The organism is Paenibacillus mesotrionivorans, from assembly GCF_046098205.1.
Classification (GTDB): domain Bacteria; phylum Bacillota; class Bacilli; order Paenibacillales; family NBRC-103111; genus Paenibacillus_AR; species Paenibacillus_AR mesotrionivorans.
The window spans coordinates 115,343-346,028 of sequence record NZ_JBJURJ010000007.1 but is presented as its reverse complement, the minus strand read 5'-3'; the positions used below and the strand labels follow the sequence as shown (position 1 = coordinate 346,028).

General features: G+C 50.6%; 202 protein-coding genes, 3 pseudogenes and 1 riboswitch (2 of these 206 cut by a window edge). Of the genes and pseudogenes, 53 read left to right on the top strand and 152 right to left on the bottom strand.

The annotated features are described in order from the left end of the window. The 9 genes from ACI1P1_RS13165 to ACI1P1_RS13125 form a co-directional block, all read right to left on the bottom strand. Nucleotides 1–820, bottom strand: partial view of an Ig-like domain-containing protein gene (locus tag ACI1P1_RS13165; RefSeq protein ID WP_416216845.1) — the beginning only. 3,803 nt of this gene lie to the left of the window's left edge; only the first 820 of its 4,623 coding nucleotides appear in the window; it begins with the start codon at nucleotides 818–820; its stop codon lies beyond the left edge, outside the window. A gap of 96 nt (nucleotides 821–916) precedes the next feature. Further along, on the bottom strand, nucleotides 917–2,431 hold the full coding sequence (locus tag ACI1P1_RS13160) for an ABC transporter substrate-binding protein (protein ID WP_416216844.1): 1,515 nt from the start codon (nucleotides 2,429–2,431) through the stop codon (nucleotides 917–919). Nucleotides 2,432–2,471: 40 nt separating this feature from the next. Then, the gene (locus ACI1P1_RS13155; RefSeq protein WP_416216843.1) at nucleotides 2,472–3,356 is read right to left on the bottom strand and encodes a carbohydrate ABC transporter permease; all 885 of its coding nucleotides are present in this window, start codon (nucleotides 3,354–3,356) and stop codon (nucleotides 2,472–2,474) included. Between the two features lie 18 nt (nucleotides 3,357–3,374). Next, on the bottom strand, nucleotides 3,375–4,361 hold the full coding sequence (locus tag ACI1P1_RS13150; RefSeq protein WP_416216842.1) for an ABC transporter permease: 987 nt from the start codon (nucleotides 4,359–4,361) through the stop codon (nucleotides 3,375–3,377). 531 nt (nucleotides 4,362–4,892) lie between these two features. Beyond that, nucleotides 4,893–7,205, bottom strand: coding sequence for a helix-turn-helix domain-containing protein (locus tag ACI1P1_RS13145; RefSeq protein ID WP_463605677.1), 2,313 nt, complete (start codon nucleotides 7,203–7,205; stop codon nucleotides 4,893–4,895). 107 nt (nucleotides 7,206–7,312) lie between these two features. Further along, entirely contained in the window at nucleotides 7,313–8,389 is a 1,077-nt protein-coding gene (locus tag ACI1P1_RS13140) for an ABC transporter substrate-binding protein (protein ID WP_416216840.1), read from the bottom strand. Next, nucleotides 8,386–9,207, bottom strand: a complete 822-nt coding sequence (locus ACI1P1_RS13135) for an ABC transporter permease (protein ID WP_416216839.1) — start codon at nucleotides 9,205–9,207, stop codon at nucleotides 8,386–8,388. Before ACI1P1_RS13135 ends, ACI1P1_RS13140 begins: the two co-directional genes overlap by 4 nt. Then, the gene (locus ACI1P1_RS13130) at nucleotides 9,204–10,040 is read right to left on the bottom strand and encodes an ABC transporter permease (RefSeq protein WP_416216838.1); all 837 of its coding nucleotides are present in this window, start codon (nucleotides 10,038–10,040) and stop codon (nucleotides 9,204–9,206) included. The genes ACI1P1_RS13135 and ACI1P1_RS13130 overlap by 4 nt, the downstream gene beginning before the upstream one ends. Then, nucleotides 10,018–11,127 (bottom strand): ABC transporter ATP-binding protein, encoded by a 1,110-nt coding sequence (locus tag ACI1P1_RS13125; RefSeq protein WP_416216837.1) that lies wholly within the window; start codon nucleotides 11,125–11,127, stop codon nucleotides 10,018–10,020. The genes ACI1P1_RS13130 and ACI1P1_RS13125 overlap by 23 nt, the downstream gene beginning before the upstream one ends. A 296-nt stretch (nucleotides 11,128–11,423) precedes the next feature. Between ACI1P1_RS13125 and ACI1P1_RS13120 the strand changes: the two genes are divergently transcribed. Then, on the top strand, nucleotides 11,424–11,756 hold the full coding sequence (locus tag ACI1P1_RS13120) for a P-II family nitrogen regulator (RefSeq protein WP_416216836.1): 333 nt from the start codon (nucleotides 11,424–11,426) through the stop codon (nucleotides 11,754–11,756). A gap of 155 nt (nucleotides 11,757–11,911) precedes the next feature. Here ACI1P1_RS13120 and ACI1P1_RS13115 read toward each other — a convergent pair whose 3' ends face one another. The 4 genes from ACI1P1_RS13115 to ACI1P1_RS13100 all read right to left on the bottom strand — a co-directional run bounded on the left by ACI1P1_RS13115 (nucleotide 11,912) and on the right by ACI1P1_RS13100 (nucleotide 17,894). Beyond that, nucleotides 11,912–13,459 (bottom strand): extracellular solute-binding protein, encoded by a 1,548-nt coding sequence (locus ACI1P1_RS13115; protein ID WP_416216835.1) that lies wholly within the window; start codon nucleotides 13,457–13,459, stop codon nucleotides 11,912–11,914. A 79-nt stretch (nucleotides 13,460–13,538) separates the two neighbouring features. Next, entirely contained in the window at nucleotides 13,539–14,420 is an 882-nt protein-coding gene (locus tag ACI1P1_RS13110; RefSeq protein WP_416216834.1) for a carbohydrate ABC transporter permease, read from the bottom strand. Between the two features lie 14 nt (nucleotides 14,421–14,434). After that, nucleotides 14,435–15,343 carry an ABC transporter permease gene (locus tag ACI1P1_RS13105; protein ID WP_416216858.1) on the bottom strand — a complete coding sequence of 303 codons (909 nt, stop codon included), beginning with the start codon at nucleotides 15,341–15,343 and terminating at the stop codon, nucleotides 14,435–14,437. A gap of 283 nt (nucleotides 15,344–15,626) precedes the next feature. Then, entirely contained in the window at nucleotides 15,627–17,894 is a 2,268-nt protein-coding gene (locus ACI1P1_RS13100) for a helix-turn-helix domain-containing protein (protein ID WP_416216833.1), read from the bottom strand. A 179-nt stretch (nucleotides 17,895–18,073) separates the two neighbouring features. Here ACI1P1_RS13100 and ACI1P1_RS13095 point away from each other — a divergent pair, with 179 nt between their 5' ends. Beyond that, nucleotides 18,074–18,502, top strand: coding sequence for an EamA family transporter (locus tag ACI1P1_RS13095; protein ID WP_416216832.1), 429 nt, complete (start codon nucleotides 18,074–18,076; stop codon nucleotides 18,500–18,502). A 451-nt stretch (nucleotides 18,503–18,953) separates the two neighbouring features. On the opposite strand, the gene ACI1P1_RS13090 is transcribed toward ACI1P1_RS13095, so the two are convergent. The 4 genes from ACI1P1_RS13090 to ACI1P1_RS13075 all read right to left on the bottom strand — a co-directional run bounded on the left by ACI1P1_RS13090 (nucleotide 18,954) and on the right by ACI1P1_RS13075 (nucleotide 22,283). Next, nucleotides 18,954–19,676: an amino acid ABC transporter ATP-binding protein gene (locus ACI1P1_RS13090; RefSeq protein WP_416216857.1), complete on the bottom strand. Its 723-nt coding sequence runs from the start codon at nucleotides 19,674–19,676 to the stop codon at nucleotides 18,954–18,956. An 18-nt stretch (nucleotides 19,677–19,694) separates the two neighbouring features. Continuing rightward, entirely contained in the window at nucleotides 19,695–20,342 is a 648-nt protein-coding gene (locus ACI1P1_RS13085) for an amino acid ABC transporter permease (protein ID WP_416216831.1), read from the bottom strand. Between the two features lie 38 nt (nucleotides 20,343–20,380). Beyond that, nucleotides 20,381–21,184, bottom strand: a complete 804-nt coding sequence (locus ACI1P1_RS13080; RefSeq protein ID WP_416216830.1) for a basic amino acid ABC transporter substrate-binding protein — start codon at nucleotides 21,182–21,184, stop codon at nucleotides 20,381–20,383. Between the two features lie 187 nt (nucleotides 21,185–21,371). After that, on the bottom strand, nucleotides 21,372–22,283 hold the full coding sequence (locus ACI1P1_RS13075; RefSeq protein WP_416216829.1) for a LysR family transcriptional regulator: 912 nt from the start codon (nucleotides 22,281–22,283) through the stop codon (nucleotides 21,372–21,374). A 121-nt stretch (nucleotides 22,284–22,404) separates the two neighbouring features. Here ACI1P1_RS13075 and ACI1P1_RS13070 point away from each other — a divergent pair, with 121 nt between their 5' ends. The 3 genes from ACI1P1_RS13070 to ACI1P1_RS13060 all read left to right on the top strand — a co-directional run bounded on the left by ACI1P1_RS13070 (nucleotide 22,405) and on the right by ACI1P1_RS13060 (nucleotide 24,569). Beyond that, entirely contained in the window at nucleotides 22,405–22,734 is a 330-nt protein-coding gene (locus ACI1P1_RS13070; RefSeq protein WP_416216828.1) for a hypothetical protein, read from the top strand. A gap of 70 nt (nucleotides 22,735–22,804) precedes the next feature. Beyond that, on the top strand, nucleotides 22,805–23,272 hold the full coding sequence (locus ACI1P1_RS13065) for a 2-thiouracil desulfurase family protein (protein ID WP_416216827.1): 468 nt from the start codon (nucleotides 22,805–22,807) through the stop codon (nucleotides 23,270–23,272). Nucleotides 23,273–23,282: 10 nt separating this feature from the next. Beyond that, nucleotides 23,283–24,569 (top strand): mechanosensitive ion channel family protein, encoded by a 1,287-nt coding sequence (locus ACI1P1_RS13060; RefSeq protein ID WP_416216826.1) that lies wholly within the window; start codon nucleotides 23,283–23,285, stop codon nucleotides 24,567–24,569. 71 nt (nucleotides 24,570–24,640) lie between these two features. Here ACI1P1_RS13060 and ACI1P1_RS13055 read toward each other — a convergent pair whose 3' ends face one another. Continuing rightward, a complete protein-coding gene (locus tag ACI1P1_RS13055; protein ID WP_416216825.1) occupies nucleotides 24,641–26,407 on the bottom strand; it encodes a copper amine oxidase N-terminal domain-containing protein in 1,767 nt (588 codons plus the stop codon). A 381-nt stretch (nucleotides 26,408–26,788) separates the two neighbouring features. Here ACI1P1_RS13055 and ACI1P1_RS13050 point away from each other — a divergent pair, with 381 nt between their 5' ends. From ACI1P1_RS13050 to ACI1P1_RS13040, 3 genes are all read left to right on the top strand, one after another. Continuing rightward, complete coding sequence (locus tag ACI1P1_RS13050; protein ID WP_416216824.1) at nucleotides 26,789–27,793, top strand: DUF3231 family protein; 1,005 nt, start codon at nucleotides 26,789–26,791, stop codon at nucleotides 27,791–27,793. A 148-nt stretch (nucleotides 27,794–27,941) separates the two neighbouring features. Continuing rightward, nucleotides 27,942–28,784 carry a creatininase family protein gene (locus ACI1P1_RS13045; RefSeq protein ID WP_416216823.1) on the top strand — a complete coding sequence of 281 codons (843 nt, stop codon included), beginning with the start codon at nucleotides 27,942–27,944 and terminating at the stop codon, nucleotides 28,782–28,784. A 41-nt stretch (nucleotides 28,785–28,825) separates the two neighbouring features. Further along, on the top strand, nucleotides 28,826–29,704 hold the full coding sequence (locus ACI1P1_RS13040; protein WP_416216822.1) for a MerR family transcriptional regulator: 879 nt from the start codon (nucleotides 28,826–28,828) through the stop codon (nucleotides 29,702–29,704). Between the two features lie 26 nt (nucleotides 29,705–29,730). Here ACI1P1_RS13040 and ACI1P1_RS13035 read toward each other — a convergent pair. Continuing rightward, nucleotides 29,731–30,464, bottom strand: a pseudogene (locus ACI1P1_RS13035) (class I SAM-dependent methyltransferase). 545 nt (nucleotides 30,465–31,009) lie between these two features. On the opposite strand from ACI1P1_RS13035, the gene ACI1P1_RS13030 reads away from it, so the two are divergent. Further along, complete coding sequence (locus ACI1P1_RS13030; RefSeq protein WP_416216821.1) at nucleotides 31,010–31,774, top strand: polysaccharide deacetylase family protein; 765 nt, start codon at nucleotides 31,010–31,012, stop codon at nucleotides 31,772–31,774. A gap of 84 nt (nucleotides 31,775–31,858) precedes the next feature. Here ACI1P1_RS13030 and kdgT read toward each other — a convergent pair whose 3' ends face one another. From kdgT to ACI1P1_RS13005, 5 genes are all read right to left on the bottom strand, one after another. Further along, nucleotides 31,859–32,848, bottom strand: coding sequence for a 2-keto-3-deoxygluconate transporter (gene kdgT, locus ACI1P1_RS13025; protein WP_416216820.1), 990 nt, complete (start codon nucleotides 32,846–32,848; stop codon nucleotides 31,859–31,861). A gap of 129 nt (nucleotides 32,849–32,977) precedes the next feature. Continuing rightward, entirely contained in the window at nucleotides 32,978–34,012 is a 1,035-nt protein-coding gene (locus ACI1P1_RS13020) for a tripartite tricarboxylate transporter substrate binding protein (RefSeq protein ID WP_416216819.1), read from the bottom strand. Nucleotides 34,013–34,165: 153 nt separating this feature from the next. After that, on the bottom strand, nucleotides 34,166–36,481 hold the full coding sequence (locus tag ACI1P1_RS13015; protein WP_416216818.1) for a helix-turn-helix domain-containing protein: 2,316 nt from the start codon (nucleotides 36,479–36,481) through the stop codon (nucleotides 34,166–34,168). A 242-nt stretch (nucleotides 36,482–36,723) separates the two neighbouring features. Continuing rightward, on the bottom strand, nucleotides 36,724–37,731 hold the full coding sequence (locus ACI1P1_RS13010; RefSeq protein WP_416216817.1) for a LacI family DNA-binding transcriptional regulator: 1,008 nt from the start codon (nucleotides 37,729–37,731) through the stop codon (nucleotides 36,724–36,726). Between the two features lie 27 nt (nucleotides 37,732–37,758). Further along, a complete protein-coding gene (locus ACI1P1_RS13005; RefSeq protein WP_416216816.1) occupies nucleotides 37,759–38,883 on the bottom strand; it encodes an amidohydrolase family protein in 1,125 nt (374 codons plus the stop codon). Between the two features lie 246 nt (nucleotides 38,884–39,129). Between ACI1P1_RS13005 and ACI1P1_RS13000 the strand changes: the two genes are divergently transcribed. The 5 genes from ACI1P1_RS13000 (at nucleotide 39,130) to ACI1P1_RS12980 (ending at nucleotide 50,937) form a co-directional block, all read left to right on the top strand. Next, nucleotides 39,130–39,963 carry an RMD1 family protein gene (locus ACI1P1_RS13000; protein ID WP_416216815.1) on the top strand — a complete coding sequence of 278 codons (834 nt, stop codon included), beginning with the start codon at nucleotides 39,130–39,132 and terminating at the stop codon, nucleotides 39,961–39,963. 9 nt (nucleotides 39,964–39,972) lie between these two features. Then, nucleotides 39,973–40,797: an RMD1 family protein gene (locus tag ACI1P1_RS12995; RefSeq protein ID WP_416216814.1), complete on the top strand. Its 825-nt coding sequence runs from the start codon at nucleotides 39,973–39,975 to the stop codon at nucleotides 40,795–40,797. Between the two features lie 124 nt (nucleotides 40,798–40,921). After that, a complete protein-coding gene (locus tag ACI1P1_RS12990) occupies nucleotides 40,922–41,167 on the top strand; it encodes a hypothetical protein (RefSeq protein WP_416216813.1) in 246 nt (81 codons plus the stop codon). Nucleotides 41,168–41,354: 187 nt separating this feature from the next. After that, on the top strand, nucleotides 41,355–42,104 hold the full coding sequence (locus ACI1P1_RS12985) for a spermidine synthase (RefSeq protein WP_416216812.1): 750 nt from the start codon (nucleotides 41,355–41,357) through the stop codon (nucleotides 42,102–42,104). 115 nt (nucleotides 42,105–42,219) lie between these two features. Further along, nucleotides 42,220–50,937 carry a GH36-type glycosyl hydrolase domain-containing protein gene (locus ACI1P1_RS12980; RefSeq protein WP_416216811.1) on the top strand — a complete coding sequence of 2,906 codons (8,718 nt, stop codon included), beginning with the start codon at nucleotides 42,220–42,222 and terminating at the stop codon, nucleotides 50,935–50,937. Between the two features lie 473 nt (nucleotides 50,938–51,410). Here ACI1P1_RS12980 and ACI1P1_RS12975 read toward each other — a convergent pair whose 3' ends face one another. The 3 genes from ACI1P1_RS12975 to ACI1P1_RS12965 form a co-directional block, all read right to left on the bottom strand. Then, nucleotides 51,411–52,337, bottom strand: a complete 927-nt coding sequence (locus tag ACI1P1_RS12975; RefSeq protein ID WP_416216810.1) for an ADP-ribosylglycohydrolase family protein — start codon at nucleotides 52,335–52,337, stop codon at nucleotides 51,411–51,413. Nucleotides 52,338–52,444: 107 nt separating this feature from the next. Next, complete coding sequence (locus ACI1P1_RS12970; RefSeq protein WP_416216856.1) at nucleotides 52,445–53,224, bottom strand: NUDIX hydrolase; 780 nt, start codon at nucleotides 53,222–53,224, stop codon at nucleotides 52,445–52,447. 166 nt (nucleotides 53,225–53,390) lie between these two features. Continuing rightward, on the bottom strand, nucleotides 53,391–54,056 hold the full coding sequence (locus ACI1P1_RS12965; RefSeq protein WP_416216809.1) for a hypothetical protein: 666 nt from the start codon (nucleotides 54,054–54,056) through the stop codon (nucleotides 53,391–53,393). 157 nt (nucleotides 54,057–54,213) lie between these two features. Here ACI1P1_RS12965 and ACI1P1_RS12960 point away from each other — a divergent pair, with 157 nt between their 5' ends. Together ACI1P1_RS12960 and ACI1P1_RS12955 are read left to right on the top strand one after the other, a co-directional pair. Beyond that, nucleotides 54,214–54,960 carry a response regulator transcription factor gene (locus tag ACI1P1_RS12960; RefSeq protein ID WP_416216808.1) on the top strand — a complete coding sequence of 249 codons (747 nt, stop codon included), beginning with the start codon at nucleotides 54,214–54,216 and terminating at the stop codon, nucleotides 54,958–54,960. Next, nucleotides 54,938–56,431, top strand: a complete 1,494-nt coding sequence (locus tag ACI1P1_RS12955) for a sensor histidine kinase (protein WP_416216807.1) — start codon at nucleotides 54,938–54,940, stop codon at nucleotides 56,429–56,431. The genes ACI1P1_RS12960 and ACI1P1_RS12955 overlap by 23 nt, the downstream gene beginning before the upstream one ends. Before the next feature lie 95 nt (nucleotides 56,432–56,526). Here ACI1P1_RS12955 and ACI1P1_RS12950 read toward each other — a convergent pair whose 3' ends face one another. Both ACI1P1_RS12950 and ACI1P1_RS12945 read right to left on the bottom strand, forming a co-directional pair. Beyond that, nucleotides 56,527–56,685 carry a hypothetical protein gene (locus ACI1P1_RS12950; RefSeq protein WP_416216806.1) on the bottom strand — a complete coding sequence of 53 codons (159 nt, stop codon included), beginning with the start codon at nucleotides 56,683–56,685 and terminating at the stop codon, nucleotides 56,527–56,529. 76 nt (nucleotides 56,686–56,761) lie between these two features. Further along, entirely contained in the window at nucleotides 56,762–57,637 is an 876-nt protein-coding gene (locus ACI1P1_RS12945; RefSeq protein ID WP_416216805.1) for a helix-turn-helix domain-containing protein, read from the bottom strand. A gap of 321 nt (nucleotides 57,638–57,958) precedes the next feature. Here ACI1P1_RS12945 and ACI1P1_RS12940 point away from each other — a divergent pair, with 321 nt between their 5' ends. After that, entirely contained in the window at nucleotides 57,959–59,035 is a 1,077-nt protein-coding gene (locus tag ACI1P1_RS12940; RefSeq protein ID WP_416216804.1) for a Gfo/Idh/MocA family protein, read from the top strand. Between the two features lie 133 nt (nucleotides 59,036–59,168). Here the strand turns inward: ACI1P1_RS12940 and ACI1P1_RS12935 are convergent, their stop codons facing one another. The 22 genes from ACI1P1_RS12935 to ACI1P1_RS12830 form a co-directional block, all read right to left on the bottom strand. Continuing rightward, nucleotides 59,169–60,674, bottom strand: a complete 1,506-nt coding sequence (locus ACI1P1_RS12935) for a copper amine oxidase N-terminal domain-containing protein (RefSeq protein ID WP_416216803.1) — start codon at nucleotides 60,672–60,674, stop codon at nucleotides 59,169–59,171. A gap of 138 nt (nucleotides 60,675–60,812) precedes the next feature. Continuing rightward, nucleotides 60,813–61,613, bottom strand: a complete 801-nt coding sequence (locus tag ACI1P1_RS12930) for a DUF1906 domain-containing protein (RefSeq protein WP_416216802.1) — start codon at nucleotides 61,611–61,613, stop codon at nucleotides 60,813–60,815. Nucleotide 61,614: 1 nt separating this feature from the next. Continuing rightward, nucleotides 61,615–61,977 carry a phage holin gene (locus ACI1P1_RS12925; protein WP_416216801.1) on the bottom strand — a complete coding sequence of 121 codons (363 nt, stop codon included), beginning with the start codon at nucleotides 61,975–61,977 and terminating at the stop codon, nucleotides 61,615–61,617. A 32-nt stretch (nucleotides 61,978–62,009) separates the two neighbouring features. After that, nucleotides 62,010–62,318, bottom strand: coding sequence for a hypothetical protein (locus ACI1P1_RS12920; protein WP_416216800.1), 309 nt, complete (start codon nucleotides 62,316–62,318; stop codon nucleotides 62,010–62,012). Between the two features lie 293 nt (nucleotides 62,319–62,611). Further along, nucleotides 62,612–62,737, bottom strand: coding sequence for an XkdX family protein (locus tag ACI1P1_RS12915; protein ID WP_416216799.1), 126 nt, complete (start codon nucleotides 62,735–62,737; stop codon nucleotides 62,612–62,614). After that, entirely contained in the window at nucleotides 62,738–63,091 is a 354-nt protein-coding gene (locus ACI1P1_RS12910; protein WP_416216798.1) for a hypothetical protein, read from the bottom strand. A 14-nt stretch (nucleotides 63,092–63,105) separates the two neighbouring features. Further along, the gene (locus ACI1P1_RS12905) at nucleotides 63,106–65,112 is read right to left on the bottom strand and encodes a pyocin knob domain-containing protein (RefSeq protein ID WP_416216797.1); all 2,007 of its coding nucleotides are present in this window, start codon (nucleotides 65,110–65,112) and stop codon (nucleotides 63,106–63,108) included. A 5-nt stretch (nucleotides 65,113–65,117) separates the two neighbouring features. Continuing rightward, nucleotides 65,118–65,744 carry a putative phage tail protein gene (locus ACI1P1_RS12900; RefSeq protein WP_416216796.1) on the bottom strand — a complete coding sequence of 209 codons (627 nt, stop codon included), beginning with the start codon at nucleotides 65,742–65,744 and terminating at the stop codon, nucleotides 65,118–65,120. Continuing rightward, the gene (locus tag ACI1P1_RS12895) at nucleotides 65,744–66,352 is read right to left on the bottom strand and encodes a hyaluronate lyase N-terminal domain-containing protein (protein ID WP_416216795.1); all 609 of its coding nucleotides are present in this window, start codon (nucleotides 66,350–66,352) and stop codon (nucleotides 65,744–65,746) included. The genes ACI1P1_RS12900 and ACI1P1_RS12895 overlap by 1 nt, the downstream gene beginning before the upstream one ends. Before the next feature lie 16 nt (nucleotides 66,353–66,368). After that, nucleotides 66,369–67,394, bottom strand: a complete 1,026-nt coding sequence (locus tag ACI1P1_RS12890) for a DUF2793 domain-containing protein (protein WP_416216794.1) — start codon at nucleotides 67,392–67,394, stop codon at nucleotides 66,369–66,371. Between the two features lie 3 nt (nucleotides 67,395–67,397). After that, on the bottom strand, nucleotides 67,398–67,811 hold the full coding sequence (locus ACI1P1_RS12885) for a phosphoglucomutase (protein ID WP_416216793.1): 414 nt from the start codon (nucleotides 67,809–67,811) through the stop codon (nucleotides 67,398–67,400). 1 nt (nucleotide 67,812) lies between these two features. Further along, nucleotides 67,813–68,856 (bottom strand): baseplate J/gp47 family protein, encoded by a 1,044-nt coding sequence (locus tag ACI1P1_RS12880; RefSeq protein WP_416216792.1) that lies wholly within the window; start codon nucleotides 68,854–68,856, stop codon nucleotides 67,813–67,815. Beyond that, nucleotides 68,843–69,247 (bottom strand): DUF2634 domain-containing protein, encoded by a 405-nt coding sequence (locus ACI1P1_RS12875; RefSeq protein ID WP_416216791.1) that lies wholly within the window; start codon nucleotides 69,245–69,247, stop codon nucleotides 68,843–68,845. The genes ACI1P1_RS12880 and ACI1P1_RS12875 overlap by 14 nt, the downstream gene beginning before the upstream one ends. After that, entirely contained in the window at nucleotides 69,244–69,567 is a 324-nt protein-coding gene (locus ACI1P1_RS12870; RefSeq protein ID WP_416216790.1) for a DUF2577 domain-containing protein, read from the bottom strand. Before ACI1P1_RS12870 ends, ACI1P1_RS12875 begins: the two co-directional genes overlap by 4 nt. Nucleotides 69,568–69,582: 15 nt before the next feature. Continuing rightward, nucleotides 69,583–70,551, bottom strand: a complete 969-nt coding sequence (locus tag ACI1P1_RS12865) for an XkdQ/YqbQ family protein (RefSeq protein WP_416216789.1) — start codon at nucleotides 70,549–70,551, stop codon at nucleotides 69,583–69,585. Then, nucleotides 70,548–71,249, bottom strand: a complete 702-nt coding sequence (locus tag ACI1P1_RS12860; protein WP_416216788.1) for a LysM peptidoglycan-binding domain-containing protein — start codon at nucleotides 71,247–71,249, stop codon at nucleotides 70,548–70,550. The genes ACI1P1_RS12865 and ACI1P1_RS12860 overlap by 4 nt, the downstream gene beginning before the upstream one ends. Continuing rightward, complete coding sequence (locus tag ACI1P1_RS12855) at nucleotides 71,246–73,642, bottom strand: phage tail family protein (protein WP_416216787.1); 2,397 nt, start codon at nucleotides 73,640–73,642, stop codon at nucleotides 71,246–71,248. Before ACI1P1_RS12855 ends, ACI1P1_RS12860 begins: the two co-directional genes overlap by 4 nt. A gap of 260 nt (nucleotides 73,643–73,902) precedes the next feature. Continuing rightward, nucleotides 73,903–74,325 carry a phage tail assembly chaperone gene (locus ACI1P1_RS12850; RefSeq protein ID WP_416216786.1) on the bottom strand — a complete coding sequence of 141 codons (423 nt, stop codon included), beginning with the start codon at nucleotides 74,323–74,325 and terminating at the stop codon, nucleotides 73,903–73,905. A 14-nt stretch (nucleotides 74,326–74,339) separates the two neighbouring features. Further along, on the bottom strand, nucleotides 74,340–74,810 hold the full coding sequence (locus tag ACI1P1_RS12845; protein WP_416216785.1) for a phage tail tube protein: 471 nt from the start codon (nucleotides 74,808–74,810) through the stop codon (nucleotides 74,340–74,342). 20 nt (nucleotides 74,811–74,830) lie between these two features. Next, nucleotides 74,831–76,147 carry a phage tail sheath family protein gene (locus tag ACI1P1_RS12840; RefSeq protein ID WP_416216784.1) on the bottom strand — a complete coding sequence of 439 codons (1,317 nt, stop codon included), beginning with the start codon at nucleotides 76,145–76,147 and terminating at the stop codon, nucleotides 74,831–74,833. Then, nucleotides 76,148–76,333: a hypothetical protein gene (locus ACI1P1_RS12835; protein ID WP_416216783.1), complete on the bottom strand. Its 186-nt coding sequence runs from the start codon at nucleotides 76,331–76,333 to the stop codon at nucleotides 76,148–76,150. Further along, nucleotides 76,330–76,758, bottom strand: coding sequence for a phage tail terminator family protein (locus ACI1P1_RS12830; protein ID WP_416216782.1), 429 nt, complete (start codon nucleotides 76,756–76,758; stop codon nucleotides 76,330–76,332). The genes ACI1P1_RS12835 and ACI1P1_RS12830 overlap by 4 nt, the downstream gene beginning before the upstream one ends. 148 nt (nucleotides 76,759–76,906) lie before the next feature. Between ACI1P1_RS12830 and ACI1P1_RS12825 the strand changes: the two genes are divergently transcribed. Further along, nucleotides 76,907–77,101: a hypothetical protein gene (locus ACI1P1_RS12825; RefSeq protein WP_416216781.1), complete on the top strand. Its 195-nt coding sequence runs from the start codon at nucleotides 76,907–76,909 to the stop codon at nucleotides 77,099–77,101. A gap of 206 nt (nucleotides 77,102–77,307) precedes the next feature. Here ACI1P1_RS12825 and ACI1P1_RS12820 read toward each other — a convergent pair whose 3' ends face one another. Continuing rightward, nucleotides 77,308–77,694 (bottom strand): hypothetical protein, encoded by a 387-nt coding sequence (locus tag ACI1P1_RS12820; protein ID WP_416216780.1) that lies wholly within the window; start codon nucleotides 77,692–77,694, stop codon nucleotides 77,308–77,310. Between the two features lie 303 nt (nucleotides 77,695–77,997). On the opposite strand from ACI1P1_RS12820, the gene ACI1P1_RS12815 reads away from it, so the two are divergent. The 3 genes from ACI1P1_RS12815 to ACI1P1_RS12805 all read left to right on the top strand — a co-directional run bounded on the left by ACI1P1_RS12815 (nucleotide 77,998) and on the right by ACI1P1_RS12805 (nucleotide 80,158). Further along, a complete protein-coding gene (locus ACI1P1_RS12815; RefSeq protein ID WP_416216779.1) occupies nucleotides 77,998–78,384 on the top strand; it encodes a helix-turn-helix domain-containing protein in 387 nt (128 codons plus the stop codon). A 7-nt stretch (nucleotides 78,385–78,391) separates the two neighbouring features. Beyond that, nucleotides 78,392–78,865 (top strand): ImmA/IrrE family metallo-endopeptidase, encoded by a 474-nt coding sequence (locus ACI1P1_RS12810; protein ID WP_416216778.1) that lies wholly within the window; start codon nucleotides 78,392–78,394, stop codon nucleotides 78,863–78,865. A gap of 165 nt (nucleotides 78,866–79,030) precedes the next feature. Further along, on the top strand, nucleotides 79,031–80,158 hold the full coding sequence (locus tag ACI1P1_RS12805; RefSeq protein WP_416216777.1) for a GGDEF domain-containing protein: 1,128 nt from the start codon (nucleotides 79,031–79,033) through the stop codon (nucleotides 80,156–80,158). Nucleotides 80,159–80,268: 110 nt separating this feature from the next. On the opposite strand, the gene ACI1P1_RS12800 is transcribed toward ACI1P1_RS12805, so the two are convergent. Continuing rightward, complete coding sequence (locus ACI1P1_RS12800) at nucleotides 80,269–81,660, bottom strand: MATE family efflux transporter (RefSeq protein ID WP_416216776.1); 1,392 nt, start codon at nucleotides 81,658–81,660, stop codon at nucleotides 80,269–80,271. Nucleotides 81,661–81,959: 299 nt separating this feature from the next. Between ACI1P1_RS12800 and ACI1P1_RS12795 the strand changes: the two genes are divergently transcribed. Then, nucleotides 81,960–82,379, top strand: a complete 420-nt coding sequence (locus ACI1P1_RS12795) for a VOC family protein (RefSeq protein ID WP_416216775.1) — start codon at nucleotides 81,960–81,962, stop codon at nucleotides 82,377–82,379. Nucleotides 82,380–82,467: 88 nt separating this feature from the next. Here ACI1P1_RS12795 and ACI1P1_RS12790 read toward each other — a convergent pair whose 3' ends face one another. From ACI1P1_RS12790 to ACI1P1_RS12780, 3 genes are all read right to left on the bottom strand, one after another. Beyond that, the gene (locus tag ACI1P1_RS12790; RefSeq protein WP_416216774.1) at nucleotides 82,468–82,767 is read right to left on the bottom strand and encodes a hypothetical protein; all 300 of its coding nucleotides are present in this window, start codon (nucleotides 82,765–82,767) and stop codon (nucleotides 82,468–82,470) included. 80 nt (nucleotides 82,768–82,847) lie between these two features. After that, nucleotides 82,848–83,666, bottom strand: coding sequence for a nitroreductase family protein (locus ACI1P1_RS12785; protein ID WP_416216773.1), 819 nt, complete (start codon nucleotides 83,664–83,666; stop codon nucleotides 82,848–82,850). Nucleotides 83,667–83,710: 44 nt separating this feature from the next. After that, nucleotides 83,711–84,910 (bottom strand): YecA family protein, encoded by a 1,200-nt coding sequence (locus ACI1P1_RS12780; RefSeq protein ID WP_416216772.1) that lies wholly within the window; start codon nucleotides 84,908–84,910, stop codon nucleotides 83,711–83,713. Between the two features lie 204 nt (nucleotides 84,911–85,114). On the opposite strand from ACI1P1_RS12780, the gene ACI1P1_RS12775 reads away from it, so the two are divergent. Next, nucleotides 85,115–85,762 (top strand): hypothetical protein, encoded by a 648-nt coding sequence (locus tag ACI1P1_RS12775; RefSeq protein ID WP_416216771.1) that lies wholly within the window; start codon nucleotides 85,115–85,117, stop codon nucleotides 85,760–85,762. Nucleotides 85,763–85,865: 103 nt separating this feature from the next. Continuing rightward, nucleotides 85,866–86,477 carry an SGNH/GDSL hydrolase family protein gene (locus ACI1P1_RS12770; protein ID WP_416216770.1) on the top strand — a complete coding sequence of 204 codons (612 nt, stop codon included), beginning with the start codon at nucleotides 85,866–85,868 and terminating at the stop codon, nucleotides 86,475–86,477. Between the two features lie 28 nt (nucleotides 86,478–86,505). On the opposite strand, the gene ACI1P1_RS12765 is transcribed toward ACI1P1_RS12770, so the two are convergent. The 5 genes from ACI1P1_RS12765 to ACI1P1_RS12745 all read right to left on the bottom strand — a co-directional run bounded on the left by ACI1P1_RS12765 (nucleotide 86,506) and on the right by ACI1P1_RS12745 (nucleotide 94,825). Further along, nucleotides 86,506–87,450 carry a 5'-nucleotidase gene (locus ACI1P1_RS12765; protein WP_416216769.1) on the bottom strand — a complete coding sequence of 315 codons (945 nt, stop codon included), beginning with the start codon at nucleotides 87,448–87,450 and terminating at the stop codon, nucleotides 86,506–86,508. Nucleotides 87,451–87,495: 45 nt separating this feature from the next. Further along, complete coding sequence (locus ACI1P1_RS12760; protein ID WP_416216768.1) at nucleotides 87,496–88,815, bottom strand: serine hydrolase domain-containing protein; 1,320 nt, start codon at nucleotides 88,813–88,815, stop codon at nucleotides 87,496–87,498. 72 nt (nucleotides 88,816–88,887) lie between these two features. After that, nucleotides 88,888–89,748: an AraC family transcriptional regulator gene (locus ACI1P1_RS12755; protein ID WP_416216767.1), complete on the bottom strand. Its 861-nt coding sequence runs from the start codon at nucleotides 89,746–89,748 to the stop codon at nucleotides 88,888–88,890. Then, the gene (locus ACI1P1_RS12750) at nucleotides 89,741–90,637 is read right to left on the bottom strand and encodes an MBL fold metallo-hydrolase (RefSeq protein ID WP_416216766.1); all 897 of its coding nucleotides are present in this window, start codon (nucleotides 90,635–90,637) and stop codon (nucleotides 89,741–89,743) included. Before ACI1P1_RS12750 ends, ACI1P1_RS12755 begins: the two co-directional genes overlap by 8 nt. 114 nt (nucleotides 90,638–90,751) lie before the next feature. Then, on the bottom strand, nucleotides 90,752–94,825 hold the full coding sequence (locus ACI1P1_RS12745) for an Ig-like domain repeat protein (protein ID WP_416216765.1): 4,074 nt from the start codon (nucleotides 94,823–94,825) through the stop codon (nucleotides 90,752–90,754). Between the two features lie 402 nt (nucleotides 94,826–95,227). On the opposite strand from ACI1P1_RS12745, the gene ACI1P1_RS12740 reads away from it, so the two are divergent. From ACI1P1_RS12740 to ACI1P1_RS12725, 4 genes are all read left to right on the top strand, one after another. Next, entirely contained in the window at nucleotides 95,228–96,127 is a 900-nt protein-coding gene (locus ACI1P1_RS12740; protein ID WP_416216764.1) for a MerR family transcriptional regulator, read from the top strand. Between the two features lie 15 nt (nucleotides 96,128–96,142). Then, on the top strand, nucleotides 96,143–96,703 hold the full coding sequence (locus tag ACI1P1_RS12735) for a GNAT family N-acetyltransferase (protein WP_416216763.1): 561 nt from the start codon (nucleotides 96,143–96,145) through the stop codon (nucleotides 96,701–96,703). A 41-nt stretch (nucleotides 96,704–96,744) separates the two neighbouring features. Then, nucleotides 96,745–97,647 carry a dihydrodipicolinate synthase family protein gene (locus ACI1P1_RS12730; RefSeq protein WP_416216762.1) on the top strand — a complete coding sequence of 301 codons (903 nt, stop codon included), beginning with the start codon at nucleotides 96,745–96,747 and terminating at the stop codon, nucleotides 97,645–97,647. Nucleotides 97,648–98,817: 1,170 nt separating this feature from the next. Then, nucleotides 98,818–99,471 (top strand): P-loop NTPase family protein, encoded by a 654-nt coding sequence (locus ACI1P1_RS12725; RefSeq protein ID WP_416216761.1) that lies wholly within the window; start codon nucleotides 98,818–98,820, stop codon nucleotides 99,469–99,471. A gap of 58 nt (nucleotides 99,472–99,529) precedes the next feature. Here ACI1P1_RS12725 and ACI1P1_RS12720 read toward each other — a convergent pair whose 3' ends face one another. The 8 genes from ACI1P1_RS12720 to ACI1P1_RS12685 form a co-directional block, all read right to left on the bottom strand. Then, a complete protein-coding gene (locus tag ACI1P1_RS12720; RefSeq protein WP_416216760.1) occupies nucleotides 99,530–100,381 on the bottom strand; it encodes a TIGR02452 family protein in 852 nt (283 codons plus the stop codon). Between the two features lie 43 nt (nucleotides 100,382–100,424). Next, nucleotides 100,425–100,886, bottom strand: coding sequence for a macro domain-containing protein (locus ACI1P1_RS12715; protein WP_416216759.1), 462 nt, complete (start codon nucleotides 100,884–100,886; stop codon nucleotides 100,425–100,427). A gap of 15 nt (nucleotides 100,887–100,901) precedes the next feature. Next, nucleotides 100,902–101,387, bottom strand: a complete 486-nt coding sequence (locus tag ACI1P1_RS12710) for an NADAR family protein (protein WP_416216758.1) — start codon at nucleotides 101,385–101,387, stop codon at nucleotides 100,902–100,904. 18 nt (nucleotides 101,388–101,405) lie between these two features. Further along, the gene (locus tag ACI1P1_RS12705; protein ID WP_416216757.1) at nucleotides 101,406–102,314 is read right to left on the bottom strand and encodes an NUDIX hydrolase; all 909 of its coding nucleotides are present in this window, start codon (nucleotides 102,312–102,314) and stop codon (nucleotides 101,406–101,408) included. A gap of 117 nt (nucleotides 102,315–102,431) precedes the next feature. Then, nucleotides 102,432–104,519 (bottom strand): TerD family protein, encoded by a 2,088-nt coding sequence (locus ACI1P1_RS12700; protein ID WP_416216756.1) that lies wholly within the window; start codon nucleotides 104,517–104,519, stop codon nucleotides 102,432–102,434. Nucleotides 104,520–104,754: 235 nt separating this feature from the next. Next, nucleotides 104,755–106,173 (bottom strand): RtcB family protein, encoded by a 1,419-nt coding sequence (locus ACI1P1_RS12695; RefSeq protein WP_416216755.1) that lies wholly within the window; start codon nucleotides 106,171–106,173, stop codon nucleotides 104,755–104,757. Nucleotides 106,174–106,463: 290 nt separating this feature from the next. Then, nucleotides 106,464–107,477, bottom strand: coding sequence for a Gfo/Idh/MocA family protein (locus ACI1P1_RS12690; RefSeq protein WP_416216754.1), 1,014 nt, complete (start codon nucleotides 107,475–107,477; stop codon nucleotides 106,464–106,466). Further along, nucleotides 107,464–108,033: a beta-class carbonic anhydrase gene (locus ACI1P1_RS12685; RefSeq protein ID WP_416216753.1), complete on the bottom strand. Its 570-nt coding sequence runs from the start codon at nucleotides 108,031–108,033 to the stop codon at nucleotides 107,464–107,466. Before ACI1P1_RS12685 ends, ACI1P1_RS12690 begins: the two co-directional genes overlap by 14 nt. A gap of 188 nt (nucleotides 108,034–108,221) precedes the next feature. Here ACI1P1_RS12685 and ACI1P1_RS12680 point away from each other — a divergent pair, with 188 nt between their 5' ends. Further along, the gene (locus tag ACI1P1_RS12680) at nucleotides 108,222–108,500 is read left to right on the top strand and encodes a hypothetical protein (protein ID WP_416216752.1); all 279 of its coding nucleotides are present in this window, start codon (nucleotides 108,222–108,224) and stop codon (nucleotides 108,498–108,500) included. Nucleotides 108,501–108,574: 74 nt separating this feature from the next. Here the strand turns inward: ACI1P1_RS12680 and ACI1P1_RS12675 are convergent, their stop codons facing one another. From ACI1P1_RS12675 to ACI1P1_RS12665, 3 genes are all read right to left on the bottom strand, one after another. Next, nucleotides 108,575–113,341 (bottom strand): fibronectin type III domain-containing protein, encoded by a 4,767-nt coding sequence (locus ACI1P1_RS12675; RefSeq protein ID WP_416216751.1) that lies wholly within the window; start codon nucleotides 113,339–113,341, stop codon nucleotides 108,575–108,577. 244 nt (nucleotides 113,342–113,585) lie between these two features. Continuing rightward, nucleotides 113,586–113,909: a hypothetical protein gene (locus ACI1P1_RS12670; protein ID WP_416216750.1), complete on the bottom strand. Its 324-nt coding sequence runs from the start codon at nucleotides 113,907–113,909 to the stop codon at nucleotides 113,586–113,588. A 71-nt stretch (nucleotides 113,910–113,980) separates the two neighbouring features. After that, nucleotides 113,981–114,898, bottom strand: coding sequence for an ArsR/SmtB family transcription factor (locus ACI1P1_RS12665; RefSeq protein ID WP_416216749.1), 918 nt, complete (start codon nucleotides 114,896–114,898; stop codon nucleotides 113,981–113,983). A 342-nt stretch (nucleotides 114,899–115,240) separates the two neighbouring features. On the opposite strand from ACI1P1_RS12665, the gene ACI1P1_RS12660 reads away from it, so the two are divergent. The 4 genes from ACI1P1_RS12660 to ACI1P1_RS12645 all read left to right on the top strand — a co-directional run bounded on the left by ACI1P1_RS12660 (nucleotide 115,241) and on the right by ACI1P1_RS12645 (nucleotide 119,474). Further along, nucleotides 115,241–116,200 (top strand): glycoside hydrolase family 43 protein, encoded by a 960-nt coding sequence (locus tag ACI1P1_RS12660; protein WP_416216748.1) that lies wholly within the window; start codon nucleotides 115,241–115,243, stop codon nucleotides 116,198–116,200. A 111-nt stretch (nucleotides 116,201–116,311) separates the two neighbouring features. After that, nucleotides 116,312–117,607: an ABC transporter substrate-binding protein gene (locus tag ACI1P1_RS12655; protein WP_416216747.1), complete on the top strand. Its 1,296-nt coding sequence runs from the start codon at nucleotides 116,312–116,314 to the stop codon at nucleotides 117,605–117,607. Between the two features lie 85 nt (nucleotides 117,608–117,692). Then, a complete protein-coding gene (locus ACI1P1_RS12650; RefSeq protein WP_416216746.1) occupies nucleotides 117,693–118,625 on the top strand; it encodes a carbohydrate ABC transporter permease in 933 nt (310 codons plus the stop codon). A gap of 42 nt (nucleotides 118,626–118,667) precedes the next feature. Next, on the top strand, nucleotides 118,668–119,474 hold the full coding sequence (locus tag ACI1P1_RS12645; protein ID WP_416216855.1) for a carbohydrate ABC transporter permease: 807 nt from the start codon (nucleotides 118,668–118,670) through the stop codon (nucleotides 119,472–119,474). A gap of 205 nt (nucleotides 119,475–119,679) precedes the next feature. On the opposite strand, the gene ACI1P1_RS12640 is transcribed toward ACI1P1_RS12645, so the two are convergent. From ACI1P1_RS12640 to ACI1P1_RS12605, 8 genes and pseudogenes are all read right to left on the bottom strand, one after another. Then, nucleotides 119,680–120,015, bottom strand: coding sequence for a type II toxin-antitoxin system PemK/MazF family toxin (locus ACI1P1_RS12640; RefSeq protein WP_416216745.1), 336 nt, complete (start codon nucleotides 120,013–120,015; stop codon nucleotides 119,680–119,682). Then, nucleotides 120,012–120,287 carry an AbrB/MazE/SpoVT family DNA-binding domain-containing protein gene (locus tag ACI1P1_RS12635; RefSeq protein ID WP_416216744.1) on the bottom strand — a complete coding sequence of 92 codons (276 nt, stop codon included), beginning with the start codon at nucleotides 120,285–120,287 and terminating at the stop codon, nucleotides 120,012–120,014. The genes ACI1P1_RS12640 and ACI1P1_RS12635 overlap by 4 nt, the downstream gene beginning before the upstream one ends. 113 nt (nucleotides 120,288–120,400) lie before the next feature. After that, nucleotides 120,401–121,036, bottom strand: a complete 636-nt coding sequence (locus ACI1P1_RS12630) for a hypothetical protein (protein WP_416216743.1) — start codon at nucleotides 121,034–121,036, stop codon at nucleotides 120,401–120,403. After that, nucleotides 121,008–121,583 carry an RNA polymerase sigma factor gene (locus ACI1P1_RS12625; RefSeq protein ID WP_416216742.1) on the bottom strand — a complete coding sequence of 192 codons (576 nt, stop codon included), beginning with the start codon at nucleotides 121,581–121,583 and terminating at the stop codon, nucleotides 121,008–121,010. Before ACI1P1_RS12625 ends, ACI1P1_RS12630 begins: the two co-directional genes overlap by 29 nt. A gap of 110 nt (nucleotides 121,584–121,693) precedes the next feature. Continuing rightward, nucleotides 121,694–122,491 carry an Imm47 family immunity protein gene (gene imm47, locus ACI1P1_RS12620; RefSeq protein ID WP_416216741.1) on the bottom strand — a complete coding sequence of 266 codons (798 nt, stop codon included), beginning with the start codon at nucleotides 122,489–122,491 and terminating at the stop codon, nucleotides 121,694–121,696. Between the two features lie 33 nt (nucleotides 122,492–122,524). Next, nucleotides 122,525–122,914, bottom strand: a complete 390-nt coding sequence (locus ACI1P1_RS12615; RefSeq protein WP_416216740.1) for a hypothetical protein — start codon at nucleotides 122,912–122,914, stop codon at nucleotides 122,525–122,527. 13 nt (nucleotides 122,915–122,927) lie between these two features. After that, nucleotides 122,928–123,011, bottom strand: coding sequence for a topoisomerase DNA-binding C4 zinc finger domain-containing protein (locus ACI1P1_RS12610; RefSeq protein ID WP_416216854.1), 84 nt, complete (start codon nucleotides 123,009–123,011; stop codon nucleotides 122,928–122,930). A gap of 165 nt (nucleotides 123,012–123,176) precedes the next feature. Further along, a pseudogene (locus ACI1P1_RS12605) lies at nucleotides 123,177–123,481 on the bottom strand (restriction endonuclease); the annotation flags it as partial. Between the two features lie 618 nt (nucleotides 123,482–124,099). Between ACI1P1_RS12605 and ACI1P1_RS12600 the strand changes: the two are divergent. Beyond that, nucleotides 124,100–124,372 (top strand): hypothetical protein, encoded by a 273-nt coding sequence (locus ACI1P1_RS12600; RefSeq protein ID WP_416216739.1) that lies wholly within the window; start codon nucleotides 124,100–124,102, stop codon nucleotides 124,370–124,372. A 111-nt stretch (nucleotides 124,373–124,483) separates the two neighbouring features. Here the strand turns inward: ACI1P1_RS12600 and ACI1P1_RS12595 are convergent, their stop codons facing one another. From ACI1P1_RS12595 to ACI1P1_RS12505, 19 genes and pseudogenes are all read right to left on the bottom strand, one after another. After that, on the bottom strand, nucleotides 124,484–124,792 hold the full coding sequence (locus tag ACI1P1_RS12595) for a pepsin/retropepsin-like aspartic protease family protein (protein ID WP_416216738.1): 309 nt from the start codon (nucleotides 124,790–124,792) through the stop codon (nucleotides 124,484–124,486). Beyond that, the gene (locus ACI1P1_RS12590; protein ID WP_416216737.1) at nucleotides 124,789–125,046 is read right to left on the bottom strand and encodes a hypothetical protein; all 258 of its coding nucleotides are present in this window, start codon (nucleotides 125,044–125,046) and stop codon (nucleotides 124,789–124,791) included. The genes ACI1P1_RS12595 and ACI1P1_RS12590 overlap by 4 nt, the downstream gene beginning before the upstream one ends. A gap of 163 nt (nucleotides 125,047–125,209) precedes the next feature. Beyond that, nucleotides 125,210–127,357: a pectate lyase family protein gene (locus tag ACI1P1_RS12585; protein ID WP_416216736.1), complete on the bottom strand. Its 2,148-nt coding sequence runs from the start codon at nucleotides 127,355–127,357 to the stop codon at nucleotides 125,210–125,212. A gap of 307 nt (nucleotides 127,358–127,664) precedes the next feature. Then, nucleotides 127,665–128,981 (bottom strand): BaiN/RdsA family NAD(P)/FAD-dependent oxidoreductase, encoded by a 1,317-nt coding sequence (locus ACI1P1_RS12580; protein WP_416216735.1) that lies wholly within the window; start codon nucleotides 128,979–128,981, stop codon nucleotides 127,665–127,667. After that, entirely contained in the window at nucleotides 128,978–130,282 is a 1,305-nt protein-coding gene (locus ACI1P1_RS12575) for a BaiN/RdsA family NAD(P)/FAD-dependent oxidoreductase (protein ID WP_416216734.1), read from the bottom strand. Before ACI1P1_RS12575 ends, ACI1P1_RS12580 begins: the two co-directional genes overlap by 4 nt. Before the next feature lie 152 nt (nucleotides 130,283–130,434). Continuing rightward, nucleotides 130,435–130,743 carry a hypothetical protein gene (locus ACI1P1_RS12570; protein WP_416216733.1) on the bottom strand — a complete coding sequence of 103 codons (309 nt, stop codon included), beginning with the start codon at nucleotides 130,741–130,743 and terminating at the stop codon, nucleotides 130,435–130,437. 159 nt (nucleotides 130,744–130,902) lie between these two features. Continuing rightward, entirely contained in the window at nucleotides 130,903–131,259 is a 357-nt protein-coding gene (locus ACI1P1_RS12565; protein ID WP_416216732.1) for a helix-turn-helix domain-containing protein, read from the bottom strand. Nucleotides 131,260–131,309: 50 nt separating this feature from the next. Continuing rightward, the gene (locus tag ACI1P1_RS12560) at nucleotides 131,310–132,884 is read right to left on the bottom strand and encodes an extracellular solute-binding protein (protein ID WP_416216731.1); all 1,575 of its coding nucleotides are present in this window, start codon (nucleotides 132,882–132,884) and stop codon (nucleotides 131,310–131,312) included. A 59-nt stretch (nucleotides 132,885–132,943) separates the two neighbouring features. Beyond that, the gene (locus tag ACI1P1_RS12555) at nucleotides 132,944–133,816 is read right to left on the bottom strand and encodes a carbohydrate ABC transporter permease (RefSeq protein WP_416216730.1); all 873 of its coding nucleotides are present in this window, start codon (nucleotides 133,814–133,816) and stop codon (nucleotides 132,944–132,946) included. Between the two features lie 26 nt (nucleotides 133,817–133,842). Further along, a complete protein-coding gene (locus tag ACI1P1_RS12550) occupies nucleotides 133,843–134,775 on the bottom strand; it encodes an ABC transporter permease (protein WP_416216853.1) in 933 nt (310 codons plus the stop codon). A gap of 312 nt (nucleotides 134,776–135,087) precedes the next feature. Continuing rightward, nucleotides 135,088–137,421 carry a helix-turn-helix domain-containing protein gene (locus tag ACI1P1_RS12545; protein ID WP_416216729.1) on the bottom strand — a complete coding sequence of 778 codons (2,334 nt, stop codon included), beginning with the start codon at nucleotides 137,419–137,421 and terminating at the stop codon, nucleotides 135,088–135,090. Nucleotides 137,422–137,709: 288 nt separating this feature from the next. Then, nucleotides 137,710–137,796, bottom strand: coding sequence for an SEC-C metal-binding domain-containing protein (locus ACI1P1_RS12540; RefSeq protein WP_416216852.1), 87 nt, complete (start codon nucleotides 137,794–137,796; stop codon nucleotides 137,710–137,712). Next, nucleotides 137,780–138,523: an RQC-minor-1 family DNA-binding protein gene (locus tag ACI1P1_RS12535; protein ID WP_416216728.1), complete on the bottom strand. Its 744-nt coding sequence runs from the start codon at nucleotides 138,521–138,523 to the stop codon at nucleotides 137,780–137,782. Before ACI1P1_RS12535 ends, ACI1P1_RS12540 begins: the two co-directional genes overlap by 17 nt. Nucleotides 138,524–138,638: 115 nt before the next feature. Beyond that, on the bottom strand, nucleotides 138,639–139,163 hold the full coding sequence (locus tag ACI1P1_RS12530) for a hypothetical protein (protein WP_416216727.1): 525 nt from the start codon (nucleotides 139,161–139,163) through the stop codon (nucleotides 138,639–138,641). 260 nt (nucleotides 139,164–139,423) lie between these two features. Further along, nucleotides 139,424–139,537 (bottom strand): annotated as a pseudogene (locus ACI1P1_RS12525) (YciI family protein); the annotation flags it as partial. Between the two features lie 63 nt (nucleotides 139,538–139,600). Beyond that, the gene (locus tag ACI1P1_RS12520; protein ID WP_416216726.1) at nucleotides 139,601–140,473 is read right to left on the bottom strand and encodes a phosphorothioated DNA-binding restriction endonuclease; all 873 of its coding nucleotides are present in this window, start codon (nucleotides 140,471–140,473) and stop codon (nucleotides 139,601–139,603) included. 112 nt (nucleotides 140,474–140,585) lie between these two features. Further along, nucleotides 140,586–141,527: a tRNA dihydrouridine synthase gene (locus ACI1P1_RS12515; RefSeq protein WP_416216725.1), complete on the bottom strand. Its 942-nt coding sequence runs from the start codon at nucleotides 141,525–141,527 to the stop codon at nucleotides 140,586–140,588. Nucleotides 141,528–141,625: 98 nt separating this feature from the next. Continuing rightward, nucleotides 141,626–141,805: a hypothetical protein gene (locus ACI1P1_RS12510; RefSeq protein WP_416216724.1), complete on the bottom strand. Its 180-nt coding sequence runs from the start codon at nucleotides 141,803–141,805 to the stop codon at nucleotides 141,626–141,628. 78 nt (nucleotides 141,806–141,883) lie between these two features. Then, the gene (locus ACI1P1_RS12505) at nucleotides 141,884–142,996 is read right to left on the bottom strand and encodes a GerAB/ArcD/ProY family transporter (protein ID WP_416216723.1); all 1,113 of its coding nucleotides are present in this window, start codon (nucleotides 142,994–142,996) and stop codon (nucleotides 141,884–141,886) included. Nucleotides 142,997–143,151: 155 nt separating this feature from the next. On the opposite strand from ACI1P1_RS12505, the gene ACI1P1_RS12500 reads away from it, so the two are divergent. The 3 genes from ACI1P1_RS12500 to ACI1P1_RS12490 are packed head-to-tail and all read left to right on the top strand — an operon-like array spanning nucleotide 143,152 to nucleotide 146,122. After that, nucleotides 143,152–144,681, top strand: coding sequence for a spore germination protein (locus ACI1P1_RS12500; RefSeq protein WP_416216722.1), 1,530 nt, complete (start codon nucleotides 143,152–143,154; stop codon nucleotides 144,679–144,681). Then, complete coding sequence (locus tag ACI1P1_RS12495; RefSeq protein ID WP_416216721.1) at nucleotides 144,662–145,885, top strand: Ger(x)C family spore germination protein; 1,224 nt, start codon at nucleotides 144,662–144,664, stop codon at nucleotides 145,883–145,885. The genes ACI1P1_RS12500 and ACI1P1_RS12495 overlap by 20 nt, the downstream gene beginning before the upstream one ends. A gap of 6 nt (nucleotides 145,886–145,891) precedes the next feature. Then, a complete protein-coding gene (locus ACI1P1_RS12490) occupies nucleotides 145,892–146,122 on the top strand; it encodes a hypothetical protein (RefSeq protein ID WP_416216720.1) in 231 nt (76 codons plus the stop codon). 67 nt (nucleotides 146,123–146,189) lie between these two features. Here the strand turns inward: ACI1P1_RS12490 and ACI1P1_RS12485 are convergent, their stop codons facing one another. From ACI1P1_RS12485 to ACI1P1_RS12450, 8 genes are all read right to left on the bottom strand, one after another. Then, the gene (locus ACI1P1_RS12485) at nucleotides 146,190–146,957 is read right to left on the bottom strand and encodes a sensor domain-containing protein (protein ID WP_416216851.1); all 768 of its coding nucleotides are present in this window, start codon (nucleotides 146,955–146,957) and stop codon (nucleotides 146,190–146,192) included. 172 nt (nucleotides 146,958–147,129) lie between these two features. Next, complete coding sequence (locus ACI1P1_RS12480; protein ID WP_416216719.1) at nucleotides 147,130–147,570, bottom strand: SMI1/KNR4 family protein; 441 nt, start codon at nucleotides 147,568–147,570, stop codon at nucleotides 147,130–147,132. A gap of 241 nt (nucleotides 147,571–147,811) precedes the next feature. Then, complete coding sequence (gene desA, locus ACI1P1_RS12475; RefSeq protein WP_416216718.1) at nucleotides 147,812–148,798, bottom strand: Delta(5) desaturase DesA; 987 nt, start codon at nucleotides 148,796–148,798, stop codon at nucleotides 147,812–147,814. A 343-nt stretch (nucleotides 148,799–149,141) separates the two neighbouring features. Continuing rightward, the gene (locus ACI1P1_RS12470; RefSeq protein WP_416216717.1) at nucleotides 149,142–157,961 is read right to left on the bottom strand and encodes an Ig-like domain-containing protein; all 8,820 of its coding nucleotides are present in this window, start codon (nucleotides 157,959–157,961) and stop codon (nucleotides 149,142–149,144) included. A gap of 521 nt (nucleotides 157,962–158,482) precedes the next feature. Next, on the bottom strand, nucleotides 158,483–159,700 hold the full coding sequence (locus ACI1P1_RS12465; protein ID WP_416216716.1) for a hypothetical protein: 1,218 nt from the start codon (nucleotides 159,698–159,700) through the stop codon (nucleotides 158,483–158,485). A 132-nt stretch (nucleotides 159,701–159,832) separates the two neighbouring features. Continuing rightward, complete coding sequence (locus ACI1P1_RS12460; RefSeq protein WP_416216715.1) at nucleotides 159,833–160,618, bottom strand: hypothetical protein; 786 nt, start codon at nucleotides 160,616–160,618, stop codon at nucleotides 159,833–159,835. After that, nucleotides 160,584–161,396, bottom strand: a complete 813-nt coding sequence (locus tag ACI1P1_RS12455) for an alkaline phosphatase family protein (RefSeq protein WP_416216714.1) — start codon at nucleotides 161,394–161,396, stop codon at nucleotides 160,584–160,586. Before ACI1P1_RS12455 ends, ACI1P1_RS12460 begins: the two co-directional genes overlap by 35 nt. A gap of 180 nt (nucleotides 161,397–161,576) precedes the next feature. Next, on the bottom strand, nucleotides 161,577–163,112 hold the full coding sequence (locus ACI1P1_RS12450) for an NAD-dependent epimerase/dehydratase family protein (RefSeq protein WP_416216713.1): 1,536 nt from the start codon (nucleotides 163,110–163,112) through the stop codon (nucleotides 161,577–161,579). Between the two features lie 175 nt (nucleotides 163,113–163,287). On the opposite strand from ACI1P1_RS12450, the gene ACI1P1_RS12445 reads away from it, so the two are divergent. Together ACI1P1_RS12445 and ACI1P1_RS12440 are read left to right on the top strand one after the other, a co-directional pair. Further along, nucleotides 163,288–163,836: a TetR/AcrR family transcriptional regulator gene (locus ACI1P1_RS12445; RefSeq protein WP_416216712.1), complete on the top strand. Its 549-nt coding sequence runs from the start codon at nucleotides 163,288–163,290 to the stop codon at nucleotides 163,834–163,836. A 442-nt stretch (nucleotides 163,837–164,278) separates the two neighbouring features. Further along, nucleotides 164,279–165,931 carry an AAA family ATPase gene (locus ACI1P1_RS12440; protein WP_416216711.1) on the top strand — a complete coding sequence of 551 codons (1,653 nt, stop codon included), beginning with the start codon at nucleotides 164,279–164,281 and terminating at the stop codon, nucleotides 165,929–165,931. 1,982 nt (nucleotides 165,932–167,913) lie between these two features. On the opposite strand, the gene ACI1P1_RS12435 is transcribed toward ACI1P1_RS12440, so the two are convergent. From ACI1P1_RS12435 to ACI1P1_RS12420, 4 genes are all read right to left on the bottom strand, one after another. Continuing rightward, a complete protein-coding gene (locus ACI1P1_RS12435) occupies nucleotides 167,914–168,744 on the bottom strand; it encodes an aminoglycoside phosphotransferase family protein (RefSeq protein WP_416216850.1) in 831 nt (276 codons plus the stop codon). 237 nt (nucleotides 168,745–168,981) lie between these two features. After that, a complete protein-coding gene (locus ACI1P1_RS12430; protein ID WP_416216710.1) occupies nucleotides 168,982–169,224 on the bottom strand; it encodes a phage integrase SAM-like domain-containing protein in 243 nt (80 codons plus the stop codon). A gap of 549 nt (nucleotides 169,225–169,773) precedes the next feature. Next, entirely contained in the window at nucleotides 169,774–170,367 is a 594-nt protein-coding gene (locus ACI1P1_RS12425) for a potassium transporter TrkG (RefSeq protein ID WP_416216709.1), read from the bottom strand. A gap of 28 nt (nucleotides 170,368–170,395) precedes the next feature. Further along, the gene (locus ACI1P1_RS12420) at nucleotides 170,396–171,325 is read right to left on the bottom strand and encodes a TrkH family potassium uptake protein (RefSeq protein WP_416216708.1); all 930 of its coding nucleotides are present in this window, start codon (nucleotides 171,323–171,325) and stop codon (nucleotides 170,396–170,398) included. Between ACI1P1_RS12420 and ACI1P1_RS12415 the strand changes: the two genes are divergently transcribed. After that, nucleotides 171,228–171,536: a hypothetical protein gene (locus tag ACI1P1_RS12415; protein ID WP_416216859.1), complete on the top strand. Its 309-nt coding sequence runs from the start codon at nucleotides 171,228–171,230 to the stop codon at nucleotides 171,534–171,536. The two genes, ACI1P1_RS12420 and ACI1P1_RS12415, sit on opposite strands and share 98 nt — an antisense overlap. 290 nt (nucleotides 171,537–171,826) lie before the next feature. Then, nucleotides 171,827–173,050: a Ger(x)C family spore germination protein gene (locus ACI1P1_RS12410; RefSeq protein ID WP_416216707.1), complete on the top strand. Its 1,224-nt coding sequence runs from the start codon at nucleotides 171,827–171,829 to the stop codon at nucleotides 173,048–173,050. 404 nt (nucleotides 173,051–173,454) lie between these two features. Here ACI1P1_RS12410 and ACI1P1_RS12405 read toward each other — a convergent pair whose 3' ends face one another. From ACI1P1_RS12405 to ACI1P1_RS12380, 6 genes are all read right to left on the bottom strand, one after another. Then, nucleotides 173,455–173,967, bottom strand: coding sequence for a hypothetical protein (locus tag ACI1P1_RS12405; protein ID WP_416216706.1), 513 nt, complete (start codon nucleotides 173,965–173,967; stop codon nucleotides 173,455–173,457). A gap of 3 nt (nucleotides 173,968–173,970) precedes the next feature. After that, nucleotides 173,971–174,822 carry a ParA family protein gene (locus ACI1P1_RS12400; RefSeq protein ID WP_416216705.1) on the bottom strand — a complete coding sequence of 284 codons (852 nt, stop codon included), beginning with the start codon at nucleotides 174,820–174,822 and terminating at the stop codon, nucleotides 173,971–173,973. Between the two features lie 146 nt (nucleotides 174,823–174,968). After that, nucleotides 174,969–176,342 carry an ATP-binding protein gene (locus ACI1P1_RS12395; RefSeq protein ID WP_416216704.1) on the bottom strand — a complete coding sequence of 458 codons (1,374 nt, stop codon included), beginning with the start codon at nucleotides 176,340–176,342 and terminating at the stop codon, nucleotides 174,969–174,971. Then, nucleotides 176,291–177,079, bottom strand: a complete 789-nt coding sequence (locus ACI1P1_RS12390) for a helicase HerA domain-containing protein (RefSeq protein WP_416216703.1) — start codon at nucleotides 177,077–177,079, stop codon at nucleotides 176,291–176,293. The genes ACI1P1_RS12395 and ACI1P1_RS12390 overlap by 52 nt, the downstream gene beginning before the upstream one ends. After that, the gene (locus ACI1P1_RS12385) at nucleotides 177,076–178,380 is read right to left on the bottom strand and encodes an SIR2 family protein (protein WP_416216702.1); all 1,305 of its coding nucleotides are present in this window, start codon (nucleotides 178,378–178,380) and stop codon (nucleotides 177,076–177,078) included. The genes ACI1P1_RS12390 and ACI1P1_RS12385 overlap by 4 nt, the downstream gene beginning before the upstream one ends. A 536-nt stretch (nucleotides 178,381–178,916) precedes the next feature. Further along, nucleotides 178,917–179,531: a DUF4145 domain-containing protein gene (locus ACI1P1_RS12380; RefSeq protein WP_416216701.1), complete on the bottom strand. Its 615-nt coding sequence runs from the start codon at nucleotides 179,529–179,531 to the stop codon at nucleotides 178,917–178,919. A gap of 140 nt (nucleotides 179,532–179,671) precedes the next feature. Between ACI1P1_RS12380 and ACI1P1_RS12375 the strand changes: the two genes are divergently transcribed. After that, entirely contained in the window at nucleotides 179,672–180,667 is a 996-nt protein-coding gene (locus tag ACI1P1_RS12375; protein ID WP_416216700.1) for an HNH endonuclease, read from the top strand. A gap of 148 nt (nucleotides 180,668–180,815) precedes the next feature. On the opposite strand, the gene ACI1P1_RS12370 is transcribed toward ACI1P1_RS12375, so the two are convergent. From ACI1P1_RS12370 to ACI1P1_RS12355, 4 genes are all read right to left on the bottom strand, one after another. Beyond that, nucleotides 180,816–181,853: a DUF4238 domain-containing protein gene (locus ACI1P1_RS12370; RefSeq protein WP_416216699.1), complete on the bottom strand. Its 1,038-nt coding sequence runs from the start codon at nucleotides 181,851–181,853 to the stop codon at nucleotides 180,816–180,818. Between the two features lie 33 nt (nucleotides 181,854–181,886). Continuing rightward, on the bottom strand, nucleotides 181,887–182,303 hold the full coding sequence (locus ACI1P1_RS12365) for a winged helix-turn-helix transcriptional regulator (protein ID WP_416216698.1): 417 nt from the start codon (nucleotides 182,301–182,303) through the stop codon (nucleotides 181,887–181,889). A gap of 113 nt (nucleotides 182,304–182,416) precedes the next feature. Further along, complete coding sequence (locus ACI1P1_RS12360) at nucleotides 182,417–183,271, bottom strand: S-layer homology domain-containing protein (protein ID WP_416216697.1); 855 nt, start codon at nucleotides 183,269–183,271, stop codon at nucleotides 182,417–182,419. A gap of 251 nt (nucleotides 183,272–183,522) precedes the next feature. Then, on the bottom strand, nucleotides 183,523–184,770 hold the full coding sequence (locus ACI1P1_RS12355; protein ID WP_416216696.1) for a hypothetical protein: 1,248 nt from the start codon (nucleotides 184,768–184,770) through the stop codon (nucleotides 183,523–183,525). Nucleotides 184,771–185,303: 533 nt separating this feature from the next. Here ACI1P1_RS12355 and ACI1P1_RS12350 point away from each other — a divergent pair. After that, nucleotides 185,304–186,152, top strand: a complete 849-nt coding sequence (locus ACI1P1_RS12350; RefSeq protein ID WP_416216695.1) for a recombinase family protein — start codon at nucleotides 185,304–185,306, stop codon at nucleotides 186,150–186,152. On the opposite strand, the gene ACI1P1_RS12345 is transcribed toward ACI1P1_RS12350, so the two are convergent. Then, entirely contained in the window at nucleotides 186,153–186,524 is a 372-nt protein-coding gene (locus ACI1P1_RS12345; protein WP_416216694.1) for a hypothetical protein, read from the bottom strand. 158 nt (nucleotides 186,525–186,682) lie between these two features. On the opposite strand from ACI1P1_RS12345, the gene ACI1P1_RS12340 reads away from it, so the two are divergent. Both ACI1P1_RS12340 and ACI1P1_RS12335 read left to right on the top strand, forming a co-directional pair. Further along, nucleotides 186,683–188,284 carry a recombinase family protein gene (locus ACI1P1_RS12340; protein ID WP_416216693.1) on the top strand — a complete coding sequence of 534 codons (1,602 nt, stop codon included), beginning with the start codon at nucleotides 186,683–186,685 and terminating at the stop codon, nucleotides 188,282–188,284. Nucleotides 188,285–188,933: 649 nt separating this feature from the next. Further along, complete coding sequence (locus ACI1P1_RS12335) at nucleotides 188,934–189,416, top strand: toll/interleukin-1 receptor domain-containing protein (RefSeq protein ID WP_463605676.1); 483 nt, start codon at nucleotides 188,934–188,936, stop codon at nucleotides 189,414–189,416. Nucleotides 189,417–189,787: 371 nt separating this feature from the next. Here the strand turns inward: ACI1P1_RS12335 and ACI1P1_RS12330 are convergent, their stop codons facing one another. Next, nucleotides 189,788–190,894 carry a Gfo/Idh/MocA family protein gene (locus ACI1P1_RS12330; RefSeq protein WP_416216691.1) on the bottom strand — a complete coding sequence of 369 codons (1,107 nt, stop codon included), beginning with the start codon at nucleotides 190,892–190,894 and terminating at the stop codon, nucleotides 189,788–189,790. A gap of 155 nt (nucleotides 190,895–191,049) precedes the next feature. On the opposite strand from ACI1P1_RS12330, the gene ACI1P1_RS12325 reads away from it, so the two are divergent. Next, nucleotides 191,050–191,418, top strand: coding sequence for a winged helix-turn-helix transcriptional regulator (locus ACI1P1_RS12325; protein WP_416216690.1), 369 nt, complete (start codon nucleotides 191,050–191,052; stop codon nucleotides 191,416–191,418). A 464-nt stretch (nucleotides 191,419–191,882) separates the two neighbouring features. On the opposite strand, the gene ACI1P1_RS12320 is transcribed toward ACI1P1_RS12325, so the two are convergent. The 3 genes from ACI1P1_RS12320 to ACI1P1_RS12310 all read right to left on the bottom strand — a co-directional run bounded on the left by ACI1P1_RS12320 (nucleotide 191,883) and on the right by ACI1P1_RS12310 (nucleotide 193,579). Then, a complete protein-coding gene (locus ACI1P1_RS12320; RefSeq protein WP_416216849.1) occupies nucleotides 191,883–191,966 on the bottom strand; it encodes an IS3 family transposase in 84 nt (27 codons plus the stop codon). Between the two features lie 334 nt (nucleotides 191,967–192,300). Then, a complete protein-coding gene (locus ACI1P1_RS12315) occupies nucleotides 192,301–192,819 on the bottom strand; it encodes a MarR family winged helix-turn-helix transcriptional regulator (RefSeq protein WP_416216689.1) in 519 nt (172 codons plus the stop codon). Next, nucleotides 192,776–193,579, bottom strand: a complete 804-nt coding sequence (locus ACI1P1_RS12310) for a class I SAM-dependent methyltransferase (RefSeq protein WP_416216688.1) — start codon at nucleotides 193,577–193,579, stop codon at nucleotides 192,776–192,778. Before ACI1P1_RS12310 ends, ACI1P1_RS12315 begins: the two co-directional genes overlap by 44 nt. A 155-nt stretch (nucleotides 193,580–193,734) precedes the next feature. Here ACI1P1_RS12310 and ACI1P1_RS12305 point away from each other — a divergent pair, with 155 nt between their 5' ends. The 4 genes from ACI1P1_RS12305 (at nucleotide 193,735) to ACI1P1_RS12290 (ending at nucleotide 197,428) form a co-directional block, all read left to right on the top strand. After that, nucleotides 193,735–194,184, top strand: a complete 450-nt coding sequence (locus ACI1P1_RS12305) for a MarR family winged helix-turn-helix transcriptional regulator (protein ID WP_416216687.1) — start codon at nucleotides 193,735–193,737, stop codon at nucleotides 194,182–194,184. Between the two features lie 61 nt (nucleotides 194,185–194,245). Continuing rightward, nucleotides 194,246–195,109 carry a permease gene (locus ACI1P1_RS12300; protein ID WP_416216686.1) on the top strand — a complete coding sequence of 288 codons (864 nt, stop codon included), beginning with the start codon at nucleotides 194,246–194,248 and terminating at the stop codon, nucleotides 195,107–195,109. Between the two features lie 223 nt (nucleotides 195,110–195,332). Further along, nucleotides 195,333–195,818 carry an arsinothricin resistance N-acetyltransferase ArsN1 family A gene (locus tag ACI1P1_RS12295; RefSeq protein WP_416216685.1) on the top strand — a complete coding sequence of 162 codons (486 nt, stop codon included), beginning with the start codon at nucleotides 195,333–195,335 and terminating at the stop codon, nucleotides 195,816–195,818. A gap of 158 nt (nucleotides 195,819–195,976) precedes the next feature. Continuing rightward, nucleotides 195,977–196,036, top strand: a riboswitch (Fluoride riboswitch). 69 nt (nucleotides 196,037–196,105) lie between these two features. Next, the gene (locus ACI1P1_RS12290; RefSeq protein ID WP_416216684.1) at nucleotides 196,106–197,428 is read left to right on the top strand and encodes a voltage-gated chloride channel family protein; all 1,323 of its coding nucleotides are present in this window, start codon (nucleotides 196,106–196,108) and stop codon (nucleotides 197,426–197,428) included. 82 nt (nucleotides 197,429–197,510) lie between these two features. Here the strand turns inward: ACI1P1_RS12290 and ACI1P1_RS12285 are convergent, their stop codons facing one another. The 12 genes from ACI1P1_RS12285 to ACI1P1_RS12230 form a co-directional block, all read right to left on the bottom strand. Further along, nucleotides 197,511–197,945: a protein-tyrosine phosphatase family protein gene (locus tag ACI1P1_RS12285; RefSeq protein ID WP_416216683.1), complete on the bottom strand. Its 435-nt coding sequence runs from the start codon at nucleotides 197,943–197,945 to the stop codon at nucleotides 197,511–197,513. 21 nt (nucleotides 197,946–197,966) lie between these two features. Continuing rightward, entirely contained in the window at nucleotides 197,967–199,739 is a 1,773-nt protein-coding gene (gene arsA / locus ACI1P1_RS12280; RefSeq protein WP_416216682.1) for an arsenical pump-driving ATPase, read from the bottom strand. Nucleotides 199,740–199,749: 10 nt separating this feature from the next. After that, nucleotides 199,750–200,151 (bottom strand): arsenite efflux transporter metallochaperone ArsD, encoded by a 402-nt coding sequence (gene arsD, locus ACI1P1_RS12275; RefSeq protein ID WP_416216681.1) that lies wholly within the window; start codon nucleotides 200,149–200,151, stop codon nucleotides 199,750–199,752. A gap of 24 nt (nucleotides 200,152–200,175) precedes the next feature. Then, the gene (gene arsC, locus ACI1P1_RS12270; RefSeq protein ID WP_416216680.1) at nucleotides 200,176–200,601 is read right to left on the bottom strand and encodes an arsenate reductase (thioredoxin); all 426 of its coding nucleotides are present in this window, start codon (nucleotides 200,599–200,601) and stop codon (nucleotides 200,176–200,178) included. 25 nt (nucleotides 200,602–200,626) lie between these two features. After that, on the bottom strand, nucleotides 200,627–201,688 hold the full coding sequence (gene arsB, locus ACI1P1_RS12265) for an ACR3 family arsenite efflux transporter (protein ID WP_416216679.1): 1,062 nt from the start codon (nucleotides 201,686–201,688) through the stop codon (nucleotides 200,627–200,629). A gap of 43 nt (nucleotides 201,689–201,731) precedes the next feature. Then, nucleotides 201,732–202,055, bottom strand: a complete 324-nt coding sequence (locus ACI1P1_RS12260) for an ArsR/SmtB family transcription factor (RefSeq protein WP_416216678.1) — start codon at nucleotides 202,053–202,055, stop codon at nucleotides 201,732–201,734. An 11-nt stretch (nucleotides 202,056–202,066) separates the two neighbouring features. Next, entirely contained in the window at nucleotides 202,067–202,495 is a 429-nt protein-coding gene (locus tag ACI1P1_RS12255; protein WP_416216677.1) for an arsenate reductase ArsC, read from the bottom strand. Nucleotides 202,496–203,039: 544 nt separating this feature from the next. Next, on the bottom strand, nucleotides 203,040–204,134 hold the full coding sequence (locus tag ACI1P1_RS12250; protein ID WP_416216676.1) for an SH3 domain-containing protein: 1,095 nt from the start codon (nucleotides 204,132–204,134) through the stop codon (nucleotides 203,040–203,042). Between the two features lie 97 nt (nucleotides 204,135–204,231). Beyond that, the gene (locus ACI1P1_RS12245) at nucleotides 204,232–204,936 is read right to left on the bottom strand and encodes a TraX family protein (RefSeq protein WP_416216675.1); all 705 of its coding nucleotides are present in this window, start codon (nucleotides 204,934–204,936) and stop codon (nucleotides 204,232–204,234) included. 239 nt (nucleotides 204,937–205,175) lie between these two features. Beyond that, nucleotides 205,176–206,462, bottom strand: a complete 1,287-nt coding sequence (locus ACI1P1_RS12240) for a M20/M25/M40 family metallo-hydrolase (RefSeq protein ID WP_416216674.1) — start codon at nucleotides 206,460–206,462, stop codon at nucleotides 205,176–205,178. A 12-nt stretch (nucleotides 206,463–206,474) separates the two neighbouring features. After that, nucleotides 206,475–208,385: a heavy metal translocating P-type ATPase gene (locus ACI1P1_RS12235; protein ID WP_416216673.1), complete on the bottom strand. Its 1,911-nt coding sequence runs from the start codon at nucleotides 208,383–208,385 to the stop codon at nucleotides 206,475–206,477. A gap of 17 nt (nucleotides 208,386–208,402) precedes the next feature. After that, the gene (locus ACI1P1_RS12230) at nucleotides 208,403–208,651 is read right to left on the bottom strand and encodes a hypothetical protein (protein WP_416216672.1); all 249 of its coding nucleotides are present in this window, start codon (nucleotides 208,649–208,651) and stop codon (nucleotides 208,403–208,405) included. Nucleotides 208,652–208,846: 195 nt separating this feature from the next. Here ACI1P1_RS12230 and ACI1P1_RS12225 point away from each other — a divergent pair, with 195 nt between their 5' ends. From ACI1P1_RS12225 to ACI1P1_RS12215, 3 genes are all read left to right on the top strand, one after another. Beyond that, complete coding sequence (locus ACI1P1_RS12225; RefSeq protein WP_416216671.1) at nucleotides 208,847–210,211, top strand: MATE family efflux transporter; 1,365 nt, start codon at nucleotides 208,847–208,849, stop codon at nucleotides 210,209–210,211. 47 nt (nucleotides 210,212–210,258) lie between these two features. Next, nucleotides 210,259–210,591 carry a metal-sensing transcriptional repressor gene (locus ACI1P1_RS12220; protein WP_416216670.1) on the top strand — a complete coding sequence of 111 codons (333 nt, stop codon included), beginning with the start codon at nucleotides 210,259–210,261 and terminating at the stop codon, nucleotides 210,589–210,591. Between the two features lie 143 nt (nucleotides 210,592–210,734). Continuing rightward, on the top strand, nucleotides 210,735–211,460 hold the full coding sequence (locus ACI1P1_RS12215) for a YHYH domain-containing protein (protein ID WP_416216669.1): 726 nt from the start codon (nucleotides 210,735–210,737) through the stop codon (nucleotides 211,458–211,460). A 431-nt stretch (nucleotides 211,461–211,891) separates the two neighbouring features. Here ACI1P1_RS12215 and ACI1P1_RS12210 read toward each other — a convergent pair whose 3' ends face one another. The 14 genes from ACI1P1_RS12210 to ACI1P1_RS12145 form a co-directional block, all read right to left on the bottom strand. After that, a complete protein-coding gene (locus tag ACI1P1_RS12210; RefSeq protein WP_416216668.1) occupies nucleotides 211,892–214,360 on the bottom strand; it encodes a hypothetical protein in 2,469 nt (822 codons plus the stop codon). 77 nt (nucleotides 214,361–214,437) lie between these two features. Continuing rightward, the gene (locus tag ACI1P1_RS12205; RefSeq protein ID WP_416216667.1) at nucleotides 214,438–214,962 is read right to left on the bottom strand and encodes a hypothetical protein; all 525 of its coding nucleotides are present in this window, start codon (nucleotides 214,960–214,962) and stop codon (nucleotides 214,438–214,440) included. 853 nt (nucleotides 214,963–215,815) lie between these two features. Beyond that, the gene (locus ACI1P1_RS12200; RefSeq protein ID WP_416216666.1) at nucleotides 215,816–216,214 is read right to left on the bottom strand and encodes a MerR family transcriptional regulator; all 399 of its coding nucleotides are present in this window, start codon (nucleotides 216,212–216,214) and stop codon (nucleotides 215,816–215,818) included. 152 nt (nucleotides 216,215–216,366) lie between these two features. Then, entirely contained in the window at nucleotides 216,367–218,631 is a 2,265-nt protein-coding gene (locus ACI1P1_RS12195; RefSeq protein WP_416216665.1) for an FtsK/SpoIIIE domain-containing protein, read from the bottom strand. A gap of 292 nt (nucleotides 218,632–218,923) precedes the next feature. Beyond that, nucleotides 218,924–220,021 (bottom strand): M23 family metallopeptidase, encoded by a 1,098-nt coding sequence (locus tag ACI1P1_RS12190; protein WP_416216664.1) that lies wholly within the window; start codon nucleotides 220,019–220,021, stop codon nucleotides 218,924–218,926. A 4-nt stretch (nucleotides 220,022–220,025) separates the two neighbouring features. Next, complete coding sequence (locus ACI1P1_RS12185; protein ID WP_416216663.1) at nucleotides 220,026–221,888, bottom strand: VirB4 family type IV secretion system protein; 1,863 nt, start codon at nucleotides 221,886–221,888, stop codon at nucleotides 220,026–220,028. Next, complete coding sequence (locus ACI1P1_RS12180) at nucleotides 221,889–223,694, bottom strand: P-loop NTPase family protein (RefSeq protein WP_416216662.1); 1,806 nt, start codon at nucleotides 223,692–223,694, stop codon at nucleotides 221,889–221,891. After that, entirely contained in the window at nucleotides 223,684–225,972 is a 2,289-nt protein-coding gene (locus ACI1P1_RS12175; protein ID WP_416216661.1) for a hypothetical protein, read from the bottom strand. The genes ACI1P1_RS12180 and ACI1P1_RS12175 overlap by 11 nt, the downstream gene beginning before the upstream one ends. Continuing rightward, nucleotides 225,969–226,418 carry a hypothetical protein gene (locus ACI1P1_RS12170; protein WP_416216660.1) on the bottom strand — a complete coding sequence of 150 codons (450 nt, stop codon included), beginning with the start codon at nucleotides 226,416–226,418 and terminating at the stop codon, nucleotides 225,969–225,971. The genes ACI1P1_RS12175 and ACI1P1_RS12170 overlap by 4 nt, the downstream gene beginning before the upstream one ends. Then, nucleotides 226,390–226,851, bottom strand: coding sequence for a hypothetical protein (locus ACI1P1_RS12165; RefSeq protein ID WP_416216659.1), 462 nt, complete (start codon nucleotides 226,849–226,851; stop codon nucleotides 226,390–226,392). The genes ACI1P1_RS12170 and ACI1P1_RS12165 overlap by 29 nt, the downstream gene beginning before the upstream one ends. Before the next feature lie 91 nt (nucleotides 226,852–226,942). Beyond that, nucleotides 226,943–227,800 (bottom strand): metal-dependent hydrolase, encoded by an 858-nt coding sequence (locus ACI1P1_RS12160; RefSeq protein ID WP_416216658.1) that lies wholly within the window; start codon nucleotides 227,798–227,800, stop codon nucleotides 226,943–226,945. 142 nt (nucleotides 227,801–227,942) lie between these two features. Next, nucleotides 227,943–229,046, bottom strand: a complete 1,104-nt coding sequence (locus ACI1P1_RS12155; protein WP_416216657.1) for a hypothetical protein — start codon at nucleotides 229,044–229,046, stop codon at nucleotides 227,943–227,945. Next, nucleotides 229,039–229,263, bottom strand: a complete 225-nt coding sequence (locus ACI1P1_RS12150) for a hypothetical protein (protein ID WP_416216656.1) — start codon at nucleotides 229,261–229,263, stop codon at nucleotides 229,039–229,041. Before ACI1P1_RS12150 ends, ACI1P1_RS12155 begins: the two co-directional genes overlap by 8 nt. Nucleotides 229,264–229,313: 50 nt before the next feature. Continuing rightward, nucleotides 229,314–230,686 carry the 3' end of a PKD domain-containing protein gene (locus ACI1P1_RS12145; protein ID WP_416216655.1) on the bottom strand. It continues 5,254 nt past the right edge of the window, so 1,373 of the gene's 6,627 nt are visible here — the last part of the coding sequence; its start codon lies off the right edge, out of view; its stop codon occupies nucleotides 229,314–229,316.

Genomic DNA, 230,686 nt, shown 5'->3' with positions numbered 1-230,686 from the left:
TTTTGTTGGCTGTATCAATGGAGGCAATCTTATTGTACGACCATTCCCAGCTATACCCGAAAATTCCATCCAGCCAAATGTCATCCGCCTGGCTCCAATATTGGGGACGGTCATAGGCGTAAGAAAACGTACCACCGCGGGTATGCACCTCGTCCCGGTTGCTGCGGGTAGGACCCTTGTCCAGCACCTGATCCATCCTTACCGTACTGGTGTTGGGCCAACGTGCCAGGGTCATGCCTTGCCCCTCCACATACAGTTCCATGGGAGGAACCTTGCTCAGGTCATTGGCCAAATAATAACCATGGCGGCTCAGCTCGCCGTAATCTGTCAGGCCATGGGCCGCCAGATTCACCTCCAGCACCTTGGTGCGCGCCTCCGGGTCAATGATCCGGTTCAGCACATTGGTATCAGTGACCGGGGTGAACCAGCTTTTCTGCAGGTTGGCTCCGCCGTCCAAGTGGACGGTTTCACCTGGATAAGCCTGGTACTTGATGATCTTGCCGGCTTCGCCGGAATCCTCCTCCCGGAGCTCGAAGCTTTGGCTTCTCTCATACACACCACCGCGCAAATATACGGTGACGCCTCCTTCGGGCAAACCGCCGGCAGCCTTAAGCTGGCGGATGGTGTCCCGGGCTTTTTCCAAAGAGAGAAAGGGAGCATTCAGGGTACCGGGGTTGGAATCGCTTCCATCTGTGGCCACATAAAAGACCTGGCCAGGTGCCTGTCCCTCCGTTGTTGTAACCGCTCCTAAAACAAAGCCCGGCGAAGATAAGAGCAGCAAACCGGCAAGGAGAACAAGCAGCAGACGTTTTGGATACATAACCTCATTCCTTTCAAATTTTGGATGCAAATCTATAGAAAAAAGGCTGCCGATCCAATGGTTCAACCGGCAGCCAAATTCCTCATGGTGATAAGCTTATTTAACGAGACCCTTTTTCTTCAGGAATTCATTGAATTGCTTGGTTACCTCTGCAACATACTTATCTTCGCCGGCTTTCTTCAGGCGGTCGTACATTGTAGGCCAGGTTTTGTCAAAATCCAGGGTGCCGGTAGTCAGGCCCTTCTTGTATTCGCCCCAAATGGCGTTCAGGTTGGCGATTTCGGTGCTGACCGGCTCGGAGTTAAATTTAAAGGCTCCGATCGGATTCACGTTGGAGGTAGCATTGATTTTCTTGGTTTCTTCCCACACGTTAGCAGGTTGGCCTTCCTTCAAATAGGAATTGAACACGCTGCCGAAAATCCAGTCCATATTGGGCTTGTAGCGGGAATCGGCCTTGGCCTTCACCACATTGTCGGACACCTTCTCATAGTGGGTGCCTTCAATACCGTTACACAGCAGGTTATACAGTTGTTTGTCGGTATTGACCAGATTCAGCAGCATCGTGGCGCGTTCCGGGTTCGGAGAGGTGCGGCTCAGAGCTTGGTTGGTGGTAGCGGAATAACCATTGGAGAACCAATCGGTAACCGGCACAACTACAACTTCATTGCCGCCGTTTTTGCCCTTCACTTCGGCTTCTACGCCGGGCTTCAGAACGTTATTCATGATAACGGCCATTTGCCCCTTGGTTTCATAATCGCTCATCTTAGCTGTAGCGGCATCCTTGAAGATATAGCCCGCTTTGTACCACTTGGAAGCCAGCTTGAAGTTCACCAGGTCCTCCTCGGGGTAACGGAGCAGCTTGTAGGTGGGATCGTCCTTCTTCACATAGAAGTGGTCATCCAGTCCGGGCAGAACCCACATTTGATCGCTGTTCACACCCTGGGCGGCGCTTACAAAAGAGCTTCCGAAAGGAATGATGTTCGGCTCGTTTTGTTTGATTTGCTCCAGGAACGGCTCAATATCCTCAAACTTCTTGATTTTGGTTACGTCCAGATTGTATTTGTCTACAAAGCGCTTTTGAATAATATAGCCCAAGCGGTTGCCGTTTATTTGCTGATTGGGGATAGCGTAGACTTTATCGTCTACAGTCAAGCCGTCCCACATGACCTGAGGAACATCCTTCTTCAATTGCGGGGCATATTTATCAAGCAGGGCATCAAGAGGCTGGATGGCGCCTTTGCGGACCAGTTCCTCAGGCTTCAGCAGGTATCCGGTCCAGAGGATATCGAACTTCTCGCCCGCTGCCAGAACCGTATTCATCTTCTGAACATAGTCGCCGATCGGCACTGGCATCAGCTTGACGGTGGCGTTCAGCTTTTCTTTGGTAATCTTGTTCACCTCGGCCGCTACCGTCTCCTGGTCGCCTTGCAGCTGGGACAACGGATAATACCAAGTCAGTTCAACCGGCGCCAGCGTTTGGGCTCCTGCCGATGCCGTTCCTGCAGCGGGAGAACCGTTTGACGCAGCCGGGGTTTCGTCACCCTTGCCGCAGCCAGCCAGGAAAGCAGCCGCCAGAGAAGCAGCCATCGTTGCCTTCATCCATGTCTTCATGTGTTTGACCTCCTGTTTTTATGTTCCTATGGTATATATGTTAACCCTTGAGGGAGCCAACCGTTAAGCCTCTTACAAAAAAACGTTGGAAAAACGGGAAGATCACGAGCATCGGGCCGCCGGCCAGGACCGCAATGGCCATCCGTGCCGAGTTGTTGGGGAAATCGGCCAGATTGATCCCCATCTGCGACGAGAAATCCGAGTTGGAGGTAAGGAACTCCATGCTGTTCAGAATCCGCACCAGGAGCAGCTGCAGGGGAACCAGCTTGGGGTTATCAATGTACAGCATCGCATTAAACCATTCATTCCAATATGCGAAGGAGATCAACAGACCCATGGTGGCTAAGGCCGGTTTGGACAGAGGCAGGATGATGGTGAAGAAAATCCGCAGCTCCTTGGCTCCGTCAATTTTGGCCGACTCGATGATTTCCAACGGAATTTTGGACATAAAGCCCTTCATGACCATGATGTTGAAGGGGGACAGCATTACCGGCAGAATCAGTGCGAACAGCGAATCCTTCAGGTGAAGGTATTGGGTCATGAGAATATAGGCCGGAACCAACCCGCCGCTGAATAGCATGGTGAAGAACACGTAGAAGGTGGTGACCCGGTTGTACCGGTAATCCCGGCGGGAGACGACGTAGGCCGTCATGGCGGTAATCAGGAGACCGCATAGGGTGCCGGCAATCGTAATCAACGCGGTAATGCCGTAAGCCCGAAGGATAATATCCGGTGTCTGCAGCACATAACGGTACGCGTCCAGACTGAAGATTTGGGGCCAAAATTGGTAGCCGTTCTTGACGATGCTCTCTTCACTGGTGAGGGATACCATGACCACAAGGGCAAAGGGCATAATCATAAGCAGTGAGATGATGATAAACACCACGTGAATAATTGCTTGGGGAATCTGTGCCTTGGTTTTCATGCGCAGTCGCCTCCTTTCTTACCACAAGGAATGGTCTGGGTTGATTTTTTTGACGATACCGTTAGCGGTCAGCACCAGGATCAGGCCCACAACCGATTGGTAGAAGCCGGTGGCGGCGGACATGCCCACATTGCCCAGTTCACGCAGAGAACGGTATACATAGGTATCAATGACGTCTGTTGTCCCGAAGATAAAACCGGAGTTGTTCGGGATGAAATAGTGCAGGCCGAAGTCTCCGCGGAACATGCTGCCGATGGACAGGATGAGCATAATAATTACCAGCGGCGCCAGCAGCGGAATAGTGATGCTGAAGGCCATTTGGGTTTTGGTGGCGCCATCAATGCGGGCCGCTTCGTAATACTCCGAATTAATCCCGATAATTCCGGCAAAATAGATAAGAGTGGAGAAGCCCACTGCCTTCCACAGGTGGAAGATGACCAATATAAACGGCCAAGGGGCTGTATTCTGGTACCAGGCTACCGGATTCATCCCGAAGGATTCCAGAAGCCGGTTTAAAAATCCGTCAGAATGGTTGAAGAAGGCGTATGCGATGTAGCCAACCAGTACCCAGGACAAAAAGTGGGGCAAAAACAGAGAGGTCTGGTAAAACTTCGTGTATTTGGCCTTCAGTTCATTTAACAGAATGGCGAACAGCAGAGCGACGCAGGTGGTCAGAATAATGTATCCCGCGTTGTAGAGCACCGTATTCCGGGTGATCCGCCAAGCGGCATCTCCGGTGAACAGATACTTAAAGTTCTTCAGGCCGGCCCAGTCGCTGCCGAAGATGCCTTTGTCATAACGGTAATTCTTAAAGGCGATGACCAGCCCGATCATGGGCAAATAAGCAAAAATCAGTTTGTACACAATTCCGGGCAGGGATAAAAGGAATAGCTCCCTGTTCTTCCAGAAGTGATGCAGCTCCCGTGTTACGATAGAACCGGACCGCCGCTCTTTTTTTCCTGCTGCTGTGTCCGGCATGGTTAGCCGGGTTTCGTTCTCCATCATAGTAGCTCCTTTCCGGTTTACGCTGGCGTTGTCGTCAGGCTTTCTGGTTTCAACATAGAGGAATTGCGGCTGTATTGTTACTGTACATACGCAAGATTCCTGTATAGAGGCCTGTAAATAATCCAGATTCCTGCCGCGCCGGGAGCCGGAATTCTGTACAGCGGCGGTATATGCCGGGTACAGCTGTACAGCCGTCGGATACAACTGCCGGAATAACCGGCCTGTATAAACAAGACGCCTCCACTTCTGCTTATCAGGCAGCCGTGAAGGCGTCTTTTATTTGCTTATAGGATATGGCGGACGGAGCTAGGAGTCTGGTTTGATGAAAACATAAGGGTGAATCCATATTCATCAACATGAACGGGAGGGATAGGTTGGCTTGAGGGCGAGTTTTTTGGCGGCTTTGAAACCATAAAATCAATTACAATCAAAGCCGACAAAACGTGTTTGAGCTTCCAAGCCAAGCCTATCCCGGTAGTGAATGTCTCTAGTAAATATGGATTCACCCAGCCGCTCCGTCAAAACAGACTCCTAGGCATTGCGGTTAATGGCGGCCTTCAGTCTGTACTCCTTGGGCGTTGTGCCGTAGCGCCGTTTGAACAGCCGGTAGAAATAGCTTTCATTGCTGAAGCCTACCTTTTCCATAATCTCCGCCACTGTCATCTGCTGCTGCTCCAGATAGAGGCGGGCCTGGGCCAACCGGGTTTCGTTAATGCAGTCCACCACGGTAATACCCTCCTGCTCCTTAAACACCTGTCCCAGATACACATGGCTCATACGCAGCATATCCGCGATCTTTTGAACGTTAAGGTCCGGATCGGCATACTGCCTGGCGACAATTTCCCGGATGGTTTCGGCCACCAGCCTGGCTTTTTCCTCCCGGCCGCTGTTGCGTTTGTCCAGAGCCTGGCGGACCAGGTCCAGGAATACCTCCTTAACCTCCTCCAGGGTTTCCTTCTCCAGAATCCGCCGGTTGATCTCCTGCAGATTCACCGAAGCCGCCTGCAGGTTGTTCTGGTTCATTTCATTGATGGTATTGCCCAAGGTTACAAACATATGCAGCATGGCGGAGAACATGTTCTCGAAGCTGAAGGTGCGTACCAGCTCCAGCCATTTGTCCATACCGCCGTTAATCCGCTCCCAGTCCCCGCTTTTGAGCCCTTCAATCAACTGCCTGTCCAGCTCCGGGGGAATATGGAATTGACTGCATTCCTCGTTGGGCTGTACCAGGCTTGGTTCAATCAGCGCTTCCTTGCCCAGTATCATTCGATAGTCGGCGTAGCGGAGTGCCTGCCCGCACATCGCTGTAATGTCCCGGTAAGAGCTGAAAACGGGGCTAACGGACATGGTAACGGTGATATGATAATAATGCCTTACGGTATCCTGAAGCTCCCGGAGAATCGTCCGCAGCTCCTCGTGGCCGATGCCGCCAGCATGGCCGATGATGAATACCACGTGGCCGTTTTTCATATCCACCGCCTCACAGGAATAGCTGCCCCGGATCAGCTCCTGGCCGATGTTGCAGATGGCAAAATACAACAGGGACATGGTAGCCTCCGGCGTTCGGGCCTGAACCTCCTGCAGGTTGTCGATTCTGGCCAGTGCCACGATCATACCGCCGGTTACGGGAATATCCAGGCCGTATTGAGCCCGGTCATGGGCCAAGTCCTGCTCCGGTACACCCGTGCTTCCCGCGATCAGATTGCGCAGCCGATACACCTTGGCGATATTCTGCTGGGCCGCCTGATCCTGCTGCAGCTCCTTAAGCTTATCGGTCATCTGCGAATAGCTGGAGGCAATGAGGGACAGCTCATCCCGGTGCAGATCCCCTCCGCGGCCATCGTTGCGCCGGACCAGTGTCATCAGGTGTCCGATGGGCCTGTAAAGCTTGATGGAGAAATAGATGGAGATCAGAACGGTTAACAGCACGACGGACGCCGTGACAATAGCTGCCGTCCAACGGATCTGCCTTACATTGGTCAGCACCGCATCATAATCCTGCAGGCTGATGATCTGCCAGTCATTTAAGCCCCGGGTCAGATAGGTGACCCTGTATTTTTTGCCGTCATGGCTGTACGTGAAATAATCCAGCTCCTTGCCCGAGGCGGCAATCTGGGGAATCAGCTCATTCTTGATATCCATCTGGTCCGGCTTCATCAGGTCATTGGATATTAATACCCGGCCTTGATTGTCGGTTACAAAGATCACATCGTTCTGCCTTTCGGCCAATGCATTAAGCGCTTTCACATTGTCCAGCATCCACGTCGGTTTGATATTGACGATCAGCAGGTTTCCGTTGACCGCATTCAGAGTAGGGCCATCGTATACAAACAGGGAAAAAACGTCTACCCCCTCTCCTCCGCCCAGCTCCATGGGTGTTAGCTGCAGCTTGGGCAGCGGATCATGGCTCTTCATGTACTCCCGGAATGACTGATTCATCACATCCGTGCTCATGGTGTGGTTCACCGTAGAAAAAAACCGTCCCTGAACCGCATTATAGAAAACGATGGAATGCAGATACGGGGATTGGGACACCAAACGGGTCAGTTTGTCCAGCTTCAGAATACTCTGTTCAAAATCGTCGCCGGACTTCAGTGCGATAAAATCCTCATCATTGAAGGTAGATACTGCCAAATCCTTCACAATCTGGTTCATATTCTCAATATTATATTTAATTTGGGTCAACAGCTTCCTGTCCGCATCATGCTCCATGCTGGAGACCTTGCTTTGGGCATTCAAATACAGGAGAGCGGAAGCCGCGATCAGAAGCATCACCACCAGCATAAAACCAAGCAGAATACGCTGCAGGTATTTCCGTGACCGGAGGGTTTGAAGCAGATTCACATACATCACTCCTGTTGCATTTATGTGCGAGGATGTGTTTCGAGACACGCCCTAACTATAACGCCCCCTCTCTTTTGTTGTCAATGAGAGGGGGCGGGCAGCTATATTTACCGTTTCCGGTGCATTTTGAATTCCAGGAACAGCTCATTCAGATGGGACAGATTTCGTTTGCCCAGGTTCCGGTATACCTCCAGCTTCTCCAGCACCTCATCGTCCGGATAGAAACGCTTGTCCTGGGAGACCTCCTTCGGGAGGTACTGCAGGGCGTCGGCATTGGGCGTGGAGTAACCCACATACTCGGCGTTGACGGCGGCATTCTGCGGATCCAGCATGAAGTTGATAAACTTGTGGGCCCCTTCCACATTGTCTGCGGTTTTGGGGATGACCATGTTATCAAACCAGATGTTGGAGCCTTCCTCCGGGATGACGTAATCCAGGTCCTCGTTCTCATCCATAATTTCGGAGGCATCCCCGGACCAGACCAGCGCCGCGGCCGCTTCCCCGTTAGCCATGAGCATCTTGATCTCATCGCCCAGGATAGCCTTCACATTGGGAGTCAGCTCATTAAGCCTGCGTTTGGCTTCCTGGAGATGCTCCTCTTCGGTATCGTTCAGGGAGTAACCCAGCGTGTTCAGCCCCATGCCGATGACCTCCCGGGCGCCGTCCAGCAGGAACACCTTGTTGGCCAAGGACGGGTCCCACAGGTCCTCCCAGCTTTCGAAGGTCAGGTCTCCGGCCAGCTCAGGGTTAAAGATGATGCCCACCGTTCCCCAGAAGTAGGGCACCGAATACACATTTCCCGGATCAAAGGACATATCCAGATACTTTGGGGCAATGTGCTTGTAATTGGGCAAAAGCGACTTGTCCAGGGGAAGCAGCAGCTTCTCCTCCATCATCTTGTTGATGGCATAGTCGGAAGGGACCGCCACGTCGAAGGTGGTGCCGCCCTGGGAAATCTTCGTCAGCATGGCCTCATTGGAATCGAAGGTCTGGTAGATGACCTTGATCCCCGTTTCGGCCTCAAACTTGTCCAGAAGCGCCGGATCGATATAATCGCCCCAGTTGTAGACGGTGATGGTGTTGCCGCCGGTGTAGCCCTCGCTGGCGTTCAGGTACGACGCCAGATACATCAGCGCGAAGGCGGCGATGAATACCGCCAGGAAAGCACGGCTCAGCTGCTTCATTTCGGCACCTCCGTCCGGAAGGAGCGATTCTGGGTATTGCTTTTGAGGCTCAGGAAATAGTAGATGGCCACCAGGATGATCGTAAACAGGAAGATCATGGTGGACAGAGCATTGATGGACAGGGATATCCCCTGCCGGGCCCGGGAATAAATCTCCACGGACAAGGTGCTGTAGCCGCTGCCGGTGACGAAGAAGGTCACGGCGAAGTCATCCAGCGAATAGGTCAGGGCCATGAAGAATCCGGCGAAGATCCCCTGCCGGGTGAAGGGCAGAATCACCTTCGTCAGCACCTGCCGGCCGCTGGCCCCCAGATCCCGTGCCGCATCCACCAGGGTGGACGGCATCTCCTGGAGCTTGGGCAGGATCATCAGCACAGTGATGGGAATGCTGAAGGCGATGTGCGACAGCAGCACCGACATAAAGCCCAGCTTGATCCCCACCATGGTAAACAGCACCAGGAAGGAGGCGCCGATAATGACGTCGGGGCTGACGATCAATACATTGTTCAGGGACAGCAGCGTATTGCGGGTCCGGCTGCGTCTCACCGAAACAATCGCCAGCGCCCCGCTGAAGCCCAGTATGGTGGCAATAGCCGACGACAGCAAAGCCAGCACCACCGTATTGATGACGATAATAATCAGCCGCGTATCCTGGAACACTTCCTTATAATATTGCAGGGTAAACCCTTCAAAGTTGCGCATATGTCCGCCGCTGTTGAAGGAATAGTACATCAGATAAAAAATCGGGGCATAAAGGATAACCATCACAATGCCCAGATAAATCCGGCTCAGTGTCCGGCTGCCTGTTGAGTTGTTCATGCGCCGGTCCTCCTGTTCCGTTCACCTGTCATAAACATAATGGCCACCATCACAATCACCAGGAACACGGCAATGGTGGAGCCCATGCCCCAGTCCTGGGTGACCAGGAAATGCTGCTCAATGGCCGTGCCCAGGGTAATCACCCGGTTGCCCGTCACCAGACGGGTAATCATAAACAGCGACAGAGCAGGGATAAACACCGCCTGGCAGCCCGATTTGACGCCGGGCATGGTCAAGGGCAGCACCACACGCCGGAAGGTGGTCCAGCGGGAGGCCCCCAGATCACGGGCCGCATCCGTCAGCGTGGGATTCAGCTCCTCCAGAGAGTTGTAGATGGGCAGAATCATAAACGGGATAAAGATGTACACCGCCACGAAGATAAAGCTGAAATCCGTAAACAGGATTTGCCGCGCCCCCAGGCCCGTCCATTCCAGGAAGGTGTTGATGGGCCCAGCCGAGCCGAAAATCCCCAGGAAAGCATACGCCTTCAGCAGCAGGTTGATCCAGGTGGGCAGAATGATCAGCAAGAGAAGCAGCTGCTTATGCTTCGATTTGGTAATGAGATACGCCGTCGGATACGCCGCCAGCAGACAGCAAAGGGTGATCAGGAAAGCGTAGAAAAAGGAATTTACCGCCATTTTGACATAGACGGAAGTGAAGGCCTTGCCGTAATTGGCCAGGGTAAAACCACCCTCCACATTGCGGAAGGAGTAGTAGCCGATCAGCACAATCGGAATGATGACAAACAGCAGCATCCACAGCAGATACGGCACCAGATACAGGTTGCGGCCGCCCGCCCGGCGGCGGACCTCAGCGGACATAGGCGCCCTCATGCTCGTATGCCTCCAGTCGCTTATCGAATTCCTCTTCCGTTTCATTGAAGCGCATGATGTGGATGGCCTCCGGCTCGAAGGTCAGTCCGATCTCCTCGCCCACCGACGCTTTCCGGGTGGAGTGGACCAGCCATTCATGCCCCGCCTCGTCATAACACACGATCTCATAGTGCACCCCCCGGAACAGCTGGGTGTCCACCCGGACCTTCATCTTGCCCTGGGCCACTGTGGTGATCTCCAGGTCCTCGGGACGCAGCACCAGCTCCACAGGCTCATGAGCCGAAAAACCCGCATCCACACAATCGAAGCGCATGCCGTTAACCTCTACCACATAGTCCTCGATCATCACCGCAGGCACAATATTGGATTCCCCGATAAAATCAGCAACAAAGCGGTTAATGGGCTCGTCGTAAATATCAATGGGGGTTCCGCTTTGCTGGATAACTCCCTTGTTCAGCACAAAAATTTCGTCGGACATAGCCAGCGCTTCCTCCTGGTCATGAGTGACGAATATAAAGGTAATGCCCAAACGGCGCTGCAGCTCCCGCAGCTCATATTGCATCTCCGTACGCAGCTTCAGGTCCAGCGCCGACAAGGGCTCGTCCAACAGCAGCACCTCCGGCTCGTTGACGATGGCTCTGGCGATGGCTACCCGCTGCCGCTGTCCGCCGGACATTTCGCGGATTTCCCGCTTTTCGTAACCGGACAGATTGACAAAGCGAAGCGCCTCCCGCACCTTTTCCTCGATCAGCTTGGGCTTCACCTTCTTTACCCGGAGGCCAAAGGCCACATTCTCGAAGACGTTCAGATGGGGGAACAGCGCATAGTCCTGAAACACCGTATTCACTTGGCGTTCATTGGCCGGCACCTGGTTGATCACCTTATTGTTCAGAGTGATGGTCCCTTTGGTGGGGGTGGCAAAACCGGCAATCAGCCGTAGAATAGTGGTTTTCCCGCAGCCCGAAGGCCCCAGGAGCGTATAGAACTTGCCCCGTTCAATGTCAAAGCTGATATCGTTCAATACGACTTCACCGTCATCGTATTCCATGAACACATGCTCGAAGCGGATAATCGTCCGATTGTCCATTTTCCATCTCCCTCTAAACAAACTCAATTCTCACTATTATACAATAAAGGCGCGGATTGAACAGGATGCGACAGGATTTTTTTACCCATAAAACAGCCTGTCCACATCATTATAAAAATTCTTTACATTAGAATAGCCTGAATGTCAGATTAACTCACATGTTTATTGACGATTTTGTCACAATTTCCCTAAAATCGCCTTCCAAATCTTGAGCATTCCCCAAGGGCCTTGTTATAATGCATCAAGCCTTGCTGCAACACGATAAAAAGAGGATCTTGGGAAAGGATGACTTGGGTATGGCAATGGTAATGATCCAGGCAGTAGTAAGACCCGAGAAGGCAGACGCCGTGCTGGCCGAGCTGATGATGGCGGGTTTCCCCTCCGTCAGCAAAATGGATATTGTGGGCCGCGGGAAGCAGAAGGGCATTCAAATTGGCGACACCCACTACGACCAGCTCTCCAAGAAAATGCTGTTTATGGTGGTAGATGAAAGCGATAAGGACGATGTGATCAAAATTGTCATGCGTGTCGCCCGGACTGGGGAAAAAGGCGCCTTCGGCGACGGTAAAATTTTCGTCCTCCCTGTATACGAGGCCTATACCATCAGCTCCGGCAAGAATGTGCTGTAGGCTCTGACAGGCTATTATCTACATAACCCGGCGGGAGGTGCAGCTCCCCCGGCAAACAAAAATCCCGGCGCCTGCCCAGGCACCGGGATTTTGCGTGGCGGAATATATCAGAGGGTCCAGGAATCATCTGGCTGTCAATCCACCGGGGAATGCTGCTATTTAGTCAGCTTGGCATACTCCGCGTTCAGCTCCACCATGCCTTTTTCACCGCCGGCCTTCATCCACTTGTCAATCTCCTTCTTCCATCCGGCATCATCGATTTCCCCTAATATATACTTCAACCGGGCATCGTTCTTGATCTTGTCCAACTCGCCGCTCTTCTCGGTCAAGGTCTGGGATTGGATGGACAGGGCCGGATTGGACACGGCGATGGAAATATTGTCGGCGAACATCTGCTTGACCTTGCCTGCCAATGGCGTTTCCTTGGCCTTCAGGGTAGGTACCTCGTCACTGACAACAGAAAGCTGCGGAATGGGCATTCTGTCGGTTGTCCGCAAAGCCAGCTCCTGCTCCGTGCCGGCTACCAGCCCGTTCTCCAAGTGATAATGTGTTCCTTCGATCCCCCATGCCAGCAAATTGGCGGCATCCTTCTCGAACATTTTATCGAAGAAGCCCAGAATGTCTCTCATTTGGCTTTCTGTCTTCACCGAGCTTTTGGGGAACATGAAAATCCCATTGTAGCCGGGGGACGCCATGATCCGTTCACCCTTGGGACCCTGAATCCGGGATACTACGTCAAACTCCCCTTTGGGGTTGATTTTTTTGATGGCGGCATCATTAAGAGGCGCATCATCCAGCGCGGTGGAAATCATAACCCCCGCTTTTCCCCCCTCCAGAAGAGCCTTGGACTGGCTTCCCTCCGTCACGGCGAAGTCCGCATTCACCAGCTTCTCGTCATACAGCTTTTTGAAGAATTTCAGAGCGTTCAAGTGCTCATCAGTAATAAAGCTGGGAATCAGCTTGCCGTCCCGCTCCTCATAATCATTACCTGCTCCGAAGAAGCCCGCCAGCATGTGGAGATCTGCAAAACCCTTGCGGGACACCAGACCGTAGGTGTCGTTTTTGCCGTTTTTATCCGGATCGTTCAACGTAAAGGCCTTGATAACCTCATACAGCTCATCCAGGGTTTTGGGCTCCTTCAGCCCCAGGTTCTCCAGCCAATCCTTCCGGTAGATAATTCCCCCGCGGGCCAATACACGGGGACGGTACAAGGCGTAGTTTTTGCCGTCATGGGAGGCATTGCGCAGAACATCCTTGTTGAGCTTGGTGCTCAAGTTGGGGAAATCCTTCAGCATCGGCCCGATTTCCCAGAAGGCTCCCGAGTGGACACCGCTTACCACAGCCGGGGCATATGTGCCTCCGTCCAAGTGGGAAATGACCGTGACCTGCGGCAGGTCGCCGGAGGCGAGACTGACGGACAGCTTATCCTTATACGCCGCATCCGGTACCCATGTGATGTTCAGCTTGGTGTTGGTCATTTCCTCCAGCTTCCGGATGATGGGATTATTCTTGGGCGCCTCCGTGGAGTAATACGGCATCATCATGGAGATGGCGACCGGACCTTTGGCCGGTGCTGAAGCTTGCACAGAAGCAGCTTCGGAGGGACTGCCGGACGAATTGCCGCCCGATTCCTCATCCTTGCCGCATCCGGCCATTATTCCCGCAGACATTGCCGCAATGCCGATTACAGGTATCATTTTCATCCATGTTCTCATCCTGATAACCTCTCCCTTTATAGTCAAAATAGGAATTGTATGTGAAAAGCCGTTTATTATACGGCGGTCAGCCCTTTACCGAACCCAGCAGCACACCCTTGGCAAAGTGCTTTTGCAGGAAGGGGTACACCACAAGAATTGGCAGATTGGCGAAGATAATCACCGCTGACTTCAGGGTCTGCTCCGGCGGCAGCACAAATTCCGGGCCCATGTCCGCCGCATCCCCTACGCCCCCTTGGGACAGAATCACAATCTGCCGCATCAGCACCTGAACCGGCCACATGTCCGGATTGTTCAGGTACAGAATCGGGTTCAAAAATGCGTTCCAGTGGCCCACTGCATAAAACAAGGAGAAGGTAGCGATGGCGGGCATGGACAGAGGAATGACGATGCGGGCCAGAATATACAGATCGTTGGCGCCGTCCATCTTGGCGGATTCCTCCAAACCGTCCGGAAGCTGCTGAAAAAAGTTCTTGATCACAATCAGATTGAATGCGTTGATCGCCCCCGGGATAATGACGGACCAGTATGTGTTCATCATGCCCAATTGTTTGACCAGAATAAAGGACGGGATCATACCGCCGTTAAACATCATGGTGAACAGCACCAAGAGCATGATGCGGTCACGGCCGATCAGCGTTTTGTGGGCCAGCGGGTAGGCCATCAGCGTGGTCATGGCAATATTCACGAAGGTTCCCGCCAGTGTGATGAGAATGGTCACTCCCATGCTGCGCAGGATGGTATTGGTGCTTAGAATGTAGGCATAGGAATCCCACGAAATGACGGTGGGAAACAGAATGAACGCTTTCTCCCGAACCTCCTCCGCTGTGGTCAGGGAGGCGGCAATCAGATGGATAAAGGGAATAATCGTCACCAGCGAAAATAAACCGATGGCCAGATAGATCAGTACGGTAAAGATTCTGCCGGCTGCATTATGCTCGCGGGTCATGGACATGCTCCTTTCTAATACACGCCTTCTTCGCCGAATTTTTTGGCCAGGGTGTTGGAAACGACGATCAGCACAAGCCCCACCAGAGAGTTGAACAGACCGACGGCTGTGGTATAGCTGAACAGACCGCGCTGAATGCCGTTGGTGTAAATATAGGTATCCAGAATTTCGCCGACGTTCCGGTTCATGCCATTCAGCATCAGATAAATCTGCTCAAACCCGATCTGGAGGAAATTACCCAGCCGCAGAATCAGCAGAATCACAATGGTGCTGCGGATCGCTGGCAGTGTAATGTGCAGGAGCTGGCGGAACCGGTTGGCGCCATCCATGCGGGCCGCTTCATATAAGGATGGATCCACTCCCGCCAGGGCCGCCAGAAAAATAATCGTGCCCCAGCCGGTTTCCTTCCAGATCACCTGGGTGGTGACGATGGTGCGGAACCATTTTTCACTGAGCAGGAAGTTGATCTTCTCCCCGCCGAAAAACTCGATCACCTGATTGACGATGCCGCCCTCCGTGGTCAGCATGATATAGGTAATACCCGAGATGACCACCCACGAGAAAAAATGCGGTACATAGATGAAGGTTTGGGCCAGGCGCTTGAACACCTCGTTCTTGATCTCGTTTAACATCAGGGCCACAATGATGGGCAGCGGGAAATAAAAGACCAGATTATAAAACGCAATGATAAAGGTATTGCGGAACAGAATCCAGAAGGACGGATCCGTAAAAAACCGTTCGAAATGCTTCAAGCCTACCCAGGGGCTGCCCCAAAAGCCGCTGAATGGCTGATAATCCTTAAAGGCCAGCAGCACACCCCACATGGGCAAATATTTGAATACGACAAAGTACAATAATCCCGGTATCAGCATCAGGTAAAGCCAATAATCCATTCTGACCTGACGGATGCGGCGCTTCCACATCTCCCGCCTGCCGGCGAGAGGCGCGGTTTGTACCACGGATGACGCCAAAGCGTCCGACTGCTTCATCTCGTATGCCTCCAATTCTGTTTCGCCGTCTCATGAGCAGCTTCAGCATACGGTTGGGCAGACGGTTCCGGCAATAATCCGCTCCGGCTCTGTGTTCCGGGCAGCCGCCGGCACCGGGAATAATCTATGATGGCTGAGATATAATCCGGAGCGGCTCCGGCGGCGGGGACGGGGTTCATGAAGCTGCCGGAGGGAAAAGCCAAAAACGCGGCTGCCGTTACCGGCGGTCCGCGTCATATTGGGCGTTTCGGTATTGTCCGGGGGTCATACCCTCCATTTTGCGGAAATAGCGGATAAAGTTCTGCGCATTCGTATATTGCAGCCGCTCCGCAATTTCCGAGATCTTCATGGAGGTTTCGGTCAGCCAGATCTTGGCCACACCCAGCCTGTGCAGGGCCAGATACTCCCCGAAGGGCATCCCGGCCTCGCGGCGGAAAACATGCCGGACATAGTCCGGATGGTAATGGATGCGGGCTGCACACTCCTCCAGGGTCAGATCGGTGTCATACTCCTCTTGAATCATGCGCAACAGCTCATTGGAGATGCTGCGGTGCTGGGACTCCTTCATATCCTCCAGCGCACCAATGACCGGGATGATCAGCCGCTCATAAAACCACTGGATCATTTCGTCAGGCGTCCGCAGCTCAAAAACCTGGTTGAACAAGGATTTTTCTTCCCCGAACAGGGCTTGCGGCAGCTCTCCATATTCCCGGAGCATCTTAAGCAAATCCGCAAGCAGCACGATCATCAGCATCCGGTATTCCCGGTGGGAGAGGGGATTGCTGAAGATTTCTCCGGAGAATTGCCGCAGCAGCCCGTACGCCCGCTCCCGTTCATACAGCTTGATGGCATCGATAAGCTCGTTTTTCAATTTTTCCGGATATTCGGGCACACCATGCCGGCTGGGCGACACGTCCTCCATGTATAGAACTGACTCATCTCCCAATTTGATCCGGTAGTCCAGAGCGTCCAGCGCTTCCTTATAGGCCCTGCCGGCCCCGGACAAACTATGGAAGATGCGGCTGATGCCGATGCTGGTTTGCAGCTTCAGATAGGTTTTGATCATCTTCTGGATATTCCCGGCCAGGTTATCCAGCATCAGCCCGTGCTCCTCTTTCGGGCAGGGGCTGCCCACCAGAAGCGCTATGGACTGGTCTGTCACGATGGGGGCAAGCAGACGGTACTCCGGAGCCGCCAGCTCGGCAACAATATTCCCCGCGGCGAACAGCAGCAAATTGCGGTCATTCTCCCCGTAGCGGGTTCCCTCCCAGGTGTCAATCTGCACCACAATGACATTCATGGCGGACCACTTGGCGGTCTGTGCCTCAAGCCGTTCCTCCACTTCCTTGGGCTGGGCTTCCCCCAAAAAAAGCTTGAGCAGCAGAAAATCATTCAGCTGCTTCCGCTGGTTCTCCAGCTCGCTGGTCAACCGTTTTTCGCTTAACAGCACATGCCGGACCTTCTCGCCGATTTCCTCAAACTCGTCCTTGCCTTTGGCGGGTTTGCTCCTGGCAGGAGGCGAAACAACCTGATCGTATAAGCGTCTGACCGGGGTATAGATACTTCTGGTGCCCAACAGGGAAATGGCTACCCCGGCTGCAGCCACCATACTGCAAACCACAACCGTAAACCATTTGATAGCCTCCGCTTCCCGGGTCATCTCCCGGAGCGAAATAAAGGAGGCATAGGTCCAGCCGTTATAATCGGATTTGGTGTAAATAATATTGTAGCTTTCGCCGCCCACCTGGACGGGAATCAGTCCTTCCGGCAAGCCGGTATCCTCGATCAGCCTGGCGAAGCGGGGCAAACCGGCAAGCTCTTCCTCCGGCAACGGGAGCCGGTCATAGACGGTGTGAAAATCCCGGTCAAAAATAAACGGCATGCCCATATCCTGCCGCGGCATCAAATACCGGCTAATGTCCGCGTACGGTATCTTCAGGATAACGACAGCAGCCGGGTCGAGAGAAACGACGGGCAGCGGCTTAATGTAGTCGATGGTCTTCTCCCCGATGGTCCAGTGGGGTCCCCGGTTCATCTCGGCCATATTCCGCCATTCCCGCTCCTCCGGGCCATATTGCGCAAACCCGGAAACCGTGGACAGGCTCCAGGAATACCGCAGCTGCAAAAATTGCACATCTCCGGGGCCGGGATCATACGTTTTGATCCGGCCTAACCCCTCCCGCAGCTCATTGATCAGCTGGATATTCTCGCTGCGGTTCAGCTCGGACACATCATGGGCTAGCACCTTGGAAAGGATGGTGGTGGAAGCGAACTGGGTCAGGGCATTATCCGCCGTGACCAGGGACTGCTCCACCTGCTGGCGGGTGAGCATCAACAGCTGCATGGAGCTGCTATTCACCTTTTCCTGGATCGTGTCGGATGACCGGTAATAAGAAAAGCCTCCCACCGCCGCCACAGGCAGAGTGATCAGGCATACGGCAAACAGGATCAGCTTGTGGTAGTATCTGGATCGCAGCAATCTCATCTCAAGTCCTCCCGGGTCTTGTGCCGAACAGGGACCCGCCACCAGCTTAGTCGAATGTGGGAGGTTCCGTCAATAATCATGGGCGGCTATTCAGATTTTGATTGAACTATGCCGGATTATAGGGTACATACTATATCATATCTATTTATGACATTCTTAAAAGCAGGAGGAAGATGTGAATGGCTTCGTGGTTGATCTATGCACTGCTGTCTGCCGCTATGGCGGCGCTGGTGGCCGTATTCGGCAAAATCGGGCTGGCGGGAGTGGATGCCAATACGGCTACCGCCATGCGCTCGGTGATTATGGCTCTGTTTCTGCTGGGGGTGCTGGCATACGAGGGTAAGCTGGGGCAAATCGCTTCCGTCGCCGCCAACAAAAAAGCCATGAGCTTCATTTTGTTAAGCGGCTTGGCCGGAGCATTATCATGGCTTTTCTACTTTGTCGCGTTAAAGTACGGGAATGTATCTCAGGTGGGACCCGTGGATAAGCTGAGTGTGGTGATGGCCGTAATCCTCTCCGTCCTGTTCCTGGGCGAGAAGCTGTCCCTGCTGAATGCTGCCGGCGTGGTGATGATTGCTGCTGGAGCGCTTCTGGTGGCGTGGAAGTAACGGGAATGGTCCAACGTCCGCCCGTCCGCAGGGTATTACTCCCGCTGGAATATCTCCGAACTGGAAAAACCGCCGGATCAATTCCCCGGCGGTTCTTCATGCTCTTGAGTCCGATCATGCATGTACGAAATGCAAAAGTGCAGCTAATTTAGGGAGATCAGTCGTGTACCGGGCTTCCAGATGCAAAAGTGCAGTTATTTTCGGACAAACCGCCCATATGGGCTCCAGTGAGGGAAAATAACTGCACTTTTGCAGGATAGCTGCACACAACCGGCATTCGCCAAATAAATAACTGCACTTTTGCAGTTTGTGCTGCAGCTGCCCATGAGGCTGATCTGCCTTATCGAGCGCAAACAGCTGCCCATGAGGCGGATTCGCCTTATCGAGCGCGAACTGCTGCCGATTAGGCTGATCGCCCTATCGGTAGGACAGCTCCCGGACGCCGGGCGCCTTACAGCACCTTGGACAGAAACTCCTGGGTGCGTTCCTGTTGCGGACTGCCGAAGATTTGCTCCGGCGATCCCTCCTCCACAATATGCCCCTGCTCCATGAAGATGACCCGGTCCCCCACCTCACGAGCAAAGCCCATCTCGTGGGTAACGACCACCATGGTCATCCCTTCCTTGGCCAGGTCCTTCATGACCGCCAGCACCTCGCCCACCATCTCCGGGTCAAGAGCGGAGGTGGGTTCGTCGAACAGCATCACTTTCGGCTCCATGGCCAAAGCACGGGCTATGGCCACCCGCTGGGATTGCCCGCCGGACAGGGAAGCCGGGTACGCGTCCGCTTTTTCCGACAGGCCTACCTTCTCCAGCAGCTCCAGAGCCTTCTTCTTGGCCCGCTCCAACGGCCACTTGCGGATTTGGACGGGAGCCAGCGTAATGTTCTCCAGCACCGTTTTGTGCGGGAACAGGTTGAACTGCTGGAACACCATTCCGACTTCCTGGCGGATTTCGGTGATCTTCGTTTCCTTGTCCATCAGGGAAATACCTTCGATGCGGATTTCGCCCCCGGTGGGCTCCTCCAGCAGATTCAGGCAGCGCAGGAAGGTGGATTTGCCGGAGCCGGATGGCCCGATGACCACCACGACCTCCTGGGTTTTAATCTCCACGTTGATATTCTCCAGCACCCGGTTGGTTCCGAAGGCTTTGGCCAGCTGGTTCACTTCAATAATGGTATCCCTCATGTGCCGTTACACCTTCCTTTCGATGTAGACGAGCAGCTTGTTCAAGCTGTAGGTAAGAATGAAATAGATGGCCGCCGCCGTCAGATACGGCTCCCACACCCGCATGTATTGGCCACGCATGGCGTTGGACCAGTACATGATCTCCGGCGCCGCCACCAGGGCCACCAGCGAGGAATCCTTCACCAGCACGATAAATTCGTTGCCGAAGGCGGGGATCATCCGTTTAATGGCTTGGGGCAGAATGATGTGGCGCATGGTTTCCCAATGGCTCATGCCCAAGGAATACGCAGCTTCCCGCTGGCCCTTATCGATGGACTGGATGCCCGCCCGGAAAATCTCCGCACAATAGGCGGCGGAGTTCAGGGACAAGGCCGTAATGGCCGAAGCCCAAGGATTGGTGCTGCCCGTTAGCAGGGGAATAAGTCCGAAATGCACAATCAGGATCTGCACATACAACGGCGTTCCCCGGAAAAAATTGATGTACGCCTGGGAAGGCCACTTGAGAAACCAGTACCGGGACATTTTGCTGAAGCTGATGGCCAGACCGCCGACAGACCCCATCAGAATGGACACCAGCGAGATAATGATGGTAAACCCTGTCCCCTTCAGAAGGAGACTCCCGTATTCAAATATGATGTCAAATCGGAAATCCATCTAACTCTTCCCTTCCGCAGATGAAAGAATAGCCTCTTTTACTTCGCGTTCAGGAGTACGCTCACGTTGGGCTCCTCGCCAAACCACTTCTTATACATCTTGGCATAGGTGCCGTTTTCGATAACGGTCTTGATGGCCGGATCAAGCTTCGCTTTCAGATCGCTTCCTTTGGGATACGCCAGACCATAGAACTCTGCACCAAAGTTGGTTTTGTCCGGAATGGTAACGAACTTCTTCTTGGGGTTGTTCTTGGCATATTCACGCACGATGGCAATGTCGGCAACAGCTGCATCCACGCCGCCCAGATCCAGCTCCATAAATGCTAGCACATTGCTTTCATATTTCTTCAGGTTGGTGTTGCCGTTGCCCATAATCTTGGTCATCAGCTCATCGGCTGTAGTGGCGCCCTGTACGGCAACCTTCTTGTCCTTCAGGTCAAGGGCGGTCTTGATAGGGCTGCCTTCCTTCACCAGAATCATATTGGTGGATTCAAAATAAGGGACGGAAAAATCATAGCTTCCCTTACGCTCATCTGTAATGGAAATGGAGGAAATACCCATTTGGTACTCGGTGCCTTGCTTCACGCTCTCCAGCATGGTATCCCAGCCGGTATTTTTCACTTCATATTCCAGCTTCGCTTCCTTCATGACCGCAGCCAGGAAATCAATGTCGAAGCCGACAATCTTATCCTTGTCCATGCTCTCCATAGGGGCGTAGGATGCATCCGTGGCCACCATAATTTTCTTGCCGCCGCTTGCGCCTGTTGCTTCCTTCTTCTCGCCGCAAGCCGCCAGGGAAAAAGCCAATACCAAAGACAAACCCGCCACCAGCATCTTCTTCATCCGTTTCGCATCCTCCCGTTTTTGAACATTTGACCATTGTTTTTATGTTTGAAATTTTAACAGTTTAACGGACAAAAGACAATGACATTTTTCGTTTTCATGTCAGTAAAGGTAACACAAATTCACAAAAAGTTACGAGTTTGCCATAAAATCTCCGCTTTTTACCAGCCGTGTTGTTAGATAACTCTCACACCTGCCCGGCATCCTCACGCCATTTCACCGCATGCTGGCGGACGAGGCACATAAACTCACGCATAACGGGCGTTATAACCCTCTTTTTGTGGGAGGCCATCTGCGTCACCAAGCGCTGGGGGCGGTCATCCCAGGCCAACGCGGACAATCTGCCCTGCCGGATCTCGCCCTCCACGGTTATAAGCGGGAGGAAGGAAAGCCCCAAGCCGGAAATGACACAGTTCTTAATGGCTTCAATGCTCCAGAATTCCAGCCCTTGGCTGGGATAAACTCCGCTGGCATTCAGCGTATGCTCGAAGAGGGCGCGGTAGGTACACCCCGGCTCGGTATACAGCATAACCTCATTCTTCAAATGGGCAGGTGTCACCGGATTAACCTTCTCCAGGAGATGGCCGGGCGGGGCGATCAGAGTCATCTTTTCTTCCACAAGAGGCTCAATCAGCAGATCCTTGTCCTCCGCCGGATGCTGGAGCATAAAAACCAGATCCATTTCTCCGCTTTTGACCCGGTCACCCATCTCCCAGCATAATCCGGGCTTCAGGGTAATCTGCACATCCCCGTACCGGCTTTTGAATTCCCGGATCACCGCCGGCAGGCGAAAAGCGGTGAGGGACTCCGGAGCGCTGATGGTCAGGGTCCCGCTGATCTCGTCGTTGAAGCGGATGGCGTCCTTGGCCAGGGCGTGCAGCTTGGAGATTTCCTGGGCGTAGGGGAGAAACTTCTGCCCCGCATCGGTGAGTGTGGTTTTTTTGCCGAAGCGGTCAAACAGGGCGGTGCCCAGCTCCGTTTCCAGTGCCTGGATCTGTGCCGTAACACTGGACTGCACATACCCCAGAGCAGCTGCAGCCTTGGTGAAGCTGCCTGCTTCCACTACGGCAATAAACGTAAGCAGATGTCTTAATTCCATGTGACCATCTCTCCCATCGATAATATCGATATATACCATCATTACATTCCGTTATCCGATGGCAATATTATCTGGTAGGATATAAGAAATTTCAAGCATTATATGAGAAGGATGTGTCGGAATGATCGGAGGGTTTATGCTGGTTATGACTGTGGGTTTGGCTGTGCTCGTGTATGGGGAAGGAAGCGCCAAACACCCGGCGGAAACGGGCGGCGCCCGGGGCAGGCTTCAGCGTGCATTCCTGATGCATGCTCTGCCACTTTTTCTCTACTCCTTCGCGATGGCTGTTCTGTGGATGGCCGGGGATGACGGCTTGGCCCGTTACCCGGTGGGCGGTGCAGCGGCTATCTTCTATGCCATTCTCATTATCGCTACCCGCCGTTTCACCTTGAGTCTGACCCTCAGCTTGGGCATCGTGATTCTCGCCTCCTTGCCTTCCCCCCTGCTGTAAGCCGGCACCTCCGCGTTGCATTTCCATCCTCCCTGGGCTAAGCTAAAACAGTACGAAGGGAGGAACTTGCATGAACAAAATCCTAATCAGCTCCTGCCTCCTGGGCGAGAAGGTCCGCTACAACGGCGAAAGCAAGGCCTTCATTGATCCGCGGCTGGCCCGCTGGCAGGAAGAGGGACGGCTCATTCCCGTTTGTCCCGAAATGGAGGGCGGACTGCCCGTTCCCCGCCCTCCCGCCCAACGGCGTGGAGATCGAGTTGTCACAGAGGACGGGAGCGATGTGTCGCAGGCCTTTCAACTAGGGGCGCAAGCCGCTCTGGCCTTGGCCCGGCAGCATGGAGCCTCCGTGGCGCTGCTGAAGCAGAACAGTCCTTCCTGCGGCAGCCGCTTCATTCATGACGGCTCCTTCCAAGGAATGCTGATCCCCGGCGAGGGTGTGACCACGGAGCTCCTCAGGCAGCACGGCATTGCCGTATTCGGGGAGGATCAATTGGACGAGGCTGAGCGGATGCTTGAAGAAGCCCGCCTTCCGGATTAAGGGGGGCGCTATGGATCAATTGCAGCATATGCTTGCCGAGCTGGGAGCCGGCGGGTTTTGGGGTGCTTTTTTGGCAAACGTCATCCTTGTTGTCTGTATCATCCTGCTCAGTATCCTGGCCAACTGGATCACCAAAAAGGTGGTGCTCCAGATCATCAGCCGTTATATCCATAAGACCCGGTACCAGTGGGACAATATCCTGCTGGAGCGGAAGGTATTCCATAAGCTCTCCCATGTGGTTCCCGCTATTATCATCTACGGCTTTTCCTTCATGTTTCCCGCTTATCAGGAGGGGATTGTGAAGGGCGTCAGCATCTACATGAATCTGGTGAGTATTCTGGTGGTGAATGCGTTCCTGAATGCCGTCAACGACATTTACTGTACCTACGAAATATCCAAAGCCCGTCCTATCCGCGGCTATATCCAGATGCTCCAGATCTTCGTATGGATCATCGGGGCCATACTGGCTATCTCTACACTTGCCGGCAAAAGCCCCTTGCTGCTCCTGAGCGGAATCGGCGCCTTATCCGCGGTGCTGCTGCTGGTATTCAAGGACTCCCTGCTGGGGCTTGTGGCGGGTGTACAGCTGGCCTCCAACGATATGGTGCAGGTAGGCGATTGGATTGATATGCCCAAGTACGGTGCGGATGGCAGCGTCATTGATATTTCCCTGAATACGGTCAAGGTCCAGAACTGGGATAAAACCATTACCACCATTCCCGCCTATGCGCTGATTTCCGACTCCTTCAAAAACTGGCGGGGCATGATTTCGTCAGGGGGACGGCGGATCAAACGGGCGGTGTATGTGGATACCGGGAGCATTGTGTTTTGTACCCCCGAGATGATCGGCTCCTTCCGCAAAATCCATTATCTGCGGGATTATATTGACCAAAAGGCGGAGGAGATCGAACAGTACAATCTGCAAAATGGCATCGACCGCTCCAGCCGGGTGAACGGCCGGGCATTGACCAATATCGGCGTGTTCCGGGCGTACATCCAGCATTACATCGAACGCCATCCCCGCATCCACCCCGGTATGACCCGGATGGTCAGACAGCTGGAGCCGGGGCCCAACGGACTGCCTATCGAAATCTATGCCTTCTCCAATACGACGGAGTGGGCTGTATACGAGGGAATTCAGTCGGATATCTTCGACCACATCCTGGCCGTAGCGCCGGAGTTCGGACTCCGGGTGTTCCAGAATCCCTCGGGGCATGATCTGCAGCGCCTGTCGGCAGCAGCTTCCCCAGGGACCCCTCCTGAGGAACCCCACCGCCTGCTTCAGGGCGCTGAATAAAGAGAAGAGCCTGTTTCCCACTTGCGGAAACAGGCTCTTCTTAATGACGTTCTTCTTCGCTTTTTCGGGGGCTACTCCAGGTCGCGCAGGGGATACAGAATGATATCCACCGGCAGGTTAGAGGCTCCGGGAGGAGAGAACTCAATATCCAGCGTCTCTTCCTTTCCGGTGGTATGGCCCAGCATAATCACACCGTCAAAGGCGCTCAGCACACCGGATTGGGGAACCAGCACAATCTCCCCGTTGATTTTGACGGGCCCCTTGAAGATGCCGCCCTTCGCCATGAGCATCACAGCCATTTTCGGCGGATTTTTGAGATGGACCTGATATTTCACACCCCAGTTGCCGTAGTTAGTGGCCGGGGTTTTCAAGACCGCATCATACCCCTTCAGGAAAGGGTCGCTCTTATCGTTGCCGAACTGCAGCTTCATGGGATTCTCCATCTGGCGGTTCAGGTCCGCGTCCCAGGTTAGATCAGCGGAGGTATAAGTCCCACGGACATGGTCCAGTTCATTGCGGTACTGCAAATCCTTCAGCGGCTTCTGGTTAGCGGTATCCTGGGCGACAAAGCTGATCTTCAGCGGGCCGTCGCTCTCCACGTCATAGATCACATTGGCCCCTTGGCCTGGCAGGAACACCGGCATTTGGGAGTAGACATAGGTTTTGCCGGCAGGAATCACCAGCTTGCTTTCGGCAGAACGGTCGTTCAGGAATTCGGTTGTGGCTTCATTGCCCATAATGTTTGCATAAATGGTCGGCCAAACCTCACCCTTATTGGTGGTGGTCAGGGTAACTGGCTTATCCGACAGGTTGGTGGCATAGACCATGAAGGTTACGCTTTTGCCGGACAAGTTGATATGGTGGGCATACAGACGGGATTTCCCGTTGATGGTATCCTCGTACAGGATGCCGGGCTGGCGGATTTCCTCCGGGGAATCGCTGACCAGAAGCGTCCGGGAGGTATCATACGAGGTGGTTTTTTCCAGCTCGGGAATCTGCTCGAAATACCGGTAGTACGAGTCCCACCCTACCTTGATAAAGCTGCCCACCGGCTTATTGTAGATGGGGTATTCAAACTCGGATAAATATTCCGGGCCTTCTACCAGGATCGAATCGGTATACACAGCGCTTCTGTTGCCGTGGGCATCCGCTACTTCCAGGGAAATATTATATTTGCCGGAGGCGTAGAAGGTTTCCTGCTTGCCCTTCCAGTTGAATTCCACCAGCCCTTCGGCATCGGGATCATAGCTCAGATCGATATATTTCACCGGCTCACCGGGGCGGTATACCTTCTTGGAGGTGGTGAATTTGGCTACGGGCTTGGAATTCTGCTGGTCAATAATGTAGATGCCCTCAGGGTTGTTCAGCACCAGCATTTCCACCCGGCGCAGTTCGTCATTGTAGGTATAGGGAACGCCTGTCAGGTCAGCCAGCCAGGTCAGCTTAACCAAAAGGGTACCGTCCACAATCCGGGCTACCGAGGAAAACGAAATGTTCACCCCATCCTGAACAATGGTCTGTCTATCCGAAGAAAGGGTGATCTCGTGGCCTCTCGGCTTCATATCGATGGTGCGGGTATCATTGTTCCAATCTACGGAGAAGCCCAGTGCCTCACCCACAAAACGCGCAGGCACATATGTACTGCCGTCGAAAATAGTCGGTGCCACATCCAGCGTAACGGTTTCGTTGCCAACAAAGGCTTCCTTATGATCCAGATACAACAATACATAGTGGGAAGTTGCGGATACAGCCTTCGCCCCCGCCGATCCCAACACCTGACTGACAACCAACACCAGCGCAAGCAGCAGCCATTTGACCGCCGCGTTTCTTCTCAGCATTCACTCTCTCTCCCTCTTAGTAGATACTCTATTTTCCAGTTGACGAAGAATTATACGCCCCGGAGAGAGGTTTTGTTGCACCTGTCGGCAAAATTTATCCGGTTTCCACAAAATCCCTTCTATTTCCCGCTTCCCTGAGAATCTATACATCAGGCCGTGCATGAACTGGTTATGACGTGGGATACTAGGGCGTGTCTGGAAACCCGCTCGAGGACATCTTACACTGCCTTTTCGCCCCATACTGCGTTACTTTTGCTTGACGTACCCCCGGTACGCCATCACAAAAGTGCCTTGTCTGGAACGAACATTCAGAATAATCTGCTCCCCTCGGAGTTTCAGACACACCCTAGAAAAAACATCCTCTTGGCGAAAGGAAACCTTATGGACCGAATCCCTCTCCCCAAATTAACCGCTGCCGAAATCTCGAATATCTGGGCTTCTTATATGACAGACTCCATGTCTATCTGCGGCATGCGTTATTTTCTGGCGCATTTGAAGGATGACCGAATCCGGGCTATTGTGGAGTTCGCTCTGGGGTTGGCCCAGAATCATGTGACCAAACTGGCGGAAATCCTGCGGCTGGAAGGGTATCCCCTGCCGGCCGGCTTTAACGATCAGGACGTGAATCTGGAGGCGCCACCGCTTTTTTCGGACAACCTCATTCTCATGTACATCGGCCATATGGCCAAGCTGGGGTTATCCTCCTATACGCTGACTCTCACCACCTCTGTCCGGAAGGATGTGGTGGATTATTATACGGAAGCCATTACGACCTCCATGGAGCTCCATAACCGTTCCCAAATGCTGGGACTGGAAATGGGCATATACGTGCGTCCTCCGGTAATCCCGATTCCGGATCAAATTGAATTTGTCCATGATAAAGCGTTCCTGGGAACGGTCCTGGGCCACAAGCGGCCGCTGCTGGGGTTGGAGATCAACCACCTGTTCCATAACCTGAAGCGTAATGCCCTGGGGAAAGCGCTGATTCTGGGGTTCTGCCAGGTGGCCAAATCCGATGACGTGAAGAAGTTCTTCGAAAAGGGCATCCGGCTGAGCCAAAAGCAAATCGATATCTTCACGAAGGCTCTCCAGGAGGACAGCCAGCCTGCCCCCATGCTGTGGGACGCGGAGATTTCCCCCTCCGTCGTTTCCCCTTTTTCCGAAAAGCTGATGATGTTCCATGTGTCGGCCCTCATCGCCTCGGCCATCGGCCAATACGGTGCGTCTATCTCCGGGAGCCCCCGCAAGGATCTGGTTCTGGATTACACCAGACTAGCAGCGGAAATTATGCAGTATGCCGAGGAAGGCACCCAAATCATGATCCGCAGAGGCTGGATGGAATACCCGCCCCAGTCCGTAGACCGCAGAAAGCTGACCCACACGTAAACGTAACCGGTATCGCTTCCCACACCGCAAATAATAAGGCCCCAGCATCCTGCCAGCCCGCGGGAATTTGCTGGGGCCTCTTGACCTTGCCCTTGGGGCAGGGGCTACAGTGGTCGGGAAGTCACATGACCACCGGGAGGTTTATACAATGGCGATACGTAAGGCGGAAGAGATGACTTGGACAGAGATGGACGGTCTGGACCGGGAGGAGACGGTTTGTTTACTGCCACTGGGTCCCTTGGAGGAGCATGGCCCCCACCTGCCGCTTGGTACGGATCTTCTGACCGCAGAAGGAATGGTCGAAATGGCGGCCGAATTGCTGGAGAAGGAGGATCCTGCTTCTATCTATTTACTGCTTCCGCGGCTATGGGTGGGGCACAGCGAAGGGGCTATGCACTTCTGCGGAACCTTGTCAGTGGGGACGGCAACCCTCAAGGCGCTGGTTACCGATCTTTGCATCGCTCTTACCCGCCACGGCTTCCGCAAGGTACTGCTTGTAAATCATCATATGGATCTGTTCCATATCCGGGCCTTGCTGCAAGCCGCGGAGGAGGTAAACCGCAGCTATGCCACCCGAGTGGTGGAAGCGTCCAGCGCCATTTTCTTCACCGGGAAGGAAACCGCCGGAGAGCGGGAGCCACAAGGTTCGCTGCACGGCCATGAGGAGACGGAAATCCACGCCGATGTGCGGGAAACCTCGTTTATGCTGCACCGCCACCCCCAACTGGTGCATCCCTGCTACCGGGAGCTGCCCCCTGTGAGGATACGCATTGCAGAGGAGCTGCAGCAGGGTCATATTTACTTTGATGAAATGGGAGCGGCCGAGGGATATATGGGCAGCCCCGCACAAGCCACTGCAGCTCTGGGGGCGGCGCATCTGGAGGCAGGCGCCCGGGCTATCGCAGATTTGGCCCGCAGGCTAGTTCGCAATGAGGACATTGTCCAGATTGGGCCGCATATGGAGAGGGTGCTGCGGCATTTGCCCGGTTAACGACGATTATCGACCACTAAATGAACCATGGGGGGGCTTATATGTATACCAGGGGACAATTTTCGCATATCGCCCGGATATCGATGAAGGCACTGCGCCTTTATGACGAGATAGGGTTGCTCAAGCCCGGAAGGGTGGACGCCGCCAACGGGTACCGCTATTACAGCCGTGTCCAATTGGAGGAAGCAGCCAGAATCCTGGAGTGGCGGAAATATGGGTTCAGTCTGCAGGATATGCTGGAACTTCAGCCGCTAGCAGACACGGAGGAGGGGCGTGCAGAGCTGATGGGCAGACTCCGGGAGAAACAGCATGAGCTCGAGGCGGAGGTGGAAGCAAAGCGGCTGATCATCGGTGAATTGGCTGCCCGGGGGGCGGACTTGGCGGGACCGGCGCAGGAGAACGTCCCGGAAGCGGCATCCTATGGGATAAGCTTGAGCCTTGCGGGAGGTTTATATATGCTGAGCTGCCGCCAAACGACCGCCATCCAAGATGCCGGTCAGTTGGTAGGCAAGCTTTACGAGACTTTATTCGCCCGTTCCCTGACCGCGTCTGGCGGACATCTCCTGATTTACCATCAGGAGGGCTATGAACCGGATTCGACGAATTGGGAGGCGGGGCTGCCTATACAGCTTCCAGCCTCCGGTTTTGTCCCTCCAGAGGGGTTGGTCCGTTTCCCTGAGCGTTTATGCGCCTCCACCCGGCATAACGGTTCCTTTTCCAAACTCGGTTTGGCCCATGCCGCTGTTTTGGACTGGATCCGGGATAACGGATATGAAGCGGACGGCCCACCCTTTGAGCAATATGCTCCGCTGCCCCTTGGGCGGTTTCATCCGTCCTCAGCGGTTACCACCGTATTTTACCCGGTCAGGATCCTCACGGGCTTCGAGCCCATGACCAGTCATGAAAATGCCAAGGACTAGGACTAGGACGTCTCATAAGCCGCAAACTACAGCTTTCTTGCTTTCATGACAAAAGTTACAGGAAGCATCTTTGCCTTTCTTGCAAATTCGCTATCCCGTGTTTGTATAATATGATCATCAGATTCCTCAATCATTTGCTCAATGAGAAACCCCGCTTTTGCCAGCGCATTTACATAAGTCGAAAGTTTACGATCCGATAATGTTAGCTCACCGTCATCAAGAGCTGCCGAATACCAAGATTCATCAAAATAACATTTCTTAAAGCAAGCCTATTATTTTCTGCAGCAACACATTTATGTATAGGATGGGACCAGCTAAAAATAAACACGCCATCTTTTTTTAAGTAAGAAGCGATTCGGCGAAAAGTACCCTCAAGATCGGTAGTCCAGCCTATGGCATAAATCGAATAAACAAAGTCAAAATAATCCTTGGGTATGCCACATTCTTCTTCCATGGGGGAACAAATCAATTTAGCTGAAAGACCACATGAGGTCAAATGTTGCATTGCTTTTTCGATTTGTTTTTCTGATATATCCATCCCCCACAATTCAGATGCTTTACGGTCCCCCTGATATTGCAAGGACTGACCGTTCCCACAGCCTATCTCCAACATCTTTTTTCCTGAAACATCACCAAAAAGCTGGTGTTTTTCTTCCGAGACAAATGCTCCATAAAAAGGAAGCACAATTGCCCCTAAGTAGTCATTTCCTTTTGTATCCCAATAGAAGCTGTTTGTTTCATGTATAACCTTCTTATCCATGTTGATCGAGTTGGCGACACCGACCTCACCAGCACCGATAACGTTTGTTCTACAAATAGAATCCTTGTTCAAGCAGACACTCCCTCTCCTAAATAGGTAAATTTTACGGCATATTTGTTTGATTACGAATAAAGTTTCAAAAGCGTCAGGAACATATGTTCCTTATCTGTGATAGTACCATGTATTACCATATATCTCAATGACTATATCCAAGTTCTAACGGCGGTGAAAGACGCTATTTGCCCTTAAACAGGGGGTTGGAAAATCTAACGGAAGCAGGAGACGTTATTAGGCCAAAAAAGGGCTTGGGACGGGTGTATCTGCCCAAATAGCGTCTGTGGCCGCCGTTAGATTTTTTGAAGCGGTGTTTTCGCTGAAATAAGGTCTTTCCCCGCCGTTAGAATCCTTAGCGGCTTGGCGGCTATCGCCGGAAACAAGAATACCGGTGGCGGATGCACCATCTTCGGAGGAAATTACACTGTATGGAATGCCGCGGATGTTGCCATATTAACAAGACCCCAATACCAGGAAAGGAAGCTGGTCTTGTGAACCTATGGAGTCATTCCGCGCTGGCCGCCGCCGTCAGTATCAGCTTGGGCATCCTGCCCGTGTTTGGTGATAAGCTGGAGGCCCCCCGCCATGACAGGCGTTATTACGAATCTACCGGAGAGATCATCTGGGAGGTGCCCACGCAGCAGAAGATTGTGGCACTGACCTTTGATGACGGGCCGGACCCGGACAACACCGCCCTCATTCTGGACCTGCTGAAGCAGTACAACGCCAAAGCCACCTTTTTTGCCATCGGCGAGAAGGTCAGCCGCAATCCGGAGCTGGCCAGACGGGAAGCCGAGGAGGGCCATGAGCTGGCGAACCATACGTACCACCATCTGTTTTTGAACAACCGCTCCTTTGGCAAGCTGGAAAAGGAGATTGTGGAAACGGAGAGGGTGATCCGGGAGGCCACAGGCCAAAAGCCCACTCTGTTCCGCCCGCCGGGAGGCATCTATAATGACAGGCTGATCGCCCTGGCGCGGCAGCACGGATATGTGGTGGTGCTGTGGTCCTGGCAGCAGGACACCAGGGACTGGAGCCGCCCGGGTGTGGGGAAAATCGTCAGCCGGGTTCTGGATCATCTGGAGAACGGCAATATCATTCTCCTGCATGAATATGTGGAGGGCGGGTCGCAAACGGTAGAAGCCCTCAAAACCATCCTGCCCGAGCTGAACAAACGGGGCTATCGGATGGTGACGGTTTCCGAGCTGGTGAAGTACAAGCTGGCCAATCCCATGCTTCGGGACAGCACCCCCTAATTCTTTTTCAGAAGCGGATATATCCCCCCAAAAAAAGCTGCACCCGCTCCCCTTACGGAGAGCGGATGCAGCTTCTTCATGTTGTTAGGCGGCCCGGACGGAGGACGCGTTGGCGCTTTTCCCCTGGCGCTTCTTCATATAACCGGAGTAGTATGCGGTGACAATCGGCACCAGGATGGAGGTGACGATAACGCAGGCGGCAACAAGTGCTGTGGCGGATTGAGCCGCCGGCAAAAACTCAGGCTTCATATTGGCAATGATCATGGGGTTGGCTACAGCTGCGCCGGCAGTGCTGGATGCGGCCAGACCTGCGGTGCCGTTGCCACCGCCGATAAATTTGTCGGCCAGAATCAGCGGGATGCCGGTGATAATGATCACGGCGATTCCCAGCAGGATGCCCAGAAGGCCGGTGTCCACAATCACCTTCAAGTCAATGGAGTTGCCCAGCGCAAAGCCGAAGAAAGGGATCATGGTTTGGGTCGCCTTGCTGAACATGTCGCGCAGATCCGTATCCAGGTTGCCCAATACAAAGCCCACCAGGAAAGGCAGGATTGCGCCTACGAAGGTATGGGGTTCAAATGCGGCCAGGCCGGTGCTGCCAAGAATCAGCATGGTGACCAGCGGGCCCGATTCCAGGGACATCAGCACGAAGGCTCCGGCTTCTTCCTTGGAGCCGTACTGCTGCATAATGGAGGCATACAGACCGCCGTTGGTCATATCCATCACGGAGATCAGGGCCAGCACCGACAATCCGGCGAAGAAGCCGGTCTGGATGCCGCCCTCCGGCAGGAACAGGGAGGCGATAGCCGCTACGCCCCAAGCCACGGCGATTTTGGTCAGAACCAACGTACCCGACTTGCGCAGCACTGTACCGGTGGCCCGGATATTGATGCCGGCACCCATACAGAAGAACCAAACTGCCAGAATGGGGACCGTCCCTGTCATCAGCCCGTTGGTGAAGGAGCCGAAGTATTTGCCGGAATCCGGCGCGAAGGTATGGACAATGGCACCCAGGAACAGCGGGATCAGCATCATGCCGCCAGGGATTTTGTCGATGGTTTTTTTGATATTCATGGTCGAATCAGCCTTTCGTTATGGTATTTTGTTTCATTAATTGAAAATAATTCCTCAAAATGGGCGCAGAAAGCCCCGGCCCGGCGGTCCGCCCCTGTTATGGGCGCTCCGGACCTGTTTCTGCTTCATTTATTTGCGGCTTAATCCCAGCTCCGGGATCAGCCGGGCAAACAAATCATGGCTTTTCTTCAGCTGCTGACCGAACTCTCCGCCGCTGCGGACTAAGAGGCCTAACCCGTTTTCTTTCATATGATCCCGGAATTCCTTTTCCTCGGTTCCCTTCATGAAGGCATCCGCCAGGACCTGGGTAATGTCATCCGGTGTATCCTTGGGGACCGCCAGCCCCCGCATGGTTCCGACAAAGCCGATGGCAAGCCCCGTCTCCTCCTGGAGCGTCGGCACCCCAGGCAGGGCATCCGTCCGCTCCGCCGCCTGGATGGCCAGCGTGCGCAGCTTGCCTTCGGTTACCAGCTTCTTCACCTCAGCGGGGCTTACGGTTACCGCGTCCACGAAGCCGCTCAGCAGAGCGGAAACGGCTGGCCCCGCCCCCTCATACGGAATATGGCTGAAGGTTACACCGGCGCCCTTCTCGAGAATCGCCGCCTCCAGATGCCAGATGCTGCCGGTCCCCGCGTTCCCGATTCTCAGCTCACCCGGATGGGCTTTGGCGTAAGCAAGAAACTCGGCTGCGGTTTTCCATGGCGCCTGGGCTCTTACAGTCAAGGCCGAGGGATCGAAGTTGGTCTGGGCAATAGGCTCAAACCGCTCGTAGGTTATCGGAAGCAGGCCCAGATGGGGAAGGGTTGTTAATTCCATAGGCAGGAAGGTAACGGTGTAGCCGTCTCCCTTGGCATTGGCCCCTTCCATCAGCCCGATGGAGCCGCCGCCTCCTGTACGGTTGAGGACGACAATAGGCTGGCCCAGATGTTTTTCCGCGGCCTTGGCCAAGGCTCTGGCGGTAATATCGGTTCCGCCTCCTGCGGCATAAGGCACGATCAGCGTAACCGCCTTATTCGGAAAGGCGGTGCTGCGCGTATCCTCCCCCTCCTCCCCTCCACGGCAGGAGGCCAATAACAGCACGAGCGCTGCCGCAAGCATCAGCTTGCCGATGCCTGTGAGACCCGCCGCGGCCGGCAAGATCCTCCATCCGTTTGTCCCCTTCATGGCGATCCCCCGTTTCTTCAATATGAAAGTCCGGTGCCGTGTCCATCCTGCCGGACACCTGCCCGCTCCCCCACCTCCCGTCCGCCTGGCAACGGTTCTTGTGAATGTTTTCTCAAGTTGAGTATATCTCTCCCGGGGGTGGCCAACAATCGTTCATTCTTCCGGCAGGTCTTCAGAAACCCCGGAATGGCGCGGTTTTGGCGGATCTGCATATCCGTTGGCATATTTGCTGGTTTCCCGGTATTTGCCCGGTGTGATGGATTTGCTCTTCCGGAAAGCCCGGATGAAGCTGTTTTCATTTTGGTAACCGACCTGTGTGGCGATGTCCGCAATCTTCAACGGAGTTTCCCGCAAAAGCCCGCAGGCCTTCTCGATCCGCAAGGCTGTCAGATAGTCGTACACGGTGCTGCCGGTTTCCTCCTTAAATATGGTACTCACTGAGGAAATGCCCATATTGATGTGATCGGCCACATCCTGCAGCCCGATGCTCTTGTGCAGATTCTCCTCCATAAAACGGATCATAGCCTGCACCAATTGATGCTCCTTGGTCTCCTTGCGGCGGTTCCGCTCCTCCGCTAATTCACCGGCCATTCCGGTGAGCATAGCTTCAATATCCTCCAGGCGGGTGGTGGACAGCCCTTGTCCGCTATAGCTAGCCGTTTGCGCCTTGCTGCCGCTTGCAGCAAGAAGCTTCATCAGCTCCTCCGCAAGCTCCTCCACCGCCTTATATACCCGTTCCGGCTGAATTCTGTGCCTCCTGGCTTCCCCCATTCCCTTGCGGACCCATTGGACAGCCGTTTCCTTATCTCCGGCGTTCACCGCATTCAGCACCTCACGCTTCCAGCTTTCCGCGGCGAAACTCTCCTCTTCATCATTTCCCGGATCGGTGGTCTGGTAATCCCGCACCTGCCCGTAGCCTTCATACAGCCGGAGCAAGAGAGCCTCCCTGGCCTCCCCATAGGTGCCGGCCACCTCCAGAATACCGGCTGCCGGAGAACCGATCGCAACGGACACAGAGATACTCAGGTACTCCCCGACAACCCGGATCAGCCTGGCCGCCTCCTCGTGCAGGCTTGCCGCTCCTTGCTCCTTCGCCTGGAGAAGCAGCGCGTAGCCGTCCTTGCCCACCGGCAAGCTCACAGCCCGCCAATGCTCCGCCAGCACCTCCAGCAAAATATTGTTGAGGGCATATTTCAGAAGCATCCGGTCCTCCTCGGCATACCCGGACACCCACTTGCCGTAATGGTCCACGGAAACCGCCAGCACCTCTAATCCACCGGGCTGCCAGTCCGGGAAATACTGACTCCACTTGATCAGAATCTCTTGGGAGCCCATGGTCTGCCCCAGGACATCCTGCAGAAATTTGGACCGGAGCTCCGGCAGGCTCTGCTCAGCCAGCACCGATTGTTTGCTTAAATCCCGCAGCAGCTTGCCGATTACCGGCTCCAACGAATGGAGATCTCCTTGGGCTACCGACTTTTGCAGCGGGCTCAGAAGCTTGTTGATCCGCTTTAAGGGGCGGAATGCCGCGTAATTGTAGTAGTACATGGCGGAGCAGCCTACCACAATGGAAATGAGGGATAACAGAAGCATCATGTTCCGGGCCATGCGGACATTTTTCAGCAGCTCCTCCATAGGCACCAGGGAAATCATCCGCCAGCCCGTCACATTGGAGAAGGCCTGGTTGGCCATATAATCCTGCCCGGCTACCTTCACATAAGCGAAGGGATTCACGTCGATGGAGGCCATCACCTTGTCCATTTCGGGGAGAGGGACCGGGATGTTCAGCTTGGGATAGATCAGTTCCCCTTCCAGATCATATACGTATTGGTGGCTGGAGAGATGGGTATATATTTTGGAGAAAAACCGGTCATAATCCATATTCACCAGCACCGCGCCGCGCACCGCACCTTCCAGTACCACCGGTCTGGCCAGGGAAAGCAGCTCCACCCGCCCGGCCGGGCCTTCGCCTCCCTGCATCCGGCGCTTGACCAAAAGCGGCTTAGTCTCCAGCTCCTGTATCCAGCCGGACCAGGTGTGGTCTGCTGCGTTCTCCCAGGTAGAGGCGTAGCCGTCCTTGCTGGATAAGGCTGCTCCGGGCTGAAAGGCGATCACCGCAATGGAACGGATGTCGGGATGGTTGGCCAAGCTGGCCAAATAATCCGTCAGCACCTGCTCGGGCTGCTGTCCCGGAGTTGGGGGACTCCGCAGAAAATCCAGCACATATGGGTGAAAGGCGGCATCCAGCGCCTTGGTGTCGGATTCCTGGAAAGCCCGGTTGGTCACATCCACATTAATCTGCAGCAGCTCCACATTGGGTGTGTTGAGCTCCGTATCCAGCACCTCCCGGTACTTGGAGTAGGAATAGGTCCCGATGAGCGTGATGCACAGGGAAACGGCCACCGTCAGGATCAGGATCAGCCTGGTTTTTTGATTGGTAAACACATACTGCACGATATATCGGAACATAGCCGCTGTTCATCCTTCCGAAAAGCAGTTGACGCTTTATCATTTTATCAGAGCAAGCCTGGCAGTTTAGAGTCAATCTTAAAGTATAGGATTATTCAGGGGGATGGTCAACCGCCCTCATTCTCCCAGGTTTGCCCCAACAAAAAAAACTGCCGGATCAGCTGATGCATGATCCGGCAGTAGCCCACGAATTGTCCGATGTCGTTCGGTGCAGCACCTGGTCAAGATGTGCGCACCAATTTTTATAAGCGTTTAACGGAATCCCGCACCACAAGGGAAGGAGCGATCCGCTCCCCTTGGGAGGGACCTCCATTCAGCAGATTGGCCAGCAGCTCCACTGCCCGGGCACCGATCCGCGCGTTGTCATGGCAGATTGTAGTCAAAGGAGGGTTCATATAGGCTGTAAAAAAAGCGCCGTCATAGCCCATCACCGACAGATCCTCCGGAACCCGGAGCCCTTCCTTAGCCAGAGCGGTAATGGCGCCCATAGCCATCAGATCATTGGCGCAGCAGACGGCGGTGATTTCCGGGCAGTCACTTAGAAGCCTCATAACAGCCTGTCCTCCACTGGCTCCGCTGAAATCCCCTTGTGCCATCAACAGCTTCATGGTGGAAGGTTCAGCCCCGTTTGCCATCGCTTCCCGGAAACCTTCCACCCTCTCTTGGCACATGGATAAACCGGGCGGACCGTCGATATAGCCAATGATCCGGTGGCCGTACTCCGTCAGCAATTGACCGGCAAGCCTTCCCCCTTCCCTGTCGCCGGAGCGCACCTGTGAGCATTGCGGGCCTAGGGCATCGCTGAGAGTGACGCTGGGAAGCTTCAGCTTCAGCGCCTCCTTCATCAGCGGGTGGCCCTTCCAGAAGGGCGGCATAAACACCCCGCCCTCCAGATTCCGCTGCTGCACCCATTCCTTCAGACTGCCCAGCCTGTATCGGTTATGGGGCACCGGAAAAATAACCGCATCCTTACCCAGCTCACGCAACGCCTTGTTTATGGGCGGAAAGAATTCATGATGCTCCGGGGTAGCCTCCACCTCAAATTCAGGCATAAAAATGCCGATTAAACCGCTTTTTTTGCCCACCAGCTGCTTGGCTCCCAGATTGGGCACATAACCCAACTCTGCGGCTTTCTTCTCCACCAGGGAAATGGTATCAGGGTGAACGCCATAGCTGTGATTCAATGCCCGGGAGACCGTGCTGAACCCAATACCCAGCTCACGGGCAATATCCTTAATGGTCGCTCGCATGAAATATCTCCCTTCCATAAACAGTATTCACTTATTATCCGCCAATAGCTTACCGGCTTCAAGTTTTGTTAACGCCTTGTCTGCGGCCGGCCGGATCCCTTTCGTCTCAAGATCCTTCAGCTGTTTCTTCGTGGCGGGTACCTGACGGATCAGTGCATCGAAATTATCATGGGCGAGCTTTTGTACCAATTGGGGCTCATCCTTCAGCAGATCAAGCACACGGTACATAGCCTCGATAGCCGTCGTCTCTCCATATGGCAGCCCGTACCCTGAATCTGTGCTCAGGAGCACCCTGTCCGGAAATTTGCGGATAAGCGGCAGGAAGTCTTCAAGCTTATTGCTGCTTTCGGGATTGAAGGCTGTAAAGCCCGCGAAAAAATCGGCATAAAGATTGGTATGCTTCTCCATCAGGCTCTCAATGGCTTCGGGGGAGTTATACGCATTGATGTGTCCAAAAATAAAAGCTGTGTCCGGGTATAGCCGCAGCGCCTCCTCCAGCTTCTCTACCGGGCGTCCGCTGGTGGGATCAATATGCAGAAGAATGGGCGCCCGGTACTCCGCGCATAAAGCATAAATTTGCGGCAGGTAACCGTCCATGGGATGGTCAGCCTTCCAGAGCACCTTGGATACCACAGGCGAATAAGTGGAAGCGGCCGCAATTTCACCCAGCCCCATGTAACCCTTTTCCAAGTTATCCCTTACCGTATTCAAGCTATCTGGGCTGTGCAGATCGAAGCCGGAGAAGAACGGAATAATCTGCTCCGGATGTGCCTGATAGGCCTCCCAAGCAACGGCATCCGTCCGTACGGCACTGGGCTCCGACACATCTCCAAACAGGACAACCCGGCTCACCTTCAGACGCGGCCAGACGCCAAGCATGGCTTCGTACGATCCGCTGGCACCATGATTATGCACATCTGTAAGTCCGAGACTTCCGTATTCCTCTACCAATTGGCTTAACGACTTCTTCCCGGTTGAAGGACTCACTGCTGCAGCTCCGTTCCCTGTTGTGGGGTGTATTGAAGCGGAAATTCCATTGTCCGCGGGCAAATTCCGTCCCCGGGTTTTCTCAGCCAGCCATAATCCAATGCCTGTCAGGATAAGCAGCAGAGCTAATACGGTCAGAACCCGGCCTTTTGCAGAATGAAGCATATTCTCATCCCATCTCTCTCTTTAGAATAGGAAACGTTTCCTACATTCTCAATATCATTATATCTTTTCCCCAAATAACGTCAAGAATAATTTAGGAAACGTTTCCTAAATAAATAATAAGACAATTGGCGCGACAGCTTTTAGCATTGAAGAGTATACTATTGGAAAAGCCCCTGTCTGAGGGGCTGCCGGCATAGCGGGCAGGGGCTTGTCATATGATTCCCTTATAAGGGAGAGTGAACGGAAATGTCCCACACTGCCATGAGCTTCAAGGCTTTTGCGGTAACCAATGAAATCGATCTGAACAAAATTGCCAATGACTGCGGCATTCCTAAAAAATACACCTGGGAGGAGCCCTTGATCTTAAAGGGGGAAATCCTGGGGCGCATTCTCGGAACGGAAAGCGGCTCCGACAGGCAGGTTATGGTTTTTTCCTTCGGCAGCATTGTATTCATTAACCATAAGAATCAAGAGGACATTTCGGTTTTCCTCCGTTACGTGCAGCGCTTCGAGGCGGATGTGAATACGGTCGCCCCCGAACGGTATTCGGATGATTACAGCCTCCATATCGGAGGCACGGATTCCTTGGTGCTCACGGATGAGTTCGTGATGGTTCCGGAATACGCCATGTTTTATCCCGAGCTCATCTCTACGGTGATTGCCAAATCCGTGGCCCTGGAAAAAACCGAGGAGGAGCTGGGCCGCATTTTGGACCGGCTGGAGGTCATGATCGACCGGCTGGAAAAGGGGAAGCTGCGGGTCAGCGACAAGGAGCTGGCCCGGACCACGGCGCGGATCGTCCGGCATGAGTACAATACCATTGCCTACATCATGATTCTGGACAAGCCGGATATCACCTGGACCAACAGCGGGGCGGCGGAGTTCTATGACCGGATGTCCGAATTCTTCGAGCTGAATGACCGTTATTCCATCCTGAAAAACAAAACGGAAATCCTCTCCAACATGATGGAGGGTTTCTCGGCCATCAGCCATTCCATCCGGGGGATGTTCGTCGAGTGGGTGATTGTGCTGTTGATTGTAGCGGAGGTCATCCTCATGTGCGTGGAAATTGTGAAGTAGGTGGGACCGATGAAACGGATCTATGTGCGGAGTCAGAAAATATGCCAGACCATTCCTCTCGACCGGCTGGCGGCCTTCTTCGGAGGCGCCTGGCCCAGCGCCTGGCGGGACTATATCACCCTGCAGCCCTTCCATCTGGAGGCTGTGCTGAAGAAGCCCTGCCCCGGCCGGATGGTGTTTGTGTTCAGCTTCGGCTGCATCGTGTTTGTCCAAATGGAGGAAGAGGATATCCAGACCTTCTTATCCTTTATGGCCGGGCTGGTGGATGAGGTGGACTATGGAATGGCCGCCCAGTTTTCCGAAAGCCTTATTATCAGCCTGGACGAAACGGGACGGATTATGCCGGTCGCGGAGGATCCCCGCAGCTTTCTGTGGGAGGAAACCACTGCCCAGGTTATTGCTTTGATTCTGGCCAAGTCCTCCGCATTGGCTAAAATTGAAGCGGATGTAGGGCAAAATGTGGACGAGTCCGGCGCGTATATCGATTATCTGTGGCGCGGCCGGTTGCGGATGAACAAAAAAGGGCTGACGGTGATGATCTCCAAGTTTCTCAAATTTGAATTGGAAAGCATCCGGGCGGTTCATATTTTTGACCGGTCTGCCGCCGAAACCAGCCTGGAGGCCCGGGGACTTTACGATCTGCTGGCGGAGCATTATGAGCTGAATGACCGTTTCCTAGCACTGCAAAGCAAAACCGGCAGCCTGCGCGCCACCATGCGGGCGTATAATTCCCTAAGCTACCGCAAAAGCGAAAATCGCCTTTACTGGTTCGAAGTATTCCTCCTGGCGCTGTTTCCGCTGGCCAGCATTTTGCGGCTGTTTTTCACCTTTTAGGCAGCGGACTGTGACGGACCTATCCGGACCAGATCCCGGCAAAATAGGTAAATGAACAAGCACCGTTTGCCCTCCCGGCATATATCGGTAGTGTAATCCAATATCCGATAAGGGAGTGAATGCTATGTCCTGCCCCAAATGTCCGGCAAGCCAAGTTGTTGATCCGCCTCAGGTGGTCTACCGGGATATTTACCTGCCTCAAGTGGTGGAGGTCATCCATCCCATCGAGATCGTCAACCGGTACCACTGCGTGCCTGTGCCGAAGCACTGCTACGCAGTAACTGTGCGGGACGAATTCTGTCCTCCCGCCATCGGCGGTGTTGCCGCGGTCAGCCAGGTCCGGAACGCCAAGCGCCGGGGAAAAAAATAAGCAAACGCTCAAAAACCCGGGCTCTGCGGAGTCCGGGCTTTTTGTTGGATAATGTCCTTATGAAATTCAGCTTCTAAAGATACGCCAAATCAGAAAAAATTTATTTTCACCCTCATCCCGACCCTGGTGTATGATGGTGCTTTAGAGAAGCGGCCCCGGCCCGCTTTAAGGAAAGGATGTCCCGAACATGCAGCTGATCCATCACACCCAAAGCCCCCAACAGGAGCTATACGTATACGATACCTTCCGTCTCTACGGACAAAACGGCCGTTTCCGGCTGCTCCAATTTTCCGAAAGCGCGGTACAGGGCGCCATGGACTTGGACCAGCCCGAGCGGGTTCTGTTTGAATATCCTCAGGCGATGATCCATCTGATGAAGCACCACCGGCCTGACTTCACCCGCGCCTTCATGATCGGGCTTGGAATTGGCACCATCCCCCGCCACTTCCCTGCCGGCACCTTCCGGGTGGCCGAGCTGGACGAGGAGGTGATCCGGATCAGCCGGGAATACTTCGGTTATACAGCAGATAATGTGGCCGCGGGGGACGGCAGACGTCTTTTGCTGGCCGAACCGGCCGCTTCCTTGGATTTTATCCTGGTGGATGCCTTCAACCCGGCGGGAACACCGCGGCATCTGACCTCGCTGGAGTTTTTCCGGCTGGCCGAACCCAAGCTTGCTGCGGGAGGGGCGGTCATCCTGAACCTGGCCGGCAAGGAATCCAACGACCGCCATATCAATGCCATCCATACCACGTTAACCCGCGTCTTCAAGCACACCGCCGCGTACGTGCTGCCGTCCTCCGGCAGACAATGCAATATCATTCTGGCCGCCAGTCAAAGGCCGGTAAGCGGCCGGATCAGCCAAATGGCAGGCTTCCGCGAAGCCGTCCTGGAGGAGGAACATTACGTCCGGGACCCGCGTTCATGGACAGATTAGAGGCTGTTCAGGATAGGCTCCAGCCTTTATTTTCTAAAAAAAGCTCATAAAAATCTCCATATCGTGGAATGGTAATGAAGTGACTTTATGCCATTCTTGTTGTTGGAGGTTTTGTATGGGTTGGAATGAGGATAAGCTAAGGGACCATGCACATAAGCTTGCACTTGAGCACGACCCGCACGAACGCCGCCTTTCGCCGAAGGCCTTGTGGAGGCAATTGGAAGGGGACATCGGGGAGCTGAGGGCCTTTGTCAGGGAGCTTCATGAGAACCAAGGCGCCTGCGGACAACCAGCCGAGGAATGGCTTTTGGACCATTCGGAATTTATTGAAGCGGAAATACTGGGCTTAAAAGAGGAGACCCTGGGCGTACCGGCCAAAACCCTGCCAGCCGTGGGCAAAGCCGGGGAACGCCGGATATCCGCCATCTGTGCGGCATATCTGGAGGAAACTGACGGCTTGTACGGGGAGGATACGCTGGTTGCTTACCTGGAGGCGTATCAGGAGGTTTCCGTGCTGTCCATTGCCGAAGCCTGGTCCCTGCCCATATTTATGAAAATAGAGCTGATCCGCCGGCTGGCCGCTCTGATGGAGCCGGTGAAGGAGCGGCGCAATATATGCGCCCGGGTGGACAGGATGCTGGCGGATATTCCGCCGTCAGAGCTGACACCGGAGCGGCTGAAGGAGTCTTTGGAGGGTGCCGGGCTGGAGCTGCCCCTGTCGGGTGCGGTGATTGTCCAGCTGGTCCGCCATCTGCGGGAGCATGCGGAGGATTCGGCGCATCTCGGCGAATGGCTGGTATGCAAGCTGGACAACGGACCGGAAAGCTTGGACTCCATTCTTTCTTATGATTATCAGCTGCAGGCGCAATATCAGGTGAGTACAGGCAATGTCATCGTGAGCCTGCGGAATCTCTCCCGGACCCAATGGAGTCCCTTGTTCGAGCAGATCAGCATGGTAGAGAACACCCTCCGCCGGGAGCTGGCCGGAGATTACCCCCGGCTGGACAGTGCCAGCCGCCACACCCTGCGCAGCCGCACGGCCACCCTGGCCAAGCGGATGCGGGTGCCGGAGAATCTGGTGGCGGCCAAGGCGGTAGAGCTGGCTGACGGGAGATTACGCGCCAAGGAGCATGAAGCAGCAGCAGCCCAAGCAGCCGGGGCCGATGCTGGAACCGGGAACAGCTTGCTCTCCCGGGACTGCTGCGCTGCCTATTATCTCTTAGAGGGGCGGGGGCTGAAAGCCCTGCAAAAGGCACTCCGCCAATGCGGCAAAACCGGGGCCCTGCCGGAAGCCGGGATCAAAACCCGGGCTGCCATGCTGTATATGCAGCTGTTGGTGCTGGCTTTTGCGGCGGCGCTGGTCTTGGCGTCCCTCTGGATCGGCGTGAGCGCCGGGAATCTGTCCCTTGGCGGCTGGACCGCCGTTGTGCTGCTGGCAGCACTGCCTGCCAGCGAATATGCCATTACCGCCCTGCATTGGCTGATCGAGCGGGTCAAAACCCCCAACCGGCTCTTGCGCTACGATTTCTCCGAAGGGGTACCCGAGGACGCTGCCACCATGGTGGTGATTCCTGTGATCTGGTCCACCCCCGAGGATGCCGCCGCCACCGCCGAACGGATGGAGCTTCATTATCTGGCTAACCGGGATCCGAATATCCACTTCGCCATATTGAGCGACTTCCGCGATGCGGACAAGGAGCGGCTGCCCCAGGACGAAAAGGTGCTGAAGCAGGCCACCGGTGAAATCGAAAAGCTGAACAGCCGTTATCCCGAAGCCACCTTCCACCTGTTCCACCGCAGCCGCCAATGGAATGATGCGGAGCAGGTCTGGATGGGCTGGGAGCGCAAACGCGGCAAGCTGGTGGAATTCGTCCGCCTGCTGAAAGGGGATGCCCACACCAGCTTTGGTACTGTGGCGGGAGACAGCTCTGTGCTCTCCCGCATCCGTTATGTCATTACACTGGATGCGGACACCCGCCTGCCTCTTGAATCCGGACGCCGGATGATCGGAGCCATGCATCTGCCCTACAACCGCCCCCGGCTGAATGCCGGCGGAACCCGGGTGGTCGAGGGGCACGGCGTGCTCCAGCCGAGAATCGGCATGACCTACGAAAGCGCCCGGAAGTCCCGGCTGGCCTCTATCTGGTCGTCTGAGCCGGGACTGGATCCGTACGCTTTTGCCGTGTCAGATCCGTATCAGGATGCTATGGGCCAGGGGATTTTTACAGGCAAGGGAATTTTCGACGTGGACGCCTTTCATACGGTTCTGAGTCATCTTTTCCCGGAAAACAGCGTGCTGAGCCATGACCTTCTGGAGGGCGGCTTTCTGCGGGCGGGTTTTCTTTCGGACATTGAGCTGATCGACGACTGCCCGTCCACCTTCCTGTCCCATCAAAAACGGCAGCACCGCTGGACGCGTGGAGATTGGCAGCTGCTGCCCTGGCTGAAGCGCCATACCCGGAATGCAGACGGGGAGCGGATTGCCGCCGACCTGACGCCCCTGACCCGCTGGCAGATCGTGGACAATTTGCGGCGCAGCCTGCTGGCGCCTGTGCTGCTGGCTATCACCATTCTGGCTGTACCGGTGCTGCCGGGCTCCCCATGGCGCTGGTACGGGCTGGTGCTGCTGACGCTGTGTGCGCCTTTTGTCCGCCAGCTGCTGACACCGCATACCTTGGTTTACCGGCCCAAGGGGCTGCTCCTTACTCTGGCCCAGTGCGCCTTGGCGCTGGTGACGCTGCCGTTCCAAAGCATCATGCTGCTGGATGCCGTGGGGCGGACCCTTTACCGGATCAGCGTGTCCAAACGCAGGCTGCTGGAATGGGTAAGCCAGTCCGAGGTGGAGCGGCAAAGCGGCAAAAAAGGCCAGCCCCTGCTGTCCGGCTTATCCGGCGGCTATGTTGCCATCGCTCTGCTGGCCCTCGGATTGTTTGCAGGCCGGACGATTCCGGCAGGCGGGGGCTGGGGCTCCGGCGGTTTCTCCGGTCAAGGCAGACGCTGGGCTTTTTTCCCTCCAGACGGAATCTGGGGGAGTATCGATGCGCTGCAGCTGGCCGGTCTGGCCGGAGTGATATTGTGGGCCCTGGCACCTCTGGTGGTACGTTGGCTGGACCGCGAGGCGGAATCCGACCAGGTGGTTTTCAGCAAGGATGAAGAGCAGGAGCTGCGTAAGCTGTCTGCAGATATTTGGGCCTTTTATGAGGCGTATGTGACGGAAGAGGATTCCTGGCTGCCCCCCGACAATGTCCAGATGGAAGGGGACAAAGGGGTCGCCCACCGCACCTCCCCTACGAATATCGGGCTGTATCTCACTTGTGTGCTGGCCGCCCGGGATTTCGGGTTTATCGACACACCGGGGATGATCGAACGGCTGGAGCGGACCATCGGCACCATCGAGAGGATGGAGAAATGGGAGGGCCATCTGTACAACTGGTACGACACCACCAACCTGGCTCCGCTGAACCCGGTGTATGTGTCCACTGTGGATTCGGGCAACCTGGCCGTCTGCCTGATTGCCGCCCGGGAGGGGCTTTTGGAATGGATGGAAACCGACGGACATCTGGGTATGAACGACCTGGTGCCGGACAGAAGAAGGCCCCGGAGCAAGGATGAGTTTCAGGTGGCCTTTGCCCAGGAGCTGACACCCCATATCGGCCGCCGTTCCACGGTACGCAACCGGGGTACACGACTGGCGGCGCGGATGGAATCGTTGGCGCGGTCTACCAACTTCCGCCCGCTTCTGGACGGGAAGACCAATCTCTTCTCCCTCGGGTACCATGTCAAAGAGGGCAAACGGGACAATGTGCTGTATGATCTTCTGGCCTCTGAAGCCCGGCAGGCCAGCTTTGTTGCTATTGCCATGGGCCAGGTGCCCGTATCCCACTGGAATGTGCTGGGCCGGACGTTGACCAAATCGGGCAGCCGCCCGCTTTTGCTGTCCTGGTCGGGAACCATGTTCGAATATCTGATGCCTTGGCTTTTCATGAAAACCTACCGGGATACCCTGTGGGACAGCACCTACCAGGCTGTGGTGGACCGGCAGATCGAATATGCCCGGCAGCGCAAGGTGCCCTTCGGGATTTCCGAATCCGGCTATTACGCCTACGATCATCAGATGAACTACCAGTACCGGGCCTTCGGGGTTCCGGGTCTGGGCTTCAAGCGCGGGCTGGAGCAGGATTTGGTGCTGGCCCCCTACGCCACCGTCATGTCGTTGCCCTTCTCCCGGGACCGGGGAATTGCGGCTTTACACGAAATGGAGGAATGGGGCGCCCGGGGCAAATACGGCTTTTATGAAGCCATCGACTGCACCCCCCGCCGGATGCCCGGAGGCAGCCGCCATATGGTGATCCGCAGCTTTATGGCCCATCATCAGGGTATGAGTCTGTTGACTCTGGGCAATTTGCTGCTGCCCCGGACCATGTATGACCGGTTCCACAAGAGCAAGGAGATCCAGGCGGCAGAGCTTTTGCTGCAGGAACGGATTCCGTCGAGGCCCAAATGGATCCGCCATCCGGAGATGTACCGGTCCACTCCCCGGCAGGAGAAACAGCCTGCGGATACCGCCTCCGTCCGGGAGTTCCGCTCCCCCCATACCGCCGTACCGGAGGTCTGCCTGCTCTCCAACGGCCGCTTCATGACGATGGTCACGGCCAGCGGTGCAGGCTACAGCAGCTGGGACGGCCTGTCCGTCACCCGCTGGCGGGAGGAGCCGGTGCGGGACTCCTGGGTCAGCGGGATCTATATTTGGGATGTGGGTGAGGACAAGCTGTGGTCAGCCTCTTATCAGCCTGCCCGGGTGAAGCCTGACGAATCGCTGATCCGCTTCGAGCTGGATAAGGCGGTTTTCCAGCGCCGGGACGGACTGGTGGAAACCAAGATGGAGATTGCTGTCTCTCCAGAGGCGGATGCGGAGGTGCGGCGGATTACCCTGGTCAACCACAGCGACGAGAAAAAGGTGCTGGAGGTCACCACCTTCATGGAGCTGGCCATGTCCAGTCCCATTGCGGATGATGCCCATCCCGCCTTCAGCAAGCTGTTTGTCCGCACTGCTTACGATGAAGACAGCGGCTGCCTCGTAGCAGGCAGGCGTCCGCGTACGGTGAAGGACCGTTCTCTCTGGTCCGCCCACCTGCTGGCGTCAGACGGGCAATCTCTGGGACCGGTGGAGTTTGAGACGGACCGGGCGGCCTTTGTGGGCCGGGGGTATACCCTGGCGGAGCCCCAAAACGCCAAAAGCCGGCTGAAGGCCAAAACCGGCTCGGTAGCGGACCCCGCCTTCATCATGCGGCGCAGAGTGGAGCTGGGTCCGGGAGAAAAAGCGGTGCTGTATGCGGTGACGGCTGTGGCGGATGAGCGGCAGGATGCGGTGGAGGCCGCAGCCCGTCTGGCCTGCGACCAGCAGGCGGACCGGGCGTTCCGGCTGGCGTGGAACCGCAGCCGGATCGAGCTGCGCAGCCTGCAGCTGGACGGGCGGGAAGCCGCCATGTTCCAGCGGCTGGCGGGGCTTGCGCTCTATACTCCGCCGCTGCGCAAGGACCGCCGGGAGGCGGTTGCCGCCAATGTGAAGGGGCAGTCGGGTCTGTGGTCCTTCGGAATTTCGGGCGACCGTCCGATTATGGTGGTGCAGATCGGCGATAAGAGCCAGCTGCCCTTTGTGATCAAGCTGCTCACCGGCCATGAATACGCCCGCCGGCTGGGGCTAGTTTACGATTTGGTGATCCTGAACCTGTCCCGGGACGGCTACCAGCAAGACCTGCAGGAGGCGCTGCAGCGGGCGGCGGAGCATGGTGTGGACCGCTTCGGGCACGGTGTCTCGGGCATCCATGTCATTCCTGTGCACCGTCTGGCGGAGGAGGAGAGACTGCTGCTGCTGGCGGCGGCAAGGGTCAATCTCCAGGCCGGCGGGGCCAGCCTGGCCTCCCAGCTGCGTACCCTGCGCGGCGACAGTCCGGCGCTGGCGCTGGTCAAGACAGGCGGCGGCAGTGTGGAAGGGACACCTGCCGTAGACAGCCGGATGCCGGCAGCACTGGGGCCGGGGATGGAAAAAGGAAGAGCAGGGACGACTCCGGATGGGTTGGATGGATCCAGAGTGTTGAGGTCTGATGGAACGGAAGCAGCGTGGACAGGACAAGAGGAGGCCAGAGGAAAACAAGCGAATCTGGACGGTACTGGAGGAGTAAGGACTCCTATTCACACGGCTCACGCTCAGCCCGGGACGACCCGTTTCTCTGTCGCTCCGGCGGGAATGGCCGGAGCGACTGGGCTGGGAATCACCCCGGGTGCGGGGCACGCTGCAGGGAGGAGCACTCTGCCTCCATTGGCAGCGGCGGACTCCAAGGAGCTTCTGTTCTTTAACGGCTGGGGTGGTTTTACACCGGACGGCCGGGAATACCGGCTTACCATAGCGGACGGCCGCCATCTGCCGGGGCCCTGGACCAATGTTCTGGCGAACCCCGGCTTTGGGGCCCTTGTTACGGAGCTGGGTACGGGCTATACCTTCTGGCGCAACAGCCGGGAGTGCAAGCTGACCCCCTGGTCCAACGACCCGGTGCTGGATCCGCCCGGGGAGCAGGGATATTTGAAGGATGAGGAATCCGGTCTTTTGTGGACCCTTACCCCTTCCCCCGGCAAACATCTTGAACCGTATACCGTTGTCCACGGACAAGGCTACTCCGTATTCCGACATGAGCGGGAAGGCATCCGCCATGAATTAACCTTGTTTGTCCCGGTGAAGGACCCGGTGAAAATCATGCGTTTGCGTCTTTCCAACACCTCCTCCCGGCAACGGCGGCTGTCGCTGGCGTACTATGCGGAGTGGGTTTTGGGGGTAGGACGGCAGCAAACGGCACCGCATATTGTGGTTCGCCGGGATGAAGCGGCTTCGATTATGACGGCGCAGAATACGTACCAGGAGCATTTCCGGGAGGCTACTGCATTCCTGGGAATTTTCCCTGAAGGCGGAGAGCGCCGGGAGACAGCGGGCCTGGGCGGCAGTGCGGGAGATGAAGATGAAAGCAGGAATGGAGGCAGCGGCCAAAGCTGGACCTCGGATCAGCTGGAATTTGTCGGCCGCAACGGCAGTATGGAGGCTCCCGCCGGGATGGCAGGAAACCGGCTGTCCAACCGGACCGGCGTCCAAGCCGCCTCCTGCGGCGCCATCCGCCAGGAGCTGATCCTCCTCCCCGGCGAAGAACGGGAGGTTCTGATTCTTTTGGGCTGCACCTCCTCCGAAACGGAAGCGGCGGCATTGGCCCGCCTATACGCTGACGGAGCCAAGTGCGATGCGGCCTGGGCAGAGATGGAGCAGTATTGGAATACCATGCTGCATCAGGTGAAGGTAACCACTCCCGCCCGGGAGATGGACCTGCTTTTGAACGGCTGGCTGCTGTATCAGACGCTGGCCTGCCGGATTTGGGCCCGCAGCGGCTTCTTCCAAGCCGGCGGCGCCTTCGGATACCGGGACCAGCTGCAGGATACGCTGGCGCTGCTGCATACGGCGCCGGAATTCGCCCGGCGGCAAGTGCTGCTCCACGCCGCCCACCAATATGAGGAGGGTGATGTGCAGCACTGGTGGCATGAGGAGACGGAGCGGGGCATCCGCACCCTGTTCTCCGACGACCTGCTGTGGCTGCCTTATGTGGCCTCCCGCTACACGGAGCATACGGGGGACCGGACTCTTTGGGAGGAAACCGCCCCTTATCTGGTGAGCGAGCCCCTGAAAGAAGGGGAGCACGAGCGGTATGAGCCGACGGTTCTTTCCGGACGGACAGGCACCATCTATGAGCACTGCCTTCAGGCGATCGAAAAAGCCCTGTCGCGCATCGGCGAGCATGGTCTGCCCCTGATCGGCGTAGGCGACTGGAACGACGGGCTGAATCTGGCCGGCGACAAGGGCCGGGGTGAAAGCGTATGGCTGGCTTGGTTTCTGGGGGAAATCCTCGAGCGCTTCGAAGGAATCTGCGGAGAGCGCGGGGAAACGGAGCGGGTGGACCGTTACCGGGAGCAGCGGGAAAGCCTGTTCCAGGCGGCTAATGCCCACGCCTGGGACGGCCAATGGTACCGCAGGGCCTTTACGGACTCCGGCACCTGGCTGGGCTCCATCCGCAATGATGAATGCCGGATCGATGCCATCGCCCAATCCTGGTCGGTGCTCTCCGGCGGAGCTCCGGACGATCGGGCCTGGCAGGCTATGCGGTCCTTCGACCGGGAGCTGGTGGACCGGGAGCTGGCCCTGGCGCGTCTCTTGACCCCCGCCTTCGACAAAACCGATCCCAGCCCCGGCTACATCCAGGGTTATCCCCCGGGTATCCGGGAGAATGGGGCCCAGTATACCCACGGGGTCATCTGGAGCATCGCCGCCTGGAGCAAGCTGGGACAGGCGGACAAAGCGGTTGAGCTGTTCCATCTGCTAAACCCGGTGAACCATACCCGGACCGATCAGGAGGTCCGGCAGTACACCGGCGAGCCATATGTGATGGCCGCCGATGTCTACACCTCCGAGCCCCACCGGGGCCACGCGGGCTGGACCTGGTATACCGGCGCCGCGGGATGGATGTACCAGGTAGGCCTGGAGTGGATCCTCGGCATCCGCCGCCGGGGCGACAGACTGTGGCTCGACCCTTGTGTCCCCGACGCCTGGCCGGGCTTCCAGGTGGACTATCGGTTCGGCAGCACCGTGTACACCTTGGTCTTCAGCAGGGAGCAGCCGGCTGGAGGCAGCAGGTATACTCTGCTGCAGGCGGGGCCGGAGGCTTACCTGGACCTGGCGGACGACCATATGCCCCACCGGATCACGGTTCTTCTGCCCCTAAAGAAGCAGGATCCCTCTTGATCTTCAAAGCAGTAACCAATAAACGCCTGCAGGCGGCCTGACCCATGCATCATGCGTGGACCGGCCTGCCTTGCAGGCGTTTTTTCTCGTGGGAAGGGTATTGCGTGATGCGGCGTCTTACCTGCAGACTCCAAACTTATCCTCGATGAAGGCACGGTGCGAACCTAACGGACACCAGAGGCGTTATTCCTCCCAAAAGCGCCCGCTTCAAATTCTAACGGACTGGAGCGCTGCTATTTGCTTGCCCCGTGCCCCATTCTCCCGTTTTCCACCCAAATAGCGTCCTCTGTGTCCGTTAGTCCCAGTAAACCAGCTGTTTTCGCGGAATAAGATCCCCTGTGTCCGTTAGACGACGGGATGTAATAGAGGCAGTGGTTGGGCTGTCGGGGGGCCGGGATGCATTGGAGACAGCCGAGAAATGGTTTGCGCATCAGCACGCCACTCCCCATCTGGCCGCTGCTGTAGCATTTGAATCACACTCCTGCTCCTTCCACTCCCGCTCCGCCCTGCCGCAGCAGGTACAGGGCTTCCGCGGCGGCGGACAGCCGACCCTTGATCAGGATGGCCTCACGGTACTCTCCGGGAATGGCCGCATACCCGTAATAGAGGCCGGCCAGCCCTCCGGCAATGGCGCCGATGGTGTCCGAATCGCCGCCTAGATTGGCGGCCCGCTGGATGGTTTTCGCGAAGGAGGCCGAGTCCAGCAGCAGATACAGCACCCAGCGGAAGGTGTCGACCACAAACCCGCTGGGCGAGCACAAAGGCTCCGTGCCCAAACCAACGGCATAGTCCGTCCCGGCCACAACCTGCCGGACAACCTCCTTCAGCTCCTCTCCCTGCAAAAGGCGCCAAGCCATCCGGTTGTACAGAATACACGCTTCGTCGCAGCGTTCATCGTAGTGGGTCATCCGCGACTGGAGGCGGGAAACCTGTTCCACCTGCTCCAAGGAGGCATACGCCAATGCAGCAGGCAAACACCGCATCAGGGAGCCGTTGCCCGCGCTTTGCCCCAAGTCCAGATGCGCTACAAAAGCCGCCTCATACCAGTTGCCCTCATACCGCTCCAGCACCTGCCGGATGATGTTGCCCACATCCTTGGGCCCGCCCGCATACCACTCCCGGAACAGGCGGCCGATGGTTCCCATAGGCTCCGCCGGATTCTCCAGAATCCCCTCCGCCACACAGAGGGTCATCATGGTGTCATCCGTCACCTCACCCGGTGCCAGTCCCCACACGCCCCCGCCGATGATCTCCGTCAGAAAGCCGTAAGTTGCCTTCACCTGGGCAACACTCATAAACTCCGTCGTCCCGCCCAGCGCATCCCCGGCGGCCACACCGAACAGCCCGCCCTTTATTTTGTCCAGCAGGCTTCCGCTTTGGTTCAGCAGCAGCTCACTCATATGTTCCGCCTCCTTTTTGTGCAATGTGCCCCAACTCAGGAGCTGCGAGGAAATAAGTATCCGCTTTTGTTGCCAAAATCTCCGTGGTTTCGGGAGTTTTGTTAATCTTAGCTATAGATGGACAGCTGCGGCGTCAAATTCGTAAACCGGTACAGCTTCGCCGCCCGTTGGGAATAACGGCTGGAATAACGGAGACGCCCCTCCTCATCGGTTGCCTCCTCCAGAATCCCCTGGCGGCTTTTGGTGGAGGTAATTTTGCGGATAAAATTAGGCTCCTCGAACTCCGGCACCACCGCCTGGATCACCTGGTACAGCTCACTTAAGGTAAACTCCTCGGGCAGGAACTCCCGGGCGATGGTGGTGGTCAGCATCTTCTCCTTCACCTTGCCGAGCGCATCCTCCAGGATCTCCCTGTGGTCAAAAGCCAGCTCCATCGCCAATGCCTCCCGGACGGTCATCAGCCGAACATCCTCCGCATCGGAAGCCGCCTGCCGGTTAGCCAGGGCCTCCTCCTGCACCAGCGCAAAAAACGCATGGGAAATCATCCAGCCCCGCGGATCCCTGCCCGGTTTGCTGTATACATTGAAATACTCCATGTGGACATCCGCGACGCCGGTTTCCTCCTGAAGCTCCCGGAGGGCGCATTCATACATGCTTTCCTTCTCCATGCAAAAGCCCCCCGGCAAGGCCCATTGCCCTTCATGAGGCCATTTCTTGCGGCGGATCATCAGCACCTGAAGCTCCTGCACGGGCAGCGCTTTTTTGGCCGTATCCTTTTCCCGGGAGGAGATGGTGAAAATCACAATATCCGCCGGAGCTCCGTCAGGGGTCCGGTAGCTGGCCGAGGTGTAATTGCCGGCATGTTCATCCACGTTCTCGTCTTCCATTCCTTCACGGTTTAGAGGTTCCATGTTCATTCCATCCTTTTAATATCATAATATTGATATATTCATTATGACATTTTTAATTTAGATGTCAACCCCTTCCATTCAACAAAAAAACCGCCCCCTGCCCGTAAGAGCAAAGAGCGGCAATGAAGAACCTGCCCGAACATTATTTTTCTGCCAAAAACGCTTGGTACGCTGTCAACAAATCATGAAGTGCGGTGCGGATTTCACCATTTTCCCCGGCTTCCAGTGCTTGGGCCACAGCAGTCTGTGCCTTCACAATCCCTTCGTCCAGGGGAAACACCTTCAACACAGGGGAAACGGCGGCAGAATCCACACCCTCCAATTGCTCATCCTCCACCACCACAGCCCGCCGGATATCCACGGACAAGGGCTTCGGGGCAGCTTCATCCGGAACGGCCTCCGTTTCCCCATCAACTCTTAATGCCGGCATGGCCCGGACCGCAATCTCCACCGGGAGCGTTGTTACATCCTCTCCTCCCTCCGTGGGTGACGTCAGGTGTACGCTGTACGTCTGGGCTTTGCCTTTTTCCTTGTATTGCTCCAATGTGCGAGTCCATTCCTCCACTGTTTCCGGGGCATAGGTTTTGGCCAGCTCCAGAGGATCGGGAATCGAGGCAAGAGCAAATGACGTCACATTTGTCCCGTCATAAGCGGCTACCGCACGGGTCACTTGAACGTTCCCGGCAGACACACCTCCGCTATCCTTCACTCCATCGGTAGATCCGGCACCGCCTCCTCCTGCCGGAGCGACAGCGGATAACAGCGTGAGGGACAGCAAACTTTTGGCCAAAATAATAGGTAATGACATGGTTGAACATCTCCTTCGTCTGGTTTGTCTAACATCCCCAGTCTACCGAGGGACCATGGCAGGAGATTGGTGAATTTGTGGAAAAACAATGGCAGGCCGTCCGCCAACCCTGCGGCTTGTTATAATGGAACCAACCTTACGAACGGGAGCTGTGACGATGAACCGTCCTTTTTATATTGCTGTTGTAGATGACGATACCCATATCCGGGAGCTGGTGGAGGCGTGCCTGAAGAAGGAGCAATACCGGACAGCCGGACTGGCTTCGGCGGAGGAGGCTCTCGAGCTGTGGCGGAGGGACCCGCCGGACCTGTGGGTGCTGGACATCATGCTGCCGGGTATGGACGGCTACGCCTTTTGCCAATTGATCCGCCGGGAGGCCGAGGTGCCGATCATCATGATTTCCGCCCGGGACCACGAGGTGGACAAGGTGCTGGGACTGGAGCTGGGCAGCGACGATTACCTGACCAAACCCTTCAGCCTCCGGGAGCTTACCGCAAGGATCAAGCGGCTCCTCCACCGCTGGTACCGAACGCAAGAGAACAGCCCGGGTTTACAGTCCGCTGGGGGGCCGCCCGCCGCTTCACAGCGTTTGGTCTGGGGAGCTCTGCATGTGCTGCCGGAGGAACGCAGAATCTTTTGGAACCAGCAGGAAGTGGAGCTAACGATGAAGGAATTCGAGCTGCTGCATGTGCTGGCGCTGCATCCCAACCGGGCGTTTACCCGGGAGGAGCTGCTGACGCTGGTGTGGGGCGACGATTATTTCGGCAGTGACCGTGCCGTAGACCATCTGATCAAACGGGTGCGCAAAAAAATGCCGGAGCTGCCCATCGAGGCCATTTGGGGTCATGGGTACAGATTCCGCATCGGGGAGGCTGAGCAGCTTGAAGCTGGTCTATCAGATTAATCTTGCCTTTGCCATATCGCTGATTCTGGTGCTGTCGGTAACCGGAGCCGTCATTCATTTTGTGCTGATGGATCATTTTATCGGGGCGCAAAAGGAGGATCTCAAAACCATGGGCGCCGCCATGACCGCCAAGCTGGGGGTGGCTGCCGTATCTGGAGTTCAGAATGAGGCTTCCGAAACCTTACCCGCTCCTATGCAAAACCAAGGCGATTCTGCAGGCCCCACCCTTGCCCCTGCAGACGAGGACGGGAGCCTCCGCATATCCGTCTCCTCCTTCGAGGTATCCGGGAATGTCAGTCCTACTGGCGTTCCCATGAGCATCAGCATCCCTTATTCCGAGGTCAGAGCTATTCTGACCGACAAGGAGGGCAATGTGGTTACCGCCAACCTATGGGAGGAATCTGCTGCGCCGTTGACTCCTGCAGTGGGTATTTCCCCTTCCACCTTAATCCCCCCCTCTGTGAATTTGGAAAAGATCTGGAACGGCACCGATACGGCCTATGTTTCCCGGGTGGAGGCTCTTCCCGCCGGGACCCTGACCCTGCTGACACCGGTGAGCCGGATTAAGGCCATTGAGCAGGAGCTGCTGCGCAGATTTCTGATCATTTTCGCAGCCGGGGGAGTGGTCATGGCGGCGCTCAGCCTCCTTTTTACAAGAAAGCTGATCCGCCCTCTGATGCTGCTGAAGGAGGAGCTGGAGAAGGTGAAGGAAAGGCGGTTCGCCCAGGTGCGGCTGGTCCGCGGCGGCGGGGAGATCGGAGCTGTAGCCAAAGCCGTATACGAAATGGCCGGGGAGCTGAACCGGTTTATCCGGGTGCAAAAGGAATTTTTCCAGAACGCCTCCCATGAGCTGAAAACCCCTCTGATGTCTATTTCCGGCTATGCGGAGGGAATCCGGGACGGGCTTTTTGAAGGAAAACAAGTGGAACGGGGATTGGACATCATTGTCAGTGAATGCGGCCGGGTGAAAAAGCTGGTGATGGAGATGACGCTGCTGGCCAAGCTGGACAGTGCGGAGGAGCTGTTCCGGGTAGTGCCGGTTCCGCTGGCGGAACTAATCGAGGAGGCTGTGGAGCGGATCAATCCCATGCTGGATTCCAAGGGATTGTCTGTGCGGGTAATGCTGCCCGAAGAAGGTCCTCCCGTCATCCGGGCCGACCGGGACAAGCTCTTGCAGGCGCTGCTGAATGTGTCTGCCAATGCCGTGCGTTATGCGAGGACGGGTATTGTGATCAGGGTAAACGTTGCAGAGGATGAGGTGCGGCTGTCGGTGACCGATGACGGCTGCGGGTTCCCGGAGGAGCTCTTGCCTATGCTGTTCCACCGTTTCGTGAAGGGCAAGGATGGGGATTCCGGGCTGGGGCTTGCCATCTCCCGGGCGATTGTGGAGGGCTGCGGGGGAATGATTGAGGCCGGCAATTGCCCCGAAGGAGGCGCGGTTATCTCGATGACGCTGCCTGCCGCCGCGTAAATGCAAAAAGCGGAGCCGCTGTGTGCCGGATTGCACACCGCTGCCCCGCTGATTCACCGGATGCATATGCTCTATGCTTCTTTTGCAAACACAGCCTAGAACATAGGGAACACATACCGGACCAGGAAATACAACACACCGAAGAAAATAATCAGATACGCCGCATACTTGATAAAGGTCGACATGACTTCGCTGTTGTCCGTCTTTTTTTCAATGCGCGTTTCCTTGATCTCGCGGTCATTCACGGGCTCCATGGCCATCCGCCTCCTCATGTTGGGATAGGCGTTTTTACCCGCTGTGGTGAAGGGTCAAACAATCCCGCAGAGCGGCCTATTGCTTGATCCATTTTTTGCGGTATTGGTAGGGAGTGGTCCCCATATGGGCTTTGAAAAGCCTGCAGAAATAAGAGCCGTTCATCAGCCCGATCTCCTCCGCGATCAAAGAAACCGGCTTGTGGGTGGTGGTCAGCAGGTGGACCGCCTGATGAATCCGGCGGGTGGCGATATAATCCGAGATGGTGATGCCGGTTGCAGCCTTAAACAAATGGGCGATATGGTAGGGTGACAAATGCAAGGCCTGGGCCATTTCCTCCAGGCTGTACGGAGCAGTAAAATTGGCCTCAATCCAGCTTAGAACATGCTCCACCTGATGGTTTTTCCTGCGGCTGTCCATATCCGTATCCAGCAGCTCCTGCTTGTCCCATAATTGCTTCAGCTTGCGGAAGAAGATGACCAGAAACAAGGAGGTTTCCTCATTCCGGTCCTTCCCGGGAAGAGACGGCAGCCTCTCCTGCATATCGATGAACAGCTGCTCCAAATCATCCCCGCCGTCCACCCCGTACAGGCAGGGAAAAGGAAGCTTACCCAAGTGGATAAACTGGAAGAAGCTGTGTAAGGCCGGCCATTTTTGAAAATAACTGTCGAACCGGGTTGGCTCGAAGGTGACCACGGACCGCTCAAAGGATTGGTTATCTGAATAATCCAGGCTCAGATGGTGAAGCTGGTAGGGCTGGAACATACACAGCATACCCGGCTTGATGGGGTAGCTGTTGTTATTAACGATCATGGTGCCTTTGCCCTGGTGGATCCACAGAAACTCCATGCCCAGATGGGAATGGAAGGTTTCCTTATGCTCGTAATTCACACTCTTGCGCTTATAGGCAAACTGCAAGGGCTCCCCGCTGAAGTGGCCCACCATATATGACATGGGTTTATCCTCCCGTGGTTCATCGTGAGTGTTTGTGGAGCAAACGTCACTTCGTAAGCATCTACCGCCGCAGCGGGCTATCTCTACTATATCACAGTGAGAGTTAATAACCGCAATCTGGTGTTATTTTTTCAACTATGGGGAATCACAATTATTGTCCGGCTTGGGCTATTCTTTTATAAGGGGCAACGTCTCCGAAAACATAAGTTCGAAGTTTCCGTTAGGTATGTAAAAAAGCGCTTCCATCCCAAACCAGTGTTGAAGCTGGCTTAGTATTGGAAGCGGCTGCAATATAATGAGCCATGAGGAGGAAACCACATCATGCAAAAGAGTGACGGAATGAATTACGCGCCTAAGGGAAAACCCAATCCGGTGGTTAAAGCGGGAGAATTTGTAATCGCGGCGGTTGCATTAGACCATGGGCATATCTATGGAATGGTAAACGGCCTGCTGGAAGCGGGTGCCACCCTGAAGTGGGTGTATGACCGTGACCCGGCCAAGGCAGCAGCCTTCGCCAAGACCTATTCGCAGGTACGTATTGCCTCCACTGAGGAGGAGGTTTTGGCCGATCCGGAGGTGCACCTGATCGCAGGCGCCGCCATCACCTCTGAACGCGGACCTCTTGGCTTGCGGGCGATGGATGCGGGCAAGGACTATTTTACGGACAAGGCTCCCTTCACCACGCTGGAGCAGCTGGAAGCGGCTCGCGCCAAGGTAAAGGAAACCGGCCGGAAATATATGGTGTACTACAGCGAACGGCTTCACGTGGAATCGGCGGTTTATGCCGGACAGCTCATCGAGCAGGGCGCTATCGGACGTGTGGTTCAGGTGACCGGCTTTGGCCCGCACCGGTTGAATGCCCCCTCCCGGCCGGACTGGTTCTTCAAGAAGGAGCAATACGGCGGCATCCTCTGCGATATCGGAAGCCATCAGGTAGAGCAGTTCCTGTTCTATGCCGGCTGCAAAAGCGCCCAGGTCCTGCACAGCAAGGTGGCCAATTATAACGCACCGGATTACCCCGAGCTGGAGGACTTCGGCGACGCGACTCTCCTGGGGGATAACGGCGCAACCCAATATTTCCGGGTGGACTGGCTGACCCCTAATGGCCTTGGCACCTGGGGTGATGGCCGGACTCTGATCCTGGGCACCGAGGGTTACATCGAGCTCCGCAAATATATCGACATCGCCCGGGACAAATCCAGCAACCACGTGTATCTGGTCAATGGCGAGGGCGAGTACCACTTCCATGTGGACGGTCAAGTGGGGTATCCCTTCTTCGGCGAGCTGATCCTCGACTGCCTGAACCGCACCGAAAAAGCCATGACGCAAGAGCATGCCTTTATGGCCGCGGAGCTGTGCCTGAAGGCGCAAGCCCAAGCGGTACGCATCGAGGGGTAGGCTGGCGCCGCAGGGTGTGAAGCGGCAGAGCGTAAAGCGGCAGCGCGTAATGCGTAAAATATGTAGGAAGCCGCATGACTGTTGGGTCATGCGGCTTTTTGTTCTGGGCAGGTTGGCTTTCGGATATGCTCTACTACTCCATTTTCAAAAACAGTATTGCATTGTTCACCACAACTACACACTCGGACGCGGATAAAGGAATGACCTCCGCACTTGAAATCGTTTTGTTGTCTACCTGCAAAATAAAGCGCAGATTCCCCTCCTGATCCAGACTATGCAGGCTTCCGCCGGTAGTAGAAATGTACATATTACCCGCCTTGTCGCTGGTCAAGGTAGAGTTAAACAGGGAATAGCCCATATTCAGTTCCTGCTCAGGCAAGGTATACGTCCATTGTACAGCTCCTGTATTAGGATCAGCCCTGCTGACGGTATTTTCTCCCTCCTTGGATTCGTAACCCCGCCCCCCGTTTGAATAAGACTGTCCAACCGGGACAGGCTTTCCATCCCTCACCCGGAATGCGGAGCCTGAAGTTAGAATGGTGCCATCCTCCATAATGCTGGAACGCATCAGGCCTTTTTTGGCAAACTGCAATTCTCCCGCGCTATTCAAAACCACAAAGTTCTGGGCATACGTCAGGTAAAAATTATTCTGGCTATCCACCGCTCCTCCCCACAGCCTGTCCTTTGCGGAAACCGTTCTACCGGAGGGATCAGTCCATTCCTTACGCCCCCATAGCCGTCGGCCATCGGGAGCATATGCAGCCAAACCCTCTTTATCTACAAGAATCAGGTTGTTTTCCCGGTCAAGGAGTGCATAGACAAAGGAATAATCCTTATTGTTTGGGAACGGGAAAGACGAATTTGAATCTTCAGGTAGTGGAATATCTGTCCAGCTGTAGGTTTTGTCTCCGTTTTTAATGGAGATCTTAAAGCCATTGCTGGTCCGAATAGTTGTAGCCATTTCCAGCCGGTCCGTATCCAGAGGCTTGCGACCCAGCAGTTTGCCCTCACGGCTCAAGGTCAATACTTCTTTATGACTGGGAAAATACAGGTTTCCGTCTTCACCTGCGTATCCGGAGAAATGATTGTGCGGACTCTCGTCCTGCCAATACCAAAGCAATCGGGCATTCCCTTGATGGGCCAAATGCGTAGGCTTTTTCCGGTCATTCAACGCCCCTAGCTCCTCTGTATGCTCCAAGGTCCGGTCAGCCGAAACCACATGCACTGTCGAAGCTGCTCCGTCCCAGCTTACCTCTGCGCCGAAAGCCTCTGCTACAAACCTTGCCGGGACATACGTTTTTTCCCCAATCAGCACGGGAGCCTGCTCCAAGGACATATCCCCTCCATTGCGCTTGGCCTGGAATGAGCCTACCTTCAGCTCTACAGAATCGACTCCTCTGGCTCCGGTGATCAAACCGGTATCGGGATCGTAATTCACCGTTGCCCCCATCTCCTCAAAGATCAGCCGAAGTGGAACCAATATGGTCCCTTCCTGATTTACCGGAGCAGGCTCAACCGTTAGCTCTCTTCCGTTCAAGGTTAGCTTAAGCCCTACCTCAGCAGATGCTCCCTCGCTCATTGCCAGCAGAATGCATCCAGCCAGTAATACTGTTCTTCCAGTTTGTCTCCACCTCTTCACAATCCATCCCTCCTATGTGTATTCCCTTGTCTGATTAACAGCCTTGGAAGCCGTTAACAAATAATGGTTCGCGCTCATTGGAGGAACTCCTCTTAAAAAATAGAAAAAATTGTTGAATTTTGGTGAATAAACATATTTTTACTCGATTAATATCCCTGAAGCAGCTCTCAGTTCATTCGCCAGATGATGCTGCCAATCCCGCAGCCCCTTCCACGCCTCCGCGTCTGCGGAACGTCCCTCTTGCTCCGCCTTGACCCGTTCCTTCTCACATTCGGTCCAGTGCTTTTTTAGAAAGCTGTCGATAATATTGGCCGCCACCTCTTTACTAAGCTGCGGCGCTGCTGGTTTAACCGCCATCCCTACTCGCCACCCTCCAGCATCCCCGTTGGACTCACAGCGATCAATGCCGATGCCGTTGACGGAGATGTCATTTTCATATTGGTAGATGCTGTTTTGCGGGAATACCTGCCCGCGGCTCCAGGCATAGGTTTGCATCAGCTTTTGGGTGACCCCGCGTTGGTACATCGCTTTGCAAACCGCATAAGAGCCGTAGATGCCCAACTCATACCCGTTGATCTCCGCATCAAATGCCCGCATATAAGCTTCAATCCGGTCATAGTCCGCTGCCTGCGCATCATAATCCACCGCTGCATAAATGGCGCTGCCCTCCGGCTGGCCAACTTGTTTGGCGTAGGTCAACGCTTGTTTGCCGTCAGCTTGCCCCGCGATAGCACCTTCCCTGGAGCGGTTGGCCGTGCGCTCGTACAGGGAGACCATGTGCAACCCCGCCTCGGAAATATCCTTGGCCTCCACGGCCGAAAGCGCCTTCCAGCTGGTTGGATGATCCAGATACCTCCCCACAAAAATAAAACCCTGTGCGGCAAACGCCTGGGCTTTCTCGGCTGTTAACCGGGTGGCGGTATCAAAGCCTTTTGCCATCTTAAGCAGCCCCCCGGTTCTTCACGTCCAGCTCCTGCCAGGCTTTTTGGACGGCGGCGGTTACATCCTCTGCCGACAGACCAATCTTGTCCAGTCGCAGCCGGTCGAGCACGTAGCGCACCGCCTCGTTAAGCTTATGGTTTCCGTCCTCCGTAGCATATTGATGCTCCACCCAAGCGTAAGCTTCCCCCGCCAGCTTATGCAGCAGTTCCCGCTGGGCGGCGCTTGTCCTTGCGGAGAGCCATGCCTCCACCTTGACGCGGAGTCGAGCGATCAGGGCCAAAATGAGCATGGCCAAAAGGCTAATAATGGCGGTTGCGATGGTTTCCAGATAAGGTTGGGCGATTTCGATAATGTTGTCCATAATGATATATCCTCCTTGGAGGACGGCTGTGATTAGCCGCCCATCAGTTTAATTAATAAGGTGGCGCTGGCAATGCCGGTGCCCACCATAGTGACCGTTAGCCCGATCAGCCAGCGCTGGGCGGCCTGCATATCATTCAGGCGGTGATGAGCGGAGCGTGAGGCGTTGGAGGTGTCCGTCACCAGCTTCTCCAGCACCTCCAGCCGCCGGGAATGATCCGTCAGCTCCCGCATCAGCGTCACCACCTCCCGCAGTTGCAACCGGACCTCGGTCATCTCCTTGACCGTATCCTTCAGCTCCTCACACGGCGCCGACGCCATGGGACAGTCTTTTTGTGTCATATTTGTTTGTACATCTCCTTTCAATCCTTTAAGCACCAATGTATGTTACAAAAACTCTCACACACCAGCCTAAAGGAAACATAGCAACTAGATTGGTACACTAATTACTCCTATGCATCTGCTCCACATTTACTGAACAGCACATTAATCAACTCCAAAATGGATGACTTCGATGCCTAAGTCAGCAATAGTAAAAGCTTAGTTTGGGTGGCAACCTATTATCTAGTTACTTTCTCTCTTTACCTATCTATGCATATAATAAGTCCCCGGCTTATCACCAGGGACTTACCACTTTACTCTCCCAGAATCTCTTTTGCCTGCGCTGCTGTAATCTTGCCAGCGGTGACAAACACCTGTAACTGCTCCTTCTTGTATCGTCCGGTATCATAATAACGTTTTATCAAGGTAAACCAATCCATCTAAAGTACCCCCTTATCGACTAAAACAAAAAGCAGGTCCGCATTGGCCTGCTCCATTTGGTCAAATTTATTTTTGTTTTGGGCTAGTTCTAGGGCTACTTCGATGTTTTCCGCTACCATTTGGGCTATAAGTTTGGCCGCAGTTGGTGTGGGATCAGAGACAGTAGGCATTGCTTCATAGGTAATATCTTGGGTACGGGGATTAATCTTTACCCGGTGATTCTCAGGAATGTTTTCCAGCTCAGGTGGTAATTTGTCCACAAAGAAATGTGGAAGCTGAATTTCATCCTCCTCGGTAAGGTACTCATTGGTTCCGATCACGTACCCCGAATAATCGTAGAGAACAGCAATCATGGAGAAATCCCTCCTTAGATAATATTATATTTTATCTGCATATTTCTTAAGGCACAGTTCGCGCCTCCGTTGGGGCAAGTAGTAAAGACATAAATCGGAACCCCACTTTGTACACTTATGGTCAATTCTCCGTAAGTATAAGAAGTGTTAATCGTCTGTACTGTTCCAAGTACAGTATATGGGAATGTCACATGCCCATATTCTCCTTGGTAAGCTTGACCATAGGCTATATAAGTACCCAATGGAGTTCGATAATCGAACAGCCCGAGCCCATATGCTGGTGATTCCATGGAACCCCCATACCCTCCATAACCATCGCTTATGAATTGACTTTTGCTCCTGGGCGCCCACACACGGAATCCACCGTAATTATAAATAGTATTGTCATCACTATCCGTCGAGGTTCCTGCTCCCCTGACTTCCCCGGCGATAACAACCTCTCCGGTAAAGCGGGGTACGAATTTATAAACCAACAATCCAAAAGCACTGCTTCTGTAAATATTTGAGTACTCCGTTAAGTTTTGCTCTCGGACAGTATTACTCGCTACGTATGTTCCACCCCTCATTGGATTCCACTCCCCCCATACTCCTCCAGAACATGTCCGGTTATAAATCATAGTAGTACCATACTCATAGGCCACTTGGGTTATCCACGATGGATCGTGGGTAATTACTTGATAAAAAAACCATGCAGCCGGATTTCCTGGAGATACTGGAGGCCGATTATTGGTTGCATCGCCACGGTAAAACCCAGTAGTCTTAAGGTTATTTACATCGAACCCACTGGAGAGTGATATTGCGGAACCATCGTCACCAGTCACTTTAGGTGTCTGTATGTTGGAAATGTGTACTCCGTCAACCGTATCCGCATCCAGACCGCTGCCAGTTCCGTCATTTTCAGCTGTCCACACTTTCACCCAGGATGTCCATGTATCGGCATTTATTTTTCTTCTTATCCACATAGCTCCATATCCGGTTTGATAGGCCGTTTGGAAACACCAGTTGTCTACTCCGTTATAGGTATCCCCACCGTTAACTTTGGTGATGCAAATACCATATCCATTCACATTTTCTGGACGGTTGGCGGTTCCAGGTCCCCATGAGTAAACTCCAACTTTGATTGCATTGTTCAAATCTCCTCCTGCATCCTTACCAGCTAGCATCTCGAGAGCGTCATTAACGCGAGTCTGCGCTGCATTGGCCGCACTCTGCGCCGCCGCAGCAGCCGTCACTCCCGCACTCCCTCGATCATAAGCATCCTTCACCGCTTTAGGCGTAGCTGCCAACACCTCAGATGTGCTGTTGACCACACTCGACAGCTGCACCTTTCCCTTAACGGTCAAGCTGGCATCCGGAATGGTTGCGCCGGACACGGCCGTGTCCACATACCCCTTGTTTGCAATATCAGCCGCCACAGCCGGCGCCACTACCTGCGCCCGACCTACCGAATCACGTGCCATCAGGGTGCTGACAGTTGGGGCCGCTGTTGCCCCATGCGCAGTGCTACCCAATGCTGCATGAGTGTTCAAACTGCTCTGTACCGCATCCACTGTATCCTTCCGTGCAATATCTGCCGCCGCCGAAGGGGCTGCCACCTGAGCCCGACCAGAGGTATCCCGCTTCATCAGGGTGCTGGCCGTACCCGCATTCGTTGCGGCGTCCAAAATGGTCTTGATTGCTGCAATAGTCATCCCCGGGAGGGTCCGCCAGGTGGCTCCGCCTGTGATAGCCTTGATCATGTTGGCCAACCACCCGAAGAGGATGGTTGGGGTGCCACTGTCGCCCGTAGGCGCTGTGCTATCGCTTACCGTGCGGCTGCCGATCACCGTATCCGTGGCAGCTCCTGCCGCCAGGCCGCTGCTCCCGATCTTGGGACCATCACCTGCTGTCCCTGTGTGACCGTGACCGGAGGATGCCCCGAATTTTCCGTCCAAGGCATCCGCATTACCATTAAGATCAGCTATGTCCACTACATCTGTGCTGTCCGGCTTTTTCAGGCCTAAGTTATTCGTTGTCTGCACGTTCTTCACTCTCCTCCATAAGTCTTCAACTGATTCCAGGTCATTGATTTGGCCTTTTCCCAGGTTAGCCTGTAATTCTTCAATGTCTCCCAGATGACGTAACGGTACTCGAAGGTGTACGACACATGAGCCGGCTTAATTTGGTTCAGCAGCTTCATGAACTCCGCCAGATTGGGCGGAATGCCCAAAAAGCCGATGAACCGGATGACAAACCGGTACTCGGCCGGGTACTCCAGCACCTCTACTTCACCACCAGAGAAGGCGGCCGCAGTTTCCATCAGCATCTGTTTGGTAACCGTCCCGGTCCCCCGGAGTTTGGCCAAAATCTGCTTGCGCCGACGTTCCGCCGGTTTGCTCGGGTCTACATTCAGAGCCAGCTCCTGCTCCCAACGGCTAAGTCCCCATGTGGCGGAACCGACAAAATACTGGTCCAATACATCGCTAATGCCGTCACGCAGCGCCCCGATCTCTCCAGCCGCCGATTCTTGCAATACCACCATAGTGCCGCCAGGCACCCGGTAGTATTCCGGCAGATACCGGAGCAGATCCGGAACATACGGCTCCGTTCCTCCCTGATTCTCAGCATCCAGGCTATAACCCAACACCCCGTATTGCGAGCTTCCGTATGCCATTACGCATCACCCCGCAGTTGAGCCCAGGTAAGCGGCCCTTTGGGCATAACGGTGGCGGTATCGGCTATCTGCCTCCAGGGCAGCCAAACATCCGAATTGAACAAGGCGTACCGGTACCGGGTCGGGCTATCCTGGTTATACGGATACAAATATTGCACAGCCGCCATATTGGAGTAGCCTTTCACTGTCATGACGGTGCAGTATTGGACTCCGTCAAAACGATTAGTAGGACTATTGCTGAAAAATACCGTCAGCCCCCGGTCGTAGGTTGAAGGCAATGCGTCCGCCTGCTTCCAGTTGTCGCTTTTTACACTCAGCGCGTCGTGGGTATGCGCCGACGGCGCAAACGTCCCCGGCTTCCCCGTCACCCCCGCCCACGGGACGGCGTCCGCCACCTCGGCCGCATCTACCTTGCCGTTGTTATTGGTGTCGTAGATGCCCTTCAGCATGTCCCCGGTGCTCTGGGCTGCGACCAAGAGCACATTCCCGGTAGCAGTGCCGATATAGAGCTTGCTGGTATCCGTACAATACCCCAGCTCCCCTGCGGCCAGCGTGCCGATGGAGGACTCTGCGCCGCGCCGCACTTGAATTAATACTTTTCTGGCCATGCCGCCGCCTCCCTTCTTAGAAAGTCCCTCCATCAATGACGGCGACCATCAGCCGGTTTCCATTGGCCGTATCATAAACGATGCTGTCCGCATCGATGCTTGCCTCAATGCCGGTGGCATTGACCACAATGCCCTTGCCCGGCTTTGCGGAAACCGTATCCGCCGCCACATCAATACCGTAGCCCGCCCCTACATGCAGAGCCACCGTATCCGCCTGGCCGCCACCCGTCAGACCGTTGCCTGCAGTGACAGTTTGAAGCGCGCCGCCGCTGCGGGCCCAGATAGTGCCATTCCAGGTATATTGTTTGGCCTCATCGTCTACAATGGCAGTCATACCCACGGTCGGCACCACAAAAATCCAAGCCGAACCAGACCACTCCGCAATCTGCCCGGCTTTGCCCGCCCACGTTCCCGTAGGAGACGCAGCAACAATATACCGGTCTCCGGCTGCTGGGGACGCAGGAGGTGCCGCCAGGTTCTGATCCTTGACGCTATCCTGATACTCCTGTCCCGCCCGGGCCAAATCCAATTCGTTCTTAATCTTCTGCGCACTCCACAAATCTGTGCCGCCCACACCGGTGTCGTTAATGACGCGGTGCTTGGTGGCATCATCAATATGGGTTTTGATTTCCGCTGCCGTTTTGGTATTGGTACCGTCGGACACCCTGCTAACATGCCCGCCGGTGAGATCCGCCTTCAGCACTTTCCCATAGGTACTGCCATCCGCCACATTGTCCAGAGTCCCGGTCAAGTCCGCCAGCCCGATGGCATTGATCCGCACCCACTGGGTTCCATCGTCCAGGTACAGATAGGCATTATTCGTGCCGCCACCGGTGACAAAATAGTACCGTCCTGCCACAGCCGCACTGGGCCGGGAGGCGTAAGGCCCCATCATTACCCGGCCGACGAACAAATTCGCCGTTCCGTCCCCGATATATACTTCCTTGGTATCCGTGCAAAAACCCATTTCCCCGGCCAAAAGAGCGCCTCTGGCTACCAGCTCCGCCCTAGTGCCCCTCCGGACCTTAATCGTCTGAGCCATCCATCATTCCCCCTCATTAAATAATCCGCCATCCACCAGCCCAACCGTTTTGTACCGGTCCAACTCCGCCTGCGTGGCCATCAAGGCCTCCTGCAGCGCATTCACATCATCCGCCTCCACCTGGTCCCCCGGTGTTTCGTAGCTCACAAATACCACCGCCGCCTCAGCAAAAATGCGGATGCGTCTGCGCCAAGGTGTCTCCGCAGGCGTGGACAGAGTCCATGCGATTATTTCCTGGCCGGTGAGCTTGGGGCCGGTGAAGACCTTCACCGTGCTGTTTATTGCATTGTCATGGGCCAATAAACCCTCATATGCGCCATCTGCCAGCTGAACCTGCTCGTCGATGACATACACGCCGCCGTCCTGCTTTTTGTTCAGCTTTTCCACAAATACGTCCTGCTGTTCGGGATATGCCATGCTACACCCCCAGCTCCACAGTGCCGGCCACAGGCACCTGGTTATCCGCCAGCACCACATTGGCCGTGCCCCCGTTAACGGTCAGCGCCGTATAATCCAGCACACCGTAAGTGCCCAGGAGCAGCGTCCCAATTTTGGCAAAGCTGACATAAGTTGCAGCAAACGCCACACCCCGCAGATAATCCGCCAGCGCAGCATGGAAGCTGTCCTGGATCGCCTGGAGCGTGTAGCCCATAGCCGGCACAATGGTGGCTTTTACGTGGATGCTCAAGCCCGCTGCCGAAACCACTGTCACCGCCACACAAACTGGACGGACCGTTTCAATATATGCTGCCGCAGCTTCCACCAACGCGGGTGAAGCCGGCTCCCGGTCCGTATCCACAATGCTGACCTTCACCGTGCCGGGTCCATTCCACTGCTCCGTCACCTTGGCCGCGCCCACTCCCGTCACCGAGGTAACCCATTGGATATAGTGGGAGGCATTGCCGCTGGTGGCAGGCTGCCGGACCTTCTGCAGAATACGCTCCCGCAGCTGTTCATCCTTCTCCTGATCTTCCCCGGGCAACAGCACATCCGTCAATTCGGCGCTGGCCAGTCCGGCCACGTAGGAGATGGGCAGCAGCTTCCCCAAAGCGCGGTTTCCCGTTTCCCCCGCCGCCTCGCATTCCAATACAAACTGTCCCGCCGCTAAACGTCGTACCGCCACAAAGGTCAGGGAATCGCAGGAATACCTGCTTCCCAAGGGCACATCCAGGGCTTGACCCGCCGTATTCCAAAATACTCCCTTACGCAGCGCCTTGGAGGCTTGTTTTCGTTCCACACCGACTTCCGATCCGCGCCGGTCCAAAAACTCGCCGCTGGACGTATCCCCGAAACCCAGCCGCAAGGCCGCATCCAGGGAAATGTAAGCCTGAGCCAGCTCGGCCGCCGCCGGAGCCAGGGCGTCATGGATAATGCTGCCCTCCCGCTTATCCTCCGTATCCGGCACCTGGGCCAGCATCCGGGCTAAAATCGCCGAATAAGTCTGATGCTCATACAATCGCATTCACCTCCTGGTCGAATGTCCCGGCGGAGCTTTCCACCGTGAACCGTACCGTCATGCTGTCTCCTGTTTGTTCAAACTGAAAATCCCGTACATTCTGAATCCGCGCATCCTGCAGCAGCGCCTCGGCAATCCGGCGGCGCAGCTCAGACTGGGCATAGGCAGGGCTTTGACCCATCAAGTTCTTCAGCTCCACCCCGTAGTCGAAGCTGTAGGCCATATACGCGTACCGCTCCGTCTGCAGGATTTTGAAAACCGCCTGCTTCACTGCTTCCAGACCGTCGATTTTTCCGGCTATACGTCCGGTTTCCGCATCCAGCCTCCAGGTCCGGGAGGGTTGGACCGTGGTTCTGCTGGGCAAAGCGGTGGTTAACTGTCCTCCGGTTGGAATCATAACACCGCCACCTTATCCATAATGAGAAACTGCTGCCCGCCCTGCACCCGCAGAAGAATGACCTTATCCCCTGCTTCCAGCCCCGGACGGATCACCACAGGGGTAGCCAGGCCTTGCCCGCCGGAACCATGGGTATGGCTCAGGTCCAGCTCCAGCCGGGTTAACGAATCGGGCACAATCAAAAAATCCGCATCCAGGATAAAACGCTGATCCACGTTTACCTGCAGCGGATTGCCGGATATTACCTCACCAAACAAAACGGCCATGGGCTTGCCGGCTTCCATTCCGGTCAAGGCCGCTTGCCGTATGGCATTCAACATGCTGCCTCACCTGCCTTAGATTACTTTTAACGTTAATGACATGGTATGGTCATCGCCTTCGAAGCTGTGCTTCGCCTCATCCACCAGCATGGGCAGATTCAGTCCCAGTGCGTCAATCACCACTGGAACATACACTCCCGCACGGACCCGGATATCCCCGATGGCGTCCACCTTCAGGGATTTGCTCTCCCGGTTTTTCAATTGGGCCAGCTGATCCAGCATGTCCTTGATCTGGGCTTCGTTTTTCTTTTCGTCCACACTTTGGTACAGCTGAAGCACACCCCACTTGGCTATGTTAGCGCTGTCCTCCACCATATGGACCTCCCGCCTGCCGGTTTGTTTGTTATCCTTGTACAGCTTGATCCGGTTGTAGGTATCCGAATCAATATCTGCAGAATAGTCGTATCCGGTCATGAGACTGCCGTCGCCGATATAGAAATCCGTCTTCAGGTTATCCACCAGCCGCAGAGACAGCCCGCCATAATCATCAAAAAACACATAATGCCGCTGTGTGGAAACCAGTGTCAGTGTAATGGCCTTTTCGATGATGTCCAGCAGGGTTTGCCCGTCCTCCACCATGGATTCTATGGCAAAGCCCGTATCCTCCAACGTCCCCGTTTGCAGCTTGAAGTCCGCAGCCAGCTGGGAGATAATCTCCGAAGCCGTTTGCCCCTTAAAAATATATAAGGCCTTGGACAGCAGGTACCGGACTTGGTCGTAAGCCTTCACGGAGACCTCTCCGTCCGGGTTATGGCCGATAGAAAACACATAGCCGTAGAAAAAACCGGCTCCCTCCTTAAACACCCGGACAATATCCCCGTTGCGGATGGCGAAGCTGTCGGATTGGTAGAATCCATTGCGCAGAAGGGAAAATTCAATGCTGGCCGGGCGGCCCGTCCGGGTGGTGGACCAGGATAAACCGGAGACAATCTCCGACAGGTTCCACATGTTGCCGTCCTTGTTATCTAATTGGATGGTAATCATGGGGTGACCCCCTCCGGTCCCTTCAGCAGATCCTTATTGGGCAGCTGCAAAATTTGGCCGGGAAAGAGTTTTTCTACTGCCGCATCGGTCAGATTGTTAAGCCTCTTAATTTCGGCATGATAATCCGGCTTTCCGTATACCTTCTGGCTGATGTTGGACAATGTTTCCTTCTCTTCCGTCACCGCATAAAAGGGCTGGAAGCTCCGGTCAATAGCGCGGGGCGGCTCCAACTGCTGCACCTGGCCGTCCATCACCGTTGCCCTGCGGGCTGCATAAAAGCGGTACTCCTTGAGGCTCAGGCTGATTTGGATATCCCCGCTTTCGCCAGCTGTTTCGGACCAATCGAAGCTTTCGATGGACGCCGGTGTATTGATCTGCAAGCTCGGACCGGTGTAGACAAAACGGATGGGATGCCGGGTCTGCCGCCATTTTTCGATGAGGTCCACGTAATACCGGGGTTCGTAATAATAACGTGCAGTAATAAACGGATAGGGATTTCCGGCAGCAGGCAAAATCGCCTCAAAGGAATACTCCGCCAATCCGGGGGACTTGATGACATTAATCTGGCCAAGGCCATAAACCTCATAACCGGAGCCCTCTCCTTTCCCGGTAACCTCGATTTTGCCGGGCAGAACAGGAAGCTCGAAGACCTCCTCCTGATTATTAAACGACAGCCATAAACCATAGGCATAACTCATGTCCCATACACCCCCTGGGCGCTGCTGACAATCTGCTCCGTAAGCACCTGCTCAATGCGGGCCACGATGCTGTTAATGTCCGACTCCTGACGGATATCCCCCGTCTGCACATTCACACTGGGCGTCATCTGCACAAAGTTCTGGATATTCTTCATCTCCGCCAGCTCCCGCATAGTCGCCAGATCCTCCCCGCTCACCTCGACAGTATCGTTGATGGAGCCGACTTCCTCCACCTTTTTGATGTTATCGATAGGAGGAATGGCGTCACCATACTTGGAATCCAGATTGAAGGGGTTCTTCATGGATCTCAACCCGTCCATAAGCTTTTCGCCTTTATTGAAGCCATTGTCGAATGCGTCAGCAAGATTTTCGAACTGCATTTTTTCGTTTGAAAGATCGACTACATCTTTTGTAGTTGTTGGCTTTAGCTCTTCCAGCCATTTATCTACTTCCACTTCAGGAATCAATGGGACCTTTATTCCAATTTTCTCCGCCGCTTTAAGTAATACATTTAATTTATCTACTATCCCATTAATCACACTTCCAAAGAAACCGGCAACATTCTGAGCTAAATCATAAACTAGCTTTTTAATGGCATACACAGGGTCTTTAAATACATTCAAAAGGAATTCCTTAAGAGAAATAAGGATGTTCCAAAAATAAGCAACACTATTCTTTATATAAGCAAAGAATGTATAAAATACACCCGTTATAAACCCGACAATCTGGCCAGCAGATACTCCTAACTTTATAAGAATAAAAAGTAAGAGTGCTATGGCACCGATGATGAGAAAAATGGGTAGATTGGCCATGAACCATGCCCCAGCTTGGGTTAATATCGGCGGAATCATTGCGAACAAAGGAGGAAGTACGTTCCATAAAGCAACAACCAGTCCACTGGCTATTAAGCCTGCTATAAGGGGAAGATTAGCACCCAAAAATCCAAGTACCCCCATAAAGCCCTCTGCCAGCCATGAAACCAACGTTACGATGACATAAAGTCCTTTACCGAAGAACGTAAAGAAAGGAGTGAATTTACCGGAATCAAAAGCCTCCGTAATCATAGAAATCAAGGGCCCAAAAGCCTCCAACCCCATTTGACCAACTAAGCCCAAACTAAATTGGAAGCTGTTCACAGCTTTTTCCCACTGGGCCGCTGGAGATTTCATCATGCCTTCGAATGCCTGCTCCGTCATATTGCGTTTGTTCAACAGTTCATCCATGCCCTTAATGAATCCATCGATGTCCCCTGCCTTACCTGCTTTAAGTGCAGCGCTGGCTTCCACCGAGGATTCGCCCATACCGAAGTCGTCAACCATGGAAGACGATTCCCCTTTAAAAAGATCCATCATGGAAGAAGCTGCACCATCCAGGCCTTTTTCAGGATTCATCTGTGCCAACCGCATCGCCAGCTTGTTCATTTCGGCAATTTTGCTAGGGTCCATCGTAGTATTGGTGAAAGATAAGGCACTAGACAAGGCGTCCTCAGGCTTTTGTCCATATTGAAGGGCCTGTTTGGCAACCTTATCATAAATGGCACCGCCAAGTTGAGCATTGCCAGCACGGGCAATAAAAGCACCTTTGGTTTGCTGCTGCTTCATACCCGCACCCATAGTTGAAGATATAACGGACTTCGCATTATCCAAGTTCATAAATCCGGGCATTTTAAGCTTGTTGCTACTATTCTTTTGCCAAGACTCTTTCATACTGCTTCCAAACCTTGATAGAATACCAGGTTTATCATTGGGATTTGACTTGCTGCTAAACTTACTTCCTGTTGCCTTTTTACGTTTAGACTGGCTGCCTTTATTTTTTTCCGAATTTAACCTTTTACTTGCGTTACTTTCAGATCCCATTTTAAAGTTTGAAAAAGCATTCTTAATCTTTGGCGGAACTATTTTGCTTATTGTATCGCTGATTTTTAGTTTTCCAAGGCTTTTATTCAACTGTTCTTGTAGTTCCCAAATGGGAAACGTAAGTTTGATGAAACTAGCATCCAGCGCACTCTTTAGTTTCTCACCAATGCTTGGGGCTGATTTTTTTCCCCGAGAGTTTCGGCCATTTTTGCCACCCTTGGACTTATCAGCTTTTCCGTTCTTTTTTTCTGTTACTTGCTCCAACAATCGGTCAGGAACTTTCAAATCCTTAAGCTCACCGGATAACTTAAGCTTCAGGAGTTTATCTGGCGTACTTAATTCAGTTAACTCACCGGTCAGCTCCAGCTTCAATAGATCTTCTGCGATTTTCAGTTCGGTCAGTTCACCGATCATTTTGAGCTTTAGGAATTCTTCCGGCACTTTGAGCTTCGTTAGCTCACCAGTCAACTCAAGCTTCGTGATCCGGTTGAGAGCTTTAGTGACTTGATCAAAGCGCTTGGTCAGCTTCTCAAACATCTTAACGGCCTTGGCTGTGGTATTCAGGACATTCACCGCCTTTCTTCAGAAAATCAAAGACACTCCCGCGATGGAAGTGTCTTTGGGTTATTTTCTCTTCATCCGCGCCGCTTCCTTCTTCTCCTGCTTGACGCGGATGTCGATCATGGCGTAGATGGCGGCCCGCTCCCGCCGGGACATGGCCATGAGCTCATGGGGCAGGATGCGCAGCTTGTGGAGGGCATAATAGGCGTAGTTGGTTTCGCCGTCGCCCTCCTCGATCAGTTTTTTACTTCTTCCACCAATTCGTTCATGTCGGCGTCAAAGCCGTTCAGCTCCTGAACCTTCTGCACCAGATTGGCATATTCGCCGGGAAGCAGCATCTTGTGCAGCAGGGCCTCCGCCCCCATCACCCCATAGGATTTTTGGAGCTCGGCATTCTTCAAATCCGGGAAGGTGACACTGGCGGTGACCAGCTTGGCCAGATATTCGGCAGAGTCCGTCTCCATGGAATATTGGCCGTTTCTTCCCTTCACTCGGCGGGTGGCAGCCTTGCGGATGGACTCATTCTCCTCCTCGGTCATGCTGCTGACCACCCACGGGATGGGCTTGCCGCCTTTGTTCAGAAACCGGGGGGATACCACGATCTCTTCGGTCACAGAAGCGGTGACGTTCTGGGCATAAAATGCGCTCAAATCACTCATTCAAACATTCCTCCTTAATTTCCGCCTGTAAGCTTACTGAAATGTTGCGAGATTTCATAATCGTTGAAGGTGAACGGCATTTCCTCTTCCATCATATCGTCGCTGCCTGCATCGAATTGGGCGGCGCTGATGCTGTCCAGGTTACATCCCTTCAAAACCGTGGTTTGGCTGCCGGCAGAAGAATCGGGCTGCGCATTGACCACCATCAGGTCGAACCAGAAGTCCTTGCCGGTCTTCACATATTCCCGCATGAGCTGGCGGAATCTGCTGGTTACATAGTAGACGGTGAGGGTGCCGGAGCCGGACCAGCCGGCGGAGCGTTTGGGGGTATTGGTTTTGCCGAGAACAGGCACGTCCACCTTGTTCTTTTCAATGGTAGCCTCCAGGCTTTTGGCGTAGAACAGTTCCTCCTGCTGGCCGTCAATGGTGATGAAGGCTTTGGCTTGTTTGCCGCTGATGGCATCGGTTTCCTTAAAATAAGCCATATGGTCTCATTCCTTTCGAATTAGGATACGGTAATGGTGAGATAGAGTTTTTCCATGCTGTCCACCGGCTGCACATACAGCTCGGAGACAACAGCGTCCAGGTCGGCGCCTTCGCTGACGGTCAGGTCCTTTTGGGCATCGAAATTCTGGATGGCTTCGATACCCTGCAGGGTTTCCAAATAGGTGGAATACTCGTTCTTCAGCAGATTGCGGCCGTCCGCATTGTTGCTGATCTTCCCGGTGTAGAAGTCGGCGAAAATCTGCCGGAAGTCGTTGTTGATGCCGTCCAGTACACGGAGCACCCGGTTTTTGGCAAAGGCCTTGCCCTTCTCCGGACTAAAGGTATGCAGGGTGTTAATGTCCTGCTCCACAACAGCCTTGCCGCCGGAGCCTGTAAACACCAGCTCACCTGCCTGCAGCGCCGCAATAATCTGGCTGTTGGTATATTTGGGCGTCACATCCACCGCATCATCATAAGCCGCGTAAGTCAGGGACTGGTTCATTTGTGCTCCGGCCGTTGCGCCGGCTACCCATGCCACAGCCTGGGCGGCGGTCAGTACCGTGCGGTCGGTGAGGATAACGCCGTTTTTGACGGAAATAACTCCTTCATAGTCGGCCGCCGGGTAATTTTCCACCACTACCTGAATCTTCTTGCCCTCGTCTTCACGGAGACGTTTGACGAAGGAGACGAATACCGCCTTGGTGGCCGCATCCGTAGCAGGCAAACCGATGGTGTTCACCTCCAGCACTTCAATGGCGCTGAGATAGTCCAGATATTCCTGGGCGGTTACGGTGCCGTTGGCACCGCCGATCAGAGGAGCGCCGGCAGTGGCCGCCAAAGCGCCAGTACCTGTCCAGACCACCCACTCGTTAGCCTTCAGCGCGCCGATGTTGGCTACGGTTTGCTTGTCCATTTCCACTCCTGCCAAAAGGGTCGTAACATCGAACAGGGTGGCATTATCCACGTTCACGGCAATGCGCACGGTAAGGTCATTGCCCCGGACACCGCCATACTTGGCTGTTGCAGTCAGGTTGCCGCTTACCACGGAAGCTTTGGTGCCGGTGTTCAAGCGGTACAGCAGCAGGGTTTTGGCCCGCTTCAGAGCTTCCCTTACCAACAGCAGAGACGGGTCCGAAATGGGATACCCCAGCTTCACGCTGACATCCTCACCGGCTTCCACAGTAATGACCTGCTTGGCGGGTCCCCAGGACAGGATCAGGGGCAGGCTCACAATGCCGCGGTCTCCGGCAGCCCCCAAAGCCTGGGCCGCGCTTTTGATATTGATATAGGCGCCGGGGCGCACCTTATTTTGGGTCGTCCATGTTCCTCCAGCCATCTATTCCACGCTCCTCTTCACATATTCCTCAATCTCGGTTCTGGCTTGAGCCAGCGTATACTCCTGCCCATCGGCCAGAAGCGCCTGCAGCACATCCTTCTCCAGGGCGGTAAAACCCTTGGACGACAAAATCTGCTCTTTGCCGAAGGCCAGCGTCTCACTCTGTGTTTTGGCTTCCTTGCTCATTTGATCCCCTCCATATGGTCCAGCTTCTGCATCACCGGGTCCTCCGGCGTTTGCAGAGCGGCCACAAATTGGTACGTTACATAAAACAGCAGTGTGCCCTCCGCCATTTCAAAGCGGATGTCCCGCCCCGCGAGAGGTCTTCCGGACAGGCTTATCTGGTACAGCTCCAGAGCCAGCTGCTCGGCCATGGCGTACATATCTGCGTTTGGTGAGCTGCCGCTTGGTTTGTACCGGACGGCAACGGAAATACCGCGCCGGAACCGCCGTCCCATCTCCTGGGTATGGGTCCCCTCCGGCAATGTGACATACAAGTGGGGCGGATTCTCCGGCTGCTCCGGCTCCTCTCCCGCCACCGGAATCTCCGGAAAGGCAGCCTGGAGGGTTTGGACCACTGCGTTGTGCACATCCAAAAATGTACCCTGCATCCTCATCACTTCCTGCTATCTGGTTCAAGCTGTGCCCCGCACCAGGGGCAGGGATGGTTCCCGTCTCCTGACCACCGGTCCGCAGCAGCAGGATCCGGTTATCTGCCTCCAGCGTTCCAAGCCGCTGCCGCAGTATCAGATTGTCCGTATGCAGTTCTTCAAGCTGTTGCATCAGCGTTTGTTGGCATCTGGTTATATGGTCCAGGCCGGTTTTCAGTTGTTTTTTCGCTTGCGCCAGCTTGTTGTACTGCAGTTTCGGAACAAAATACTGCGGCAGCGCCTTGCCCGCCTTGCCGATGACCGCATCCGCTTGGGTGTCATTCAAGCCTTGCTCTTGCAATAAAACACGAAGCCATTTCATACCTGCTTCAGCCTCCATAGATGGTTATAGCTGCTCTCCAGCTGCGGGAGCGGGCCGTAATGCTCCGGCCAACGAGCGTGGGCGTCAAGGTTAAGGAAGTATCTATCCCTTGATCACCTTGCCATTTTCATTCATTTCTTCTAATCTCTGGCATGATATAACTATAACACCGATTTTTTTCCCGTGGACTACAACATGCATTTCTGCTGGGCCACCTCGTACAAAAAACGTCTCCGCCAACGTCGGTACGTCTCCGGACTGGCATCCATAGGACAGGTTTCATCCATGGTAATGGCCATCACGCCCTTCCGGTATTCCGCCGGAATGGCCGCCAGGGCCTGCTCAATGGCATCGCAGCGCTGCTGCAGCGCCTCCCGGCGGATGGCCTTGTTCACTGTGGAGTCGCTGATTCCCGAACCGCGGGGCATCCCATCCGGCGCTCCGGGAGAAGAATGGAGAATATCCCGCATCTCCTCCTTCAAGCGGTCATAGTCGCGCACGGCGTACAAACATTGCATATATACATTATGAGGTAGCTGGTAAGGGTTCTTTTTCTTGGGCTGGTAGTTGCGCATCAGGAATCTCTCCTTTGTTCGGGTGTAAAAGATAAGGATATCTTTGCGGTTTCTTATATGAAACCATCTTGCAAAAAAATGCGCCTCTACAGGCGGTTTCTCTAATGACTTGTCCGTTCCTATGATTAAACATATCGACAGTTTCTTTTAAGAAACCTATATTCCTATTTTACGCCCAGAGGGTTTCTTTGTCAATAACTTTACCGGCTTTACGGTTGCGAATTTGAAACCATTATTGTATAGTTTTGGAGTATAGGGATAGTCTGTCCGCAACCCGCGGCGCTATAGCCGGAGGCTGGAAGAGTGAGGGAGAGTACAATGAAAACCACGGGGAACATCATCAGAGAGCTGCGGCTCAAAAAGGGACTTTCGCAGGAGGAGCTGGCCGAGGGGCTGAACCGCCGTTTTGGCTCCAGTGTCAATAAGGGAATGGTCTCCAAGTGGGAAAATGAGATCAGCGAACCCCGCCTGGATGCCGTGCGGCAATTGGCCGAGTTTTTCCATGTGTCAGTGGATTACCTCATCGGTTCCCTGGAGCAGCCGTCCCCGGGCGAGCAACCCGACATTTCTGAGGACCAAATCCTGACCATTGCCGCTCACCAGGTAGGCCATGAAGGGCCTCTAACCCCCGAGCAGATGGACAAAATCAAACTTGCCATGCGGATTGCACTGGCCAAGGAAGAGAAGTGACGACCGATTGGCGCCTTACGACTCTTTAAAGAAGGAATCGCCTGTTTATATCGATGACCAATCCGACCTGCCCGAGGGCATCAAGGGTTTATATATTGAAACCGGCCATACCCAAATGATTCTCCTGAACAAAAACCTCCCCGTCCAAGTGGAGAAACGCTGTGTACTCGCTGAGGAGTTGGGCCACTACTATACCACCTTCGGCAATATTACCGACCAGACGGATGTCCGCAACCGCAAACACGAAAAACGGGCGCGGAACTGGGCCTACGAAAAGCTCGTCCCTCTGGACAAGCTAATAGCCGCCTCCCGGCTGGGCATCCGCAACCGCTACGAGCTGGCCGAGTATTTGGAGATCACGGAGCCTTTTTTGGAGGAGGCCCTTTTGCATTTTAGGGAAAAATATGGATTATACGCCGCTTTCGAGAATTATTTCATATATTTTGATCCGCTGGGTGTATTGGAGAGGTTTGAACCTTAATTGTTACAATTTTGTGGACAAAATCGGATTCTGGAAAATCCGTCAATAGATATTCTTTCCTGCCTGCTCCTTCCTTGTGCCCCGTCCGCGCTTATGGTACGCTGAAAACAAAATAAACCCCGAATAAAAATGCGGATGCTTTTGCCCGAATGAAAGGTGAATCGCTTGAACCTGAAGGCCCGACTCCACTTGTATGAAGCCGACAACCCGCGCCATAAGCATTGGATTCACCGCTTTCTGGGAATTTACTGGCTGGTGATCGCTTTGCACTTTTTCGCACAGTTAGGGGCATTCCTGTTTATCCCCGCATATGAGATCGGGACCCGGGAATTTTACCTTCGCATCCTGCTGTTTCCGCATCTGTTCATGAGCGCCTTCACCATAATTGCCTTTGCCATCTGCCGGTTCTGGCCCAGGCTTTCCTTCCATGCCTTGTCCGTTTGCGGGACCATCATCTCCACGGAGATTATTCACCTAAATGGCGATATCCGGATTATTTCCGCCGCGATGCTTCTCCCGATTATGGCTTCCGCCATCTTTTTCCGGCCGGATGTGACCTGGTTTACCGCGGGGCTTCAGGCTGTGGCGCTGCTGTTCCTGTACAGCACGGATTCCGGGTTCCGGCAGTTTCTGAACCCCTTTGACCTGATTGCCATTCCTCTGTTTCTTTTGGTGGGCACCTTGGTAATGGGGATTATTATCCAGAACGGCCGGGGGATTGCCGAGAATCTGGAGACTACCACCCTGGATAAGCAGGAGCTGATGGTCGAGAATGTGCTGATGACAACCATGGCCAAAACCGACGCGCTGACCGGCCTGTACAACCACATGTCCTTTCATGAGTTCTATGATAAAGCCATTGACTTCGGCGCCCAGGGATATACCTTCCACCTGGCGCTTCTGGATATTGACCACTTCAAGTCGGTCAATGACAAATTCGGCCACCGCACCGGCGATATTGTGCTGGCCCGGGTGGCGCAGGTGATTCGTGAGGCCATTGAGCCTACGGATATTGCAGCCCGCTACGGGGGTGAAGAGTTTGCCGTCTTGCTGTTCGAAAAAAGCTTCGAGCAGGCCTACGCCGTTATGGAAACGGTCCGGGAACGGCTGGCGGCGCTTCATCACGAAGAGCTGCACCATAAAGCGGTAACCATCAGCATCGGCCTGCGGAGCTTCAGCCGCTTCGACACTAAGGAAGCCATGTTCGAGGCCGCGGACGATCTGCTGTACCAGGCCAAACGGGCGGGCCGCAACCGGACGGTGGCGGCGGTTTCCGCCAAGGGCAACAGATAACTCCGTCATCTACAAAAAAAGACTGCACCTTCTTATGAGAAGGCAGCAGTCTCTTTCGCATTTGTATATTTGAGGATTGAATGCATATCTGCAGAGCGGTACGGCAGCACTTAATCGATCAACCGGTGGGCATACCACTTGGTTCCCCGGTAGCGCCACAGGAAGATAGCTCCCCGTACGCCCCATTCGCAGTTCATCGCCAGCCATACGCCGATGATGCCGTATCCCAGCATGATGCCGAGCACGTACCCCAACACTACCCGGAACAGCCACATGGTGAGCATGGCGATGATCGAGGTAAATTTGGAATCTCCGGCCGCCCGCAGCGCTGCAGGGGTAATGAAGCTGATGGACCAGAGCGGCACTTGGAATACAAAGTTGATCACCGTCAGGATAAAGAGATCATGCATAATTTCATCCGGCGGATTAAACAGGCTGACCAGCGGATAGAACAAAGGAAGCAGGATCAAGGCCATCAGCAGCAGGGACAAGGAGGACAGGAGAATAAAGGATTTGATAAACTTGCGCGCATCCTGTACATCCCGCCGCCCCATACATTGGCCTACGACGGTCACGATAGTCAACGACAAGGCCCCGGATGGAATTTGGGCCAAACCTGCAATGGTATTGCCAATGGCATTGGTAGCGATGGCATACGTTCCAAGGCTTACGATGAAGATCTGTGTCAGCAGCTTACCCCCGTTGAAGAACATTTGCTCCGCGGCGAAGGGCAGTCCGATAAACATGATCTTCTTCAGCATGGAAATCTGCAGCCGGAAAAAATCCGCAAGCCGCAGACCCAGCGTAGTCTCCATCCGCAACAGATAAAAGATAGCGCAGGCCGCACCGAGATACCGGGCGATGTTCACGGCAATGGTCATGCCGGTAACACCCATACCCAGCATGTGAATAAACACACCGTTCAACGCCACATAGGAGATGTTGGTGATCAGCGACAGAGCCAAGGATGCCCGGGTTTTGCCCGTTCCCCGGAGTACGCCGCAGACGGCCTGGACGATACCGGCCCCGCCGAAGGAAATGCCGCTGCCGATGAGATAGGTTCGGGCATTGTCCATTACATCAGGTTCGGCTGTGCCGAAGAGCAGATGCAGGATGGGATTATGGAAGGCCACCACAATTGCGCCTATTACCAGGGCCACCAGAGAAACGACGGTCACAGAGGAGGCCCCCGATCTGGAGACCATCGCATCATTGCCGCTGCCCTTGTATTGAGCCACCACCACGGTCCCGCCCGTTGCCAGTGCGATAAACACCTGCATCAGAAAGATATTCAGGGAATCTACCATATTCACCGCACTGATGGCGGCGACGCCGTAGGAGCTGACCATGGCGGTGTTGACCAAATTCAGCCCGATGACGAATAATTGGTCAATCAGGATCGGAATGAACAAGGATATAATCTGCCGGTAATCCATGGATTCCCCGGTAAAATACTTATCCAGGAGACCGGGCTTTTTGCCGGGTAACGCTTGCTGTCCCATGTCATCACATTCTTTTCTGCTTATAATGGTGAATTGGTCCTAATAAAGGAAAAAACTCTTCTCTAGTAAAGAAGAGCAGCGCCGGTTCAACGGGTAAACGGTAAACACCAGCCCAACTGCCGCGGACAATCCGCCGGTTAGGGCATACCTGATTGAGGATACACCGGTTCTACAGGTCTGTCAACGGAACTTTCAGGGAAATCCGAAGCGGCCTGGGATAATTCCGCCGTAGAATTGCCAATACTATGGAACGATAGTAAGATGAGGATGACTCTAAATAAGTTAAGGGAGCTGTGGATATGGCTATCAATCCTTATATCAACTTCAATGGGAATTGCCGGGAAGCTGTCGAATTCTATGCGGATGTTTTCGAGTCGGACAAGCCGGTATTTATGGCCTTCGGTGACGCCCCGGGGGACCCCTCCCACCCGATTCCGGAGGAAGCCAAACATCTGATTATGCACACCCAATTTTTCATTCACGGCACTCCCGTAATGTGCTCGGATGTATTCCCCGGCCACCCCTACATACAGGGCAATAACATTAGCATCTCGGTCGTAAGCAAGGAAACGGATGAAGTAAAACGTTATTTCGACAAGCTGAAGGTGGGTGGCACTGTTCATATGGAGCTGCAGGAAACCTTCTGGAGCAAGGCTTACGCCAATCTCACAGACAGATTCGGCATCGGCTGGCAGCTGAGCCAGGAGCAGCAGCACTAGACCTCCCAAGTATAGCCTCAACAAAAAAGCACACGGACGCCTGGAAGAAGCGTCGTGTGCTTATTAAATTTCGCGTTCCCACATCTTCCTATCTATATCTACCCTTGCGGGAGCTTGCCGAAACCAGAAGAAGGATTGCCGTGACCAGATGCAGCAGCCAGCCCAGAAAGGGAATCCACGCCAGCACGGATGTGATGATACCCATCACAGACCCGTATACCGGTTCCGATTCGTCCCTGGACATAATCAGGGTGAGAATATGCAGCACCAGCATAATCCCCAATGCCACATACACCGTCGACAGAACGATCAATCCTCCCAAAAAGGGAATGGCCAAAAGCAGCTCCAGTCCGCCTGAAACCCACCGCATCACCCGGGCATTCGACATATACAAGCCCCTCCATTCGTCAGCCTTTCATCCAATTTTTATCATATCATGCTGACAAGCTTGTTGGATATCCTGAACTATCACTTCCAGGAAATCTCCAGCGGGTTCCGGTCCACCAGGCGGGAATACCGGTACTTGGGATAACCGGCCATGATGGCACCTGCCAAATTCCTGCCCTCCGGCAACTCCAGCTCCCGGAGCAGCGGCTCATACCCGCTGAAGGCACAATGCTGGACGAAGCCGCCCCAGCAGGTGCCGAGTCCGAGGCTGGGAGCGTACAGCTCCGCATAAGCCAAGACAAATTCGGCGTTGCTTCTGCCCGTGTGCTGGGTCATTTTTGCCGGGGCCAAGGCCAGGATCAGGTGGGGTGCACCGCGCAGAATGGTATCCTTCCCCCGGCGGGCGGCCGCAATATGCAGCTTCAAATAGCTGAAGCCTCTTCCCCCGGATGCCTCCACCTGCTCCTCCATCCAGGCAATCACCGTTTGCCAGATCCGGTTCAGCCGCTCCGCACCGCTGATCACCTGAAAGGTAATTCCCTGGGTGTTGCTGGCAGTTGGCGCATACCGGGCAACATCGAGAAGCTCCGTCAGCTCCTCCCGCTTCACCGGCTCCTGCCGGTACACCCGCACGGAACGCCGGGAGCGAAGAAACTGCTTTGCCCCTTCCGCGTTCCACTGGAGCTCCTTGCGTACAGCTGTCTGCGCCGCCAATGGCGTAAGACTGTTATCCAGCGCCTCCGACGGGCAGGCTGCCACACAATGCCCGCAGGCAATGCAGCGTCCACCCTCGGCCTCCTGCGGCCCTTCATCATTCATGAGAATATAGTTCGCGGGACAAACCTCCTCGCAAACTCCACATACCATACATTTCTCCGCATCAACTGTAAGAACGCTCACCGTTATCCGCTTCCTCTCATTCCTAACTCTATACTTACGCTTACCTACTCTTTCACAACAGCTCCACAGCACTTCTTATGCTTTTTGCCGCTGCCGCAGGGACAAGGGTCATTGCGTCCCACCTTGGGCACTGCCGCATTCCGGGCGAAATCCGGCTTAACCATGGTCCCCATGGGGCGGGCAGCCAACAGAGCTGCCGGAGGGGTAAACAGGTTCCTCATTTCCACCGGAGTATACCCGCGGTTTGTCCAGAGCCTTGTGTTGTTGCGCAGCTCCACCAGAAGCGGAAGCAGGCCATCAATCTGCTGCTCGCTGAGCTCAATATCCAAATAAAGAAACTCGTCCAACAGCTCATCCAGCGGCGCCTCCATACTGCTAGCCAACCGGATATTGTCTGCGACTGTCTCTGCAAGCTCCCGGTCACGCACAATATGCCGGGATACATAGGTCTTCAGTTTTTCAAACTGAAGGGTGTTGGGGGTGTACAAGTTGTCGGCATAACGCAAAAACTCCGTTTTCGGAGGGATATAATAAGGTTTGTTCCGGCTTAACTCCAGCAGCTCCGCCAGTTCTTCCCTGGTATCGTCATCTTCAAAATAATTGCTGATCCAATAGTCTTCATAAATCAGATACTCCCGGTGCGGGTACATAAGCTTGAGTCCGGCCAAGGTCACTTCGTCATCAGTGGCGGCTTCTTTATTCTGATTATTAAATATCTCCAGCAGCTTGCTCCGTTCACAAGCCCCATACAGGTTTGCGGCAGCTGCGATATAATCCGTAATCAGGTGCTGGCGCTCCCATTTTGCCCAAAATTCTCGTAAATCCAAGCCCTCATAAACCTGACGGATTTCCTCCGGCAGCACAAGCGCAAGCTTATCCTCTTGCCAGAAGGTATAGATCAAACCTCCATTCTGCAGAATCGTGTATTGCGAAGGATAAAACTCATCGTTCTCCAGAACAGGCTGCTTCAGAAGACGCTCCCACAGCTCCCGTTCCGTACGGTTTATGACATCCATGGTTCGAAGTATAGCCTTTGGCTCCAGCAGAGCCTGACTTAAAGCGGCGGCCAGCTCCTCCTTGTTCATGCGGGATCGGCCGGCCACCTCCAGATCGGAGGCCAGCTGGGACAGCATCGTTTTCTTTTGAAGCGCCAGGCATTCCGCCAATGCCGTCCGCGGCTCCCCCGGAACAGCGTATTGTTTATTTAGTTTATCGAAGAATTTTTGATCAGTCGACTTCATCATTTCACTCCATCTATTTATATAATTACCTCTATTTTAAACCATCGCCCCCCACTTTGGTATGAAAAAAGAGCTTTCCGGCCTCGGACTGGTCCCGGAGCCCGACTTTGGTCGGGATAAACAACACATCCCGGGATGGTTTTGCGGTTTACGTTCTCCCTGTATGCTTGAACTACAGAAATCATTATGAACGGGCAGGGGATACCAATGAATAAGGAAGAAAGGCAAGTGTATGTGTTATTAACCGACTCGGGGACGGTGCTGGGACGGATGATCAAATGGTACACCAAACAGCCGCTCTCCCATGCGTCGCTGGTGCTGGACCAGGAACTGCAGGAAATCTACAGCTTCGGCCGCAAAAAACCAAGCAATCCGTTTATCGGGGGTTTTGTCCGGGAGAGCTTAAAGAGCAGCCTTCTTCTGGATGCCTCCTGCGCGTTATACCGCTGCTCCGTGAGCTCCTCCGTGTATACGCGGCTGCAGCGCCACGTGGATGAGATGCGCCAACGGCAGGACCAGTACAAATACAGCGTGTGGGGATTGGTGGGCGTGGCCATGAACCGGGCGTGGAGCCGGGATAATGCCTTTTTTTGCTCCCAGTTTGTCGCCACGGTGCTCCAGGAAAACGGTGCAGTCCGTCTGGAGAAGCCTCCGGCCTTAACCACACCGGGGGACCTTGCAGCTCTGGAGGAGCTGGCCCCCATCTTCCGCGGCTCGGTGCGGGAGCTGCTGGAGCAATGGCGTGAGGCAGCCAGCCAGCAGCCTACCTATACCGGTCCTCAGCGGGCTGCGGGACGCAGCCGTCATGAGCTGGCGGTAACCAGCCCGGCTGCCGCCCTCACTACCGCCGGATGAATCCGGCTTTACGGATAAACGCATACCAAAGGTAAACTAGCCGCCGCAGCGGGCTTCTCCTATAATAGATGCGAAGAATCTCGAAACCAAAGGAGCTCGACATATGAACGGCAAATGGACGGATAAAGCATGGGCCACCCTGGGCGACAGCATCACGGCAGCCAATGGCTACCAGCCCCTAGTACAGGAAGCGCTGGGGTTCTCCACCGTACAAAACCTGGGCAAAGGCGGATGCCCCATGACCGCCGGAGGAGACCGGGATTATGGGGCAACCACGCATATGGGCAAGGCAATTGAAGGTGCCCCGGAATGCATCACCATCTTCGCCGGCACCAACGACTTCCGGCTGGATATGCCCCTGGGCACCATCGAAACACGGAGCATCTATACCTTCTACGGGGCATACACCACCCTGGTAGAGGAAATCCTCACCGCCCATCCCGCTGCACGCCTGAATCTGTGGACCCCGCTGATGCGGGACAAGGATGGCTGGAATATCTTCTCTGTCAACGGAGCGGGTTACCGGTTGTCCGACTATGTGGAAGCCGTCCGGGAGATCGGCCGGCGGTATGCCCTGCCGGTGCTGGACTTGTACGGGCAAAGCGGCATCAACCTGCTGACGCTGGCCCACTTCACCTCCGACCGTCTGCATCCCAACGAGGCGGGCCACCGGCGGATCGCCGATATGGCGGTGCCCTTCCTGAACAGCCTGTAAACCCGGTTCCGGCGGTGAAGGCTCTCCGTCAGCGCAGCGCCTTCACCGCCGCAGCGTTGGTAATCCCGAAGGGAACATGGGCCGAGGGCGAAATGCCGGCCACACCTTCGATATGTCCGATCTGATCGTCGAAGAAGATATGGGGCTTAAACACCCGCAGCACCCTCCCCTTGTCGATGCCGCCCAGGAAAAAAGCCTCGTCCACCCGGATGCCCAAGCTCCGCAGGGTGGTCACCACCCGTTCATGGGCAGGGGCATTCCGTGCGGTAACGATGGCAATGCGGATCCGCGGCCGATACGCTTCATCCTGCCGCGCCCATTCCCATTCCCGCTTCTGTAGGCGGGCGATTTCTCCGAAAAACTTGAACAACGGTCCGGGCGGCAGCAGCTCCCGGGCCTTCTGCCGTTCGTTCTCGTGGAACTGGAGCATCCCCAGCTCCTGATAAATACCCTCCGCCGAATCATCGGCAATAATGCCGTCGAAGTCAAAGGCGATCCGCAGCTCTGTCCCGTCTTCCTCATCCACGTATTGGGAGGGAAACACCTGGGCCGCGGGCAAACCGTTAGCCACCGCTTCCCGCACATCCTCCAGGTTAGCCGAGAGGAACAGGGAGGCATTGAAGGCCTCCATATAGATGAAGGGATTGGCCCCTGCCACAAACGCCGCCCGGGATATGGACAGGCCGTAATGCTCAATGGACTTAAACACCCGCAGCCCCGTATCCGGATCGTTCCGCGATAACAGCACCACCTCTACAGGCTGGTCCTCCGGCTCCGTCCCGTTCAGATTCAGCAGCCGCTTGATCAGCGGGAAGGCCACCCCCGGCTGAAGCACCGTTTGCTCATGCTCCCGCTGGTAGGTGCGGTACTCCTCCTCCCCTTTTTCCCGGAACACCTGATCCGCCTCATCCAGTTGGAATAAGGCGCTGGAGGCAACCGCCACAACAAATTTTTGTTCAATGGGATAAGGCAAAGCTACTCCTCCTTTTAATCGCCAGGATCACCCGGATCGCTGGGCTCAGACTTTCTCGTATACAAGCTTCAGGGTGTCGAACACATACTCTACACAGCGGCAGCTGCCGTCCTCCTCCAACCGGAAGAAAAAAGTGCTGTCGCAAACGGCGCATACGAACGACACGATGCCGTTTTCCGCAGAGACCAACCGCAGGGGAAACCGTTTCCGCCCGGCTGCTTGGATGAACAACCGGTCCACCCGCAGCTCCCCTTCCTCCCAGCTGACCGTAAATTCCCAGCCCATGGGAGAGAACACATACTTGCCGGCCAGATGCTTGTACGGCTCCGCATGACCTGCCAACAACTGGCTGGGATTTATGGGCATATCCGGCTCCTCGCCGGCCAATAGCCCTGCAAGCCCCCTTTGGATCCGGTTAACCGGAACGGCATCATTGTTGGCCAGCACAATTACGGTGGTTTCCTCCTGCAGCAGGTGGTGGACGGTACAGGTGTAACCGTAAATATTGCCGTCCATCACTAATTCTTCCGCCGGGTTCCCCTTGACCAGACAACCATAACCCGCATAAGCGCCGAGATATTTCATGAATCCGTACGCCGAGGTCATTCTGCCATAAGAAGCGCCGCTGATGATCTGTCCGCTGCCCAAGGCTTTGGTCCATTGCAGCAAATCACCGGCTGTGGAGTAAAGAAACCCGCTCCCGTAAGCACCGGTCATCTCGTAATAGTCCGCATGCACCGCTCCTTCGCCGGAAACCGAATAGCCGTTGGCCATACCGGGAATTACATCCCCATTGCGGCAGACACCGGTATGCCCGAGCCCCGCAGGACCGAACAGGTTTTTGCTGTAATACTCCTCTATGCCCAAACCGGAGACCTGCTCCACAATCCGGGCCAACAGCACATAATTGGAATTGCTTTTCTCCGTCCGTTCCCCCGGCCCGCATGTCGGTGGATGATCATTCAGCCACCGGAGGATAACCTCCGGCGACAGTTTTATGCGTGTCGTGTATTCCGGCAGTGCCGTGTAATCCGGGATTCCGGAGGCGTGGGAAAGCAGGTGGTGGACGGTGATTCCTCCGCCATGTCTGTACTCTGGCACATAAGCAGCTATATCCTCCTCCAGCGCAAGCTTCCCTTGGTCATGAAGCTGCAGGACAGCAGCAGCCGTAAACAGCTTGGTGATGCTGGCAATTTTGTATATAGTGGCAGCCGTATTGGGGGCCCCAAACTCCAGATTGGCAAACCCGTAGCCTTGATGCAGGAGAACCTGTTCCCCCTGGGCCACCAGAACAGTTCCGCTGAACTGCCCGGCCTCTTCCCAAACCCTCATATACCTGTCCAGACGGTGGTGAATCCTATCCATGATAACTCCCTCCCTTTCCTGCCCTCATTATATAAGCCAGCCCGTGAAGCTCTCTTGTAAAAAACGGACAGCTTACCCGGACTGCTTGACATAATCGGATGGGAGCAAGCCGCTGAAATCAACGAACTCATGGATAAAATGCGCCTGATCGTAATAGCCGTGCTCCAGGGCCGCACGGATTAACACCGGGTCCGCCTCCTGATTCAGATGCCGGAGGACCTGCTGGAACCGGATAATTTGGGTAAAAGTTTTGGTGCTTAGCCCCGTCCGTTCCAGGAAAATCCGCCCCAGCTGTTTACTGCTGACACATTCCTGTTGGGACAGCTCATGGACCGTGAGCCGGCCTTTGGCCAGGTAGATATGCCGGAGCGTATTGCGGAAGGTGTGATCCCAAGGCAGCCGCTCCTGAAGCCTGGCCAAGAGACATTGCTGCACAGCAAGAACAAGCTCCTCTGCCGGGACAGCCGGGCGGACGGAGCGGGTCAGCTCCGTTTCCAAGGATTTGCTTATCTCCGCAAGCGGATAAATCCGGTTCGTGAACAGATGGCCCGGCTCCTTCAGAAAATGCTGCAAACCGCCGGGATAAAAACGTATGCCCAGCCTGTCCCAGCGGGTATCCTCCGCCGGAACAAATACAGGTTGGTCCACGGTCCCCACCACAAAAGCGATAGCCTCCCCCGACATCCTGTCCCACTGCAGGATAAGATCGATACAGCCGTCCGGCACCATCCTCTCGCAGGCCGCCACCACGCTGCCTTCTGGACGCGCAGGCAGATACCAGTAGCAGCAAACCCGGCCTTGCAGGTCTGGACAGGGCTTCCATTCCCGGTAACGTCCGAGTGGATTGTAAATCCGGGAGCCGGTTTGGACAGGGGAAAACAAGGCACTGGAGGCAGCTGCTTTCACGTTCTTTTGTCCGTTGGGATCAGGCATTACTCTTGAACGCCCGCGGCGATACATACACGAACCGCTCGCCTCTGGCCATCACATGGCATTTCTGCCCAGGCGTCCGCTCATACAGCTCCTGAAGGAAATAACCGGGTTTTTCGCTGTTGTTGGCGAAAATATCATAATGCAGCGGGATGACGGTCTCCATCCCTGCTTCTGCCGCAAGCTCCGCTGCCTCACGGATGTTCATGTTGCCCACAATATCCCGGCTGTTGCGGAAATAATCCCTGCCATTGATGGGCAGCATGCCCACATCGATCCGCTCCTTACGGAGGAAATCCGGCAACCCGGGATAAACCACCGTGTCCCCGGCATGGTACAGAACAACACCGTTTATGTTCACCAAATACCCCACGAACCGGTGCTCCCTCTCGTCCCCGGTGGTTTCCAGAGACTCATGGGCCGCCGGCACCGGCTGGATGCGGATTTGCTCTCCTTCACGTCCCTCCAGCTCCACCCACTTGCCAGTAAGCGCATCGATAATCCGTTCAGAGGCTATCCCGCACTGCTCCTCCAGAATGGGACGGCAGCAGGCTGGCGCGAGAAACCTCATTTGCGGGCAGGCGGCGGCAAGTGCAGGCAAAGTTTTGACGTCCAGGTGGTCGTCATGCTCATGCGTAATCAGACACAGGTCGCCAACATCCACATCCTCAGGCCGGAGCAGCGACGGATACGTCCGTTTTAGGCCGTGAAGCTGCTCCAAATGATCGGAAAAGAACGGGTCGAAATAAATGACGGCATGCTGTCCTTTCGCTACGACACTTTCCTGTCCAAAAAACCAAAGGGCCGCACAGCCCTCCGGCGGTGCCGTATCCCTGATTTCGGCCATCAGTATCTCCGGGGTGCGGGAAGGTGTGGATGATGGTTGATTCATTATGCTGCCTCCATTCATGAATTCGCTATATCCCCATTCTAGCAAGTCCGCCTTACAACAGTAAAGAAGCTGCCGGGATATACCCGACAGCTTGGAGTCTTTTCAATAAGTTAGTTAGATCAAACCGGATTTTTGCAAAAGCCGTTGAATGACAGTGGCTACTTCTGCTCTGGTAATGGATTCCTTCGGAGCCAGAACATTGCCGTCCCGGCCTGCGATGAGGCCTGCTTGAACGCTTCCGGTAATACCGTCAGCAGCCCAATCGGAAGCATCTGCTGCATCTAGGTAAGCGGCAAGCACATCGGCTTGTGCCTGAAGCTTATCCTTCAAGCCGGTCAGCTGCATGGCTCTGGATACCATCACCATGGCCTGCTCCCGGGTAATGGACTCGTTGGCACGGAAGGTTCCGTCTTCGAAGCCGCTGATCAAGCCGTAGGAATAAGCGGTTTGAACTGCGCTGCTGTACCAATCCGAAGCGTTCACATCGGAGAAGGCTGCTGCGCCGCCTTCCAGCTTCAAACCAAGGCCGCGGACAAAGATGGCGGCAAATTCCGCACGGGTAATGCTGCGGTCAGGGCTGAAGCCGTTATCGCCGGTACCTTCGATGACCATACGGGAGCCCATATCATTGACGGCTGCTTTGGCCCAATGGGCTTCTACATCACTGAACTCCAGCGGGTGCCATACAACAGAGTAGGAGCTGTTGGTCATGCTGTTCAGCACTGCATAATACTTGCCGTCCAGTACGATGACCTTCGTCGGAATGTGGCGGACTGTTCCGTCAGCATCCACCACAACACCTGTGGTGATTCTGCTGGGGTCAGCACCATCAGGTACTGCAATGGTACGTTTTACGAATGCATCGAACTTCTGCACTTCAACGGAAGCTGCTTCATACGTCGCTGTGATGGTAAAGTCCACAGGCGCAGTCACCAGCGTGAAGTTTCTTGCGCCTGCTGCCTGTTCAGCTGCCTTCACTGCATCCGCGGAAGCCTTGGCAATCTGGATCTGCACCGTAATATCCTGCAGGGCCACGAATTTGCCGAGCTTCTCGGAGATGGAAGCCATGTGAATTTGCTGGGCAGGCAGGGTGTAGGAGGCCTGGCCGGTTTTGATCTCCAGAATAGCTTGTTTGTTCTCCATCTGCTGGATCATTTGACCGTTCAGGGTAGTGACGATCACATCCGAATTTACCGTTACCGGAACTGTTACTACTGCTCCTTGACCTTCGGCTGCAAGCTTGGCTTCCAGCTTGGTTTGGTCGATTTTCAATGTAGAGACGGTTTGGTTGTTCACGTTGTTGGTGTTCAGGGTGCCTGCTTCTTCAGCCTTGCCGTTCACCAGGACACTGACTCCGGATGGTGCAGGGGCCGCAGGGCCACCACCGCCACCGCCCGTAACAACGGGAGCAGCCGGTTCTTCAGAGGAGGAGTCCTCCGGTTGAACAGGGACATTCACCGTCACATTTACGGTACCGGTGGAGCCGTTATAGGTCTTGTCTCCGTTGTAAGTAGCTGTAATGGTTCCTGTCACCAGGGTTGTGGACGTAAAGCTTGCTTGACCCAATTCATCCAAAGCCACAGTCTCATTGAGTCCGCCGGGGCCGGTAAAGGTTACGGTTCCAGCGGGAATGCCCACGTTGGGAATAATGACAGGCACATTGGTAACGGGCAGATCAGTCGGCATACCATAGATATGAAGCGGGCTGTCCTGCGCCACCGTTGCGGTTACCGTTACGGCTTCGCCTGCATTCGTCGGATCCGGTGTGGCGGTTACGGTCGTGAGTGTATCCGTCAACTGTACGGTAATCGGTGTGGTGCCGGTGGAGCTTACGAAGATGCTGTCACCGTTGTAGGTGGCAGTAATGATGCCGGTTTGCAGGTTTGTTGTCACAGTGCTTGCTTGGCCTGATCCATTCAGGGTCACGGTTTCGTTCAGACCCGGACCGGTGAAGGTTACAGTGCCTGTAGGAATACCCACATTGGGAATAATGACAGGCCAGTTGATCGGCCAATTCACAGGTGCATTAGACGGCTGCGAATAAACCTGAATAGGTGCATTGGCTGCTACAGTAGCCGTTACCGTTACCGCTTGGCCCACAAAGGACGGATCCGGAGTAGCGGTTACCGTTGTGGTGGTTTCCGGCTTGTTCACCGTAACGGTTGTGGTGCCTGTGGAGCCTTGATAAACGTTATCTCCATTATAAACAGCTGTGATGGTACCGGTTTCCAGCGTTGTGGTGGAAAGGGTGGCTTGCCCCACACCGTTCAACGCCACGGTTTCGTTCAGACCGCCGGGGCCTGTGAAGGTTACCGTACCCGTGGGATTACCTACGTTAGGAATTAACGGGAACGGCGGGAAGTTGATGGGATTATTCAATGGATTACTCAGGACAACCGTTGCCGTAACGCTCACCAATTGACCTGTGTAAGAAGGATCCGGTGTAGCTGTTACAGTCGTTGTGGTTTCCGGAGCATTTACAGTAATCGTTGTTGTACCGGTGGAACCGTTATACACGGAATCCCCGTTATAAGTTGCAGTAATAGTGCCGGTAACTAATGTATTCGCAAAAATATAGGCTTCCCCGTTCACATTCACACCGGCCAGTTGGTTATAACCATTGGGGCCTGTGAAGGTCACTGTACCGGTAGGAATGGGATTATTACCCGGTTGGGCAGGCAATACAGTAGCAGCCAGCATGACATCCTGACCTGGTGCTGCAGGGTTTGGCGATGCAATCACGGAGGTTACGGTATCAGCAAGTGCACCGGGCAAAGTCGTTACGTTGGTTGTGCCGGTGGAGGTATGGTAATAGACACCCCCATTATAAGCGGCAGTTATGGTGCCGCTGCCCATTGTGGAGGTGACGACACTGGCTTGGCCCGCTACATTCAGGTTTACGGTTTCATTCACACCAGGACCGGTAAAGGTAACAGTGCCATCGGGAATTCCCGCACTCGGGTTAAGTGAGGTCACAGCAGCAGTAAGCGTAACGGAATCACCGGCCGTCGACGGGTCAGGTGTGGCGGTCACCATAGTTACCGTAATGGCTGGCTGCACGGTCACCGGTATAGTATCGTCGGAAGGGGTATAGTTTACGTCGCCATTGTAGGCAGCAGTCACAAGACCGGATACCAGCAGATCGGTCATCATGCTGGCTTCGCCGCCCATGCTAACCGGAACTGTTGCATTCAAGCCGTTGGGACCGGTAAAGGTTACAGTGCCGGTTGGTGTCCCGGACCCCGGAGGGGATGCCGTAACGGTTGCCGACAAAATGACGGTTTCTCCCTTTACGGACGGATTCGGAAATACGTTAACCACGGTATGCGAAGCAGCAGCGTTTACCGTAAGGTTAGCCGTTCCCGTTGAGACATCATAATTTACATCCCCATAATAAGTGGCGGTAATGGTGCCGGCAGCCAGATTAGAGGAGGTAAAGCTGGCTTGTCCCGCCGGGTTCAAAAACACATTTTCATTCAGACCGCCAGGCCCGGTGAAGGAGACCATCCCTTCCGGAATGCCTGTAGCCGGAGCATTAGCGGTTACTGTGGCAGTGACGGTCACAGATTCTCCGATGACAGCCGTATTCGGCGTCAAATCCACAGTGGTGGTGGTCGATGCAGGGTTAATGGTAACGGGAGTGCCGTTCATGGAAGGAAGGAAATTTTGGTCTCCGGAGTAGCTGGCAGTAATCATACCGGAAGTCAGGGTACTGACCATAGTTCCGGCTTCACCGTTGACCAATACGACCATTTCGTTAAAGCCGTTGGGGCCGCTAAAGTTGACAATTCCGGTGGGTTGGCCGGAGCCTGGAGGAAATGCTTCTACCAGCGCACTTACCAGAACGGATTCGCCGTATGCGGAGGGATTGGGTGTTGCGGTTACACTCGTAAAGGTTTCAGCCGGATTTACAGTGATGTTTGTATTCCCGGTGGACGTATGCATAGCTCCGTCTCCGTTATAGGTTGCGGTAATGGTACCCGTTACCAAGGAGGTGGAGATCACGTATGCTGTACCCGAACCATCCAGCGGAACGGTATCATTCAAGCCGGCGCCGTTAAAGGTTACCGTGCCGGTTGGTGTCCCGATATCCGGGGCAACCACTTCTACGGTAGCTGATATAGTGACTGACTGTCCATAGACAGAGGGGTCTGGCGATGCAAAAACGCTTGTTGTGGTATCTGCCATAGCGGCCTTAGCAATATGTAAGGAGCTTCCTATGTAAAAAAACAATAATGCCAAGCTTATGAATACGACAAAAATCTTTTTTAGGCCCGTTACGCTAGATACCATCGATGTGATCTCTCCTCTTGTCATGAATGCATGTTATAAATTGTGGATGGGGGAGATAAAACAAAACCTTTTGTATGTGAGAAAACTTGCTGTTCTCACCTCCTTCTAAATAGCCGATCCAACTTTATAATGGTTATTAATTGAAATCTATTATCAGTATAGCACGAATTTTCGACAATTTTCTACAGAAATTTTCAAAATTTTCTTTTCCAAGTTTAGGGATATGGATAGGTCTGGTGTCCCACTTCTCCTTTTGCCCAAAACCCGCTTGACTGCGCCCCGGGGTGACACCCTAAGATGGGGACAGAGGTGAATGAAATGCGTTATTCCATCGGCCAGTTTGCGGGCCTGCACCACGTATCCAAAAAGACACTCCGGTACTACAAGGATATCGGCCTTCTTGAACCGGCCGGCCTTGATCCGGCCAACGGATATGCCTTTTATGAAGAGGAACAGCACCTGCGGATGCAACACATCCAGTACCTGCGCAGGCTGCGTTTCAGTCTGGAGCAAATCGGCCTGCTTCTTTGTACCCAACCGGGAGAGTGGGCGGATATGATCAAGGGGCAGCTTGCCATAATGCGGTCGGAGGCGAGGCTTTTGGCGGGCATTGAGCATGAGCTGCATTCCCTTCAAGGCCGGATTGACGAAGGTCAGGAGCCCTTCCGGATTCCGGCAGCAGCCACAGAATATCAGGTGGATACCTTCCGATTATTTGCTCCCGTCTCCATTATTGGCCGGGGGGAGCGTGTGCCGTATAACCGCCGGGTGGATAAGGAAGCCCGGATCAATCATTTAATCAGCCAATTTTTCGGAAATGATGAAGCCTCCGCCATTCCCAACCAGGCTATCCCGCCTGTTTCCTTCGGTCTTGTCTGTGAATGTGAGGAGGATATGAGCGAAGGCACGTATCTATTGGGAGTGCAGGTGGTAAGCCTGGATACAGTTCCGGAAGGGTTGCGCAGCTTTATTTTGCCGGCCGGACGGTATGTGCGGGTTGCTTTCCAGGCTGTTGACCGGGAGGACCTGACCAATCGCGCCTTGGAGGGCGCTTATACCCTGCTGTACAATGAGTGGCTGCCTCAGTCGGGATACCCCCGGCCGCCTATGCTGGCTGTAGAGGTGTACCGGGAGCACCATATGGAGGCCCCTGTTCATCCCGGGATGGAGCTGTGGCAGTTTTTATCGGATGAATAAGGAGGAGGTGCTTGCTTGAGCTTCCCACGGCTGTTCCCCAGTGAACGTTTAGTTTACCGCCCTCTTTCCATGGAGGACCTGGAGGTTTATATGGCAATGCGCCATGAAGCCACTTACCGGCAGTGGTTTTACTTTCAGGCTCCACCCACATTGGAGAGCGCTGCCAAGGAAATCAGGGTGATGCAGGAAAAAGCATCCCGCAAGATTAATTTGCTTAAGGAGTCGTTCGACACTGGCGTTTATTTAAAAGAGTCCGGCAGCTTGATCGGTACGGTCTCGCTGAACAAATTTCACGGACCCGAGGATGAGCTGGAGTTTGTGGAAATCGGATTCGGCATCGGGGAAGCATATCAGGGCAATGGGTATGCAACGGAGGCGGCAAAGACTGCTGTTGTATGGGGATTGGACCGGCTTCGGGAGTTGGGAGCCGTGCCTGTCATTGAGGGGAATGTGGAGCATGCCAATTGGCCGTCCCGGAAGGTTTTGGAGAAAGCGGGATTCCGTTTGGTCCGCACCCAAAAATATGTGACGGTTTATGAGATAAGGAGCACTTCATCTGGTATACTGGGAGGTTAATACCGAATGAAAGTTTATACAGAATGAAGGAGTATGCGCCTATGAACCCTCCGTATTTCCTGCCGTACAGTGTGGCCATGATTACCCCGTACACCCCTGGGGATGAGATCGATGAGGCGGGCATCCGCCGGATGGTGGAGTATTATAAGGAGCATCAAGTCCCTGCGCTGTTGGTTAGCGGTTCAACGGGAGAGCAGCATTCGTTGTCAGTGGACGAAAGAGTTTTCCTGTACCGTGCGGTGAAGGAGGCCGACTCGGACCAGGTGCCTCTGTACGCCGGAGTCGCTTCCATCCGCACGCGGGATGCTGTCCGGCTGGCCAAGGAAGCAGAATTGGCGGGGTACGCCGCGATTATGCTGGGGTTCCCTCCGTATGTCCGCCCCAATCAGGAGGAAGCGGTGCAGTATGTTGAGGCAGTCTGCGCCGCTGTCTCTTTGCCGGTGATGCTCTACAATAATCCGCTGCGGACCGGCTTTTCTCTGGAGCCTGAGACCTTGATCCGCCTGGTCGAGCAGCATCCTCAGATTACGGCCCTGAAGGAAGCGGGCAGCCCGGAGCATGTCTTGAGGACGAAAGAGAGGCTTGCGCCCGGCGGCTTCCAGGTGCTGTCCGGCTCTGATCTCACCATTGAGGAATCCTTCGCCAAAGGCTACAACGGACTGACCAGCGTAGCGGGAAATCTGTTCCCGCAGGAGATGGGCCGCGTTATCGTGCTGCTCCGGGAAGAGCGGCAGAGCGAAGCCCGGGAGCTGCTGGCGGAGCTGGAGCCCCGCTTGACGCTGGCCGGCCGGATCGGATGGGTGCGGGTCATCCGCCACCGCTTTGCGGCCTTGGGTCTGGTCAGCGCCAGCTGCCGGGAGCCGCTGACCCCGTTGACGGGAGCGGAACAGACGGAGTTGGCCGGGACGGGGATGTGGGAGTTTGCAACTGGCCGCACCCGCTGACTGGTTGATCGTCCACGCTTCCGCACCATACCCCGCCCCGTAACGGACCGTCGTTCCGTTATTTCCTCTTTCAGGCATGTTTTGAGACTTCGCGGACACAGATGACCTTATTCGCCGCTCCGGGAGCCGAAATGCGCTCCTTTTGCCTAAATAACGGCTCCTGGGTCCGCACAAATGACCTAACAGACTTTTAGCCAAATAACGGATCGTCTTTCCGGCTGCCAACAGAACCACTCTACAGCAAGCCGCGCAAAAAAACGGAGCTGGTTGCCCAGCTCCTGGCAGGAGTCGTTTTGAGATCACGTTTTTGATCTAACGGCGGTGAAAGCCTTTATTCCTGTAAAAACACCGCATCAAAAAATCTAACGGCGGCCACAGCCGCTATTCTACCCCGTTGCACCGTCACATGACCATTTTTAGCCCAATAGCGTCTCCTGCTTCCGTTAGATTTTTCAGCCCTCCATTTTGGGGCAAATAGAGTCTCTCACCGCCGTTAGAAACATACGCCTCTGGATAAAAGCAGCCGAAGGCTTGGGGATCGATAATTTGCTTACCTCTCCCACCCGCCGCAGCCCGCAGTCGGGCCGAAACGCCTAAGGCAATAGGCGGGGAGCGGCACCGGCCGAGGGCTAACGAATCTGTCGCACGCTATTTCGCCAAAACAGGCGCGACAAAAAATCCAACGAATCTGTCGCACGCTATTGGTCGGTATGAGACCATTTCGGTGCCCATTATGGACAAATAGCGCTGCTGAGATTCGTTAGATTCCCAAAACGCTCCGAAACGGCCAAATAGCGTTTCACAGATTCGTTAGCATACTGTCCCCGTGTCCCAGGGGCTAGCATGGTATAGTTACAGTAAAAGAACACCAACTCAGCGGGAGACGATTTCGATGAGCAAACCCCGAACCATCTACTTTGTTGAAGGCTTGCCCGGCAGCGGCAAAACCACACTCTCCATGTGGCTCAAAATCATCTGCAAGGCCTTTTGGTTACGGAGAGCGATTCCAATTACCCCCATGATTTCAGTGGAATTGCCGGAATCACTCCCCGCCTCTATTCCACACTCCTTCATACTTGTCCGGGGCTTCGAGAATATGCATTTGAGTATGCGTTCATCCATTATGTGCGCATTCCCGAGATTGAATCGCACTATCCTCAGGAAACTGACTTGATTGACCTGCTGCGGCAATGGGAATTCGGGAATGAATTCAATTCGAATATTTCGTTGGAGCACTATATTGCGTGCAGCCTGGGTCTAGTACGTAAGTGGATAGAAGCCATGGATGTGACCGGTGAACCTCTCATCTTGGACAGCGTTTTGCTGCAAAACCCCATTAATGAGCTGCTCTATCGGAATGCACCGGAGGAAATTATTATGCAATATTGCAGTTTGCTGGCCAAGGCCTTCTCTGGCTTTCAAGCCAATTGTATCTATCTCAAAAGAGATTCCGCCGCGCAGGCAGTAGAATGTGCCGCTCGGGCCAAGGGAGTGAATTGGAGCACGCGTGTAGCGGCGCTGATTGCCCGAACACCCTACGGTCTTGCCCACGGCCTGGAAGGGATCGATGGAATGATCCGTTTTTTTGAACACCGCAGCAGAATCGAAAAAAGTCTTTTGTCCAACCCTCTGATGAATGGCAAGATTTATGCCGTAGACGAGCTCCATTGGGATCAAGTCCAGGAGCGGATGATAACGGACCTTGACTTGAACCTGACCCCAAGTGGTATCCGCGATGGCTTTGTCCAATCCCGTACTGAAGTTATTGAAGAGTACGACCAAACCCTGCGCGCATTAAAAATAAATAAAAAACCAAAAGCCTAAGCAGCTCCTTGCTGCCTAGCCTCTTGGTTTTTGTATGTACCTTTTCCCCAAACCGCCTCTACCCCAATACACGCTGGAATACCTTCAGGGTTTTCTGCTCCGCCGATTTATCCAGGACGGCAAACACGATCCGGTCAAACAGGGTGCAATAATCTTCCTCCACCAGCACCTGTTTAAACCACCCGGCTACCTCGCTGGGGTTATTCCTGAATACGCCGCAGCCGAACGCACCCAAAACAACCACCTTTTCCCCATGATAGGCTGCTACAGATAGAATGTACCGGATGCGCCCCAGCATCACAGGGGCGATTCGCTCCACATGCTCCGGCTCCCGCTCCCTCACCACTCCGGCATTCACCGCCGGTGCTGTGATCATCGACACCGCATACGGAGCCGCCAACAGCCCCCCATGATCCTCCCGGAACACGGGAACCTGCGGAGAGTAGATCATATGGTCTGAATACAGGCAGGTTTTCAGATTCCGGTTAAATCGGTACATCTCTTCCATCTGGGAAATGCAAGGATACAGCGCCGAGGAACGGGCCAAGCTTTCCTCCTGGGCCTGGCTTCCGCCCATAAACCCGCCGCCCGGATTTTTGGCCGAGGCAAAGTTCAAGCACACGGTCTCTGCCACTCCCTCCACCTGCACCAGCCTTTGTGCGGCAGCTAATGTGGATTCGTCTGTTACCTCTATGTCAGGCAAAACAGATCTTCTCTTATAAGCGGCCACCATTCGCTTCGTCTCCTGCAGCGCCGCCGGGGTATACAGCTTGGAATCCCGCACCGCTGCCTCTATTTCCCTCTTCAGATCAATACGAGCCCCGTCCTGGTTCAGATAAGCCCCATCTTCAATGATACGCAATGTTTCCTGGGCGATTTTGGACCGGACCTCCCGGTTATTGATGTTCATGTTTTCTCCCTCCAATATCCTTCGTTGGAAGTGGAGCGGCCCTTTACTCCAGCCGGTACAGGACAACCTCCACATCCGCAAAAATGTCGTTAATCATTCCCAGCACCGTATCCCAGTCCCCGCCGCCACGGTCGCAGCCGATTTTGTAGGGAAGAGCCACCGTCAACTGATGCTGCTTCGCAAATTCTGACAATCGGATAAACGCCTTCCGAAGGGCGTCATCATCCGTATATTTTTTGCCGCCTCTGCCATAAGTGAGCTGCCCGAACAGGTTGGCCGCATACCTCCCTCTTCCGTCCTCAAGGGGCACAAGCTGACATAAACCCAGCAGCTCCTGCTTTTCCTTCTCCCCGCATATCTGGGCATACGCCGCAAACACCTCCGGATACAGCCGCTTCATTTCCTTGGCGACCCCGGATCCCATCACACCCTGGCAGTTCACCTGATGGCCAATGACCTGCTCCCCCGCCTGAAACAAATCTCCCGTTACCGTCCGCACTGGCATTCCGGCACCTCCTTCCTACTGGCTACTGCCTGCCAGCAGGTCCTCTCTCAGCTTCGTCAACATCTCACCCAGCCAGTTTGTTCCTCTCCAGGTGGCGCGGTTTCTGATCCGGGGGTCGCTCTCCTCCAGCCCCACACCCCATATCCGGTCCGTAGGACTGGCCTCCACCAGCGTGGTGCCCTTCGTTGCCAGCAGTATTTCCAGCAGCTGCGGATTTTGAGTAAATTTCGCATGGTTGGCTTCATACACAAACTGTCTGCATTGTGCTTCCCATTGGTTTTTATCAAAGCCGCGCACCCTGCGCCCAAGCTCCTTTTGTTCCCTGGGAGTAAGTGCAGTAAGAATCTTCCCCGCCGTCTCCTCATCTCCAAACAGAACGGCCTTCCGGTACATCATATATTGCTCGGCACAATTGTAGTGCACGCCTCCAATTTCGAAATCAGCGGGATGCCATTGGGAAAACGGCGATTCCGTCCGATAAAAAAATGTAAACCTCTCCATTTGTATCCCTCCGCATTCTTATTCCAAACTCCCCCAATGGGGATTAAAGCGGTACAGCTTCGAGGGCCGGTGTCCCGCGTCCTTGGTATATTCGTTGGTCTCCGTCACCAAAGGAGCGATCTTGCGACGAAAAGCCGCGGCCAGCAGCTCCTTGCCGAGAATGACCTCATACACCTGCTGCAGCTCGGACAGTGTGAAAAGAGGCGGCATCAGATGGAAGGCAATGTCCGTGTACTCGATTTTGTTGCGCAGCCGTTCGATGGCATATTCGATCAGCTTGGCATGGTCGAATGCCAGCCCCTCCGATTCCACGATCTCCCGGCTGACCCGCTTCGTCCGGCCCACATAGCTGGTCGTCACCTTCACCGTTGCGCCAAGGGACTCCGTTTCATGAACCAGGGACACACGGATCAGCCGCTCCAGCTCATACCCGTCCGCCAGCATGGTTTTCTTCTCCTGCACCAGCCGGCAGTCTACCTCAAACCAGCAGGCATCCGCCGCATCATCCCCTGCCTTCACATCCAGCGCCGTCCGGTCCACCAATGCCATATATGACGTGCTGATCACCCGGGTACGGGGATCGCGGTCCACATCTCCCCAGGTAAACAGCTGCTCCATGTACAAATTCCCGATATTGGCCTCACTCAACAGCTCCCGCTGCGCTGCCTGCTCCAGTCCTTCATGCACCGACACAAATCCGCCGGGCAAGGCCCATTGTCCCAGGAATGGATGCTCTCCGCGTTTAATCAATAGCAGCTGCAGGGCCTTCTCCGGCAGCTTCCGGTAGTTGTCCTGTTCCTTATCGAATACGGTAAAAATCAGCATATCCACCGTAACCGACGGCCGTTCATATATTCCGGCATCATAGCGCCGCAGAAATTCCTGTTCCGTCAGTCCGTTCCGGTCACGGAGATTGGAGTCGGCCATATTCATCACCTGTTATTATTATTTTGATATTATCTAAATAATATTATATACCCTCACTTTCTTATGTCAAGTTGTGGAAAAGAAAAAAGCCCGGCTGCCCGGGCTTACTGCTCCTGCTTACTGCATATATTCTGCCAAAATCGTGGCGGTATCGAAGGGTGTAATTCCTTTTTTCAGAGAATAGACGGTATCTGCTTCAGCCGGGTTTCCCACCAGCTCGCCTCTGGCCTGGGCATGGAGCATAAACAGCTCATACAAATTCGCCTTTCGCAGGGAGGTCATGGCCTTGCCCATCAGCACCATCCCGCGTTGGTTGCCCTCTATATTGTTGTAGTAGTCCGGCTGCCGGGTCAGAGCAATATCCGTCCAGATCACCGTTCTTTCCTTCAAATCCAGAATAACCGGAATGGCGATCTCCGTATCCGCAGCCAGATCCACCTTATCCACCACCGTAGCGGGTTCGAAGATTTCCCCGGAGCCAGGCACCTTCCGCATCATCCACCCGGCGAAGCATTCCGGCAGATCGCAGTAAGGCTGGGCAGTGAAGGAGTTCAGGGAAGCCACCACATACCGGCCCCCATAGTTCAGGACGGAGGGAATATCGATGTCGATAAACTCGCACGCTCCACGAGGTGCAGTAGTAATATCGCCGCTATGCACAGCCCGGTATTTGGCGGACCGGAGATTCGTATACGAAATATGCTCCATATACTTCCAGCGGCTGTCATACATAACGGCAGACAGGTCAATGTCCACCCGTCCCGTAGGCTTGCCATCCACCTCCCCTTCCTTCCACCAGGTGAAGAACCGGATGGTATCACCCTCGGGCAGCTCAAGTCTGCTGCCTCTTACAAGGGTGCGCAGAGACTTGCTGGCGGACCGCTGGGAGTAAGGCACCAGATGATCCTTCAGGCGCTCATCCAGATAGACCTTACCCAACGCGGGCAGCCCGGCGAACCGCTGCACCAGTGCCTCCCGGCAGATAGCGGCCAGTTCTGCGCAGATTGCGGGGCCCAGCTTCGGCAGACGGTTATCTACCGCCACGGCCTTGCCCACATTGCCCTTGGGGAAAAAGATACGCAGCTTCTGTCCATCATTGCGGTGGTCAAAATGCGCCATCACCTGGAGCAGTACAGGAGTGGACACCTCTGGGGCTTTCAGCCGGAAAAACTCCACAATGTCGGCTGCTTCTCCGCTTATCCGCAGCAAGTGATCCAAACGTCTGGCAAACTCGCCGGGGCGGGATTCCAGAAGCTCCACAGCCTCCCATACATCCCCTGACAGCAGCGCCAGCTCCACCTTGCTGTTGAAGGTTTGGTAAGGCCGGTCATTCCGGAGAATGTCGAAGGCCTCCCGGCATTGGGAAAACCGCTGCTTGTATTCCGCCGGATGCAGACGCTCACCAAGCCGGATCCAACGCTCCTTATAACGAAGCATATCCTCCACCATATTGCCGCAGCCCTCCAGAAGATCCAGCAAAAGCCGTCTTTCGGCGCGTGTGAAGGAACGGAACCTTGTGGAAGCAGCCAGACTCACATCCCCGCCGGACATGGCGGCGGCCAGACGGAGTACATCCGTCGCCGTTCTGAAGTAACGCCGGATCAGACCCATGCTTACCCGATTATGCTTCAACAGCGCACCAACAACAAACGCTATATTTTCCTTGGAGGGAATCTCCTCCGGCAGAATGGCCTCCAGGTCCGCCACATGGGCAACAGCCCAATCAATCCCCTCTTTATCGCTATCCGAGATAGAGCCGTTGGCCTGGACCAGCTGCCGGATCAACCGGGCAAAGTCCGCTTCGTCCCCAAGACCGATCACCTTCAGGTCAACCCGGTCCAGCAGAGGAAGCCGCGCCTTTGCCCCCTCCCCCGGAAGGGCCAGGGTAATATAATGCAGAATGGCATTGATGTAAAGCTCGATATCCTCCGCATCCATAACCTGATCGGGAAATTGCGGATACATGGGTTTATAAGCCACATGCGCGCCCACAATAACCCTTAATTCTTTCACCAACACGGTATACACCGCCGTAAATTCACCTTTGGAAAGCGTCCGGAATACCTCCATCAGCTGCTTGGAAAAGGTGTAGCCCAAGGACTCCACATTTTTCATCGCCGTGGCCAGATAAGACTCCGGGAGCCAGCTTTGGCCCGGATGGACAATGAGCTTCCCCGCTTTTCTCAGATAGATGGAATGATTCATATTTCGGAAACCTCCTTCGTTCAAATGGATAAGCATTGCCGGGAAATCCGCATCTCTATAAGCTCCAATGGTTGTAGAAGGAAGAAACGCGATAGCCCGGCATGCCGTCCTCAGGAAACCGGCCACCCTAGTATCAGTAAAGGGATGGAGAAGGAAGGATGGCCATAGCCTGATTGACCCTATTGTGCCAGATTACCGAGGAGTCCAACAGGGTGAAAGTATTACGAGTTATAAATCAGACACCCTTCACCGCAGCCAGGGGCTTGCACTTGGCCACCACCTGGGCCAGCCCGGCGCCCACTACACTTTCAATAATCTGGTCCACATCCTTGTAGGCTTGCGGGGATTCATCCACCAAGGCCTCCAGTGACTTGTGGTTCACCACCACCTCATCCTCCGTCCCGATCTTCAGGGCGGCGGAGAAGGCATCCACGGTAATCAGCTTTTTGGATTGGCTGCGGGAGCGGATCCGGCCTGCCCCATGGCAGATGGAATAAAAGTTGTCCTTGCCGCCCGGCGCCCCCACCATGATATAAGAGGAGGACCCCATGGAGCCAGGGATTAAGGCAGGATGGCCTGTTTCCCGGTACGGCTCCGGGTTATCCAGATGATGGGCGGGCAGAGCGCGGGTTGCCCCTTTCCGGTGGACAAAATAGTCTTCCCCCTCATGCTCCTCCTGCCAGGCGTAGTTATGCATCAGATCATAAAGCACGCTCATTTCGAATTTGGAGCCGAACACTTCCTTCCCCGCTTCCCTTACTGCGTAGGCGATCAGATGCCGGTTGGCTACCGCATAGTTCAAGGCGGAATACAGCAGACTCACATAATTCCGGCCCTCCTGGTGGGCAAGAGGCGCAAACAGCAGATTGGGATCGGCCGTGCCCAAACCTTCCTTCTGCATCATTTTTTTCATCAGGCTGCCGCAGTATTGGCTCACCGACCCTCCCCAGTTACGGGAGCCGGAGTGGATCATCACCGCCACCTGGCCGTCGAAGAGACCCCAGGTCTCCGCAATCTGCCGCATGGGCTCGGCAATCTCAATGGACTGGATCTCCACAAAGTGGTTGCCATTTCCCAAGGTGCCCAGCTGACGGTGGGACCGGTGCCAGACCCGTTCGGGAAACAAGTTCAACGCTTCCTCGTCGAGGGTAAACTTGCTCTGCTCCACATGGGTGAGGGAACGGCTTTTGCGCGGCGTGTAGCCATCAGGCAGATATTTCTTCGGCAGGCCGTGAAGCCCCTTCAGGACCACATGCTCCAGCCGGATGTCGGAGAAATGCCCACGGGCATGATCCTCCACCGGCAGCAGCCTCTCGATGGCCTTCACCAGCTTGCGGCGCAGCTTCACATCCTTCACTTCGTCCTTGTGCAGATTGGTCAGATGCACCCGCATGCCGCAGCCGATATCGCTGCCCACAATAGACGGGGACACATAACCGTCGGCCGCCCGCCATACAGCAGTAGTACCGATGCAGGTTCCCACACCCACATGCACATCGGGAGTATAGCTCATGTAGACCTGGTTAGGAATCTGCAGGTTGTTGTTGGCCATTTCGAACACTTTGTAATTCAGCTCCGCAAACAGGGAATCCCCTGCATACACATGCACATCTCCTGCGGGAAGCTGCACCTTCCGGTAATAATTGGTATCCATATATTCATTCTTTCCTCTCTTGATTAGGTTAAAAAAAGCATAAAAAAGCCACAGACCATCATGGCCCGTGGCTGCATATTCCGATAGAAATAGGGTGCGTGAAAACACAGGTCCTATTATCTCGTACTGCTCCGAGAGACCGATGGCAGGAATCGCCTATTCAATTGGTGTGCAGTTCGTTGAATGCCGGTCATGCTCATCGACTCCTTTCGTTTGAATTAGTTGCATCATACTATCCCGCGTTGGCTTACGTCAATGGGCGGCGGCGGGAGAAAATGGATATAGGCGTTTTATCGGGTGTCCAGAGTAACGGGTGGTCCCGCCTTGGCATAGATGGCCAACGCCAGCTCCGTGGACAGCGCCGCGGCTTCACCGGAGATAAACGGTTCCCGTTCTTCAGCGATAGCAGCGAGAAAATCCTCCAGCAAATCCACAAACAGCTCATCGTTCGGTTTGGCCAGCGGCCAATCCGGCTTCTCCTCGCCGGGGACATGGAACCCGATAATTCCCCCATAATCCGCCTTCATGCTGCCCCGTGTGCCTGTGATCTCCACGTATTCCTTTTTCAGCCCGGTGCTGGCCGTAGAGGCTTCGATCATACCGACAGCCCCGTTCCCGTAACGGATCACCGCATAACCATGATCCTCCGTCTCAATATCATGGTATGCCCGGAAGGTCCGGGCTGTCAGCACCTCCCGGTATCCGCCGGCCAGCCACAGCACCATATCCAACAGATGGCTGCCCTGCTGCATGAACGGACCTCCCCCGTCCAGCTCCCAAGTGCCATGCCAGGAATCATAATACTCCTTCGGCCGGAAATGCTTGATCACCGCATCCACCACCATGATCCGTCCCAGCTTGCCGGAGTCGATCCAATTCTTCATCTCCCGGATATGGGGAATGAACCGCCGCATATAGGACACGCCCAGCCGGACATTATGGTCCCGGCAGCTTTGCACCATTTCCCGCTGCCGGTCCGGGGAGATATCCATGGGTTTTTCGCAGAGGCAGTGCAGGCCCAGGCGGGAGGCCTCCATCACTCCTTCATAATGGAGGGCATTGGGGGTACAGATAACGGCAGACGTTGCTCCGGAACGCTCTGCCACATCTGCAATCGAGGTGCCATAGACAGAAATGCCGTGTTTCTCAGCAAACACCCGGCACTTCTCCGCATTCCTCCCTACGACTCCCACAAGCATCACCCGCTCCGGGAAACGGGCAATGGCGGCCACGTATTTTTCGCTGATATTGCCATGACCGATTAATACGATGCGATGTACAGCTCCCGCCTCAGTCCTGTTCACGATAATCCTCCACAATAATGTCCAGCTTGCCTGTTTCCGAATCCATCACACAGCCATGTACAGGCACGGATTTGGGGAAAAGCGGATGCCTGCGGATCATACGGACGCTATGCATCACACCATCCTCCGCTTTGGCGAAGCCGCGCAGGAATTTTTCCATGCGGATGCCGGAATGCTCCAGAGTTTCGATAACCAAGGGATCGATTCCGAATTCCACGAACTTCTCCACGATGTGTCCCGGGTCAATCTCCGTCATCCCGCAGCCGTGGTGGCCGATCACGATGATTTCCCGCGCCCCCAATTCGTACACCGCCACCAGGATGCTCCTCATGGCGCTCCCGAAGGGCTGGGTCAGGATAGCCCCGGCATTTTTGATAAACTTGGCATCGCCATTTTTGATTCCTAAGGCCTTGGGCAAGAGCTCCATCAGCCTGGTATCCATACAGGTCAGAATGGCCACCTTTTTGTCCGGGTACTTATCCGTCAAGTACGCCTCATACTGCTTCTCTTGGACAAACTGCCGGTTAAACTCCGCCATACCAGGCAAGATCGACATGGTGCTCACCCTTTACATTTTTTATTTTTCATTTTCGCACTCCCGGATGTTTCTGTCCACTGCGGGACATATGGCGACCCACTCCTCTATCCTTTCAAAAATGGATTCTTGTTTACGTTACTTGTCCGTATCCGTTCTCTTAGTAGCTTCATAGACTACAGTATCAAAGCATGAAGGGAGGAAGAAACATGGCGATTCAATTAGTATTCCCTTACAACCAAGCTGCCGGCGTTGGCCAAGGCTATTATGTGGCCCAGGACCCGCTGGGGACCAAGGGGGTCGTAACCGTAGCCAGCACGGCCGGTGCAGTCACCCTGGTTATCACCCGCTACAATGCTCCCACCTTCCAATTTACCGTTCCTGCCGGTTCCACATTCTCCGTCAGCATCGGTAATGTTCAAACCATCGGCCTGCTGGCTCTGGGCGCACCGGTTACTGGCACGCTCACCTATCTGATTGAGCCGTAAGCGAAAGCTCCAGGAAGCTCAAAGAACCACCGCCCTCTGTAAGGAGGATGGTGGTTCTTTTGCGTAATGCCCTATTAAATCAGTCCCGATTCCCGTAAAAGCCGTTCGATCATAACCGCAACCTCTGCCCGTGTTACATAAGCCTGGGGTTCAAGCAGCTGCCCAGTTCTTCCGCCTGCAATACCGCTTTGGAGAATAGACACCAGACTGTCTGCCGCCCAGTCTGAAATCTGCTCTTTATCCCCGAAGCGCTCCAACAGGGAGGATGCATCACCGGGCTGATCCGTCTCCAATCCGGTTACCTCCATCGCTCTGGCGATGATCACCATCGCCTGCTCCCGGGTTATTCTCTCCTCCGGCCGGAAGGAGCCGTCCCCGAAGCCATCCACCAATCCGTAAGCTGCTGCAGTGCGGATGGCGCTGTTATGCCACTCCGCTTGAGCTACGTCTGTATACGCAGATGCCCCTGCCTCCGGCATCAAACCAAGCCCTCTGACCAGCACTGCCGCAAACTCCGCCCGGGTCATCTCCCGGTCCGGGTTATACAAGCCGTTGTCCGTACCGTTCACGATCAGCCTCGAACCCAGGTTATTCACTGTTTCCTGCGCCCAATGTCCGGCCACATCATCGAATGCCACCGGGTGCCGCACAACTGCGTACGTGCTGTTCGACAAGCTGTTCAGACTGGCATAATAGCGGTTTTCCTTCCGGATGATCTTCGTAGGAACAGGGTGGAAGGATCCATCCGCGCCTAAGGCTACACCCGTTATGTTCCCGACCCTATCCGTGCCTTCCGGCAGGGCGATCATTTTCTCCACATAGGCTGCAAAGGTGGCAAGCTCCATCTCCTTGCCCTGGAAAAGTGCTTTTACCGTAAAATGCACCGGTTCTCCCACCAGCTCCAGCTGGTCCTGAGCAGCCGTGCGCTCCACATGCTGTACCGCTTCGGCAGAAGGCTTGCCCATTTCAATCTGAATCCCGACGGTTTGCAGATCAGCACCGCCGCCCAACCGCCGTGCAATTTCCGGCAGATTAATCTGTCCGGCCGGAAGCAGGTAAGAGGCCTGCTCCGATTGAAGCTCAATTACCGCTTTCTTTTCGATAAGCTCCCCAAACATCGCTCCGGTCAGCTCACCGACTACCCGGTCAGATGCCGTATCTACAGGAATGGAAATGACGGCCCCTTCATCCGCCTGTTCAAGCCTTGCCGCCAGCTTCTGCGGATCCAGCTTAATGACCGTAACTGTTTGTCCGTTCTCCTGGCTTGTGACGGCAGAACCCAGCCCGGTTTCCTTAGTGGTTCCGCCGGTATTGCCCCCGCCCCCGGAACCCGACGGGGAGGACGGCTCAGGATCACTTCCGCCTGTATCCCCGTCACCACTTGCTGCTGCGGCGGGTGTAACTGCATTGGAGGCCTCTGAAGCAGCGCCGGTCCCTTCACTGTTAACGGCACGGACCGTAAAGGTGTACGTCTGCCCGTTGACCAACCCCGTTACCGTAACCGGACTCCCTTGGGCTGCCACCATCTTTTCGCCAGGAGAGCTCAACACCTCGTATCCGGTAATCGGACTTCCCCCATCAGCCGGAGCCGTAAAACTGACCACCGCCAGACCATCGGAGGCTGTAGCCGTGACGTTCAAGGGAGCCCCCGGCACTGTCTTCGGTTTGGCTTGTACTTCATTGGAAGCGGGACTTGCCCCTCCTGTATTGACCGCCTTCACCACAAAATAATAGAGGGTGCCGTTGTTTAATTGGTTTGCGGTATGGCTGTATACCGAACTGTTTACCGTTGCTGATGGAGCAGCTCCATATTTCTGCTCATCCGTACGCATGAACACCTGGTATTGGTCTGCCCCCTCTACCGGCTTCCACCCCAACGCGGCATAACCATCTCCGGCTTGAGTCAAGCCAAGGACAGGGGCAGCCGGAACAACTGCAACAGGCATGGCGCTGACCTCATTCGAGGCTGTGGCATAACCCATACCATTCAAAGCATCTACACGGAAGGTGTACGTTTCCCCATTGATCAAACCAGCAGCCGTATAGCTGTAAACGGAGCCGCTCACCGTTGCCAACGGCAATCCGTACGCCCCCTTCGCCAGCCGGGCATACACTGCATAGCCCGCTGCCCCTTCCGCAGGCTCCCAGCTAAGCTCCGCCTGTGAATCCCCCGGAACGGCGGCATTGAGCACAGGCGCTCCCGGCAAGGGCTCCATGGGGGTGGCAGTGAGTTCATTGGATGCCCCGCTGTCCCCTCCCGGATGATTGGCCTTCACCACAAAGGAATACGGTGTTCCGTTGGTTAAACCCCTAACCGTATGACTGTAAACGGAGCCTGCCACCGTCTCCAAGGGCGCTTCATAACTGCCGGGAACCTCCGCCGCGAAAATCTGATACCCGGCCGCCCCCTCCACCGGCTTCCAACTCAGCAACACGGACTGGTCTCCCGCTGTGGCCGCAAGCAGCTGAGGTGCCCCGATTTTTTGGACGGTAACCGTTGCCGCTGCTCTCCATTCCCCATTCAGGGTTTTGGCTGTAATTACGGCAGTGCCGGGGGCCTTCGCTGTGATCAGGCCATTATCATCTACCAAGGCGGCATTGGCATTGCTGCTGCTCCACAACACCTTCCTATTGGTCGCCTCCAAAGGCACTACAGTGGCAGCCATCACAGTTGTATCTCCCGGCAGCAGGGAAACGGTCTTCCTTTCCAGCGTAATCCCCTCCGGCAGCACCTCCGGGCCATACACCTCGAATTCCCACATGGAGTATCCGTACTTGGTAGCTCTTTCGGTACCGTACATCCGTACATACCGGGCATCGGTTTCACTGAAGGCAATCTTCTCGGTGCCGCCTTTTCCTGCGGTTGTGCTGTAAACATCGGTCCAATGCTCTGTATCCTCTGAAACCTGAATGTTGTAGCTTTTGGCGTATGCCGCCTCCCATATGATCCGGACCTCATTAATCCGCTTGGTTTCCCCCAAATCTACGTAAAGCCAACCCGGGTCCACCTCACGTTTAGTGCCGGAGCGGGTGCTTAACAGTCCGTCAACAGCATAATGCGCCGTCTCCGCAGTACTATCATTGGAGGAAATAACAGCCGGCTGCTTCAAGGCCATATTGGACTTGATTCTTGGCTCCTGCCCCTGCACCGGCCGGATGGTCACGCCGCTGTAATACTCCTTATCCACAAAATTCATTTCCGCCAGGGTTTGGGCAGGAGTTGCTTTGCCCGGCATATAGACGTTCTCGAAGGTAAGCCCGGTATACTCCGCCCCCTCCAGCCCTTTAATCTTGCTGAAGCTTTCCCCCGCATCCCGGACGGTAATGTTGCGGATGGTTACATCGTTCACCGGTCCTACACCGTTCCCGCCGCTGTCCACTGTAAACATCGTCATCCAGGCGCTGTTATCGTCATTTTTGCCGCTGATGTCCTCCACATCCATATTTTCAAAAAGGACATGATCGACTCTGCCGGTCCCGTATTTGTGGTGGATGGCAAATCCTACAGCCGCCCTGTACACAACCTCGTCCCGGAAGATAATATCCGATTGGTCCTGCATGACACCCTGCCCGATTTTAAATCCGTAACACTTGGTCCAGGCAATGGCATCCTCGAACAACACATTCCGCACCGGCTCCGGGCTTCCCGGCCAAGGCACCCTGCCGGAGGCAATATCCGTGTCCTCCTTCCACGCCTTGGTGGAATACGGATCATCCAAAGCGATCCCGATGGAGTTGCGGATGACGGCATTCTGGGATTCCACAATGTCGATGCCGTCATTTTCGCCCATGCCCAGGCTGTTAAACATCTTCAGATTGGTAAACTCCAGGTCATTGGAGCGCACCGGCATTACGGCCCATGCTGCGGATTCCCGGATAATCACTCCGTCCATCTTAAAATGGGAGGTGGCAATGGGAACCACCAGATTGTTGATCATTCCCTTGTTGTTGGTGGTTTTATCGTCGTGAAGCGCCTGGCCGTTCCCGTCGATGGTTCCGCGGCCATAAATCTTGATATTCTCCGAATCGAATGCCGTGGAAATCCACCACGTAGCAGGCCGGCCCATAGAATCCTTAAACCAGTGCTCGGTGTAATCTGCCGTTTTTCCCGTCCCGATCAGTGCGGCTCCCGGCTGCAGGTAAAGGGCTGTATTGCTTTTCAGCACCAGATTCCCTACGTAATACTCACCTGCAGGCACGTAGACGATACCTTGTGCCCCATTTCCCTGGGTAGTTCCAAATGCCCCGGCATCATCGATGGCTTGCTGGAGAGCCGCGGTTCTTTCGGTGACACCCGTCTTGCCGCCATTGGGTGCGATATTGTAAGGTGCCTGGCCTACATGAAAAATGCCCGTACCAGATGCAGATGGAGCATCCGTTTCTGCCGGGTCCGCCGCAATCACCAGCCGGGTGGCCCGGTTGTTCATCATCACGATCAGATATTCATCCTTCTGCGTAGTGAAGGTCAGCTTGGTACCCACCACCGAATCCGCTGTAATCCCCAGCTTCTTCGGGCTGATGGAATACTCATGCACCTTGTCCGTGTTCAGAATGGTGACCTCATAGGTGATCGGCCCCTCCGAAGCGGAAAAGTGGGCATAATCATAATCGCTGAAGGCCTTCACTACGGGAATCTCCACCCCGTTAGCCTTGACCCTGTAGTTGGTGGAAGCCGCATATTTGGACGGCTGCACATAAGCCGAGATAGAAGCGGGCGCAGCCGCTCCTGTAACTGGAGGTGTATCCGCCGAAGCCTCTCCGCCTCCCCAACTGAGGGGCATCCCGCCTACCAGCAGGAAGCATGCCAACATAACCACCACAACTTGCCTTACCTTCAACATCGTCTCATTTCCTCCCCTTCTGTTTTTCTGCAAGTCATTGGGCAAGGAGTTTCTGTAACCCCTTACATGAAACACCATAAGAAGAATATTCCTTCCCACTCCTTTCCATCCGACATCCATTCAGTGGGTCCAGTATAGCAAACCGCCTCCGCCCGCATAATGCGGCTAATCCGAGTTTGAGGGCAGTAATTCGCAGGCATTCAGACAGCGAAAAAAAAGGCCACCGGATATTATCCGATAGCCTTTAGTCATCCACATCCAACAGAAACACCTGATCCTTGAAGCCACCGCGGGCCTGGGCCTTTCTTTCCCGCAGCGCATTCAGCTCCTCCCACGTCGCCCCATGCACAGCCGCCAGCGCCTGGATCACCTCCAGCAGATCCGCCAGCTCCTCCAGTGCTTCCTCCGGTTCCCCGGCAGCAGCGTATTCCTGTGACTCTTCCCGCAGCTTGGCATGAAGCTCTTTCTTATAGTCGTCCTCATTCAAAACCGTAGTCCTGCATTCTTTCCCAGAGGCACGGATAATCTCGGGAATCCGGTCCCGAACCAGTTTATTGTAGATTGGCATGGAGAAACTCCCTTTTAGGATGACTGCCTTTCCGAACGCTACCCTCCACCCTATAAAAAGTGGATTCCTCATTATATAGGCTGATCGTCATACAGTACACGTGCGAGCAGGTCCTGGCTGTAGTTGCCGAAGTGCTTGCCGTAAATGGTCATGCCCCGTTTGTTCTTGGACTTCTCCCCGACCTCAAGCCGGAGGATAATGTCGCTTTTATGATGGAGTCCGATGTCAGACAAGGTAATGTTGGATATCCGGCAGCCGTCAATAAAGCTGCCTTCGTTATTGATGCGTATTAGCTTGAGCATGCCGTACTGATTGAGGTGGGGAGGCCACCATTCCGGGTTGAAGACTCCCCGGACATCCCCGAAGTCGCCAGGGCTGGTCCAATAGCCGATTTCCATGCCGTTTACGTAAAAATAAATATCGGAAGGATAGTTATTGCAATGACCCGGCGCCTCCGAGCTCAGCTCCATGGAGAACTGAATTTCCTTGAAGGCCTGATTCGGCTTCAGATAATTCGGGATCCGGTACTCCAGATAACCCTCGAACAGCCAAATCATTTGGGAGTCAATGCGGGCCGGATCTGCAAAATACCGCGGGTCATCGAAATCACCGATGATACTGTCCTTGGTGGCTAACCCGCAGGTAGGGGAAGCGGCATACCCGCTGTAATGCCCCACCTTTATTTCAACCTCATACAAATTCTCCGTATTGATGCTTCGCAAATCCACCATAAGCTTCTCTTCGTTCAAGTAACATATTTTTTGAGTGCCGTGCTTTCCTACCGCTGAGGTGATTTCGATAAGACCGCATTCCTCAAGCTTCTTAATATGCATGGTAATGGCGCCATTGGTTAAATTCAGATGGGTCGCAATATCGTTCAGATTGAGGCTTTGGTGCTTGGATAACAGCTCCAGAATTTCAATTCGGATTTCGGAGCCGAGTGCTTTGAAGATATTGAGTCCCGATCGTAGCTCCTTAATATATAGCATAGCATTGACTCCTTTTGGGATATGAAGGCACAGAATAAAGGATGACGTGCAGATTTTCACGTTATTTTATTTTAATATAACATAAATTAGTTTGGAGGGTAACCAATTATTCTATGGAAACACCCTGTATTAAGCCGAAAATCAGTACATAAAATACATAGTTTGAAATAACATTAAAATGAAACGTTTACAAAGACGCAATTAATCATTAAAATTGGATTATATAGGGTATTATCGAATTTAATTTTAATAAAATATAAATTAATTTATATTGATATAAAGTAAAAGGCGAGTTATACTGAATCTATACCAAAAAAAGGATAACCTGGGGAGGATACTCGCTTGACTACGAAAATGAATATCCGCAATCCGCTCATTGTGCAGCGGGCAGATCCATGGATCTACAGGCATACGGACGGATATTATTATTTCACCGCTTCTGTGCCGGAATATGACAGGATCGAGATTAGGAGAGCCCGAACGCTCATGGGTCTTGCAGAGGCAGAACCGGCAATCGTATGGCGGAAGCACGAAACGGGGCCAATGAGTGCCAACATCTGGGCACCGGAGCTTCATTTTATCAATGATGCCTGGTACGTGTATTATGCAGCGGCCAAATCCACAGAAACAGTGGAGGGCTGCTTTGACCACCGTATTTTTGTGCTGGAGAACAAGTCATCCAATCCATTGGAGGGATGTTGGACGGAGAAGGGACAGCTGAGAACCGGCTGGGAATCCTTCAGCCTGGATGCGACTACCTTCGCCCACCAGGGAATCCGGTATTTGGTTTGGGCGCAGCGTGACCCTGATATAAAGGGAAATTCGAATCTATATATGGCCGAAATGGATACCCCCTGGTCCATCACCGGGCCGCCGGTTATGCTGACGATGCCGGAATATGGATGGGAGCAAGAGGGTTTCCTGGTTAACGAGGGTCCGGCTGTTATTCGGCACGGGGAGCATATTTTTATAACATATTCGGCCAGCGCTACGGACCACAGGTATTGTATGGGGCTGCTTTGGGCCTCATGCTCCTCCAATTTGCTCGAAGCCTCGTCCTGGTCCAAGTCGCCGGTTCCTGTATTCCAAACCTGCGAGGCAAACGGGCAATACGGTCCTGGACATAATTCCTTTACCCAAAGTGAGGATGGCCTCCATGATATGATCGTTTACCACGCAAGGAATTATAAGCGGATCGAAGGGGATCCCTTATATGACCCCAACCGGCATACCCGTGTTCAACGCTTCACGTGGACGGCAGACGGAATGCCCGATTTCGGTGAACCTGCAGCCGACAATTAGTAAGCGCATACATGCAAGCTTTCATCATCGGCTCGGGCCGAATGTATCTCTGGCAATAATCCCATTACGGGGATTACGGCATACATTTTATTTATGGGGGTAGGTTGCTATATGAAGAAATGGCATGGTCTGCTTTTGTCCGCAGCCTTATTGGCGTCTACAGCTACAGCTGCAGGCTGCTCGACTGACAAGGACGGCGGCGCTTCTGCAACCGGTAAGACAAAGCTGCAATTCTGGACGTTCAATGAGCTGCATCAGAAGTATTTTGAAAGTATGGCCAAAGCTTGGAACACGGCTAATCCAAATGACACCATTGCGCTTGAAGCAACCACCTTCCCCTATGATGACATGCATAACAAGCTTCTTGTTGCGCTTCAGTCCGGTACAGGGGCACCGGATCTATCGGATATAGAGATCAGCAAGTTCCCCAACTTCTTAAAGGGAACCCCCCAGCTTGCAGAGCTGAATGCTGTTGTAGAGCCGGAGCTGCCCAATATCGTCCGCTCCCGGGTTGATATTTACTCCAAGGGCGGGAAGTTCTACGGGATTGATTACCATGTAGGAGCCGCCGTTATCTATTATAACAAGGAGATGCTGGATAAGGCTGGCGTCAACCCGGACAGCATCAAGACATGGAATGACTTCTACGAAGCCGGCAAAAAGGTGGTGTCCGCCACCGGCAAGCCCATGACCACGCTGGAAACGACAGAGCAATGGAGTTTCTGGCAGATGATTACCCAGCAAGGCTCTGACTTTACGGATAAAGACGGCAACGTAACGTTGGACAGCAGCAAGAATGTTTCTACGCTTGAATTTATGCAGAAGCTGATCAAAGACAAGGTAGCGGTTGCAGCCCCTGGCGGTTTTCACCATGCGGAGGAGTATTACGGCTTTATGAATAAGGGCGGGGCTGCCTCCATCTTCATGCCCATGTGGTATATGGGGCGGTTCACCGATTATATGCCTGACCTGAAGGGCAAAATTGTCATTAAGCCCATGCCCTCTTGGGCAGCAGGCGGAAACCGCTCTGTCGGTATGGGCGGAACAGGGACGGCCGTCATGAACCAATCGAAAAACAAGGAATTGGCCATGAAGTTCCTGGCTTTCTCCAAGCTTACCAAACAAGCCAATATTGAGCTGTGGCGGCAGCTGGGCTTTGACCCCATTCGGATGGAGGTATGGGAAGCTCCGGAGCTGAAGGAAGCCAATAAGTTCACCGATTATTTCGGCAAGGATATTTTTCAGGTGCTAACCGCTATCAAAAATGAGCTTGGCCCTGTAAACGTCACAGAGAAGATGCCGGCAGTGATTGATGAAGTCAAACGTAATGTCATGTTTAAAACCCTCAATGACATGGAGGACCCTGCAAAGGTACTGAAGGAGTCGGCTAGCCAATTGAGAAAATAAACGCCAGACGTATCACCGTCTGCCTGAATGCCTTGTTGGCCCCAGTCAGACGGTGAGGTCTGCCCAGAAAAGGAGCTTGGCCTGAATGGAAACTCCCCATGCAGTCGTCCAGCCAACACCCAAACTCAAACGATCCAACAGCTGGGCCTACTCATCCCGGATCGCGCCTTATGTATTTGTCAGCCCTTTCGTCATTTCCTTTTTGCTGTTTTTTGCTTATCCGGTTGTCTCCACTGTGATCATGAGCTTTCAGGAGGTATTGCCCGGACAATCCCGGTTTATTGGACTGGACAATTACAGCAAGCTGCTGAATCCGACCTTCTATAAAGCCATTGGGAACAGCGGAATGTATACCTTTTGGACACTTGCCGTGTTGATTCCCCTCCCTCTTTTGATTGCGGTTATCTTGAATTCTGCTGCAATGAAGGCCAAAAACGTCTTCCGTTCTACATTGTTCGTTCCCGCCTTAACCTCTGTGGTTGTTGCGGGGACTATCTTCCGGCTGATTTTCAGTGAATTGGACGGAGCTTTGGCCAATTCTATCTTTCGCGCATTAGGCGGGGAAGCACAAAAGTGGATGGCTCAGTCCGGAACTGCCATGATGGTCCTTGTGCTGCTGGCTACCTGGAGATGGCTTGGTGTGAATATCGTGTACTTTCTCTCCGGACTTCAGAGTATACCGGCAGAACTCTATGAGTCCGCGGAAATCGACGGTGCCACCGCCTGGGATAAATTGCTGCGGATCACCCTTCCTCTGCTAAAACCGGTTACGATCTATGTGTTGACCATCAGCATATACGGCGGCTTGTCCATGTTTACTGAAAGCTTCATGATGTATAACGGAAACCGCTCTCCTAAGGATATGGGCTTGACCATGGTCGGCTATATCTATCAGCAGGGTATGGAGCAGAATAAACTGGGCTTCGGCTCTGCAATCGGACTTTCGCTGTTAGGAATCACCATGTTCTTTAATCTCATTCAATTGAAGTTCTTCGGCTTGTTCCGGAAGGAGGAGTAGAGCATGCCACATTCCAAGGGCTGGTCTTGGCAGACGCTTCTTATGCTTGTGCTGCTTCTGGTGTTGTCCGTTTTCGCCCTGTTTCCGCTGTATGCCTTATTTTTGGCTTCACTGAAGCCGTCGCAGGAGCTGCTGCGCTACGGTCTTAACGTAAGGTTTGATGCAGATGTGATGACGTTCAAGAACTACATCTCCATCTTTTCCGGTTCGGCAAAAAACTATTATTTTTGGTATAAAAACAGCATCGTTATTACGCTGGTCTTTACGGTACTATGCCTGATCCTGTCCTCCATGGTGGGGTACGGTCTGGCCGTGTACCGCTTCAAGGGAAGATCCTTCATATTCCTTCTTGTGCTGGTGGTCATGATGGTTCCCGTGGAAATTATCCTGCTGCCCTTGTACAAACTGATGATTAACTTGAAGCAAATGGACACAATGTGGGGGGTTATCCTGCCGTTCATCGTGGCCCCGCTGCCTGTATTCTTCTTCCGGCAATATGCGGAAGGACTGCCTAAGGAACTGATGGACGCAGGGCGGATCGACGGCTGTACTGAATATGGGATATTTGTCAGGATTATGGCCCCGCTCATGATGCCGGCCTTTGGGGCGATGGCGATTCTTCAGGCGATGGGGGCATGGAATAACTTCCTATGGCCCTTAATCATCCTCAAAACCAATACCAAGCTGACCCTGCCCATCGGTTTATCCAGTCTGTTGACGCCTTACGGCAACAATTACGATGTACTGATTGCAGGCTCGGTTTTGGCAATCCTGCCGATCCTTATCCTGTTTGTTTTCTTTCAACGGTATTTTGTTTCGGGGCTTACTGTTGGAGGGGTAAAAGGTTAAATGATTCGGAGACGGGATCCAATTGGGGAGCCGCGAAATCGTGTCGTCCAAAAAGCCCCGAAATAAAAAAGTTGGGCGGAAACGTTTTCCGTCCAACTTTTTTGTGCGTCTGCTTGCCCTGTTGAGGGCAGTTAATATACATAGATTCGTAAATTAAAAAAAGAGACGATCGGGAGTTCCCGTTAATCTCCTATTCGTTCATTGTTTACGCTAAAACAGAGCGGACATTCCGCAAAACAGACCGCAGGAATTCCGATTCTACAGCAACATGACCGACTATCTTTACCTTCCTTTTTCGAACATCCAGGCTTTTAAACTGATCTGTTAACACGACTCCTGTAAAAGGAAGCCCTTCAGGGATCGGTACTTCAAACGGATAATCTTTAACTTGGTTCGTAATCGGGCAAACAACAGCAAATCCCGTCAACTCGTTAAATTCTGTATCTGAAAGGACTATGGCCGGGCGGCGGCCAGCCTGCTCACGACCAGCCTGAGGATCGAAATCCAGCCAAACCAAGTCTCCGCGCGCTGGTATACTCAAATGAGTTCGTCTCCTTCAATGCCCAAATCGATTTCTCCATGGCGGGGTGAATCGGCTTTAATTTGCGATAGGAGTGTTTTCAAATGGCTTCGCAATTCCTCACTTGACTCCTCCGGAGTTTGCAAGGGTCGCAGCAGGATATGGTTCTCCGGTGTAAGAACGATTTCCATTTCCATTCCCTCCACCAGATTCATCCGCTTTAAAAACTGGTTTGGAATGCGAATCCCGCTGCTGTTGCCCCATCGGCTAAGGGTGACTGTCGTCATCAGCATCCTGCTCCCTCTTGGTTTATACCCCAATTGTATCACAACCTCTCACCATTGTATATCCATATGATATACATTATGCAGAAGGATTATACTTGTGCCACTTGCAGGCTACTCCGCTAAAACAACACTTCTTCCCCGACTGTATCCCCAGAAGCCCCTATAGCCACGACTCTATACCATAGGGCCCTTTCTTTCCGGTTAGGCTGGGTGGCAAACCAATACCGCTTGTCTGCATGGGCAACTATTCGGGCTTGGAATGATTGGTTTTCGTTATCCGTTATTTGTATTCGGGTGATATCCGGGCTTAGCACCTCCCCCATAAGAATAGGGATTGTCTCAATACCGGCCGATCCGGCAACAAAACCATCTCCCGTCTTCATTCCTTTTTTATCTTGCGGTATATAGAAACTAACCCTGGACGTTCCTTGCTCCGCGATAAGCAATGCTCCTCCGGTATTTATATCCATAGAAAAAATAATAGGCTGGCCGGATTCCGCCTCCACGGTATAAACTCCTTTTAGTGTGATGGGATCTGACTTAAAGGCAGTCTTTGAATAGATGAAGAATACAAATAAACAAAGCAACAGGCATGCTGTCCCGTATACTACGCCTCGTATTCTTGAGCTTCCTCTTCTGGACTCCAGGGATTGTGCTTTCTGCCTGATCCTTGTGGCCAATTCATCATTGAAAGAAGCACTAGCTAGAGGCTTTTCTTGCAGCGCATCATACCAGCTTGGTCTCATTGACTTCACTTCTATCCACCCCCTCCAAGGATTTCGTGATCATTTTACGGGCCGTAAATAGTCTCGATTTCACCGTCCCTTCCGGAATTTGCAGGACGTTTGAAATCTCTTGAATAGATAATTGATACTTGGCATGAAGCACAAGGGTCTCTCTAAGCTTGGTGGGCAACGCGAATACCTGCCGCCACACCTCATTCGCCGCTTCCTTCTCCAAGAATGCATCCTCCGCGGAGCGGCTGGTTTCATTTGAACTTGCCAGACCGAATAGAAACACCTTGCGGATGAAGGCGGACTTCATATAGTTATAGCTAATATTGCGGGTGATTCGAAGCAGCCAGGTTTTTACGGAGGCTTCACCTCTATAACCTGCAACATGGCGGTATGCCTGGATGAACGTATCTTGGGTAATGTCATCTGCAAGGACATGGTTTTTCGTCAGAAAAAACGAGAAGTTCCATACGTCATGACCGTAATCCCGCATTAACTCCTCCAGCATGCTTTGATCCATTTTTTCCATATATCTTAAGTGGTCATGGCCCAAATGCTTCACCTCCACTCAATTGACAACTCATCCCGGCATGAGGTTCATTTTGCAAAATAAAAAAGTTGAGCGGAAAACGTCATGTTTTCCATCCAACTTCTTTGTGCGAATCTCTCTGTTTATGCCTAGACTATGGGATGTCCATAAAAATATTTCACACCAGCTTCCCAATCCATCTCAGAAAGCGCCTGAACATAATGGTAAACTCCCTCAAGCAGCCTGTCGTCCACAACGGTGTTATATTCAATGGGGCAGTTAATGCCGCTCCATATTGACAGCAAGGAAGGAATAAGATGGGTTCCTAACGGAGCTTGTTCATGCCGCGACGCAGCTGACTTCTCAATCAGCTTCTTGGCCAGCGGCGCCGGAAATACCGGGGCGGAGTAATAGTAATACTTGTCCGCATCCACCTTCTTCATCAGATCGAGATAGAACTGTCCAATCTCATCTACAGCCGCATTTTCATCCAGCTCATCGGAATAATTCAGGAAGATATCCAATGCGTTTCGGATGGTCTCCTCTACATTCGTATCCTCCCATTCGTCGAGCATAGCCAACAGATAAGGAACGGCCTCATAAGATAATGTATGAACGGCAGATGAAGCGAAGGTATCGGCATTTTGTTCGGATAAGTCGGAAAGGAAGGCCAGGTTTTCCACTTTCATCAGATCCTGATGTGAGGCGACCAAACAAAATAAGCGTATGTATGCATTCATTAAACCTTCGTTTTTCGTCGTATTCATCTGTTGAATGAACATGGCCTTAGCGGCAAAGTCACCCAATTTGAATAATTCCGTGATGATCAGAGCGATGTCCGTTTCTGCCGATGCTTCTGCAAGAGCAGCTCTTAGTGATGCAATGTCACCGCTCGGATCGCATGTTCCATACCAATTTCCTTTTTCTAATAGATTAGCTGCATTCATGTTTTAGCCTCCTTAGCTGTGAAAAAAAATGTATTACCTTACCGAACGCTGGTGGTCGTAACAATAAATTCCCCCATGAAACCTATGAGAATTGGCTATACAATAATTCCATACCTTCTCACTAACCGCTTTGCCGCAGTAGGCACAGACATGCTCATCTATAGAGGAAAGTTCAAGTTCATTATCACCAACAGGTTTATTGGGAGCTGCCTTATTCGATACCTTGGCTTTAACCACAACGTAACCAACCCGGAGAACCAGTAATGCCCCAAGGCCAAACAAGGCATAATCCAGCTCCGGCACACTAAAAGGAGACTTCATCACATTATTGCCGATTACCCATACAAATACCTTCAACATACACACTAACGCTATTCCTTCCACCAATAACATGGAAATCGATAGTTTTTTTCTCCTGGACATGGCCTCACCCTTCTCACATTGATTTGGTATGCCGGCAGGCTGGGAAGGTGGTACAGCCATAGAACTCCTCGCCGGTTTTGGTTTTACGTTTGACCATCGCGGCTCCGCACTTGCAGGTAACGGAACTTGCCACTGCTACTTCTTTGCGCGTCGAAGAAAGCTCCTTCTTGACGGAAGTCATCTCCCGATCCTTACCTGACGCCTTTTTTCCCGGTTGCCACTTTCCCCAAGACCGCAGTTTTTGTTCCAGCAGAGCACCGTGCCAATAATCCACTTTAAATTGCTCGGCTTCCTTTTTGGCAGGTCCGGTTAGGTCGGAGGTGGTCACAAGGAGGGTCAGAATACAATCATGGTTCCGTTTGGCTGCAACCAATTCCCTTACCATTTGCACAGGGACCAAATGGTGATCAGCGTAACATTTGGCCTGAACTGCTGTTTTCTCCCACGTCTATCTCGTATGACCAGGTCCACTCCGCCATCATTCCCGCCAATTCCTACTTCATTAACCTCGTAGCCTTGATCCCGGAAAAATAAAGCCAACAATCGTTCAAACTCCGCCCAAGACATTTCATGAAAGGCACTGCCCAGAATTTCTGCATCCGTTCTACAACCTTTGGAAACGTGTATGGAGGTGGAAGAATGGGGTTTGACTGAAGCAGTCCTTGGAGCTCTGCCACGTTTTTTCTTTTCTTCTCTGCGTTTTTGAGTCCACATGCTCCCTATCATTTCTGCGAATATAAGCCCTCCTAAAAACACTCCAACAGCGACGCCCCAATGGGCTCCGATATAAAATAACCCTACTGCAAGCAGGACTATTATGGCTCTCAGTAAATTAGCAAGCTGTCTTCCTTCTGCATGATAGGTTTTGGCCATCTGTGCCTCCTGTTTTATTTCAAAGTTTATCAAGTCACCATGAAATCATGGCTTTATCATTGATTTTAGTCTGGTAAATAAATTATATAGTCAATAAAAATTGTAATGCCTAACAATAAGTTTCTGTCGAATCTTAGTATAAGCGATCCGGACATTTTTGTGGAGATATTTGTTAATCTTCAGTCACACAACTGGGATTTGAGTGTATATACTTCCCTATCGAGAATTACGTATATACGTACCAAGTGGATAAAGTAAATGTGATATCCTCATTAGGAAGAATGGTTGGATTTATAATAGAGGGTGACGAAATTGGCCGAATTATTGGATGATTACAATGGAATGATCGAAGAGGAAGACGAGCTTTACATGGGGATTCAAGTTTGTGAAGAATGCACCGATCACCTTCTGGATTTGATCTCGGAAAAGGCAGAGGCCATTCATCTCCCAACAGCCAAAGCTATCCTTTCCGCGGTTCAGGTGATCATGAAGGATTTGCAGACAGAACTGCTGCATTTACGAATCGAAAAGAGCATGTTGACGTGGGAGATCAGCAGGCTTAGGGAGATACAAAACAAGGCCTAGCAGACAAAGAAAGGCGCTTCACTGAAAAGCTCAGTTAGCGCCTTTGGGGGTTTATAGTAAATCTAAACCGTCCACTGTCAAAAGCTGAAGGTATGTTTAGGTGAAATATATTCAATGATTAGCCAGTACGTTTAGTTCCTTCGCGTCATTCACCAGACCAGCCGAATGGATAAAATCAAATCCAATTATGCCATCTATCTCCATGCCATAATTCATTTCGCCAATTTCTACTTCAAAAGCTGGCAGTTTGGTTTTCCCAACTTTCACAAAATAAAATAGCTTGGAATACACGACCTCTATTCCCCCTACGCCTCTGATTTTGTTCATAAAATCGTCGGGTTCAACCTTAACCCTAATAACATCCACAGCATCCGCATTAAATATTGTCCTTGCCGAGCCATACCTTATATCTATATTCATCTGGGACCTCTCACTCCAGCCCACTTTTCACGTAATCGAAGTTTTTCTCTGGATGTATGGAAAAAGCCGTATTCCCGATAAGGCTGGGCACGATGTAATTCGTAATACCGCTTCATAGCAACGGCGGAATCATCAAAACGATCTATGACGGCCACTTCGTCAACAAGCCAATATCCCTCTTCCAAACGAGATTTTAATGCCTCGCAGACGATCCATTCATTCGGAAACTGTTCACGCACCTCATCCCATCGCATCCCAGTCACCTCCAAACCCGACTTTCCAATATTATAACATATAAGCCAAATGGGTTCAGTTTACAAATATTAATCAAGATAGAGACATCACCCCTGTTGGCATACTACAAAAGAACCCCCAACCAACTGGCTGGGGGCCTCGCCTTATTATACGTTCTTTCCCTTACTCCACCTTCATATAAAACAGGTTGGTGGTGTCCGCTTTGGTGATGGTGTGGGAGCCGGCGGCCAGGGAAACGGTAACGATACCGCTTGTCATGCTGTAGCTGGTGCCGTCTACCTTGATTTTGGTGCCGTCCGCTGAATTCAGCACCAGGGTTAAGGTAGACGCCTTGGTGGTGGTGAAGCTGATGCTGGTGGAGCTTTCGATTTTCAGGCATTGTGTCAGGGTCAGGCCGTTATAGGCAACGGTGCCTTTGGTGGTAGACAGATTGCCCTGTATGTTGAAGAAGCTGCTGGTGGTGCCGGAGGTGGTGAAGTTATGGATATTGGCGCCGGGCACCGGAGTCGGTGTTGCGGTTGGTGTTGCGGTTGGTGTTGCGGTTGGTGTTGCGGTCGGTGTGGCTGTTGGCGTCGGTGTTGGTGTAGCGGTCGGCGTGGCCGTTGGTGTCGGAGTCGGACCTGTGCTGGAGTTGCCGCCTACGGATACCAGTTGGGTGGTGTAGCTTGTGATTTTAGCCATCAGCGCTGTATTGAGAGCATAGGAAATATCATCCACCGCGTTGTTAAATGTCCAGGTGAAGTCGCCGCTGCCAAGACGTCCTGCTTTGGCTTTTACAACTTGCTCCACATTAGCCACATTGTCCACGGCCGATGCGCTGACTCCCGTATTCACGGTGGTGTCAAAGTTATTGTACGAGGTCCCGCCAGAAACCGCCTTGTACGAGCTGGGAACAGCTTCATTCCGGGAAGCAGCCAGATAAGCATCGAAGGAGGTTGCATTAGCCGGTGCCGTACCAGCATTGGAGTTGGCGTAGATCAGACCGGTTGCACCCACAATGGTGTTATTGTAAGCCTTGATTACACCCCCGGGCTCACCGGAGAAGGTGCCTTCACCCAGAGCGTCCGTCCCCTGCAGGGAGATCAGCATGGGGTATTTGGTGTTCCGGAAGTAGTTGGATTCCACGAATGCGGAACCGCCTGAGGTCATGCCCACCCCATATTTGGAAACACCGTCAAAGTAGTTGTTGTAAATATGCACCGATGCCACTCTGATCCGCGGATGGCGGGAGTCGGAATGGTCGAACCAGTTGTGGTGGAAGGTCACATAGAACGGCGAGGACTCGCTCAAGCCCACCAGGGAGGATTTTCCCGAATCCCAATAGTGGTTGTAGGAAATGGTGATGTACGTGGAGCCGCCCTTCAGGTCAGTGGAGCCGTCTCCCTTGGCCTGGTCGGCATCTCCGCCGGCACTTCCATAGAATACGTCGTTGTTATGCACCCATACGTTGACATTGCCGGTATCCATGGAGATCCCGTCATCCGGGAACAGCATCAGGCCCAGATTCCGGACCTCCACATTGCCGTTATAACGGAGGAGCATTCCCCATCCGTAGGCATAGGCATCGTTGCCGATCCCTTCCAGGGTCAGATTCATTTCAGCATAGTTGTTCTTCCCCTTTACCTCCAGGTAGCCGCTGCTGTTCAACTGGCCGCTCATGTCGGAGGCGGTAATTTTCCCGATAAAGCGAACAGCAAGAGGAGTGGTATCGTAGCCCTTTTGCCGGAGCTTCAGAATTTCTCCAAGGCCAACAGCGGTTTGTAAGCCGCCAGAGCTATTGATCTTCACATCCAGCGTAACCGTTTTGGCTGTCTGGGAGGTCACATACACCACCTTGGCCCCGGTTCTCAGGGTGCCGTCGTTGTTATAAGCACCTGAGCCTGTCCCATATTGCGAAGTAGGGGAGAAGGCAAACCCCGACCGGTCATGGGCCGCTACAGCCAAAGCACCGGATACGGCCGTGGCAGTGGAACCATCGGACAGCCGTGCTTCCACCTTCATCACATAGCTGCCGGCAGCAAGGCCCACCGCATCCGCTCTCCAGTAGGAAGGATACTTGCGGATCAGTTGGTTATCCAGCTGCTTATACTGGGTATCCGCTGCGCTGGCCGGTTTTACATAGACATTATAACCTTGCGCGTTGCTCACTGGCGACCACTGGACATAAGCCGTTTCATTCCAGCCGCCGCTCCCCGCAATCGTTACACCGGCGGCATGTGTAGTGGAATTGATGAACCCTCCGGACAATAAGGAAATCACAAGGGTAAATAACAGGGCAATGCTAATGGCATGCTTGATCTTCCGGTTCATTAATGATCCCTCCTGGTTTTAGTGTGATACCAGCTTCAATTGAAAGCGCAACCACAAAACCTTGCAGTTCCTTTCCCCACCTCTATTCTCTTCATATTAATAAACGGACAAGCAGCTTCCAAACATCCCCAGATTAGCACAATGGGATATATTTCCGATATAATCATTAGCTCATATTCATGTATTTTTCTATATTTCTGCCCTATTTTTTACCACACGCTTCTTGTTCTCGTACACAAAAATCCGCGGCGTCAGAGTACCCTCTGCTGCCGCGGCATGTCTCGCCTATTCATGACCCCATTGCCGTTTAAACCCCCGCCACCCGCTTCGCAAGAGCGGTTGCCGCCACATAACCGGAGCTCCAGGCCCATTGCAGGTTATACCCGCCGCAGTCCCCGTCTACATCCATGACCTCTCCGGCCAGATACAGTCCCGGCACAAGCCTGGATTCCAGCGTGCCCTCCGTCAGCTCCGTGGTATCGATGCCTCCGGCTGTGGTTTGGGCGTTGGTGAAGCTGTTGGTATCCGTGACCCGGAATGCCCACTGCTTCATTAACCGGATGAAGGTGTGCTTCGTCTCCTCCGTCAGGTCGCGGCACAGCAATCCCGTATCACTTTCGCCAATGCCCGCCTCCTTCAGCAGGATGGGGATGAGCTTTTTGTTGACCACACCGATGAAGGAATTGGCCACCGTCCGGTGCCCGAAGATGCGCCAATGCCCGTTCAGGAACTCCGCCACCTCCTCCTCCGTCCGGTCGGGCATCAGATCAACCGACAGGATGACCTCTTCCCCCTGAGCCAGATAAAAGGCAGCCTTCCGGCTGAGCTGGAGAATAGGCGGACCGGAGAGGCCATAATCCGTAAACAGAATTTCCCCGAACTCGCTGCGGATGACCTCCCCGTTCACGAGAATCCGGCCTGTCCCGTCAAACTTGACGCCGGACAGCTCCTTCAGATGCGGATAATCCAGCTTCAGCTGCACAATCCCCGGCACCGGGTTGACGAGGGTGTGGCCCAGACGCCCGGCCAGCGTATACCCGGAGCCGTCTGTACCTGTTTTGGGTGCGGTCAACCCTCCCGTACAGAGGATCAGGTATTCGCTGGTGTAGACATGCTCCTCTCCCGCCTCGTTCTGGCACAGGATCGAAAACCGCGGGTACTCCTCCGAAACCGTCACATCCAGTACCTTATTTTTGAAATAAACTGGAACGTTCCGGTCCTCCAACGCCAGCTGGAAGATATCCAGCACCGCCCCTGCCTGCAAGGACATGGGATACATCCGGCCATCCTCCAGGCTGATGAGCGGCAGTCCCAGCATAAAGAAAAAATCGATGGTCTGGCGGATGCCGAACTGCTCCAGAACAGGCAGCGGAAAACCCGCGTTATTGCTGTGGTACTTTCGCGCCAGCGCCACCGCTTCCTCGGTTCCCATTGCCGTGGATTCATTAGTAATATTGCAGCGGCCGTTGCCGGTGGTGAGCACCTTTTTGCCGATACGGTCATTGCTATCGATCATCGCCACATCCAGCCCCAGGTCCCGGGCCGTCACCGACGCCATCAGCCCCGCTGCCCCGGCTCCGATCACAAAAACCTGATGATGGGTGGAATTCTGGTACACCTTCATATAGAAACATCCTTTTGCTTCATAGATTCAGCAACCGCCTTGGCGGCCGCGTAGCCGGAGCTCCAGGCCCATTGCAGATTATATCCCCCGAAATCCCCGTCCACATCCATCACCTCGCCGGCAAAATAAAGCCCCGGAACCAACTTGGATTCCAGCGTTCCATCTGCAAGCTCGGCTGTATCAATGCCCCCCGCAGTAGTTTGGGCATGAGCGTAGCCGTTGGTATCCGTCACTTTGAATTCCCAATGCTTGAGTATCCGGTAGAAGATCGCCTTTGCCCTCCAGGACAGATCCTGGCATAGCAGATTCGGTTGTTTGTCAATACCGGCTTCCTTCAGCAGCACGGGAGTCAGTTTTTTGTGGAGAATGCCGATGAAGGAATCCGCCACCGTCCGGTGCCCGAAGATGCCCCAATGCATATCCAGGAAATCCACAACCTCTTCCTCGGTGCGCCCCGGCATCAGATCCACAGCCACACTGACCGCGTCGCCTCTGCCAAGATGAACGGAGGCCTCCCGGCTGAGCTGGAGGATAGGCGGCCCGGATAGTCCATACTCCGTAAACTGGATCTCACCGGATTCGCTGCGGACAATCTCTCCGTTAATCAGAATATGGGCTCTCCCCTGCAGCTTAATCCCGGACAACGCCTTCAGATGCGGATACTGTACCTTGAGCTGCACAATAGCGGGCACAGTGTCCACTACGGTATGACCCAGCCGTTCCGCCATCGTATAACCGGAGCCGTCCGCCCCTGTATGAGGTGCAGTCAGGCCGCCTGTGGCAATAAGCAGGAAGTCACAGGTAAATACGGCCTGCTCCTCCGCTTCCGTGTGACACCGCACCGTAAACCGGGGATGCCCATCTGAAACCGCGATCTCCACCACTTTATGCTGCAAATAAACAGGGACTTCCCGCTCTTCCATTGCGAGCTCGAAGATGTCCGTCACCGACGCAGCTTGCAGGGAGCGGGGATACATCATGCCCTCCTTCAGGTGGGTCAGGGGCAGCCCGAGGGAGTAAAAAAAGTCCATGGTTTCCCGGACACCCAGCTGCTCCAGCACCTTCACAGGAAAACCGGGTCTATTTCCGTGGAATTTAGCGGATAAAGCAGCCGTCTCATCCGTGCCGGAAGCAGTAGAGGTATTGGTCAGGTTGCAGCGGCCGTCGCCGGTCACCAGTATTTTCTTGCCGATCCGGTCATTGCCCTCCAGAATGGCCGTATCAATGCCCAGATCCTTCGCCGTCACCGCGGCCATAAGCCCCGATGCGCCTGCGCCGATAATTAACAACGTGTGGTGCATGAAAGTTCAATCCGCCCTTATCTATAAAATCGTTTCTTCTTTAAATTATAGCACAAGTGACAAAGCTCACGCTCTGAAGGGGCTTAAGCCACCAGACTGCAAGAAAAAACCGCTGTAACTTGCTCAGCGGTTTTGCGGAGTTAAGGACATTGTTACTTTACCACTTTAGCATTGAAGATATTGCCCAGCTTTCCAGTAATTCGTTTGTTGAGAGGACTTTTCATATCCCGTGCCAATTCCCTGAAAAACATATTGGCTTCGTTCGTTTCTGCTTCACAATTGACGTTCAGAACACCAGCCGAAGCGATATCCTGATTATCAATGAGGGGGACAGTGGTAATCACCGTATATTTTTTGGTCAGCGTCTTCATGTGTCGGGAAAAGGACTCAATAAGCTCATGGTTCTCGAATTCATTGATTGCCTTTTGACCATGGGCAGTAAAGCAAAGTTGGATTTTCATCTCTTCTCTCCTTTTGGTATGAGGTGAAAAGGGGAACCCTGCATCATGTTCAGGGCTCCCCTTCTATTAACCGACCATAATTTCTTGTCAACACCATCATAACATGACCATAATTTCTTGTCAAATTAGAGAGCGTTTACCTGTAAAAATAAATTCAATCTATTTTACACCCGAGGGATCCTTTTCCTCCGCGCTTTTCCATTCATCTATATTCTGCATGCCTGATTCCCTCTCATCAAATACAATAAGCTGACCCGGCTGCACATTAAAATATTCACAAAGCTTCTGCAGCAGATCCCGCGGATACTGCACCATTTCATCCTTGTACATTCTACGAACAGAGTCAAAGTGATAATGGATATCCTTCGCAAGCTTGCGTATCGATAACTTGGGATCGTGCACTTCCATAATTTCCTTTAGATTACTGCGTATGATTGACAATGATCTGCACCTCCAATGAACAATATATATGGAGTACAGGTGTGAGTCAACAAAATGACAAGAAAATAAGGTCACGCAAAAAACACCCCCGCATTATTCCATGCGGAGATGTTATTAGCCTGCGTTTATTTCTTCAGCTTAGCGTAGGATTCCTTATACTCGGCCATCAGCTTGTCGCCGCCGTTTTTCTTCCACTTGCTGATTTCTTCCTTCCAGCCGGCTTCATCAATCTTGCCCATGATGTATTTGGTTTCCGCATCCATCAGCAGCTGATCCAGCTCCTGGCCCCGCTCCGACAAGGTGGCAGATTTCAGGGTCAAGGCAGGGTTGGAGACGATGTACTTGATGCCGTCGGACTCCATCTTGGTTCCCTTTTCGCCAATGGGCACATCCTTCAAGGGCTTCACGTTGTAGCCCTCCAGCACCGTCAGGTTATCCCGGTAAGGCTTCACCTCACGTTGGAAAATGTTGAAGCCGTCGCCGATGAATTCCGTCCGTCCATCAGCGGTGTTGCCGAAGTGGGTACCTTCAATGCCGCGCAGGAGCAGCGTGGAGGCCGCCGGCTCCATGAGGGCGTCGAGGAAGCCCAGCACCCGCTTCATTTCGGCTTCGGTCTTCACAGAGGACTTAGGAATCACGAAGAATCCGTTATTGCCCGCCTCGGAGGAGATCCGGATGCCTTGCGGCCCTTCGAAGCTGGCCACATCCACCACTGCCGCCGGATTGGTCTTGCTCAGCCGGTCCTGCTGGCTTTTGCCATTGGTGGCAACTGCGAAGCGGATACCGGCGCGGCCTGTATCAAACAGCTTCTCCTGCTCCGTGGCATCCAATACGGCAAAGTCCTGGTTGATCAGCTTCTCCGCATACAGCTTGCGGAACAGGTTCAGCACATCCATAAATTCCTTGGTTTCGTGCTCCGGCGTAAAGTTATTGTCCTTGTCCACGCTCCACTTGTTGACCCCGCCCATCATGACGGCGAACCGGGTCAGCCAGGAGGCGACACCTTCGTTATACTTCTTGTTCAGCACAATGCCATAGGTATCATTCTTGCCGTTCTTATCCGGGTCATTCAATGTTAGCGCCTTCACAACATTGTACCAGTCATCCATGGTCTTCGGCAGCTGCAGGTTCAGCGCGTCCATCCAGTCCTTGCGGTAGACATACGCGCCCCGGCCCATGTTACGGTACAGCGGTACGCCATAGATTTTACCCTCAACCGCGATGTTCTGGAAAAACTGCGGGTTCTGCGCACTCAAGTTTTTGTAGTCCTTCAAATGCGGACCTACTTCCCAGAACAATTGGGACTCAATGGCGTTCACCACAGTCGGGCCTTGAACCACCCGCAGGAGCTTGGGCATTTCATTGGAGGCCAGCATGACATTAATTTTATCATTGTAGGCGGTAGACGGAATCCACTGGATATCCAGCTTGGTATTCGTCAGCTTCTCGATGGTTTGCTCCACCACATTGCCCTTGGCGGGAATATCTCCCACCTGGCTGATAGCAATGGTGAGGTTAAGAGGTGCCTGCGCCGTAGCTGTAGCAGGTGCTGCAGAAGCAGCGGACGGAGCCTTTGTGGCCCCTGCCGTTTCCTTGGCTCCGTTATCCGTAGAGCCCCCTGAGCTGCCGCAGGCAACGGACACCAGCATCGTCCCTGCCATAGCCGAACTAACCAAAGCTCTTTTTTTCCATTTTCCCATACTTGTTGACCTCCCAATATTTTTTAGATACAAAGCCTCTCGTCACTTTTGGGGGAAGCTTATCCCTTCACAGACCCCAGCATAACCCCTTTGGCAAAATGCTTCTGCAGGAACGGATACACCGCCATAATCGGCAGGGTAGCGAAGACGATCACCGCCATCTTGATGGTGAGCGGTTGAATATTCATTTCATCCATATTCGTATCGCCTACACGGCTGTTGGCATTGATGACGATTTCCCGAAGCAGCACCTGAATCGGCCACTTCTCATTATTATTGATATACATGACGGCGCTGAAGAACTTATTCCAATGATCCACGGCGTAGAACAGTCCGAAGGTGGCGATGGCGGGCAGGGACAGCGGGATGACGATCCGGAACAGAATGCCCAGATCATTGCAGCCGTCAATCTTGGCGGAGTCCTCAATCCCGTCCGGCATCTGCTGGAAGAAGTTCTTGAGGATAATCAGGTTAAAGGCGCTGATTGCCGTCGGAATCATCAAGGCCCACAGAGAATCGATCAGATGCAGGGACTTCACCACATAATAGGTGGGGATCAGCCCGCCGTTAAACAGCATGGTGAACAGCACCGCCAACAGCATCACGCTCCGGCCCTTGAAGCTTTTCCGGGAGAGCGGATACGCCAATAAAGATGTAAGCACAAGATTGAGGAGTGTGCCGACTACGGTAATGTATATGGATACACCCAGGCTCCGGATTAAGGCATTGGAGGAAAAAATGTACCGGTATGCCGCCAGGGAAACCTCCTTCGGGTACAAGATAAATCCGCCTTCTGCCACAATATGCGGGGCCGTAAACGATACGGCAAGCACATAGATAAAGGGCAGCACACAGATGATTCCGATCAGGGATAACAATGCGGTATTGACTATATCGAACAGCCGATTGCTCCATGTATGGTCCTGCTTCATGGATGTCGCTCCTCCTTTCCGGTAGATTAATAGACGCCTTCTTCACCGAAGCGTTTGGCCAGCCAGTTGGATGACAAGACGAGGATCAGCCCCACCACCGACTTGAACATGCCCACCGCTGCACTGTAGCTGAACTGCCCCTGCGTCAGCCCTTTGACATAGACGTAGGTATCGAATACCTCTCCGACCTCCCGGTTGGTCGGCGTGAGCATCAGGAAGATATGCTCGAAGCCCGAATCCAGGAAGCTTCCCAGCTTCAGAATCAGCAGAATGATAATGGTGCTGCGGATCGCCGGGAGCGTAACATGCCACATCTGCCTCCAGCGGCCTGCTCCGTCCATCCGGGCTGCTTCATACAGCTGCAAATCCACCCCGGCCAATGCGGCCAGGAAGATAATCGTGCCCCACCCTACCTCTTTCCAGATAGACTGGGAAATAATCATGGTTCGAAACCAGCCTGGCTCCAGCAGAAAAGGAACCTTCTCTCCCGTAATCGAATACAGCAGCTCGTTGACTGCTCCGCCTTCCGTGGTGAACAGAATGTAGAAGATACCCACCACCACCACCCAGGATACGAAGTGGGGAATATAGATCAGGGTTTGGACGAAACGCTTGACCCGGTCCTTCCGCAGCTCATTGAGCATTAAGGAGAGCACGATAGGCAGCGGGAAAAAGAAAAGCAGGTTGTAAATCGCCAATAAGAAGGTGTTGCGGAACAGCATCCAGAACTGCTCTTCCCCGAAGAAGCGGGAGAAGTGCTTGAGCCCGACCCATTGGCTATCCATAAATCCGAGATGGGGCTTAAAATCCTGGAATGCCATTATTAGCCCGTACATGGGGACGTACTTAAAAACCAGGAAATACAGAAGGCCGGGCAATGCCATGACATACAGCCACCGGTCCTTTAGGAGTTCCTTTATCCACCTGTGCTTGCTTGATACTCTGACTTCTGTTTGCACTTTCGCATCTGCTGGTATACTCACCGGTTAATCTCCTTTCGGCCGTCATCCATTTCACTTGCATGCCCCCATTATCATCCCGGCTGTTATTACATGCTATAGATCGTAACCAACTTCTTCGCGCAAACCCTTGTTATTCCTGGGTTTTCCGGAAAAGACCAGAGGAAATGATCATTATCATACCTGCAGGCTACCATCAGACAACGTATAAAATATCCCCCATTTTGATTTAACACTTCATCCTGTCCACAAAAAGATCCGCCATAGGCGGCCCGGCGGGGCCTGCTATGACGGAATTGGATAATGTCTATGCTAAGCTTGCTTCTGCTGGTTCGTCCGGAACTGCCCCGGCGTAATCCCCACCACCTTGCGGAAGCTGCGGATAAAGGCCGTTGTATTGGAATAATTCAGCCTGTCGGAGATGTCGGACACCTTCATATTGGTGTTTTCCAGCCATTCCTTGGCCAGGGTCATCCGGTAATTGACCAGATATTCGCTGAAGGTCATGCCCGTTTCCCGCTTGAAGACCCGGCCCAGATAAACAGGGTGGAATTTCATCTCCTCCGCGCAGCCCTCCAGCGTCATATCCCGGCTGTAGCCTTCCTTGATCAGCTGAATAATCTTGTTGGCAATGCTGACATACTGGGAATCCTCCAGACCGGCCAGGAACAATCCCACCGGCTGGATCAGATCCCGCTTGAACCATGCTGCGATATCATCCACTGCATTCAGCCGCATTAGCCTGGCGTAGGAGGCCCGTTCCCCCAGGACATGATGGACGGTTCCGCCCTTCTCCTGGACAATCTGGTAGATCCGGGAGACCAGCTGCATCATAAACACCGGGTATTCCTTCGTGCTGAGATTGCTCTCCGACAGCTCGGATACATACGTATCGAACCAGTCCGTGGCTTTTTCCGTATCCCCCAGGCTCAGGGCCTGGATCAGCTGATCCTCCGTCCACTTGATCTGGGTGTATGCGGCAGCGGCCATATTGCTTAACCCGGGCTCCGTATCCCCGTAATGGATAATCATACCGCTGCCCAGATAGACACGCCGCTTCAACGCCTCCAAGCTTTCATTATAAGCACGCACCACATAAGAGGTTTGTTCGAAGGGGCTGCTGATGCCGATGCTGATGCTCACCTTCAGAAACTCCATTACCTTGGACTTGATCAGGTCGCACAGCCCATAATAATAGGTCCGCAGCTCTCCCTCGTCCTCCAGGCCGCTGGCCACCATGTTGACCTGGGATTGGTTCACCAGAACGGGACTGAACAGCACCTCCGGAGCGATGAGCTCACCCACCATATTCTGGATGGCAAACAACAGCAGCTCCTTATCATGCTCCCCGTAGCGGGTATCCTGAAGGGTATCGATCTGCAGGGTCAGTACCGCCAGCCGCTTCCACCCGGCGGGGAATCCGAACAGGGCGCTCCTATAGGTAAACTCGCTCTCAGATAGTTGGCCGGCCAACAGCTTCAGCATCAGGAACTGCTTCAGCTGCGCCAGCTGGTCCTGCATCTGCTGCTGCATGTTCTGGCTGTTGCTGAACAGAATGTCAAACCGTTTCTCCAGCGAGGAGAACTCATCCTTACCTCCACTCTCCCCAATGGAGACGGCCTCCGTCATCTCGGCCAGCCTGCGGATGGGCGAATACATCCTGCGGGTAATAAACCAGGCCAGCAGCCCCACCACAATCAGCACCAGACTGGAAGCAACCACGGTGCCTGTAGCGATCTTGCGGGTTTCCCGGGTCAGCTCCTTCAGAGACACGGCGGATACATAGATCCACTCGTTATACGAGGACTGCCTGTAGGTAAAGACCATATCGCGGTTATCTATCCGGCCGTACATATATCCGGAAGACTGCCCCGAGGAGGCAATGGATTCGGCAATCCGCTTATTCATAGCCGCATAATGGGTGGCTTCCTCATCCCTCCGGTCCAGAAAATCCAGCCCGGTGTAATCCATCACGTAGACCTTGCCCATCTGCTCCTTGGTATTGTCCGTCAGCATAGCCCGAAGCCGCGGCTTGTCAATTTCAATAATCAGGAACCCTTTGGGCTGATGGGTAAAGGGCAATATAGGCAGCTTTTGCACCAACCGGATCGTATCATTCCCCGTACCTGGCGGAGCCGCTCCCCCGTCAGAGGGAAGATAACCCGTGTCCCAGAACATATTATTCGGATGATTGGCATAAACGGGAAGCCGGTCCTTGAAGGAGAGTCCGTTCAGGGAATTGACCGAAGTAAAGTTCAGCACCCAATCATGCTGAAGGTCAATGAGATACGCCTCGCTTACACTGGAGAACGTCTGCAGATTATACAAGCCCGAGTACAGGTCCCGGATCTGGATATGCTCCTCCACATCAATAGGCGCGCTCAAGGCCGCCGCCACCAGAGGGGAACGGGCAAATTGATTGCCGGTCAGCTCTGTCGTTTTCTTCAGCTGCTCGATATACATCTGGGTCTGGGACAGCAGCTGCATATTACTCTCCTTGGTCTTCTGCTCCACATCACCCGCCGCCACATAATAAGAATAAAGACCAAGGGACAACACCGGAATAGCCCCGATTAATAACGTAAACGCCAACAAAAGCATCATATACCTGGGAAATCTCCGTGTAATCATTCCCCGCAACCGCATGTCTGTACTCTCCTTACCACTAATTTGCTGCAGCACCTTCTCTCCCATATGATTCGCTACCATTCCATTTAATACCTGTATGTTGGCAAAAGAAAAACGTCTTCGGCCCCCACTTTTCGTGGTGCCGAAGGCGTTTTTGCCTACTTGTCCCTGTTATTGATGCCGTGGCACAAATTAATCACAATAGGGCATCCGGTAACGTTGGTGAGACCAAATATCCTCAATCATCAGACCTTGCTCATAGAAGTCAGCCACCTGGTAGCGGGAAACCTTCATGGTGCTCCACCTTCAGCTGATGTCCGCCTGCTTCTGCCAACAGCATTGCTTATACTTCTTTCCGCTTCCGCAAGGGCAGGGATCATTTCTTCCTCCCACGTTTTTCACTCCTCTTCATTTCTCTTTCTTCCTTATCAAACTGGCAGCGGGGGCAAATTTCTGTAAATTGAATCCCGTCCGACTGGTAACAGCTCAAGTCATATTCATCGAAGATAAACGGGTGTCCGCATTCCTGGCAATCGAGGAAAATCGGCTGTTCGGAACGAACAATCAGAGATCTTGTTCGCTGCACCAAAAGGGTTTGCCATTCGGCCACCTCCATATGCTCCCGCTGTTCCAGGTCATTGATGACCTGCCGGATCTCTGCTTGTACCTTCTTGAACTCAATGCTCGCCCACTGTTTCAGGAAGGGAATATAACGTTTATCACCCGAGCACAGAATCATATAGAGAAACAGGAACAGCATCCCGCGGTTGCGCCCCTTCAAATATTCCATACTCATAGGGGTAATTCCAGTTTCTATCCAATGGTCCCACTCCTGCAGGAATTCCTTGGCCCGCCGTTCCCGCTCCACCGCCCAGCCCAGTGGTGTAAATTCAAGAATGGGCAGCTTCCCTTCCCACGCTGTCCGGATATAGCGCCTATCGATCAGACTATCGATTTTCTCCATAATCTGCTCCTGCTTCAGGTCATGGAAAAAGCCGTAGGCGGGATTCTGGTCCAGCCCCTTCTCAAGCAGCTGCTTTTCCTTAGAGCCTTCAATATCTTGGCTACCTGCGTACTCCTCCCTCGCCAATAACATCATCCGTGGCGCGTAGAACGGCATATAGCTCCTGAACCGGCAACAGCAAAAATGCATGTTGGGGCGGCTGCTCAGATCCCGATTTTTTCGAAGCTTTCTTGTGCATGTCATCCTCCCTCCTATCCGCCAACCCACCTGCTTATATGTTAGTTATATCAAACTCACCCAGCTTCACAAGCGGCTTCTTGCCTCTGTTTCCTTTCGTAACTTCTTCCGCTCCCGCTTTATTGGTTCGTTTACTAATATAGTCGCCTGTCAGCAGATTATAATCATCCTCATCAACGCCCATCCCTAATTCTTCACTAATGGGGAAAATGGTTCCCATGGTCGCCCCGATGAGGTACCAAACATTATCCTGGAATCTGAACCGGTACGTATGGTACCACTTCGTGCTGCTGCCTCCGTAATCACTGATCACCACTGAGCCCCGGTCAATAGAGAGTCCACTAAAGGGATCGCCAAAAACGCCTCCCTCCCAAGCGGATAAAATCACATGCTCGGCCAAAATGGACAGAGAGTATGTGTTCTCCTTGGTGCCGAATGCTATCAATAAGGAGCGGGGGGCCTCCAGCCCGCCTTCCGCCCGCTCTATAACCATTGCCACATCCGGAATGCCATCCTTATTCAAATCGCCTTCTGCCATCACATTCTGAGGATCGTTCAACAAGTTCCATCCCGCGGGGATGAGTGAAGCCACATCCTGGGCTGGCCGAGGGGTAGAGGCAGAAGGAAGAGAAGCGTCAGGTTGAATAGGGGATGCAGATGGGGGCGCAGTGGTGGCGAGAGGCGGAAAACTGGCACCACTTGGGGCAGTCGGGGCATTATCTCCGGTTCCGCCGTCGGTGCAAGCAGTCAGAAGCATAAGGCACATCGTACAAGACAGAAGAAACGGTTTCATAGCAGCTACACCCCGGCGTAATCCGCTCAATGCTCCGAACCCTCGCTTTTATCTGATGCTTCGAATACTTGCCGCAACTCAATTTGGCCCTCTCCAAAACCCTGCGGGTCCGGCATCCGCATGGCCCACTGAACCGCTTCAAAATTCGCCGAACCATTGACGATGAGCATAAACAGCATGGATATTCCTCCTTTATGAGTGGCTTATAGAACCCTGTGGTATCTGGCCGGTTCCCGAAACACTTCCTTCACATGCCATTGAATAAATTTCTCTTTCGGCTCATAATCCGGGTGAATCGGGGAGCGTATAGGCTTGCCGTGATAACGCATTAACCACTCCTGGAAGCCATATGTCCCATGGGCCTGCTCTGCCACCAGCAGCTCACTCTCCGGCGTAATCATAAATACACCCCGGTCAAACATTTTGTGATGCAGGGAACAAAGCGCAATTCCATTCTCCTCAATGTCCGGTCCACCGGCTTGATGCCATTGGATATGAGCCGCGTCAACGCCCACAAGAGTATGCCCCAGCCTGACATTGAAGCCGCAGACCGCACAGCTGTATTCGTAGGCTTTGAGAATTCGGTTCCGGAACCCCGGATCACGCCTCCGCAGTTTTCGTGAAGAAAAATCCAGCCCGATTTCATCCAGAATATCTTGGTGAATGGTTTCCGGGAAGTGTTCGTTTAATAACAGCTCTGCCAGCTCCTGCAAAACAGCTTCATTGTATTGAAGAAGATCCAATACCTCTTCACTGAACCCGCCCTCGATCTGCTGGGCCAATAGCTGTTTGTCCGAAAAATGCTTTTTATCCACCGGGTTGCTTAATTTCCAAATCCCGTCTTTGGTTAGCCGGACAAACGGCTCCTCCGGATGATAGGACTGCCTGGGAGGCCCAAACTCCATCAGCAGCTTCTTGAGTTTCTCCCGGACAAGCGCATACGGCAAAATTCTCCGGTTTTGCTGAAGCTGAGCCAGCCCTAACAGGATCAGCAATGGCTTATGCGGGGCACGCTGCCCGTTCTTTTTCCAGATGGAGAGATTGGATAGCTTTTCTTTCAGTTCAGACGCTTCCATGATTCATGCCTCTTCCTAAATATAGAAGTATAATTCCATAATACTATATCCCATAAGAAAAAAACGCCAACGGAATTCTTTCCGTCAGCGGTTTTTCGGTGTTCTTCATGATTTAGTTCACGACCAGCTCCAGCTCACGGAATACACTGGATACCACTTCGTCGTAGTCGGATAACCGTTCGGACTTGCGGATTTTCTTCATATATTTGGCAGGGTCCTCAAACATTTGAATCATATACATCCACAGCTCTTTCATCTTATACAGCACATTCTTATCTCCAAACAGCACACCCTGGTAACCCTCATACACTTTATCATGAAAGTCCCGCAGCTGTTGCTTGCCGATTGTCACGTTATTCGTGATTTCACTGATCAGCCCGGGATTCGCCAATAGGCCTCTGCCGATCATCAGGGTATCTACTGTCGGGAAATCGGCCGTAAATGCCTTGTATTCCTTGATGGTAAACAGATCTCCATTATAACAAACCGGGTTTTTGCTTACCTGCAAGGCATCCCGGAAAATGTCAAGATTCGGTGTGTTTTTATAGAAGTCCTTTTGAATCCGGGGATGTATGATCAGCTCTTCCATGGGATATTTATTGAAGATCTCCATTAACGCGTAGAACTCCTCGTGCTGGTCCTTGCCCAGTCTGGTTTTAACGGAGATTTTCGTTACGGAATGGGCAAAAATCTCCTCCAAAAACTGGTCCAGCTCCTCGCGTTTGGCCAGAAATCCAGAGCCCTTATGCTTGGAAACCACCGTTCCCGAAGGACAGCCCAAATTTAAATTGATCTCATTATAGCCCATGAGCTTTAATTTTTTGGAGGTTTGAACGAAGTCCTTGGAATTGTTGGTCAGCAATTGGGGTATCAATACCAGCCCCTGGTTATGCTCCGGCAGAATATCGTTGATATCCCGGGTTTTGAAGCTTTCGTTCTGCTGCGGGACAATAAAAGGGGAAAAGTACTTATCGACATTATGGAAAAACGCATAGTGGGCATTCCGGTAAATATATCCCGTCAGCCCCTCCATTGGGGCGTAATAAAATTTCATTGCGTTGATTGCTCCTTCATTCATGTAAAGCCTTGATTTCAGGCATTTTTAATATACGGAGCATACCCCTTTTCAATAAACTCGTCAACATCCTCCTGTTAAAAATCCATCCAAATCCATTGGGAGATTGCCAGAACCAGTCCGACCCCGTTGGCTACGATGAAGAACCATTTTTTGGCCTGCCTGCTGACCGGCTCCACCCCGGTGAATAATGTCCAGGCAACAATCCCATTGGCCACCACCATGATGATAAGAGCCAGCCACCCATTCGCCGCCATATCGGCCCGCCTCCTTTTGTCCCATACGATATCTACTCAGTAGTCTATCTTATCCTACGCGGCGGAGCCAGCCCGAATTCATCCTTCCGGTTGCCGGCGGCTGACATTCAGCCGGATTTTGTTAACCAGGAGCAGAAGTACCGGAAAAAGGAGCGCATGGGTCAGGTTCCAGTCTACCCAATATTCCGGAATTTCCTTAATATAAAGGATAATGTCCTTGGCTATCAGCCTGGAAATGCCAAACAACAGAAATGCGGCAGGAAAAATTAAGGTATGGTAGGTTTTCAGCTTGAGCACCTGTGCAGAGCCCAGGATGAAGGCGTAAAAGAACAGTACGCTTTTGAAATAGGTGCTGATAATCCAGGTTGTAGCCATAAGTGCTTCCAGCCGCTGCAGGAAATTGCCGATGTTAATGGTCTGGGCAAGAATATAGGCCGCATAGAATTCATGCTCCGAGAAGTAGACACCCAATACCGTTAAGGAAAGAAACAGAATCACGTTCAGTCCCAAGGAACCAATCAACAAGGAGATAAACAGCTTCCGGTTGGTGCTCTTTTCTTTTTTGACAAAAGGGAGCACCATCAAAAACACGCACATTTCCCCGAAGGGGTAGAAAACACCGAACATAAGTGTATGAAGAAAGCTGGCAGGCGTTGTATTCATAAACGGTTGAATCCGTCCGATCTTGACCTCGGGAAGCAGCAGCACGAAAAGGCAAACCAGAAAAAAGATGAAGAATGGAAGGAAAACCTGGGCCGCTCTGCCCAAGGTTCCAAGCCCCAGCCGGAGCCCATACACCAACAGGATAATGGTCATCAGCCGAATTACTTCACCCGGAGTCCCCTCATAAATTTGTGTGGTCAAAAAATCCTCCATCTCTCGTACATACGTAGCACAGCAGATCAAAAAAAAGAACAGATAACTGACGGCTACGGCCCCTCCTGCCCATCTGCCCAAAATTTGACTAGATTGCTCAATGATGGTCTGGTTCTGATTCATTTGGGATACGAGCAGCAGCAACTTAATGATACCGAGGCCCAGCGGAATGCTGATCAATCCTGCTATCCAGGCATCTTGATGGGCCCCTGCCGTCATCGCAGCCGGATATACCAGCGCCATATCTCCAACCACACACAATAGCCCTAACATACTCAACTGGTTAGAGGAGATCTGATCCTTCTCCAGACTCATGCTTTCCGCCCCTTCTCTGCCGCTAATAAGCTGCAGCCTTATGTTTTCCATGAATAGGAAAATTATAAGCAGGGACCCATAGTGAAAAGAATAATAACTGCCTGTTTTTCCCATACTACCCAACAGTAATGGTAAGGATAACGGGGGTGCCCGCGATGAACAAGAGCGTAAACGACAGCTTCTCAACCCATCTGGCGGATAACGCCAACCTGCTGGCCCAACTGCTCGGGAACAGCACCGACTTGGTTATAAAAGAGCTGCAGCCGGATGATTCCACATTCATCAACGTCATCTATATAGATGGATTAGTGCATACACAGGTCCTGCACCAATCCATTCTTTATTCCCTTCAGGACCGTTATATGACGGAACGGCTGGAGGGACTGGATGCGGATCAAAAGCTGGAGCTTCTCTACAAGCAGATCCTGATTGCAGGCGACCTTTCCATTACCCGCACTCCCAAACAATTTGTCCACGAGCTTATGTCCGGTAACGTCATGATTATGGTGGATGGAACAGTGGCCGCACTTCGTGTCGGGCTGCCGGGCTGGGAGGACCGTGACGTTGGCGATTCGAATACGCAAGCCGTAGTCAGAGGGCCGATGGAGGGATTTACCGAGAATATCCGCACCAATACCGCGCTGGTTCGGCGTAAAATCAAGGATCCCCAGCTTTGGCTGGAGACCTTCCAAATCGGCAGATTGACCCAGACCAGTGTATCCATCATGTACCTCAACTCTATTGTGAAACCGGGTCTGGTGAAAGAAGTGAAACGCAGGCTGGAGGCAATCGATACGGACAGCATTTTGGAGAGCGGATACATTGAGGAATTTATTCAGGATAAAACCTTTACCCCGTTCCCTACCGTATACAACACGGACCGTCCGGATACGGTTGCAGCAGGAATTCTGGAGGGCAAGGTAGCGATTCTGGTGGATGGAACACCGTTCGTCCTTTTGGTGCCGACCTTTTTCACCGTCTTCTTCCAATCCGCCGAGGATTATTACCAGCGGGCAGATATTTCCACGCTTCTGCGCTTTGTACGTTTTCTGGCTTTTTTCATTACTCTGCTGGCCCCTTCCTTCTATGTAGCGATTACCACCTACCATCAGGAGATGATCCCGACGAATCTGGTGATCAGCCTGGCCGCCCAACGGGAGAATGTTCCCTTTCCTGCTTTTGTGGAGGCGGTACTGATGGAGCTGACCTACGAGATCCTGCGTGAGGCAGGCGTCCGTATTCCCAAGAATGTAGGGCAGGCCATTTCCATCGTGGGAACCTTGGTCATCGGCCAAGCGGCGGTAGCAGCAGGATTTATCTCGTCATCTATGGTCATTATTGTATCCATCACGGCCATTGCCAGCTTTGTCATTCCGGAGATGGGAATGTCGATTGCGGCCCGGATCATCCGGTTTGCCTTGATTGGCCTGGCCGGTTTTATCGGACTGTTCGGAACGTTATTCGGCGTGTTCGTCATTATTCTCCATCTGGCAAGCCTCCAATCCTTCGGGGAACCTTATATGAGTCCGATCGGCCCCTTTCGTTCCCGGGATATCAAGGATTCCATCTTCCGGTTTCCCTGGCCCTACCAGAATACCCGGCCGGCGGAGTCCTCGTTGAACAACACGAGGCGTCAAGGCCATAAACGGAAAAAGGAGCGGCAACATGAATCCGAAAAGCCTTAAAGCCGTTGCAGGGTTACTTGCCGTTCTTCTGTTGATGACGCCCATAAGCGGATGCTGGGAACGGCGGGAGCTTAATGAAACAGCTTTTGTGTTGGGGCTGGGCCTGGATAAAGCCCCCTCCGGGTACAGGGTAACGCTGCAGGTGGTCATCCCCTCGGCCATTACACCCCAGGCAGCCGGAGGAGGAGGAGGAGTTGGTGTGCCGGTCATCATGTCCTCCTTTAATGTCCCTACTCTCTACGAAACCCAACGGCAATATGCGCTTATCAGCTCCAGAGTCGCCTACTACGGGCACATCCGCGTGCTGGTAATCGGGGAGGAGCTGGCCAGGAGCGGCATTGCCGAGGTGCTTGATGTCTTGAAACGAAGCCGGGAGCCGCGTGACGATTATTATGTAATGGTCGCCCGGAACAACACGGCGGAGAATGTGCTGGGAATCCTCACTCCCCTCAATAAGCTTCCAGCAAGCAAGCTGTTTGAATCGCTGGAGAAATCCCAGAATATTTCGGCCAAAACGGTTGCCGTTCCCTTTCGAAGTCTGCTTGAGAATATGCTATGCCAGGGGAAGAACCCTGTTCTCACCGGGCTGGAGATACTGGGCAACTCCAAAGCGGGAAAAAAGCAAAGCAGCCTGGAGGGTACCTTGCCCCAAGCCAGAATGCGGTTTAGCAATGTGGCTGTTTTCCGGAAGGACAAGATGCTGGGCTGGCTGGATGACAATGAAACCATCGGCTACAATTACGTAACCGATAACGTCGTTCAATCCACAGGCCCCGTAGAGGGAGATGATGGTCAGCCCATCGTGGTCGGGTCGCTGCAAACCTCTACCACCCGAAAGGTGAAGGTTGAGAACGGGAAGCCGCATATTTACCTGCATGTCAAAGCAACCTGTAATGTTCAGGAGTCCGAGAGCCTGGATGACCTAAGCAAGGAAGAGACAATCAAGGAGCTGGAGCGCAAGACGGAGGAACGCATTATTTACCGTATGCGGACAGCTGTGGAGCACATCAATGAGCGTTTTAACGCGGACATTATGGGGTTTGGGGAATCCATCTACCGTTCGAACCCCAAGGCTTGGGCAAGGCTGAAGGAAGAGTATGGAGACGATTATCTGAAATCCTTGCCCATCCATTACAAGGCCACAGTAAGAATTAACCGCATCGGATTGATCGACAAATCCATCATAGGCGATATTAAGGAGTGAACATCCGTGCTGACTATCGCTGTTGTGGTGACCGCAGCCGTTTTTGGAATGATTGACTGGCGGGTGCTCAAGAAGAAGCGGATGCGGCGGGAACGGGTGGTTACGCTTCTCTTCTGGCTTGCCGGACTGGGAGCCGCCCTCTGCTCCCTGTATGGAATGAAGATGCCCAGCCTGCTGCTTGTCCTCAAGGTGGTCTATGAGCCCGTGAACAAGCTGTTCGGGTTATGGTTTCATTGATCATAAAAAAACCTCTGACCGGTTCTGGTCAGAGGTTTTGTATTCATACAATCATGAACGCTTCTATCTATAGCTCCCGATGGGCAGCCTGCAGCATCCCTTGAGCGGGATAAACCTCCGGGTACTCGTAAGGCTGCATCTGTGCCGGCGCAGGCTGGTAAACCTCCACTGGTACGGACGGCTGCTGATAAAGCTCATCCACATACATGATTCTACGCTGAATTTGCATCAGTCCATTCACAACACGCAGGGCCACCCAGAACAGAACAACGCCCACACCTACATACAGCAGATATTGCTGATTGTACGTCCAATTGATGTGGAAATAACTGAACACGCTATTCTCCAGAATATCCAGCTGCAGCTCATTCATCAGAATGATGTGCACCGCGGGAAGCGCAATAAAGCCAAGTCCCAGCGCCAGGAACGTTACCATAACTGCAAAGAATACAACCCCTGTTACAAACCGCAGGATAACCAGCAGCAGATTCCGGATGAAGAGCGTACCATCAAAGCTGCTTATCATTCGCTTAAACCAGTTCCCCGCGGCTTCAGACCGTGGCGAGGACGAAACCGCTGCTGCAGGAGCCGGCAGCCCCAGAATCTGTCTGATCATACTCTGTTCAAAATGCACAATCCCGTTCAACAGCTTCGCTACGCCAAAAAACAGCGGAATTCCGATAAATATGGGCGTTAAACCCACGGACAAGGCCAACCCCAATACCGCCACGGTCAAATAGACAATCCCTAACGGGAGAGATAACAATAAGTAAAGAATCGTGGCATAGGTTTTGGGATTAAACAGCACCCACTTTACCTTCCCCGCCTGCGCCATCGACGCCGCATCTGTTGTTGTCTTCACACTTCAACACCCCTTCTGCCTCAATCACACACGTTCCGTGCTATACCTCCATTATATCCGCAGGATAAGCCGGACATAACGGTCTTGGGAGGTAGCTGGGACTGGACCTTAGGCTAGGGTCTGTTGCTATGAGTTATTTTGCTGCTTATTCCTCCCAATTCTCTTTAGCATCCATGAGTCGTTCTAGTAAAAAGCTATAAAAATCATCTGCCCGTTTTTCGCTGGCTCCGCCGTTTCGATCCCATACGACTACCGGACATTCCTTTTCTATTCTATCTCCGGTATAAAGGCAATAAAAGAATTCATCGCAGTTTTCAATGACAATGTAGTTCGAGGGCAGTCCTATATTACGGAGCCTCTCGGTATTCGACACAACAGAAGGAACTGCCGATTTCCCGCATCCGAGGATATCTACGCCAAAAATTCCGCCCGAGCCATAGTGTTTCAAAAACCATGTATAGCTCGGCGGAAATACAACCTTTAGTTTGTCCTCCGTTTGCGCAATGATCGTGTCTGAAACTCCACCTGTAAAATCATCATCCTCAACATGCTCTTGAATAAAGGTACTCAATTGGGATTGCTTCACTTTTTATTCCTCCTTAAGATTCGGTCTAGCTGGACATGGGTAATCTGAGATGCGGCAATCACCCTTTATCCCTATTAAAGGAATATTCTTACACGTAAATTATATACTATAGTTCGACAAAACCATACAAGCACCTTCAAAGCAACAATTAATAATCCTAACAAAACCTCTGGCCCATTTCGGCCAGAGGTTTTGTTTGAAGCATCTACATTTCTCTATTGGCAGGCTATACCCGTCATACCTACAACCCTCTAAACCCCACAAATCGTTTGCTGCCTTCGTCCCATAGTCGATATCGAAGCGCCCGCAGACTCATGCGAATTCCAATGGCCGGGACATCTTGCATTGCGGAGTTACTCTCATGGATTTGCTCCAAATGATAGTTTGTCACCTGAGGATCCAGATGATGAATATGATGGAAGCCGATGTTCCCTGTCATCCATTGCAGAACTCTCGGCAGCTTATAATAGGAACTGCCGTGTATCGCGGCGCTCACGTAATCCCAGTCGTCCGCATGCTCGTAATACGCACCCTCGAATTGATGCTGCACGTAGAAAAGCCAGATGCCCGCAACGCCGGACAGATAGAGAATCGACCCTTGAATCAGAAGGACCTCCTTCCAGCCCAGCGTCCAGCAGAGCAGCCCCATCAAACCGACCACCATCGCATTGGTGAAATACGTGTTCAGGCGCTCTTGGCGTTTGGCGCCTTTCCGATTCATCCGGTAACCTATCATAAACAGAAAAATAGGGCCAAGTCCGAACATAACAAGCGGGTTGCGATATAATCGGTATCCCAAACGCTTCCTTGGGGAGAGCGCAGCATATTCCGTAGTAGTCAATGTCCAAATATCGCCCGTGCCTTTACGGGTTAAGTTGCCGCTGGTCGCATGATGAATGGAATGCTCATTTTTCCATTGGTCATAAGGGAAGAAGGTGAGGATTCCCGTTATCGTTCCTACAATGGCATTCGCCTTTTTCCCCACGAAAAAGGACTGATGACAGCAATCATGGAAAATAATGAAGATTCGGACCAGAAATCCGGCAGCTGGAATGGCTAGCGCCAATGCAATCCAGACAGACACCGTCAAACTTGCATAAGCGAGACCCCAGAGCAGGATGAAGGGAATGATGCTATTGACCAGCTGCCAGACACTCTTCCTCAAGTCTGATTTACCCAGAGGATTTTTTCCCCTCTTCCAGGGAGTGTAGTCTTGTAATGATTTCATAAAAGCCTCCTTTTCTTAGAGATTATCCGCAGCAATGTACGAATAAACAAAAAGCTGCCCGATATTTAGGCAGCTTGAATAATCTAATACATTCAGAAACATTTTCAGCTTGCGACCCCCCCTTACCGCGGGCCATATTCCATTCAACTGTACCTATATGCATAGGATTCCTCCAAAAATGGTTCGGTTAAGATAAGGATACCATTTTGGCTAGTGTAAGTCATTAAGCACTATCGTATTCCCAAGGTTTTCCGATAAAACCCGTCGCCGTATTAAAAAACAGGCCTTGCCATCTCACGATGACAAAGCCTGTTCAATTTCTCCAAGATGCTCGGGGATTAGCTTACCCTCCCGCTCCATCCTGCGGCTGGGGAAGCGTCGGTGCACCCTCTGTGACGGTAATCATAACCTGAGCGCTTCCTTGCTTGCCTGGAGTGAGGGCTGTGCAGGTTAGGCTGGCACCAGGCTTCAGGGGGACAGTGCCCGACTGTTCCTGAACCAATGTGAAGGTTCCGTCCGCTTCAGACGCTTGAATAGAGGTTCGGAACCCGATATCCGGAATGCCAATCTGGTAGATATTAATCTTGGCCCCCGGCTCCGTCTGACCGGAAATATAAATGTTGCTTCCGTAGACGCTGGCTGTGACTGTAGGAGCGGCTGTCTGGCCGGCAATAGGGAGAACCCGGATCAGAAGAGGCTTGCTGATCAGCTTTCCGGTCTCCTTGGCTGTGATGCGGATGGTGTCCCCTGCCTTGACGGTTCCGGGTACCTCGAAGGTACTATTCCAGGTATAGAAGGTCAGTCGGGTCTGCCCTTCCACATGGTAAACCTCCACATCCGCTGCCGCGGGATATGTGATGAGTACACTGTAGTCCCCTTCGTATACACTTCGGGATACGGTGGGTGTTTCCGTTGTGCCTTGCATTGGAAGCACGGTCAGCACGGCCGGGGCCCCGGCGTTCTTGCCCCCGCTTAAAGGTTTGGCATAGATGCGGAACACATCACCAGCCTTCAACGGATTGGCAAAATCCAGCTTAAGCTTTCCGCTGGTTTCCATTTTGCTCATACCCAGCAATAATTCCTCACTATCCCTTATCACCAGCAGACTGCTTGATGGAAGACTGACATAGACTTCTGTTGTCTCCGTGTAGATTTTTTCAGATACCCAAGGAGATCCGTTATCGGTCTTGTAAGACGATACTTTGACAACCAGAGGTTTGCTGTCCTGAAGGTTGGGCTTCCGGGCATAGAACAGGATTTCATCTCCCGCCAAGACACTTGCCGTATCCAGGGCCAGCTTGAAGCGCCCCTGGTCTGTGGCTTTAACCGTTTCTTTGGAAAGAAGGTTTCCGTAACGGTCCTTAGCCCAAATTTCGGTTCCAACCTCGGCTGTACCTTCAGCATACGTGCTGTCCTCATACAAGGAACCTGTAAGAACTGGTGCAGGCGTAAGCTGAACAAGGGCTCCAACCGTAACAGCCAGTTTTTCGCTGAGCTGCTGTCCGCGTTTTTTTGCTGTCACATTCAATACATCGTTTGTTTTAATTTTGGACAGCTTTACCGTGTAGAAGCCACTCTTGGTTGTTTTGACGTCCAGAGGACTGCCCTTGGCATCCGCCACCGTCACCTCGCTGAACGGAGCCGCCAGTATGCTCAGCATTCCGTCACTCTCGAGTACGCTGCCCACAAGCACAGGCGTATCCGTTTTCTGGGCAGGCTTCGTGTATTGAATCTTGACGGTACTGCTTGACTGCAGGTCTGCTCTGTAGGCAGACACCTTGTACTCTCCTTCTAGAACGAATGGAGTAATATCTCCAACAAAACGGCCACCCATATCCGCCTGGATACTATACAAATGGGTATATCCATAGGGCCCTGTAATGAAAATATCAGCCCCCGGCGCCGCGGTTCCCAGCAAGGTGCCATAATAAATGTCGTTAAGCAGGACAGGGGGTTCCGCCTTGGGCAGACTCGCCAAAACCTGAACTGGTGAAGCCTCGCTCATGGTCTTGCCACTAGCCTGGGCTCTTACATTCAAGATTTCGCCCGCTTTCAGGCTCCTGCCCGATGGAATCACTGTTGTACCTTCCTTGGGCGTTGACTTGCTGATTTGAGTGCCAGTGCTGTCATAGACGTAGAAGGTAGACCCGCTTTCGCCTATAACATACAAATCACTGTAATTCGCCTTCGCAATCGGAATTACATAAGGCTTGGCGGTTATACTGCTGGATGCAGCTTCCGCCGTTGCAGGGGCACTCAGCTTCTTTCCTGCCTGCTTGGCATAAATGGTGATGCTGCTGCTCCGGGCTGCCGCTTGTTCAATGGAGAATAGGAAGGTTCCGTCTGCTCCTGCCGTGGCCATTAGAGTCCCGTTCAGCCAAATGGATGCCCCCAGCTCGGCTGTACCCATAAGCTGCTTATCTGTTATGAAATGAATGACGGGCTGTGCTGTAGTACCTTGCAAAGGAAGAATCGGAACCGGGGTTGTGGCGCTTGGCTGCTCTCCCGGTGTTTGGGCAGTCAGGCTAATGGCCTGTTTGCCGGCCATAGGAGCGCCAAGCTCCATAGAGAACGTTCCATCTGCTCCTGCCAAGGCCTTAGCCAGCTTTGCTCCATTCTCTGCATAAGCAGCAACCGCAGCTCCCGGCGCCGCAAATCCTAACAGCTTGGTGTCATCCTCGTATAAAGTTGAGATCAGCACGGGTGCCAAAGAGATTTTCGCCGCCGCGGGATGTACGGTTAGGCTCGCAGCAACGCTTGTCTTGTAGCCGGGCATTCTGGCCTTGACCAGCAGCTTCTCTCCTGCCGCCAAGTCATTCATCAGCGCAATTTCAGTAGCCGTTGAAGAGGCGGTTCCGGTATACAGCCTGCTGCCGTCCGTTTTGGTAATTTGCAGCTCGGCCCCTTGGGCGGTGCTGACAGAGAGGTAATGGGCGCTGCCCGCATACAGCTCTCCATATACAATCGGCGTGTCTGTCCAGGTTGGGGCTTCGGTAACCTTTTCATCCAGAAGAGTTTCCAAATAACCACCGGTGAAAACATAGATATGAACAGTGTCCCCTTTGGATAGAGGCGTGCCCATGTTTAACGGAATTTGAACCTTGCCCTCTCCGCAATAGTCTTCGACAACCGTAATCCCGTTCCTTACGATCTTCAGATGAGACCGGACAGGAATATTTACCGAGAGAACGGTGTCTCCTTCTGTAAGGGGTGTAAGAAGCTGAGGCAACGGCGGAGTGCCTGATTGCGCATAGGGTCTGATGATATAGCTTCTTAAGGGGCTGTTCTTTTTCCCGGGCATTCGAGCTACTAACCAGATATCCTGGGCATTAGGGAGTTCCGCTGTCAGATCCTCAAACAAGAAGGTCCCGTCCCACGCTCTTGTGCGGCTGATAAGGATGGATTGGTCCTTACCCGTCCACAGTTCGACGATAGCTCCTTTTTCTGCTGTTCCTGTGAACAAATATCCCTTAGTTGTGGGTTGGGCATGTGTAAGAACAGGTTGTGTGGTGACCCCGCTCAAGGTCTGTACCGGAATTCGAACAGCGGAGCTATTCTCAAAACCCGGTGCTGTTCCCGAGACCTCAATCTCATTTCCTGCTTCAAGACTCAGGCTCCATAGCTCCAATTGGAAGTAGCCGTTGTAGACAGGGGCCGTACCCAACAGACGTCCGTCGGATGCCCTTACCAGCACAAAGCCTTCTCCATCCAGCGTTCCTTCAATAGCGAAGCCTTGCGGGTATGCCCGGGACTGCTGGTACAATACCGGTACTGCAGCTGTTCCGCTTATCGGTTGAACCGTGAAGGTTCTGGGATCGCTTGTTTCTTTGCCAGGTGCAGCAGCCGTTAATTGAACCTGTGTTCCTTCTTTCAACACAGATTCTGCTGTTATGAAGGACAATTCATAATACCCTGTGCTGCCTGCCCTTGTTGCTGTATGCCAGCCGTCCTGGGCAAGCAGAACCTCAGCTCCGGGTTCTGTCCAGCCTGTCAGTTTGCCGCCATTGGCAAACACGGTTCCCACAACCCCGCCAAGCTCTGTCTGTCCGACAGCCGGCTGCACTTGAACCAACACCGGCTCGCTGGGCAGCTTGCCTGAAGCCACAGCAATGAGCTGGACGGTGTCGTTCGCTTGAAGGGAAGCCGGAAGAGGATGCAGCTCCAGCGTAAATTGCTTTTCCTTGCCTTCCTCACCCTGGCCACGGACAGAAGTGATGACTTGGCCGTTGCTGTCAACCAGGTAGATGGCGGCCTCGAATTCGGCGTTACCTACAATCCGGCTGCTATTGAGATAAAGTTCATCATCCATCGTAGGCTGAGTTGTCTTAATCGCCGGTTCTTGAACCTTCGCCATTAATGGCTCGCTTGTTTTCTTGAGAGGAGTCTTCGCATAGATAGCCAATGCCTCCCCAGGAATCAGGAAAACCCGGGACAGGCCGATCTCCGCTTTTCCCGCTGCATTTGCGGTTCCAGTGGCAATAATCTGGCCATTAGTTCTTCTCACCTCAAGCTTTACGCTGGCCTCCGCCTGCAGTTGCAGCGTGAAGTCACCCGGGAAAAGCTGCTTCACCAGCTCAGGAGTCGCTGCTGTCTCCGTTGGTTCGAACACGTCAACCTGCAGAGGAAGGCTTGCCAACTTGGCCGGGGCCTTGGCTGTAATGCGTACAGGATCAAATCCGGTCAGAGGCTGAAGCAGCTGGATTGTAAACAGCCCGCTCTGATCGGCAATGCCGACTCCGATTGGAACACCCTTACCATTCTCTGCTTTCAAAATGGCGTTTGGCTCAGTTGTGCCGCTGATTGCCTCGGCAAGCTCCAGCAGGAGCTCCTTAACCGCCGGCTGTGCCGTTGCTGCTTCACCGGACAACGGAAGCCGCTGCAGGGTAACAGGGAGACTAGCGGCTTTGCCTTGGAGAGTGGCATATACCTTCAACTCTCCGGCAGGCAATGGGGTGGTCGCTGCCAGCAGGATAGAGAACGGTGCCATACCATTGGCTAACGCAGTCTTATCTGCGGTGGCTTCTCCATAAACCGTACCATCCGGACCAATCAGGCGTACCACTGCACCCGGCTCGGCTGTGCCGTGAACCAGCCAGTCGCCTTCGTAGAAGGTCTGAGGCTTGGGGGCAGCAGCTTGACTGATGGCGGCGATAACAGGCACCTTCAGCTCAGCGCTGTCGCGTTTGCCGTGGAGTTGGGATACGATCACCACGTCTTCCCCAGCCTTCAACATAACCTGAGCGTCATGGATATAGAAGGAACCGCTTGAGGGAATGGAGTAAGAGGATTGGGCAGCTCCCGCTTTTACTTGGAGTGTTCCTCCAGGCTCTGCGGTGCCAACAAGGACCAGCTCCCCAGCGTAAACCGCAGCAGTAAGCTTGGGCATAACCGCTTGTGCCATGCTGTTGAATGCGGCTTCAGCTGCGGTGAGCCTGGAATAATTCGTGAGATCCGCTTTTTGTGCACCCTTGGCAATCGCCAGATCTGCTAAGCGACGCGCGTCTGCAATAGCAGAGCCGTCTGCATTTTGAACCTGGGCGGCCTCCGGCAATGCTTCGATGGCCTTGATGGCGGCAGCAATGGCTTCGGCCTGGCCTTGCTTCAGCAGTACCAATTGGGCTTCCGCTTCCTCCAGCCGTTGCACATTCACCACTTGCTCATCGAATACGATGTCTTGTTGGGTTAAGATAGTCACGGCTTGCCGGGCTGCTTGAACCAGCAGCTCATCGCCCAGAGTCAGTGCGTCCTTTGCGGGGAGGGCCTGAATTGCCTTGGCTGCCTGATCAATCAGCTTCTCATGCCCGGTTACCAGCTCCTGAAGCTTATCCTCCAGGGAAACCAGCTTCGTCAGGTTCGTAATCTCCTCCTGGCCTCCCTTGGCAATGGCTATATCAGCCAGACGCCGGGCTTCGGTAATAGCCGTTTTGTCCGAGGGGGTTACATTCTCCAGTGCAGGCAATGCCTCGATGGCCTTGATTGCGGCAGCAATGGCTTCGGCCTGGCCTTGCTTCAGCAGCAACAACTGCGCTTCCGCTTCCTCCAGCCGCTTCACATTCACCACTTGCTCATCGAATACGATGTCTTGTTGGGTTAAGACAGTTACGGCTTGCCGGGCTGCTTGAACCAGCTGCTCATCGCCCAGGGTCAGTGCATCCTTCGCTGGCAGGGCCTGAATCGCTTTGGCCGCTTGTTCAATCAGCTTCCCATGCCCGGCTTCCAGCTCCTGGAGCTTGGCCAGCAGCGATTCCAGCTTAGTGAGGTTCTTGATTTGGTCATCCTCAGCTCCCGCTTCCCGGGCAGCGGTAACCTTGGCATGAGCCTCCTCAACTGCGGTCTTATCCTTCAAGGTAGCTTGGCTGCTTTCCGGAAGCTGTTCAATTGCCGCGATAGCCGCTTGGACAGCCTCGTTCATGATGATTCTAAGCTCTGCCAATTTGGCCTCTACAGCAACCAGCACATGCAAATTTGAAATTTGATCATCTGTTATTTGAAAGCGGAGCTTGGCTCCATCTATCTCCACGCGCAGGATGTCCACTGCGAACTGTGCCTTCAAGGTCAACTGGCTCAGAGATGGAAGCTGCAGAATGGAGGTGTTGATGGCGATAATCGCTTGATCCGCCTCGCTTAAACCTCCTTGCAGCTCTTCCACCCGTTTGTTGGCAGCTGTGAGCTTACTCCAGTCGATATAGGTGTCAAAAGACGGTATCCCGGCGGCAGCAGCCAGGGTACGGGCGTTCTCTGCCTTAGCCTCTGCCGCCTGGATCAGGCTGATAATGTCCAGCAATTGCTCGGATCTGATGTCTGCGGCTTCCGGCAGATGATTGATGCTCTCCTGGGCTCCGGCGATAGCAGCAGACAGCTCCTGAAGCTGGGCCAACCGCTGCTCCGTTTTCAGAATCCGGTCCCGATTGGCAAGCACTTCTTCCTTCACTCCAGCCGCTTTGGCAGCCTGGATGGCTTCCCTGGCCGTCTTCAGCTTGGTCTCCGCGTCACTCCGGGATGCTTGGTCCAGGCCGATGACAGCAGCATCCGATGGCAGGGCATTCAGGGCTTCCTGGGCAGGGCCGGCAAGAAGCTTCATGATAGCGGCCTCCGCCTCATTCAGCCGCTTCAGGCTTTCGGCAGCCACAGATTTGCCCAAAGCCTTCACTGCGTGTACCTTGGACCAAGCCGCCTCGATAGCGGGCCGGTCGCTTAGTTGAAGGGCAGCAGGACCGGGAAGGGCATTAATGGCCTCTTCTGCCACCTTGATGACGGTATTATAAACATCCTCCTTATTGGTTCCCTCCAATACAAGGGTCACATCTTCAGAAGCCAGGTCCAGGGATTCAATGACCCCGTTGGCTTGCACAGTGGCGCTGGCTTGAAGCACAAGGGAGCCGATTCGTGTATCCTTCATCACCTTGACGGAAGCCCCGGCAATCTTTACAGTGGCTTTGGTGATATTGCCGGATAGCTCTGCAATTGCCCTGGCGGTCACCTCTGCCTCCGCCACACGGCCTTTTGACACCAAAACCGCATCCGAGGCTATCTCCACCTTGGCAACTGCAGCATCCTGGTCTACTTCCAGGTTGGCTCCGTTAGCAGTCAATTGGACCACGCCTGCTACAATTGCGCCTTGGGCCACCGTTAATTGGGCGCCTGGCGCTTTAATAATTAGGTCCCCTTCAAAATTCCCGCGCAGCTCCACCTTCTGTTGGGCAGCACCCTGCAGTAGGATAGTCCGGCCGAGCGATCCGGATTGCACATCCAGAATAGCCTTGGATTCCACATTGGTTTGGACCACTTCAGTATTGCCTGCAGCAATTATACGAACCGGATTAGGCTGAGCCGCTGCTTTTACGGTCAACAGGCGGGTAACCTGGACGTTCTGCAGCTTGATGGAATTGGAAGCTCCGGAGAGAATCTCAGCTTCCGGCACCTGAATATTCCTTACAAGCAGTTCCTTGTCGGCTCCAGGGTCCAACTGCAGCAGGCCATTAATAACCGCGTTCCCCGATTCAGGTCCAACCTGCTCTACCCCGCTGGCAATCCGGTAGTTGCCATTGTATGTTTTACCCTCTAGTACAGAAAGCACCGTTGCTGTACCGGTGATGGTCTTGCCAGTGGCAGTTCCTTTATAGAGGAGGGAATACACCGTCCCTATCTCCTGAATCTCCGTTGTGAGCACAATAGCATTGTTGTTACCGGCTTGTTGTACAGCCGATTTGACAACCAACGCAGGGCTGAAGGAATAGTCCGCTGCGTTAACGCTCATTCCCGATTTATCAAAGATAACTTCTACTTTATCCGTCCCCGTGGACCGGACACTGGCAACAGTGGCTTGGCTTGTTCCGCCTCCGCCACCTCCGCCAACTCCTCCTCCTCCACCAACAGAGGTTGAAGGGGAGGGACTGGGGGAACTGCTTGCAGTTGAGACTGGTGTTGCTGAAGGTGTGCTGCGTGCGAGCTTTTCCGCCGCTGCAAGATAAGCTTCCTTATGGGTCAGAAACTCGTAGGCCAACCGCGCCAATGCTTGACGCTGGGCATGTTGGCCAGGCAGATATTGCATATTTCCGTCTGCTCCTGCAGTTCCCTGAACAAAGCCGATTTCAAAAGCTAACTGCACAGATGCTCTCGCCCAGGGAGATACCTCGTCCAGGTCGGCAATTTTCTTGACCGGCGTCACCTTCGCAGCAGCCGCTTCAAGACCCATTCCGCGAACAAAAAACACCGCAAGCTGCTCCCGTGTTACAGGGCCGTCCGGCGTAAAGAGATCCTCTGAGGTTCCCTCTGTAATACCTGCCTTGACTAAAGCGCCCACGTAGCCTTTATACCAAGCGTCCGGTCCTACGTCCCTAAACTTGGTGGCAGCTTGCGGGTCTTCCGTCAGATTGGCGGATAACACAAGAACCTTGGCAAACTCGGCCCGGGACATGGCTTTTCCCGGACCGAAGCTTCCATCCGCATAACCTGACAAAATCCCCTTTGACTCCAAGACTTGAATTTCCTCTTTTGCATAGGAATCCTCCAAGTCTATAAATGCGGACGCCTTCACACCCTGGTCTTCTTGCTTGGGGGGTGCTGCTGCCAAAGCAGTGCCGCCTAGACCGAAGATTGTCGTGAAAACCATCGTTACCGCAAGCAATAAAGACAGTTCCCTCTTAAGCTTGTTAGATCTCATTCATTCTGCTCTCCTCTCTTTATCTACGTGCTAATCGTACAAAAATCAGGCTTATCTCGCGTTCTCCATTTCGTCAAAGAAGAGCTAATAGAAGTATTTAATGGATTATAATGCTATTACGACCAGCCTATCATCTATTATAGGTATATTTTTCCTAAACTCCTAATTGCGATTTTGTGAGGTATTTCGAGGAATTCCGTTAATATTTTATAAAGTCCGACAAAAGAGACAGGAAAGGCCTTCCCGTGACTGTTTTTAGCCGATTCCTCCGTTCTCTGGAACATTTAGATTGCCTAAATCTTTACTTCCAGTAAAATGGATATTAGAGGAAGCAACATGCCCGCTATTCATCTTTCAGTAATGAAACATGCGCAAGGGGATTGTGGAGATTTTGCCAGCAGCAAAATACCTATACTCACGCTTCGGTGTGCCGCGGACGAAAGCACCATAAAAAGCAAAAGGCCTCTGACCGAATTTGATCAGAGGCACTTTCCTGTGCGTATGGAGGTGAGAGGCAGTATTTATTCCAGCAACGGCTTCTCCGGTACCCATACGATGCCGCTGTAGGTTGAAATGTGGTACCAATTGATTCCTTCCGGAGAAATCCATTTTTCAAACGACAGGGCCTCCTGATGACTAAACGTACCCGCCCCATGGCACATTTCACCTGTTAGCGGAAAATAGTAGCTCTTGGTTTCAGGAGTCAATTGGACGACTTCTTGTGTTCCCGTAATGCCTTGAGGTCTTTCAAGCGGAGCCCGATCCAGGTTGACCACTTTCCAGCCGGATGGAGTTTGGATTCGCGCCCAACCTTCGTTGATTTTATCCGCGGTATAGGTTCCCGGCTGGAGCCAATTCTGCAAACTAAGGCTGGAATCCCCATCAATGTCAAAATAGCGCGTAGCAGTCCGCAGTGTAATCTGTTCATTCGGCAGGTTAAATTGGGTGAGCGGCCTTTGTACCCATTTGAAGGTTCCGTCCTCTTGTTGAAGCTTGAACCATGTGTAATGCTCCGTCTTGATCCTATAACTGGAGATCGCCTCCACTTGAAACATACCAGCATCCGCCTTCGTTCCCTCTCCCGCACCTTCACGAGGGTAATCATAAAGCCGTTCGTTCCCTGTCAGCTTTATGATCCTGTCGCTTGGAATCTCATACTGCTGCATATCCTCCAGAATAAAGGGATCAACAATCCACTTCTGGCCTTCTTCAGTCGTAATGCGATACCAGGTCGGCGCTTCAAGAAATGCCCTTCCCGTGCGGGCGCCACTGTATAAATACCAATACTTTGCAGTCACATGGACCTTCTGCGGTAAAAGGGTTTCCGTAGGCAGAGCATCCTTCCGGTAAATACCAACATTCGGATCATTATATAATGGCATTTTTTCTATTATGGTCATATCCCGTTCGACTTCTTGAAAGGTTCCTGCTGTAATTCGGTCATCGTCCTCGATCCATTTGTCCCCCAGCCATGTTTTTACAAGGACGTAGTCCTTGCCCCCTGCCTTCGCTATACAATCGCCGTTGTCCCCACAAGCAGTAGTCAGCGTCTGCATGCCCGCAATCGAGCCAACCACGGACTCCGGATTGTTGTAATTCTCCAAGAGCTTCGTCTCTGTGAGAACAACCAATGTATGATTAGCCATGGCATCGATTTTTGCTGCTGCTTTATTGCCAAGTACATTCAGACTGCCAAACAATACGAGCATCGCGATGATACACTTACCAGCTATTTTCATGATTTCCCCTCCGGCTGCGTGCGGTTACAATTACCACCATGATTTTGTAGACGCAATCTCTAACTGGAAAGTTTCGGAATTCTATTCATCTTCAATAAAAATCCAACAAAAAAACCGCCGAACTGAGTAATATCAGTCAACGGTTTTCTTCAAGATCCAATTCTTCAAATCAACGATACGCTTTGGGCTAGGTTCAGAATCTGCTCCGGAGATGATCAATGGAACCAGCGAATCCAACTCATGAAGAGAGCCATGGGCACCTCCGCCGACATGGGTAGGCGAGCTTTCACCAACCAGTTCATATCCGGGCTGCACCGTAACCACCACATATCTCCCTTCATGGGAATGGAGGCCCCCATACAATCTCGCAAGCACATCGGGGTATCTTCCATATTGGATCCGGTTATCCGTTACGGTTATATCCAGAACCTCATGATCTCCCGACAAGGTCCACGTTTGCCCAAACTCATCCGAGTACTGTCCGCCAGGAGCAAACGAGAGCGTTTTTTCACTATTCCCCTGCATCACCCGGACAAACTCTTTGTCGTTCATGGCGAGGATATCGAATCTTTCTTCTTGTTTTAATTGCGCCATAACCTCCGTTAACTCTACCTTGTCATCAAGGGCATACACATAAGCCATCCGTTCATTCGCGGCAATCACAATTTGGTCCTCAGCACCTACAGGCTGGTTTAATGGGGCGATGCGATACTTCAGAAGCGGCCTTACATCAATAACTGATTCCTGACGATCATCATAAACATAACTTTGTCCGCTATCACCCATAACAACCCATATAACATCCTTGAGCGCTTGCTCCCAGGTTCCGTAAGCACTGAATATACTCTTTAACGCTTTATCCGCATTTTCTATGCCGCGCAGCTCAATCAGGGCCTTTTCGATGAACGAAATTATCATTGGACGGAAAATACAGCAGGGTAAATGGCGGAAGCTGTTTCTGCTTGATCAGATAAACCATCTCTTGCGCCGAGAAATCATCATTCATTCCGAACTTTTTCCAAGGACGGGTATTGGGATTATGAGCAGGATCCTGCTGCGCCAGTGTCGCATAGGATAACCATTTGGGCCCGGTGACTTTGGTTTGCTCCGGTAACCCGCTGCTTTTGGCTATCCATTGCGGAAGGCGCAAGGTATGTTCCGTGTTTCCTCTGAAAATAACCCCGTTAATCGATGCAGATTCCTTCCCCTTATCGGCTAATTCTTCATGAATGGTTTTCGTTTGTTTATTCAAATGAACCTGGTTCAACTGATAAATCGCATCGATGAATACCTGAGGCTGGTCAATCTTCAACGCTTCCTTCGCGCCATTCCCATAAAAAATCATCCGCTTCTCGTTACTATCAAACCAAACAAGACCCGGCACATGATGTTTGTCCGCATATACCCCAGTCAATAAGGTACTGTCGATTGTCACGGACATGGTGGGGAAGGAGCTGATCATCTTCGGCTCATACTTCCCATTCTGGATCAAATAGTGCAATGCAGGAGCGTTGCCTTCTTGGATCGATTTACGTAAGGGCTTGTCCATTAACGAATCAATGACCAGCAGCACGATGGGTTTGCCCGTTTGATGGGCAGGTTCAGACTGGATGCTCAGTTGGTTTATTTGTTTGCCGGAATCGGCCTTGCATCCGGTCAGCAGCACACATACACCCATCATGGCGGTCAGGGCCATTTTACATTTTACTAACACCGGAAACCCCATCCTTCAAAAGGATTATTTTCCAGGTTAGTTTTACTTGGTATGGGTGAAATTATGCGGGTTTATTACCGCCTTCAAGCGGATGTACGAAGAACGGTATCCCCAAGGAATAAGGGACGCCGTTTTAGGCCTGCAAAATCTTGGTCAGTACTTTTACTCAACATCAAACTCTGATACCATTTTCTTATACATCCTGCCGTCGTCTGCACCATGGAGTGGCTGCCATACTTGTGCGAAGAATGGTTCACGTTTTGCACGTTCTTTGTAATTCCAGCTTTCTCGTTCACAGGTCGGGCAAAAATGCCCCCCTTCCAGTACTAGCTTTGGACTGGCGGCAAAAGTATGACCAAATGCACATTTGAAGTCAAGTTTGCTTTTCCAATCACCCGTTACCATAACTGTTGACAGGCACTCTCCACCACGGAATTTCGCGGCACCCTTTAAATCCTCAAGATTTAAATCATAATCCGGTTTGTCTTCATCGTAACCGTGATCGAGTTTGACTACAGTTTTCCATTCGGAAAATTTCTTCATTATGGATAGCTTTGCTGGAATGGCTTTATAATTCGCCTCACTTCCCCAATAAGCCTCTATTTTCTCCATATCCTGATTCTCAGTGAAATGCAACGTTCCGCGCTCTTTGACTGCTTGCTTTTTAAGTGTTTTCTTAATCATCGCTCCCATGAGCTTTTGTCCACCAGGAAATTTCGTAATGACCTTGGCCACGGGGACTAGCATACCCAAGTTTTCCAGATAACTATTGTAGAAATATTCCATCGAATCCCGTCGAAACTGGAAATATTGCTCCAGCTTATCCGAGTCTGTATAGTATTGTCCATGGAAGTTCCGTGTTGCATACCACGTAGGATCAATTACATAATCAAGATTTTTAATCCCGAGCTTACCATACAACTCCTGGTACATCTCAAGTGTGCTGACACGGCAGCTTTCTCCCCCGCCAATGTTGTAGATATGCTGCCAAAATTCATTATTCAATGTCCCATCAATATCACGGATGCATAGATTGCGCATTAATCGTCCAGAATCCCGGTCAGATACATACTCGAGCACATTTTCCAAGCAATTATGGAACATGATTGGATCCTGAATTCTGCTCATAGAAGGTCCCATGATTCCAGTTTGCCGCAGGCTTACCCAGTAGGTTAATCCTGATTCAATCACCAGACGCTCAGCTGCAATTTTTGAAACGGCATAATAGTCATAGACACTTGGCTTAATGGGGTCTCCTACCCTCCCCCAATGGATAGGCGGCATACGATCACCCGTTTCCGCTATTGTCCCGACAAATACCAGACGGGTTAAATCCTCACGCCCACTTTCCTTTATAGCTTCCACAATGTTCTTAACGGAGCCATAATTGACTTGCATGGCCTTTTGCGGCATTTCATCTGCAGCGGGGGAAACGAAGGCTGCTATATGAAGGATAATATCTGATTGTTTAACGCATTCTTGAACCAATTTTCGGTCAAGCAAATCACCATAAACAACAGTAATACCCGCCCGTCCTTCATATTCCCGGAGTTTCCTTCGGCTGTTTGCATGATCCAGATCCAAGAGAAGCAACTCGCAATTAGCTAAATCATTTCTCATCAACTTCACCGTTTCACTGCCCATATTACCAGCAGCTCCCGTTATCATGACACATTTTTTCTTCTTTGTATTAATCATTGTCATCTCCACCTAAATTATCAGTTTGTTGACAAATCGATTCGTCTACCTTTAGACTACTGACACAGTGTCTATTTAGCAACCAACAGTTGATTGTTAAACTGCTTCAATATAGACAAATGAAGCCAAAGTGTCGATTGTTCTAAAATGAATATTTGGTGGGGGAGAATGAACATTGAATCAAAGGGAAAAATTAACGAAACTACTATTAAAGCAGAGTCTCATTCGTTTGCTCAATGAAAAAAATATTAGCCAAATTAGTGTGAAGGAATTATGTACTGCTGCTGGAATTAATCGATCTACTTTCTATTTACACTATGCGAATGCTTATGAACTCCTCGATAATGTGGAGCGAGAAATTATGGATAACACTCGTGAATACTTGGGGAAAATTGAATTGGGTGACAATATTACGTATATAACGGCTTTTTTGGATTACATTAAAAAGAATCATGATTTATTTGCCTTAATGTTATTCAAATCTCATGACCAACCATCATTCGCACAACGTTTGACTAATGAAGTGCTTATGAGTATTGACCGTTACGTCCATATCACTGTCCCTGAATCCATGAAACGCTATACATATGCCTATTTAGTCAATGGGAGCTTAGCAATTATACAAGAATGGATTCGAGATGAATTCACGATGTCAAGCAAAGTGCTAGCCCAACTTATCTTCACATTAGCAAATCATTGTTTGATTCCATTTGAATCCAAATAACTAAACCAAAGTTTCGAAAACGGAAACAACCCATTAGACTATTAGACGATGAGAGCCTATTTAGCTCCCATCGTCTTTTTCATCTTCACGGGCAATTTCCTTTCGGCCTCAACAACGCCGGAGAGTATTCCGTGCTTTCTTGGAGCCGAGGGGAGTCGGTACCTAGTAAGTACGGAATAATATTGTTAAGTCTTAATTGTATGTAATGAAAAAATAGCCGGTCGTAGCCGGCTGTTTTACTGTCTATAACCTAAAACTTTATTAAACTATCCTGCCCGTTAGCTCAATGAAGCGGCGCAGTCTAATACTTTATTTTCTTTGAACACCGGGCTCATCCGCCTTGGAGGCACAGGCCGTACTTTGACCAAATCGCCCATTCCCCGGCAGGAATCGACCGGGGGCGGGGCGAATTTGAACTACAGAGAATTTTTTGGGGGTAACTATGGAAAATGTACCGAATATAAATCAACCTAAGTCTATCGAAGACCTTTTCAATAACGGTATATCTAAAATGAATACTTTATTTCAATCTACAAGCTATAAAGAATATGAACATCATGAAAAAGAGTTACATGATACCTTAATGCCAATTTTAAATATCTTAGATGATGAAAGCTATCTTAGTTATCGTATATTTTCATTTATCAGTGAGCCTGCTCAAGATGCTAGCAAACAATTAAGCATAGATCAGAAAAGGCTTTCTTATTTCATTACTAAACTGAAATTTCATGATACTCATAAAACTTATCTGGAAGTAATGAGAACGAACTTTGAGAATTCTAAAAGTTACCGTTCTATCTACAATTTATGGTTCAATCGACTTGATAACATCAGTAAAGAACTAAATAAGGTTGACTTAAATTGGCGCTCATCATGGGATGCAATAAAAAGCATACTTCACGCGGGGTTAACCCCTTCAGAGGTATCAGTTGATGATTACTATGCCTATGTAGAGTTATTGTCACAGATTCGAAAGTTAAGCACTTCTTCTTTAGCACAAATCAAGTTGAAAGATAGTGTTTCCATGTTCAATAAACGGCAAGCATTAATTACTAAGAAACTAATCGAACAGGATATAATTCAAGCGGAGAAGGATGTGGATTCTGCTGAGAAAAGATATCGGGAATCCTCAATCATGGGACTGTTTGGAGACAAAGATTATCATAAATGGTGGCAAGAAGAGAAATCCCATCTGAGATGCTTGCAATCAGCTTTTCATGAACTAAATCAAAAAACACACGGAGTGCCAGAGAGTGACATTTTACAACCTGACGCTTCTGCTACAGTGATTCAGGGTTCTGGAAGCATAGAAGAACGTTTGCAATCGATAATAGGACTAGATCAAGTTAAACAATTCGTCCATTCGCTTTATGCTCAAGTTCTTATACAAAATGAACGGAAAAAGCTAGGACTTCCAACGATGAGTGGACAAACTTTACATATGATTTTCAAAGGCAATCCTGGGACAGGCAAAACAACGATTGCACGAATAATAGGAAGTATGTTCTATGAACTCGGTGTTATTAAGTCTCCAAAAGTCGTTGAAACTGATCGGTCTGGGCTTGTCGCCCAATATGTAGGGCAAACAGCAGTTTTGACAAGAGAGACTGTTGAACGGGCTTTAGATGGAATTCTCTTTATAGACGAAGCATACTCGTTGGCAAGCGATGTTGGTGGTTCCAATGGCTTTGGTCAAGAAGCTATTGATACATTAGTCAAATGTATGGAAGATTATCGAAATCGCCTTGTAGTAATCTTAGCTGGGTATAGTCGTGAGATGAACTCTTTCCTGAACACAAATCCGGGGCTTGCTTCCCGTTTTCCTAATATTGTAGAGTTCGAGGACTATACATTAGAAGAGCTTGTCGAGATAGCAGTTCGACTTTACAAGGAACAAGCTTATCAGTTAGAGCCTGACACTGTGGCTAAACTCCAGAGAATATTGGACTTCGATAGAAAACAACCGAACTTCGGGAACGCTCGTCATGTACGAAATATATTCGAGAAAAGTCTTCGTCAACAAGCTATTCGAATTCAAAAGAGTAATAACTTCTCAAAGGAAGCTCTGACCACGATCAAAGCAGATGATATTTGATGAAATGCAGCAGTATATTTTCTAAGTTGCAGGAAGACATAATGAAAGGTGCTGAAAAAAAGGGAGAAGGAGCTTATACCATTAAAGCAGTCAGTCGCGAAAATAAGCCGGAAACCGGAACATTTTCCGCACTTTCTTGGAGCCGAGGGACACGTATACATAGTTTCTATCTTCACCGGTTTTATTCTTGAAGTGGCGTAAGTGTAATGATTTTTTTCCAGTGTTCAGATCGGCTGACAGAGAAAGGCTGTTTCCCCTCCCCCGGCATGTAAAGAGAGTGGCTGTACCACGGAGATCCCGACCGTTACGCTGTAGGATGTCGAATACCACCACATGTACCGGATTCGACGCCGCGGCTGTCTGGATTCTCGACGCTTTCGCCATCAAGAATCTTTCCATGACCGATTAGGGAGCAGAGGGACATCGGTATCCAGAAAGTACGGAGCGGAATCCGCGTTCCGCCGTGCTCACTCTGCGGTTCTTTCGCCGTTGCGTGAAATGAAAAGGGCTGAACTCACTTGCTTCAAAGCCAACCCATTACTCCTCTTCGTTTGCATAGCTGTCTTTAAATTCATCCTTCAGCATGCCAAAGTGAATTTCATCATGGTATTTGCCATTGGAGTAGACCATACGGCGAAGCTGTCCCTCCCGCTGAAATCCTAAGCTCTCATGCAATCGAATGGATCTTTCATTGAAGCTATCTACGTGAGGTGTCGCCTTCTGGTACCCCAATACTCTCTGGTGATCGCGATGCCATACTTAAACGTACCATGATGACGGTCACATGAAGCCATTGCTTCACCTGCTCCAGCGCCTGTGGAAACCGAATCATATCCACACTGCGGCAAATTTCTTCATCCTGGCCCCAGCCATGAAAAACTTCCGCATCCCTTTCCTCCACGGCTCGCAAGCACAGTCTGGGCGTTTGCCAGTATGACTTCATCCTTTATCCGCCCATTTATTTGCATACCGCTTGTTAAGCTCAGAAGATCATTTCCTTGAAATGTGAACGGCCGAACTTATTTCTCTTGATCTTTGAAATCAAAATGCTCATGATGTATCGCATCCATTCCAATCAGTTCAACGCTCTTCTTATGGTGTCCAAGCTCCATGAATCTGTTTTCCCTGTATACAGCCTAATATAACGACAAGGTCACGAATCTACTGATGGCATCGACGTAGGATCATTCTCCTAATAAATGATTGCCTCTACTGACTCATTCGTCTTCAACCCCAAGGTAATAGAAAGGAAGGCATCCGAGCTTTAGCCTAACACCATTACAAAATGCATATGAAAAGGGGTGAACTGCTGATTACCTCAATTCAAAGAGGTACGATAGACTTCCAGCCCATTTGTATATATAAAGTGATCCTACGCCTTCTATTACATTTTAAATCCCCCATTGCTTTAACGTTATTGAATAAACCTGATTGAAGTTTGTCACCTGTAACAAGGCAATATTCTTTGTCACCTGGATTCGTTTTTGTTTCATCGAATTTTAATCGCATCAGTTCCGTTAAATACTCCGTAAACAACTTTCTTGGAGTCGAGGAGAGTATCTCAATCGACGAGGACAACCTTAGCGGTAGATTGAGATGCCGTGCTCCCTGCGCTTACGCTCCGGTCCGCGCGGACTGAACCCCTGTCCGAAGATAACGCCACACAGGCTTCTACGGGTGTAGTCACAGTTTTGATGTTACCCGAGCGACGCCCCGTTACCGGCTTCGCGTTGGGTTAGCCTGATTGTCTTCTTCCGCTAGCCCCAGGCGGAGACTAGACGGCGTATCCCATTAAAGTTGGGTCCCTATCCCGCCACATGGGCGATGGAGAGTAGAAGCCAGGTGACCTTTATTAGGCGGCTAGAGCCAGCATTGATTGTTGATATAGGCTTTCCGCGTTGATGAAGCAGACGCAACCATCCCCCATCCTCCAGCCGAGCCTACTAACTGCTCGTGTAACTGACCCTTGTCACCCTATTTATTCAGAATAAATTAACCCTATTATTACCTTTATTTTCGTAGAATTTTTTTATGTATTTTACGAGAGCAGGTCTCTCTTCTTCCCCCCCGTAACTAAGCCTCCCTACAGCCCTGACCATTTCCCATTTACTAAGCACTGATAGGTCAAGCTGGTTATAGTGTTGATAGGTCCGAAAATAAATATTTGCAAATGCGTTTCGCCCCAATTTTAAAGCGAGTTTAAATAAAAATGAGGTATTTGGGGGAAATTGACCATTTTTTAGTATCAATAATGTATGAGCAACATCAGATGCAGCATCACCCCTACTAACACCGCCCCAATCCAGAAATACAGGACTATCGCCGTTGATAATAACATTTGACGGGTTATAATCACCATGACAAATACAATTTCCATCAGGTAATTCAGACAGTAACTTCAAGGTATATTGAATAATTTCATCGTCCAGACAATGAACTGCAGTTATACTCCTCTCTAAACCTTCCTTTAACAAAGGAATCTCAACCGGAGCTACAAACTTATGTATGTCTGAATGGTACTGACCAAACATCTTTGACACTCTTAACATTATATAAGGTCTTTTTTCAACTGTTGATAAAATACTATTTCCAGTTATTCGCTCCATAACGAATCCGGGTCTACTTGAGATATTTACATATTCATGAACCTTAGGAACAAGCAAACCACTCCGATACATTGTTTTTAATATCTCCATTTCACGTAGAGCCACTTTTTCATCATTTGCATTTCGAAATAACTTCAATACTTTGTTATCTTCTATGGCATATACTTCTGCATCTTGTCCTTCTCCAATTTTACTGAAGCTATTCATATCCTCCACTTTTACCCCTCCTGAGTAACTCGTAGATAGATTACTTCTAGCAATATTTGTTTCACATTATCATTAAAAGTTCATAGCAATTATACCACTTTCAGGAAGATCTTCATCAAGATCAACATATTTCCATCGCAGCCCTATGATTTCTTCTCTTCTCAAGCCCAAATACCCGGCGAGATGAACCGGCAGCTCCAGCTTTGTATCCTTGACAGCATCAAGCAGTCTATTCAGCTAATCTCTGGTATAGGATTGACCAACAAAACGTTCTTTCTTAGGCTGTGTGAGCGCGTCACATACGTTCCTGTGGACGAACTGCTGCTTCAGGCCGTAATCCAATACCTTGCGAATACAAGCGTGATGCTTATGTGCAGTGTTCGGCTTGAGTCCCTTGTCATCCATGAGATACTTGGAGTATTGTTGAATAAATGCCGGCTGGAGCTTCTGTAGCTCGATGGCACCGAGATAGGGAATCACATGATCATAAATGATGTTTTCATTGGAGCACTTGGTTGTCTCTTCACAGTTGTATATTTCATGTAGTTGTCCATCCAGTGTTCCAAAAACTCGGCAAAGGTCAATTTTGATGTCTGGACGAGCAGATTACGCTGCTGGTTATACTCGAATTCATTCAGCAGCTTCTTGGCTTCCGCTCCGGACGAGGCAGTAGTATATTGATCCAGGAGCGGGTTATGGAGCCGAGGGGAGTATCTCAATCTTGATTTAAGTTGCTGACGAAGCCTAATCTGCGAGGACAACCTTAGCGGTAGATTGAGATGCCGTGCTCCCTGCGCTTACGCTCCGGTCCGCGCGGGCTGAACCCCTGTCCTCTTCGGAAGTGGGGCTGCCTCCCCTTTCACAGCAAAAGGCCTCTAACCTGAACTGGTTAGAGGCACTTTGCTTATTTCGTATGGAGCCGAGGGGCATCGGTACCCAGAAAGTACGGAATATTTAAGACTCATTGATCACCAAGCTGCTTGGGCCGTCTGTGGTAGGTTTCAATACGTCGAACCTTGTTCAGTTGTGCTACAGACGAGAGATTTGCTTATACGTACTTATAAAGAATGCCGGATCACAATTCATTCGGTATGGATAAACCCCTTGTTTCGTATGCAGGTAGAAGATACCTTCACCTTCACCCAGTTGCCTAAACGACACGTCATACACTTCCTTCAAGGGAAAGGTCCGGGAATAGGCGGCGATTTCTGTTCGGTGCAAATAGAGATGACGGGTATGCACCACCGTTTCCTGCCCCTGTTCCGTTATGTGTCTTTCAGTTTCAAGATAGGGCAAAACAGCAAGGTATTTCAGGGCGACCCCCTCCTTGTCAAATTCGAGATGCTTTACCCGATCATGATTTTCTCCTCCGGATACCGGAACTTTTGCTTGGTCACTCTTATGAGCCAAGGCAAGGACAAGGGTTAGCGGCCCTAAGCGGCCAATGTACATAACCAGGGTAATAATTAATTTCCCCATTACAGACAGCTCGGGAGTCAGCGACATGGAAAGTCCGACTGTTCCGAAGGCGGATACTGCTTCAAAAAGCAGTGCAAGAAAGTCTCTGTGCAGTTCACGCTCGGTTATAGTCAGCAGGAATGTAGCGGTTATCACCACAATCACAGATGGCCAGAGACCGCAGGATGATGCCTTAGGGGATTCTACGCCCCATCAGCTCTGTATCTCGTTGGCCTTTGACGATAGCAGCTATGGTAAGAGCCAACACCATAAACGTGCTGGTTTTGATTCCCCCGCCTGTGGAACCCGGAGAGGCCCCAATAAACATCAGGATGATCATGAAAAATTGGGAAGCGGGCAGCATCCGCGCAATGTCAATGGTATTGAACCCCGCCGTCCGGGTGACGACTCCCTGGAAGTAAGAAGCCCATAATCTCTCTGACCAGCTTAAGGGCCCGAAGGTAGTAGTGTTAAACAGTTCGATCAGGAAAATACCGAGGAATCCCAGCAAACAAAGCACTCCGGAGGTTACTAACACCAGCTTGGAATGTAGGGCAAGCCGCTTCCGGCTGCGTTTTCGAAACACATCGAGAATGACTGTAAAACCGATTCCCCCGGTAATAAATAAAACGGTAATCACCACATTCACTAATGGATCGCCAACGTAACAGCTTAAATTATCCGGCCACAATCCGAACCCCGCATTATTAAAAGCAGATATGGAATGAAAGATTCCATAATACATGGCATTTTTTATCCCCAGATGAAAAGCCCAACGAAGTGTCAGAAAGAGGGCACCCAGAATTTCCACAATGAAGGCAATCAGAAAAATACTAAAGGAAAGCCTGACTACCCCTTGAGTAGCCAGCGAATTGGCCGATTCCTGAATAAGCAGCCGTTCCTTAAGCCCGATCTTCTTTCCCATCACCACTGCAATCATCACACCGAAGGTCATAAAACCCAAACCGCCGATTTGAATGAGTATCATCAAGACCACTTGTCCAAATATGGAGAAGTCGGAGCCGGTGTCCACTACTGCCAATCCTGTAACACAAACGGCGGAGGTGGAGGTGAACAAGGCATCCAGCCAGGAAATGCTGTCCCCTTTTGATGAAACCGGCAAGGCCAGCAAGATGGAGCCGATTAAGATGAGAGCGGCAAAACCTGTCAGAATAATTCTGGAGGAACTGAGTGTAAAGGTTTTAATGGAATACTTTTTTAGTAAACATGGTATGGACTCCTGGGCAATTGATTTCGAAATTGTGTCCGTTTCCCAATTATACCGATCATCTGAGTTTAAAGAAAGAGCCGCGGCTTGTGGGCAATTTCTTTAGGACTGCCATAAGATTCATGAGTAACCACTTTCCCCGTATGGGGCCAAACTCTGTTTGCTTGATACTTGGGGGCATTGGGTATGGTTAGGAAAGGGCTCGGAGAATCTTTATCCTGGACTCCTGGTGTTTCTAGCTCAGCTGAAAACCTGTAAACCGGAATAGCCAACAACGGTCCCGCTCAGACGTTGTTGGCTTTTTGATTTCATCCTTATGGAATAGTTCCCATCGCCTTTACGAAGAATAACCCTAATCGCTGGAAATGAACAACCCGAAAATCAAGGGGCGCTCCTATGCTCAAGAAAAGAATCTTGATGATTACAATAATCCTGACCTCTATACTGTTGAGCGGCTGTTGGGACCGGATGGAATTGAACGAATTATCTATTACATCTGCATCTTCCATGGATATCAATAAAGAAGGAAAATGGGTGATTTCCTTTCAGGTCGTAGTTCCCTCCGCTATTCCCGCAGCCGCAGGAACTGTCGGCCGGTCAAATGGCCACGTACCTATCGAAGTGTATTCCACAGAAGGAGTCACGATTAAGGATGCTGTTTCCAAAAGCTATCTGGAGGCTTCCCGAAAGCTTTATTTCGGGCATAACCGGGTGCTGATCATTGGGGAAGACGCGGCCAAAGCGGGAATCAATCAAATGATCGATCTTTACCTCCGCAATTCAGACTCCCGGGAAACGGTAAATGTTCTGATTGCTTCCGGAGACGGAAGATCCATACTGGAGCAGCTTCTCAGCGTGCAGCCCATCCCAGGCATCGGGATGGAACGAATTCTGGAGAAGCAGCAGCAATATTTATCCAAAATTCCATACGTCAGAATGTATGATTTAATTAAACACCAACTCAGTCCCTCTCACAGCGTACTCGTCCCGGAAATTACGATTTCCGGAGGGAAAGAAGTCACCAACCTCGACCAGTTGCATCAAACTACTGTTCCCTCCAAGTTAAGATTAAAACGGGCTGCCATAATCAAACATAATAAACTTGTTGGATGGATGAGTGAAAATGAAGCACTGGGCGTTTCCTTCTTAAGGGATAAGGTCAACTATTCCAGTATTTCTTTTGCCTGCAATCCGGAGAAGAGCGCAGCCAAGGACTCGAATTATATGGTATCCCATTCCAAGACCACCATTTCCATTAAACAAACGGAAGGTAAATATGAGGTGACAGCCTCTATCAAAATTAAAGGGTGGTTGGATGAAACAGGGTGTTCCGAAAATTTATTAGATCCGGAGATTATTGATAACATGGAGAAAAGTCTGGCAAAAGAAGTGGAGTCCCTCTGCAGCAAAGCCTGGACTGCCATTTTGAAGTCAGACGCAGATGTCGCGGGAATCTCCGACGTGATATATAGAAAATTCCCAACACAATGGAAGCAGATGGAGGATGATAACATCAACGTCCTGCCAAAAATTAATTTGAAGGTAAAAGCAAAAGTCCATATGAAAAAGGTTGGTTTAAGTAATAAAGGTTATAACAAGTTGCTTAAAAAGGATCAATAGGATGAATACGGATATCGGTTTGAACGCTTCGCATCTGACATAGCTGGCACGGATCCATTTACTGGTTGTGTAAATCAAAAAAAGACACATATCTCTGTTATTAGAGAATGTGTCTTTCTTGGTCCTGTCCGATATTTTCGGACAGGGAAGTGGAGCCGAGGGGAGTATCTCAATCTTGATTTAAGTTGCTGACGAAGCCTAATCTGCGAGGACAACCTTAGCGGTAGATTGAGATGCCGTGCTCCCTGCGCTTACGCTCCGGTCCGCGCGGGCTGAACCCCTGTCCGAAGGCAACGCCACATAGGCTTCTACGGGTGTAGTCACAGTTTTGATGTCACCCGAGCGACGCCCCGTAAACAATTTTCACGAAAAATATCGTATTTTAAAAACAACAACAAATGAACTCATTCATTCGAATCTGCTGGTCTTTGTAATATAGCATCAGCAATTAGCCCAAACTGACTTACATTATCCTCCACGCGAAGCGAATATTGCTCTATTAGTTGGTTTGCCTCTTCAGGCGACATAGCTGCCAGTACTTCTATGATTAGACGAATCGTCTGTCCCCTTTTTCTTGATGTAGATTCTTTAAGGCCCAATTCTGCAGTAAGCCTTTTAAGTTCTCTTGGCTCGTTAAGTACCTGCCGATTTATAAGCTTCATCTGAAAATCATGCAATGTAGTATAGTGTTGGGGATCAGATTCTTTGAGAAGATCAAACTTACTTTCTTTTGGTGTATTCCCCCTTCCCCTTTTCGAAGGAGTATTGTTAAGTTGAGCAATCAATTGGAGTACCTTACTTAAGTGCTCGTTTTGGGGTTCATCTTGGAGTATATTCAATACATCAATCATATCTCTTTCGGAATATCTAACCTTAATCTTCAGCAAATCTAATAAAAGTTCTTGCTTTGAGCTCATACTTTAGAATCCCACCCTTTTCAGGAATTCGTCCCCAAATGCTTTAAATTCATTTATAACTTGTGAACGAGCATAATCTGTTAGAAAGATAGGCTGTTTTGTTCGTGCGCCCTTTGGATATGAGTTGGAATGTCTAACTTCATTCTCAAATACGTGCCATCCTTGCTTTGATGCATATTGACGAACGTCCTCACGATGAATGTTGTGTTCTCCGAAAGTTAAAGTGGGGTCAGCATCGTTAAAAACAATACCCGCGATATCTATCTCTTGATCTCCAAATGATTGTTTGAAGAGTTCTAACGAGCGCACAAGCAACGGTAGACCAATAGATGCAAGGAACTCTGGCTTTACTGGAATAACTACGAATCTGCTGGCCCTATAAACAGCAGTAGTCAAAATGGATTCAGTAGGTGCACAATCTATTAGTATCAAGTTGTAATCCTTTTGTACTCCCGCTAAGAAACGTGCCAGTAAATGGTCCTTGTTGGTTGGATTTTTTAAAGTCCATGATAATTCTAAACGGGAAGGCACTAAATCTATGTGTCCTCCATTATTAAATTTTTTTACTGGGTATATTACTGTACGTGGATCCAATATTGACGGAGACATTGTCCCCCCAAAACCTGATGGGGTAAACTGCTCAAAAATATGAAAGACAGTCGGTCGGTTTTCATCGTGGTATTTTTTATAAGCTTCTGCTCCCATTAAATATTGACTTGCATTAGCTTGAGGATCTAGATCAACAACAAGTACCTTTAGCTTCCTTCGATATGCGGCATACCAAGCTAAATTAAAGGTTAGTGTTGTCTTACCAACGCCACCCTTCATGTTAATCAGAGAGACACAAGTTGCCATTTCAAATCTCCTCCTTATTATTATAACCTATAAACAATCTATATAGTACAGACTAGACTGGCGGTTTCTGCCGCTGGACTAGTTATAAAGCCTTATGAAATTTCCATAGACAAGTGGTTTAATACTTTAAGTCCAACTTCCAACTTTTACTGTCTCCAGTCCTCCACAAGGCCAGTCCAATCAAGTTTGCGTTCCTCACATCCTACCCACACGTCCCAATACTGGGGATCAGAGGATTCGGGTCTGTTCTCAGCAGGCAATTCCTTCATTTTTACAAGAACGGGAATCGGAGAAGCCCATCCCATTAGAATTGCCTCTCCAGCAGGTAAGCTCGGAAGTTCACACAGTAGTCCCCCAAGATTGTCAGGTACAAGTTTACCTACAAGCTCTTGGTCCCTGTCATTAACAATGCGGTGCAAAAGAAAGGTATTGCATTGAGATAAGACAGTTGGAGATAATTCAGAAGGCCGTTGAGAGGAGAGTACAAGCCCTAAACCAAATTTGCGTCCTTCTCTGGCTATCTTCTCAAATATCTTTCTACACTCAATGCTCGCGGCTGATGACTGATCATCTGCAATATCCCTCTTAATAAAGGTATGCGCCTCTTCAAGCACAAGCACTGTCGGCAACTCCTTGCCAGCATTAAGCTTTTTATACCTCTGCACTGCTTCGAATACTATTCTCGAAATAACCGCAGCAATGACATGAAGTAAATCTGAGGGTACTAACGACAAATCGATAACTGCTACTGGCCCATTCTGAGCTTGATCTTTACCAACATAAGTTTCTAGCCATTCTTCAAAAGTAGGGTCAGTTGGTGGTGTAACTACTTGGTTAAACCTTCGATCACTAAGCATAGTCCTAATTCTCATTATTAAGTATTGAATATTGGTTGCAGTGCCCCCTCCCGCTTCCGCTGCAACCGCCTCTAAATAATTTGGAAAATCTCCAATGCTAAACGGAACAGGGGAATCTGCATCAACCCCACTAACTAGTACTGTGGCTTCTGCTTGAACTGATTCCAGGAAGTTGGAGATAAGTGAATGAATTTGTAACAGCACTGGTTCACTAAAATCACTAAAGTACTCTTTCTTTTTATAGACTCCTATGATTTCTTTGCATTTTTCCTTCAAGGCGTTTAGTCCCATTTCCCAAATGCTTGATACGCCTAACATGCTTACCTCTTGAAAGTAATGTTCGCTCTCATTAAGGATGTTCTCGAGCATTTGACCACAATTCTGCCGCGCAGGGAAGCCTGAATATCCAAGCGGTCCTTGTCCAATAACCGTACCTAGTTGCAAGTACCTTCCCTTAAAGACTCTTATCAGCTTTCTCTCTAATGGATCACTAATTGATAAACCCTCACGAATTCCTTTTAAAGCTTGTGAAAGAATAGGTCTCTGTACTTGAGAGGAGGCTCTTGAAAAGGCACCCCACTCATGGCTGTTCCATAACCAAGCTGGTACCTTCAATTGTTCAGCAACAATGTCAGGCTGTAATTTAAATACACGGGCACCCATATCAGAAAACGTTTTGAGTACTCACCATTCGGGTCAAGGATAATAAAACGGGCATTAGCGCTAACAGTAGCTGGGGAGCCAATACTCCCAGATACTATTCCTTTTTCCATTAGCTCTTTCTTACTCTTGTTAGCTGCTTCTAAAGACCAGCGTACAATCCCAGCGACAGAACAAGACTTACCGCTACCAGTGTTCCCTAGTATAGCCAGATGCCTACCAAATATTTTGTCAGGATCAATACTTACAGGGACATTCTCTGCTAAAGGAGCCTTTCCGATGATAACACGTTTGTTAGTCCCACTCGCCTCAACTATTGATCTAAGCTGCTTTACTGTGGGAATACACACCTTATCCCCCACAGAAGGGAATATGGATATGCCGCGGCGAAGTTCATAGGATTCAATACTTTCATTTGTTCTACAAAGTGTTCCAAAGGGCACTATACATAACTTTCTCGTTGGGAACGGTAAGTCAATGAGTCCAAAATCCTTTAAACCCGTTCTTTTAGGATACATGGAACGCTCTATTCCTATCCATGAAATCAATCCAACTACGGCTCCTTGCTCATTCGGAATAAGTATGTATCCATTGATCCTTGGACAACCTCTTGGTATTCCAGCATTCATAGCAGTAGTTTGTGGGGCATCTGCATCCAAAATAACTTTAAATTCTCGAGGCGAAACAGATTCAACGGTCCCAACTACTAATGAGGACAATCCTTCTATTGGAGTTGTCATAGGGTTGATTCCCTTTCGTCTGCTTTGTTATCAGTATGGCTTGTGGCTTGTTGAGACACCGCCCTTTTAGCAAGCAACTCAGATTTCCTCATAGTAATAGTATCAATAGCAGATTTGGGTAAATAATGTTTGACTAAATTACTGATGTCCCCAAAATGGTTACCAATCAGTAATGATATTTGGGCATCCCGCCCAACTTTTTCAACAAACTTAGGAATTCTGCCTCCAGCAGTGTCGAATGAAATGATAACTAGGTGAGTAGACGGAATGGTCAGCATATCAGCTATAACGCGGTTAATGTGGTCATCTCCAAATCCATAACCGTATGTAATGATTGCAGAATTAGGACGACACAGTGCAGCGGAAAAATCTCGGAATAACTCAGCATAAGGATACTGAAGAGTTTCCACGTCTTTAGCTGGGTTTGGGTATATCATGACTTTTTTGATAGGATCATCAACGTCATAAAAGTATTTAGGGGGCGCTCCGAAGGGAACTGGCCATTTTTGTAGCACCTTGTCAGCATAGTGCCAATCCAAAGAACCGTGTAATTTTGTCAATTTAACAACTCCCTCCAGATATCGGGGCTCCCCTCTTATTCCTGGAGGATTATAATGCATATCTATATCGATTCGGGATGATCGGAAAATTGGAGTAAGTGTCCCTACAAATCGGTCAACAACTCGTAGGCCAATGAGGTCACATGCATATTCAATTAACCTGTCATAATTTGTTGTAAAAATATTCAAGCGCTCTCTTGTTGCTGTCCTGCTTGCAAAGCTCATCAGAAATGAAATAAGAATACTTTGAGCAAGTTGACCATCAGTCGAACCTTCTGTAATTTTCTCGTTTATTCCCTGCTCTGTCTCTAGTAAGCTACTGATAAAGTCTGTGAATATTCTTTTTAGTGCTTCCTCCCAATTTGGGAGTTCAGTATCCTGAATGATTTTTAACCCCTCTATTAAGGCAAGTGCTGTCCGAATTTGATCTTCAATATTTGCCGTACCACGCCCGCAAGCTTTAGCAGAACTCTCTGCATAAGCATTTAGCTCAGCCTCGTATTTACAACCAAACGACTGAACTCTCCCCATTCCAGTTGCACTCGATTTGGTGAGGTAACCAATAGACGATGTAAATCCACTTCCCAATAGCAGAGCAAGATGCTCGCTTTGAAATAGAGCAGACAACCATGGTTCGATTTGGGATCGTGCTTCTTTAATATCCTCTTCCGATAAGCTTCCTTCAAACCCCTTGCATTCTGAGCCCACACGATACATATTTGATGCCCAATCTGTGGCCATATAAATGTGTCCTCCAATTGTTTATCAGTAAGTTTTTCTCGAATACAATAAGATAAGGGATTGGTACCACATTTCGACTAATCACAACTATTCTCCTGCTTTTTGGAAAATGAAAAAGCAATTAGGTAATATGACCTATTTTCAAATATTTCTGATTTTTTAAACATGCAACATGCCATTTGTGCCAATACAAAATGCCCTCCAAAAACAAAAAGCGCCACGTAGGCGCTTCAAATTATTTTCGAGACGTATGATATGTAAAAGCGCCATCAATCTTCATTAATTTGTCTTGAGTGAAGGACGCACAGGGTTATAACTCTAAATGGAGATCAAAGAGCTAAATGCAGGTTAAAGTCGAGGGCAATCCTTCTAACTATGTTTCTCCCACTGACCAGTTCTTATTCTTCTATGAATTTCCCTTTTTATTTTTGAAATGTAATCTTGGAGACCTTCACTAATATCACCTGCTCCCTTTTGGACTTAAGGTAATGCATAAAATCCTCCTTTATGTATAACTAAGCATGTTTATAATTACCTTATAATTGGTGGTTGTCTTTTAGACTTTGCTTACGTTCCATGAAAGTTTTGAACTTCTCTGTTAATAGATAGATGTAATCGCAAATAGCTTTGGTAAAATCAAGCAAATCCTGTGCATCTTCCTTAGAGATAACCTCGTCATTAGCATGAGCACCTATGTTTCTGTGTAAGCGAAGTGCTTCAGCCCATTGATAAATCTTACTGTCGATTATTTGCTTCTCCAATAGTTCCTTTAATCCAGCAGCTATATTGCTGCTCTTTGTTTGATTATCTTTGCAGATTGCCTCGATGGCTCTTCCACACATTACAGCACAAGCTATATAAGCTTTACCCTTGTAACATTTCTCTGCTTCCTCAATGGAAGTCGATACAATGTTAGGCAATCCTGTTGTAGAATACTTTTGAGGTGAGGGCCAAAGGCGTTTAGCAATAGTCCAATCCATTACATCAAGATATAGGTGGACCAAATCCTGACCCGCCACAATGGGTTCACCGCATCGAGGACATTCTAATAAGTGAGTCGTGTGATGAGGAATTTGTTCGTCTTGACGAGTAACCGTCCCTCTTTCGTGGGCGTCAATTGTAACATCACAGAATGGACAATCTATTAACATTGTGATCACTCCTACCTAGAAGATCTTTTTCAGTATTTCCCCTTCTGTTATATTAAAGATGGGCTATAATCTGAAATTCATAAGATCAGGCATTATCCGTATAATAAGTCGTCTTACTGTGAGCAGGGAGAGGATAGATCATGAGCAGATGCATCTATTGCCTAGAAGAAAAACCTAAATCAGCTTTTACGAAAAGAGAACATGTCCTACCACAAGCCTTTGGTCTGTTTGAAAATAACTTCACACTCATAGATACTGTGTGTGATGAGTGCAATCAGTACTACGGTAACACCCTCGAACTTCCATTAGCACGAGATTCGTATGAAGGTATGCTTAGGTTCAATCATGGAATAAAACAGGCTAAGGAATACAAAGGCACTGGCAAACAAGCACGGTTAAGATTTAGAGTAGCAGAAGGACCATTAAAGGGAGCTATAACATACAGAGAGTACTCCAGCGAAAAAAATGAAGTTGTAATGATGTTGGCAAGAAATCAGATAGGCTTTTTACAAGGTGACACTCAGGAATGGCTATTTTTTCTGCTCTATGAAATCCCGACAAAAGAAGAACTCATGAAGCTTGGTGTGGACCTTAATTCGGCTGGAAGCATAACTTTATTAGAATGTGATATAGAGTTAGCTACTGAGAGATTAGCAATGCAAGGAATTTCTTTCAAAGTGGAAGGCGATAGGTCTGGAAGGAATGAGTCAGATACTGGTCTATTCCAAATGCAAGGTACAATTGATACAGTTATCTACCGAGCAATTGCTAAAATCGCATTCAATTACTTTACCTATCTTAATGGGAGTAAATTAGCGCTCCTTGAAGAATTCGATGCAATAAGAAGGTATGTAAGACTGGGTGAACTTCCAGAATATCAAATTGTTTCATTGGTGGAGAGGGCAATTTTGGGAGATGAGCCAACTGAAGGACTACGAAGATCAGGTCATATTGTGACAATAGAGAAGCACAAACAATATCCAAGCTTACTAATGTCTCAGGTCTCCATTAACAACATGTTTACTTATCTAGTTATTCTTAACCCAGACGCAAACATAGAAGTAAATGAGTCAGGACATTTCTTCAATCCACACGTTCATTCTATTGAACCATTGTCCAGATCCAAAGATCTTTGAGGTGAAAAGTTATGTTGTTGACTCCAGGTATATCTTAGACTCATATATCTGATGTGATAGGTATCTCAAGCAGCTCCTAATGAGGATATCCCTCATTTTCTATTTGTTGTGTATAATACCAGAAGTAACATTCCTCAAGTTTCATAGCTTATCCCTCTTTATTCTTTTGATACTCCTGCTCCAGTTCTTTTTGTCGTGCATGCCAACTCTCCCACTCTTGTTTCTCTTGGTCAAAAATTTCTTTATTTACATTCCGCGGTCTGATTTTGCTAACATCCTTTACAGAATTAGACGCAAAGATATAGCGATGTGCATTCTCTACGATAAACCGATTCAACATGATATACAGTTCTCTTGGAGCAATTCCACTTATATTTTCATGATTACCAACTTGTGTATATAATAGAAATCTTGGAGATAGAGGGAAGACGACCTCTGAACCTTTATTCCCCCATCCTCCTTTAAAATCATACGAATCTGTATCATAATAATTAAGTCTTATCGTTGGATTGTCACTTGTTAGCCATTCCAACCCCTTAGGAGCTTCAAGTATGCTCCATGTATGCTCGGTCAGAACCTGGTAAGTACTTGAAAGAATATGACGAATAGTAAAAAGCCAAATACCACGCCCTAAGAGCAACTCTGCCTTTAAATGCCCCCATTCAGACTCCTCGCTTATTTCCTTTGAAACCTTCAATGGAATCAATAAGGAATCACCATGAATATCACTAACTTGAGAACTGCCTATACCCTCAGATTGCTGCAATTTCTCAACAGTGGACTGCAACACATCATTAAGTAATGTAGGCATTTCTAATTGCCAGCGAGGCATATTTTCCATGTAAAAAGCAGGAGATCGTATACTGTGAAGAGCAACGAATCGCAACAGCTTATGCAAATCATGTTGGTCTAATTGTTCACCAGAACGAGCTTTTAATAAGGCGATCTGCGCTGGTGTCTCTATTTGCTGATCCATCCATATCTCAATTTCATCTGAATCTTGACCTTCCATACTCCTGGTAAACAAGTTCTGATGATTAGCTATACTTTTTATAGATGATTGTGTCCATTCTGGGACCGATTGGTGTGAGACTAGAACACGATACGCCCAAACTTTATGATGATTGTTACTCCATGCTTTCAGGTAGGATTGAGATACATAATGGTGGTTCTTGCGAGCATTCATGAATATCACCCCCTAACGATTAGCACATATAATCTATGATGTTACAAAGGTAAGATAACCCCAAGCAATCTGCACATCCCGATATGAAACCTTCATTAGCTCCGCTTGTTTATAGTAGTCAATCCTAATATCTGGATCTTTCTCTAGCTCAATCATTAGTTTAGCCAGTAACCCTAGCGGTGTGTTTTTTAAGATATCCTTATTTATCAGCATATAGGCGTTCTTATACCCTATTTTCTTCACTGAGCCGAATCTGATTAAGTTTTTAAAACGTTTTGCAATGGCAGTTTGAGATACCCCTAATCTTCTTGCAATTTCAGGTTGGGATATATAACTGACTCCATGTTCATCCTTGCAATTTTCTAGTATTTCCATGACAGACATATATGCATCCATTAGATATACTAAATTAGCCTTTAGCTTTTCTAATTCGTATTCATCCGACACCATACCACCCCAAACCTAGTAATATTTAACTTCTCTTATTTTGGAAAATATTCGACATAAACATAAAAATATCCTCCTCATATGCATTAAAAAAGCGCCTCATAGGCGCTTCGTCATCATTTTCGAGACATATCAAATGTAAACATACCATCAATGTACATCAGCGTATCTTGACTAAACAACGTAAGTGAGACTACCTTCTTACTGTCTCCAATCTGAATGACAATACTCTTGGCGTTGGAAGATACGACGGTAAAAAGCTCTGTTATGGAGAATCGGTCAATATACTCTATTGTTCCACTGTCTGGTCCAGTAGCTTTTATTTCAAAGCCGAACACTTTATCTTTATCCCACCACTCACCCTCAAACGCTTTTAAGTCTAATGGGTTCTCCGCCGCACTGTTTGTACTATCACCATTAGCTGTTACCCTTTTTAAGGTGTAGGTGTCGCCCAAAACCACTTCCAAATTCACTGTATTATCATCTTGAAGCGCTAAAATCATATTAGTCGTTTTCTCATTTTCCTCCAAGTGAATGACTATACTATCTGTTTTGTTTTGGAAATAAGTAAATGGTCTTGTAATGCCTTCGCCCTCCGAAAAAAATGTGATGCTGCCGTTGGACGAGTCTGCAAAGGAAAGAGCAATGGATAGTTCATCTGAGCCTATTGTATTCCAATCCCCTTCAAACTTTTTAACCTGCGGGTTAACTCCTGATGGTTCATAAGCTTGGAGCTTAGCCCCTTCACCATATGCTTTCCAGATTATATATGCCGCTTCTGCACGGGAAACGGGTATCTTGGGTCTGAATGTGTTGTCCTTATAGCCACTAATAATACCCTTTTCGACTGCTATGGAAACATACGGTATGAACCCTGTCCAAATTTCATCTTTATCTTTGAATCGGTCTACATAGGCTAGTTTAGAATCGACCAATGAATATCCAAGTAATCTAACTACGGCTGTTGTCATTTCCTCCCTTGTTGCCAACGGGCTGGGGAATGGGAAAGTGTCGGCGATAACAAACGCCCGTCAAGACTGAAATGACGCTTCGCGGCCTTGACTGGCTTACTATCGCCCATATCTAACAAGAGCCGACAGGCCATTATATATCATTTTTTACCTGAATCCTTCGGAGTTTGGGTATTTTGTGAGAAGCGTATGATCAATTAAAAAGCCTGACAGTTATTTGTCAGGCTTCTACTTCATTATATAATCCATATTCAAGATACATCCTGCTTTACCAGTTGATACGCATTTACTACGTTCCCTTCAGAATCACATTCTATTTGAATATCAAAAGGTCTCGTTATCTTTACCTCATCATTGTGTATGCTCTGAACATCATTGTAACTCGAGTGTATCTTCAGTTTTACATTATCAAGAAATGATCCGAGTCTCGTATACCTTTCAAAATTCTTTTCAGATGATCTCATACTTGCGTTTAACTCTGACATTTTCTGATTAGCGATACGAGTGAATTCAAGTTCAATTTCTTGAAATCTACTAAGATAATACTCAGTCTTTTCAAGTGCAGCGTTATCAAAGTTCACTGATTTCCCTGGAAGTTCATTGTGGATTTTAACACTTACCGCCAACACTTCTAAATTTCCAATTCCAAGAGTTATATAATCATCAAAGTTCTTAATGATATCCAATATCATAGTTTCATACTTGTCCATCTTCACCCATGACTTAACATCTAGATTCACCATTTCTGACATAAGTGGAACAACTGACTGCATAATGCCTTCTATTTGTTGTAGCGTTGCATTAATAACTCTAAGTATATCAGATTGATATAGCATTGAATGCTTATCAGTAATATCATACATTCCCAGAGATATTAGTTTCAAATGTTCTAAATTTCCTTTACTAATACCATACTGTTGATTCTTTAAGTGTCTATAAATCGTATCTACTTTTCGGTCAATACTTAGTAATTGTTGGTTTATTCTGTCCAGATATTCTTGAGCTGTTACTACACTCATAACACCCAATGCCACATTTGCAAGTTTTGCAGGATTAATTTTTTTAATATCTTGATTCATTTGCTTTCCATGGCCAACAATTTTCCCTTTATTATCTGCAGCCATGCCTAAGTATTGGTTGTTGCTACCTTTGGCCATCATCTGCTTATAAATACCTTTATCAATCCCCTTGCTGATTTCGTCGCTGAACTTAAATAACAACTTAGATTCCTTCGTAATAATCTGCTTAGCTTCAGGTGTAAGTTTAAGTAATCCGCCTAAACCATCCTTAAGCTTCTCAGTAAGAACAAGTTTATTCCTCTGAGTGTAAGCACTTAAACTCGTGTCATTTGCTTTTTCGATAATCCAAGGTCTAGTCTTAATATCTAACAAAGAACTTGATGAATTGTTTAGTAAGACCCTTCTTGTCATAATCCGTTTTCCTATAAAGATACCTGCCATGATCATTAAAACAATTGCACTAGCATAAATATATTCCATACTATACCTCCGAATGAACAGTCTTGTATCCTATATGCACCTAACACAAGGAGATCCTACTTGTTGCTATTTCCTTTTCCACCTAATTATACGTTATTCTTTCAGCATCGCAAACATCCTACTTACTCGCTTCCAGTAGACGTAGCCAAGTGGTGTGCCTTTTTTTATGATCACTTGTCCAGACGGAGGCAAAGCCTTCTCCACTCTTATATGGTTCATCCTGGTAATCATCGGTTTTTGCTGTAATCGAAATCAAATATGCTATTAAGAAGGCCCAGAACTAATAAACAAAGAGCACCTATCCCACAACGGAGATGGTGCTCGATCACTATCTATAATGACAAAAAGAGTTACATTCCCCTAAAGCCATAATGGCATTTATATAGATACTAGCACCTGCCTGAATCCCTACTGGATTCGGGCTTCTTTGCGTTTACAGCGAGCAATCCAGCGGTGAGATGAGCTGGAAAACAGAAAAGAGGGCAGCTAAGACCTGGAGTAACAACAATACGAATTGAGAGGAGCATTACCAAATGAATGTTGTCATCTATCTCCGCGTTTCATCGGAACAACAAGCAGAACGTCAATTATCTATCCCCGCTCAAAGGGAGGCTTTACAGCGCTATGCAGTAGATAGGGGATGGACGATCATTGAAGAATATGTGGATGAAGCCAAGTCTGCTAAGACAGCGGAACGTCCTGAATTCCAGAGAATGATTGCCGCGGCAAAGCAGCCAGATAAGAACTTCAAAGCCATTCTGGTTCACAAGTTTGACCGATTCAGCCGAAGCAGACAAGATCATATCATTTACAAAGCCCTGCTCAAAAAGCAGGGCATTTCTGTTTTATCGGCCTCTGAACCAACTGAACCAGATACTCCCCATGGGCTGCTACTAGAGGGGATGCTGGAGGTTATATCTGAATTCTACAACATGAACTTAAAGCACGAGACCCTGAAAGGCATGCGCGAAAATGCCATTCAGGGCTTCCACTGTGGCGGCAGAGCTCCATATGGCTATCGGCTCAAGAGGAATGGAGTAAAGGTAACGTTTGAATACGGGCCTAATCATGAAGTGGAGACAGTCAAGCGCATCTTCCAATTGGCTGCTGAAGGCTGGGGTGGCAGGAAAATCGCTTCCTACCTTAATAAGCAGAAGATTGACAGCAAGGTATGGCGGCCATCCACTGTCCTTTCTCTCTTGAGCAATCATGCCTACCTGGGGTACCGAACCTGGAACAAGAAATCAGAGGTGGATGGTCATAAGAATCCACCTGAGGAATGGATTGTGACCAAGGAGTGCCATCCTGCAATCATTGATAAAGAAATTTGGGACGCAGCCCATAGGGAAGTATCCCTAAGGAAGCTAAGCGCCCCAAAGTAACTACTTGAGTATATGTATCTCGGCATTCTTCCGAAGGTTCTTCCCGTGCTCATAATGGAGATCATTCAGTTTTACCCAGAGCGACGTATATAGACTGTCATCCTCAGCAAGGATCATAAACCACTTTTTAAGAACTTTCTCCGTTTCTCTGCCATCATTATATACACTGTAATCTTTACAGATCATGGTTTTATATCCTATGTACTTACTTGGACCAAACATGTCCAATTCCGAGATGTAATACCAATGCTTAAATTCACTTAGCTTCTCTGCAATTAATTTTCCTTCAATGTATTCCCCGTTGGCTAGGTCAGCATTGAACTGCTTCACGTTTACTACCACTTCATCAAGCTCAGTAACCAGTTCCGCCATCTTTTATTCCCCCAGCATCGATTTATGATAATCATCAATTCAACGAGTAGCTTATGATTTCCTCTATTTTCATAGTGTTGCTTTACGCAGGCATGCCCTTGTGGTGTGCCTGCTTTTTTTATGCCCAAAAAACCACATACAAAAGGAGCTGCGTCCAAATGAAAGTAGCAATCTATGTCCGTGTATCGTCTGAACACCAAGCTGAAAAGGAATTGTCCATCCCCGCCCAAATGAAAGCTATCCAGCAGTATTGCCAGGAACGTGGTCATATCATCGTAAATGAGTTCATTGAGAAAGGAAAATCAGCTAAGACCGATGACCGTCCTGAGTTCCAAAAGATGATTGCAATAGCCAAGCGCTCCAGTCGGCCATTCGAGGCTATTCTGGTTCACAAGTTTGACCGCTTCTCCCGCAATCGTGATGATCATGTCATTTATAAGTCCCTGCTTGCCAAGGTAGGCGTCAAAGTATTTTCCGTTATAGAGCAGACGGAAGCTGAAACTCCACAGGATAAGCTCCTGGAAGGCATGTTGGAGATTATGTCCGAGTTCTTCAATGCCAATCTGGCCGTAGAAGTGCGCAAGGGAATGAGCCAAAATGCAAAGCAAGGATATAACAACGGCGGCACTCCCCCTTATGGCTATCGGACAGAGCACATTGCAATGAAAGCCCAGAAGACCAAAGCTGTATGGGTGCTGGGCTCTCGGGAAGAGATTGATATTGTGAGGTACATCTTCAACCAATATGCATACGAAGGCATGGGCTATACAAAGATTGCATCAGAGCTTAATCGTCAGCAGATACCCTCTCAAAAAGGAGGTACTTGGTCATCAAGCACAATCCGAGCCATTATCTTCAATGAAGCTTATATTGGCCGCAGATGCTGGAACAAACAGGAGTATCAAACAAAGGGAGTCAAGTGGCGTGACCGTTCTGAATGGATTATTAAAGATAACGCGCATCCACCAATTATCACTACAGAAGTGTTCGAAGCTTGCCAAGCTAAGGCTAAGGAGAGACAGAATGGCGGCGGCGAAACCCATAAGTCATACGACAGAAAGCCCTCCCCCCCATTCTGGCTTCGAGGCATCATGACCTGCGACAAATGCGGCACTCCAATGGTAGGCAACTCCACATCAAGCAAGGTGAAAGGCGGTAAACGCCAGTACTATGTATGCGGTGGCTATCTCCGTAAAGGGAAAGAATATTGCCCGTATGTTGGCTGGAACAAGGAGAAGGTGGAAGAGATAGTAGCCAATCGTATGCGAATCGCATTAATGAGGCTGCTTATGAATGATAATCTGGAGAATGAACTCAAGCAACATTACATGGATAGCAATCATCACAAGGTAGCGCAGAAAGTGAACCTTGAGAATGAAATTGATTTCTTAACCAAGCGAATACAACTGTTGGAACAGGATATGCTGGCGGGTAAGAGCAAGTCATACCATAAAGAAATGCTGGATGAGATGCAATCTGATCTTGCCCATAAGGCTGGGGAGCATGCGCGGCTATCAGCAAACTGGGTGGAATTCGATATGTCGGAGGAAGTTATAGCAGCAATAAGGTATGACATTCAAACGTTCCTTGGTCTTCTTGATCAGGAGATCATGAACCCTCAACTCCTGCATACTATGGCACGTAAGTATATTTCCAAACTTACGGTGAACAGAGACACTGGTAAACTTTATTTGACCATCCAAATCGCAGGAGAAGAAGCTGTTCTGTACGAGAAAACAATGGTTTCTGATTGGCAATGACTTGTGGTACCACCATGTAAATCAGCAAAATTCTTCTCATATGCTTCATGGATCGCTAAAAACCCAGCAGTGACGCGGCTTTAGCAACCGCCATGAAGGAAGACAAATCAAAGAGGACGTCCGATTGGACGTCCTGTCTGATAAACAAAATGGAGCCGAGGGGCATCGGTACCCAGAAAGTACGGAATTTTTCTTAATAAATCTGGTGAGTTGTGTCTCCCATGTGCTACACATATGCTGTATAGTTCTGGCTAATAAAAAAGCCTATAGGATTCTTTCCGATAGCCTTACCAGTGTCTCTGTCAAATAGCAAACTTAACATCTCTACCAAATTCAAAATACCATACAATCTATCAAATATATGGATTATTTTCCTTCATAGATTTAAGATATATATAGGAAAATCATATTAGGAGGTAGAGAAATGGCTAGATGTACAGCCCCGGTAAATGGGCATCGCTCTGCAAGTGCCGCAGCCAACTGCCCAGCATGCGGTGGGCGTTATGGCCGTAGTAGTGGTTACAGTGGTGGCTACAGCTCGTACTCACCCTCATCTTACTCCCCGTCCCTAAGAAGTGGTGACGCACGAAGCAGTGGTGGAGGTTCAAGCCGCAGTTCAAAGCCGCGCTGGTCGGGAGCAGGTTCATCCGTGTGGTACACGCCTGAACAAGTTCGGGCACTCACACCAGTCCGCAGCAGCGTCGAAAACCTGGCAAATCGACCTGACCTTCGGGACGTCTTCCTTTGCCACGCGTGGGACGACCGGCAGGGAGCCGCGAAGGAGTTGCACGATCTGCTTGAGTCACGTGGTGTCTCCGTCTGGTTCAGCGAGAAGGACGTTGGCCTCGGCGTGCCGTTGCTACGCGCCATAGACAAGGGCTTGGCGAACTCGCGAGTAGGGATTGTGCTGGTTACGCCTGCGCTTTTACGCCGTCTTCCAAAAGAGGGCATCGCCGACAAAGAACTTTCGGCACTCCTCGCCCGTGAGCGACTCGTTCCGATTGTACACGAGACAACATATGAAGCTCTTCGCGAAGTCAGTCCCTTGCTCGGATCACGAAGTGGCTTGGACACTGCAGAAGAGCCAATGGCAGACGTTGCGGCCAAGCTCGCAGAGTTAGTCGCCCTCTAAGTTCTGTTTGCCTACCTGAGCGGTGGAGATAGGGTCTTCTGTCAAGGTAAAAGTGATGAAGCAGATCCAGATGAAGGACAAGCACAAAGTCGCTGGAATCGAGCTCGAATTTGACCCGACACTCCAAAAGCATTTTTTGAATTGCCCCTTTCTCCAAACCAGCGGTGAGGCTTTTGCTTTCCCGAAAAACTCGCAGAGGCCCGTTTGCGCTGACTTTGCTGCCAAGTGTGATCCCTTCCAAACCCATGCCCGGCAAAGCACCTTTCCAAGCCTGCTGCGCGTTTTCCCAAAAAAGCTCGCCTCTATTTATGATACGGTTCACCGCGCTGTCTGTAACGGCAAGTTTAAAGTACCTAATAAGGGTGCCTCTATCACACGATTTGACGAACGCCTAATGCGGAGGCCTTGCGGATGGCGTCCATCAGGCGATGCACCCTGACTGCCTGTTTGAAGCAAGGGTACTCCCCTTCGCCTCCGGCAAGCCGCTCGGCGAATAAAGCGTAGAGATGAGCAACGTTGTGCTCCGGTCCTGGTGGTATATCCCCCATACTCTTGGAAGCATAGGACTTTGGTGTTTCGAGCATTTCGGATTCCACGTACGGTCTAATTAGGCAAAGGTTTAGCCGGTCCATCTGAAACATCAACCCATCCCGCGGCGTTACGACCAGTTCACCTGCGGTTCCTATTATCCTCAGAGTGAAGCCAGGCGAGCCGGCATTAACGAATTGTGCCGATACAAGCGCGTCCTGGGCCAATTTCCCGGAAACTAGTACATGATCCGGTGCATTCGCCCGTACCGTTGTACCAGTCTCCAGTACATTCACCTCCGGGTATTGCGTAGCTAATAATGCGGACACCTCAGTAAAGGGTGTCACCATAAATTCAATCGAATCGAGCACGTGCGCCGCCCCGATGGTCAGTTGATCGGCCCCATTAGACTCTTCCAAAAGATAGACATGTGCCAAATCCACGTTCCCATTGGTCGTCGGGAATGCCGGCAGCTTGACCTCGGCATTTACCGCCAGGACACGGCCCACGATATTATTCGCGATTAAGTCCCGGATAAAGCGGACGGTTGGATTGCCTCGGGCCTGAAGACCGACGAGGTGTTTTACACCCCGTGCCTCCACAAGCGCTAGAAGTGCTTCCGCCTCCCCAGTGTTCCGTGCAAGCGGCCATTCGCTGTATACATGCTTTCCGGCTTCAGTCGCTAACCTGATCAACTGATCGTGTTCCGGCACTTTCACCGTTACTGCCACGATGTCAACGTCGGGCTGCTTCGCCATCTCCAGAGCATCTGTATAGTAACGTTCGATGCCATGGAGCTCCGCCGCTGTCCGCGCACTCTCCACCCGTGTTCCTGTCACGGCCCTAGCTTCGCATGTCTCAAGCATCAAGAGCGCCGGGACATGTGCCAATCCGCCCCAACCGCCCGCGCCGATGATTCCTACGCCCCATCGGTTGTTTTTCTTATCCATTTTGTTCTCCTCCTTTAACCGATTCGACCATCATACTGACAAGAAAGAATATAAACGATATAATCGAATCAAAAAAGTACGCACTTTTCCGTAATATAGTTACCAAATAGGTACGATAAAGGAGGTAGCTGATCATAACACACGAGGATGACAAGGTGAATTCTGATGACAAGAGCCCCAAAAAGACGGTTCACAACCCGACCGAAGCGACGCTGGAGCGGATCGGCGGTAAGTGGAAGACGGCGATCCTCTGCCTGCTTGCAGAGCAAGGTGCGCTGCGAAATGGGGAAATGATGCGGATGCTCTCGCCGATCACACAAAAAATGCTCACCCAACAGTTAAGGGAACTCGAAGAGGATGAACTAATTTTTCGCACCGTATTTCCAGAGGTCCCAGCCAAAGTCGTCTACGAATTGACTGATAGCGGATGGTCTCTGCGGACGGTACTCGATCCTCTTTGCGAATGGGGAAAACGGTTTGTCAATACCGACAAGCCAGGGCACAAACACTTGCATCAACCTTGAATTTGGCCAGACATTGCTTTTCAATCTACAATTTCGCCTTGGTAAAGCATCTGTTCAAGCCTGCTGCGAGGTTTCCACAAAAAACTTGTCGTTACTTATGATAAGGTTCAGCATATCATAAGTAGGGCGAAATTTAGGTGCCGCGGCTGTTTAATATTCTTAAACAATGTTAACATAATGTTATGCAAAGAATTTTCGACCAAACAATGTACACCGCTCTGTTAATTCGTTATACCTGATTATCATCACATCACCTCATTCCTCCCTTTCATTGGTTCCGGTTTTAGTCCCCTGATTAGTTCCCGGTGAATTAGTTACGGCCTTAGTAACCGAAGTCCCTAGCCTCTAATCACGCACGGGGGATTCCAAATCCTGGAGGGTCAAATCCTAATAAAAAAGACACATATCTCTGTTATTGAACAGTAACCCACTTTGTGGACAAATGAAAAAGCAACCGCCATGCTCTATGCTACAAGCAGATGACTCCTATATTCATCAGGGGTCATCTTTTTTAATGTCCATTGGTATCGTTCCGAGTTTTGCCTCAAGCATTCTTATGTCATGCTCCGAGAATAGTACTCGATTACGTTTGCCCACTTGATCTACCTCGCCCTCTAATATTTGATTAAAACACAAATGACCCACAAGAGGGTCACTTTTTTCAAAGTGTCCATCTTACGGGTCACAGTTCATATTTGAGAATGTGTCTTTTTTATTGGTCCTGTCCGATATTTTCGGACAGGGAAGTGGAGCCGAGGGGTATCGGTACCCAAAAAGTACGGAAATTTTCACGTCGTTACATAGATGAAATACCGGCCACAAAAGCTTAATGTGATTTGGCCCTTTTGATAATTATTTATATCACCTTCGCAACATATACAACTAACAGCAGCTATTCTTGTTTAAAGACTGAATTAAAAGTGTCAGACTTTCAGCAACCTGCTCTCTTTTGTTCTCAGGAATATCATACATTACTTTTTCGAAATATGAATTCAACACATCATTAATCTTTTCATAAAGAGCTTGACCGTTTTTTGAAAGCTTTAGCTTCACATACCGCCTATTTTCCGAATCAGTAGCCCTTTCCACCCATTCATCCGTAACCAGGTTATTTACCGTTCTGCTCATCGTGCTTTTATCAAGGTTAAGTAAACGTGCTAGTTCATTGAGCGAAATTTCACCAGCTAGACCGATTTCCAAAACGGCATGACATTGTCCAATGGTTACGCCACAACATAGAATTTCGCTTTTTTCCAAAGCCCCTATATTCCTGTTTATCGCTCTTACTGCATTCCATATTAGTTCTATATTATTCACTCTTATCACCACCGCGGCAAAATGTTTATTCTTTGTGGAGCTAAGCTTTTTCACCTTTGTACAAACAATACCCGATCTTGCCATCTAATACAGCTCCAAAAAATTTCTCTTCGTTTTCTAATGCTTTTCGAATACCCTTAACCCCGTGCTTTTGCAGAATTCGCTTCAAAGTAACCAGCCGTTCAGGCAAGGTAAGCAGTTTGGAATGATGGGTCACGTCCCGATTTTTTCTCACCTTCCAAAATTTCTCCGGCTTAGACCATTCCTCATGCTCCGCAATCAAGTTAACTGCACCTGCTCTCCTTAACATGAGATCCCATTCCTCACGCTCTAAAGGAGTCGTGCCATATCGTTCGGATAGCTCATCTTTTTCAACCTTCGTCAATTTTTTCATCCATATTGATTCATGGATTACCATTCTTCCTCCAGGCTTTACAACCCGGACCATCTCATTTAGAACCTGCTGTGAATCATCCGGAATTCCAACTGCACATTCATTAATGACCACATCAAAGGTGTTATCCAGAAAGGGTAGTGCCTGGGAGTCCCCAAGTTTAAAAGAAACTCGGTTTGTCATACCGGATCGCCGGGCATTCTCTTCTGCAGATTGAATCATCTTCTCAGAGATATCAATACCCGTCACATGAACATCATAGTATTCAGCATAAAATAGAGCTTGCGTCCCTCTTCCGCTGGATACATCTAATACCTGCATGCCACTCTTTAGCCCTGCAATTTCTGCGGTCCGCTTGGTCAGTTCAAAACCTCCGGGATGCAAGGTTTCAATCCCACTAATTTCTACTGTATCCTCAATAGTGGGGACATGGATACCTTTTCTTTTCATCGTTACACTCTCCTTCGAGCTATAGTGAATTTCTTTGTATGCATTTAATACTCACATTTAAAATGTAACACGCAACAGTTGCGTATTGCAACAATAAAAAATAAAGTTGCAATTTGCAAATAATAATGCTATAACTTCATTACGAGGTGAAAATAATGGAACAGAACTTACGTGAAATGTTTCAAATTATGGGTCGGCGGCTGGGCCTGCTCAATAAGAACTGCTGTACCACTGGTGGCATTGAAATTTCCATAGCTCAAAGTCACATTTTGTATGAATTGGATCGCCAACACCAACCCAGTATGCAGCAAGTCGCTGATACACTTGGTATTGATATCACTACATTTAGCCGGCAGATTCAATCGCTGATTAAACAAAACTTAGTGAAGAAAACCCCATCATCGGAGGATGGCCGAGTTTATTTGCTGAGTCTGACTCCCGAAGGGAAATTTATTGCGACTACCATAGACCAGCAGATGAATGCTTTTTTCAACGATGTTTTTGAAAAGATGAATGCTTTTGAGCGCGACACCGTCATTCGTTCTATCCTCCTTTTGAACGAAAGCATGAGTAAATCACCCCTGTGTTGTAAGCCTATGGGATAATCATCCCATTTCTTTTTATTATATACTTGCAACTTGCAAATTAAATTGGAGGAGATTTATCATGTGGCAAATAATCAAAGACTTCTTAGCCATTGCATTGGAACTTACCGTACTGTTTGTGCTCATTTCGTTTCTTATTAGTTTTCTTCAAGGAATTATTCCCTGGGATAAAATGCAACGATACTTATCCGGAAGGAATCCCGTCCCGGGAACCGCAGCAGCTCTTTTGTTAGCTTTCATAACTCCTTTTTGTTCATGCTCCACAATTCCAGTAGTCGTAAACCTGTTGAACAAAAAAATCCGTTTTGGAGTCGTTATGGTCTTCCTCTTCTCGTCTCCTGTCCTTGACCCAACCATTATCACACTAATGGGTGCTATTTTGGGAATAAAAGTTGCCGTTGCATTTACAGTAATAACCTCCGTTTTTTCCGTTATTATTGGATTCACCTTAGAAAAACTTGGCTTTGAATCAGCAGTTAAGCAGGTAGTCATGAAGGGATTTAATGAAGAGACGAAACGATTTAGCCTTAAGGGAGCCCTCCGGGAAACCTTTGTTTTAATGAAAAGTGTATACCCTTATTTGATCATTGGAGCAGCAATTGGCTCTATTATTCATGGCGCAGTTCCTACGGAATGGATCTCGAATACGTTCGGAGGACAGCAATGGTGGTTAGTCCCTGTGGCCGCGATAATAGGTATTCCTTTGTACATTCGCTTATCGACGATGATTCCGATATCACAAATCCTCATTATGAAGGGGATGGCAATTGCACCGGTAATGGCCCTAATGATTAGCTCGGCAGGAGCCAGCTTGCCGGAGATCACCCTACTTAACTCTATTTTTAAAAAACGGCTGGTCGTTGCCTTCATTATTTCTGTCATCACCATGGCCACTTTATCTGGAATGTTATTCTATATTATTTAGGGGAGGTGAATGAACATGAGTATCCTTAAGAATTTATTTGCGAATAAAAATAATGATTCTTCCTGCTGCAATATTCAAATCGAGGAGGTCAAGCCTCAATCCACATCAGGTTGCTGCGAAAACAAGGAAGGTAGTGAATCCGTCTTTGCAGATTTAAAGTCGGATTGTTGCGGGAACAAAAGCAGCTAATGGCTGTTTAGTGGATGATTTGGGGGTGGTTCTTATGAAAATCAGATTGGCAAAAACTGCAGATTCAGCAGCGATGTTAGCTATTTATAATATGGGTATTGAGGATCGCATTGCTACGCTGGAATCGTCAGTTAAAGACGCGGTATATATGAACGAATGGATGGAAGCTCATCAAGGACGTTATGCCGTACTTGTCGCGGAAGTTGAAGATCAAATTGTCGGTTGGGCATCTTTGAATCCCTATTCTCACCGGTGTGCTTACAGTGGTGTTGCAGACTTATCCGTCTATATTTCGAGAAGCCATCGAGGCAAGGGGATTGGAACGGCTCTCTTAAAAGAGCTGGATGAGGTAGCGCGCTCCCATCAGTTCTACAAAATTGTCTTGTTTACTTTTCCCCATAATGAACCAGGACAATCCCTCTACCACAAGGCTGGCTATCGGAAGGTCGGAATTTTTGAGAAGCAAGGAATATTGGATGGCCAGTATATTGATATCATGGCAATGGAAAAGCTCCTATGATGCCGAGACATGGGAAGAGAGCCTGCAGCAACAGCAGACTCTCTTCCAGTATGTTTCTGACACATATTGAATTGAGCGACCGATTCGTGGGGCGGCGTAGACAAATAATCATGGATATTCTGTTGACTGTAATAAATCAACCGAGTAAAATGTATTTTAGTTGAATAGGCGATGGAGTTCGCCATAACCGCCGAACGGCTAATGACTCCTACCAGAGAATCCATATTCCCTGGTAGGAGTCTGTTTGTTTTTTGGCGCTAATTCCTAGAAGGGACGCGTGATTTGGCATGGAAAGGATTCGAAAGAAACTGGATGATCTCTCAAAAAAAACAGTATCAACAGCATTAATCCTTACGTTTATGAAATGGATTGGTCTTGGTACTGGGGTAGGGATGTTATGTGGATCAGCATCCGCCTTATTTCTTACAAGTTTGAGTTATGTGACGGATTTACGTATGCGGCATGCCTGGTTATTGTTCCTATTGCCGTTTGGAGGAGCGTTAGTTAGTTTTTTATACTTAAAGTTTGGAAAGAGTAGTTCAAAGGGGAATAATTTAATACTGGAACAAATTCACTATGGAAATGCAGCTGTACCTTTACGAATGGCGCCCTTAGTGTTGTTTGGGACACTGGTTACTCACCTATTCGGTGGTTCTGCCGGCCGAGAAGGCACGGCTGTACAAATGGGCGGAAGTTTAGCGGAGGGGTTTGGTAGGTTGCTGCGATTAAATGCCATCGACAGAAGAATCTTGCTTATATGTGGCATAAGCGGCGGTTTCGGTTCCGTATTCGGCACACCGTTGGCTGGTACGGTTTTTGGTCTTGAGGTGCTCGCTATCGGACTCATTTCCCACGAGGCCTTAATCCCCGCATTTGTTGCCAGTTTTGTCGGCAATATCGTCACTACATCCTTTTGGGGAGTTCCACACATCCATTACCACATGGGAGAGGTACCTAACCTCACTCTTTTGATATTAGTTAAAGTCATATTCGCTTCCATACTGTTTGGATTAACAAGTGTATTCTTTAGTGAGCTAACCCATACTTTGAAAAAGTCATTCAGCAAATGGTTCAGGAATCCAATGTTTAAAAGTGCGATTGGAGGTCTCATTATCATCGGGTTGGTTTATACACTCGACACCCGCGACTACTTAGGCCTGGGAGTTCCACTCATTCAAGACTCTTTCAAAGAAGAGATGTCACCGTTTGCTTTCTTTTGGAAGTTAATCTTTACTTCTTTAACTCTGGGAACTGGGTATCAGGGAGGAGAAGTAACTCCCTTGTTTGCGATTGGGGCTACACTAGGAAATACATTATCAGGACTATTAAATTTATATGCACCATTTTTGGCTGCCCTTGGATTTATTGCTGTGTTTTGTGGAGCGACCAATACGCCTATTGCCTGCTTTATAATGGGAATTGAACTATTTGGTTCGAGTGGTTCAGTTTATATGTTTATAGCTTGCTTAGTTAGTTTCTTGTTCTCCGGGCATACGGGAATATATACGTCCCAAGAAATAGGGGTTTCGAAATCGCATTTCATATCCATTCCAACAGGAACAACAATAGGAACAGTTAAACAATTAAAGAAGAAACAGATTGGTAAGTAGATCGTTAAAAGGGATGCTTGTGTCGGTTTCCTGCAACACATACATCCCTATTACCTTCTTTATTGAATCTTAAATTCCAGCATTACTTTTTGTATATACTCTGCAACGCTTCCCATTGGGCGGGCTTTACCGATATAATCGGTCGAATGGCTTTTGCTTTTTGTTCAGCTTCTTCTAATGAGTTAGCCATTTCCAACTCCATTAACGTTCCAACGGCCACCGCGCCGGTTCTCCCTTTTCCTCCACCACAATGAAAAGCAACCTTCTTTCCTTCTTTATGAGCTCCCACAACATGGGCGATCGCCTGTTTAAAAAGCTCAGCCTGTGGCTCTTCAGCCTCGTCTCCAAGCGGCACCTGAATCCACACCACTCCTGGCTTCGGATAAGCACATCCCTCTGCTTCCTCGCGAAGATCGACGACTACTTCTACTCCTTCCTGCTCAATCATGTCTTGAACATCTTTTGCCCCGCCAAAATAAATGCTATTCTCCACTAACATATGATACGAATGATTCATGATACGCTCCTTTGTTTTACATTAAGAATGAGTCAACCGTAGGAGCCGTTCAACACCCACCGGCTCTTCCACCTGCCACGGAATCATCACTTCTTGACTGGCAATCCGTCTTACATACTCCACCCATTCTCTCTCCGCTTGAGCACGTTGAGTTAAGACGGGCTGTGTCGTAGCTACAGGCAACCAGCATTGGTTGATAATCCACCATTGAGGTATGATACCGGCCCTCCGCAAGTCCTCTTGCAACCGTTCTGCTTCCAATACGGGTGTCGCTTCCGGGAGTGTTACAAGAACAACCACAGTCTCCTCCGGATTCCGCAGACGCGGCAAAAGCTGGCGTACGTGAATAGGGATATCGCCAGTTGCCCTTTGCATTTCCCGATGATAGGCTTCCGCAGCATCAAGTAATAACAACGTATGGCCCGTAGGAGCTGTATCTAATACAACAAAGCTTTGATCAGCTTTTGATACAACTTCAGCAAAGGCTTGAAAAACCGCGATTTCCTCGGTGCAGGGTGATGATAAATCCTCGGCCAGAAGATCTAATCCTTCTTGGTCTAAACGTTCTTTGTTTTCCGCAATCATTTTATTCCTGTATTGTTCCGTGACCGACTTTGGTTCTATACGACTAACCGTTAGATGCTCTACCTGCTGGTCTCCTCCTAATGCGGAGAGGAGATGCGCGGCTGGGTCTGTCGTCGATAAATGAACCCGTACTCCCTTCTCTGCTAACCCGAGTGCAATCGCCGCGGCCATTGTTGTTTTTCCTACGCCGCCTTTTCCCATCGTCATGACGATTCCCCGGCCCTTTTTCATCAAATCCTCAACCACCGAATGCAGGCCAGCACCATCCAGATCATAAGGAGGCTGCGGAGCTCTGACTGAGGACGGGATAACCGGCTGGAACATCTGTTTTAACGCCCCTACACCAATGAGGCCGTGCGGGTGAAGTGTCATCCGATAGGTCGGCAATTGGGACAATAAGGGTGGCATTAGAGCTAAAGCCAGATCTTGACGGCTTCTATAGGACTTTGCGGCAAGATCATCTCCTGGATTATCAAGCACGCCATTAATAACCACTTGTTGATTAGCAATACCGATTTGCAAAAGCTCATCGGCTGCACGCGCGGCTTCCACAAGAGCTGCCCGGTCTGGTCTGGCAACCAACACCAGAGTCGTTTGCAAAGGATCTGCCAATGCGGAAACGGTTTGAGCATACAGATCCTTTTTCCCGCCTAGCCCTGATAGCGGTCCCAAGCAGGAGGCTCCATTTGTATGCTCCTCCAGATAACCGGTCCACGCCATAGGAAGGTTCAGCAAGCGCAAGGTATGGCCTGTAGGAGCCGTATCTAATACAATATGGTCATAACAACTCCCCTTTACCTCGGAAGCAGCCAGAAGCTTAGCAAACTCGTCAAAAGCAGCAATCTCTACCGTACAGGCTCCGGATAATTGCTCTTCAATGCTCCTGATTGCCGATTCCGGCAGGATATTTCGATAAGGGGCAATCACGCATTCACGGTATGCTCGTGCTGCTTCTTCCGGATCCAGGTTAGCGGCAAACAAACCGGGTGCTCCTGTTATAGCTACTGGGTCAGCAGCTAACCTCTGCTCAAAAACATCGTCCAGATTGGAGGCTGGGTCTGTGCTGATAATCAGCACTCGCTTTCCAGACTCCGCTAATCGCACAGCGGTTGCGCTGGCAAGTGAAGTTTTCCCTACACCGCCTTTGCCGGTAAAGAATATGAACTTGGTCTGCAGAGCAACAGGATCAAACTGCGTTTGCTCGTTCATCCACATTCACCTAACAGCAAGAGCTTCCGGAGCCACCACAGCAGCTTCCGTTACCCGTTGTTACTTCAATTGATTTGATGAAGGAGCGTTTCACAGTTGTCGGAAGCCTCTCATTACCTAACCAAGAGGTGAGCTCATCCAGAGAAGCATACTCCCCCTGCTTGCAGATCTCCCCATTTACGATAGTGACGGGAAGCACATCTACGCCTTGTGCTGCCAGTAAAGCTTTTATCGTATCATTACCGGCAAAGGCATCCAGATCTTGTGCCAGGTTATAGCGATTCACCTTGATTCCCTGCTTCTTTAAGCTGTCCAGGTCTGCCGCTGCTTGAATCAGCTTCTGATCTACTGCCGGACCGCAAACCCCGGTTGAACAACACATCGCAGGATCATAAATATCAATTTGCCTCATCTCATGTTCCCTCCAGGAGTCACATTATTGTCCTTCTGCCACAAAGGTTTCAATCCGTGCTTTTACAGCATCCCGCACTTCCCTAAATTTGGCCATGATCTCTTCTTCCGTGCCTGTTGCTTTGGCTGGATCATCAAAGCCCCAATGCCACTTCACTACATTCTTATTGGAAATAACAGGACAATGCTCATCCGCATGTCCACAGAGTGTAATAACATAGTCTGCCCGGTTTAGAATATCAGGATCGATTACATTGGACGTATGGGAGCTAATATCTACGCCGGCTTCTTGCATGACCTGAACGGCACGGGGGTTCAAGCCATGAGCTTCCAAACCTGCGCTTTTCACTTCATATTTTTCGCTTCCGAGTGCCTTCAGAAATCCATCAGCAATTTGACTGCGGCAAGAATTACCGGTGCAAAGAAAGTAAACCAGCTTTTTGTTTTCCATGTGTAAGTTCTCCTTTTATAAGAAATTAGTTTTGAATGGTTTTATTCTGAAAATATTTGCGTTGGAATCGCAGGGCCACATTGACGAGTGCAATCATCACCGGCACTTCCACCAATGGTCCGATTACCGCGGCGAAGGCTGCTCCGGAATGAATACCGAACACACCTACGGCTACTGCAATTGCCAACTCAAAATTATTGCTTGCTGCTGTGAAAGCAAGGGTGGAAGTTACAGGATAACCTGCACCTGCTCGCTTACCCATATAGAATGAAATCAGGAACATCACGACAAAATAGATCAATAACGGGATTGCAATCCGAATGGCATCAAAGGGCAATTCGACTATCGTATTTCCCTTAAGCGAGAACATGACAATAATCGTAAATAAAAGTGCAATCAGGGTAATGGGACTGATCTTTGGAATAAACACTTTTTCGAACCAGTCTCGCCCTTTCATCTTCACAAGAATGATCCGTGTGAGCATTCCAGCAAAGAATGGAATACCTAAGTAGATTAATACGCTCTGTCCCACTTCTCCGATGGTAATGGATATAGACATTCCCTCCAAGCCAAACCATCCGGGAAGAACAGTCACAAATACGTAGGCATAAACGGAGTAAAACAATACCTGAAAGATAGAATTGAATGCAACAAGACCGGCCGCATATTCTGTATCACCTTTGCACAAGTCATTCCAAACAATAACCATGGCAATACATCGGGCTAACCCGATCATGATGAGCCCAACCATATATTCCGGGTATCCATTCAAAAATACAATCGCTAACACGAACATAAGAATCGGGCCGATAATCCAATTCTGAACGAGTGATAACAACAACACGCGCCAATCACGGAATACTTTTCCTAATTCCTCATAACGCACTTTTGCAAGAGGAGGATACATCATCAGAATCAGTCCAATGGCAATAGGCCAAGAGGTGGTTCCCGCTTGGAAGCGGTCCAAAACGTCCACAAAACCGGGGGAAATATAGCTGAGCAATATACCGACAGCCATTGCAATAAAAATCCATAAGGTTAAATAACGATCCAAGAAGGATAGCCTTTTTTTACTGGGATCTACCAACACTGTCACTCCTTATCATTCTTTGTAGTAACCACAGCTTTTTTTACTGGCAGCGATCAGCATTACCGATACCTGCCTGATCCAATTTTTCCTTTTGGGAAGGAAGCAAGCGCAACAGTTCAAGGAGATACGGCTTACTCTCCATATTCAAGGAATAGTATATCCACTGCCCCTTGCGGGATTCCTTTACCAGCCCGCCATCCTTCAGCTTGCGCATATGTTGGCTTACATTGGGTTGGCTGGTTTGAAGCAGCTCTGCAAGATCACAGACACAGCATTCCCGTTCAAGCAAATATAACAAAATCGTTAGTCTGGTTTTATCACCTGCCAGCTTCAATTCATCAGCAAGTTTTTCTATAGACAGCATTTAATCACCCCTCATTCGTACAATGGAACATCAAGATTTCTTAACAACTCCATCACTTTACTTTTGATTACATCGCGGCTAGCACGGACGTTGTCCAGACTATCCTCTTCACCTTGCAACGGATCAGGGATATTCCACTGAACACTTTGAACTCCGAATGGAACCACCGGGCATTTTTCATTGGTCTGCTGACACAACTTCACAATAATATTGGATTGAATAAAGACTTTCATGTCAATCCGCTTGGATACAGCTGAAGAAATATTGATTCCTACTTCCTTCATAACTTCAACAGTGTAGGGGTGTATCTCACTTTCCTTTAAACCTGCACTTTCTACAATAACATGATCTTTACCTAGTTGTTTGGCATAGGCTTCAGCAATCTGACTACGGCATCTGTTCTCAATACAAATGAAATAAAGGCGAATTGGCTTCTTCATTTTCTCACGCTCCTTCATATTTGTAAATCATTATATAATTAATTGATTATATTTTATACGCAGTTTGTGTTAATATTTTGTAAAGGTAAGAATCAGTTTACAGATCTAATTCTCTGCAGAAGTATAACCTTGAAAAGCAGTTATTCCGTCGTTAGACATCCCACTGTAGAGAAGAACTAGAACCCAGGAATACCCTTATATTATATCAATGCATGTCTATATTTTCTGTTTAAAATATAAATAAAGCTTGGAAGTCCTGCATTTTACAATCTTTTCAAGGAAGAGATTACACAAATATTTTGTAACTGCACGCAGAAGCCTCCATTTTCTGGGGGCACAATTCAAATAAAAAAGACACATTCTCTGTTATTAGAGGATGTGTCTTTTCTTGGTCCTGTCCGATATTTTCGGACAGGGAAGTGGAGCCGAGGGGCATCGGTACCCAGAAAGTACGGAAAAATTTCAACTCCTCTAATGCTGTTGCCGGAAGCACTATTTCTGACATTAAGTACGCTTGATAGTCATTCCAGTATAAAAAATAGGGCTACCCAGGAAGAGAACTTAAGCAGTCCGTCAATGCAAATTTCCCATTGCCCGCTTTCCCCGCTACCTCATCCTTCGCCTCCAGGTCATTGAAGTGCCACCACTCCGATGCTAAAGGAGTTAACTTAGCTTCCGTACAATAAAATTGCAGCTTCTTAGCGGAGTCATTCATTGTTTGGGCAAAGGCGGCATTTTTCCATGCTGTTGGCGACATTGAATTGACTGGTGTACGAAATGCAGCTGAGGCCCCGCTTAATTCATGAATAGGCGATGGCATCGTATATTCCAAGTAATCGGTTATCAATGGAACCGTATACGGGCCAACCGTTATTTCCTTCCCTTCGTTTACTTTGACTAACCCCACATCAATTGCGTATCCCACTTGGTGGTTGGACACACCTTTGACAATAAACCAGGAAATCCCCCATGGCGGAGCATTAATTCCGGCCATTACTGTTTTATCTTTATTGGCCAGGTCCGTTAAGCCCTGTCCCACTGCCAATTGGACGGAATAAGGCCGGAATCCCTCGTATATCTTTAAGGAGTTTCCTTCTGATAATGCAAGCTTTTGAGCTTCATAAATTTTTTTAGACATCGTGTAAAGCACCGGCATCAGATACTCTTCCCTGTCCAGACGGGTGTTGTACGTTTTGCCTGAATATAGGGATTTGTTAGAAATCCCAGGTATCTCTTTCCCGGATGAGGCAAACCTGGATGAGTACGTATTCGTGTTATCATAAATAATGGATGGAATCACATCCGGAAGGTTAATCAGGCAATACTTATGCAACAGCCATCCGGTAAACCCCTCCCGGTTGACCAACCACCATTCTCCCTCTTCCCTGATTACTTCAAAGGCTGTTCCTGCCTCCACAGCTCTAAGGACCCTAGAACCCGAATCAGCCGATTCCATTAATTGCAATGAAATCGAAGCGTATCCCGTGGAACCGGCAACCGGGAGCTCCAAACCTCCTTCATAACGCTTAGCTGCCTTTATTTCTGGGGGAACTTGTTGTTGAGGAGCAGCAGGGCCTGGATCATTTTCGTTGCTGTCATGGAAATAATTGCTGTCATCAATTTGGCCAGACGTATTCATTCCGCTCCCAGTACACCCCGATATCAAAAGCACGAAGACCAAAACGGACATCAAGCAGGTATTTCTTTGCAAATTACACCTTGGCATGACACTCTCCTTAAGCGGTAAGGCTTCGTATAATATATAAAATCAGCAGATGTGCCGGGTAAAAAATATAAAATCCCCATTTAATCACATTGGATTTTTTTCCTCTTTGACCATTGTATAAAGCGAATAATGGAATTGCCAAAAGAATGCCAAAACGAAAGATTGCCCCTTGCCCCATATTTAGAATCCCGGGAAGAATGTACAACGTGACTCCAATTACAGAATAACAAATCATTTGCAACCGGAATCTATCCCGGAGGATGCCAAAGAAAACAATCCACAAAACAGCAATATAATTCCAATCCGCCGTCCAAGCAAGGAGGCAGCACACAATGACCGTTGTTAGCTTCCGCAGCAGAGAGTGATTGGTCCGCAGACAAACAGCCAAGGCAATCAGTCCTAACAGCAATCCCCATATAACGCTGGTCGCTTGCCACCACTTTAAACCAAAGAACAGAACAAAGGGAAAATGGGATATAACTGCAAATCCAAAGAGCCGCGTGATATATTTCCTTACGTTTGAAGTGTGGACACAACCTTCTGCAATGAGGTAGCACATGATGGGTGCAGCCAATCTGCCGAATGTATGGAGAACTAGATCCAAGCCTGTACCCCTCGGAACAAGCCATACCGATAAGTGATCTGCAAACATAGTAATAATTGCAATGACCTTAAAGGCGTTTGAAGAAAGCCTTATGTTGATTTTAAAGGGCATTCGTGCTTCTCCATTTCTTCCTGATGCGAATGGGCATGTCACATTGTCAAATTCATGAACCAACGTACTAGAACCCAAATGAGTAAAACAAAACCCACGATAACCATTGCCCAAATTCTGTGATTGTCCTTTTTGTGTGGAGCAGACCGGTCCAGAATAGGACGATTGCAGCTCTCACATGTGCTATCCCTGGAGGCAGACCTTTCTTTTTTCATCCTAACCGCTCCTTTACGATTTATTTAACCCGCAAACCGGGTCACAATTTCGTATAATTTCTTCAAGGAAAATAATAAATCGTTTACGGGGATACGCTCGTTGGGCTGATGAATCAGACGGATATCGGTCGAAGGAGGGGTTGGAAAAAAACCGTATGCAATCATTCCTTTTGCTCGTACGTAACGGCTATCGGTTGCACTAGGTGTAAGGAAAGGGAGCATGGTATTAGTATGTCCGGAATTTCGGACCATTGTGGACTCAATTATTCGAAACAAGGAAGAATCGATTGAAGAGCAGCTAGGTTCTGTTACCGTGGTGACGGATGTGGCTTTAATCAGTGAAGCCGGGATCAACCCCTTTGCAGCTATCATCCGGTTAATGTCTTCCGCCGATTGGCCTGGTAATAAACGGAGATGCATCTTTATCACTGAATGATGATGATCGAATCGTTCCGGGAGGTCGATCCGGAGCAAGTTATGAAATAAACCATTGATATCCAATGGTAATTGCCTGCAGGCATGACGCAAAAGAAATACTTTGGTGCGGTATGATAAAGGTGTCGTCAATATCTCCGGTAAACCTCCAGCACGCAGAGAAGCTTTCATCAGCGGGTGGATAGCCTGCCCATTCAGAGGAGGAACCAATACCTCCTGTGAAGCAAATGGAAGAGACGGATGTTCAACAATGTATTCGAAAATGGTGTGGCCTTTCTCTGCGTATTGAATGGTGTACACATCTTGATCCTTCAGATGGAAGGAAAAGCCTCCGCCTTCGTTTAGCACATACCGGCACCCCTGTAAGGCAGCAGTGTTATTCAGGATCCAGTCAATACCCCACTTTCCTCCTGATTCCTCATCAGAGGTTGCAGCGAATACAACTCCTCGTCGCAAAGGAATTCTGTTACGCTTTAATAAAATAATCAGCATTAGCCAAACAGCCACTAATCCCTTGCAATCTATCGTTCCCCTTCCCCAGATTTCACCGTGCCGGTAGGCGCCGTTGAAGGGGGGGTGAAGCCATTCCGACGTATGATGTGCCGGAGCCACATCAAGATGGGACAGGAGGAGCAGTGATTCGTCTGCATTCTGGCCAGGCAGGCGGCAAACCACAGAACCTTTTCCAGGTACAGGTTCAAATATTTGTGTTTGATCTGCTAGATCATTCATGCTGAGGAGGGATTGGATAAAACGGGCCGCCACAGTTTCTCCATGGCGGCCGTATGAAGTGTCTATTCCGACTAATGTCCTCAGCATCAGAACCAACTCTTGCTCCACAGCGTTCCAATCTACCTCTGCTGACATATCCTTCATGATTTCCCCTCATCATATTGCTGTAGATTTTACCTGCCTCGACAGCAGCTCAGGAGCTGCAGCTATTGACTTGGATTTGTACGTAAGGAGCCGCGCCGAATTCAATACAACAAAAATGGATGAAGCATTATGAACTACAGCCGCGGCGATAGGGGAAAGGTACCCTGAAGAAGCCAAAGCGATCCCAACAATATTTACTGCTACAGCGAAAACCCAAATATTCTGTTTAATAATGCCGAGGGCCCTGCGGCTTAAATCCAGTGTAACGGGCACCATTTTTAAGTCATCCGCCATAAGTGCCATATCCGCCGATTCAATAGCAACATCAGTGCCGGCAGCTCCCATGGCAATACCTACGTCTGCCAACGCTAATGCCGGAGCATCATTGACCCCGTCCCCGATCATGGCAACAATTTCACCATCCTGCTGCAGACTTTTCACAAATTCAAGCTTATCTTCAGGAAATAAATTCGCCTTATATTCGGTGAGACCTACCTGTTGGGTAATAGAACGGGCCGTCTTCTCGTTGTCCCCCGTAAGCATAATAATTCGCCGGACTCCAGACTGCTTCATTGCTTTGACAGCAAAAGGCGCATCTTCCCGCAACTCATCTGCTATGGACATGCCGCCAATGATTTCTCCATTCTGAACAACCAACAGAGCTGTTCTGCCTTCAGCCTCTTGTACATCCAGGAAATTCAGAGCCTCTTCTGAAGCAGAAACAAACTCAAGAACACGCCGGTTGCTTACCTCCACTGGGATACCATCAATCATACACTGAACCCCTCGCCCGAATATGGCCTTGAACTCCTGGGGCTCCCGGATTGGCAACGCTCTGTTTTCGGCTTCCTTTAGAACGGCAACGGCAAGCGGATGCTCGGACCGCTTCTCAGCTATTGCCGCTATGGCTAGAACTTCATTCTCCGAATATGAAGCATTGAAAGCTTGAATTTCAACAACATGCGGCCGTCCCGCCGTAAGGGTTCCTGTCTTATCCAGACAGACAACCGTGACCTTTCCTGCTTTTTCTAATGCCACTCCACCCTTAATCAGCGCTCCACGTTTTGCTGCGTTGCCGACACTGGCCACAACAGCTGTAGGTGTGGCAAGCACCAATGCGCAAGGGCAGGCAATAACAAGAACAGCCATAACCCGGGTTAAATCCTTCGTAACCACCCAAACCGCAACACATATGAGCAATATGACGGGGGTGAAATATTTAGCAAACTGATCGGCTACCCGTTGAGTTTCGCCTTTGTTCTCTTGTGCCTCATAAACTACTTCAATAATTTTCCCAAGGGTTGTGTCGTCCCCGATCCGCTCCGTAATCATTTCGAGTGCCCCACTCTGATTCACAGTTCCGGCAAAAACCTTGGCTCCGGCCGTTTTCTCGACAGGGAGAGATTCCCCTGTAATTGCAGCCTCATTGATCACAACCTGACCGGATAGAATAGTCCCATCAACAGGAATCCGTTCACCGGGTTTAACCAATACATAATCCTTGATCCTGACTTCTTCCACAGAGACAGAAACATACTCTCCATTACGTTTGACCCATGCTGTATCTGGAGATAATTCCACTAGTGCCCTAACTGCATTCCGGGTACGGTCCAAAGTAATATCCTCAAGGAACTCCCCGAATATCATCATAAAAGCAACAATGGCTCCCGCCAGATATTCACCCACATAAGTCGTGCCGATTAAGGCAAAAACAACCAGCATTCCGGCAGTGATCTTCCGTTTCTCCATGACGACTACTAAGGTTGTCCATGTGATATACCCGCCCCCAAGTAACAAGGGAATGGTGGCCAAGGAAAAACCGAGCCAGTTCTCCTGGCCGGGAATCAAGCTTAATAAAATAAACAATAACAGCAAACCCGGGAATATAAACTTGCGGTATTTCTCATACAAGTTTTCACTCATTGGGACCACGCTCCAATCTATCCCTGCATTTTCCAAACCGCGAATCCAATAATGAGTACTGCGACGATAATACCGGCAACAACCTTCATTACCTTGGTGTTGTCTTCCTTGGAAACCTTCTTATGATCATGATGCGGATGCTTATGATCATGGTCATGGTCGTGATCATGTTTATGATCGTGGCCATGGTCATGCCCATTCTTAGGGGAGTGTTGCCCTTTCTTATGTTTCACTTGATCCAAAATACCGTGATCACCTTCATGCATATGATTCCCTCCTTGTTTGTATCCCCCCAGGGGGGATATTTCGAGTATAGAATCGCCCTGTCTAATTGTCAACACCTAAGAAATTGTTTTGAAAATAGGTTTTACATATCCCCCCCTAGGGGATATACTAAGAAGAATTAACATCGCTTAAGCAGCAGTGAAACATATTACGCCAAGATAGCGAGGAAACGATATATGTCAACTCCTGTTCCCGTTGGAGATACCAGCAGAAAGCAAAAACTTAGCATCATTCTGGCTCTTGCTGTACCGGCTATGATTGAAAATTTGCTGCAAACCGTTGTGGGGTTTGTAGATACCCTCTTTGTATCAAAAATTGGCTTGAATGAAGTTGCTGCTGTGGGTGTATCCAATGCGATTATTGCTGTATATATAGCCGTATTCATGGCTTTGGGTGTAGCAACCTCTTCTCTGATTGCCCGTACCGTAGGAGCCGGTGACATTCGAAAGGCAAAAGCGATTGCCCAACAATCCACCTGGATTTCAGCGGTATGCGGAATAATATTCGGCATTATCTCCTTCTTTTTTTCTGAACCTTTGCTTCAGATTATGGGTGCGGATCCAAATGTTTTAGCAGACGGGGTCATTTACTTCCGGATCGTTGCTGTTCCATCTGTCTTCTTGTCGCTTATGACTGTATTCGGCAGTATCTTGAGGGCCTCAGGCGATACCAAAACACCAATGAAAATTGGGATCTGGATTAATATCATCCACATTTTTTTGGATTACATCCTCATTTTCGGTTTTGCGCGCATTTCCGGGAATGGATGGGAAGGCTGGGGAATTGCAGGTGCAGCATGGGCAACAGCCATCGTGCGCGTAATTGGAGCCGTTGCCTTGTTTATGTATATACGCAAATCCAAGCTTTCATTTACCTTGATTAAACCAGAGCCGGAACAGTTCTTGAGGCCGCTCTTACAGCTTTCTGCACCAGCTGCCGCGGAGCGTCTGATAATGCGGTTTGGACAGGTTTTGTATTTTGGACTTATTGTGCGGATCGGAACCGATGTGTATTCTGCCCATGTTTTGGCTGGGAATATTGAAATTTTCTCCTATATGCCAGGGTACGGATTAGCGGTAGCCGCAACAACACTTGTAGGCCAGCATTTAGGGGCAAACCGGAGGAAGGACGCCTTTGAGTATGGTCTGTTAACCACCGGAATAGCTGTCGTGTTTATGAGCTTTGTCGGTGTGCTCATGTTCTTCTTCTCCTCAATCGCGGCAGGATGGTTTACAACTGATCCCTACATCATCAGCTTAATCACCACCGCTCTTCGGATAAATGCTTTTGCCCAGCCTTTTTTGGCAATCGGGCTGGTTATCGCCGGCGCTCTCCAGGGAGCAGGCGACACCAAAAGTCCCATGTACAGTACGGCGATTGGGATGTGGCTTGTCCGCGTATTAGGTGTATATATGCTTTGTTTGCAATTTGATATGGGGATTGCCGGAGTTTGGTTATCTATTGCTTTTGATCTTTTGCTGCGTGCCATTTTCTTGTCTATCCGATTTCATGTATATATGCGAAAAGACAGTATTGGCTGAGCTTCATGATGATGTTTACACATCCCCCCCAGGGGGGGTAGAATGAAATGGACATTTCGCATTGGGGGAATTTTCATATGTCAGAGAATCTTGACCATCAGCACGATCATACCCACGAGCATAAGCACCGCAAACAAATTGTGAACCGGCTGGCCCGGATTGAAGGTCACCTTAGAGGGGTCAAGGAAATGACTTCCAACGGAAGAGATTGTTCAGATGTGCTCCTTCAAATTGCGGCAGTTCAAAAGGCTCTGGATAAAACAGCGAAGCTGTTATTAAAGGACCATCTCGAAAATTGTGTGGTTGATGCTGTGCAGCATGGAAACCAAGAAAAAATTCTGCAGGATCTGAATCAAGCACTGGATAATTATATTCGCTAAATCCCCCCCTCGGATGTCCCGACAATGGCCGGCAACCGGGGGTGTTTCATGCATCCCCTTCTCCAAGCCTTCTATAACTTCAATATAATTCCATAATTTGATGGATGGTGATATACTTGTTTGCAAAGGAGGTATTTATACCCATGAATCGTCGAATCCTGGTAATTATGTTGCTCTTATCGTTAATTTCTCCGCCAGCTATAACCTCCGCTCATTCAGGCCGTACAGACTCAAGCGGCGGCCATAATTGCTCTTCCGCTTCGAAAGCAAAAGGGTTATGTTCAGGTTATCATTATCATAATGGCGGCAGTTCAAGCTCCGGCAGTTCCAGTTCCAGCAGTTCTACCTCTGGAGCTTCCTCACCTGTTTCTAAACCTTCTTCGCCACAAGCTTCAGAGGCAAAATCTCAAGAGAATACGGTGAAAGTGAGCTTCACTTCTTTTCAAGTTCATGTGAACGAGCAAAATGTAGATAATACCTACAGCCAATATCCTCTCTTTGTTTACAAGGACATCACCTATTTCCCGATGACATGGAATTACACTCAGGCGCTTGGTTTACGGACCTCATGGAATGCTGACACTGGATTCGCTGTCAGCAAGGATGATTCCATTCCTTACGCAGACAAGTTGAACATAGACAATGGCAGCTACGTTAGTCCCGGAAGTACGGTAACGGCGACTTTTCCCAGCTTCAACGTATTTGTAAACGATACCTGGGTGGATAACTCTAAAGAAGAGCATCCGATACTAGTATACAAAGACATCACCTACTTCCCGATGACGTGGAGATTCGCAGTGGAAGAGTTGGGGCTCATCACTAATTGGAGTGAAACAGACGGATTTTCAATTACTCGGCCAAAAAAATAGTTATGCAAAAACAAGCTTTGGATAAGTTCCAAAGCTTGTTTTTTACTGCAGTGGGTATTTTATTGGCTCCAGCTATGCTCTAATAACTTAATTTCCAATAGTGCCCAATACAAAATAAGCTAATCTTTTCAGACCATTTGTTGAGGTTGTAATTCTAATAAAAAAGACACATATCTCTGTTATTAGAGAATGTGTCTTTTTTGGTCCTGTCCGATATTTTCGGACAGGGAACTGGAGCCGAGGGGCATCGGCACCCAGAAAGTACGGAAATATAAGTCCGAAGATTATATCATACTTGTACAGCCCCCCTATGTAACTGTAATATCCTAAGCGCATAATTTTGAAGTCACAATTATCTATCACAATCAACGCTCACTCTTATTTATCATTTTCCGCGGCTTCCTTATTAGTCCTTAAGTTTCATGTAAACATTAAATATCTCTTTTCATACTAGCAACAATTTGTTTTTTTAGTTCCGGAACAATTGGTTTAAAAGGAACGACCTTACCTTCAGTACTAGATAATATATATTTTAAGTCTTCTTTTTCTGACTCTTCCAAATATTCTAAAAACATGCAAACAGCTTCTTGTAAGAGATGCGTTTTAAAGTTTTTATTTTCTGCAGAAATTGATTGTTGATACTTTTTCCATATTTTCGTTCCTTTTTCATGGTCTCTAATAGGAGTATCAATTAAGACATAGGAAATATATTTCCAATCATTAAGTAAACAATTAATATAGTATTCCCCGACCTCACTTATTCTAATTGAGGTAGTACCATTTAAACTTTCTCGCGCACCCATATTAGAATCAATTAAAAATTCATTAAGTAAAGGAAGTAATAAACTATTTAACTTTTCTTCATTTAAGAAAATTGCTGAAAACTTTTGTAAAACGTCTTCTATATCTACATAACCTTTATCAGTTTGGGTTTGTACATGTGAGCGTATCTGTAGATAATACAATATATATATCTGAGAAAAATGCGAATAAAATCCATCATTATAGTATAAAAACAAATTTTTAATTAAGGATATCTCTGAGTTGTAAAATTTTTGATTTTCTCTGACAATACTATCTAAAACGTACTGAAAATCCACACTAACATTATCGACATTTTCAACTATTCTTCTTATTCTAATTATTTCATGTATTTTTGAATTCTCCGACAAAACAAATGCCTTAAACATTTCTAAAAGCCTTCTCATATTTCCACCCGAAATATTTTCAAAAAAAAGATTTACCTCATCTTGATTCTGTATAGTGTTTCTTAATATTCGGACAAATTTCTCTATTGGAATTTTTATTGTCTTTCCTCGCAAATCATAGATTACATCCTTGCTTGGAAATTTGTTAAAAGCTTCTAGTCTTTTCTCTAATAAATCCCTAATTTTGGGGGCCTGAATTCTATAATCATGTACAGAAATAGCATCAAACGGTGGTTTCCCTTTAATCATATAATAATACTGATGTCGCATTGCTGTAATAACGGTCCCCTTATATATTTTTGATCTATTATAAGCAATCATTAATACCTCGCGTTGTTGATCTGCAGGGCGTTGATCAATATTATCAAAAACAAAACAAACATTTTTATTTAATTTATACTTAATATAAGAAAATATCTTCTCTAGGTGTTCTTCTTTTGAATTGACTAAGCTCATAATATATGTATATAATTCCTTAATATAAAACGATTTTTCCTGTCTTAAAGGTTCTGGCAAACTCTCCGAAAATTCACTCACTTCTTTTTCATAAATTGCCTCTCTTATCTCCCATTTTGTCAAGCTCAAATGACTGTACTCTGAGTCTAAAATTTTATATATTTCACTTGTAATAAAGCTATTCAATTTTTCTAATCCAAAATCAGTGAAGTTTAGAAAATTGATTCGAATCCAAATTAATTGATCTTTTATATTATCATCTAATTCTTTTAAGTAAAAATGAGTTAAAAAAGTAGACTTACCTGCTCCAACTTCCCCTAATAAAACGTATACAGTACCCTCTTGAGAAATCGTACTTAAATAATCCCTTCCAAAATTCCCATCAACTCCATAAACAGTCTTTGTACTAACAAGTTGGACAGTGGAGACTGGTTCAACAACCAATCTTCTTCTTAAATTGTCAGTAAGTGATGAAGTTATGTCTGGTGAAGGGTCACAGTAACATAAATCCATTAAATATTCTGAATTTAAATCCCCAAAAAAGCGATCTAAATGATCCTCTATAGCTAATGTTATGTCGCTGGTTGCTAATGGGAACTTATCTTTCTTTTGAAGATGATCATATAGTTTTTTTCTATAAGCAGGAGGAGAGCGAAGTTCATCAGGTGTATTTAATATTAAATCCAATGCCTCAATCCCGTTGGAATAGGGACTTAAAATATTCCAAAAATCAATAAATTTTGATTCTATATCGTCCCAGCTTTTAAAGACAAGCAGGTTTTTTGAGTGTTCAAAAATTGGCATTCTTTGAACTATAAATATATGACCATTTGTTACTAAAGAAAAGGGTGTTCCCAGCTTTACCATATAGTTTTTGGCTTGATCCAAAAACTTCTTATTACTATTGTAAACAACCCCACCTCTTACGAAAGTGCGATGTGTTGAATTAGCAAGTTGTATTGAAGCACCTGTCTTTTTGGCTTCTAACAAAAAATTATTATGATCGCTTATTAGTAAATAATCTATGTATAATTTTTTATGATTGTTGTCTGCTTCTGTTTCACCCAGAGGAACTTCAGCTTTTATTTGACTTTGAGGCCATCCAAGTACTTGGGTGAGCATGGAATCTAAAATCTTCAGCCTTGTCTCAGTTTCGTTTAAATCTTCTTCACTAAATCCTATGTACTCTTTTTTTAATTCAAGAAAAATCTTAAGCGATTCATCTGGACTCAACATCGTTCAACCCTTTCCAAATGTTTAAAAACCTGCACTCTTAGAGTACAGGTTATTTCAAGCATTATCAACCAGAATTTTCAAAACAATTTAGCATCCTCTAGAGCTTTCCATGCCTCGTTAAACAAATCGGGAATATTGTAATGAGGTTTTTCTTTAATTAGTTTTAAAAAGACTTGTTGTTTATTATCTGTGTTTAGGTTCTTTTTTATAAAATGTACAGAGGCTAAAAGTTCGAGCCAATGTGTTTCACTGATTCCGGACGGGGCATATTCAACAGCCATAACAAGCGGTTCCAGTCCCTTTTTTACAGAATCAGTTAGGGAAAAATTTTTCCCTTGTGCAATAAGCTCATCAATATTTTCGTTAATACTGTATAGAATAGATGTGTATGCTGGTGAATATGGGCCCCTTATATACCAGTTGAATTGATAAGAATTTAAGGGCATGCCCAATTGCTTAGCGAGATAACCGACTTTCTGCCATAAAATTCGGTTATCCATAGAACTAACAGAAGGTTTTTTTCTTAGAACATAAGTGTATATTAAATATGGTACCAATAACTCGAGAGATAACTTATTTTCTTTATGGTCCATTAATGACATAGCATTCATTCCCCTAACTAAAAAATATCTATAACACTTATGGACGCCATAAGGTAGTATTTTTAACAATAAAAACAAATCATAAAACGCAACATATTATCATACAAAATAGTTAAATGTCAATTACATATTACAGTATCATCGTTCCTGTGTAAATAGAAGATTTTGGATCATGATTATTTGTCAAGCTTTTTTATATTCGCTTCATTTATTTCCATTGATAAAGGATTTATACGGGGTTTATCACATAATATTCCTCCAGATTTAAATGGTGTGGGTAAAATACAGAAAAATCCGGCTAATTCTAAAGTAATGATCTAAAAGCATTCTACAACCAAACTTTTAAGGCATTTTATTTTAACCGTGAATACTAAATATTAACCATCAAAAAAAATTTCCAACATATATCGAGTTCAACTAACCGAACACCTGTTCCTAATATAACAAAAATTTCTTTCCCATGCACGTCATTTATTGTTTAAGATTATATTCCCTTTTCCAGCGGTTAATTTGGATTGGAAAGGTAAACACTCCTCTTAGCGTTATAATGTATGATCAGATCGCTATACAAAAAATCCAATAAAGGTAAACGATTTAATCCAATAAAAAACCGATAACATATAATTCATCCCATCAGGTAATGATTGTATAACGTTCTGGAGGAAGCCGCCGCGGCACTGTGCTCGCAACAAATTTAAAACGCTAAAAAATAGGCCCAGTTTCTACTTTGAGGTATATTTCCTTTTCCTCAATAATCTCGGGTCATTATTGATAATAGTCCATCCCGTGCGTTCCTACTCCTACTTCACCCGCTTGAATAAGCACAATATCTTTCCCATTTGAGGTTGAGCCCTCAACCTGATTTTGATTTAATATCATCCCATTTATCTTGCAGCAGTTTAATTGCCAGCGGTGCAGGATTGCAATATAAAGTCACTTTAAGCCAATCTCCTCGGAAGAGAGTATCCAGTTCAGTTAAGATTAACTCATTATTAAAGGCAGTATTTATCCCTTCCCTATCTTTAGGGACTCCAAATTTCTCGAATAGTTCCTTAGCCGCGTCTACCAGCTTCCGATTTGTGGCCAACTCCTTCATTTCTGCAATCATTAGCGTCTCTTGCTCCGAGAAAAATCGTCTATTGCTTTCATCCTTCTCAAAAACCCATCCTTGCTCCTCCAGGACACTGCACCACCGGCGCAAAGTTCGTTCAGTTACTCCAAGGCGCTCTGTTATTTCGTTATACCTAATCAAAACCCCACCGACTCCTTTCATTGGTTCCGACATTAGTTCCCGGATTAGTTCCCTGCGTATTAGTTCCGATCATATTCTCCTAAGTCCCTTATGTCCCAAGGTGTTTCAAGAATTTTGAATACATAAAAATCTTGGGAACTAATAACAGGGAACTAATCCATTTCAGCCTTACTTTCGAGATAATTTTGTATCTGACCCTCCTCCCAGAGTAGGGTGTATCCCGCCCTTGAACTCAATGGAGGCGCAAGGAATCCTTCCGATACCAAAGATTGCATTAGCGATAACACTCGCTCCTTCCTCACTCCCAAAATTCGCTGCAGATCGGAGCTCCTGGTGTTGTTTGTGGTGCAAATAAAATATTTCATTTGCTCCAGAAGCTCTTCATCCGTGCGATTCTCATCCTTCAGGCTTCTAACGTTCGATCCAGACACCGGATGTTCCAATAACCCTTCTTCATCCAGTTTTCGCAGTAGCTGGTTAGCTGCTTCGTAAGGTAACTTCAGTTCATACTTCAGTATTTCTTCCGATATGTTTCCGCGAGATTTCAATATTTGTTTGGCCAGAGAATAGTTTTTATCCAGCTCAAATCCTTTCGCTGCTGTACTCTTTAGGACTTCCCGTGGTTTTCCTCCCTCATATGGACCAACATGCCCCATTCTTTCCATGTCCTCAACTAGCTTGGCTGCCTGGCTATAACCGATGCGCAATCTACGTTGCAGCAAAGATACACTGGCTTGTCCAGCCTCATTGATTACCTGGAGAGCTGATGTTAACAAATCCGGTTCTCCTTCTGCGACTTCGGCGTTATCCTTTGAGGAGTTATCGAATGGCCCAATGATGTCCTCCAGCTCCATTTGTCGTTCTTCCAAGTTCTGCATATCCCATTCCTCCAGGGTTCCTTGATTTTTCTCTACCCAATAACTCTTCAACCCCGTAATAAAATCTGTGGCTTCGGAGTCCACAACAGATACACTGGCCGACTGGAATCGGCTGGTGGAGCCATTTGGATATAAAATCATGCCGTCTCCGAACCCCATCAGATTAGGCGCTCCCCGGTCCAACACTGTCCGGTAGTCCACGCTGCTCTGCAGCCGGAACGACACCCGACAAGGCATATTGGCTTTGATGATCCCCGTCACTACATCCACACTTGGCCGCTGTGTGGCCAAGATCAGATGGATGCCAGCTGCTCTCGCCTTTTGCGAAATACGCTGAATTGCATCCTCTACCTCTGCTCCGGCCACCATCATCATATCCGCATGCTCATCTACCACAACAAGGATATATGGCAGTTTTTCTGATGCCTTTTGGTTATATTCCAAGATATTTCTGACGCCCAGCTCTGCCATTTGCTCGTATCGCTTTTCCATCTCAAGAATCACTTTATTAAAGGCAAGCGCAGCCCGGCGCATGTCCGTTATGGGTGGTGCCAGCAAATGAGGGAATCCCTTATATATGGCTAATTCCACAGCCTTGGGATCAATCAGTAATAACTTCAACCGTTCCGGTCCGCAACCCAGCAGCAGTGAGCCTAGCACCCCGTTAACAAATACCGATTTGCCTGAATTGGTTGCGCCGGCTACTAGCATATGCGGCATTTTGGTGAAATCCGCAAATAGGGGATTCCCCCGCATATCTTTGCCTAATACAAACGGCAGCTCGGCCTTGTTCGCAAATTCTTGGTACCGGGGATCTGACATGACATCCCGCAAATAGACAAAAGCACGGTCTGTATGAGGGATGACAAAAGATGCAGAACTTTTATACGGCGCTGTTGATACTTCAAACCCTAAATGGCTGCCCAGGTGATTAGCCAGGTCCTCTTCACGCTTCTTAAGAGCTGTGAGCTGGACCTTGGCCGGTAGCCGAAAAGAGATGGATTGCAGCGTGGGTCCAGAATCAATGCTCAGGATGTCCAAAGGTTGATCCACATTCATGCCACACATCTGCATAGCACCGGACATAAGGTCAGCAGCCACATCACCGGACATAGTGTCTGATGGTCTTGGCTTGGGATTTACCGGAAGTAAACTGTGCGGTTCAGACAGCTGAATTCCCCGCTGTCTATATGGATTGTCCTCTTTGTCGGCTGGAGCTGTGCGCCAGGTACCGGACATGTCCGGTACCGTGACAGGTGGATTTGATAATGGACTGGCCTGCTCCGCGTGTGAATGTACTAATTCCTTACGTCGATTGAACAAATGTAGAACATGACTGCGGTGTCTCCATATTTCACGAATGACACCCACTCCAAGTAAACCCCCGCCTATCTTAAACAGCAAGCCGGTTACATGCTCCAGAGTATCTAAGCTGTACAGAAGTGCTCCAGGCAAGAGGAAGAACATGCTTAGTTCAAATATCTCCTCAAACGGATGTTTTTTGGGTTTTGGATTTTGCCCCTCATCAGGCTCTTGCAAGAAACTCATCCCCTTCCCATTTTCTCCAGCAGACTTCTAAAACCATTCAACAATTTTGTCGCATACATCTCTACTACCGGCCACCAGGAGTCCGCTTGTGTGGTTAAGAGACCAAACACAGACCTGGCGTTCCGCAACAGTACAAACCCCAAAAAAATACCCAGACCAGCTAACACTTTCCACGTCCAATTGGGGATCCGAATCTTCCCGGCTTCATCCCGGGACCGCCATAAATAGATACAGAACAAAATGAAGCCAATTATCAGGAAGCTCTCCAAGGTAACTCACTCCTTCAGCTGGCGACATCCGCCAAAATGGATTTAAAAAACTGACTTACCCCCAAGTACCAGCCACGATGTTCTGCATATACTCCTTGCGGATTGCTTGGATCATTAAGCCAAGATATAGGATCAGCTCCAGCAGGACGATTTTGTGATAGTTTTACAATAGTCTTGGCCGCGATAATGGCACTTTCTCCTGTTGTTAAGGTGGCCCCTTGGCCAGAGCACCAGCAGCCAAACACATTCCAAGGATTCTTTACAATCAAATCTGCGTGATTCCCATCCTTGGGAACAAAGGACTGCTCCTGTCCGGTAATGGCAATAAGCAGATAAGGACTAATATTCTGGGATTGTCCGGCACGGTCAATCTCACCAAGAATTTCAGCATTGGCCAACGCTGAATTCCGTTTTCCCAGCCATTCCTGCATGAGTGAGATGTTCATTTTCTTATAGGCAAGCTCTGTCGGGACCACATTTGTGGGCGGTTGCACATAGTCCAGAGGAGGCACCGCCACGCCGTTCAGTTCTACTTGAAAATGGAGGTGAGGTCCCGTGGATCTTCCCACCTTCCCCTTGCCGATTCGACCCAATAACTGACCTTGCTCCACCTGATCACCTGGACGTACATGGAGTGCTGTCTCCAAGTGGCCGTAAATCGAAACGAGACCTCCTCCATGATCAATAGACACCATGACACCGTAACCGGAGGCACTACCGGCTACAACTACCTTGCCAGCGGCCATAGAATAAATGGGCTGCAGCTCCGTATTACTAGCCCCTTGTTCAGAGGCAATATCAATGCCCAAATGGGCAGCATCCCGATCAACGGAATCCATATATCCCGATGTCATGTACCGGACAGTGGGTACCGGCCACAAATACGGTTGACCGTTTGCATTCACTTTCGTTGGAGCACTCCACCAGCTATAATTGGCTCCACTCCCCAGATCGAAATCTCCTTTTTCTGAAAAGAGCAGGAAGGGCACCCAGAATACCGTAATGAATAAACCAATCAACATTAATACAAGAAGGACAATCAACAATGGCTGGCTCACAATGATGCTAATCAACCATTTTTTCTTTCTGCTCCCCACAACGGCCTGTGTCATGACCTTATCCCGCCTTTAACCCACGGGTCTTATATAATGCTGCCTCTTCCGGAGGCACATCCATATACAACTCGTCATATTGGCCATGGTACTCCAGGATGTATCGTTTGGAATCCACGTTTTGAGATATCTGCTGCTGGATTTCAAGCGGTATGTCTGAATGGGTTGCCAGAGAACGAATGGCAGACTGCTCCATATAAAAATAGACCCGGATACTGGTGTTTTCCCACATGCCGCGACCTTCGGCTGTGTCTAGCATAATGTCCGGTGTATTGGATCCCAATATCATCAGACCATTCCACTTCCGGATCGCCGTATACCAACCAAAGACGGCGCTCCGCAGCTCCGGATTCTTCAACTGCCGCTGGCCTTCATCCACCAGCACCGCACTGAAGGTCTTACCTTCAAATTTATTGAATTGAACATTGGCGTTAACTTGGTCAAACGCCATACTCATTTTGAGCTGCGCTTGCTTCGCGCGCTCATCTTTTTCATTGGGGTCGGTAGAACCGGTTCCTACCTTATAGACCACCATAGGTGCAGCATGAAAGGCCAAAGGTTCCGGAACTTGAAAAAGGCCGTCATACACTCCACCATCGAAATACATCTCAATTTTTTCGAGCAAATTGAGAGCATGACGGCCACTCCGTCCTTCTGTTCCCGCACGACTCTTTATTTCCTGGAATAGACGATGAATGGTAGGCGCTGGTCCTTTTGGATGATCCCATGTAGAGGACATATCTCGCCGGATCCCAGCTTGCTCATAGACAGATTTGATGGCGTGTCCAAGCTCAGTCAGCTCTCCCTTTGCAATCCCGTCCGCTAAGAGCGAAATGGTGCGTATGGTAGTCTGTACCGCTTGAGCATAGCGCCCTCGATTGTATTGGATACAATCCATATCCAATTCGGGCAGCTCTGGCATGATATTCATCGGTTCGAAATACCGGCCATTATCCGCCGTGTGATCGATATAGACGCCGCCTACATCATCGCAGAGGTCCCTCCATTCGCCGTCCAGGTCAAATACAAAGACACGAATACCTTCCTCCAATAACGAACCAACCAGGGCTTTCATGAAAAAAGACTTCCCCTGACCAGTCTTTCCAAATACAGTAATGTTCTGTGCCCGGGGATCATCAGGAACGCACAAATTGACGAAACAAAAACTGTCGTCCTCCGAGCGCCTTCCCACATACTGTCCCTCGTCTTCTGAGAATCCGCCCCTGGTAAAGGGGTAGGTCTTCGCCGCCAAAGTATCCATCGTTGCACGGCCATAATGACGCTTTAAGAAAAACTTACTCCGTTCTGTATCCAAGTCGGCAACCATACTAGTCTGCCGCAATGCTTCTACTTGTTCACGGCGCAAATCGTCTAAAACACCGCCTACATTTTCGAACCAATTTAGAAGAGCCTGATAAGCTGCATCAAGCTGATGCTTTTTGGCTGCGGTAAGAGTCAAGAAGGTCCAGACATCAACCAATTTCGGCTTATTGCTCTGGAATTGCGAATCACGCAATACCAGCAAGGTATCATAGGCATCCTTTTCAGCTTTCCGGGCTAGGTCATAGGTTGTTTCTGCGGATATATTTTTCTCCAGGCGCTTCAGCTTGTTCTTCGAAGCCATATTCCACTCAACATCCGCTGGCGCATATCGGATGGTCTTTCGCAGTGTTGCTCCGGCTTCCCTTACTACATCATCCAAAGCATCCAAATATCCGGTCAGTATAATAGGTGGATAGTCCTTTATAGCGACCACACGCACATAATGGCCGTCCTTAACGCTTTTTCCTTCGGCCACAGCATTTACCCGTATGTGGTCCTTCTCACGCTTCCACGCCTTTACAAGCCGTTTTGCTTCTGCTAACAATTAACTCACGCTCCTTCCCAGAAAGTGCTGCCGCACATCTGGCTCTAAAGCGATTGGTTTCCCTTGGAATAGCCGTTGAGCCGCTCCAGGAAAGACCGGGAATCGTTTAGAAATAGCCGCGTCCCAATGATCTCGGACCAAAACGTCCATATCCACTTCAGCCTTGTTGAGCCATACCGGTTCACTCCAAGCTGTTGCAGCACGCTCCCACTGCGTCCAGTGGTGGTAATCGGCATCCAACACGGCAACCATCTGTCCAAACACCTTTAATTCTTCCCGCCAAGGGTATAGCCAGGGCAGATCGATGACCACCTGAGCGGATGATTGGAGCAACTCCTGAAGTTTGTCTTGTACCGACTGTATCCCGCAAGCTTCCTGGGTGGGTACCCAAATCGACAGCCCCGGCACCCATCGGGAAGTATAGAGTGTCCACCCCTCCTCTGTAGGTCCCTGCAAAGGATTCAAGACGGTTAATGTGCCATGGTCCGGTGCTAAATCCATGAGGGCTACCGGGTGCTCTGCTGTGCTCTGAGCAACCGACCAATTAGCAGCAAGAAAGGTCTTCCCGCTGGGAACTGGGGAGGTCAGTATTAAAACCTGCGGCATGTCAGGACCCTTCTCTTCGCAATACGATTCCTCTAGTTGCAATGCCTTATCTTCTAGAGCTAAAACTTGCCCGCTCTTGTCTTCATTTTCTTGTGGTACCTCCTTCTTATTACACGAACGCGCTTTCCTCTTCACTGCAGCAGTTTGCACTTTTGTCCAAAGGGCATGCCATTCACGTCGAATAAAGGTAATGAATCGCTGCCAAAACGAAAGCTTCTTCTCTTGCACCGGTTGGATTGAAATTGGTTCGGCTTCTTCCACTGTCTGAGGATTCTCTTCATCAGTCCATTGGCCTTGACTTGACTGCCATTCTCGCCAAGCAATTGCATCCCATTGACGGCCCAGCACCTGTGCCGCGGCATAACCCGACAACATCTGACATTTCAGTCCAGAATGCTCTAGTATAGGAAGAACGCGGTTTTTCCGTTCCCGTAGATCTGCCAGCAGCCGATAGCGTCGCAGCTCTTCTTTTGTAGCCCCTTCCGGCTCATCATCACGTTCTTGTAAGGATAGCCGGTACTCTTCAATGGACAATCGCAGCACATACACCGTTCGTTTAGCTTGGGGGCGCTCCGGCGTATCCTTCTGCAGATTGGCACTGCTCTCATATAGACGCAGTCTTCTTTGCGACAAACGCTCAATGCCCTCCGTGGCCTTGGGTTTACTCCGTTTCGCATTCCATAACTCCCATTGGTAGTCCGGAACCAAATGAGTATCAACATCCACGGAAAAGTGTTCCCGCACTGCAGTGCGGATAAAAGCTTCCAAAGCTCCGATGCGGTTACGTTTTTTTGCTAATTCCGCTGTATGCCAGGGGGGAGGCTGCACATGCAGCACCATTTGCCAAACAGAACCACTCTTAAACAACCAGCTATCCTCCTGGGCACCCAGCAGCTCTGGCAGCTGCTCCCCCGAACCTTTTGAGGCAGAAGTCCAATACCTGTACAATCTGCGTATACGATAAGGTACATCCAGATAACGCGCCCCTGTATATACAAGAAACACGCCAATAATCCAGGCCATCTTGATAAGGAAGAAGAGAGGCAAGAAAAACGGGATACCTCCCACGATAAGGGTTACCGCTACAATCCAACCAATGTCCGGTAAGGTTAACCCTAGAAACTGAATATCCTCCCGGACATCCCCCAAGAGTGAAGCCTGCAGCAACTCCCTTTCTTCATCTTGAAGCTCATTGTGCATGTGCCTCACCACCTTGATCTGAACTCCGAATCGCTTGCTGCTTCAACGCTTCAAAACTGCCCATATCCATTCCCTTGGGGGGCACACTCCCATAATCAACTGGAACCCCGTCTAAAATAACCATGATCTTCCCATTGGCTGCCCTCCAATATGGGGTCCTCTCTTTTTTGTATGCGGTAAAAAATTTACTAAAATCCTCTTTTTTTAATGCTTTTACAAGAACCGCGTTTTTCTTCGTATCCACTGATACCACATCCTTCAAGCCTGAATCAGCTTTTAAGGCGCTTTCTAGGTCTCCCAAAAAGTTTGAACCTGATGGCATGTCGAAGCGAACCACCTGCTGATGTTTTAACGGTTCCAGAATTTTCATGGCTGCCTCCATATGTGCAGATGGTATCCATACACCAGAGGAATCATTCCTCACCTGTGAAATCCACGGCAACGTAGTTTTATGAAGCTCCAGAAGCTTCATTGCAGTCGCACTGTCCTCTTGATTCAACGGCAGGCGGCTTTGCACAGGCATATTGGCTTTCAAATCATCAACAATCCTGCCTCCCTGCCTTGTTTCCCCGCCAATCTGCTCAATTTCTTTCGAGGTATAGCTAACATAGACGTTTTCTTTCATGGTTCCCAATGTAAGGTTGCCTGTCTTTACCCCTGTAGCTTGTAGCTCCGTCATAACCCCTTGCAGTGTGTTTTGGTCACCAGCCACATAGATGCTACTGGTTACCGGATCCCACACCATGTCCTTACCATATTTACTCTCACTCCTAATTTTGGCTGCTGCCTTATTCATGAGAGCATGATCATTTCGGTCAATATCGATTTTGGTGGTATTACAAAACCCTTGAGCATCCAATTGTGCTTTTATTTGGGTAGCTGGTAAGTTCTGCAGACTGTGCTGGGAGGGAAGGAACATAACCTGAGTCATGGTTCCCGTTTCGGTTAGCTTTAAATCTGGTTCCTGGTATACAACTCCTTGGATGGACTCACTGATCCCACCCGTTAGAGCTGAAGCTATTCTTTTCCCATATTGCCGAGATTCCTGCATACGTTTGCCGTACTCGGAAATTTTCTTGCTCTTTTGTGCCATGTCCAATCCGCGCTGCTGGATTTGCTCGCTTCCCAGACGTTTGCCAATGTTATTGATAGTTTGGGAAGCAGAGACGCCGTATTTCCCCATTTTCTCTACGAACTCTCCACCACCCAAAGTGAGTGGTTGAGTCACTGCTTTAAAGAGTGGTTTCATCCAAAAGAAGAACAACACAATAATTAATAATATGGCACTAATGCATGACAAGTAGATGGGTGTAATTCCGATGGATGTTGACAGACCTATACCGGAACCATAATCTGTCTGTGCCTTCACAAAAATACCCCAGTGCAAAGCCATTACGTAACCGACAATTAGCGTTCGAATATATAAGTTGAGGAATCCAATAAGAATTTCCATCTTTCCAGTAAAGGCAGTCGCCGTGATCCAGCCTGATACAAACAGGGCCAATAGCATCACAACAAAGACCTTGAGGACCGAGACCAGATATAAAGGGAGCACCTCAAAAAGTGTAACAATAAAGAGGCTGAACAAACCGCCTTCCGTGCTGGCAATGACTTTACCCGCTGTTTGGGACACAAGAGTGGGATTGGTCAATGCTTCAGTTCCAATAACAATGGCTTTCACAACCTCCTGACCGGAGAGACCTTGGTAATTGATCGCAACCGTCTTGAGCATGCTGGACAGGGTGGATTGTGTAAACCAATTCACCAAAACATTGATAGAATTGATTATGGTTAAGCTGAAAAACACTGAAATGAAGCAAATCAGAAACACTTTCAATAATTTTGACATTTCCTTTTTGCCACGCACAATTTGCTGCGCCAAAATAAGCAGTGCAAATAAAAGCGCTACTAAGCCTACAATGGTAAAGACACTCCAGCCTGCTTTTACAAATGCAATCTCTGCAACCCGTGGAGTAAAGAGGTACACTTTGGCAAACACACCATACAGGGGAGCTAAGGCGTCATCCACCAATCCGATAATAAAATTTGTTAACGCATCCTTGAGCAGCTTACCCGATACCAAATCCTGCAAGGTACTCCACATGGCATCAATTTTCCCCATGAGCCGTTCGACCCAATCCGGAATGTACCAAGCGACGCCTCCACCTCCAACGGGGGTATTGCTTCCGGTTACTCCGCCTTCTTCGGCATAAACAAAAGGCATTCGCAATAAGAAAATATACAAAAATACAGCCATTAGTGTAATGCGCTTTTTCATTTAAAGCCCCCCAACAGCTTCATGTATACCCATGTACTTTCCAGGATGGAGTATATGGCCCCACACAAAAAAATCAACCAAATGAACAAACCTACACCCATCCGTTTCCAAAAATCCATATCCTTTAGCTGTTTCTTCCCGGCTTGTATGGCAAATAGCCGAAAGATGAGCTTAAAAATCCAGTAAAAGAGAAAAACGACACAAAAAACGCTTAACACAACACCCGCGATGGCAAATAGCCAATCTAAGGAGTTCAAGGCGGTTGCATTAATTCCGTACATCGTTTTCATTTGACTCAGGTATTGTTCATTTATTCCGGAAGCTGTGGGATCACTGCCTTCTATATCCTGAGCAATTGCAATACAGGGGGCTAAGCCCATAGCCCCCAGCATGCTCATTACTTCAATGAAAGGTAATTTATACTGGCCAGGTGATTTTAATGGCATGCTCCTTCACCTCATTAACCATGCCTGTGGTCTGTGGCTGTGTTGTAGTTTCACCAATATCTTGGTTACTGGTCCAGTTATAAATCTGTTCGAGCAAACCCCAAATTCCGCCACTAACAAACAAGAAGACCATGACTACCACGAATAAAGATTCGATCCAAAACTTTTTGTCAGACAAAGATGCTTTTGCTCTTTTGATCTTCCACAAATGAGTAATGATCCCGATCACGCTGAAAATCAGCAGTCCAATGAGCAGCAACGTAACTGCAATCATTACGGGGGAAAAAATAAAGTCCAGTCCATCAAGCACCTTCCAGTTGAACCCCATCTTTTGCTTGATCTTGGTAATCGGATTCTCGTCTGCCGCAAACGCAATCACCGGCACCAGTAAAGACAATAAGCACAACATGAGCAACGTAAACAATCGTTTCATTTGGACATAGCCCCTTTATTAAAGTAGGTTTAACGTAGGTTAAGCCATTTTGTATTTGTTAAATTCCGCTCGACGTGCTTTTAAAGTAGGTTTACAGTAGGTTTTCAAGGGAATATTTAATCCCATCCACCCCCGGTAACAGATTTACTGGTTGATAAACGATTGCCACCACCCAGATGAGGACAGTCAGGACCAAACAGCCGTTTACCACCCAACGCTCCACTCGTCCTCCATTGCTAAATAAATGCAAGGCCACCTTCATCCTTGGGATGATCAACGATTGAATTCCCTCGCTGCCTGGCAGATCACCCACGAGGTGAATCCACCACCCTACGATCAGTCCTGAAGTAATAGCCACTGTGTACCACGGCTGGCCCTGGACCAGTGATCCTGCACCAATCGTTAGTACCAAAGCAAATTCGGGCGTATGAATAACGCCTCGATGCTTGACCAATGGGATGATCATGGCGCTGATCCCAATAACTGCAATAAACCAATGCAGCTCGTAGACCATGTATGCATAAAGCAGCCACGCACCAACTCCCAGCAAAATCAGCTCTCTTAATCTGGCCAGCAAAGACAACAGGACACCGGCTCCGACCAACAGTAATCCGGTTTGCTGTACTTGCTTGGGGGTCAGCGGAAGATGGAAGCGATCCGGAATAGTCCGCAGCACTCCCGTTGAATATAAAATGCAAATCACTGCTCCCAGGACAAGGAGAAGAAGTCCCCAATGCCTGAATTGCTTCCTTGTTTTGGGCGAGAATGGTGCCACCCACCCGCTTACCGTACTTGTCTTATGGTCGATATCCGGCAACAGGGAACCCACACCCACTGCTGCCAAGGTAACCCCAGCTTCGACTATATGCTGTTCCGGTTGAGGCAAACGCCATAGCAAATACGCACTGCCTAAAAATAGCCCTAATGCGATATGTCCATTTTTATTCATTTCACCTTCACCTCCTCCCATTCGGCACGAAAACGTAAAAACCGACCCGGTTTCACCCGAGTCGGCTATGTTTCAACACCTTTTTGATATTACCAATGTACCAGGAAATTGGGAGTCCGCTGTCCGCAAAAAGTATGATTTTTCAGCTGCGTATAAGGCGTTTCCCACCATCAGGTAGGATTGTTTTTAAGAGGTCCGCGTAGACTCCCTTTTTCTCCTTCGAGCTCCATTGTAAAGGTTGATATGGAACCTGGTGCAACCTAATACCCATTAATTTCTGCTGCTCCTTAGACAACGCTTGCTGCATACGTTTAAAGCCATCATCGTCAATAAGATGGACCAGCACATCTTGAATTTTTCTCGAATAAGGCCGATTCTCCAACCATTGCAGAAAAAACGCGAAATCCCATGGGGCTCCTCCTATTGTAAGAAGAGGCAGATCAGCACGACGAAATTCGAGGCGATGAATGGCCGGTGCTTTTGCATGAAAGGCATGTCCCATGTCTAGTACAACTACATCGTAATCCTGAGCAGTCAGATCCACAGCTCTTTCTAAGCTTTGATTAGGGTAATAATCTACACCCTGAAGATGATACCCCCCAGGATAATGGGCATCCTCCACCAAGCCTTGAATTAGACTGGTGTAAACCAATGTCTCCTCTTCCTCTATTACTTCCACACATGCAACCGTGCGCCCCATTCCAGCTGCATGCAAAGCAAGTTTAATGGCACTGTATGTAGCGCCAGAGCAACCCTTTATTCCGGCAGTAGATAAAACTAGGCTACGCTTATATACAGCTTCCTTTTTCCGACCTTGATGGGACAAGAGATAGTCCTCTTCTTCTTCCAATGCTGCAGCTGAAAGCCTCGGGAGTCTCATCCATTTCAATTTAGCTTTATCATGTTTGGGTGGGTTATTGTCATTCTGAGCTTGAATAGAAGGATATCTCTGGAGCAGCTGCATCTCCCAGTTAGAAAGCTCCCATACTGCATCAGCACCGTATTGAATCCATTTTCGTTCTATTACTGGCGTGACGTGCTCTACAACAATAATTTTCTCAATCTGTGCCTGCATGCAGTCAGTTAATTCCAACATGTCAGCAGCCATTTCCTCTGCCATCACACACAGCTTCGGTACATCCTGGGCCAGTTTAGTCATAGCCTCATCTTTTGTGCAGTAATGGATCGTTATAATATCTGAATCTGTAACGGCCCCTTGCATGCCTACAACAAGCACTTTATCCAAGATGTTCATCCCCTTTCTCTAGCGATTCACACCATACTGTTCCCTCGAGCCCAAAACTTCTTAAATCCACTGGTCCATAGGTAGCAGAGGCATTTTGTAAGGATTTCAGCACAATTCTGACCATCTTTCTTGATTCCTCTATAGATACGTTCCCTTCCTTTGCCACCAATTGCATTGCCTTATAAGATGCCCACTTTTGCTCTTTCGTCATATCCATTTTCATGACTCTCCTTTTGGGGCAAAGCCGCGGCAATGCCCCATGAATAATTATTTGTCTCGAATCAATTGCCAGTAGTCATCCGTCTGCTCGGTGCGGATCTCAACCTCCACCAGATCCTGCTTGCGCGTGCCATTGCTATAGATGACTTCAAAAAGGAATGTTACTGATCCCTCTGATAGATGATAGAACTCTGGCTTATATAATGATCCTTCCCATTCATTCCGGGCACCGCTGGTAAAAGAGAGATGGTCCCAGTCACCTGTGTCGACCAGTGTTACCCAAACTTCATTTGCTTGGACAGTGCTTCCTGTTTGAATGTTGGTAGTGGAAGCCATCAGCATGAATTTTTCCCCCGCAAGGAATTGATTTATCAGCCAAGGAGATTCTGGATCGTCTCCTTTATCCAAATTTGATTTTTGCCGGTTCAAATTCCACTGGGTGGTGTGATGTACCTGGCCTTCAATACTTAATGGAAGCACCGTTATACTTTTTGTTATACTATTAGCCGCTCCAAACGGGTCAACGACCGTTAATTTAACATCGTAATTTCCAACCTGTGTCCATTTTGGGGGATGAGCAGCATCATAAGCTAAGCTTGTCCCATCAGGAGCCTTGATCTCCCATTTTTCCAATAGTTCGTCTCCATCCGGATCAGTAGATAAGCTGGTAAGAGTCACCGTATCTCCTTCGTAGACTGGCTTAGGCGACCAATCAAAGTCGGCCACCGGTGGCCTGTTTAATATGAAAAACTTAGGGGAACTGCTGACAGTATCATATCCGTCTGAAACGGTCACAACGGCATAATAAGTGGTGCCACCGACCAGCACACCGGGGGCCACATTAAACCCACTGGCTGTACCAGTATCCGAGCCTTGAATCATTAAGCGGTCGCTGCCGTATTCGTATATTCGGAAATGCCAGCTTTGCTGCTGGTCCCCATCCAGGTCCGCATAGCTCCATTCCGCTCGGAACGGGGGAATATTGACGCTGGGATTGTCTATGTCTGGGCCGCTTGGTGTAGTCAGCTCCACGGTGGGCAGCCGATTGATGACTTGAAGCACCTGGGAGGTTTCCGCAGCTGCGCCCTTGTTGTCTTCCACCCGTTGCCGGATGGTGTAGCTCCCCAGGGTATTGAACGTGCGATTCCAATTAGGTTCGCTTGTCCAATGCTGATCGATCCCTGGGCCGCTAATCCAATAGTCGTGTTTGACAATGATGCCATCCGGATCACTGGCCATGCTCACGATGCCCACGCTCTCCCCCCGGAAAGCCGGGTTCGGCGCCATCGTAAAGCCCGGTACCGGAGGTTTGTTGTCATCCACGCTCACCAGGAGCTGCACGATATTACTGCTGTCGCCAACGGGATCCACGACCCAATGCTCCAGCTTGTAGGTACCGCCCTGCGTGAAGGTCAGGCTGA

Excerpts from the sequence above, each read along its gene's own strand:
- ACI1P1_RS13160 (WP_416216844.1), bottom strand. The coding sequence starts at position 2,431 with ATGAAGACATGGATGAAGGCAACGATGGCTGCTTCTCTGGCGGCTGCT.
- ACI1P1_RS13155 (WP_416216843.1), bottom strand. The coding sequence starts at position 3,356 with ATGAAAACCAAGGCACAGATTCCCCAAGCAATTATTCACGTGGTGTTT.
- ACI1P1_RS13150 (WP_416216842.1), bottom strand. The coding sequence starts at position 4,361 with ATGATGGAGAACGAAACCCGGCTAACCATGCCGGACACAGCAGCAGGA.
- ACI1P1_RS13140 (WP_416216840.1), bottom strand. The coding sequence starts at position 8,389 with ATGAAGCAGCTGAGCCGTGCTTTCCTGGCGGTATTCATCGCCGCCTTC.
- ACI1P1_RS13135 (WP_416216839.1), bottom strand. The coding sequence starts at position 9,207 with ATGAACAACTCAACAGGCAGCCGGACACTGAGCCGGATTTATCTGGGC.
- ACI1P1_RS13130 (WP_416216838.1), bottom strand. The coding sequence starts at position 10,040 with ATGAGGGCGCCTATGTCCGCTGAGGTCCGCCGCCGGGCGGGCGGCCGC.
- ACI1P1_RS13125 (WP_416216837.1), bottom strand. The coding sequence starts at position 11,127 with ATGGACAATCGGACGATTATCCGCTTCGAGCATGTGTTCATGGAATAC.
- ACI1P1_RS13120 (WP_416216836.1), top strand. The coding sequence starts at position 11,424 with ATGGCAATGGTAATGATCCAGGCAGTAGTAAGACCCGAGAAGGCAGAC.
- ACI1P1_RS13115 (WP_416216835.1), bottom strand. The coding sequence starts at position 13,459 with ATGAAAATGATACCTGTAATCGGCATTGCGGCAATGTCTGCGGGAATA.
- ACI1P1_RS13110 (WP_416216834.1), bottom strand. The coding sequence starts at position 14,420 with ATGACCCGCGAGCATAATGCAGCCGGCAGAATCTTTACCGTACTGATC.
- ACI1P1_RS13105 (WP_416216858.1), bottom strand. The coding sequence starts at position 15,343 with ATGTGGAAGCGCCGCATCCGTCAGGTCAGAATGGATTATTGGCTTTAC.
- ACI1P1_RS13100 (WP_416216833.1), bottom strand. The coding sequence starts at position 17,894 with ATGAGATTGCTGCGATCCAGATACTACCACAAGCTGATCCTGTTTGCC.
- ACI1P1_RS13095 (WP_416216832.1), top strand. The coding sequence starts at position 18,074 with ATGGCTTCGTGGTTGATCTATGCACTGCTGTCTGCCGCTATGGCGGCG.
- ACI1P1_RS13085 (WP_416216831.1), bottom strand. The coding sequence starts at position 20,342 with ATGGATTTCCGATTTGACATCATATTTGAATACGGGAGTCTCCTTCTG.
- ACI1P1_RS13080 (WP_416216830.1), bottom strand. The coding sequence starts at position 21,184 with ATGAAGAAGATGCTGGTGGCGGGTTTGTCTTTGGTATTGGCTTTTTCC.
- ACI1P1_RS13075 (WP_416216829.1), bottom strand. The coding sequence starts at position 22,283 with ATGGAATTAAGACATCTGCTTACGTTTATTGCCGTAGTGGAAGCAGGC.
- ACI1P1_RS13070 (WP_416216828.1), top strand. The coding sequence starts at position 22,405 with ATGATCGGAGGGTTTATGCTGGTTATGACTGTGGGTTTGGCTGTGCTC.
- ACI1P1_RS13065 (WP_416216827.1), top strand. The coding sequence starts at position 22,805 with ATGAACAAAATCCTAATCAGCTCCTGCCTCCTGGGCGAGAAGGTCCGC.
- ACI1P1_RS13060 (WP_416216826.1), top strand. The coding sequence starts at position 23,283 with ATGGATCAATTGCAGCATATGCTTGCCGAGCTGGGAGCCGGCGGGTTT.
- ACI1P1_RS13055 (WP_416216825.1), bottom strand. The coding sequence starts at position 26,407 with ATGCTGAGAAGAAACGCGGCGGTCAAATGGCTGCTGCTTGCGCTGGTG.
- ACI1P1_RS13050 (WP_416216824.1), top strand. The coding sequence starts at position 26,789 with ATGGACCGAATCCCTCTCCCCAAATTAACCGCTGCCGAAATCTCGAAT.
- ACI1P1_RS13045 (WP_416216823.1), top strand. The coding sequence starts at position 27,942 with ATGGCGATACGTAAGGCGGAAGAGATGACTTGGACAGAGATGGACGGT.
- ACI1P1_RS13040 (WP_416216822.1), top strand. The coding sequence starts at position 28,826 with ATGTATACCAGGGGACAATTTTCGCATATCGCCCGGATATCGATGAAG.
- kdgT (WP_416216820.1), bottom strand. The coding sequence starts at position 32,848 with ATGAATATCAAAAAAACCATCGACAAAATCCCTGGCGGCATGATGCTG.
- ACI1P1_RS13020 (WP_416216819.1), bottom strand. The coding sequence starts at position 34,012 with ATGAAGGGGACAAACGGATGGAGGATCTTGCCGGCCGCGGCGGGTCTC.
- ACI1P1_RS13015 (WP_416216818.1), bottom strand. The coding sequence starts at position 36,481 with ATGTTCCGATATATCGTGCAGTATGTGTTTACCAATCAAAAAACCAGG.
- ACI1P1_RS13010 (WP_416216817.1), bottom strand. The coding sequence starts at position 37,731 with ATGCGAGCGACCATTAAGGATATTGCCCGTGAGCTGGGTATTGGGTTC.
- ACI1P1_RS13005 (WP_416216816.1), bottom strand. The coding sequence starts at position 38,883 with ATGCTTCATTCTGCAAAAGGCCGGGTTCTGACCGTATTAGCTCTGCTG.
- ACI1P1_RS13000 (WP_416216815.1), top strand. The coding sequence starts at position 39,130 with ATGTCCCACACTGCCATGAGCTTCAAGGCTTTTGCGGTAACCAATGAA.
- ACI1P1_RS12995 (WP_416216814.1), top strand. The coding sequence starts at position 39,973 with ATGAAACGGATCTATGTGCGGAGTCAGAAAATATGCCAGACCATTCCT.
- ACI1P1_RS12990 (WP_416216813.1), top strand. The coding sequence starts at position 40,922 with ATGTCCTGCCCCAAATGTCCGGCAAGCCAAGTTGTTGATCCGCCTCAG.
- ACI1P1_RS12985 (WP_416216812.1), top strand. The coding sequence starts at position 41,355 with ATGCAGCTGATCCATCACACCCAAAGCCCCCAACAGGAGCTATACGTA.
- ACI1P1_RS12980 (WP_416216811.1), top strand. The coding sequence starts at position 42,220 with ATGGGTTGGAATGAGGATAAGCTAAGGGACCATGCACATAAGCTTGCA.
- ACI1P1_RS12975 (WP_416216810.1), bottom strand. The coding sequence starts at position 52,337 with ATGAGTGAGCTGCTGCTGAACCAAAGCGGAAGCCTGCTGGACAAAATA.
- ACI1P1_RS12970 (WP_416216856.1), bottom strand. The coding sequence starts at position 53,224 with ATGGAAGACGAGAACGTGGATGAACATGCCGGCAATTACACCTCGGCC.
- ACI1P1_RS12965 (WP_416216809.1), bottom strand. The coding sequence starts at position 54,056 with ATGTCATTACCTATTATTTTGGCCAAAAGTTTGCTGTCCCTCACGCTG.
- ACI1P1_RS12960 (WP_416216808.1), top strand. The coding sequence starts at position 54,214 with ATGAACCGTCCTTTTTATATTGCTGTTGTAGATGACGATACCCATATC.
- ACI1P1_RS12950 (WP_416216806.1), bottom strand. The coding sequence starts at position 56,685 with ATGGAGCCCGTGAATGACCGCGAGATCAAGGAAACGCGCATTGAAAAA.
- ACI1P1_RS12945 (WP_416216805.1), bottom strand. The coding sequence starts at position 57,637 with ATGTCATATATGGTGGGCCACTTCAGCGGGGAGCCCTTGCAGTTTGCC.
- ACI1P1_RS12940 (WP_416216804.1), top strand. The coding sequence starts at position 57,959 with ATGCAAAAGAGTGACGGAATGAATTACGCGCCTAAGGGAAAACCCAAT.
- ACI1P1_RS12930 (WP_416216802.1), bottom strand. The coding sequence starts at position 61,613 with ATGGCAAAAGGCTTTGATACCGCCACCCGGTTAACAGCCGAGAAAGCC.
- ACI1P1_RS12925 (WP_416216801.1), bottom strand. The coding sequence starts at position 61,977 with ATGGACAACATTATCGAAATCGCCCAACCTTATCTGGAAACCATCGCA.
- ACI1P1_RS12920 (WP_416216800.1), bottom strand. The coding sequence starts at position 62,318 with ATGACACAAAAAGACTGTCCCATGGCGTCGGCGCCGTGTGAGGAGCTG.
- ACI1P1_RS12915 (WP_416216799.1), bottom strand. The coding sequence starts at position 62,737 with ATGGATTGGTTTACCTTGATAAAACGTTATTATGATACCGGACGATAC.
- ACI1P1_RS12910 (WP_416216798.1), bottom strand. The coding sequence starts at position 63,091 with ATGATTGCTGTTCTCTACGATTATTCGGGGTACGTGATCGGAACCAAT.
- ACI1P1_RS12900 (WP_416216796.1), bottom strand. The coding sequence starts at position 65,744 with ATGGCATACGGAAGCTCGCAATACGGGGTGTTGGGTTATAGCCTGGAT.
- ACI1P1_RS12895 (WP_416216795.1), bottom strand. The coding sequence starts at position 66,352 with ATGGCCAGAAAAGTATTAATTCAAGTGCGGCGCGGCGCAGAGTCCTCC.
- ACI1P1_RS12890 (WP_416216794.1), bottom strand. The coding sequence starts at position 67,394 with ATGGCTCAGACGATTAAGGTCCGGAGGGGCACTAGGGCGGAGCTGGTA.
- ACI1P1_RS12885 (WP_416216793.1), bottom strand. The coding sequence starts at position 67,811 with ATGGCATATCCCGAACAGCAGGACGTATTTGTGGAAAAGCTGAACAAA.
- ACI1P1_RS12880 (WP_416216792.1), bottom strand. The coding sequence starts at position 68,856 with ATGCGATTGTATGAGCATCAGACTTATTCGGCGATTTTAGCCCGGATG.
- ACI1P1_RS12875 (WP_416216791.1), bottom strand. The coding sequence starts at position 69,247 with ATGATTCCAACCGGAGGACAGTTAACCACCGCTTTGCCCAGCAGAACC.
- ACI1P1_RS12870 (WP_416216790.1), bottom strand. The coding sequence starts at position 69,567 with ATGTTGAATGCCATACGGCAAGCGGCCTTGACCGGAATGGAAGCCGGC.
- ACI1P1_RS12865 (WP_416216789.1), bottom strand. The coding sequence starts at position 70,551 with ATGATTACCATCCAATTAGATAACAAGGACGGCAACATGTGGAACCTG.
- ACI1P1_RS12860 (WP_416216788.1), bottom strand. The coding sequence starts at position 71,249 with ATGAGTTATGCCTATGGTTTATGGCTGTCGTTTAATAATCAGGAGGAG.
- ACI1P1_RS12855 (WP_416216787.1), bottom strand. The coding sequence starts at position 73,642 with ATGTTTGAGAAGCTGACCAAGCGCTTTGATCAAGTCACTAAAGCTCTC.
- ACI1P1_RS12850 (WP_416216786.1), bottom strand. The coding sequence starts at position 74,325 with ATGAGTGATTTGAGCGCATTTTATGCCCAGAACGTCACCGCTTCTGTG.
- ACI1P1_RS12845 (WP_416216785.1), bottom strand. The coding sequence starts at position 74,810 with ATGGCTTATTTTAAGGAAACCGATGCCATCAGCGGCAAACAAGCCAAA.
- ACI1P1_RS12840 (WP_416216784.1), bottom strand. The coding sequence starts at position 76,147 with ATGGCTGGAGGAACATGGACGACCCAAAATAAGGTGCGCCCCGGCGCC.
- ACI1P1_RS12835 (WP_416216783.1), bottom strand. The coding sequence starts at position 76,333 with ATGAGCAAGGAAGCCAAAACACAGAGTGAGACGCTGGCCTTCGGCAAA.
- ACI1P1_RS12830 (WP_416216782.1), bottom strand. The coding sequence starts at position 76,758 with ATGCAGGGTACATTTTTGGATGTGCACAACGCAGTGGTCCAAACCCTC.
- ACI1P1_RS12825 (WP_416216781.1), top strand. The coding sequence starts at position 76,907 with ATGCAGTTCTTCAAGCTGTTGCATCAGCGTTTGTTGGCATCTGGTTAT.
- ACI1P1_RS12820 (WP_416216780.1), bottom strand. The coding sequence starts at position 77,694 with ATGCGCAACTACCAGCCCAAGAAAAAGAACCCTTACCAGCTACCTCAT.
- ACI1P1_RS12800 (WP_416216776.1), bottom strand. The coding sequence starts at position 81,660 with ATGGGACAGCAAGCGTTACCCGGCAAAAAGCCCGGTCTCCTGGATAAG.
- ACI1P1_RS12795 (WP_416216775.1), top strand. The coding sequence starts at position 81,960 with ATGGCTATCAATCCTTATATCAACTTCAATGGGAATTGCCGGGAAGCT.
- ACI1P1_RS12790 (WP_416216774.1), bottom strand. The coding sequence starts at position 82,767 with ATGTCGAATGCCCGGGTGATGCGGTGGGTTTCAGGCGGACTGGAGCTG.
- ACI1P1_RS12780 (WP_416216772.1), bottom strand. The coding sequence starts at position 84,910 with ATGATGAAGTCGACTGATCAAAAATTCTTCGATAAACTAAATAAACAA.
- ACI1P1_RS12775 (WP_416216771.1), top strand. The coding sequence starts at position 85,115 with ATGAATAAGGAAGAAAGGCAAGTGTATGTGTTATTAACCGACTCGGGG.
- ACI1P1_RS12770 (WP_416216770.1), top strand. The coding sequence starts at position 85,866 with ATGAACGGCAAATGGACGGATAAAGCATGGGCCACCCTGGGCGACAGC.
- ACI1P1_RS12760 (WP_416216768.1), bottom strand. The coding sequence starts at position 88,815 with ATGGATAGGATTCACCACCGTCTGGACAGGTATATGAGGGTTTGGGAA.
- ACI1P1_RS12755 (WP_416216767.1), bottom strand. The coding sequence starts at position 89,748 with ATGCCTGATCCCAACGGACAAAAGAACGTGAAAGCAGCTGCCTCCAGT.
- ACI1P1_RS12750 (WP_416216766.1), bottom strand. The coding sequence starts at position 90,637 with ATGAATCAACCATCATCCACACCTTCCCGCACCCCGGAGATACTGATG.
- ACI1P1_RS12745 (WP_416216765.1), bottom strand. The coding sequence starts at position 94,825 with ATGGCAGATACCACAACAAGCGTTTTTGCATCGCCAGACCCCTCTGTC.
- ACI1P1_RS12740 (WP_416216764.1), top strand. The coding sequence starts at position 95,228 with ATGGGGACAGAGGTGAATGAAATGCGTTATTCCATCGGCCAGTTTGCG.
- ACI1P1_RS12730 (WP_416216762.1), top strand. The coding sequence starts at position 96,745 with ATGAACCCTCCGTATTTCCTGCCGTACAGTGTGGCCATGATTACCCCG.
- ACI1P1_RS12720 (WP_416216760.1), bottom strand. The coding sequence starts at position 100,381 with ATGAACATCAATAACCGGGAGGTCCGGTCCAAAATCGCCCAGGAAACA.
- ACI1P1_RS12715 (WP_416216759.1), bottom strand. The coding sequence starts at position 100,886 with ATGCCAGTGCGGACGGTAACGGGAGATTTGTTTCAGGCGGGGGAGCAG.
- ACI1P1_RS12710 (WP_416216758.1), bottom strand. The coding sequence starts at position 101,387 with ATGGAGAGGTTTACATTTTTTTATCGGACGGAATCGCCGTTTTCCCAA.
- ACI1P1_RS12705 (WP_416216757.1), bottom strand. The coding sequence starts at position 102,314 with ATGGCCGACTCCAATCTCCGTGACCGGAACGGACTGACGGAACAGGAA.
- ACI1P1_RS12700 (WP_416216756.1), bottom strand. The coding sequence starts at position 104,519 with ATGAATCATTCCATCTATCTGAGAAAAGCGGGGAAGCTCATTGTCCAT.
- ACI1P1_RS12695 (WP_416216755.1), bottom strand. The coding sequence starts at position 106,173 with ATGGATACCAATTATTACCGGAAGGTGCAGCTTCCCGCAGGAGATGTG.
- ACI1P1_RS12685 (WP_416216753.1), bottom strand. The coding sequence starts at position 108,033 with ATGTCGATCTTGCCTGGTATGGCGGAGTTTAACCGGCAGTTTGTCCAA.
- ACI1P1_RS12680 (WP_416216752.1), top strand. The coding sequence starts at position 108,222 with ATGGCGATTCAATTAGTATTCCCTTACAACCAAGCTGCCGGCGTTGGC.
- ACI1P1_RS12675 (WP_416216751.1), bottom strand. The coding sequence starts at position 113,341 with ATGTTGAAGGTAAGGCAAGTTGTGGTGGTTATGTTGGCATGCTTCCTG.
- ACI1P1_RS12670 (WP_416216750.1), bottom strand. The coding sequence starts at position 113,909 with ATGCCAATCTACAATAAACTGGTTCGGGACCGGATTCCCGAGATTATC.
- ACI1P1_RS12665 (WP_416216749.1), bottom strand. The coding sequence starts at position 114,898 with ATGCTATATATTAAGGAGCTACGATCGGGACTCAATATCTTCAAAGCA.
- ACI1P1_RS12655 (WP_416216747.1), top strand. The coding sequence starts at position 116,312 with ATGAAGAAATGGCATGGTCTGCTTTTGTCCGCAGCCTTATTGGCGTCT.
- ACI1P1_RS12650 (WP_416216746.1), top strand. The coding sequence starts at position 117,693 with ATGGAAACTCCCCATGCAGTCGTCCAGCCAACACCCAAACTCAAACGA.
- ACI1P1_RS12645 (WP_416216855.1), top strand. The coding sequence starts at position 118,668 with ATGCTTGTGCTGCTTCTGGTGTTGTCCGTTTTCGCCCTGTTTCCGCTG.
- ACI1P1_RS12635 (WP_416216744.1), bottom strand. The coding sequence starts at position 120,287 with ATGCTGATGACGACAGTCACCCTTAGCCGATGGGGCAACAGCAGCGGG.
- imm47 (WP_416216741.1), bottom strand. The coding sequence starts at position 122,491 with ATGAATGCAGCTAATCTATTAGAAAAAGGAAATTGGTATGGAACATGC.
- ACI1P1_RS12615 (WP_416216740.1), bottom strand. The coding sequence starts at position 122,914 with ATGTCCAGGAGAAAAAAACTATCGATTTCCATGTTATTGGTGGAAGGA.
- ACI1P1_RS12610 (WP_416216854.1), bottom strand. The coding sequence starts at position 123,011 with ATGGTCAAACGTAAAACCAAAACCGGCGAGGAGTTCTATGGCTGTACC.
- ACI1P1_RS12595 (WP_416216738.1), bottom strand. The coding sequence starts at position 124,792 with ATGAATATAGATATAAGGTATGGCTCGGCAAGGACAATATTTAATGCG.
- ACI1P1_RS12590 (WP_416216737.1), bottom strand. The coding sequence starts at position 125,046 with ATGCGATGGGATGAGGTGCGTGAACAGTTTCCGAATGAATGGATCGTC.
- ACI1P1_RS12585 (WP_416216736.1), bottom strand. The coding sequence starts at position 127,357 with ATGAACCGGAAGATCAAGCATGCCATTAGCATTGCCCTGTTATTTACC.
- ACI1P1_RS12580 (WP_416216735.1), bottom strand. The coding sequence starts at position 128,981 with ATGAAGGTGTACCAGAATTCCACCCATCATCAGGTTTTTGTGATCGGA.
- ACI1P1_RS12575 (WP_416216734.1), bottom strand. The coding sequence starts at position 130,282 with ATGCACCACACGTTGTTAATTATCGGCGCAGGCGCATCGGGGCTTATG.
- ACI1P1_RS12570 (WP_416216733.1), bottom strand. The coding sequence starts at position 130,743 with ATGAAAATCCAACTTTGCTTTACTGCCCATGGTCAAAAGGCAATCAAT.
- ACI1P1_RS12560 (WP_416216731.1), bottom strand. The coding sequence starts at position 132,884 with ATGGGAAAATGGAAAAAAAGAGCTTTGGTTAGTTCGGCTATGGCAGGG.
- ACI1P1_RS12555 (WP_416216730.1), bottom strand. The coding sequence starts at position 133,816 with ATGAAGCAGGACCATACATGGAGCAATCGGCTGTTCGATATAGTCAAT.
- ACI1P1_RS12545 (WP_416216729.1), bottom strand. The coding sequence starts at position 137,421 with ATGCGGTTGCGGGGAATGATTACACGGAGATTTCCCAGGTATATGATG.
- ACI1P1_RS12535 (WP_416216728.1), bottom strand. The coding sequence starts at position 138,523 with ATGCCGTTCTACGCGCCACGGATGATGTTATTGGCGAGGGAGGAGTAC.
- ACI1P1_RS12520 (WP_416216726.1), bottom strand. The coding sequence starts at position 140,473 with ATGGAAGCGTCTGAACTGAAAGAAAAGCTATCCAATCTCTCCATCTGG.
- ACI1P1_RS12515 (WP_416216725.1), bottom strand. The coding sequence starts at position 141,527 with ATGAAATTTTATTACGCCCCAATGGAGGGGCTGACGGGATATATTTAC.
- ACI1P1_RS12510 (WP_416216724.1), bottom strand. The coding sequence starts at position 141,805 with ATGGCGGCGAATGGGTGGCTGGCTCTTATCATCATGGTGGTGGCCAAT.
- ACI1P1_RS12505 (WP_416216723.1), bottom strand. The coding sequence starts at position 142,996 with ATGAGTCTGGAGAAGGATCAGATCTCCTCTAACCAGTTGAGTATGTTA.
- ACI1P1_RS12500 (WP_416216722.1), top strand. The coding sequence starts at position 143,152 with ATGAACAAGAGCGTAAACGACAGCTTCTCAACCCATCTGGCGGATAAC.
- ACI1P1_RS12495 (WP_416216721.1), top strand. The coding sequence starts at position 144,662 with ATGAATCCGAAAAGCCTTAAAGCCGTTGCAGGGTTACTTGCCGTTCTT.
- ACI1P1_RS12485 (WP_416216851.1), bottom strand. The coding sequence starts at position 146,957 with ATGGCGCAGGCGGGGAAGGTAAAGTGGGTGCTGTTTAATCCCAAAACC.
- desA (WP_416216718.1), bottom strand. The coding sequence starts at position 148,798 with ATGAAATCATTACAAGACTACACTCCCTGGAAGAGGGGAAAAAATCCT.
- ACI1P1_RS12470 (WP_416216717.1), bottom strand. The coding sequence starts at position 157,961 with ATGAGATCTAACAAGCTTAAGAGGGAACTGTCTTTATTGCTTGCGGTA.
- ACI1P1_RS12465 (WP_416216716.1), bottom strand. The coding sequence starts at position 159,700 with ATGAAAATAGCTGGTAAGTGTATCATCGCGATGCTCGTATTGTTTGGC.
- ACI1P1_RS12460 (WP_416216715.1), bottom strand. The coding sequence starts at position 160,618 with ATGATAATTTCGTTCATCGAAAAGGCCCTGATTGAGCTGCGCGGCATA.
- ACI1P1_RS12455 (WP_416216714.1), bottom strand. The coding sequence starts at position 161,396 with ATGGCCCTGACCGCCATGATGGGTGTATGTGTGCTGCTGACCGGATGC.
- ACI1P1_RS12450 (WP_416216713.1), bottom strand. The coding sequence starts at position 163,112 with ATGATTAATACAAAGAAGAAAAAATGTGTCATGATAACGGGAGCTGCT.
- ACI1P1_RS12440 (WP_416216711.1), top strand. The coding sequence starts at position 164,279 with ATGGAAAATGTACCGAATATAAATCAACCTAAGTCTATCGAAGACCTT.
- ACI1P1_RS12435 (WP_416216850.1), bottom strand. The coding sequence starts at position 168,744 with ATGAATAGCTTCAGTAAAATTGGAGAAGGACAAGATGCAGAAGTATAT.
- ACI1P1_RS12410 (WP_416216707.1), top strand. The coding sequence starts at position 171,827 with ATGCTCAAGAAAAGAATCTTGATGATTACAATAATCCTGACCTCTATA.
- ACI1P1_RS12405 (WP_416216706.1), bottom strand. The coding sequence starts at position 173,967 with ATGAGCTCAAAGCAAGAACTTTTATTAGATTTGCTGAAGATTAAGGTT.
- ACI1P1_RS12400 (WP_416216705.1), bottom strand. The coding sequence starts at position 174,822 with ATGGCAACTTGTGTCTCTCTGATTAACATGAAGGGTGGCGTTGGTAAG.
- ACI1P1_RS12395 (WP_416216704.1), bottom strand. The coding sequence starts at position 176,342 with ATGGGTGCCCGTGTATTTAAATTACAGCCTGACATTGTTGCTGAACAA.
- ACI1P1_RS12390 (WP_416216703.1), bottom strand. The coding sequence starts at position 177,079 with ATGACAACTCCAATAGAAGGATTGTCCTCATTAGTAGTTGGGACCGTT.
- ACI1P1_RS12385 (WP_416216702.1), bottom strand. The coding sequence starts at position 178,380 with ATGGCCACAGATTGGGCATCAAATATGTATCGTGTGGGCTCAGAATGC.
- ACI1P1_RS12380 (WP_416216701.1), bottom strand. The coding sequence starts at position 179,531 with ATGTTAATAGATTGTCCATTCTGTGATGTTACAATTGACGCCCACGAA.
- ACI1P1_RS12375 (WP_416216700.1), top strand. The coding sequence starts at position 179,672 with ATGAGCAGATGCATCTATTGCCTAGAAGAAAAACCTAAATCAGCTTTT.
- ACI1P1_RS12370 (WP_416216699.1), bottom strand. The coding sequence starts at position 181,853 with ATGAATGCTCGCAAGAACCACCATTATGTATCTCAATCCTACCTGAAA.
- ACI1P1_RS12365 (WP_416216698.1), bottom strand. The coding sequence starts at position 182,303 with ATGGTGTCGGATGAATACGAATTAGAAAAGCTAAAGGCTAATTTAGTA.
- ACI1P1_RS12360 (WP_416216697.1), bottom strand. The coding sequence starts at position 183,271 with ATGACAACAGCCGTAGTTAGATTACTTGGATATTCATTGGTCGATTCT.
- ACI1P1_RS12355 (WP_416216696.1), bottom strand. The coding sequence starts at position 184,770 with ATGGAATATATTTATGCTAGTGCAATTGTTTTAATGATCATGGCAGGT.
- ACI1P1_RS12350 (WP_416216695.1), top strand. The coding sequence starts at position 185,304 with ATGAATGTTGTCATCTATCTCCGCGTTTCATCGGAACAACAAGCAGAA.
- ACI1P1_RS12345 (WP_416216694.1), bottom strand. The coding sequence starts at position 186,524 with ATGGCGGAACTGGTTACTGAGCTTGATGAAGTGGTAGTAAACGTGAAG.
- ACI1P1_RS12340 (WP_416216693.1), top strand. The coding sequence starts at position 186,683 with ATGAAAGTAGCAATCTATGTCCGTGTATCGTCTGAACACCAAGCTGAA.
- ACI1P1_RS12330 (WP_416216691.1), bottom strand. The coding sequence starts at position 190,894 with ATGGATAAGAAAAACAACCGATGGGGCGTAGGAATCATCGGCGCGGGC.
- ACI1P1_RS12315 (WP_416216689.1), bottom strand. The coding sequence starts at position 192,819 with ATGGCAAGATCGGGTATTGTTTGTACAAAGGTGAAAAAGCTTAGCTCC.
- ACI1P1_RS12310 (WP_416216688.1), bottom strand. The coding sequence starts at position 193,579 with ATGAAAAGAAAAGGTATCCATGTCCCCACTATTGAGGATACAGTAGAA.
- ACI1P1_RS12305 (WP_416216687.1), top strand. The coding sequence starts at position 193,735 with ATGGAACAGAACTTACGTGAAATGTTTCAAATTATGGGTCGGCGGCTG.
- ACI1P1_RS12300 (WP_416216686.1), top strand. The coding sequence starts at position 194,246 with ATGTGGCAAATAATCAAAGACTTCTTAGCCATTGCATTGGAACTTACC.
- ACI1P1_RS12295 (WP_416216685.1), top strand. The coding sequence starts at position 195,333 with ATGAAAATCAGATTGGCAAAAACTGCAGATTCAGCAGCGATGTTAGCT.
- ACI1P1_RS12290 (WP_416216684.1), top strand. The coding sequence starts at position 196,106 with ATGGAAAGGATTCGAAAGAAACTGGATGATCTCTCAAAAAAAACAGTA.
- ACI1P1_RS12285 (WP_416216683.1), bottom strand. The coding sequence starts at position 197,945 with ATGAATCATTCGTATCATATGTTAGTGGAGAATAGCATTTATTTTGGC.
- arsA (WP_416216682.1), bottom strand. The coding sequence starts at position 199,739 with ATGAACGAGCAAACGCAGTTTGATCCTGTTGCTCTGCAGACCAAGTTC.
- arsD (WP_416216681.1), bottom strand. The coding sequence starts at position 200,151 with ATGAGGCAAATTGATATTTATGATCCTGCGATGTGTTGTTCAACCGGG.
- arsC (WP_416216680.1), bottom strand. The coding sequence starts at position 200,601 with ATGGAAAACAAAAAGCTGGTTTACTTTCTTTGCACCGGTAATTCTTGC.
- ACI1P1_RS12260 (WP_416216678.1), bottom strand. The coding sequence starts at position 202,055 with ATGCTGTCTATAGAAAAACTTGCTGATGAATTGAAGCTGGCAGGTGAT.
- ACI1P1_RS12255 (WP_416216677.1), bottom strand. The coding sequence starts at position 202,495 with ATGAAGAAGCCAATTCGCCTTTATTTCATTTGTATTGAGAACAGATGC.
- ACI1P1_RS12250 (WP_416216676.1), bottom strand. The coding sequence starts at position 204,134 with ATGAATACGTCTGGCCAAATTGATGACAGCAATTATTTCCATGACAGC.
- ACI1P1_RS12245 (WP_416216675.1), bottom strand. The coding sequence starts at position 204,936 with ATGCCCTTTAAAATCAACATAAGGCTTTCTTCAAACGCCTTTAAGGTC.
- ACI1P1_RS12240 (WP_416216674.1), bottom strand. The coding sequence starts at position 206,462 with ATGAAGGATATGTCAGCAGAGGTAGATTGGAACGCTGTGGAGCAAGAG.
- ACI1P1_RS12235 (WP_416216673.1), bottom strand. The coding sequence starts at position 208,385 with ATGAGTGAAAACTTGTATGAGAAATACCGCAAGTTTATATTCCCGGGT.
- ACI1P1_RS12230 (WP_416216672.1), bottom strand. The coding sequence starts at position 208,651 with ATGCATGAAGGTGATCACGGTATTTTGGATCAAGTGAAACATAAGAAA.
- ACI1P1_RS12225 (WP_416216671.1), top strand. The coding sequence starts at position 208,847 with ATGTCAACTCCTGTTCCCGTTGGAGATACCAGCAGAAAGCAAAAACTT.
- ACI1P1_RS12220 (WP_416216670.1), top strand. The coding sequence starts at position 210,259 with ATGGACATTTCGCATTGGGGGAATTTTCATATGTCAGAGAATCTTGAC.
- ACI1P1_RS12215 (WP_416216669.1), top strand. The coding sequence starts at position 210,735 with ATGAATCGTCGAATCCTGGTAATTATGTTGCTCTTATCGTTAATTTCT.
- ACI1P1_RS12210 (WP_416216668.1), bottom strand. The coding sequence starts at position 214,360 with ATGTTGAGTCCAGATGAATCGCTTAAGATTTTTCTTGAATTAAAAAAA.
- ACI1P1_RS12205 (WP_416216667.1), bottom strand. The coding sequence starts at position 214,962 with ATGTCATTAATGGACCATAAAGAAAATAAGTTATCTCTCGAGTTATTG.
- ACI1P1_RS12190 (WP_416216664.1), bottom strand. The coding sequence starts at position 220,021 with ATGACACAGGCCGTTGTGGGGAGCAGAAAGAAAAAATGGTTGATTAGC.
- ACI1P1_RS12180 (WP_416216662.1), bottom strand. The coding sequence starts at position 223,694 with ATGCACAATGAGCTTCAAGATGAAGAAAGGGAGTTGCTGCAGGCTTCA.
- ACI1P1_RS12175 (WP_416216661.1), bottom strand. The coding sequence starts at position 225,972 with ATGAAAAAGCGCATTACACTAATGGCTGTATTTTTGTATATTTTCTTA.
- ACI1P1_RS12170 (WP_416216660.1), bottom strand. The coding sequence starts at position 226,418 with ATGCCATTAAAATCACCTGGCCAGTATAAATTACCTTTCATTGAAGTA.
- ACI1P1_RS12165 (WP_416216659.1), bottom strand. The coding sequence starts at position 226,851 with ATGAAACGATTGTTTACGTTGCTCATGTTGTGCTTATTGTCTTTACTG.
- ACI1P1_RS12160 (WP_416216658.1), bottom strand. The coding sequence starts at position 227,800 with ATGAATAAAAATGGACATATCGCATTAGGGCTATTTTTAGGCAGTGCG.
- ACI1P1_RS12150 (WP_416216656.1), bottom strand. The coding sequence starts at position 229,263 with ATGGATATGACGAAAGAGCAAAAGTGGGCATCTTATAAGGCAATGCAA.